Below are 230,686 nucleotides of genomic sequence, written 5' to 3' on the forward strand. Positions count from 1 at the left end.
ATTTCAGAAAGAATCATCCGTTTGGATGAAGGGATGTTTAGCGTGAAAGTCAGGCACATACGGGCATTCGCTACGCTCGCATGGATACCTGTCCCTGCCTCCGCAGGGATGACGCGCAGGTATGACTTAAATGCGGCACGGAGGTATGACTACAGATTAAGTATTCCTCACTTCTGCGCAGTTGTGACAAAAGATACTGTAAATTTAATTTATTCGTCACTCCTGCGAAGGCAGGAGTCTAGTTATCGACGAAGTAAATATTGCTCGGTGGTTTTGCACAGCACTGCGCAATGCCGGGCTTTTGCACCTTCCGTCTCCCACCAAGCGTTAAGCAGCGTAAAACCTAAACGACTTCGCCAGCAATAAACTCCATCGTCTTTACCGAGACATCAAAATTATCGGCATGGCCAATCATCAGTGTTGTTACGTCAGACTTTTTCCAATCTTGCAGGCGTTCGCGGATTCGCTCTTTAGGACCTAGCAATGAAATTTCATCAACCAGGGCATCTGGCACGGCCTTGATGGCTTCGTCATGCTTACCGGCATACCAAAGGTCTTGCACTTTTTGCGCTTCGTCACCAAAACCCATGCGACCCATTAGGTTTTTATGGAAATTGTCTTTCTTGGCTCCCATACCACCTAAATACAAGGCCATGGTCATTTTGCCTGGATACATAGCCTCTTCAAGATTATCGTTCACAATGCAATTCACCATCGCATTAATCTCGAAGCCTTCCGGCTTACTCGCCAAGCTATCGTCAAAAATATTCATGCGATAAGGCGAGACAAAGATTGGCATCCAACCGTCAAATCGCTCTGCCGCCAAGGCGATGTTTTTAGGGCCTTCGGCGCCCAAAAATACCGGAATCTTTTTACGCAGTGGGTGAGTGATGCTCTTTAGCGGCTTACCTAAATGAAGATTATTGGGACCATCATAGGGCAACTTATATTGTTCACCATTTAGCGCAACCGGCGCTTCGCGGGCAATGACTTGCTGAAAAATATCCAGCCATTCACGAGTACGCTCGAGTGGACGTTTGAAAGGTTGACCATACCAACCCTCAACAACCTGCGGACCAGAAACCCCAACGCCCAAACAAAGGCGACCATTGGAAATATGATCCAAGGTTAGCGCCGACATTGCAGCGCACACGGGCGTTCTTGCCGAAATTTGCATGACCCCAGTACACAAGCGAATTTTACTGGTGGATACCGCAATTGCGGCCAGCGGCGTAAAACAATCTGAGCCATAGGCCTCGGCGGTAAACACCGAATCAAAACCAAACGCTTCGGCTTTTTGGGCTAGTTCAATAAAACGATCGGTTGGATTTTTTTGCCAGTAGCCAAGATGTAATCCGAGTTTCATATACGCCCTCTTTTATTCTTTGATAACTGCAATTTAGTTGAGAAACGACCAAAGCGTCAGACGACACACGTCTGGCGCAAGACGCAAATGCATTCGCTGCGCTCACGTGGATACCTGCCTACGCAGGTATGACCTCGTTCTGGCTGATGCTTGCCCCTGCCATCGTAAGTATGACGCTGAGGTATCCCCCTAGCGGATACCGTATCGCTCACGCGACGTTCTAGCGTCGCCCCTGCGGAGGCAGGGGCCCATCTCAGCAACGAAGTATTAAAATTAGCGCTGCTTGCAAAGGCATTCGCTGCTCACGTGGATACCTGCCTGCGCAGGTATGACCTCGTTCCGGCTGATGCTTGCCCCTACCATCGCAAGTATGACGCTGAGGCATCCCCCTAGCGGATACCGTATCGCTTACGCGACGTTCTAACGTCGCCCCTGCGGAGGCAGGGGCCCATCTCAGCAACGAAGTATTAAAATTAACGCTGCCCACAAATGCATTCGCTACGCTCTCATAGATACCTGCCTGCGCAGGTATGACCTCGTTCCGGCTGATGCTTGCCCCTACCATCGCAAGTATGACGCTGAGGTATCCCCTATCGCTCACGCGACGTTCGAGCGTCGCCCATGCGAAGGCAGGGGCCCATCTCAGCAACGTAGTATTAAAATTAGCGCTGCTAACAAAAGCATTCGCTACGCTCTCATGGATACCTGCCTGCGCAGGTATGACCTCGTTCTGGCTGATGCTTGCCCCCTACCATCGCAAGTATGACGCTGAGGCATCCCCTATCGCTCACGCGACGTTCGAGCGTCGCCCCTGCGAAGGCAGGGGCCCATCTCAGCAACGTAGTATTAAAATTAGCGCTGCTAACAAAAGCATTCGCTACGCTCTCATGGATACCTGCCTGCGCAGGTATGACCTCGTTCTGGCTGATGCTTGCCCCTACCATCGCAAGTATGACGCTGAGGTATCCCCTAGCGGATACCGTATCGCTAACGCGAAGTTCGAGCGTCGCCCCTGCGGAGGCAGGGGCCCATCTCAGCAACGAAGTATTAAATTTAGCGCTGCCTGCAAAGGCATTCGCTGCGCTCAGGTGGACACCTGCCTGCGCAGGTATGACCTTGTTCTGCGTCTTGCATCTAACGCCAGGGGCTCAGCCTATTCGCTTCAATACCAGCGGCAAATCATCAACCGGCTTTGGCAGCGGCACGGTTTGCATTTTGTCGCTAAAACCATCGGCCAAGTGGAACTCATACTGGCGCAGGAATTGGTGCATGAAGTTTTTCACTTGCATCAGTGCAAAGTGCATTCCGATACATTTATGGGCACCGCCGCCAAAGCCAACCCAGCTAAATGAGTGGCGTTTGTGCTCGTTACGCGGCTCCAACCAACGGTCGATATCGAACTTAAGTGGCTCATCCCAGTACTCCGCCATGCGGTGGGTGTGCTGCGGTGCTAAAAACAGAATGGTGTTAGCCGGGATTTTATATCCACCCAATTCGCAGTCGTTAATGGTGCGACGCTGCATCATCATAACGGAAGGGTGAAGGCGCAACGCTTCTTTAACGGCCACTTCCATCAGCGGCATATTTTCTAGATCTTCGTAATCGAGATAAGGCTTATCTATCGACATGGCCTCTTCGCGCAGACGCTGCTGTAACTCAGGGTTTTGGCCCAAGTGGAAAAGCATGTGGCTTAGCGCACTGGTTGTGGTGTCGTGGGCGGCGAACAGCAAGAAGCTCATATGCGCGACAATGTCTTCATTAGAGAAGTATTCGCCGTCTTCAGTCTTCTCTCGGCAAAAATAACTAAATGTATCCGTGCCGTCACCATTGCGACGCTCTTCGATTAGGCCTCCAAAGAGCTCGATAAGATAGCGCTCACCGATTTTACCTTTACGAAACTTAGTACCAGGCCATTCTTTGGTGACGATACCCATCAAGCCATCGGTAATATCCAAAAACGCTTTATTGAGCTTTTCAGCACGCTCATCGTTTTCGTCCAGACCGACAAAAATTCGCGCCGCCACATCAAGCAGAATTTTCTTGATTCCAGGAAAAAATAGCAACTCGCCTTTTTCACCCCAGCCACTAATACCGTCAGCGATCATCGGCCCCATGGTGCCGATATAACCTTTCATTGCGTCATTTTTAAACGCTGACTGCATCATACGACGCTGGAAGCGATGATCTTCATGATCACGCAGTAACAAAGCGCCTTTGTAGAAACGGCCCAGCGATCCCATATAACCCATTTCGGCTGAGAAATTTTTATCCCTATCTAACATAATTTCTTTATATAGATCGGGACCAATCAGCAGTGCGCCGCGGAAGCCCGCCAAGCCAAAGCGGCTCACATTGCCGAACTCCTTATACTGGCGATCGATAGTGCCGTACAAGTCCTTCACCAGCTGAAATGTCTGACCAATGACAGGCAAACCAAAGGAACCCGGAATATGGTCCAATTTCTCGTTGTTTTTACATTCTTTATAGTCTTGGTTAACTGCAGTAGCCATTATCAGCCCTCCGAAGGGGGATTATTGTGATGTTATTTGTGGGCAATCATAGGCGGGGCTCGCATACATATCAAGCGTCCGATATGAAATATTCGTCATATTCGGTATATTATCCCTGCCACAGCCATTTCCACCGGCCAACACCAGATAATAAGGGTTACCAATTGAGGAAAGTAGACCACGATATCCGCCGCGCAGAAGTCGCTGGCGCCGCCGCAAAACTCATTGCAAACAAGGGCTTAGAAGCGCTTACTACAAGAGCCCTAGCCAAAGAGCTAAGCTGCTCCATTGGTGTGCTGTCCCATTATTTCAGTAGCAAAGAAGAAATCGTCATCGCCGCCTTCCGCTGGGCAGATCAACGCATCGACCTGCGAATGCAAGAAGCCATCGCCTACGAAAGCCCTAATATCGACTCGTTTGTGCCCGTCATTAAAGCTGGTCTACCGCTAGATGAAGAATCCGACTTGGAATGGCGGGTGCGCCTGAACCTGCACACCTTCGCGCTCACCCACAAAGACAGCCTTGAAGCCGAACGCGACAAAAACAACCAGTTTCGGGAATTAATGGCGGTAATGATCGCCAATATGCAGACCAGCGGCCACGTGCGCAACGACATAAGCGCCAGCGACATCACCAGCATCGCCTTTGACCTCGTTAACGGCATGGCCAAAAACCTGTTGATGTGCCCCTTTGAAGAACGCGAGGCCAAAGCAGAGTATTTATTTAGACTTATTGCCGTACTGAAAAGCCCGACGACATAGGGATTTGAGTATTACTTCAGGGAGCATTCGCTAACGCTCACATGGATCCCTGCCTACGCAGGGATGACGCGAAGGTATGAGACCAAAATAATCGTCCGGCAACGGTACGACGAAATACCAAAATCCTAAAAATTCGTCGCTACTGCAAAAGCCTGGCAGCAAATACACAAGTGAAATTGAGCGTCACTCCTGCGCAGGCAGGAGTCCATCTCAGCAACGAAGTGCAAAATTCCCCCTTAAAGCATTCGCTCCGCTAACATGGATACCTGCCCCTGCCTACGCATGGATGACACTCATATTAAAATCGTCACTCCTGCGAAGGCAGGGGGTCCATCTCAGCAACGAAGTACGGGTTTCACGCGGCCACCGCTAAGCATTCACTGCGTTCATATGGTTCTGCCTACGCAGGGATAACGCTCGTATTAAAATACGTCGCCCCTGCGAAGGCAGGGGGTCCATCTCGGCTACGAAGTACGGATTTCACACGACCACCACTATGCATTCACTGCGCTCATATGGCTCCATCCCTGCGCAGGGGTGACGCTCGTATTAAAATACGTCGCCCCTGCGAAGGCAGGGGCCCATCTTAGCTACGAAGTACGGATTTCACGCGGCCACCGCTAAGCATTCACTGCGTTCATATGGTTCCCTGCCTACGCAGGGATGACGCTCATATTAAAATGCGTCACTCCTGCGAAGGGATAACGCTCGCATTAAAATCGTCACTCCTGCGCAGGCAGGAGTCCATCTCAGCAACGAAGTACGGATTTCACACGACCACCACTATGCATTCACTACGTTCATATGGTTCTGCCTACGCAGGGATAACGCTCGTATTAAAATGCGTCACTCCTGCGAAGCCGGACTCTGCCCCTGCGAAGGCAGGGGCCCATTTCAGCAACGGAGTGCATATCGAATACTTTACACCCCACCGCCCTCACGTATTTCGCTACTTAGACTTAGCAATCACCTCATTCGCGTACCAAGCCATCATGCCTATTTTCTCCTCAACGGTTTTATCATCGGCTTCAGAGGCATAGACATCACGGAACGCAACCAGCACTTCATTTACACCGATGTCTTCAAGACGCTTTATGCCGTCGGCGCTATAGGCTTCCGCCGTCATCGCTTGAAACTCAAAAGGCAGGTGATCGCGACCGTACTCTTTGCGAAAGCCATTAATTTTATCGATCATTTCCTTAATAGACTCAAGCTCGCCACCGGCCGCAATCCAACCATCGCCTAATCGCGCGGCGCGGCGCAATGCCGGAATGGAGTGGCCGCCGACCAGTATCGGCGGGCGCACAGAGGGTACTGGGCATAGTTTTATGGCGGGCAGTTCGAACATATCCCCCTTATAGCTAAAGTATTCCCCACTCATCAGTCCATTAATGATCTCAATCATTTCGTCCATGCGCTTGCCACGTTTTTCCCACGCGACATTGGTCACTTCAAAATCTTCTGCCCACGGGCTAATACCCACGCCGTAGGTAAAGCGATTGCCGCTCAACACCGCCAGTGTCGACAAAGACTTAGCAATTAAGGCCGGCTCGTGCACTGCCAACTTATGCACCGAGGTAGAAAATCGAATAGTGCTGGTCAATGCCGCCAAATGCGCGGTCAGTAAAAACGGCTCCATAAATGGCACCCCGTCTAAAAACTCGCGGCTGCCATCAGCGTTGTAAGGGTATTTGGAACTCGCCTCTTTCGGATAGCAAATGCTGTCGGGCATGGTAATCGTATCAAAGCCCAGCCGCTCGGCTTCCAAGGTCAGGGGCGCATACTGCTCCTGCGGGCACATACTGTGGTGGTAGGCAAACTTCATCGCTAATCCCTTCCCCTGTCATTATTGTCATAGGCCAACTCAAATGAGTCAGCAGCTGCAACATTAATACAAAGATCCCGCCGCCGCCTCACCCAAACGGCGCAGCAAATTGACAATAACAGGCTATGCTAATAGTAGGTTTAGCGTGGGCAAACACACACGATTAAACGGCAAGCCAAGCTCTAACAAGGTTTATTAGTTTTATTTTTTTGCTAAGCTTACCAATAACTTAGAATAATTTATAAAACCCAAACACAGCGGTAACACCATGAACGTGAGCACCATAAAAGACAGCCGCAGCGTGCGCACCCGCGAAGCACTTATTCGCACCGCCGAGCTGCTGTTTGCCGAGCAAGGCTATGAAGCGGTGTCGATCAATACCATTACCCGCGAAGCCAACCAAAACAACCGCAACGCGGTGCAGTATCACTTTGGCAACAAAACCGGCCTGCTACAGGCTATTTTTGATAAACACAGCCCCGGCGTAGCCGCTAAGCGCGCCGATTTAATCGACGCCTTACTCGCCACCACACAGCCCGTGGCCCGCTTACTGGCCACCGCCATTGTCGAACCACTGTTGGACAAACTCACCGACCCCGACGGTGGCGAAGCCTATATACACATTAGCGCTGAGCTTATTGCCAGCAACACCTTGGGCTACAGCCTGCCACAGGCACATCCCGTGCAAATACCCAGAGAGACCAAACTGGCCAAACTTGCCGGCAACCAGCTAACTCACCTGCCCCCAGAAATTGGCCAGCAACGCATTCTCATGATGAATGTCCTCGCTTTTCACGGTATATCTGACCATGCGCGGGTACGTAGAAATCGGCAATTAGACCCAATGATACGTGACACCGACTTTATGGCCAGCAATCTCATCGACAGCATTACAGCAATGCTAGAGGCCCAGCCATCGCCCAACACCCTGCAAATACTCGGGCAACGCCAAGGTAAATAGCACACAATGAAATCCCACACGGAGTAACAAACCGAATTTATGCGCTTTACTTTTTTAGGCACTAGCGCCGGCACGCCAACGGCGCAACGCAACGTCACCGCCCTAGCGCTGAACATAGACGACAACCGTGACTGGTATTTAATCGACTGCGGCGAAGGCACTCAGCATCGCTTACTGCATAGCCACCACTCCAGCGCTAAACTCAAAGCCATCTTTATCACCCACGTTCACGGTGACCACTGCTACGGACTGCCAGGCCTTATTGCCAGCGCCAATATGAGCGGCCGCACCGAGCCACTCACGGTCTGCGCGCCAGACGGCATAGAGCAATACGTTCGCAATACCTTTGCCCTTACCGACGTCCACAATATGCGCTTTCCCCTGAATTTTGTGCGCAGCGACCAGCCGGATTTTTATTACAACGACGGCGCCATCGAAGTTAGCGCCATCGAAATGTCACATCGAGTTCCCTGTTTCGCGTACCAGATTACAGAAATACCCCCAACCCACATCAACGAAACCAAACTCGATGACCTTGGCGTACCCCGCGGCCCACTATGGCACCAATTACAACAAGGTGACGATGTAACACTACCCAGCGGCAACACCCTTCGCGCCAACGAGGTTTGCACGCCCGCCTGGGCGGCCCGCAAAATAGTGGTTGGTGGCGACAACGACCAACCCAGCCTACTGCATCAGGCACTGCTAGACTGCGACCTACTCATTCACGAAGCCACCTTCACCGAAGACGTCTTCGCCAAAGTTGGCCCCAAATACATGCACAGCACCGCCGCCATGGTTGCCAAAACTGCCACCGACACTGAACTCCCCCACCTAATACTCACCCACTTCAGTCAACGCTATCGCAGTGGCCACTCATCCAAAAACAAACACAAAGCCCAGCACACCGTAAAAGACCTCTACAAAGAAGCCCGCGCACACTACCAGGGGAACCTACTGCTTGCAGAAGACCTGCAAAGCTATCAGCTGGAGAAAGATAAAAGCCTAAATAAGCTTTAACGGCGCAAAAGCATTCACTGCGCTCATATGGATCCCTGCCTCCGCAGGGATGACAACAATTAATCATTCGCCAACCCTACGAGGGTATGACGACAAATACGGTAAATTTAATTACTCGTCACTCCTGCGGAGCCGGACTCTGCACCTGCGAAGGCAGGGGGTCCATCTCCGCAACGAAGTACGAATTTCACGCGACCACCACGAAGCATTCGCTGCGCTCATATGGATATCTGCCTGCGCAGGGATGACTTAATGCGGCACATGGGTATGACTACAAATTAAGCATTCCCCACTTCTGCGCAGGCAGGACAACAAATACGGTAAATTTAATTACTCGTCACTCCTGCGCAGGCAGGAGTCCATCTCAGCCACGAAGTGCGGAATTCACGCTGCCACCACAAAGCATTCACTGCGCTCATATGGATCCCTGCCTCCGCAGGGATGACTTAATGCGGCACAGGGGTATGACTACAAATTAAGCATTCCCCACTTCTGCGCAGGCAGGACAACAAATACGGTAAATTTAATTACTCGTCACTCCTGCGCAGGCAGGAGTCTATTGCTGCAACGGAGTGCGAATTTCACGCAGCCACCGCGAAGCATTCGCTGCGCTCATATGGATCCCTGCCTGCGCAGGGATGACAGCAAATAGGTACAAACCGGTCACATGGATACCTGCCCCTGCCTACGCAGGTATAACACCGAATAGTCGTCTAGCGTCACTCTTGTGCAAAGCCATCTGGGTTGCCGCTCTGCCAACGCCAGGTGTCGGCCATCATTTGCTCTAGACTACGGCCAGCGGCCCAATCCAGTTCCTGCTTGGCTTTATCGGCATTGGCCCAGAACGCGGGTAAATCACCACTGCGGCGGGGCGCGATTTTATACGGTACTGGCTGGCCAGTGACGGCCTCAAACGCCTTTACCATATCCAACACCGACACACCTTGGCCGGTGCCTAAGTTAAAGGCGTGCAAACCCGGCTTTTCAAGCGCCAACAGTGACTGGCAGTGGCCCTCAGCCAAATCTACCACATGCAAATAATCGCGCTGGCAGGTGCCGTCGGGGGTGTCGTAGTCATTACCAAAAATTGCTAGCTCAGCCAATTTGCCAACGGCAACGCGGGCAATAAACGGCATTAAATTATTGGGGATGCCCTTGGGGTCCTCGCCTATCAAACCCGATTCATGGGCACCAATCGGATTAAAATACCGCAACGCCGCAATTGCCCAGCGCGAATCCGACACACACAAATCGGCCAAAATCCGCTCGGCCATCGCCTTAGACGCGCCATAAGGGCTAGATGGCTGGCCCAGCGCCATTGTTTCAACATAGGGCACGGGGGCATCTGGCCCATACACCGTGGCAGAGGAACTAAATACCAGTTTAAACACCCCAGCGTCAGCCATTGCCTGACACAACACCATAGTGCCGTGCACATTATTCTCGTAATACCGAATGGGCTGCTCAACACTCTCGCCCACAGCCTTCAAACCGGCGAAATGAATCACCGCGTCAATCGCATGCGCAGCAAACACCGCAGCCATGGCACTGGCATCGCGAACATCGGCATTCACAAACACCGGGGCCTTGCCACAAATCGTCTCAATGCGTGGCAGCACCGCCAAATTGCTATTCACCAAATTATCAACAATCACCACCCCATAACCGGCCTTAAGCAGCTCCACAACCGTGTGACTGCCAATATACCCAGCACCGCCGGTAACAAGAATTGTTTTCATGCAACAACATCCACTGTAAAAAGCCTTATGGTAATGCAAGACACCGGGGAATAACTAACGCTTGAAGAGGAAAACCTTGGATGGGGCCAACACAACGACCTGCTATACCTACCCTAACTGCGAAGACATCATTCTACACACCAACTATTTCCAGTGGAGTAGTAGATGCCAGCCTGCTATGCTATACACGTCATACGCGTATAGCATAGGAGGTTGCCATGCTTGCCATTAGATTGCCTGAAGACATCGAGGCGCGCTTAACTGCGTTAGCAGCCAAAACCGGCCGCACCAAAACGTTTTATGCCAAAGAAGCAATTCTAGAACATATAGATGATCTGGAAGATAAATACTTGGCCGCCAACCGACTAGAGAATCCTGGTAAACGCTGGACCTTGGACGATATGCAGCAGGATCTTGACGTGGGAAATTGAGTTTGACGACGCGGCAGCGAAAGAACTCCGAAAACTCGACCGAAAAGCACAACAAGAAATTCTGCGCTATTTCCGGGAACGCATTGCCACCAACGAAGACCCCCGCCGCGTTGGAAAACCACTTTCCCGCGATATGACCGGGCTGTGGCTTTACCGTGTCCACAATTACCGCATAATCTGCCAATTTGAAGACGGCAGACTAGTCGTTTTAGTGCTGCGTGTTGGACATCGTAAAAATGTATACGAGTAAATAGTAACAATATCACTCATCGATCAGTACAGACCAAACTCAGAAACTACCACCAAGAAGCATTCACTACGTAGCCGTTCACATGGATACCTGCCTGCGCAGGTATGACTTCGGGGGGTTAGGCCTCCCTATATACATTAGTCACTCCTGCGCAGACATGACAGCAAATACTGCAAATTGAATTTGTTCGTCACTCCTGCGGAGGCAGGAGTCCATTCCAGCAACGCAGTCCGGATTTCACGCGACCACCACAGAGCATTCGCTGCGCTCATATGGATACCTGCCTGCGCAGGTATGACGAATTTGATTATGAGGTCGCCACACTCCGTCCCCGCCCAATCCCGTAATAAGCTATCCCATAAGCCTCAAGCATATCTGGGTCATACAAATTGCGGCCATCAATAATAACGGGGTGTTTCAAATGCTCTTTAACAACCTCAAAATCCGGTGCTTTAAAGGCATTCCATTCGGTACACACCACTAAGGCATCGGCGCCACGCAGGGCAGCTTCTTTGGTGCCCATCAAGCTCAAATCAGCGCGGGTGCCATAAATGCGCTGTGCCTCATTCATCGCCTCGGGGTCAAAAGCCTGCACCACCGCACCAGCGGCCCACAATTTTTCCATTAGCACGCGGCTTGGCGCATCGCGCATATCGTCGGTGTTTGGCTTAAACGACAAACCCCACAAGGCAATGCGCTTACCCGCTAAATCACCGTCAAAATAGGCGTGCACATGCGCAAACAATTTATCTTTTTGGCGGTAGTTCACTTGCTCTACCGACTTCAACAAAGCGGGCACATAACCGACCTTCTCAGCCGTTTTAACCAAGGCCTGCACGTCTTTGGGGAAGCAAGACCCGCCGTAACCACAACCGGGATAAATAAAGTGGTAACCAATACGCGGGTCAGAACCAATGCCCTGCCGCACCTTTTCAATATCGGCACCCAACAATTCCGCCAGGTTCGCCATCTCATTCATAAAGCTGATTTTCGTCGCCAACATGCAATTGGCGGCGTATTTGGTTAGCTCCGCTGAGCGCACATCCATCACAATCATACGCTCGTGATTGCGGTTAAATGGCGCATACAACTCCCGCATTTTTTCTTCTACTGCTGGGCTATCAGTACCAATCACAATCCGGTCTGGCCGCTGGCAATCGGCCACCGCCGCGCCTTCTTTCAAAAACTCTGGGTTAGACACCACATCAAAGCCCAGCTCAACGCCGCGCTCAGCCAACACCGCTGCCACACAGGCGCTCACCTTATCGGCGGTACCCACCGGCACAGTGGATTTATCCACAATAATTTTGGGCGATTCCATATACGTCGCAATGGTCTTCGCCACCGCCAACACATACTGTAAATCGGCAGAGCCATCTTCATCGGGTGGGGTGCCCACTGCAATAAACTGTATACGACCATGCTGAACACCATGGGCGGCATCGGTGGTGAACTGTAACCGACCCGCCTCGTAATTACGCTGCACCAACGGCGTTAAACCGGGTTCATAAATAGGGATAATGCTCTTTTTAAGGTTCTCGACCCGCTCGGCATTAATATCTACACACACCACATCGTGGCCGACCTCAGCCAAAACAGCGGCCTGCACAAGGCCCACATAACCAATACCAAAAACAGTAACTTTCATTGAATAGGACCACAAGAAGCATAAATATGGCAGGAGTGTATCACAGAGAAAAACCACGAAAGTAGCAGACAATCCCCGAAACGGAGCGCAAAACGATAAGGTGTGCTGGAAGACTGACGCGGGACGTTTGAAGCAACGGCATTCGCTGCGCTCATATGGGTACCTTCCTACGAAGGTATGACGAAACACCCGAAACACAAACGCTTCGTCATTCCCGCGAAGGTATGACGAAACACCCTAAACACAGACCATTCGTCACTCCTGCGAAGCCGGACTCCGCCCCTGCGAAGGCAGGGGGTCCATTGCTGCCACGGAGTTCGGGCTTAAACGCTGCCTCAATAAGCATTCGCTGCGCTCATATGGTTCCCTGCCTTCGCAGGGATGACGGCAATACACTGGGCTATCGACCATCACCCCAGCGAAGAAATGGCACCAACATCGCCGCCCGGCGACCTTACGCTGAAACTATCGCCCAACGTCACTCCTGCGAAGGCAGAACCGAATATCCGAAACGCACACGCTTCGTCACTCCTGCGAAGGCAGGAGTCCATTGCTGCAACGGAGTTCGGGCTTAAACGCTGCCTCAATAAGCATTCGCTGCGCTCATATGGATACCTTCCTACGAAGGTATGACGAAATGCCCGAAACACAAACGCTTCGTCGCCCCTGCGAAGGTTCGGGCGTCGCCCCTGCGAAGGTTCGGGCGTCGCCCCTGCGAAGGTTCGGGCGTCGCTCCTGCGGAGGCTCGGACTCCGCCCCTGCGAAGGCAGGGGGTCCATCTCAGCAACGGAGTGCAAAAATACGCTACCAGCCTATAACTAAGCCTTAGGCACCCTTCCATATCTATCTTCAAAGCGCACTATATCGTCTTCACCCAAATACGAGCCCGACTGCACTTCAATTAACTCCAGCGGAATCACCCCTGGGTTTTCCAAGGCATGTACAACCCCAACCGGAATATACGTCGATTGGTTTTCAGTCAACATTATCTCTTTATCGCCATTGGTTACCTTGGCGGTACCCGACACCACAATCCAATGTTCCGCACGGTGATGATGCATTTGCACCGACAGTTTCGCCCCCGGCTTTACGGTAATCCGCTTAACCTGATAACGTTCGCCATTGTCGATAGAGTCGTAAACACCCCAAGGCCGATAAACATGACGGTGCTGCGAAACCTCACTTCGATTCTGGGCCTTTAAAGCCTCAACAATCTTTTTAACATCTTGCACCTGGTCTTTAGCTGCCACCAACACCGCATCGTTAGTTTCAACCACCACCACATTGTCTAAACCCACCGTGGCCACCAAACGGTGCTCTGCGCGAATATACGAGTTAACAGTATTGTGGCTCAGCACATCACCACTGCTCACATTGCCAGATGCGTCTTGGTCGCCAATTTCCCACAACGAAGACCACGCCCCCACATCACTCCAACCCGCAGAAAGCGGCACCACCACTGCTTTGTCAGTTTTTTCCATCACCGCATAATCAATAGATTCATCTGGGCAGGCCATAAAGGCATCGGCATCTATACGTAAAAAATCCTTATCGCGCTGACGATTCGCAAAGGCTTTTTCGCAGGCAGTATAAATATCGGGCCTAAACGCCTTTAACTCATTTAAATACACATCGGCGGCAAACAAGAACATGCCGCTATTCCAATAATAGCCACCCGCTTCCATATAGCTCTGTGCTGTTGCCGCATCCGGCTTCTCAACATAACGAGAAACTACGTACGCCCCGTCTTGACCGCCCTTACCAGCCACCTCAGCGCCGCGCTGAATATAACCATAACCCGTATGCGCAGACTCGGGAACAATCCCAAAGGTCACTAAACTTCCCGCCTCAGCCTGCGCCTGCGCCACTTCAACCGCCGAATGAAACGCCGCCACATCATTAATCACATGATCTGCCGCCATAATCAGCAACAATGGCGCTTTATCTTCAGCAGACTCAAGTGCATCAAAGGCCGCTAACGCAATCGCTGGCGCCGTATTGCGACCAACAGGCTCTAAAATAATAGAACTTAATTCAGCGCCAAAATCCTGGGCCTGCTGCGCCACCACAAAGCGGTGCTCTTCATTGCAAATAACCGACGTACTGCCACTATTCAAACCGTCGACCCGCGCAAGCGTGGCTTGCAGCATCGTGTCATTTCCCACTACAGATAGAAACTGCTTGGGGAATAAGCTTCGACTAGAAGGCCATAAACGACTTCCGCTGCCACCGGCCATAATTATCGTATTCATATAATCGTCCCGTTAATCCATTTCATGGTGCAATCTAATTTCGTTCTTTACCGCTATGTCGCTAACGCTAGCAAAACACTCTCAACAGCAACCCGCCAATCACTCGCATCTACTCGGTGATCATGGCTAAGTTTAACTGTACTCAAAACCGAGTAAGTCGGTCGTTTAGCGGGAGTTGGGTAATCTTGCGTTGCAATCGCATTCACCACCGGTATGTTGGCTAAGACGCCCCGCCGATGAGCTTCCTCAAATATCGCCATGGCAAAGCCGTGCCAGCTCACCGCCTCGTCGCCAGCATAGTGATAAATACCGTAGCGCGCTTCTGGTAGATTTTGCTCTTCGGCCTCGTGCAATTGCCGAGCAACACTGATTAACGCCTGCGCGATATCCCCAGCATAAGTCGGGCAACCGATTTGGTCGGCGACCACGCCGAGCGTGTCCCGCTCCTTTGCCAGTCGCAGCATAGTCTTCAAGAAGTTATTGCCATATTCACTAAACACCCACGCGGTGCGCATAATAATGTATTTTGTCGCATGGCGCTGTATGGCCAACTCTCCGTCGAGTTTGGTTTGGCCGTAGACCCCAGTGGGGCCGGTTGCATCTGTTTCAACGTAAGGCGTTTGCTGATTACCGTCAAAAACGTAGTCAGTAGAAACATGTAATAAGGGGATATCAAAACGCGCACTGAGTTTGGCCAGCGCGGCGGGGCCGTCAACATTCACTCGCCTTGCCAAATCGGGCTCCGACTCGGCTTTATCGACAGCGGTATACGCCGCCGCGTTGATTATGGCCGTGACGCCCTTATCCGCGATGATCTTTTCCAGCACCACGGTGTCGTTAATATCGGCGTCTTGACGACTCAGCAGGGTGTGGGCAATGTTCTGCGCCTTGAGCTGGTCCGCCAAGCATTGGCCTAGCTGGCCATTGGCGCCGGTCACCAGCAGGTGCATTGCGCTCTGCGCACTCATTGCTGGAACAGCTCGGCAAAAGTGGGGGCCTTACTGTCTTTATCTGACAGGGTAGGATTTTCTAGCGGCCAGGTAATCGCCATCGCCGGGTCATTCCAAATCAGGCTGCCTTCGTCACTGGGGTCATAGTAGTCGGTGCATTTGTATTCAAAGTCAGCGGTGTCGCTGAGCACCACAAAGCCGTGGGCAAAACCCGGCGGCACCCAGAACTGGCGCTTGTTTTCTTCCGAGAGGATTATGCCTTCCCACTGGCCGAAGCTCGGTGAGTCGGGGCGAATATCCACCGCCACGTCATACACTTCACCGCTGACCACTCGCACCAATTTGCCCTGCGGCTTGGTCTTTTGAAAGTGTAGGCCACGCAAGACGCCTTTGGCAGAACGAGAGTGGTTGTCTTGCACAAAGGGCAGACTGATACCCGCCATGTCGCGGTAGCGATCTGCCTGAAAGGTTTCTAAGAAAAAGCCCCGATGATCGCCAAACACCTTGGGCTCGATAATCACACAATCTTTTAGCTTGGTTTGTATAACGTTCATTGCTGCCTCAAATTCCGTTTATTTATAGCCGTCGGCAACCCGCAGCAGATATTGGCCATAGCCGGTCTTTTTAAGGGCCTCACCTTGCCGCAACAATTGCTCGGTATTGATCCAGCCCTGTCGGTAGGCAATTTCTTCTAGGCAGGCGACTTTGAGACCTTGGCGATGTTCAACGGTCTGCACAAACTGACCCGCATCAATTAAGGAATCGTGGGTACCAGTATCTAACCAGGCAAAGCCGCGCCCCAGCACTTCCACATTTAAGTCGCCGCGATTGAGGTAGGCGAGGTTCACATCGGTAATTTCTAATTCGCCGCGATGAGACGGTTTAATATTGCGCGCAATCTCAACCACGTCGTTGTCGTAAAAATACAGGCCTGTTACCGCATAGGGCGACTTCGGCTTGGCGGGTTTTTCTTCAATGCTAATGGCTTTGCCTTCAGCATTAAACTCGACCACCCCAAAGCGTTCGGGGTCGGTGACATGATAACCGAACACCGTGGCGCCGGTGTCTTTGGCCATGGCGCTTTTCAGATTGTCGGAGAAATGCTGACCGTAAAAGATATTGTCTCCCAAGACCAAGCTGACATTGTCATTGCCAATGAACTCCGCACCAATGGTGAAGGCCTGGGCCAAGCCGTCGGGACTGGGCTGCTCGGCATAAGAGATATTCGTACCAAACTGGCTGCCGTCGCCCAATAGGCGCTGAAAGCCCGGTAAATCGGTGGGCGTAGAGATAACTAAAATATCTTTGATACCCGACAGCATCAGTACTGACAGTGGGTAATAGATCATTGGTTTATCGTAAATTGGCAGTAACTGCTTGGAGCATCCCATAGTAATGGGGTGCAAGCGTGTGCCCGAGCCACCGGCGAGGATAATGCCTTTGTATTTCTTGGTCATATTGCGTCCTTTCCATGCCTGATGCAGTTAATGTCAGGCCTCAATGTGAATTTAGTTTAGCCTCAGCACTGCGCTGAAGACTCTATGCATTCGCTTCGCTCACGTGGATACCTGCCTTCGCAGGTATGACAACAAATTAAGTCACTCCTGCGCAGGCAGGAGTCTATACCTTGGCCTTGCACCTCGCGCCTCGCATTTACCACCCAACGGCATTCGCTGCGCTCAGGTGGATACTTGCCTGCGCAGGTATGACGGCAAAGGGCGTTTTGTCGGCGTCATACTTACACAGACATAACAACGGGTTCAGCTCGGCCCTCGCTTCTGCGTCTCCCGGTCGCCCCTGCATAGGCAGGGGCCAGCATTCAGCGTCTTAGCCCGCCTCGCCGATACGGTCTAACTTATAATCCCCCGACAATACTCGCTGCCACCACAGGGGGTTGTCTAAATACCATTGCACGGTCTTGCGAATACCCGATTCAAAGGTCTCTTCTGGCGTCCAGCCCAAGTCGCGCTGAATCTTGCTGGCATCAATCGCGTAACGGGCATCGTGACCGGGCCGGTCTTTAACAAAGGTGATTGAGTCTTTAAAGCCTTTGCCGCTGGCGCGGGAATTGGCGTTCTCGGGAGCGAGCTCTTCCAGCAGTTCGCAGATGGTTTCCACCACCTCAATATTGCGCTTTTCGTTATGGCCGCCAATATTATAGGTCTCACCCAACCGACCTTCGCGAACCACTTTAAACAGGGCGCGGGCGTGGTCTTCAACATACAGCCAGTCGCGGATTTGGCTGCCATCGCCATAGACGGGTAAGGGCTTCCCGTGCAGGGCGTTAAGAATAATATGGGGCACCAGTTTCTCGGGGAAATGGTAGGGGCCATAATTATTGGAGCAATTAGTCACGATGATCGGCAGACCAAAGGTGCGCCCCCAGGCTCTTACCAAATGGTCGGAGCTGGCCTTACTGGCCGAGTAGGGCGAGCTGGGCTCGTAGGAGGTGGTTTCAGTAAATAAATCGGTGGTGCCGTGAAGGTCACCATAGACCTCATCGGTGGAGATATGATGAAAGCGGAACGCGGCCTTTTTATCGCCTTCCAGCCCTTGCCAGTAGGCGCGGGCCGCCTCCAACATAGTGTAAGTGCCCACCACATTGGTTTGAATAAAAGCGCCGGGGCCGTCGATGGAGCGGTCGACATGACTTTCAGCGGCCAGGTGCATCACAACATCGGGTTGGTGCTTGGCAAAAACGGCGCTCATGGCTGCTGCGTCGCAAATATCAACTTGGGCAAAGGCGTAACGGCCAGAATCTTCCGCGCCGGGCAGTGACTCTAGATTACCCGCATAGGTAAGCACATCCACATTAACGACGGCGACATCGGTGTCAGCTAAAATATGACGAACTACGGCGCTGCCGATAAAACCCGCACCGCCGGTGACTAAAACTTTCACAAAGCACCTCCAGCACCTAAGTCATTAGCAACGATTGACTTCATACAAAGCAAAAAATTACTGAGCACTTTTTCTTTATCGATATTTAACTTAGCGTAGTTTGCAGCAACATAATTAAATTTCCCTCTTCCTAATGCCACTTCAATGCCTGCAATCAACGCATCAATATTCTCAGGCTCTACCCGCTCGGCGATATCCACATACTTACTACACAAAATCCCCAATTCCGTATTTGCCTCCGCCGTAATTACAGCCGTCCCACCCACAGCCATAATATTGGTTAATTTTGAGGGTAATACTGCATCAGCGACACCTTTCCGCTGAATCACGAGATGGCAGTCTGCAGAAGCCAATAGAATCGGCAACTCGTCCAGTTCCAGCAATGGAGAAAAGCTTACATTCTTTAGTTCACGCTCAACCACTAGGGCTCTTAAACTTTCCTTTCCCGCCCCATCTCCTACAATCACAAAATGATAAGGGCTTTCATAAAAATGCTCTGCGGCATCGACAACTTGCTCTAAACCCTGCTTTTCACCGATATTACCGGAGTACAAGATCATTTTTTTGCCTGTCGCAACCCCGAGCCGATTACGTAACGTCTCCGATGATTTTGCATCGCGAAAAACGGAGGTGTCCGACCAATTAGGGAAAAAAATAAGTTTATCTTCGGATACACCTTTCGAAACTGCCCGATTCATCATAGATCGAGATATAGTCGAAACTCTGTCAAAACTCCGTAAAACCATGCGTTCAAATATTCTAGCAGACTTACCTACCAGCCCATGACTCGCCATTCCCAACCCAAACATAGCGTCGATTTCGTAGTCTTGAATATGTAATATACTTTTGGCCCCACTCAATCTAGCCAACAAGGCACAAATTGGAGACGAAAACAAAGAAGGTACGGGATTAATAACAACGTCAGGCCGCCAGAATATCTGACCAATAATTAATGGAAATGATGATAAAGCGAAACTAAGTAGGTGCATTATCCGCTTTAGCGAACTAAGACGTCTTGGCACATATAGCGGACATCTGTATACATCAACACCGTTCAATTGTTCATGCTGATAGCCAAATCTTTTATATGGTTCTTGAATATTCCATTGAGGATAATATGGCGGTGTGGTTATTACTTTTACATTCTGACCATTCAATGCGAGCCACTCTGCCAACTCCCCTGTATACTTACCGATCCCTGTCATTTCAGGGGAATAATTCAAACCAACAATTAACACTTTCATTTCAGCCAAGCCATTACGTATCTCTTAAAAAGTAGTCTTTACTGTGCTGATGCACATCTATTCTCGCCAATATTTCCTCTGCACTTAACCACTCATATTGGCTATGCTGCCCGCTTGGCAAGCTCAATTCATCGAGATTTAGCTCTAGCTCATAAGCTAGAACAACATAATGAGTACTGGTTTCTGAATTAAATACGCAATCATAATAAAAATGTTGGTATACACCTTTAAAGTAAGCCGAAGCCATACTTATTGCACAACCAATTTCGATCTCGGTAATGCGTAAAAATGCATTATTTAGCCGTTCATTTTTACGAATTCGACCACCGGGTACAAACCAATAACTCTCAGCTGGGCGATTTTTTCGCAAGCCCAACAAATAATCGCCCGACTTTCTATCTTTAATAATCAGATCAATTGAAACCAGTGGTAATATAGCGATTCCTTGTTCAAAAACCGAATTTGGCAACCACTCACTCATGCGCGAATGGTTGCCTGACTCGCTAAAAACCAACGATAGGTCGACGATAGGCCGACCTCCAAACTAATTGATGCCCGCCACCCCATATTTGCCAACCTGGAGACATCCATTAATTTACGTGGTGCACCGTCCGGCTTGTCGGCATCAAAACGAATAACGCCATTAAAACCAGTAACTTTAGCCATAGTTTGCGCTAACTCCGCAATTGTACAATCAATACCGGTACCCACATTAATATGCGAGAGCATTTCTTGGGTATTCGCAGCGTATACCGCCTTACTCAAATTCATAACAAAAACACTTGCCTCTGCCATGTCATCAACATGCAAAAATTCTCGCATCGGCGCACCCGTGCCCCAAACCACTACCTCTGGCGCATTACTTTCTGCAGCCTCATGAAAACGACGCATCATTGCTGGAATAACATGACTATTTTCAGGATGAAAATTATCATTTTCACCATAAAGATTCGTTGGCATTACGCTACGATAGTCAACCCCATACTGACGGTTGTACGATTCACAAAGCTTAATACCGGCAATCTTAGCAATAGCATAAGGCTCATTGGTCGGTTCCAAGGTCGCAGTTAACAGTGCAGTCTCTTGCATCGGTTGCTCGGCCAGTTTTGGGTAAATACAAGACGAACCCAAAAACAAAAGACGCTTAACGCCTGCGATGAATGCAGAGTGAATAATATTGCATTCAATCATCAAATTTTCATAAATAAAGTCAGCGGGATAGTTATTGTTCGCGACTATTCCGCCTACTTTTGCCGCAGCCAAATAAACTTCATCAATATGTTCATTGGCAAAAAAGGAACGCACTGCATCTTGATTCAACAAATCCAAATCGCCACGACTCCGCGTAACGACTTCGCAACCGCCAGCCGCCTCCAGCTGCCGAACAATAGCGGAACCAACCATACCCCGATGGCCCGCAACAAAAACGCGCATCATAATAGCAAAGTCCTTTTAATTTTCGCGAGCCACAGAAACGTCAAAACCGTGATTCTTAAGCAGCGCATGGCGCTTAGCCTTATCAAGATCAGCTGCTACCATTTCTGCACACATCTCTTCTACGGTAATCTCCGGCACCCAGCCTAACTTTTCCTTCGCTTTACTAGGATCACCCAACAAGGTTTCAACCTCTGCGGGACGAAAATAACGAGGATCAACACGTACAATGACATCGCCCATTTCCACACCAGGAGCGAGCTTACTGTTTACGCTAATAACTTTTGCCTGTTCATCAACACCATCACCAGAGAATTCTAGTTCAATACCTGCTTCATTGGCAGACATACGAACAAACTCACGAACGGAGATTTGCTTACCCGTTGCTATTACGAAATCCTCGGCCTGCTCTTGCTGCAGCATCATCCATTGCATCCGCACATAATCTTTCGCATGACCCCAATCTCGCAACGCATCCATGTTACCCAAATACAGGCATTCTTCTAGACCAAGCGCTATATTCGCAACGCCACGTGTAATTTTACGGGTAACAAAGGTCTCGCCGCGGCGGGGTGATTCATGATTAAACAAAATGCCATTACACGCGTACATACCATACGATTCGCGATAATTTACGGTAATCCAGTACGCATAAAGCTTGGCTGCGGCATATGGTGAACGCGGATAAAAAGGCGTAGTTTCCTTCTGGGGAATCTCTTGAACTTCGCCATACAGCTCAGATGTAGATGCTTGGTAAAAACGTGTTTTCTTTTCTAATCCCAGCAACCGAATGGCTTCCAATATTCGCAGCGTACCAAGAGCATCAACATCCGCCGTATATTCTGGGCTTTCAAAGGAAACTGCAACATGTGATTGCGCGCCCAAATTATAGACCTCGTCCGGCTGCACTTCTTTCAAGATACGGGTCAGGTTAGACGAATCAGACAAATCTCCATAATGAAGTATAAAATTTTTATTATCTGTATGAGGATCTTGATAAATATGATCTACACGCTCGGTATTAAAAGACGATGCTCGCCTTTTAATACCATGAACCTCATACCCTTTGGCTAACAGAAACTCAGCCAAATATGAACCGTCCTGCCCAGTTACACCACTTATCAATGCTACCTTCATACCATACCTCTACTGAAATTTTTCATATACACGCAAAGTTTCCTGATACGTCCTCTCCCAACTAAACTTCGATACCTGTGAAAACCCCTTATCCCGAAAATCGCTCCTAACCTTGTCACAACTTAATGCTGATATTGCATCAGATATTTCGGACGACGCCCCAGACTTAATTAAAACTGCTGCACCTCCGGCAACTTCTGGTATAGAGGATGTATCAACAGCAATTACAGGACAACCAGATGCAAACGCCTCGAGAACTGGTATTCCAAACCCTTCATATAAGGACGGGTATACTAAGCAGATTGATTGATTGTATTCAATATTCAGCTGATACTCGGAAATGTAACCTAGATGCGTATAGCGTCCCGGTATACATTGCTCTAAATACAGTATCTCAGCATTACTAAAGCCACCTCCGCCTACGCACGCGAGCGAGATGTCCTTATGAGCGATCAAGCTTTCTACCGTATTATTGAAATTCTTATATGACGCGCGACTACCAACAAAAAGCACTTGCTGTTTTTTCATCACGCCCGCAATTGGGTGGTAAACGCTGGAAACGCCGTTGGGAACAACTGTAACGTGCGAGTCAATCACGTTAGGGTAGTAATGATACAGATCTTCCCTAGTCGACTCAGATACACATATTATATGATCGGATGAATTAATTGCGTGCCCTTTCTGCCAGCTATGCACCATTTTTCTTACACCACCGACAACCCGCTCATATGTAAAATCATGGACAGTTGTAACTACAGGTACCACCTTGTTACTTGGAACGCGATAATAAGTGGAGTGAAAAACGCTTATATCGGCAGGAATTCTACTGGCCGGAATACTCCGATAGCGCTCGAAAATCTTCATTAATTGCATCGTATTACAAACATCCGGTGACTCGGAAACAGTGTACTCAATATTATCGCGACTCAACCTAGACTGAATCTCGTTAAATAACACTGTAATACCCCCGGTTCTTTGGATTAGAGAAATCACATCGTCGTATACTATCATTATCATGCACCTATCTTGTCTCGAAGTAGTTAGCCCGCTCTCACCCAATAAAGCTAACTACCTGCTGCGCTGTAAATCCATATCTTGAGAAACATCATACTCTTTCACGAGAATTGGAGTGACTAGAAAAAATGCACACTAATAGCAACGCCACCGACGTACCAGTGGACATTAGCAATTGATTTGTCAATCCACCTAAAACCACTATGGACAATATATATATAGCCAGAAAATCATCGCGAGAAATCGATTTAACTCTAACTGCCCTCAGACTATAATAAAAAAGGTACAAATACCCCAGAATTCCTGCAACCCCGAACTTCATCGCCAATGATAACCAATGCACCTCGTAGGAAAAAGGCACTTTCTGATCGCGAATATAATCCCTCGAGAAACATCCAAATCCACATCCAAAAACAGGGTTTTTCGAAATTTCTGCAATTAAGAAATCTGACTGATGAAACCTGGCGCCATCACTTACTGAATTATCCTCACTCGTAAAACGATACTCAAATGCTGAAATAATTTCGGACTGATAGCTACTCATAAGAACAAAAAAAACAAAAACAAAAACAATGGTTGTGGCAATTTTAGCCCTAGCACTTGAAAAAACCATATAATATAAAGCAAGAGCAAAGAATAGCAGGCGGGAAAAAGCAAAAATTATGCACAAAAACAAAACGGAAATCAAAATCAGCTTAAGTAGACCCCGCCCAACAACTCCCTCAAGCACCAAAATCAAGGAAAACAGCACGATCAAATCATTCCCAATAACACTAATCCTTACAACCCCTGCGGCAATTGAAGAGCTCACAAATCGATAATTCAAATTATTCGTAAAGAATAAGAGTAAATCTTCAAATGAAATCACTTCAGTTGCAACAAGTACAACCAACACCAACTTAACGATCGAATAGAAAAAAGAACTATAAACAACAACCGTCAAAAAAGTGTTTCGCGAAAAACCACCACGATCAAAAATAAAAATTCCAAAAAGATATACAGTGACAAATCCCAAGTACAACAGGGACTCATCCAACACAAAATTAGCCCCCTGATACGAGCCCATCCCAATCAGAAAGTAAATAATCGCAAACACAAAATAAGAAAAAACCAGAACTATCTCGCTTAGTTTAAGCCAGGACAATGAAACCAAGAAAAAAAAAGCCATCGGCAAAACTATCAAATGCTTAATTGGGACACCATAAACATAGCCTGTAGGAAGCACTACAATTACTGCAACCAAAATCAAGTAAAAAAAAGAACCCAATGAGTATGAAATCTCCCTCATTTACTCAATACCGCTATTTTAAAAATCATAATGGCTCGCCGAAACATTCCCATCCTTAACCGATTAAATGCCACCAAAATAATGGAGCACCGAACTGACCATATACACGATGGATAGAACACCTCAGTAATTTTTAATTTATTTAAATTTACTAGGTGATCAGAAAACTCGCTTCTACCTGACGCCCTAGAAGCAACCCCTATTGTTCCGCCTTCCTTGTGAAAAATTTCTGAGCCTGAGCAATACCCTACACTCCACCCACTTACTCGTCCCCTCAAAACCCAATCAAGTTCTTCAAAATACAAGAAATAATCTTCGCACATAGGCCCGACTTCTCGTATGAAATCGGCACAGACAAACATGCTCGCACCAACCGGATAATCAACACCACAATATGACTCATCCGCGTCATATTGACCAACATCCACTTCAAACGCGCCAACATGCTTTGTAGTCGCCAACCATTTGCTATACCGCCCACCTATAGCTTGAATTACCTCCGGCGCATGATAGTACCTTAGCTTGCTCCCGATAATGCCTACTTTTTCATTTGTTTTTTTATACAGCAAGAATTTTGAAACCAATTCATTTAATGAGTTTCGACCCACAACCGTATCGTTATTCAATAGCCAGATGTAGTCCGCGTCACCACCACTCAATGCATAACTGATACCTACATTATTACCCGCAGAAAACCCCCGATTTTCTCCACTTTGTATAAACGTAACCCTTCTTTTTTTCAGAGTACCACTATTAACACAACCTTCTTTCATCCATTCAATTACATTATAATCAATCGGCTTATCAACAGGTGGCTGTGAGTACTCAGCTAAACTGGCATTATCTACAGAAGCCAATTCTTCCCCTCTTGCCCAAGAAACCAGATGCTCTAAAGATTGATTTTGGGATTTATTATCAACTACCACAATCTCGAAATTCTCATAATCTAGCTTAAGTAAAGATTCAAGACATTCCTGAGTATCCCTCCAGCCACCATAATTAACGAGAACAACATATATATATTCCAAAATTAACCTCTCGCGTCCAATCTAAAATCCCAGCTGTCATTTCAAATGACACCGAAAGCAAAATTTACTCACCAATTATTGAGATATTATCAACCAAAACCAACATAACTTAACGCAGCTTTGACTCAGAACTACCGAAATAATAACTTGCATCTAAATTACTACCAACACAGGCTGCAAGCCACATATGGAGGCCCGCAGCAGAGGAGAATTGATCAAACCCAGCAGATGTAACCTCATCATTGCCCGATATATATTGGATAACCGGGTAGCCAAAAGCAGCGCACTCGAAAAGCGCAGTAGAATTAAAACCAATAACACGCGACACCTTTCCCGACAGCAGATCTTCACTCAATGAAGATTTATCAGATGGAACTATATTGTCCTTTTGGTATGGGACTTCTACCACACCGACACTTGGGTGAAACCTCAACACAAAGATAAATTCAGAGAAAATATCACTCTGAATAAGCGTTACCAATTGCCAAATTTCCGCTAAGTAACTCCGCCGTGGAAGACACACTAAAACCCTATTAGACGGCGCGGGGACTACAGGATTAAATCCGGCGCCATAACATGGATTACCAAAAACAATTGTTCGCGTAGCACTCGGAATGTATGGGGCTATCTGTTCTTTTGTAAAGTCACCCCAAACTAAAATCTTCCCCGCTGCAATATTTTCATAGTTTATTACATCAATCGGAGTCTCATTTTCAAATTTAAAATACATGCCATGCTGCATCGAGAAGGTCTCGATATCACGGCTTCTTAAATAGTGAGTAAACACACTTTCGTATTCATAAGAGCTATTAAAACTTAAGCATCGCTTAACCCGCTCTAGATCCAAAGTCGATTGAAAGTAATTCCAGCTATTAAGCGACCTAACAACAGACAGAAAAACAATAATTCGGTCGAAAACACCTAAATTAGCTAGCCGCGAAACAATTTTCGCCCCTCCCAGAAGCACACTAAGATCAAATCTAAATTTATAACCAATGACATCTGCACCGACACAAAACTCTTGAAAATCCCAACCTAATTTTTTTTTGTACTCAGCAGATAGCTTTTTATAATCCGGTCGGTTTAAAGTCCAAATAAAAAGGGAATCCTTTCTTATTGCGACCTTCCCCAGCCTCGGAACAAAAAACATGCTAACAACAAACAATTTAACCTTACTTCTCAATCGCCTTTCTTTAAAGTTATATACGAAATCCGCTAGAAAGTAACCTGCAGGCCCCCGAAGAGATATGTCGCCAAAAAACCTACCCTCCAAAGATGCCTTTAATTTCCTGTATTGCTCAAAACTTCTATTCTCCGGGATACACTCGCCTTCTAGCCCATGCCTACCCATGAGATGACATCAACTCTATATACCCAGCGCGCAAGATCATTGACAGAGCGCCCCTATTTGGCTGCATTGATTATATGACTCATTACGAACCCACTCCCGCCACCCAACAACTTCTGTCCACTGACTAATAAAGACAAAATCGAGACCCGCATCCAACGCAGCTTCTGCATCATATTTACTATCACCCAAAAACAATGCTGGGCGCTTAATGTTTCCGCGTCCAAGCTCTCTTTCTAAGATTAAATTTTTGGGGTCTGGACTACCAAATATTCCACCGTCAAAGTATTTAGCCATTCCTTTTGCCTCAAATACTTCTCGTAATTCTTTTTGGTCTCCCCCCGACACTATTAGCCAGTTCGAACTTGCAGTTGCCGCCCTAAGCTCCGGCAGACCCTCAACCACTTCGCAGGCCATTAAACCCGACTTTACAGCAAGTGCAAATCTGTCCAGCAAATCATTTAGCTCATCTGCATTAGGCGAATTTTGACCCAAGATATTTTCTAAAAAATACTGGAATTTGGAATACCTGGATATACCGCCGTGACTTACATGATAATCCACTAGGGCAGTTGCGTAATCGACGCCATAATGCTTGGCGGCCTCATAAAATGCAGCTGTTTTGACAGCATTTGAATTCAAGACAACGCCATCACAATCGAACACAATTGTTTTATATTCCGGCAAATTGATCTCGTTAACCATATTTTTAAAACCTCGACTGCAGAGCAGCTTCGACAGGAATTACATCACCGACTACATCAACAGCCAAACTTCCACTAACCGCTTCAACCATCCTAATTTCCTGCCCCCACTCTAAAAAGCGGATTATCTCAATGTCCTCGGATGATTCAAGCTTACTTTTCCTTCCAAAATTTTCAAAATCAGCCAACTGCTTTCGATTAAACGCATAGATACATACTTGTTTGTAAAGTTTCTTTGGTGCATTTCCACAGTCCTTATATCCCGGTAGTACTTTCCTCGACATATATACAAGTTTTTTTCCTTCTGAAAAAATAACTTTAGGAATATTTACGCTACCAGGGTCTTCAGATTCAGAAAGCTCGCAATAACAATTTATGACTGCATCAAAATGCAATTTTTTCTCTTCTATCACCCTTACAATATCTTGCGGGTCTACTAGAGGTTCATCGCCTTGAATATTAATATATATATCTGCGGAAACTTTACGTGCTGCTTCTGCGAGACGATCAGTACCAGTTAGCGCATCGCCTGTCATTATTACTTGATAACCAGCATCAATGACTACCTCCGCAATCCTAGAATCATCGGTAGCGACGTAAACGTTAGCCTTACCAACAGCTTTTTCGCTTAACTCTGCCACCCATAAAACCATCGGTTTACCTAGCAAGCTTACAAGTGGTTTACCCGGAAAACGTGAAGACTCATATCGGGCCGGAATTACTACAATAGTTCTCATAACTATTTTCTCATGCCATAGATTGACTTAGTGGTAAGTGCATATTTAGTAGGCGTCAAAGAAACCAGCGACAAGCTAGCAACTGTATTACTATAAATTTTAAACAACTCATCGACTTCGGCAGCCCTCGGATCATCTGCCGCATATCCATCAAACCCAACAAGTGAAACCGAATTTGCACCGCCACTTGTTGCCACTGCCAATGCGTATGCTAAAACTAATGACTTAGGTAACAAACACTTTGTTTCACTGAACGAGAATTTGCCGGGCGTTATCCCAACCCCAAAATCAAGCAACTCTTTATCCTTAAGTTTCTCTTGCAATTCCAGCGGCAACATACCGGCGGGAACCACCAGTGCCTGCGGCAATTTCAAATAATCATCGCAATCGGCTAACAAGCGAACTGGGTGACACGCTGCGCGGATATCAACAAACTCTTGCGCTAATTCCGACTGAGTATTAAGTGCGATAACAACAGGCTTCTTAGCTCTAATATAGCTCTCAATTGCAACTCGATGTAACTTTACGCTTGCCCCCGCACCGACTATCAGCACCTCCCTATCCATCATCAACGATGCTGGAGCCCATGTACCCCTAGGCTTACCAGAGTAAAAGTTCAGCGAACCTTCCAATGTGTTAATATTGAACTTTTTACCACCCTCAATTTTTAATTGCTCAATAACAGCTACAATATCTTCTTCGCTATACCTACTATTTGAAAGCATTTCTTGAATGTATGATGGATGAATGCCAAATTTTCCCGCAAGATAATAAAATGGGTTCGTGCCCCAACCATATTTAGCTTGCATCGATCTAAAATACTCACTAATAAGGCAGTACAACTTCGTTGGATTACCCTTACTTAACCGTAAATTTTCTAATGCCAATGAAAGATATTCTGTTTGTGCATTGCCGGGGCCACGGCCCATACCTGTAACAGTGCTATCTACCCATGTCACTCCATCACTAACAGCTTGCATACTATTTGTTACTGCATACCCCATATTATCGTGAGTATGTATACCTAACTCGCCGGACCAACCGGCCTTAAATGCTAAAACTATTTTAGATGTTTGTTCAGCATCCAGACTCCCCATGCTGTCCGCAAAATATAAAGCATCAATAGGGTAGCCCTCCGCCATTGCGGCCATTTTTGTAATTTCATCCAATGACCGGTCTGCCACTTGCATCAGGTTAAAGCCTACTTGATACCCCAAATCCTTAAGCATGTAAGATACTGGCAGACACCGCTCAAATTCATGTACATGACAAGCTATCCGGACTAAACGTACCAGCGATTCCTCTGCAGGAACAAAAAGCTGCCCCAATACCTCTTCCTGAAATACCGAGGCGTCACAATCATCTGGCGGCATAAACTCCGCGCCGTTCACCATGACCCCGATCTTACCCTCAAGCTCGCTCGGTATGCCTAAACTATTAAGGAACTCATCTGTACTAAACGCACACCCACCTTTAAATGAGTCATTTCTCAAACTCCTCAATCCAATTTCCACATAATCAATATTAAGCGCAGCCATGGCAGCCAAGTAATTCTTTATGATATCTGGGGAAAAGTCCCAATTATTGTAATATCCACCATCTCTTAGGGTGCAATCTAAATGTTTAATATTTCGCATATAAACTCATCTTAATTTTTGAATTTAAAAATAATCGCATCATTGCATATCTTTGATAGTCCGCGCACTTCGGACCCGACATAGTTCATAAAATAGTTCGCGACAATTACGGTAATCAATGTAGCTGCCGCTGCACCGTCTATACCGTACTTAGGAATTAGCAATAAATTTAACGATATATTCACAAGTAGCGCCACAACAGTTCTAATAGCGATATTTTTCTCCAACCCTTCGACCGTCAAATAACGTGCCGACACTGAACCAATTCCTGTAAATGCAGCCGCCCACATGATAATTGCCAACGAACTAGAAGCTCCAGTATATTGACTACCGAATGTCAACCGTATAATTAAATCGCCATACATCGTCGAAAATAAAGCGACAAGCACTCCAACCCAGAACATCACCGAAAACAACTTGGTCATTTTATTTCTGTATTCTTGCTCTGATCTTAGTTTCAAACCGACAATTTCGGGTAGCAACGATATGCTAATAACATAAGGAATAATTACCCAGCCTTCATATATTTTTACCGCCGATGAATAAACCCCGAGCGCACCCGAATCAAGCATATGTTTAATCATCAATTGGTCGACACGCGTATATAATATGCTTGCGACTGCCGAAAGCGTTAATGGGAACGCACTTTTTAATAGGGGCGCAATAAGCTTAACTTTCATTTTGAAAAAAAATCCACTTTGACGCTTAATCAGATGCATCGCCAGAAGAAGAGACGCCACTAAAAACTGGTCAAAAGCGTATGCAATTGCAAGCCCCTTTAAACCGGCATCACTCAGCACCAGATATACTTTAACCGCTGAGCTTATAGCCAAAGACAAAGTTTTTGCAATCGAGGAGAACTTTGCGGCCACATTAGCCTGAAACCCATAATCTACGACCATAAGTGGCTGAAAAATCATTCCTATTGCAATAACTCCTACCAGCCATTTCTGACCTTCATCGTTTTCAAACCCTATTACAAACCCAGCCAAGGTAGCAATGCTAACCATACTCGCGCAGAGCATTAACGCAAACGCCGTGCCCTGATACTCCTTTCGCATTTCCGGAAAGGAGGACATATCACGTACTAAAATAGATTCCATACCTAAGCGGCTAATCGCCATAAAAATGGATACAATTGCGAGTGCGTAACTTAATTGACCAAAATCCGAAGGCCCCAAATAGCGTGCAACATATATACTAACAAATATGCCCGATACAATTTTTAAACTGTACTCAGCAAGCATCCAAAGGGTATTAGCCAAGATTGCTACATGTCGTCGCCCGCTCCCAACCTTACTTGCTGCTTCTGACATAGCTTTCCAAAATAATTAATTTTTGACATCGAAGGTAGTTCCACATAATCGCATCGCCGCTCTTCAAGACTTGATGTGCACACATTATAGAACCCAACTCCAGCCACGAAAGAATTGCAACTCAAAAGAAAAATGGCTTAGCTTTTGCCTTTGGAGCTATAGCGGCAGGGCCCCATTAACCCCCAAAACACACGCTTTGCAGATTGACATGAATACCACCCCAGCAGAGGGTGCAGAGCAGAGAACCTATTAGCTAGCCCCAAGAAAATACAGAAAAAAGCCTTTTACAGCCATTCAACAACTAGGCGCCTCCAAATCCTCTAAAGCATGTTAATAATATAACCCTTAGATCCATCCAAATAGACCAATTTCGAATATAAAACAAATCGAACTCAATTCGCTTTTCCATTTTCTCAATAGTGTCTGTTTCACCACGCCAGCCATTAACCTGCGCCCAGCCGGTAATGCCTGGTTTAACTAAATGGCGCTGCATATAGCCACTAATTTTGTCGCGGTACAGCTCGTTATGAGCAACTGCGTGAGGACGCGGGCCAACAATACTCATCTTGCCTTGCAGCACATTTATAAATTGGGGGAGCTCATCTAAAGAAGTTTTACGCAAAAAGGCGCCCAGCTTGGTAATACGCAAGTCGCCCTTGGTGGCTTGCACCACTACATCGCCATTGTCGCAGGTGGTCATGGAGCGGAACTTCCACACCATGATTTCTTCGCCATTTATGCCGTAGCGGCGCTGCTTAAAAATAGCCGGACCTTTAGAGGTCCATTTAACAGCCGCCGCAATAAACAACATGGGCACCGCTATTAAACAGAGGATTATCGAGCTTAAAACAACATCTTCTAAGCGTTTGATTAGGGCATCAAATGAATCGAAGGGGGTGTCGTAAACACTCACTACCGGCAGGCCACCAATTTCGCGGCTGCGGGCATTGAGCATTTTAAAGGTAAATACATCTGGCACGATATGAACACAGCAGGAGCTATTGGCGAGGTATTCCACCAAGTCTTTGATGGTTTCTTCTTCGCGCATTGGCAGGGCGATGTAAATGTCGTCAAATTCACCTGCACGGGCTTGGGCTTTTAAAAACTCGATGTCGCCTAGCACCTGTAGGTCTTCGCCGTCTAATGGTTTAGCACCCACAATTACGCGGTTATCAAAAAATCCGGCAACATCTAAGCCCATCCATGCACTTTGCAAAATGCTTCTGGCTAGGGTTAGGCCGGGTTCTTTTGCGCCAACAATGGCCACCCGGCGGGTATTAACGCCGGTGCGGCGCATCTCTCTAAGCACTATACGGGCAGACACGCGATAAAAGCTGATTGCTACCGGCACGGCCAGAGCCCAAGCAATCATTACACCGCCGCCATAGGATTCGTTTAATTCAAATACAAAAACAACCGTTAACAAAGCTCCCAGCACCACCAGCCACGTGGTAATAACGGTTCTTACTTCGGTAAACAGTGACTGCCCGCGCCATGAAAAATACAGGCCATTTTTATGGGCAAATATGTGGTAACAAATTGAACTTAAAAAGGCAGCAATTTGATAACAAACTGCCCAGCCATAATCGCCAAGGCTAACGAACAGCGCCAATATACCCCAAATTAACAGCACATCGGTTAATTGATGTACCGCCATCAACATGGAGTGATGCTGACGAATAAAACCTGATTGCGGCAGGTTGGTGGCCAAATTCACTCTTTCAGTATTCACAGCAATTCCCTCGCTTAGGAATTCATCTTTTACACGTTTCAATTCATCTGGAGCGCGGGCAATCCTTTGGCAAGGCTCTACAGATGCTATTTCTAACTATATGTATACCTACAAGAGGCTATACACTGTAATACGGAGGTTAAAGTTTAGCTGCTCCTAGGCACTTTGCACCAAAAAATGCGCACGCCCCAAGCAAGCGCGCAATTCTGAGCCAATACAGTGCAAAAACCAAGCCCAAATCTAGGTAATTACTCCGGTTTAGGCCCATTTGCTGCATTCCCTCGCCAACATAAGCCACAGCGCAATACTGACTATGTTTGACCTTGTTCGTTCCGCTTAGCTTAAAGCAATTTATAAGCCAACATGATGTGTTGACCAAAACAGCACCCACAATTACTTGGAACACATAGTGCCTAGCGTCCGCATTAAGCGCCGTTTACTTCCGCGTATTTTGTGGGCTGGATTGTGGCGGCAAATAACTACAATTTGATGAATAACATTGTACTTGTGCTATTTGTCGCAATTTTTTTGTTTGCACCGAAACTTGCTCGTATTGCCACTGCACTTGTGGCCCAATTTGTGCTTTTATTGGCAACAACGCCGAGGCACCAAGGAATAGGGCCAAGGCACAGCGTGAAAAATGCCAGACGCTGGCGCGAGCTATATAAGCTGGTATCATTGGCACACTTTCTGGGCATGGGCTTTTCAACTTTAGTTGTTAAGCGAAATAATATGCCCTGCGCGGTACACCGCTTTTTTTCATTAGGCGGCTTAGCCTGCTTTTAATTATTTTACGGGTCATTCATTTGTGGCCGGATCACACATACGCAGCCAGGGAAACTCTGCATGAATGTATTTAAAACCTCGCTCATTTTAGCCTGTGTCGCGGCGACGTCTGCTTGCACCGTAGTACCGGGCAGCAACATGAGCCGCTGGAATTCGGCTTGGTATGACGACACCCCAGAAGATTATTCACCCGCCACCACAGAAATTTCTTATATTCCGATAAACGCCACCGTGCTCAGCCATTTAGGGAGCGCAACGCCCCTGCGCCCCGAAACCAATGAACCACTTAAGCAAGCATTGGCTGCGTATGAGTACCGCATTGGCCCCGGCGACATATTAACCATTACGGTATGGGAGCACCCCGAGCTTACCATTCCCTCTGGCTCATTTCGTAGCGCAGAGGACGGCGGCAATGTGGTGAAGGCCGACGGCTCGGTGTTTTACCCCTATGCTGGCGACTTGCCGGTATCGGGCTTAACTACCGGTGAAGTGCAGGTGTTATTGCAAAATCGCTTGGGCTCGGTCATTAAGCGGCCCCAAGTTGATGTGCGGGTAGCGTCGTTTCAAAGCCAAAAGGTGTATATTAGTGGCTCGGTAATGAAACCCGGTGTGGTGCCCATTACCAATAACCCGCTTACCCTGCTCGACGCCATAGAACAGCAGGGCGGCCTACGTGAAAATGCCTCGTGGGGCGAAGTGACGCTGACCCGCAATGGCAACAGCCAACAAATTTCATTGCGTTCTTTATATGAAAGCGGTCAATGGTCGCAAAACCTGCTATTGCAAGACGGTGACTTAATTCATATACCCCGCAACGACGCTGAAAAAATCTTTGTGCTAGGCGAGGTCAATCGCCCCCAAAGCGTGTCGATGTCGCGCAATGGCACGAGCCTGGCAGAAGCCTTGGCCACCGCCAATGGCATTAACGAGAACCGCGCCGATGGCCGCGGCATTTACGTTTTACGCAATGCTGGGATTGGCCGCGATAATACCGGCCTGCCTGTGTACCGCGCCACGGTTTACCATTTAAACGCCAGCTCGGCGGTGGGATTTATGTTGGCAGATCGCTTTCCTTTAGAAGCTCGCGATGTGGTGTATGTGTCACCGGCGCCCATTACCCGCTGGAACCGTTTTTTGAGCCAGTTGCTGCCATCGATTATCGCTACTGACACCGTTGGTGATATTGACGGCAAGTAAGTTTAATTTTGCGCAGCTCAGCAACACAGAATAATTTTTGCCTGCAACATGGCGTGCAGGCAGCACACCCAGATTTTTATTTTTGGTATTCAATTCTATGACCGCTAATACAAGCAGCAGCCCCGCCCCGCGACAACAAGCACAAGACGACGAAATCGACTTACTCGCTTTATTTGCGACTTTATGGGATCAAAAATGGCTTATTGCAGCCATTACCGCCGTATTTATGATGATTGGCCTTGCCTACGCCTTGCTGGCTTCGCCTGTGTATAGGGCAAATGCCATTATACAGGTAGAGGAAAAGTCGCCCGGCTTGCCCGGCATGAGCGACGTTACCGAGATGTTTGGTGGCGAGTCTGCGGCCATTACCGAAATTGAGCTTATTAAAAGCCGCAAGGTGATTGGCACGGCGGTTGATAACCTCGATTTAGATATTAAGGTAGAACCCCGCTATTTCCCCGTGCTTGGCCGCGCCATCGCGCGACGTTTTGCTGGCGAAGAAAACGAGCTTAATACGCCAGTACTTGGCTTTGGCTCCTACGCTTGGGGCGGCGAGCGCATTAAAATCAGCCGCTTTGAAGTGCCCGCCACCCAGTTTAATGCAGTACACACGCTTGTTGCTGCAGAAAATGGCTTTACCCTGCTGTCGCCTGATGGCGAGGCGCTACTCAGTGGCGAAGCGGGTAAGTTAATACGCGCCGAGGGCTACGAGCTTTATATGCCCACGCTGCACGCCCGCCCTGGCACCCAATTCACCCTCAGTCGCCTGCGCCGCTTAAGCGCGATTATCACCCTTCAAGAAACCATGGGCGTATCTGAGCGCGGTAAAGATTCGGGCATTTTGGCGCTGTCTATAGAAGATACCGAACCCGACCGTGCCGAAGAGATTTTGAATGTTATTGCCAGCACCTACCTGCGACAAAACGTAGAACGCCAGTCGGCGGAAGCCGCAAAGAGCTTGGATTTTTTGCGCGAGCAGTTGCCCAACATTAAAAAGGACCTAGAAGAGGCCGAGCGCAAGTTTAATGCCTATCAGGTTAAAGTGGGCTCGGTGAACATTAGCGCCGAAGCCGAAGCCCTGTTAGACCAAGTGGTGGACATTGAATCTGGCATTGCTGAATTGCAATTGCAGCAAGCTGAGCTAGACCGTAAATACACCCGCGACCACCCCGCTTACCAAGCTTGGCGGGAGCAAATGGCCGAGCAAGTGGCCCGTAAAACGGAATTTAACACTCGTATTAAGGGCCTGCCAGAAACCCAACAAGAGTTACTGGGGCTAAAGCGAGACTTGGAAGTGGGTACCGAAATTTACACCCAAATGCTAAACAATATTCAAGAGTTGGATATTGTTCGCGCGGGCACCGTGGGTAATGTGCGCATTATTGACGACGCCGCTGTTAATATTGAAGAGCCGGTTAAACCCAAAAAGCCGCTTATTGTTGTTATTGCGACATTGCTGGGCGGTTTCTTGGGCGTGGCATTAGTTTTGGTGCGCGCAGCGCTGAATCGCGGCATTGAAAACCCCGACGACATAGAAGCCATTGGTCTGCCGGTGTATGCGTCTATTCCTTTGTCTGACGAGCAACGTAAATTGGATTTTGGCAACCGTCGCTCTGCTCGGCAGCTGCGGAAATTACGCAATCAGCATCCAACGGCATTGCTTGCACAGCGCAACCCCACCGACATCACCATAGAAGCCCTGCGCAGCCTGCGCACCAGCTTGCACTTTGCCATGCTGGAAGCCAGCAACAATATTATGATGATCTCTGGTCCTAGCCCTAATGTTGGTAAGTCTTTTGTGTCGGGTAACTTGGCGGCGGTAATCGCTCAAGCGGGCCAGCGCGTACTGCTAATCGACATGGATTTGCGTAAAGGCTATATGCACAAAATGTTTGATGTAGGACCTGAGAATGGCGTGTCAGATGTTTTGAGTAAGCGCGTGCAATTGCAGGACGCAATACGGCCAACCAAAATTGGCGAGCTTTTTATACTGCCTAGAGGCGCAATACCGCCCAACCCGTCTGAGCTGCTGATGAGCAAAGGCCTAACCCAACTGCTCGAAGCCGTAAGCGTCGACTACGACCTTGTTATTGTTGATACGCCACCCATTATGGCCGTAACCGATGCGGCGATTATCGGCCGCCAGTGCGGCGTCACCATGCTAGTAACCCGCTTTGGCTTAAACCCTGTTAAAGAGCTGGAAGTCACCAAGCAGCGCTTTGAACAAAATGGTATTACGGTTAAAGGCGTTGTACTCAATGCGGTAGAACGCAAAGCTTCAGGCTATGGCTACGGTTATGGTTACGGCTACTACCAATACGAATATAAATCGGATAAGGCGGAGAGCTAGCGCTCGCGGTTAAGCCCAAGCTCCGTTGCGGGCTTGGGCGCCGGTACTTAACACCTAATTCGTTGCAGAGATGGACCCCCTGCCTTCGCAGGGGCGGTGTCCGACCTTCGCAGGCAGGGATCCATGTGAGCGTAGCGAATGCTCTATAGTGCCAACGTCTAAGCCCAAACTTCGTTGCAGAGATGGACCCCTGCCTTCGCAGGAGTGACAGTTGGTTTGGTGTGGTAGCCGCTATGCCGTCGTAGAAGTGACGGCAGTTTAATTCTCTCTTGACGTTCAAGCCTTCGCCGCAACAACGATTTATATTTAAGTCATCCCTGCGCAGGCAGGGATCCATGTGAGCGCAGCGAATGCTCTATAGTGCCAACGTCTAAGCCCAAACTTCGTTGCAGAGATGGACTCCTGCCTTCGCAGGAGTGACAGTTGGTTTGGTGTGGTAGCCGCTATGCCTTCGTAGGGATGACGGCAGTTTAATTCTCTCTTGACGTTCAAGCCTTCGCCGCAACAACGATTTATATTTAAGTCATCCCTGCGCAGGCAGGGATCCATGTCAGCGTAGCGAATGATTTTGGCGCTAAACACAAGACGGAAGACGGAAGACGGAAGACGCTAAAGCCGATTCTCGCGTTTTATTTTGTGTGCTGTCTGGGAAATACCAGCTTCGTAGCAGAGATGGACTCCTGCCTTCGCAGGAGTGACAGTTGATTTAGTGTGGCGTGCTATGCCGTCATGCTTGCGCGGGGGTCGCGAGCTGAATTTATTTTGTCATCCCTGCGCAGGCAGGGATCCATGTGAGCAGCGAATGCCTTATGGCGCCAATGTCTAAGCCCAAACTTCGTTGCAGAGATGGACTCCTGCCTTCGCAGGAGTGACGGTTGGTTTGGCTTGGTGTATTTTCCGCCATCCCTGCGCAGGCAGGGATCCATATGAGCGTAGGGAATGCCTTATCCTCCCAACTACTCATGGGGTTATGAACCGCCGGTGTAATGCGTTAAAATTCCGCTACGCCTTCGGCGCAATGCAACTTTAAAAGCCAATTGCCCGAATTATCTGCCGCACGCATATTCGGTGAGCTATGAAACGTATTATATATCCCGGCACGTTCGACCCCATTACTCGTGGCCATATCGATTTAGTTGAGCGGGCTTGTAAGTTGTTTGACACGGTTGTGCTTGCCGTCGCCAACAGCGAGAAGAAGGTGCCCATGTTTCCGCTTAAAGAACGCATGGATTTGTGTGCCGAGGCCTTGGCCCATGTACCCAATATTGAAGTATGCAGTTTTACAGGCTTAACGGTGGAGCTGGCTAAGGCGCAAAACTGTAGCATTATTCTGCGCGGCGTTCGTACCGTGGCAGATTATGAGTATGAATTACAGCTAGCCAATATGAACCGTTCTCTGGCGCCTGGTATAGAGACTGTGTTTTTAACGCCAGGCGAGTCGCTGTCGTATGTGTCGTCGTCACTGCTCAGAGAAATCGCCAGTATGGGCGGCGAAGTCTCGCGCTTTGTCCCCGACAATGTGAGTAAAGCACTCAACGCGCGCTTTCCACCCCGCAAGTGAACGTGTAATGGCACTGATTCACCGATGAACACATTAACTGTGACGTCTGTGAGCCTGAGTGCCAGCAGGTTTGTCCTGTGGATTGCATTCCCCCTTGACCCGGCATTTATCGAGACCAAGGAGCAATTAATGGTGAAGCATGAGAAATTAGTTGCCGCTGGGTAAAACAAAACACAATTTGCAGCCAAGGACGGCCGCCAATGAAACAACCCTGTGTATACATACTCGCCAGTAAGCCGCACGGCACCCTCTATATCGGCGTAACAAGCAATCTTGTTGCTCGAATTTACCAGCACAAGGCAGACTTGGTCGCGGGCTTTAGTCAACGCTACTCAGTTCACCGCTTGGTCTACATTGAGTTGCACCAAGAAATGTACGCTGCTCTTGCCCGCGAAAAGCAGCTCAAACGTTGGAAACGTGCATGGAAAGTTCGCCTCATAGAAGAAAAAAATCCCAAATGGCAAGATCTTTACCCTGAGCTGTTTTGAGGCGGTGTTATAAGCCGGAGTGACGGTTGGTTTGTGTTTAGGGCATTTCGTCATACCTTCGCAGGAAGGTATCCATTTGAGCGCAGCGAATGTCTGTGGTGGAAGTGTTAACTTTGCGCTCCGTTGCTGAGATGGACCCCTGCCTCCGCAGGGGTGACTGAAAGCTCAACTTCATAATTTTATTTTGTCATCCCTGCGCAGGCAGGGATCCATGTGAGCGTAGCGAATGTCTGTGGCGGAAGTGTTAACTTTGCGCTCCGTTGCTGAGATGGACCCCTGCCTCCGCAGGGGTGACTGAAAGCTCAACTTCATAATTTTGTTTTGTCATCCCTACGTAGGCAGGGATCCATATGAGCGTAGTGAATGCCTTATGTCGCCAACGTCTATGCCCAAACTTCGCGGCAGAGATGGACTCCTGCCTTCGCAGGGGCAGAGTCCGGCTTCGCAGGAGTAACGGAACGTTTGTGTTTAGGGCATTTCGTCATACCTTCGAAGGAAGGTATCCATTTGAGCGCAGCGAATGTCTGTGGCGGAAGTGTTAACTTTGCGCTCCGTTGCTGAGATGGACCCCTGCCTCCGCAGGGGTGACTGAAAGCCCAACGTCATAATTTTATTTTGTCATCCCTGCGCAGGCAGGGATCCATATGAGCGTAGCGATTGCCTTATGTCGCCAACGTCTATGCCCAAACTTCGCGGCAGAGATGGACTCCTGCCTTCGCAGGGGCAGAGTCCGGCTTCGCAGGAGTGACGGAACGTTTGTGTTTAGGGCATTTCGTCATACCTTCGCAGGAAGGTATCCATTTGAGCGCAACGAATGTCTGTGGCGGAAGTGTTAACTTTGCGCTCCGTTGCTGAGATGGACCCCTGCCTCCGCAGGGGTGACTGAAAGCTCAACTTCATAATTTTATTTTGTCATCCCTGCGCAGGCAGGGATCCATGTGAGCGTAGCGATTGCTTTAGCTAGGCTTTGCGATTCATCGCGCCACGTGGCAAGCTAATTTACCGCTTTTACTACGTGATTACGTTTATGTTTACTACCCAGCAATTGCTTCGTTTTTCATTTTTACTTTTGATCAGTTATGCGAGCTACGCAAGCGACCCAACAATTGTGCCTGAGGCGGCTAGTGGGTTTAATAAAAGCCCTGCTGTTACGGTCAAATCGGCGATGGCAGTAACAGCAAATCCTTACGCCACTAAGGCAGCGCAAAAGATACTTGCCCAAGGCGGCTCAGCTGTAGACGCGGGAATTGCCGCGCAGTTGGTATTGGGCTTAGTAGAGCCGCAATCGTCGGGCATTGGCGGTGGTGCGTTTATGCTGTTTTGGGATGCGCAACGCAAACAGCTCAGTAGTTGGGATGGCAGGGAAACCGCGCCACAGGCGGTAAACGAACGCCACTTTCTGCACGCTGACGGCAGTGCGATGGGTTTCTTCGAGGCGGTTATTGGCGGTCATTCGGTTGGCGTTCCAGGGGTGGTGGCAATGTTGGATGCCGCACATCGCCAATTTGGTAAGCTGCCGTGGTCAACGTTATTTACACCCGCTATTGAATTGGCCGACACCGGTTTTGTTATCTCTCCCCGCCTTCACACCTTGTTAAAAGAGATGCCAAAGGTCGCGGTGAATCCAGCAATCAGTAGCTACTTTTTTAATGCCGATGGAAAGCCAAAGACCGTTGGCAGCCTTTTACAAAATCCGGCTTACGCGGCGACGCTAAGAAAGCTAGCGCAGGATGGCGGCAAAGCTTTTTACCACGGTGATATTGCTAAGAATATGGTCGCCGCAGTGGCGAATGATCCCAACCGCGCAGGTAGCCTCAGCCTCAGCGATTTAGCTAATTACCATGCTATTCAACGACCTGCGGTGTGCGCGCCTTATCGAGAATACCAAGTTTGCGGTGCCCCCCCACCCTCATCGGGAGGAACGACAGTACTGGCCATTTTAGGCATGATCGAGGCCGTTGAGCGGCAGCGCGGCGCCTTGCGGGGAGTCGATTTTATCCATACGTTTATCGAGGCCTCTCGACTCGCCTTTGCTGATCGCAATCGCTATATTGCCGACCCCGATTTTGTGACGGTGCCAACCGCTGGACTGGTCGAGCGCCACTATTTAAAATCCCGTGCGGCTCAGATTAATGCAAATCGCCGCTTGGCTAACGTCGCAGCCGGTAAGCCCGTCGGCGCCCCAGCGCTTGTTGACAGTTCGTCACCAGAATTACCCTCCACCAGCCATTTCAGCATTGTCGACGCCGACGGCAATGTTTTAAGCATGACCACGAGCATAGAAACCGCCTTTGGTTCGCGGGTGTTTGTGGGTGGCTTTTTGCTGAACAACCAACTCAGCGACTTCTCTTTTAGCCCGACTGAGAAAGACGGCAGCAAAATTGCGAATCGTATTCAAGCTGGAAAGCGGCCGCGTTCGTCAATGTCACCCATTATTGTGTTTAGAGATGGCAGCCCGGTTCTGGCAATAGGCTCGCCAGGTGGCGCGCGCATTATTGACTATGTTGCGGGCAGCCTTTACCGCGTGCTCGGCCAAGGTGACGCTATTGATACGGCTATTGCCAGCGGGCATATCATTGCGATGGGAGACCTTGTGGAGCTGGAGGCTGGCCGGTTTGATCGTGATGTTATTAAACAATTACAAAAGCGCGGGCATCCGATTAAAGAAAGCGATCAAACGAGTGGACTGCACGGTATTCTGATTAAAGAATCAGGGCTGAAAGGCGCGGCGGACCCTCGGCGCGAGGGGCAGGCACTCGGGTATTAGTATTCCCAGCTAATATAGTATCGGCTCCGTTGCTGGGATGGACCCCCTGCCTTCGCAGGGGCAGAGTCCGGCTTCGCAGGAGTGACAGTTGGTTTAGCTTGGTGTGGTTGCGGTCATACTTGCGCAGGCCGAGACGATCCATGCCCTAATCTCGCAGCACCCACCAAGTCATCTCTGCGCAGGCAGGGATCCATATGAGCGTAGCGAATGCCTTATGGCGCCAACGTCTAAGCCCGAACTCCGTTGCTGGGATGGACTCCTGCCTCCGCAGGAGTGACGACAGTTTAATTGTCTATTAACGTCCGATTTTTGCAGGAGTGACGGTTGATTTAGTCTGGCGCAGTTGCCGTCATCATTGCTCAGGCAAGGACGGCAATTCCCTAGACGTCTTCCCTGCGCAGGCAGGGATCCATGTGAGCGCAGCGAATGCCTTATCCCGCTAACGTCTAAGCCCGAACTCCGTTGCTGGGATGGACTCCTGCCTCCGCAGGAGTGACAGCAGTTTAATTCTCTATTAACGTCCGACTTTCGCGGGAGTGACGGTTGATTAGTCGAGCGCAGTTGCCGTCATTATTGCTCCGGCAAGGACGGCAATTCCCTTAACGTCTTCCCTGCGCAGGCAGGGATCCATATGAGCGTAGCGAATGCCGTATCGCGCTAACGTTTAAGCCCGAACTCCGTTGCTGGGGTGGACCCCCTGCCTTCGCAGGGGCAGAGTCCGGCTTCGCAGGAGTGACAGTTGGCTGGAGTGATTGGCGCTAGGCCTTCGTGCGGGTGACGGCAGTTTAATTTTCTATTAACGTTCAGCCTTCACTGAAATGACGATTCAGAGTGTGAGTCATCCCTGTGCAGGAGTGGCGGTTGATTTAGCTTACTTCTGACAGCGTCGACAGAACACGGTTGTGCGCTGAGCAATGCGGATCTCGCAGCACCCACCAAGTCATCCCTGCGCAGGCAGGGATCCATGTGAGCGTAGCGAATGCCTTATGGCGCCAACGTCTAAGCCCAAGCTCCGTCACAGGAATAGACTCCTGCCTCCGCAGGAGTGACAGCAGTTTAATTCTCTATTAACGCCTGCCTTCGCAGGAGTGACGGTTGATTTAGTCTGGCGCAGTTGCCGTCATTATTGCTCAGGCAAGGACGGCAATTCCCTTAACGTCTTCCCTGCGCAGGCAGGGATCCATATGAGCGTAGCGAATGCCTTATGGCGCCAACGTCTAAGCCCAAACTCCGTCACAGGAATAGACTCCTGCCTTCGCAGGAGTGACGGCAGTTTAATTGTCTATTAACGTCCGATTTTTGCAGGAGTGACGGTTGATGCTTACTTCTGACAGCGTCGACAGAACACCGTTGTGCGCTGAGCAATGCGGATCTCGCTCAATTCCTTCATGCAGCCCCAGCAGGGTTGACCGCCGCGACCATAGACTTGCAGCTCTTGCTTAAAGTAGCCAGGTTTACCATCCCCGCCAACAAAGTCTTTGAGCGTTGTGCCGCCCTGGGTTATGGCTTTGTCGAGCACGCTTTTAATCTCGTCTACCAGACGAGTATAGCGGGCTAGGCTGATACTACCGGCCTCTCTTGTGGGGCTAATGCCTGCCATGTAGAGCGCTTCATTTGCATAGATATTACCAACCCCCACGACTACATGGGCATCCATTAGAAAACTTTTTATTGGCACGATGCGTTTGCGGGAGCGCTTAAATAGATAGGCCGGATTAAAATTGTCGCTCAGTGGTTCGGGACCGAGTTTGGCCAATAATTTATGACTCGCGACATTCTCACCCTCAACCCAAACAACGGCGCCAAATCGGCGGGGGTCGGTATAACGCAGAATCTTGCCGTCGTCCAAGCGCCAATCGAGGTGATCGTGTTTTGCCACTGGGGTATTAGCATCGACAAAATACAAGCGACCCGACATGCCCAAGTGGATAACTAGGTAACCGGTGGGTAGGCGGATTAATAGATATTTGGCTCGACGCTCGACGGATAGAACCTCTTGGCCGCACAAGTGATTGGCAAGTTCCAGGTCGACCGGCCAGCGCAAACGATGGTCGCGAATAATAACGTCGCTGAATACGCGACCGATTAAATGCGGGGCTATACCGCGCTTAACGGTTTCGACTTCGGGTAGTTCGGGCACGGGGGTTTGGAACCTCAATGTGAGCTGTAAGGCGTGAGCTGAATTGTAACTTATGCAACGTAGTAGGCACCACGACTGCGTCAGTCGGAGTGACGAGTGAATTAGCTTGGCATATTTGCAGCCATCTTTACGAGGGCAGCGAATGCCTTGTTGCGCTAGTATCTATGCTCGGACTCCGTTACAGAGATGGACCCCCTGCCTTCGCAGGGGCAGAGTCCGGCTTCGCAGGAGTGACGGCAGTTTAGTTCTGTATTAACGTCCGGCTTTCACATCTATGGTGATTTAGAATTTAATTTGTCCCTGCGTAGGCTAGAGTCCGTGCAGGCGTAGCGAATGCTTATTGCGGTAGCGTCTAAGTCCGAACTCCGTTGCAGCAATGGACTCCTGCCTTCGCAGGAGTGACGATTAGATTAGCTTGGCGTATTTTTCGCCATCCCTTCGCAGGAGTGACGATTGGAAGAGTATGGCGTATTTGCCGTCATCCCTGCGTAGGCTAGAGTCCGTGTGGGCGTAGCGAACGCCCATTGCGGTAGCGTCTAACGTTGCAGCAATGGACCCCCTGCCTTCGCAGGGGCAGAGTCCGGCTTCGCAGGAGTGACGATTGGATTAGCTTGGCGTATTTTTCGCCATCCCTGCGCAGGAGTGACGCGTGGAAGAGTATGGCGTATTTTTCGCCATCCCTGCGCAGGAGCGACGCGTGGAAGATTATGGCGTATTTGCCGTCATCCCTGCGAAGGCAGGGATCCATATGAGCGCAGCGAATGCTTTAAACAACATGACATCCCCGGTATTACTGGCGACAATACGCCAAATTCTTTATGGCGCGCACGTATGTCACTAGCCCCTCACATTGCTTATCTTGGTGTGGACACTGGCGGTACGTTTACCGATTTTGTGTTGTTTTATGAGCAGCAGGTTCGCAGTTATAAGTGTCTGTCTACCCCAGATCACCCCGAGCAGGCCATTTTAACGGGAATTCGCGCGCTGGGCCTGACGGAGCTCATTGCCGTTGGCCATTTAGTTGTAGTGCACGGTTCAACCGTTGCCACCAATGCCGCGTTGGAAGGCAAGGGGGTGCGCACGGCGTTTATTACGAATCGCGGTTTTGGCGATATGCTCACCATTGGCCGACAAACCCGTTCGGCCCTATATGATCTCCGCCCTGCACCAAAACTCGAACCAGTACCCGCGAACTTATGTTTAGAAACCGGTGGGCGTATTGGTGCCGACGGCAGGCTTATCGACGATCTCACCACAAATGACATCGCCGCGCTGCAAGAGCAGATACGAACACTCAAGCCCGACGCAGTGGCGATCAATTTATTATTCTCGTTTATAGATGATCGCTTTGAAAAGGCCATTGCCGAGGCCATGCCAGAGGCTGTGTTTGTGTCGCGCTCATCGCAGGTTTTGCCTGAATACAAGGAGTATGAGCGGGGCATGGCGACGTGGTTAAATGCCTGGCTTGGCCCCAAGGTGGCCAGCTATCTTGGCCGTTTGCAGGCGGAGTTAAAGACCACGCCACTGTCAATTATGCAATCTTCCGGCGGTACCACCGACGCCGCCAACGCCGGTCAGCGGGCGGTAAATTTGCTTTTATCAGGCCCTGCTGGGGGCTTGGCTGCGGTAAAGCATCTCGCCGATAGTTTGCCGCGCCCTCGCTTGATGAGCTTTGACATGGGGGGCACATCCAGCGATGTGGCCTTGATCCATGGCGAGATAAAACTCACTAACGAAGGCAAAATTGGCCCTTACCCTGTCGCGGTTCCCATGGTGGATATGCATACCATCGGCGCTGGCGGTGGCTCCATTGCCTATGTTGATGAGGGCGGCATGCTGCGGGTGGGCCCTGAGTCGGCGGGCGCCGACCCCGGCCCCGCCTGTTATAACAAAGGCGGACGCAAGGCCACGGTCACCGATGCCAATATGGTGCTAGGCCGCCTGCCCGCGAGTGCCAAGCTCGGCGGCGCGATGCCACTTGATATCAACGCCGCCCGCAGCGCCGTCGATGCGCTCGCGCAGCAGTTACACTTGAGTATTGAAGAGGCTGCAGCGGGAATTATCGCCATTGCCAACGAGCATATGATCCGTGCACTGCGGGTTATCTCTGTGCAGCGCGGCTATGACCCCGCCGAGTTTAGTCTCTGCTGTTTTGGCGGCGCCGGCGGTTTACACGTGTGCGCACTCGCCGAAGCCTTGGGCTGCACCGAGATTATTGTGCCCAATTACGGCGGTGTATTTTCTGCCTTAGGCATGCTGCTAGCGCCTAAAGAGCGGCAATTATCTCGCACACTCAATACCAAGCTTGCGGCAGTTAGTAGCGACGCCGTGTTGGGGCATTTACATAATTTGGCGCTCACTGGCCGCGCGCAATTGCAAAGCGAAGGCATTGACGACGCAGAGATCACTGAACAGCCCAGTGTCGATCTGTGCTACAGCGGGCAGTCCTATACTTTAAATCTACCTTGGCAGGCTTCGCTTACGGCCCTAGAAGAGGCCTTTCACCACGCCCACGAACAGCGTTACGGGCATAGGCTAACGCTGCCAGTGCAGCTCGTTAATATTCGCCAAGCCCTGCGCGCCACCACGTCGATCCCGCCCCTGCCGAACTTAGCGCCGCGTCCATTGGGTCACGCAATCGACCATTGCCCTGTTTTTATCGCCAAGGCTTACTGCGCCACCCCGCGTTATGTCCGCGATGAGCTGGCCAGCGGGCAAAGGATTTTAGGCCCCGCGCTCATTAGCGAAACCGTGGCCACTACCTGGCTCGCCGAAGGTTGGCAGGCGACAGTGAATGCGCAAGGGCATTTGCTTATTCGTAAGCTTAATCGCCAATCACCAGCTAGCCAGCCCAAGGCATGACAGCAAGCGGCGAATGCGGCTACAGTAGGCAGACGAAATTTAATCCTGCACTAACAGGCCCTGTATGACGGAAAAATCGATCAGCCACCCTCTGTTTGACCGCGGCATTAGTCACGCCGCGTTAAAACAGGTGCGCGAACGATTTACCAAGCTCAATCATGAGCGCTTATTGCGCACCCGCACGGCACTCTTGCCCCGTCAGCAAATATTCTTAGACTTATTGCCGCTGCTGATTCATATCAATCACCCCATACTGCCCGGCTATAAAAGCGCTAACACCCCCTGTGGTATCGACGGCTACACGCCCGACGAGTTAACGCTGGAGCGGGTGCGCAGCAATATTGCGCGCAGTGTGCAATACCGTCACGACGAACAAGCAGCGCCGCTAATCCACAGTGTGTTTTTAATGGGCTCATGCGGCACGGTCGCTCAGGCTGAAGACTCCGACCTCGACGTATGGCTCTGTCATCACAACAGCATTGACGAACTCGGCTTACAGCGCTTGTACAATAAAGCGGCTGCCATTTCAGATTGGGCCCGCAGCCTCGGTTTAGACATTCATTTTTTCTTGATGGACAGCGAGCAGTTTCGTCGCGGCCAACGTGACCGACTTAGCGCCGAAGCCGCAGGCACCAGCCAACATTATTTATTACTAGACGAGTTTTATCGCAGTGCCTTGCTGGTGGCTGGTCGCTACCCGATATGGTGGTTGGTGCCCCCCAGCGAAGAGGTAAATTACCAGGAATACACCGCGTTACTGCACGCCCAAGGCTTTGTTGGGCCTGACGAGTCTATTGATTTTGGCGGGGTTTCCGACATCCCTGCCGGCGAGTTTATTGGCGCAGGGGTTTGGCAGCTTTACAAAGCCATTAGCTCGCCCTATAAGGCGGCACTAAAACTATTGCTGACCGAAGCCTACGCCCGCGATTTTCCGAATGTCGTACCACTGTGTATTGACTTAAAAGAAGCTATTTACCATGGCGAGGTCAGTAGCGACGACTTTGACCCCTATATAATGGTTTACCGGCGCTTGGCCGAGTATTTAAGCTCGCGCAATGAATTTGATCGCCTTGAGCTAATTCGCCGCGCTTTTTATTTTAAGGTCGGTATTCGCCTTTCACAGACCGCTGGCAGCGCAGCGCCTTGGCGGCGGAAATTGCTCGAGACGCTCATTGCGCAGTGGCAATGGCCTCCAGAGCAACTCCTGAACTTAGATACCCGCAGCCGCTGGAAAATTCGCCGGGTGCGGGAGGAGCATCGTTTCTTAGTTGCCGAACTCACCAATAGCTACCGCTTTTTGCAGGATTTTGCTCAGCAGAGTAATAGTCCGGCCCTGATTAAGTCGCAAGAAATGACCCTGCTCGGTCGCAAGCTCTACGCGGCCTTTGAACGCAAGCGCAATAAAGTGGAGTGGCTAAACCCAGGCATTGCCCCCGACGTATCCGAAGAGCAATTATTCTTTCGCACCTTGGGGTTCGGCGAGCAACGACGCTGGGCAGTGAGTACCAGCGCCCGCCACGACTTTGAGCACGACGCCATTTTGCAAGAACACGAGCACCTCAGCGGGCTATTATGTTGGTGCTTTTGTAATGGCCTCATTAATGACTACACGCAGTTACGGCTCAATGCGCGACAGGACGGTGTATCTGAAAATGACCTAAGGGAAATGGCCAGCCATTTAAGCGGCCACCTTCCCCGCAAGGCCTATGCAGCAGATCCCCATAAACACGAAGCCTTTAATCGCCCCAAAGTACCAGAAGCGATGCTGCTGTATATTAATTTAGGTCAGGGCGCGCTTAGCTCACTCGGCGCCGCCGGACTCGCCAAACACAATAGCAGTTACCCAATCACTCATACTGAAATTGTGGTTATTAATAGCTGGGGGGAGGTCTCGTCGCTTGTTTTTGCCGGGCAAGAAGCCATTATTGACACCTTTCGGATTTATCAGCAGTTAATGCTGGCGGCCTCTAAAGCCAGTGAAGCACCTATAATCGACGCCCTGTGCTTTAATGACCCGGAACAAAAACTACGCAAACGCGTTCGACACCTACCGCGTTTATTACACCGCGCGTTTTATACTCAACCCAAAAATAAACGCGTCATTATTAAACTGAGTAATGGCTTCCATATATTACAAACTGAAAACGATGAATTACGCAGCGTTCACGCCCATAGCTACTCAACGCTAATCCAGTGTCTGGGACGGGGGCAAACCACCTTCAGCCCAATATTAATGGATCGGTATTGCGCGCCAAACTCCGCGCTAGCAAGCATAGTAGATACCGCCACAACCCCAGATTGCTATGTGTTTTTTCATCGCCGCGACGACTTCGCCGACCTCTTTGTGCGCGATGAGCGTGGCTCCCTGCACTACACCACCGCAGCCTTCAGCAATGCCAACCAGCTTTTGCTGCCACTTGTTCTATTCTTACAGCGCTGTCGCACGGAGCAAGCAGGCAAACATCAATTTTGCCTCTTTGAACTCCACCAACAGGACAATCGCTGGCGCAGCCAGGCATTAGACCTAAGTAAATTAATGGCGAGCAAGCCAGCTAGCGATACTCGCGTGCAACTTGAAGCCATCGCTAAAACCGACAGTAAGGGGCGTTTAGTGTTTGATATGCGCTACCGAGACCAGCACTTCAGCTATGACAAAGCGGGCCCCGCATTATTTGACCAGCTTGCCAGCCAATTACTGCTGCAACAAACTCGCCCCACCCATTATCAACTCGACGCGATAAACCTCAGCAGCCTGCCACCACAGCAAACCAGTGTTTACCTGCGCTATAAGCAACATATTGAAGAAATGCTGAATACCTCGGTATTGTCGCAGTGAGCTTACGGTTCAACGTCTGGGGCTAGATGCTGAACGGGAGACGCTAAAGCCGATTCTCGCGTGTTACTTCGTGCGCGCTCTGAGCAATACCAGCTTCGTAGTGAGATGCCCCCTGCCTTCGCAGGGGCAGAGTCCGGCTCCGCAGGAGTGACGGTTGATTTAGTTTGGCGTGTTTGCCGTCGTGCTTCCGCGAGGATTACGGTTGATTTTGTTGGGGGGCTTGTCGTCATACCTTCGCAGGAAGGTATCCATGTGAGCGCAGCGAATGCTTATTGAGGCAGCGTCTATGTCCGAACTCCGTTGCAGCAATGGACTCCTGCCTTCGCAGGAGTGACGGTTAATTTAGTTCGGAGTGTTTGCCGTCGTGCTTCCGCAAGGGGTGGCGAGCTAAATTTATTTAGTCATCCCTGCGTAGGCAGGGATCCATGTGAGCGCAGCGAATGATTTTGGCTTCAGGTTCACCCCAGAACCAATTCTTCGCCTATTTGTTCTAGACCTATTTCCGCTAACATCTGGGCCAGGCTTTGCTCGGTGCGCTGGCAGTACCACTGCCCGTCAACCCAGCTGTAGTGAAATCCACCTGACCGTGCCGCCAGCCACAATTCGCGGCTGGCGCTTTGGCGGCTAAAGATCATCGCGCTGCCATCCGGCGCTTTTAGGGTGAGTACGCCGCCGCTAATTTCACAGTCTACGTCAGCCTCTAGTTCATCGACGGCGTCTTCGATAGCAACATACAGTTCGTCGATATTGTCGTTAAACTCTACTTCATTCATATTGGGCCTGGCTTCCTGATCGCGGCTGGTTGGCGGCAGTATACTAAGCTCGGCCAGCTTATGGCCACCGTCCGCCAATTCGCTGGTGTGTTATTCATTCACGCCCTAGGTATAATGCGCGCCTCAGTCAACTTTGAGGATGACACCGTGGCCATTTTTCGTATTGCCGTGCTTTGCCTTGGCTTTTTAATCGCCGCCTGCGGGCAAACTGGCCCGCTGGTGCTACCTGAAAAAAATGACGCCCCAGCCAATGCCAGCGCGCAGTCTAAGTAGAGAACGCTTTCATGACGCCTTTTCAGTATATTAACGGCGAGCTTCACGCCGAGTCCGTTGCCCTCAGCAGTATTGCTCAGCAGTTCGGCAGCCCTTGCTATGTGTATTCCCGCGCGTATTTAGAGCAACGTTTTACTGAATACACCGCGGCATTGGCAGGCCAAGATCACTTGGTTTGCTACGCAGTTAAAGCCAATTCCAATATTGCGGTACTCAATGTCTTGGCGCGACTCGGTGCGGGTTTTGATATTGTCTCCGTTGGTGAGCTAGAGCGAGTGCTGGCAGCGGGTGGCAAAGCCGAGCGTATTGTTTTTTCTGGCGTGGGCAAAACCGCCGCTGAAATGCGCCGAGCCTTAGAAGTGGGTATTCACTGCTTTAATGTGGAATCAGAAGCGGAGCTGGAGCGTCTTAACCAGGTCGCCACTGACATGGGCGTTAGCGCCCCCATTTCCATTCGGGTAAACCCCGATGTGGATGCCAAAACCCACCCCTATATTTCAACCGGTCTGAAAGACAATAAATTTGGCATCGATATCGCGCGGGCCCCCGAGGTGTATCGCCGCGCCGCGAGTCTGAGCAATATCACCATCAAAGGGGTGGACTGCCATATTGGCTCACAGCTGATCGATACCAGTCCATTCCTTGACGCCCTCGACCGCGTGCTCAGCCTAGTCGACACCCTGGCGACGATGGACATCACCATTTCTCACCTCGATTTAGGCGGTGGTCTGGGGGTTCGCTATCGCGATGAAGTCGCACCGCTTACTGGCGAATATATCGCTGCGATACGCGCTCGTTTGGGCGAGCGCAAAGTAACCTTGATGTTTGAACCAGGGCGTTCGATAACCGCCAATGCGGGCGTGTTGCTGACCACGGTTGAATATTTAAAGTTAAATGAGCATAAAAATTTCGCGATTATCGACGCCGCCATGAACGACATGATCCGGCCGTCTTTGTACGAGGCCTGGATGGAGTTATTGGCAGTAAAACCCCGCAATGAGGGCGTTTTACGTACATACGACTTTGTTGGGCCCGTCTGCGAAACCGGTGACTTTCTTGCCAAAGACCGCGAATTACGCATTGCTGAGGGCGACTTACTCGCGCTGGCGTCTAGCGGTGCCTATGGATTTACCATGAGTTCCAATTACAATAGCCGAGGACGCGCGGCGGAAGTGATGGTAGACGGCGATCAATGTCACCTTATTCGCGCCCGCGAAACTGTCACCGACCTGATGCGTGGTGAAGCTGTGTTGCCCTGAGGGCGCAAGATCCTATAGCCGCACTGCGGCTGCACTGGACCGCACCCTCGACTAAGCAACCCGCCCGCATCGTTAACCGCGCCACCGGTGAGGCGCACCACAGGGTTTTGCGATGCAGTTACGTTTTACCAAAATGCATGGCCTGGGTAATGATTTTGTCGTTATCGACCTCATCACCCAGCGCTTTAAGCTCAAGCCGCACCATATCCGCAAAATTGCCGACCGGCATTTTGGGATTGGTTGCGACCAAGTGCTGGCCGTGGAAATCCCCACCCAGCCCGACGTCGATTTTCGCTATCGTATCTACAATGCTGAAGGCAGTGAAGTTGAGCAGTGCGGCAACGGTGCGCGCTGTTTTGCCCGCTATATCCGCGACAAACGCCTTACCGGCAAAGAGCGAATTAAGGTAGAGACCCTCGCGGGAATCATCGAGCTTGAGATAACCGAAAACCGCCACGTGCGCGTTGATATGGGCGCCCCGGTACTCGACCCCAAACGCATCCCCTTTACAGCAGAAAACCAAGCGGCGGACTACCCCCTAGCGGTAAATGGGGTCGAGTGGCGGGTTGGCGCGGTTTCCATGGGCAATCCCCACGTCATTCTGCCCGTTGCCGATGTCGACACCGCGCCGGTGGCCGAAGTCGGCCCCATTGCCGAGCAGCATTCGCGCTTCCCGCAGCGGGTCAACGTCGGCTTTATGCAAGTTGTCGACCGCGACACCATTAAGCTGAGGGTGTTTGAGCGCGGCGTGGGTGAAACCCTCGCCTGCGGTACCGGCGCCTGCGCCGCCGTGGTTAGCGGTATTGTGCAAGGCAAGCTAAACCCCGAAGTTACCGTGCACCTGCCCGGTGGTAGTTTGAGTATAGAGTGGCAAGGCGCGGGCCAGCCCGTTATTATGACAGGCCCCGCCACGACCGTTTTCGAAGGCCAGATACAAATATAGGATCGCCTGTGGACAGTGCACCCCCCAAAAAAGATGGTCTACCCAGTGAGAGTGAAGTTGCCCGTTATTTACGCAACCACCCCGGCTTCTTTCTCAACAACGAAGACATATTGTCTGAATTAAAGCTGACCCACCAAACCGGCAAAGTCGTTAACTTGGCCGAGCGCCAGGTTGAAATTTTGCGCGAGCGCAATATGGATATGCGCAGCCGACTCAGCAAATTACTCGAGAATGCGACCCGCAACGACGAACTATTTGAGCGCAGTAAAAATCTTATTTTGACCTTAATAGAGTCAAAGCGCGCCGAAGAGTTAAGTAACAATCTCTGCCGCAACTTAGTTAGCGACTTCGACGACATCGACTACGCCAGCTTGATCTTATTTGCCGACCCCAACCGGGTTGGCAGCAGCGTACTTCGCGTCGTTAGCCCCGAGCAGGCCCAGCAACAAATTGGCAGCTTGCTGCGGGGTAAAAAGGCAATTTGCGGTGTACTCCGCCCCGAAGAATTGAGTTTTTTGTTTGGCCAACATGCCGACCACATTGGCTCAGCCGCCTTAATGCCGGTTCAGGCCGGCAATATCGACGGCGTGATTGCGATTGCCAGCAAAAACCCCCAGCATTTTAAATCCAGCATGGGCACACTGTTTCTGGAATACATTGCCGAGGTGGTGAATCGCTGCCTGCCTAAACTGATGAAGGGCCCGTTTCTTTAGCAGCGAGATGCTTGACGAGAGATGGGAGACGCTAAAACCAGACGGCATTCGCTGCGCTGTACGACCGGTCAGAGGGGTTACACTCACATGGATCCCTGCCTGCGCAGGGATGACGAAGTGAATTCAGCTCGTGACTCACGTGTAGGGATGGCAAAGTAAATTCAGCTTGTCACTCCCGAGCACGGTTGGCGGCAAAACACGCTAAACTAAATCAACCGTCACCCCTGCGCTTTTTTATTTGTCACCCCTGCGAAGGCAGGGGTCCATGTCTTTGCGGGGTCGAGATCCCTCAGTCACGGCGCAGAACGCATCGCCACAACCGCCTTTTTATGGCATCGATCAAAGCCTTAGCTAGCGAAGGCATGCGCTGCGCTAATATGAATCCCGGCCTACGCAGGTATGACGAAGTGAATTCAGCTCGTGACTCACGTGTAAGGATGGCAAAGTAAATTTAGCTCGTCACTCCCGAACACGGTTGGCGGCAAAACACGCCAAACTAAATCAACCCTCCCCCCTGCGCTTTTTTATTTATCACCCCTGCGAAGGCAGGGGTCCATGTCTTTGCGAAGTCGAGATCCCTCAGTCACGGCGCAGAACGCATCGCCACAACCGCCTTTTTATGGCATCGATCAAAGCCTTAGCTAGCGAAGGCATGCGCTGCGCTAATATGAACCCCGGCCTTCCCAGGAATGACTCCGTAGCAAGAATTCGTCGCCCTAGCGTTCATGGTCTCCCGTCAAATATCTCCCGCATCCATCGTCACTGCCTGACAATGTCTATCCATAAACAGCTGCATTAACTTCAAGTACTCACTCTGCCCTAAGTGCACAAGGTGATTACCCGGAAACCAGTGCAAATGGGATTCCGGCCAGTGGGCGTGGAGTAAGCGCACAAAACGCGGTGGGGTAAAGCGGTCGCCAGCACCACCAATAATCATGACCCGCTCTGGATCAAGCTTGGGCTGGTAACTTAGCGGGCTGTGTATTGCCAAGCCACGACGCAGATCCATTGGCGTTAAACCGGTGCGCTTGCCAATCAAGTCCATTAAGGCACCCGTTGGCTGCCAGCTGCGTACGGTATCGACTGGAGAGACTAACGGCGAGTTTGGTATACAAAATGCCAAGCGGGGTTCAACAACCGCCATTATTGAACTCAGATAACCGCCCAAACTAAGACCGCTAATTCCGACATGGGGCGCGCCGCGCTCAAATAAGTACTCTATAAACACCCGCGCATCAGACACAGCTTGGAGCATGCCTTCATTTAACTGAGAAAAGCCGCCGGCAAAGAGGCCATAACCACTAAACGGATGACACGGCTCGGCGCGAGAACCGTGAAACGGCTGGATCATCAACAATATGTCGTAGCCATTGTTGTAAAACGAACTCAGCGAAAAGAACAAACTGTTAAAAGCGTAGGAACTCTCCACCACGCCGTGCACAAATATTAAGGTTGGACGCGGACCGTCTGGATGACTCCAATACTGCGCCGAGGCGGTTCGGTTGCGCTTATAACTCAAGTAACTGTCAGTGAGGTCTGGGTTCAGCGGAGTAAACGGACTAGTAAAACGCAGCTCAACCGCCGGGATATTTTTAGGTTTGTAGCTAAAACGGCCAATTTTATGGGTTTCAACATTCACCTTTGGCGGCGGTATAAACACATCGTCGACCTCGCGAGATTCCGCCAAGCCAGCGTAAAAATTCATGTGTTCCCGCTCGCGAGCCATGCCCTCGCCTATCAAGAATTGAGGCAACAACGCACCAGAAATCATAACGCCTAAACCGGTGCGCATCATGCGATCCATTATCGCCGTGCCATAAACCTTGAGCGGGTATTCCCCATCGAGCTCAGTGCCGTCAGACTGGCAGTAGAAATCCTCTGGCAGGGTGAGCCACCACGGCGGTGATTGTTTAACCGGCGGCAAAATGGTTTGCGACATGCGTATTGATCTCTTTTTATATTTAGCGAGAACTTAGTTGTAACATATTCGCCCTAAATAAAAGTAGTGCCGGTTAAAAATAAATTCGCCACAACTAAGTGCACTGCGAAGCTTGCTCCCACGGAGGGCAGTGCTTAAGCTGAGCACTCTAACTTTGCGGCGCCTAGCATGAATATTCAGCACGAACTCGAGGATTTCTTGGACTATCTGGCCACCGCCCGGCGGCTGTCACCGCATACCCTCAGTGCCTATCGCAATGATCTTGCAAACTTCGTGGTGTTCTGCGAGCAACAGAATTTGGCCTCAGTCGACGCAGCAGACAGTGCCCACATTCGTCATTTCATCGGGCAGCGCCGCAGTGCCAGCGCAGCCGCAGTGAGTATTCAGCGCCTGCTTTCGGCCCTGCGCAGCCTCTACCGCTATCGAATGCGTCACCGCGGTGCTATTCACAATCCGGCGCTTGGCATTAGCGCGCCCAAACGCCCGCAGCGGCTACCTAAAACCCTCGACGTCGATATGATTAAGCAGCTCTTGGAGTTTGAAGGCGATGAGCCCATTGATATTCGCGACCGCGCCATGATGGAGTTGTTTTATTCTTCAGGCCTGCGCCTTGCTGAATTGGCCGACCTCAATGTAAGCGATTTAGATTTAAATGACGCCTTAGTCACGGTAACAGGCAAGGGCAATAAAACCCGAACCCTGCCTATTGGTCGTATTGCGATTACGGCGCTACGGCGGTGGCTCACAAGTCGCGACAGTCTTGCCCCCGATCAGGCGCTATTTCTTGGCCAACGCGGCAAGCGCCTCGGTCATCGCGCAATACAGCAGCGCCTGCGTTTTCGCGCCACGCAGCAAGGTCTACCCGCCCATGTTCATCCACATATGCTGCGTCATTCCTTTGCCAGCCATTTGCTTGAGTCCAGCAGCGATTTACGTGGTGTACAAGAACTACTCGGCCACGCCAATCTGTCGACAACCCAGGTCTATACCCATTTGGATTTCCAGCATTTGGCTCAGGTCTATGACAAAGCCCACCCTCGGGCAACACGCAAGGTGAACAATGAGCAAGATTAAACTATTGAGCTTTGATCTAGACGACACCCTTTGGCACACCGCCCCCACCATCGCCAGGGCTGAGCAGGCATTTTATTTACATCTGCAAGCCGCAGCGCCGGCGCTAACGGCCAAATTCAGCCCCAAGGCGCTGCGTGAGCACCGTCTGCAGTACTTAAGCGCCAACCCTGGTCTAGAGCACCATATTTCGCAATGGCGGGTAGACAGTTTAAACCAGGCCTTAATTGAATCTGGCTATGGCGGCCAAAGCCGAGAATTAGCGGCGGCGGCCTTCGACGTTTTTTATCACGCCCGCCAGAACGTGCAGCTATTTGAACACTGCGCCAAGGTACTTGCCGAATTAAGCCAAGATTTTCTGCTTATTAGCCTAACCAATGGCAATGCCGATCTCAGCCGTCTGCCGATTAGTCGGCACTTTCACTCCCATTTTCGAGCTGAGCAAGTGGGCGCAGCCAAGCCCGCAGCGCCGCTGTTTTTGGAAGCATTAAGACAGGCTGAATGCCTCCCCCACGAGAGTATTCATATCGGCGACAATACCAATGACGACATCGCGGGGGCAAAAGCCGTCGGCATGCATGCCATTCAAGCGCGGCTTATAGAACACGCGCCGGAACCACACCCACTGGCCGACCTACACTTTGATGACTGGCGCGACTTACCACGCTTAATTAAACAGCTGAATGCCAGCCCGCGCTAGTCAACGCCGGCGTCAGAAGGTATCTGAGTCCGTGTCGATGTCGTTAAGATTACTGCGCATATGCGGTTCAAGATGTTTTATCTCGCCGCCTCGCGCCAAAAAATCTTGAACATCTTTAGACAGCTGGTCCCGCATACGATCATGCACGGTTTGGCTGGGTATAAAGCTTGGGTTAGAAACTTGACTATCTGTACTACGACTACGCGACCCCATACGAACTCCTCCCGGAAACAAGAAACCCGCGTTTATAGTGCGCTTTATACTGTTTTCATCCCCTAGCTGACAAGCGTCGGATTAGGCTGTTTTGTTCTTAGCGGCTCGGACAACTAATATATTTTGAGCTAAAGAAAGTTATTTTATGGGCACAAAAAAGGCGGCTAAAAAGCCGCCTTTAACTTGCTCATATAAAACGTGATTTAGATCGCGTCTTCGCCAGTCTCACCGGTACGAATTCGGATAACTTGCTCAAGAGAGGTGACGAATATTTTACCGTCGCCAATTTTCCCGGTACAAGCGGCCTTGGTGACGGTATCAATGACTTTCTCTACCTGATCGTCGGTCACAGCAATTTCTAACTTAACCTTAGGTAGGAAATCGACAACGTATTCTGCGCCGCGATACAGCTCGGTATGGCCTTTTTGACGACCGAAGCCTTTAACTTCAGTTACCGTAACACCCTGCACGCCAATTTCCGACAAAGCGGCACGGACATCATCTAATTTAAACGGCTTAATAACCGCACTGACTAATTTCATCGCCGTAGTATCCCCTTCATTATGATTACTGCAATTTACACCCTATTTAGCCTCGGCTGCGGGGGTTTGGCAAGGTGATCGGGGATTTTGCGATAAATAAGTCCAAAAAAGCGGAGCGTCTGATGTCTCGCACTGATGGACATTCGCTGCGCTGACATGGATCCCTGCCTACGCAGGGATGACAAGTGAAATTCAGCTCGTGATCCACGTCTAGGGATGGCGAAGTAAATTTAGCTTGTCACCCTGTGCAGGATGACTTAACGGTGGTTACACGGGAAGGAAATGCGTCTCCGCGAGAACGACGGAAAGCACGCCAAACAAAATAAACCGCGACCCTCGCGCAAGCTCGAGGGCAAACACTCCAAACTAAATTAACCGTCACTCCTGCGAAGGCAGGAGTCCATCTCACTACGAAGCTAGCATTGCTCAGACCGTATACGAAGTAACACGCTAGAATCGCTCTTAGCGTCTCCCGTCCGGCATTTAGCGACTAAAGCATTCGCTGCGCTCACATGGATCCCTGCCTGCGCAGGGATGACTCGATGGCGAGACCTCCACTTACCCTTACTTGTCACTCCTGCGAAGCCGGACTCTGCCCCTGCGAAGGCAGGGGGTCCATCTCACTACGAAGCTGGTATTGCTCAGACCGTATACGAAGTAACACACTAGAATCGCTCTTAGCGTCTCCCGTCCGGCATTTAGCGACTAAAGCATTCGCTGCGCAGGTATGACTCAAAATCATCACCCCGCGGAAGAATTTTAGGCCGATGTTTGCGGGGGAGAAAGAGGCGAGACCGGCTTTTGCGTCGCCCGTCTCCCATCAAGCATAAAGCAAAAAAAGGGCGCTCAATGAGCGCCCTTGAAATCACTAACGGGGGAGAGTCTTACTTGTTGGTGAACTCGGGGTAGGCTTCCATACCACATTCAGAGAGGTCGACACCTTCGTACTCTTCCTCTTCAGTAACACGGATACCCATAACCACTTTGAGTATGCTCCAAACCACTAGGCTGGCACCAAATACCCAAGCAAAGATGATCGCTGCGCCGTAAATCTGAGCACCAAAGGTGGCGTCGGTGTTCGTTAATGGCACCGCCATCAGACCCCAGAAGCCAACAACACCGTGTACAGAGATCGCACCAACGGGATCGTCAATTTTGATTTTGTCCAAGGCTAAGATCGAGAACACAACGATCACACCGCCAACCGCACCGATTAAGGTTGCCGCCATGGGGCCAGGAGTCAATGGTTCTGCCGTTATCGCAACCAAACCAGCCAAGGCGCCGTTCAATGCCATGGTCAAATCCGCTTTGCCAAACAGAATGCGAGCAACCAACAGCGCCGCAATCAAACCACCTGACGCAGCAGCATTGGTATTAACAAATACTTGTGCCGTGGCGTTGGCTTCTTCAATGTTTGACACCATCAATTCAGAGCCGCCGTTAAAGCCGAACCAGCCCATCCACAAAATGAAGGTACCAAGAGTTGCCAGCGGCAGGTTGGCACCCGGAATTGCATTGACTTGACCGCTTACACCGTACTTGCCTTTACGTGCGCCCAGCAGCAGTACACCAGCAAGTGCTGCAGCAGCACCACACATGTGAACTACACCAGAACCCGCGAAGTCAGAGAAACCGGCTGCGTCTAGGAAACCGCCGCCCCATTTCCACATACCTTGTAGTGGGTAAATAACACCGGTCATTACCACTGCAAAAGCAAGGAAGGCCCATAGCTTCATGCGCTCAGCTACTGCACCAGAAACAATCGACATCGCCGTGGCCACAAACACCACTTGGAAGAAGAAGTCTGAAGAGCCAGAGTAGTAAATGTCACCGTTAGAAGCTAAAACTTCTTCTACCGATGCGTCAGAAATACCATTGCCAAACCAGGCATCAGGCAGGAATCCACCTTCTGAGCCACCGTACATAATGGTGTAACCGCACAACAAATACATGGTGCAGGCAATTGCGTACAGTGCGATGTTTTTGGTTAAAATTTCAGTCGTATTTTTTGAACGAACCAGACCGGCTTCGAGCATGGCAAAACCTGCTGCCATCCACATAACCAGCGCGCCACAGACGAGGAAGTAGAACGTGTCCAGGGCGTACTTGACCTGTATGATGTCTTCCATCACATGCCCTCCAAAGGGAAAGAGAATAATCTTTTAATTAATGTTTAAACAACCGTAAGTGCGAAATTAGATAGCGTCTTCGCCAGTCTCGCCGGTACGGATACGAACAACCTGCTCAAGTGCGGTTACGAAAATTTTACCGTCACCAATTTTGCCGGTATTCGCTGATTTAGTAATTGCTTCAATGGTCGGCTCAACAGATCCGTCAGCAACGGCGACTTCGATCTTCACCTTAGGAAGAAAATCTACAACGTACTCAGCGCCACGGTACAACTCAGTGTGACCTTTTTGGCGACCAAAACCCTTCACCTCGGTAACAGTTATGCCCTGTACGCCGATGTCAGACAGCGCCTCACGCACATCATCAAGTTTGAATGGCTTAATAACAGCCGTAATCAATTTCATCGGAAATCTCCTGTCAATGTGCGTGAATCACACACTAGGACTAAGTTAAAAAATGACCGGCGACAATAAGTCACCGGTCGGGGTATTACATGGAAATAGGTAAACTGTAAGAAACAATGAATTTTGGATCTGTATCTACAGCTAGAACATCATCACCATCCTGCTGGCTCACAATGAAAGACAGGTTGTCGTTGTAAGCGTAGGAGAAGTCGGCGTGCATAGTTTCGCCACCATCCATATCTTCCATACCGATAGTTAAAGAGAAAGCACCTACACTACCGCCAATGGTGTAGTAGTTGTACTTAGTGAAACCAAAAGGGCCAGCAATTGGCTCATAGTAAGAAACGCTAATGGGGCCAAGACCAACGGTAAGGATCAGGTCTGAATGCTCAAACAAATCAGTTTCTTCGGTACCAAGGTAGCCAGCGCCAGTGGGGTAGTTGTAGTTCCAAACACTAATGTCGAAACTTACACCGCCACCGATGTCCATACCGTAACCAGCGTATAAGTCATACTCAGTGCCCGCAGCTGTGTCACCAGAAGACGCCCAAGCGCCAATATAGGCGCCGGCAGTGCTATAGCTCAGATCGCCAGACACTGCCGGAGTACCGGAACCCAGATCATAACCACGCCATAAATAAGTACTGGCAACACCAACACTAGCAGCAACTTCTGCAGAAGCAGGTGCAGCAATCATGGTCATTGAAGCTGCTGCAACACTAGCAGCCAATAAAGTTTTCATTTTGTTCATGTTGTAGTCTCCGCATTTTGGTATATAGAAAGTGATCAAGCACAATCCTGATCTTGCTATAGCATTTTCGGTGCCAACTACTTTTTTATTATTAATATTCAATAAGTTACAAGGCTATCGCTACGTATAAACAAACCTTAGCAAGAACCACGCTTTATGCTCCTACGCGAAAACCCGAGCTTACGCACAAATATAGAGCACACAGCAAAATCTGCTTTACAAAATGCCTTAAAAAAATGCACGGCTGCTTTTTATTTTAGATATAGAAGATCAGAATAGAATGGGAAATCTAAAATTAAGGCAATGAAAACAAGTAGATAATGCGCCGCAACAACACTTAATACGATTGCCTTTGATTGACCTTAGAACAAACGCACTATTTGAGTGCCTGCGCACTATTAGCCAGCGAGAACCACTAAAGCGGCATAAAAAAAGGATGCACTAGGCATCCTTTAGCGGGGTGAAAAATTCTAGGATTAGTCTACGCCAACCTGCGACTCTGGCCCTTGCTGAGCCTCTAACTTTTCAACACGTTTGCGCAGAGCCTCAATTTCACGCTGCAAGGCTTTTACACTAGCAGTATTGTTCGACGGCGCGACTTTTACTGTGCTCATAATCAGCTGGTCCAATAAAATACGCCCTGGCTTGCCAGCCGAACCCATAAATCCGGGGCTGCCCGCCAAACCGCCAGCCGCGCCACCTACCCACTTGCGGCTACTTCCGGTCAAGCTCTTCTTCATTGCGTAGCGACCGCCGCCACCGGCACCACCAGAGCCAGCATCGCCGCCCTCGCCGCCAGCACCGCCGTCGGTATTAATATTCAGGCGGCTCACCATGCTGTCGCCAGATTCAGTTTTGGCAACACTATGGTACAAAAAGGTGACATCGCCACCGCGGCCACCCTCACCGCCATCGCCGCCATTACCGCCCTCACCCGCAACCTCGGCGTCACATTTAGTATTCAGGTCAGCGCCGTCACCACCGGCACCGCCAAGGCCACCGTCACCACCAGCACTAAAAATCTCCATGCTGCCCAGGCTTTCCAGTGCAAGTTGTAAGCGGATTTCAACACCGTCGTTACCGGCTTGACCACTTTCTCCGGGCTGGCCGTCGACAAACTCATCACAGGCTGGCGCAGTCATTCCCGGCGCTCCGTTTTGACCTGCAGATCCGCGACCGTCGATGACCACATTTTTACCAATGTTAGCCAGGCGCGCATGTACCCGCCACGAGTTTACACCGGGAGCAAAGCTAATTCGGGCATCGTCACCAATATTCAGCTTATCTAAAATCAATTCCTGCTGATCAACACCAACAAGATAGGCTTGGCCAGCCGGAATTATTAAATCGGTTGCCATACTCGTCAGCGGAACCAGTGCTAACGCCATTGTGGCAAGGTATTTCATGGGTTTGTCCTAAAGTGGTAAAGGCCGCCATTATAATCCTTGGCAAGAATAAAAATGCGGGATTTTGTGTGAATAGTCATCAATTAATGCGACACACTTGACGTGCAGCGGAACACACAAAATCACTACTGCATATTGGCTACGGCGGAGATTCAATTCAATATCCCAGCGCCAGGCTCGACTTTTCGTCATAGCGATCCATCTCAATACCTAAAGTTTTTGTCATCCCTGCAGAGGTGAGGACAAGTATCTACGAGGGCGTTGTGAATACCCTGTTGAGTTAACACTTAAAACCAAGCTCCGTCGCTGAGATGGACTCCTGCCTTCGCAGGAGTGACAGTCTATCCCTTCCACTACTAAGTCCTCCCTGCGCAGGCAGGGATCCATGTGAGCGCAGCGAATGCTTATTACGCCAACGCCTAAGCCCACATTCCGTTGCAAAGATGGACCCCTGCCTTCGGCCTTCGCAGGAGTGACGACAATTTAATTCTCTATTAACGTTCTACTTTCGCAGAAGGACGACAGTTTAATTCCCTGATGACGCTGAGCCTTCACAGGGACGACGGTTTAGAATTTAAGTCATACCGCCCAGGCAGGTATCCACGAACACAGTGAATACTTTTGACACAAACGTGATAGCTTGAGACAGCTGCGGGTCAGTCTCTGTAACTCTTCTGGCGGGGCAAATGCATTGATTGTCAGCGGCCCAATATCCGGCCCTATCACCCGTCATCTTATTAGCGTTATATTGCGTAGCACTGGTTTGAATTTGACTAAAAAGAAGGAGTCTAGAATGAAGTTAGTCGCATGGTTTAGCGCATTAGTATTATTCGCATCGGCGGCGAATGCCGAGCTTGTCGAGAGTAAGTTAACGCTGCCGGGTGAGCTGGGTTCGGCAGTGTTGTACAGCGATTCATCGAAAACCGAAGCCGGTCCGGCGGTGGTTGTTGTGCATGAGTGGTGGGGATTAAATGATTATGCACGAGGTCGGGCGCAGCAGTTGGCCGAGGCAGGGTATACGGCTATTGCGGTAGATATGTATGGCAATGGCAAGAGCACCGAGCATCCCAAAGACGCCATGGCGTTTATGAATGCGGCGTTGGCCGAGCCCGCTAAAATGAATGCCCGCTTTGATGCGGCGTTGGCTATTTTGCGTAAGCAGCCCGCAGTGGATGCCAGCAAATTGTTTGCGATTGGCTACTGCTTTGGTGGCGCTGTGGTATTGAATCAGGCGCGGCGCGGCTTAGACTTGGCCGGCGTCGCCAGTTTTCATGGCAGCTTGGGCACCGAAACCAACGCTAAGCCAGACACGATTAAAGCGAAGGTTTTAGTGGCAACCGGCGGTGCCGATCCCATGGTACCGCCCGCGCAGGTCGGTGGTTTTGTTGAAGAAATGAGTGCCGCCGGGGTGGATTTGCAGTTATTGAGTTTCCCGGGTGTTGTGCATAGTTTCACTAACCCTGGCTCTACCGCGATTGGTGAAAAAACCAAAATGCCTTTGGCTTATGACGCCAATGCCGACCGCGTAAGCTGGGAAGCCTTAATGGCAATGCTAGCAGAGTAAACAGCTAACCCGGCACGCTCGACTCTCGGCGTGCCGGGTTATTTAAAAAGTGACTGCAGGCTAAGAAAGGCAAATACAATCAAGGCTAAGGCAATAAGCATGTTGCTAGCAATGCCAAATCGCTGCGCTTTAGCAATGATGCGGTTATTTAAATACAGCAAGGTGATGGCAAGAAAGGGCATGAAAAACGCCCCAGTCACCGCGTAAAGCATCACCAGCCACACGGGTTTCCCTAGCAGTAAAAGAAGCATGGGAGGCAGCGCGAGATAGCCTAAAAAACTCCGATACGCCCAGCTATTCCGGTCAGCTGCAGCCAGTTGTTTAGATTTGCTGCGGGCGGCCATTATATCGGCAAACAAATACGGCACCCCCTGCCATACGCCAAGCATAGAGCTAAATACCGCCGCCCAGACCCCGAGTAAAAACACCTCTCTGAATACCGGTGACAATGTGCGCCCTAATTCGTCGGCCATGGCAACTAGCACCTGGGTACCTTGTATTGTTGCCGGCGCGGCTTTGGCAGCCAATAACATAATGCCAATGCCGAATAGCGCGGTAATGGTATACGCCACGATTAAATCTACGCGTACCAACGGCAGGGCGGCGCTGCTATGCCAAGCTTTTTCTCGCATCCAGTAGCCGTAGCACAGCAAGGTTACACTGCCGCCAACCCCGCCGATGACAGCCAATACCATATTGTCATGAGATTGCCTGCCAGTATCTGTAAGCAGAGTTTGTTGTAAATTGATGCCCGATAAATCAAGGCTGGCAAGTGCCGCCATCACCGTAGCGAACATCAATAGAATCAGCACTTTCATTGCCGACTCAAACACCGAGTAGCGACCGAACAACACCAGTAATACCGCCAGCAAGGAGTGCAATACTGCCCAGCTATTGATCGACAGCTGCGGAAACAAGGCATTGGCGGCGAGACCGCAGGCCGCCATAAGGGCGGCGCCCACTAAGAAGCCCCACAGCAAAAGATAAATCAGAAAATAGCCATTCACCCAGCGCGGCAAGTGTTGCTGCCAGCCCTGCAAAATACTGCTGCCCGTGCTGAGTTGCCAGCGCGCCAAACCTTCGTTTAACGCCAGTTTGATGAGTGCACCAAATACCACCGCCCAAATAATTTGCCCGCCAAGGCTGGCGCCGGATACGGCGGCGGCCACCAAGTCTCCGGCGCCAAGGCCGGTGGCGGCAACAACAAAACCGGGGCCGATCAAGGTCAGGTTTTTTAATAATTTCATGCTTGGCCTTAGGCGATATTGCTGGGTGACGTTTAGCATGAGTATGCCGATGAATTGATACTTCGTCACGCTAGGGCTCGGCGTTTACTGCGTTGTGCACCGACATTCTTTACAATAGCGCTTATGAGCGATTCGAATATTCCACCAGATAAGCCCCTGCACCGCCTGAAAACTGGCGCGTTTTCCCGTCGCCTAGAATTGTCAAAACTCGGCTTGCGCTATGGCAGTCGCGCCCTGCGTCAGAATTTACGGGAGCGGATTAGCGGCGATGACGATGAGGCGCTGGCGAAGCGTCGCGAAAATATCGACTTTTTTGTCAACGAGCTTGGCCGCTTAAAAGGCAGTGTCGTTAAAATTGGCCAGATGATGGCAACCTATGGCGACTATATGATGCCGCCGGAAGTCGCCGAGGCGCTGCACAATCTTGAAGACAACACCCCGCCCATGGCGTGGACGGTCATTGAAAAAGCGCTGCACAAAGAATTAGGGGCAGAGGCCTTGTTGGCGTTGGATATTGACCGTCAGCCATTGGCGGCGGCCTCGCTCGGCCAAGTGCACCGCGCGCGCTTGCGTGCGACGGGAGAGCAGCTGTGCATCAAAGTGCAGTACCCTGGCGTGGAAGAAACTATCGACGCCGATTTTAATGCGGTGCTGCGTCTATTAAAGGTGTCGCGGTTATTATCCAGCACGCGCAATCTCGACGATTGGTTTGGCGATATTCGCCTATTGCTCCACAAAGAAGTGGATTATGAGCAAGAACGTCGGGACCTTGATTTTGTCGGTACATCTTTGGCAGCTGATGAGCGCTTTGTGGTACCGAAAAGCTACCCCGAATTTTCCACTCGCCGGGTGTTGACCATGAGTTACGAGGCGGCTGACTCGGTCAATTCAGCCGCCGTGGCAAATTTGCCGCAAGCGCGTCGCGATCGCTTAGGCAGTGCGGTGTTGGATGTATTTTTAACAGAGTTATTTACCTGGCGGCGAATGCAGACCGATCCCAATTTTGGCAATTTTCGGGTGCGTATTGATCCCAGCGGCGACCGCGATCAGTTGCTGCTCTTGGATTTTGGTGCCATGCGTATGTTACCGGATGAGTTCGCCAATGAATTTTGCGCGATGATGGTGGCAGCCTACCAGCGAGATAGCGCCGCATTTTTACAAAAATCGATTAGCCTGGGTTTTATGAAAGCCCATTTCCCGCAAGCAGTGTTGGATAATTTTGTCGATATTGGCATTGATATCGCCGAGCCGCTGCGCACACCAGATGCGCATGTTCCTGCTTGTGCGGTAAATGCGCATGGCCAGTATCACTGGCGCCAGAGCGGCCTGCCCAAGCGGATTGCCAAGCGGGCCGTGGCGGCGTCGATCAGCAAGTATTTTGCACTGCCGCCCAAAGACTTCTTATATGTGATGCGTAAACTGATGGGCATCTACGCCTTAATATCGCTGTTTGATGCGCAATTTACGGCAGATACGGCGCTGCTAAAATACCTGCCCGCTGCGTCGCCCCCGCCCGAGCGCTAGCAATAGCATTGCCTGCAAAACGCAGACGAAAAAAAGCCGCTAAAAGTAGCGGCCTAAAATATTGAGACTGAGTGAGCTTAATTCCTAATCTTCGAGTAGTTCTACGCTCGAAAAGTTCAATTGGATTACATCATTGATTGCGCAATACCTTCGACATCCAAGGTCAACTCGACAATTTGTGAGGCGGGGCCAAGGTCAAAATCAATGCCAAAGTCTTTCAAGGCAATTTCGGTAGTGCCGTGAAAGCCCTGACGGTAGCCGCCCCAAGGGTCTTTGCCGCCACCAATCTCGCTAACCGCAATCGTCACCGGCTTGCTGACACCGTGCAGGGTCAAAGTGCCTTTCAGCTCGGCTTTACCGTCACCCAGCGCCTTAAAACTTGTACTTTTAAAGGTCGCAGTGGGGAATTTGTCTACCGCAAGGAAATCTTTGCCGCGCAAATGCTTGTCGCGCTCGGCATGATTGCTGTCGACGCTGGCAGTTTTAATGGTGACATTAACCGACGAGGCCTCTGGCTTGGCAGGGTCGTAATTAAAACTACCCTCAAACTCATTAAAGCGACCATACAACCAGCTATAACCTAAGTGCTTGATTTTAAAGTTGATAAACGCATGGGCGCCAGCGGTGTCGATTTTGTATTCGGTGGCATGAAGCGCGCCACTAAAACTCAATAAAGCGGTAAATCCAATCGCGAGTAGACGTTTCATTGTTTGGCTTCCTTTTTGTTAATAATGTGGTTGCTTGCTGATATTGCGTCGCGACCCAGCATTTTTAGCAGAGTCGTGTCACGGTTAATAAAATGGTGTTTTACGGCGGCGAGCGCATGAACGCTCGCTAGTACGATTAGTATCCAAGCCAATATTTCATGGATCTCGCCGGCAATATCTTCCTGCTCAGGCAGGTCATAAATTGTGGCCGGCACGCTAAACCAGTTAAATACCTCAATCGCGCGACCATCGGCGGTCGATATAAAGTAGCCGGCAATCATCAGGGCAAACATCAAACCGTACAGCGCAATATGCGTGAGGTGAGCAGTTATTCGCTCCCAGACCTTAAGCGCAGGGTCATCGTCAGGGCGAATATTGAGATTGCGCCAAACCACACGAATGATGAGCAACAAAAATAGCAATATACCGATGCTTTTATGGATCGCTGGGCCGTCTTTGTACCAAGGGTCGTAATACGACAAACTGCGCATCCACAGCCCAAGGGCAAACATACCGATGACCGCGAGCGCCATACTCCAATGCAAAGTCATACTGAGCCAGCCGTAGCGACCTGCGGTATTCTTGGCTGGCATGGCGCCTCCTTTGCCTCAGTGAAATCAATGAAGCTAGTATATAAAGAAACCGCTGATATAAAAGTGCAAAATTTTGGGTAAATAGATCAGGAATTTAGATGTATTTGATAATACCTTTCTGTCTGAATGCGTTCGCTGCACTCATTTGGACTCCTGCCTACGCAGGGGCGGTGCTCGGCCTACGCAGGAGTGACGGTTGATTTAGTCTGACGCAGTTACCGTCATCATTGCTCAGGCAAGGACGGCTGCTCCCTAAACGTTATCCCTGCGCAGGCAGGGATCCATGTGAGCGTAGCGAATGCCGTATCGCGCTAAGGTTTAAGCCCGAACCCCGTTGCTGGGATGGACTCCTGCCTGCGCAGGAGTGACGGTTGATTTAGTCTGACGCAGTTACCGTCATCATTTCTCAGGTAAGGACGGCAGCTCCCAAAACGTCATCCCTGCGCAGGCAGGGATCCATGTGAGCGTAGTGAATGCCGTATCGCGCTAAGGTTTAAGCCCGAACCCCGTTGCTGGGATGGACTCCTGCCTACGCAGGAGTGACGGTTGATTTAGTCTGACGCAGTTACCGTCATCATTGCTCAGGCAAGGACGGCAGCTCCCTAAACGTCATCCCTGCGCAGGAGTGACGGTTTGCGGCAGCTAGATAACTACACCGTCATATGCCTCCGTACGTCTTCTTCTACCATTTCGTCACCACGGCCAGACAATATTACTTCGCCGCGATCCATTACCGCGTAGTAATCTGCTAGCTCCCGGGCAAAATCAAAATACTGTTCTACAAGGACAATCGCCATCTCGCCCTGCTGACGCAGGATGGTAATGACATTATGAATGTCTTTAATAATAGAGGGCTGAATCCCCTCTGTCGGCTCGTCTAATACTAATAAACGCGGCTTAGTAATTAAGGCACGAGCGATCGCCAACTGCTGTTGTTGGCCGCCAGATAAATCGCCACCTCGACGTTTGAGCATGCTTTTTAGCACTGGGAACAAATCAAAAATTTCGGGACTGATTTTACGCTGGCTGCGCTTTAACGGCGCGTAGCCGGTATAAAGGTTTTCTTGCACGGTGAGCTGAGAGAAAATTTCTCGGCCCTGAGGCACATAGGCGATGCCCGCGCGGGCGCGATCTGCAGGGGCCATCGCGCTAATGTCTTTGCCATTAAGCACAATACTGCCACCCCGCACCGGATGGCGACCGGTGATGGCTCTTGCCAGGCTGGACTTACCAACACCGTTACGGCCGAGTATGCAGGTCACCTTGCCCTTCTCTGCGCTAATATTTACTTTGCGCAGCGCCTGGCTAGCACCGTAATAGAGGTCAATATCATTGACTAACAACATAGTTTTAACGTCCTAAATAGACTTCAATCACCCGTGGATTAGCCGACACGACTTCTAGGCGGCCCTCAGCCAAAACACTGCCTTCATGTAGGACGGTAACTTTACTGTCTAGCGCCTTAATGAAATCCATATCGTGCTCGACCACCACCACGGTGTGTTCGCGGTTAATTTCTTTTAATAAGGCTGCGGTTTCCATGGTTTCTTGATCGGTCATGCCCGCCGCGGGCTCGTCGACCAGCAAAAGCTCCGGCCCCTGCACGATCAACATGCCAATTTCTAGCCACTGTTTTTGCCCGTGGGAGAGACTGCCCGCCAGCTCGCTGGTTTTGGCTTTTAGGCCGACCAGTTTAATTACTTCATTGATACGGTCGCCCTGTTCGCTGCTCAGCTTATGCCAGAGTGCGCGGATAACGCTGCGATTACCCGCCAGCGCCAGTTCCACATTTTCCCAAACCGTGAGGGTTTCAATAACTGTGGGCTTTTGAAATTTACGGCCAATACCCAAGTTAGCAATATCAGCCTCGTCGTATTGCGTCAGATCAATATTGTCGCGAAAACGCACCTCGCCAGAGTCGGGACGAGTTTTGCCAGTGATAATATCCATCATGGTACTTTTGCCCGCGCCATTGGGGCCGATAATGGCCCGCAACTCGCCGGGGGCAATGTCTAAAGACAAATTATTAATCGCTTTAAAACCGTCAAAACTTTTGGTCACGCCATTGAGATACAACATGCTTTGCAATTCTGAGCTGTGAAAGCCCGGACTTTTAACAACTGCACTCATGACTGTGCTCCTTGTGACGTTGGCGCATTGCGCTCTGCGCGGCGATCTTGTAATTGTTTAACCACGCCCACGATGCCCTTAGGTAAATATAAAGTGCTGATCACAAACAGCGCGCCCAACATAAACAGCCACACCTCGGGGAAGGCACCGGTAAAATAGGTTTTAGCGTAGTTCACCGCCACCGCACCGATCACCGCGCCAAACAAAGTGCCTCGCCCGCCAATCGCTACCCAAATAACAATTTCAATAGAGTTGATGGGGCCAAACTCGCCGGGGTTAATAATACCGACCTGAGGTACGTACAAAGCACCCGCAATGCCAGCCAATATCGCCGACACCACAAACACAAAGAGCTTAAAATGCTCAACCCGATAACCCATAAAGCGAGTGCGACTTTCGGCATCGCGTATTGCCACCAACACGCGACCGTATTTACTGCTCACAATCGCGCGGCACAAAATATAGGCGAGCATCACGCTCAACGCTGACAAGGCGAATAACACGCAGCGCGTAACATCGGACTGCAAATTAAAACCAAGAATGTCTTTAAAATCTGTCAGCCCGTTATTACCACCAAAACCCATATCATTGCGAAAGAAGGCCAGCAGTAAGGCGTAGGTCATGGCCTGGGTGATAATCGACAAATACACCCCGGTTACCCGCGAGCGAAATGCCAACCAGCCAAACACAAAAGCCAATGCAGCAGGCACCAAGGCGACCATAAACATGGAAAAGAAGAAACTATCAAAGCCATACCAATACCACGGCAGCTCGGTCCAATTCAAAAACACCATAAAGTCTGGCAAGTCGGCGTTACCATACACCCCGCGCTCACCAATCTGCCGCATTAAGTGCATGCCCATGACGTAGCCGCCCAGCGCAAAAAAAGCGCCGTGGCCCAAACTCAAAATTCCGCAATAGCCCCAGATTAAATCCAGCGCCAGTGCGAGCAAGGCATAGCAAAGATACTTACCCAGCAAGACCACAATATAGGTGGGAATATGTAAAAAGCTGCCCTCGGGCATTAGCAAATTACACAGCGGCACCAGCACCATGGCGGCAAACAACACCATTAACAAATAGCTACCCGCTTTGTCGGCCAGCAGTAAACGGCCAATGGCACTGCGTTCAAATATTTTTGTATTCAGCATGGTCAATTAATCCTCTACCGAGCGGCCTTTAAGAGCGAACAAACCACGCGGCCGCCACTGAATAAACAGAATGATGAACACCAGCACAAATATCTTGGCCAGTACCGCACCCGCGAAAGGCTCCAAGAATTTATTGGCTACCCCGAGGCTCATCGCCGCGAAGAAAGTGCCAAATAAATTACCTACCCCGCCAAACACCACCACCATAAAGGAATCGATAATATAAGACTGACCGAGGTTGGGGCCGACATTGGTGAGCTGGCTCAAGGCCACTCCGGCAATACCTGCAATACCCGAACCTAAACCAAAGGTTAAGGCGTCCACCCAACCGGTACGTATGCCCATGGAATTGGCCATAGCGCGGTTTTGCGTAACGGCGCGCATCTGCAAGCCCACAAAGGTTTTCTTTAACAAAAACACCAGCAGCAATAACACGATTAAACTGAAGGCAATAATGTATAGACGGTTATAGGTCAGTGACAGCGCGCCGTTAATTTCTAGCGAGCCACTGAGCCAGCTTGGCGCGGTGACCGATTTGTTTAGTGGTGAGAAAATACTGCGCACCGCTTGCTGCAAAATCAGGCTCACACCAAAGGTTGCCAGCAAGGTCTCTAGCGGACGTCCGTATAAATGACGAATAATGCCCCGCTCTATCACAATGCCCACAAGACCGGACACCATAAACGCCGCGGGAATGGCGACAATAATTGAGTAATCAATATAGTTTGGCATGAGTAATTGGATGACGTAGGTGGTGTACGCCCCCAGCATCATCATTTCGCCGTGGGCCATATTAATCACGCCCATAACGCCGAAGGTAATCGCCAAACCCACGGCGGTAAGTAACAGCACGGAACCCAGGCTCAAGCCAAAAAACGTATTCTCAATTAATTTGTAAATTTTTGCTTCGCTGCGCATTTGCTTTAGTACTGCAGCGGCAGATTCCCTAACTAAGTCATCTGGTTCTAAATAGTTGCCATCGCTGTCGGTAAGTTGCATGGCAGCGAGAAGTGACATGGCGTCGCTATCGAGGCTGCCGCGAAAAGATTCGATGGCCTCCAAACGCAATACCTGTTCATCAGAATTTAAATTCACCATCGCCGCCGCGAGCTTGAGCGCTTCAATCACTTTGGCATCAGACTCCATCACCAATGCCCGCTCAATGGCCGGCAAAAACTCCGCCGCGGGACTGCGCACCAAATTCTTAGCCGCCTGCAATCGCTCAGCGGTGTTTTCACTGCGCAGCGAAATTTCTGCCAGTACACCGCGCAACACCGTGCGCAGCTCATTATTGATGCTAATTTTACGCACTGCGCGACTGCCCACTACGCCGAGATCTTCATTGCCAATCACGGCGACCGCGCTGTAGCCATCGGCGTGACTATGAGCGTAAACCAACTGTTTCGCTTTTTTGGTGTAGTACAAATCACCTGACTGCAGCGCCTCAAGTACCGCAACGCGCTGCGGCAAATTAGAGTTGGCAATCAAATTAATCAGATTAATTTTATCGACTGTGCTTTTTGCGGTAATGAGTTCATTGAGCAAAAGCGCCGCATCTTCACGTTGAATTTTAATTTGGCCTACCGTCGCAATCGGCGCAGCAGTGCTTTGCATAGGCAATATAATGACTAGGCAAAATAAGATAAATCGGAATACGGCATGCGTATCGATATGCGTCAACTTCATTGAAACATCCATTAGCAATAAATACCCCGCTAGGGACTGGCGGGGTATTCTTTTTGAAAAAGAAGTCCGGGGGAACTTCCTTTATTTAGCGAGCGAACTCGCAAAGAAGGCTTAGTAGTTTTGGCCCGAGCACTTCTTGGTTTCGGTATTGTAGTTACCGCACATGATTTTTGGATTCTGCCAATCCGCTTCAAGCTTGGCGCTCTCGGGCAGGAAGTCTGTCCAAGCGTCACCGGGCACAGCGGCTTCGGTTTGCCATACGATATCGAATTGACCGTTTTCTTGAATCTCACCAATTAACACAGGCTTGGTCAGGTGATGGTTAGGTAGCATCGTAGCCACGCCGCCAGTCAAATTCGGCACGCTAATCCCGATTAAGGCATCGTGTACTTTATCGACTTTAGTTGTTTTGGCTTTTTCGACTGCTTTTACCCACATATTAAAGCCGATATAAGTCGCTTCCATAGGATCGTTTGTTACGCGCTTGGCATCGCCGATGTAGGCAAGCCATTTGTCAATAAAGGCATCGTTAACCTCTGCGTCTGCGCTCATGAAATAGTTCCACGCGGCAAGATGACCAACCAGTGGCCCAGTATCGAAGCCAGACAGTTCTTCTTCACCTACCGAGAATGCCACCACCGGAATATCTTCGGCAGACAGACCTTGGTTAGCCAGTTCTTTGTAGAATGGCACGTTAGCGTCGCCATTGATGGTTGAAACCACAGCGGTCTTTTTACCCTGCGAACCGAATTTCTTAATATCAGAAACAATGGTCTGCCAGTCAGAATGACCGAAGGGCGTGTAGTTAATCATGATGTCTTTTTCAGCCACGCCTTTGCTTTTCAGGTAGGCCTCAAGAATTTTGTTGGTTGTGCGTGGATAAACGTAATCGGTTCCCGCTAATACCCAGCGCTTTACCGAACCGCCGCCTTCACTCATCAAATAATCAACGGCAGGTATGGCTTGCTGGTTGGGCGCCGCGCCAGTGTAGAAAACATTCTTAGAAGACTCTTCGCCTTCGTACTGAACGGGGTAGAACAACAAACCATTTAATTCTTCGATAACCGGCAATACCGATTTGCGCGATACCGATGTCCAGCAGCCGAAAATGACATCAACTTTATCTTTTTCTAAAAGCTCTTTGGTTTTTTCAGCAAACAGCGGCCAGTTAGACGCGGGATCAACCACCACCGCCTCCAATTTTTTACCGAGCAATCCGCCTTTTTTGTTTTGCTCTTCAATCAACATCAGCACGGTGTCTTTCAGTGTGGTTTCACTGATCGCCATGGTGCCGGATAAAGAATGCAAAACGCCGACTTTAATGGTGTCTGCCGCGTGGGCAATCGAGGCACTTAGCGACAAGGTCGCGGCCGCTAACACAATGCTACTGTGCTTGGCGAAAGCCTTGATGGATGATTTTGTTTTCATACTTCGCTCCAACTCTATTTTTATACCGCTAATTAGCGCAATCGCATTGCGATTGCTCAACGGACCCTGGTAAATCTACCAAGAGCTGTTAGCAGAATTGGTGCCAATCAAGGGAAAGTCTTAGTTCGTGGGGCTTAGCGAGAAAAGCAGTGCGATGATTTAGTACAGCGCTACGCTACCAGCCTTATCCGCGTGCAGTGCGCTGCACAATAATTGTGCGCGCGCACCAAAGAAATACAATCTAAAATTCAATGACTGAGCAGCAAGGAAAAGCCAAAACCAATGGCAAACATTGCGGCCAAAGATTGCAGGCCGTGCTGCATGTAATGGTGACGCTTACCCAAGTACGCAAAGCCACCGCGCAAGGCCAAGCCAACCGCAGCCATTGCAACAATCAGCCCTAAATTAAAAAGTAAAACGTGAGCCATGCCAAGCGACGGGCTAGCCAAACCAGCCGCAGGAATCACCGCCAATAAGGGTGCAGAGCCCGCACTACCGTGGATCAGCCCTACCCCAACAGCAGATCGACGAACGCCCTGTTTTGAATCATGATGCTGATGTTGACGCCATAAATGGTAAAAACTTAAGAGACCAATCACAATCAACATCCAAGCAACCAACGCCTCGGCAATAGCACTGAAATCGTAGGGAATTGCCGAGCCTGCCAGCAGTACTGCACTCGCCACCCCAAGGACTGCCAGGCCATGCCCCAGCCCCCAGTGCAATGCAAAGCGCAAGCTGTAACGGCCCTTATCACGCCCGCTCATACCACCCACTGCGGCGAGATGGTCTGGGTCAAAAGCATGCACCACCCCCGCCGCAAAGCCGATGAACAAAACACTAAACAAAGGCGACATACTTATTCCCCTTTAATTCAAGCGCCGAGCATGCCCTGCTCGACAATAAAATCGACAATGGCCGCAACGCCGCTACCGTCTTTTAAATTACTAAAAATAAAGGGTTTATCACCGCGCATGCGCTTGGCATCGCGGTCCATTACGCCAAGATCTGCACCCACCAAGGGGGCCAAATCGGTTTTATTAATAATCAGTAAATCCGAGCGAGTAATGCCCGGCCCGCCTTTGCGGGGAATTTTGTCGCCCGCCGAAACGTCGATCACATAGATGGTTAAATCCGACAACTCTGGGCTAAATGTTGCTGCCAGATTGTCGCCACCGCTCTCGATCATGATTAAGTCTAAATCAGGAAAGCGACCACTCAGTTCGGCGACTGCCGATAAATTCATCGAGGCGTCTTCGCGGATCGCCGTGTGGGGGCAGCCGCCGGTTTCCACACCGAGAATTCGCTCTTGATCCAGCACCTCGTGACGCAGCAAAAACTCCGCGTCTTCACGGGTGTAGATATCGTTAGTGATTACCGCGATGTCGAAGCGCTCGCGCAACTCCGCACACAGGGTTTTAACCAAGGCCGTTTTACCAGAACCTACTGGGCCGCCAATACCAAGCCGCAGGGCAGGCTTTTTCATAATCGATACTCCGTTATATAGCTAAGTAAATAATTCGCTGATTCGAACTAGGATCGAAACAAACGTGAATACTGGGTTTCGTGCTGAGCCGAGGCCATTGCCAAACCCGGCAAACCAACACCGAGATCATCGTTGTGGCGAGATTTTGCCGCCGCTACGCTAGCTTCCAACACGGGCATTAAAGACAGCAGTAAACGCTGGCCATCGGTCTGCCCTAGCGGCACCAATTTAATCGCTGCCGCCACCTGATTTTCTAACCAACTCCAGGCAAATCCGCTGAGCGCGTCATCGCTATTAACTTGCCAATGCTGAGCGGCCAAAGCGAATACCGTGGCAAAACTCACCGCCACGCCTTTCGGCCACGCTAAGGCATTAGGCACTTCCAGTGAGACCAATAAGCGCAGCAGGGCTTCGCCCATTTGCACATCTTCTAACAATAATTCTTTAGACTCGCGCGCCGCCTGTAAATACTCGTTCCAGTGGGCGACGTCATCCTGAGCGCCAGCCTGCCATGCCGTATGCAAACGCTGTAAGACAGGTAAATCTAAACCACCCAAGCTGTGACTTAACACCTCACCAATCCAATCTTCAGCGCCCGCCAAGCTCTTAACCCAGCCTCGCTCTACCGCATATTCCAAACCTTGCGAGTAGGCATAGGCCCCCACCGGCAAGGCGGGACTAACGAGATGCATTAAATGGAGTAATGGACTAGTCATGATGATGGTGATGACTGTGAATACTACCCGCGCCATTATTGTGATAAGCGCCGTTTTCCGGGTGGAAGGACTTTTCGCTAACGTGCACATCTAAACCTAAACCGCGCAACATATCGTCCAGCACATGGTCGTGCTGATAGCGCAACTCCCCCGCATCAATCTGCAAAGGCACATGACGATTACCTAGGTGGTAGGCGGCCCGCGCAAACAATAGCGCGTCATTTGTGCGAACCAGCGACAGCGTTTCTTTAGCCGCCACCACAGATATTTGTTCGCCACTTTTGGCAATTAAAGTATCACCGTCAGCCAAGACCTGCCCCCGCTCGATAAACCAGGACAGATCTTCACCACAGCGGGTTTTGCCGCGAAAACGACTGCGCTGCCGATCTTGGTAGTTCAGTACAATACTCATCTCTGGCGCTAAACCCTGCGCATCACTTACCACGTCAAAACATTCAAGCATCATTTTTTCCAAACTCAGTTTTGTATTCCAGACAAATCAAAACAAACAGTAACGCTGAGCAAGCGGCAGGTCGGTGGCAGGCTCACAAATCAACAGCTGGCCATCCGCCCGCACCTCGTAGGTGTCGGGGTCAACTTCCATCACTGGCTGATAATTATTCAAGACCATATCGGCCTTAGTGACATTGCGGCAGTTTTTCACCGCGACCAAGGGCCGGTCTAAACCCAAGGTCGTCGCAATGTCAGCATCAATGGCCGCCTGACTCACAAAGCTCACCGAAGTCTGTACACAGGCTTTTCCAAAAGCGCCAAACATCATCCGGTAGTGCACCGGCTGCGGCGTGGGAATCGACGCGTTGGGGTCGCCCATGGGCGCGGCGGCAATGGCGCCGCCCTTAATAATCAGGGCGGGTTTAATGCCGAAGAACGCCGGTTTCCACAGCACTAAATCGGCGAGTTTACCTACCTCGACAGAACCCACTTCATGGCTAATGCCGTGGGCAATGGCTGGGTTAATCGTGTACTTGGCAATGTAACGACGGACGCGAAAATTATCATTGTCCGCGCCGTCTTCAGCCAGCGGGCCGCGTTGTACTTTCATTTTGTGGGCAGTCTGCCAGGTACGGCACACCACTTCGCCGACCCGGCCCATGGCTTGGGAGTCTGAGGCAATCATCGAGAAGGCGCCAAGGTCGTGCAGAATATCTTCAGCGGCGATGGTTTCCTTGCGAATACGCGAATCCGCAAAGGCCACGTCTTCGGGAATATTCGGGTCGAGGTGGTGACAGACCATGAGCATATCCAAATGCTCATCGACAGTGTTAATGGTATAGGGCCGGGTTGGATTAGTGGATGATGGCAACACATTAGCCGCGCCACAGGCTTTGATGATATCTGGCGCGTGGCCACCCCCGGCACCCTCGGTGTGATAGGTATGAATGGTGCGACCTTTAAAGGCGGCGAGGGTATCTTCAACAAAGCCCGACTCATTCAAGGTATCGGTGTGAATTGCCACCTGCACATCGTATTTGTCGGCCACGCTCAGGCAGCAGTCGATAGACGCTGGGGTGGTGCCCCAATCTTCGTGCAGCTTTAAGCCCATGGCACCGGCTTTAATTTGCTCTTCCAGTGAATCCGGCAAACTCGCGTTACCTTTACCGAGAAAGCCCAAATTCATGGGAAAGCTTTCCGCGGCCTGCAGCATTTTTCCCATATGCCATGCACCCGGCGTGCAGGTGGTGGCATTGGTCCCGGTCGCGGGGCCGGTGCCGCCACCGATCATGGTGGTCACGCCGCTCATTAATGCTTCTTCAATTTGCTGGGGGCAAATAAAGTGGATATGGGAGTCGATGGCCCCCGCCGTTAAGATCTGACCTTCACCGGCAATCACCTCGGTGCAGGGACCAACAATAATATCGACATTAGGCTGTATATCCGGATTACCGGCTTTGCCTATGGCGCAAATTCGGCCGGCCTTTATCGCCACATCGGCTTTAACCACACCCCAGTGATCTAAAATCAAGGCATTGGTTATCACCGTGTCTGGGGTGTGGGCGGCGCCCAGCTGACTCTGCCCCATGCCGTCACGAATGACCTTGCCGCCGCCAAACTTCACTTCTTCGCCGTAGGTGGTGAAATCTTTTTCTGGCGAAATCCACAACTCAGTGTCAGCTAAGCGCAGGCGGTCGCCCACGGTGGGGCCGTACATATCCGCGTAGGCGCGGCGATCTATCGTAGCCATCTACTTATGCTCCTTGCTTATCGAGGGCGCCCATCACATCGCCACGAAAACCATATACTTCACGCTTACCTGCCAGCGCCACCAACTCTACTTGGCGGCTTTGACCCGGCTCAAAACGCACCGCGGTGCCCGCCGCAATATTTAAACGAAAACCACGGCTTGCGGGGCGATCAAAAATCAGCGCCGGATTGGTTTCAAAAAAATGATAATGGGAGCCGACTTGTATCGGCCGGTCGCCACTATTCGCGACATCAATCACACAGGTATCGCGGTCGGCATTGAGGGTAATCTCACCCTTGGCTGCGATTAATTCTCCGGGAATCATAAGTACTCCGTCAGGCCTATTTAAACAATGGGGTTATGGACGGTGACCAGTTTGGTGCCGTCGGGGAACGTCGCCTCCACCTGCACCTCGTGAATCATTTCGGCAATGCCGTCCATCACGTCATTTTTGGTCAATACTTCGCGACCCGCGCTCATCATCTCGGCTACCGTGCGGCCCTCGCGCGCCCCCTCCATTACCGCCGCCGAAATCAGCGCAATCGACTCGGGGTAATTTAATTTAAGGCCCTTGGCCATGCGGCGCTCCGCCAATAAGGCGGCGGTAAACAGTAATAATTTATCTTTATCTCTGGGACTCAATTCCATGGCGGTGTCATCCTGTTTTCAATTAATTCTCATTTCGATGCAAACTTAGGTGTTCCAAATCCGCGGCGGGCAGGCCTCGCGGCCATTAAACTGAGGCCGAAGCTGCGCCCACAACCACGCAAAACCTTTGCGGCACTGCTCCGGCGAATCACCTAAATAGCGCGCTAAAAAAATATCCCGCTTTTGCGATAAACCCCACTCTGCCGCCAACCAAACATTTTGCTCAGCAAGCACAGTGAGGCCGTCGCGCAATTTATCCATCATGGCTTGATCGCAACTCATCGTCGCAAACAAGCTGCCGCTCACTGAGGCCCCGCCCATGCCCCAAGGGGCATCCAGCATGGCGCTGCCACCCAGCCATTCAGTGCGTTCAACCAATAGTGGTTTGCCGTCACGGCGTATGTCGATTTTTTGCAGGCACCGACCCCGTGCAAACCCTTCACCACTGGCGCGGCGGCCCAGCACCACAATATCCCATGCACATAAACGGGCATCGCCCTGCAGGGCAAAGTGGTTACTCAATTCTGCTTCAGCGCCCTCAAATACAATGGTTTCTTGGGGCAGCCATTCCAAACAGGCGCCGTCGGCGACATCCGCGCTTATGCCCTGAGATTGGGCAGTTTTGGCCAAGTCGCTGCGGTAGACCTTGCCCGCCGAGGGCGTGGTTAGCAGCGCTTGCGCACCAGCGTCCAAACTCACCGCCACCCGCAGTGTATCCCCAGCCACGATCCCGCCCGGCGGGTGCAGAAGGTAGACGTGGCAGCAATCGCCTTCAGGGTAAAATGGCCGCTGCACCCGCAATGGCCCCTTATGTAAAATTCGCACCAAATCAGTGCGATTTATGCTTGCGCGCAAACCCAACTCAATCGCCGCTGGCCAAGACTTGGTCGGCGGTGTCGCTGGGCAGGTGTCGGCAAGCCCAGCGCTTACGGTAGCTATAGCCGTCAACGGCAATTCCTTCTTTATGAAAGTCAATTTCTGCAATCGCTGAGCGGCTTAAGGCTCAACTCATCGCCTAAGCTGTCAGCAATATTTGTACCATCACTGTGCATTTTTAGTAGTGCTGCGCTAAATCGGTTCTGATTGCTGCCAAAAACGCACCATTATTAAGCCGGCAAGAGGGAGATACTTGACGGGAGACGGTAAACGCTAAGATAAAATCTAAACCCGACGCCTTTGCGTCTCCCGTCTCCCGTCCAGCATTTAGCTAGCGCGAGGCGCCACACACCTCCCATAAAACTCCAATAAACGATACACTTAAGCGATCAATGAGGTGACAACAAATGGCTAAACCCGATTTTATTGCGCAGCTGGCGCAACAGGCCAGCAAGCTGATGAACAATGGCCCTGAAATTCAGCAGGACATTGAAGAAAAGGTGCAGGTTTTACTCCAGGGCGGTTTTAGCCGCCTAAATGTGGTGTCGCGGGCTGAATTCGATGCCCAGGTCGCCGTGTTAAATCGTACCCGCAGCAAGCTGGAAACACTGGAAAAACAGCTCGCGGACTTAACTGAGCAATTAGCAAACCAAACCGGCAGTAATACCTAAACACCGCATTTCAAATAAGCGCCGCCTTCAAGGATGAAGACATGCCCCTCGCTACCGTATACAGCCGTGCCAAGCTCGGCGTGCACGCGCCACTGGTCACCGTAGAAGTCCACTTATCTGGCGGTTTGCCCGCCTTTAATATTGTCGGTTTGCCCGAGGCCAGCGTACGTGAAAGCCGCGACCGAGTGCGCTCTGCCCTCGTTAACTCGCGCTTTGAATTTCCGGTTAGCCGCATCACCGTCAACCTTGCCCCCGCCGACTTACCCAAAGAAGGTGGCCGCTTCGACTTGCCCATTGCCATTGGCATCTTAGTTGCCTCAGGCCAATTACCCACTGCGCCGCTGGCAAACTGCGAACTGATTGGCGAACTTGGGCTAAGCGGCGAATTGCGCGCGGTAGATGCTGCACTGCCCGCTGCGGTGCAAGCCGGCGAGGCGGGGCACAGCCTGATACTGCCCGCCGCCAACGCGGGCCTTGCCAGTATTCTCGACACCAGCGACATCCGTGAAGCCCACTCTTTACTCGCGGTAGTTGCCCACCTACACGGCCAGCAAGCCCTGCCCTATGCCAGCGCCGACGAATCAGCGGAACTGGCCGAGCACTATCCCGACCTCAGCGAAGTGCGGGGCCAAGTGGGCGCCAAACGAGCACTTGAAATCGCCGCGGCGGGAGGTCACTCGCTCTTACTCAGTGGTCCACCCGGCACGGGGAAAACCCTGCTAGCCAATCGCTTACCGGGTATTTTGCCGCCATTAAACGAAAGTGAGCGCTTAGAAATTGCGACCGTGCAGTCGGTCGCCGGACTGCCACTGCGCCTAAATCGCCCCTTTCGCGCTCCGCACCACACCGCGTCTGGGGTGGCGCTGGTTGGCGGTGGCAGCTACCCTCGGCCCGGCGAAATTTCCTTGGCCCATCACGGCGTATTATTCTTAGATGAGCTGCCCGAATACCCCCGCAAAGTACTCGAAGTACTGCGCGAACCCATCGAATCTGGGGAGGTAACCATCTCCAGAGCAACCCAGCAATTAACCTTCCCAGCTCGATTTCAATTAATAGCGGCGATGAACCCATGCCCTTGCGGTTTTGATGGCGACAGCGGTAAAGACTGCCGCTGCACCCCCGACCAAATCCAGCGCTATCGGGGCAAATTATCGGGGCCGCTACTCGACCGCATCGATCTGCGTATTACCGTACCGCGACTGCCTCCAGGGGTTTTACAAGAAGATGGCCTAGCAGAAAGCAGCGCCATCGTGCGCGAGCGAGTCTGCGCCGCCCGCGACCGCCAATTGCAGCGCAGCGGCAATATCAACGCCCAACTCAGCGCCGCACAGGTACGACAGTTTTGCGCACTAGACACACCCAGCAAGCAATTCATGCTCAAAGCCGAGCAAAAACTAGGACTTAGCGCCCGCGCCCATCATCGCCTGCAAAAAATCGCGCGGAGCATTGCCGATTTAGCTGGCGCGGAGGCCATTAGCCTCGCGCACCTGCAGGAGGCGATGATTTACCGAGGCGAACTTTAACGGTATTAATTAGCCGCATTCGCCCTGAGAGTTCTTGTTGACCATACGCACTGTTACAATGCCCGGCCCTTCTAGCACAATCTCGGGATAGATCATCAGCGTGAGTAAACTCAACGACAGACAACGCGAAGCGGTTCGTTATATCGACGGCCCGATACTGGTGCTGGCAGGTGCGGGCAGCGGTAAAACCAGCGTTATTACTCAGAAAATGGCCTACCTGATTGAGAAATGCGGCATGCCTGCCCGTCATATCGCAGCAGTGACATTTACCAATAAAGCCGCCCGCGAAATGAAAGAGCGCGTCTCCCAGCTGGTGAAGGGCAAAGAGGCCCGTGGCCTCACCGTCTCGACTTTCCACAATTTAGGTATGAATATACTGCGCGCCGAGTACAAAGCCCTGCAGTACAAATCTGGTTTCTCCATTTTCGATGGCCAAGACGCGCAAACCCTGATCCGCGACTTACTAATGCAGGATCACGGCGCAGAAAGTGACAACGCCGACCGCATTCAGCAGCGCATCTCCCAGTGGAAAAACGAATTTATTACCCCCGAGCAGGCCATTGCCAGCGCCGAGGGGCCAGCGGACATTCTTTGCTCCCAAGCCTATTTGCGCTACCAAAGCGCTTTAAAAGCTTATAACGCGCTGGATTTTGACGATTTGATCATGCTGCCCGCGCTCTTGTTTGAGCAGCACCCCACCATTTTAGAAAAGTGGCAGCAGAAAATACGCTATATGCTGGTGGACGAATATCAAGACACCAATGGCTCGCAATACCATTTGGTAAAGCAGTTGGTCGGCGGCCGTGGCGGCCTAACCGTGGTGGGTGATGACGATCAGTCGATCTACGCATGGCGCGGCGCCAAGCCCGAAAACCTCGCCTTGCTTGGCAAAGACTACCCCCACCTAAAACTGGTCAAGCTCGAGCAGAACTACCGCTCCACCGCGCGTATCCTCAAAGCGGCCAATACGGTTATTGCCAACAACCCCCACGAGATGAATAAGGCACTGTGGTCCGAACTAGGCTATGGCGATCCAATTCGAGTTATTCGCTGCCGGAATGACGACGCCGAGTGTGAGCGGGTGGTCACCGAAATTCTCGACCACAAACTCCGCAGCCAAGGCCGCTTTGGCAATTATGCGGTGCTGTATCGCGGCAATCACCAGTCGCGTTTATTGGAGCTTAAACTTCAGGTTCACCAGATTCCCTACAAGCTCAGCGGTGGCACCTCGTTTTTTAGCCGCAATGAGATTAAAGACATCATGGCCTATCTGCGCCTGATCATTAATCCCGGCGACGACAACGCTTTTTTGCGCATCGTAAACGTGCCCCGCCGCAAGATTGGCACCTCGACCTTGGAAAACCTCGGCCGTTACGCCACCGAGCGCGAAATTAGCATGTACGATGCCTGCGACGAGTTTGGCCTCGCCCAGCGCCTGCCCGAGGCCGCCTTATTACGTCTGCGGGAATTCACCAGCTGGCTGGGAAATTTACGCCGCAAATGCTACGAAGAAGATCCTATCGATAGTATTCGCCAGCTGTGTAGCGATATAGATTACTTAGACTGGCTTATCCAAAACAGCTCTTCGGTAGCGATTGCCGAGCGCCGCATGGCCAATGTACACATTCTGATCAGCTCCTTGGAAAAATCCCTTAAAGATGACGAAAGCGACAATGCTATTGAAGGCGCAATAACACGTCTGGTCTTGCGGGATTTAATGGAGCGCCAAGAAGACGAAAAAGAGAGCGACGATCAAGTTCAGCTCATGACCTTGCATGCGGCAAAAGGCTTGGAATTTCCCCATGTGTTTATGATTGGCTTGGAAGAGGGCATTCTGCCCCACCAAAATAGCATCGACGACGGCATGGTCGAAGAAGAGCGTCGACTCTGCTATGTAGGCATCACCCGCGCCCAGCGCACCCTAACCATGAGCTACTGCGCCAAGCGCAAAAGCTTTGGTGAATTCACCAGTTGTGAACCCAGCCGCTTCCTTGCCGAACTTCCCCAAGAAGATTTGGAGTGGGAGGGCCGCGGCGACGCCGACCCCATACAAAACCAAAAGCGTGGCGGTGAGACCCTAGCCAGTTTAAGAGATATGCTGGGCTAATAGCCGGTAAAATGCCGGTCAGGCGACGGCCTCTCGCCCCTGCGGGGCATGCAATTTTTTATAGAGTGTCTTCACTGTTTTAGCGATGACCTCATAACCCACCTCAAGGCTATCCGCACTGGCCTTAACTCCGAGACCCCGCGCCGCCAGTTCCAACACCGAAATTTCGTCTTTTGCTAAGCTGATCTCATCGCGATAATGTAAGCCAAACTCAGAAATCAAGCGCCGCGCGAGCTTAGCAGAGAGCCGAGAGCGACCTAACACGGCGTCTTGCAGTTGCTGTACAAATACCGCATCGTCCTCATCCATGGAGACATAGGCATCTGCTCCGGCGCGCAAGGCCGACAATAATTCGTCAGAATCGTCATAGAGCGTTGCCACAATACAACGTCGCGGTGCTGGTAAGTTCTTAGCTTGGGTAATTATAGACCGCACTGAGTTAAGCGAAAGTGTACATATATCAATAACTAGCAAATCGGGAGACCACGTCACAAGCTGCTCCTCAGCAGCAGCCAGCCCCGCGACAGTTCTGAGCTCGGCAACGCCATGAACTAAGTTCAGTTGTGCGCTTAACCAGCCGCACAAGCCAACATCCGCCTCAATAATTAACACCTTATAATTCAAACATCCTTGTTTTGAATTATTCATCCCAATCTCCTAAGTAGCAGACAATTTTTTATGTTACTTTAAGCAAAAAATAAATACGTGTATGCGCAGTTTCCCGTCAGGATGATAGGAACACAGATAGACAACAAACCTCAAAGGAGTGAGTGTGTTGCAGGAAAATTATTCCGGCCAGTACATTATTTGGCTTTGTACCGCCCCCCTTATTGCTGTTTTTTTTAGTATTATTGCCGCCTGCCAAAGCCCTATTAGTGGATTAAATTTAAGCTGGTCAGCGGATCATGCAATTGCTAAGGCGCTCCCCCTAAAAACCCAAATCGCTGCCATTAATAGTATCGACGGTTGGATAAGCCTGCAAGCCAGCGATTTTGCGCCTTACCCAAATCGAGAATTCAAAAGCTACCACAGCTATTGGCAGTTTCTGCACCGCCAACAACAGCTTTATCTAACGCTAAAGGCACCACATGTGCAACTTATCACGACCAATGGCGACACGATTACAATAAGCACAGGACCATCCCGAAACCTGAGTGATCTACCACTACATTTTTGGCAAGCTATTCTCGTCGCGGTTGCCGCTTGGTGCTTAGGCGTGTATGTGTTTTTACTTAACCGGGGTTCAGCCAGTAGCCGTTATTTTTTTCTTGCTAGCGGCGCACTATTTACCGCCACCCTCACTTCTGCCATATACAGCAGTCGCGAACTCGCCATGTCGGCCCCCTTACTAGTGATATTATGTGACGTGCGATTTCTCGCTGACTTACTATTAAGTACAAGCCTTATCTGCCTTTTACTGCACTTTCCCAAGCGCATTGGCCACTATAGCATTGATATAGCCCTTTTTTTCTTAATGCTTGCATGGTTTGTCTCCGCAGAAGCGGGTCTCTTAAACACGCCAACAAATCGTCAACTCGCGATTCCATGCGCCCTTATTATTGTTGCCGCCCTAGCCTTGCTACAATACCAGTTCAGCCTGAATGACCCACTCAATAACGCCACTCTATTTTGTTTTTCTACCTTTTTCTGTTCATCACTGCTATTTATATTGCATGAGCTGAGCGGTATCCCCCGCAATCTCGGGAATTTACTAAGCACTGATTACACCACAGCACTACTGTGGGTTTTACTCGGTTTAGCACTCGGTATCGGCAGATACAAATTAAATAACCTTACTCGCCATCGTTATCTGCTATTTTTCATGGCATCGACAGCAAGCTTTTCTGTCATTGTCATAGGTCACTATATAGAGCTCGGCGAGTGGCCAGAGTACACTCCCGCTATATTACTCATTTTAATAGGTGGCTTAAGTCTCGCTATTTTTCATGCAGGGAAGGCTTTCGCTGCACCGCCCTTTACGGACACTGAGCTACTTATGTTCACTGCCATCAACTACCAGGCCAGTGAAAAAAACATTGATTACGCTTGGCAAACATTCCTCAAGCAATTGCTTCAACCACAAGCTATTCATGTCGATGACGCTAGCTACCCTCGCGCGACGATCAGCCTTGGCGGAAAATTTCTCCATATCCCGAAGCTTAAAGGCCCTGGCAGCCTTTGCTGTGAATATGCGCAATACGGCAAGCGCTTATTTAACAGCAGCGACGCACAAAAAATAAATACCCTTATTTTCACTGCTCAGGGTTTGATCGCCAATAGTCAGCAACATTACTGCCAACAACAGGCCATAAATAAGCTATTCGCCGGCGATCTACAGCGAAGTATTGGCGAAGCGCTAGTTCCAGCACTCCGCTATAATGAATGCGGCCCTATTAAAGAAATTATAAGAGATGTACTCACGGAAACTCACACTATTAGCAGCGGTTTATACGGCCGCCGCATTGCACTACATGAACTTATCGCGGATTTACAGCCTGAATTAGAACAACGTCTGGAGCGGCAGGGTCTTACCCTAAAATGGACTGCAAACTTACCCCAAAATTCGTTAAGCCTTGAGTATCCGATATACAAAGCCGTATCTTCCGGGCTAAGAGAGCTTGCCAAACTGAGCGGTCAGACGCCCGACATCAGCAATATTTGTTTTGATATAAAGTATGACGCTGGGCGTTTATTTATTAATTTTGGCGCCCACAACAAAGGTGCTTATCGATCGCTAAAACACATTACTGAAAATGAAATTTTGCGGCGCACGATCGCCCCGCTTCAAGGTCAGATAGCGTTAATCGAAAACAAAAAATACCAATTTAATTTCCAGTTAACGCCACAGCTATCACCACCAAGCAGTGCCTTATAAATCACCTGCTGAGTAAAAATCTGCCCAGGTAAGTAACGTTGTGCTGGCGTTAATAAATCCCCCGTCTTTAGCGTATTTTAGGGCTCGTTCAAGATTTACCACGCCGTTGTTAACGGGATTTACAGTCAAGCCAACAGACAGCACACTGGTCACCGCTAACGCCTTGCCGCCGGCAGTGAATATTGGCCCACCGCTGTCCCCGGGCAAGCTCGGCGTGTCGGTCACTATTTCGTAGGCCCAGCCATTTCCAAGCAACCCAGTAATCTGTCCTTGTTTAGTTTCTCTACTGCGGATGCCAAAATGCAGTGGCGACTGACCATAGGCAAAAACGCCATCACCAAGAGTCGCTAAGCCGGTGAACAAGGCAGTGGGTCCACCAAAGGCAATCGCCGCCGGGTGAACGTTTGCTAAGTCGCTGGGGTGAATTTTTACCAGCGCGAAATCATTGTATACACAGGCATCTGAGCCCGCGGTTTCGCCCGCTTCCTGCATCGCTCGCCAACTGCTATACACCAGTTCACCCGGCTGGCTGGCATTTTCAATACTGACTTCATTAAAGCCAATCGCCAAATTATTACTCTCACAGGGATCGACCCCCGAGTTCGTATCTTGACTAAAGCAATGAGCAGCCACGCCGATATACACCGTTTGCGCATTAGGGGAATACAAAAAGTTACTGGTGCAGCTGCTACCATCAGCGATGATTTCAACGCCTGGCCGAATTTGGCTCGCCACCGGCACACCTTGGTTTATCGGTGAGCTGGCATTGCCCGGCAATGTCGCAGGCTTGCTCGTATTAGAGGTAGATGATGATCCCCCGCAGGCGCTTAACATTATTATTGCTATTAACATCATCCATTGCTTAATCACTTTTAGTCCTCTTATTGGGCGCTAACAACGCTAAATACTACAGCAGATGTGAGCCGTGTCGACTTTTCCCGGTTCAGCGTGTAGATAGCTTACCCCGTTATTGCATCTTGTACGAAAATTAAGGGCAATTCGTTTTTTTGCTCAATGCGGTACATCAGCACCACGCATTTTCTACAGGCAAAAAAAAGCCGCGCTAAGGCGCGGCTGATTCGCTATCTGAGGTAGTTACTTGCTGTTTTCGATCATATAATCGACTGCTGCCATCACTTCATCGTCAGAACAGCTCATGCACAAGCCCTTAGCTGGCATCATACCGATATTGCTGAAACCATTAATGGCATTGCTGTAGACCTTGTCCATGCCTTTCGCGGTACGAGCCTTCCAATCCGCCGCATCACCCAGTTTTGGCGCGCCACCGGCACCCCCTGCATGACAACCTAGGCAGCTGCTTTTATAGACATCTTCACCCGATTTAGCTGCGCCACCGGCAGCGGCAACTGCAGCGCCACAGCTGCTATCACCCTGCAGACAAACCTTGCCAGCGGGCTGAATACGAGATTCAACTTCGCTGTACTGCTTATCGGTCAACGCCCAAGCAGATACACACACCATGAGCAAACCGACAACGGCCGCCAATTTCTTTAACATTACACTCTTCACAGTTTACGCCCTCTCGACATACAGGGCTGATCAGCCCGCAAATTTACTGGCGGCATTATAGCGGCATGACCGCGATTACTCCAACACTGGCATTTATCCGTCGCGATTAAGCCCACAAAAAAGGGCGACCAGAGCCGCCCTTTTCCTTAACTGACCAGAACTAGCGCTTAACCAAGCCCTCCAGTCGTGTCGCAGCGTCCAATAAATCTGCCCGGCCAAAGGGCTTATCGGTGAACTGAAGGTTTAGGTAGGGTTTTGTTACATGCGCTGCAGTCACTACCGGGCCAAGTGCATTCGGCATTGCCCCTGCGGTGGTTAAAGTCACTGAGCTCAAGGTATACGGCCCCGAAACACCTGCCTCGCGGAGGATCAAGCCGTAAAAGCTTAAGTCCACCCAGTGACTGCCGGGCTCCAAATGAACCGCATTTTGAGATAAAGACAAGGACTCACCCAAAGCTGACGCCAAGACGCCCGCTAAGTGGTAGCGACCAGCGACCGCCACATCTACCTTTGCGGCAACAACTAAACTGCCCTCACTCAAGCGATCTCGATACTCGCCAGTGAGCTGCGCGCCCGGCTGACTAAAGAGGAAGCCGCCCAGCGCAACGCGCTGGTCTTGATCTGCATTAACCGCAGTCACTTTTATGGCAATATTCTTGGCACTACCCAAGTCGGGCTGGTGAGTCGCGGGCAAAACATAGCTGGCGGTATACACCCCGTCCCCCGCTTGTTGATCGCCATCTTTGCCATCATCGCGATAGCTCAGCATGGCCAGTTGCTGACCGTTATTATCGACCAACTCCCCAGTCACCGCCCAAGGCCCAGCAGCACTCCTTGGCGCTGGCGCCAATAAATTCACTGAGCTTGCTGGGCGCTCAGCTAGCGAGGCGTAAAAATGCGCCGTATCGCCAGTACTATAGCGAATATCCGAAGCCCACACTGACAACGCGGGACCGGCGCCCGCAGGCCCCGCCTGGGTTTGCACTGTGGCTTCACGCCCAGCTTGTAACGGGTCCGCTAGGGCTCCGGACACTGGCTGCGACCACTCAGGGTAACGGGCCATGGTGCGGTACTCCGCCGCCGCCTGCGCCGCGAGATCTGGCGTTACCGCCGCGATTGTCGCCATTGGCGCCAAGCTGAATAATGATGCCGCCAGTAGGGGCTTAATGTGTTTTCTTTTCATTGCGATACTCCCTTAAATTCGGCCAATTAATACAAAGTGCTAATAAAGCTAGCACTGGTCATTGAACTCTGGACTTGGGTATTGGGTGCGCACGGCGCGCCGCTACAGGTCCAAATGCCATTGGGAATTTGCCGACGCACATCGGAATCGCTAGCGTCGCGTTCGTCACTGTGATTTTCATGGGCCGCATCCAAGTTCCGGAAGCCAGAAACTTCCTGTTTGGCGCTATTTCCGCACACATTACTGTTGTTGTAGCTCGCGCTCGCGCTACCGCTACAGGCAAAAATAGAGGCGTATTGCACAACACCGTCGTCTTCACCGCTTAAGCAGGCGCTGGCGCCAAATATGGCTTCATAGCCACCTGTTAAGTAAATGTTTTTTGCCGGCGCGCTGGCATAAGTGCGAACCTGTACATCGTCGCTGCTGCGCAGCCACCATGTTGCATCGTCACAGCTTTGAATCCAGCCTGCAGCCCAGTTACAGCCCCAGCTTGAACCGCCGCACACCGCGTCAGCACCCTCGGAACCGCGGTGGGCGCCACCTAGGGTAATTGCTATGCCAACCCGTGTTGCTACGGTGTCATAAGGCCCGTTGTAATTGTAATTTGGGTCAGAGGCGTCATTATTTCCCAAGATATAATCCGTTACAGTACCACCCATGCTGTGGGCAATAATCCAAAATGAGCCACCTTGGGCATAGGTTTGCGCGCAGCGATTCCCGCCACCATCGGCAACGCCATTGGTTGCCGCAACAATTTCATTGGCTACCTCGCCAGCCGCTAAGGCATCCCAATAGGGCTTGGTGCCGTTGTAACCCACCACATAGTGAGAGGCCGAGTAATTTTTGGTGGCTGTACGCACAAAGTCGTTACTGCCATTTACCCAGTAATTACGTGCTGAATTCCAGCTGGTATAGGTATTGGTGTCCGTTTGCTTGCCGTGTACAAAGATCAAACACGGCGCAGCGAGAACGTCACTCACCGCGAAAAACAGACACAAGCCCAAGGCCGCACGCAGTGCGGATAAATATCTCATAGCTAAACTCCCATTTATTATGCATTGCTTTATTTCGGGTTTATCCGTGACCAGCACACCTAAAGGCGACCAATTAAAACGGATCGCTACAGTTAAAGAGATGATTTAAATATCGGCCAATAGCCTGAATGAATTGTCACAATTTATTATATTTATGTCGTAGTGAGCGCTAGCGATGCCGGGAACAGGCAGCAAGATATTGATTTACTTATTATTTATAAACACGACGGAGTTCACATTTACATAGTCACAACGGGGCAGCGCGCGCCAACACCAGGCAATTGCTTAACGCGCCCGACATGGTAATTCTTTAAACTCGATCTCGCTCTTGGGAGAGGTAATCGCTGGGGCACTAGCGCCAAACACCAGCTTAAGGCACCAAAAATTGGCGCTGCCAACCGCCCTCTCTCTGGGTCCATAAGGTACGTTGATGCATATCGCCCCCCTCTCCGACCTGCCAGCGCTCGACAAAATTCACTGCCAGCTGCAAACCCAAGGCATTTTCAGCCGGCGGAATATCCTCATCGCGGGGATAATCCGCTTTGAGCTTCGCTATGTCAGCGAGGAAAGCCTCTCTACTTTCTATGACGGCGCTTTGTGCCTGGTGATTTACATAATAGAGATCCAGGATTTTTGCGTCATACGGCTTTCGCTGCCAATGATCATGCATCTCAACCGCCGATAATTCTCGAAGTTGATTGCCACCCAAGCGGTATTGACGCAGCAGCTCTGGCCAAAAAACCAAGATTTCAAAGTTTCCGTTATTTTTCAGCTGCTGCCACTTGGGGCTACTGGCGCTGACAAAGAGCACTAGGGCGTTATCGGTCACTGCGCGCAATACCAGTGTTCGCGTTACCGGCCTACCATCAAGCCCGACTGTCGCCAGTGAGCAATAGCGCGCATTCGCCAATTTTTGAGCTTGCGCCGCTTGCCAGTCCGCCGCAAAACTCATGATGGGATCAATCATAAGTTTCTCCACGTATAAGTGCTCTCTAGAGAGTATTTAGTATTGCACTATTGGTGCCTTAGATAACCACTCATCATTACTCAATTGCTTCAACATCGCGTGCGCGCAATCAGCAAAACTGATGCGCGAAAACCCATTAAACCGGTCAAAGCCTAGGCGATAATCACCTCGCATAGGCCCCTTAGCCATTTGCAATGGCCGCACGCCAATATGAGGAATGTCAGGGTAAGACTTGAGCAAGAGATACTGATGCTCTTTATCGATATGACGCAGGCTCATAAAGGTTTCAGCAAACTTGCGCACAAACTTCGCGCCGAAGCCAATAACGTCCTGCTCAACAAAGGTGCTGCCGCCGCCACACCAAATAAATCGTGCACCGCAGTCGCCGCGCAAGGCATCGAGAATAATCCGCGTTACATCAGTGCAGAGATCCGGCGGCGAATGCTTGTCGACACCAATAGCGAATAGTACCGCGTCAGTATCTGCAGCAATCACGCGCCAGACATCTTCAGGGCACAGCGCATCGCCTTCCACTACACAGACTTTACTGCGCAGCTCAGCTGATATTTTTTTAGCTGAGCGTACTAAAACCGTCAGTTCATGACCAGCGGCTACCGCCTGCTGTAAGCACTCACTGCCAAGCTGACCAGTGGCACCAAACAATGTAATTTTCATCGCAACAGCTCCCACGTTAATACCGCTATTATTTGATGCTCGGACAACAGAACGGGCGTACACAAAAAAGGGCGAGGCTTAAAATTAAGACCTCGCCCTTTTGTTACCGCTTCGTTCTACGCCATACGGTGCAAAGCACAAATCTTATTACCCGACGGGTCTCGCAAATAAGCTAGGTATAATTTTCCGAGGCCACCTTCGCGCACACCCGGCGCCTCTTCGCAGCTCACGCCGCCATTGGCCAATCCCGCCGCGTGCCATGCATCGGCTTGGGCTGGATCTTTAGCGGCAAAGCCAATGGTAGAGCCGTTGCCATGGCTTGCTGGATTACCGTCAATTGGCGGCGTAATCGCAAAAACGCCGCTATCGGTAAAATAAAAACAACGGCCCCGGTCATCAAAAACACCCGGCTGATAACCCATTGCGCCGAGAACAGCATCGTAAAATACTTTCGACGCCTGGACATCATTTGCACCAACCATAATATGACTAAACATTTTTTATTCTCCTTGTATCCACTATAAACAACTCGCAACCATGATTGCGCTTACGCTAAAAATGACTCATTGATTTCCGCAAATTTCAAAAACGACGATCACAGTAAAACCTCTGCCTCATCGCCGCTGGCTTCAAGCCAACTCTTACGATCTGGCGCCCGCTTTTTAGACAAGAGCATGTCCATCAGGCCATCGGTTTCGTCGCCGTCTTCTATCGACAATCGCACCAAACGCCGCGTATTCGGATCCATAACCGTCTCGCGCAATTGCAGCGGATTCATTTCACCCAAGCCTTTAAAGCGGGTGACCGATATTTTGCCGCGCTTATTTTCAGCTTCTAGACGATCCATAATGCCCTGCTTCTCAGCATTATCCAGCGCATAAAATACGTCTTTACCAAGGTCAATACGGTATAACGGCGGCATGGCAATATAGACATGCCCCTTCTCAACCAATGGTCTAAAGTGCCGCAAAAACAGCGCGCACAACAAAGTGGCAATGTGCAGTCCATCTGAGTCCGCATCGGCTAGCACACAGATCTTATTGTAACGCAGGCCGCTAAGGTCATCTGAGTCGGGGTCAATGCCCATGGCCACGGAAATATCGTGGACTTCCTGTGAGGCCAAGATCTGCTGAGACTCGACCTCCCAGGTATTCAAAATTTTGCCGCGCAGCGGCAGTATCGCCTGAAACTGACGGTCTCGCGCTTGCTTGGCCGAGCCACCCGCCGAATCACCCTCGACGAGAAACAGCTCGGACCGCTCGATGTCGCCACCGGAGCAGTCGGCCAATTTACCGGGTAACGCGGGACCCGCTGACACTTTTTTACGCACCACTTTTTTGGCTTTACGCATACGCGACTGGGCATTGTTTATGCACAGTTCGGCAAGCTTCTCAGCATCTTCAGTGTGCTGGTTTAGCCACAGGCTAAAGGCGTCTTTGGCTACCCCTGACACAAAGGCGGCGGCTTCTCGCGAACTTAAACGCTCCTTGGTCTGCCCTGAAAACTGCGGATCGGCCAATTTAGACGACAACACATAGCTGCATTTTTCCCAAATATCATCAGGCGCGAGTTTGACGCCACGGGGAATCAAGCTGCGAAATTCACAAAACTCGCGCATGGCGTCAAGCAGACCGCTGCGTAAGCCATTCACGTGGGTGCCGCCCTGCGCTGTGGGAATCAAGTTCACATACGACTCGGTGAGCGGCTCGCCGCCCTCAGGCAGCCACTGCACCGCCCAATCTACTGCCTCAGAACGCCCACTAAAATGACCGATAAACGGCTCTGCAGGTAAGGTCTCGTACTCGCGAGTATGGCTGGACAGATAGTCACGCAGGCCATCTTCGTAATACCACTCTTCACTCTCGGCACCCGTCTCATCGACAAAGATGACCTTCAGGCCTGGACATAAAACAGCCTTCGCGCGCAGCACATGTTTGAGGCGCCGCACCGAGAATTTAGCCGTGTCGAAATACTTGGGATTAGGGGTGAAGCGAATATAGGTGCCGGTATTGCGCTTCCCGCAACTATCAATCACCGCCAGCTCGGACGCCTTGTCGCCGTCAGCAAAGAACATTTGATGCACTTGGCCGTCGCGTTTAATAACAATTTCAAGAGAGCTAGACAGCGCGTTAACAACCGACACCCCGACCCCGTGCAAACCACCTGAAAATTGATAATTGTCATTTGAGAACTTACCCCCAGCGTGCAGAGTACACATAATGACCTCCACCCCCGGCAAACCCTGCTCCTTGTGAATATCCACCGGCATGCCGCGACCGTCATCGGCGCAGCTCAGAGAGCCGTCATTATAGAGCGTAACCGTAACTTCTTTGGCATGGCCAGCCAGCGCCTCGTCGACGCTGTTATCGATTACTTCTTGAGCAAGATGGTTTGGCCGAGTGGTATCGGTGTACATTCCCGGGCGCTTGCGAACAGGCTCTAAACCGGTAAGGACTTCAATGGACTGCGCATCATATTGTGACATTTGAAACCATTTTAGCGGCAAGGCCGCATTATCTAATTATGTAAGAAAACGTCGTCGCCACTGCGGCAACGATCCTCAACTATTCACCTTGCAGCGGTATTACGCCAGCTGCAAAAAATCCACCACCGCGGCCAAATGGCGATCAAAGCCTTGAAAGCTGTGATCGCCCCCCGCTTCCACGGTCATTTTGCTACCACGATAAAAATCGAGGGCGCGGCGGTAATCCAATACTTCATCTGCCTCTTGCACCAAAACCCAGTAGCGGCTGGTTTGAGGCACCACGCCCATATCACGAAGCCCATCGATATCGGCCGTTGTGAGGCTAAAATCTACCTCTGTATAAGGGTTACGATGGGCACCAATAAAATGTTCGGCAAAATTATGTGGTTCTACCGCCGGGTTTATCAAGACCGCGGGTAAATCATAGCGCTCAGCCATCACTGTGGCCAAAAATCCGCCGAGGGAGCTACCGACCAAGCCCAGAGGGCTGGCGCGCTGTCGCAGGCAATCTTGCACTAGGCGGTCAACTTGCTGACAAGCCTCACCTGGATTATTCGACAAGCCGGGAACAATATAGTCAATATCCGGATACTGAGCGGCAACAAATTCACCCAGCTGCTGGGCCTTTGTTGAGAGCGGTGACGATAAAAAGCCATGAATGTAAATTAGTGTTGCCGTCATTCGTAACCACGAGCCGAATTATCAACCGCGAATATTACACCTTTTACCCGCGACACTCTCGTCTGAAACTCACGCTTATCCCCCAGCCAAAACCGGCGATACGCTGGGTTGCACTCATCCAACGCAAAATTGACACTGTTTGGCGCGAACTGAATACAGGTCGAGGGTGTGCTTAGCAAACCAATATTTTGAAACAATTGCTCTGACTGCTGGTGAACGTGACCGCAAACAATGGCTTTGAATTGATCGTTATTGGCAATGGTCGCAAACACCGCGTCGGCATTTTCGATCTGCTGCTCATCGAGCCAAGCACAACCTACCGGCTGTAAATGATGATGCACAAAAACTAGCGTGGGGAAATCAACGCGCGCAGCGTCGGCCAAAATCGCCAATTGATCGGCGGCCAAATTACCGCCAACCTGCCCCGGCACCGCTGAATTTAAAAATACCAGCTGCCAGTCGCCCAGCACTATACGGCTCGGCATCCACTGCGCGCCGACAATATTCTGCATCAGCTCGCTATTGTCATGGTTGCCCGGCAGCCACACTATTTGCTTTGCCATTCCATTCAGGCGAGCAGCCAAACGCTGATAGGCGCTAGCGTCACCGTGGGCAGCCAAATCACCGGAAGCCACTAGCACATCTATTTCTGGGCACTCCTCGGCCACCGCCTGAAGAACTGCCTCTAGGCTATTATCGGTATCCATGCCAAGCAGCGGGTCGCCGAGATCAGCACCCAAATGACAATCGCTAATTTGCACCACGCAGAGCGGCGCCTTGTTAGACTGAACAGGCAATTTCACCGTTACCTCATTATCTATTGCTTGATTTATACGGTATGACCTTTGCCAGCACCAGTAAATTTCGCGGCCGCTATCATATTTCGAGAAGATTCAGCGGGTTATCCAGTGAATGCCCCAACGCTAAGCAGAGACTCAGCCACTCGCCCAGATACGTGTTCTGTTGGGCTTTTTCGTCGCGCTGCAACATGCCCGCATTGGGGTAGGCATAGCGCGGTTTTAATGGGCGCAAGCCTTTGGCGCCCATGACCTCGGCCAATTTAGCATCGTGGTAGACCCGCACTTGCAAAGATGGCACCGGCAGACCAGCCAACAGCGGTTTGTGTAAACGCAGTTCCAGCATCGTGGTGTAGGGAGCACGCTCTTTAACTAGCAGTTCAACCATATTGGCCGCCACCCCAAAACGCAGACAATCGCCCGCCTCGGCGTCAGCGGGCAATAGCTGCCGCAAGCGCCGAAAATTCAGTTCGCAATCGGCCAAGTGGCCGCTGAGATCAATTTGATAGCGTTGACTACTCACACGTCTCCCGATATTTAGCCATCTAAACCATAACTTTAGTTAATATTCATTCTCAATCAGCTGGAGTTTGATACACTCCTTGGCTATCTAAACCTCCCGCACTGGAGCACAGGTTAACTCTATGATTGCCAAACGTCATCTTCTCAATGTTTCTATCGCGGCGCTATTCACCAGTCAATCCGTGTTCGCCGACACCTTACTCGATGTTTACGAGCTAGCCGTAAAAAACGATCCCCAGCTTAAATCAGCCGAAGCCAGCTACCGCGCCAATATTGAAACCGAGAACCTCGGTCGCGCCGCCCTGCTGCCACAGGTCACCGCCCAAGCGTATTACCAAGACGCGGAGACCGACCGCGAAAGTAAAAGCGTAAACTTTTCTTCGACCACGGGCACAGTCGGCGGCTCCAGTAGCGCCGACGTTATTAACCAACAGACATCCACCAATAGTGAAACTGAATCCTATTCTGTTTCACTGAACCAAGCTTTATTTGACCTGCCTGCGTGGTTCACCTTCCGCGCCGGTAAAAAGATCTCTGAACAAGCTGAGGCGCAATTAGCCTATGAGCAACAGCAGTTAATCATACGGGTTTCCGAAGCCTATTTTAACGTGCTGCGCGGCCGCGAGAACTTAGATGCTTCTAAAGCCGAAGAGCGCGCCGCCAAACGTCAACTTGAACAGACCCAACAACGCTTTGATGTCGGCCTGATCGCAATTACCGACGTTCATGAAGCGCGCGCGGTATACGACAGCACCGTAGCGCAGCGCCTTGGTTTTGAAGGTAATTTGGCGATCGCCAGAGCAAATCTCAGCAGCCTAACTGGGCAAGAACACAATAATCTGTGGTCACTGAAATCCGACTTCCCCATTACCATGCCAGAACCGCTAGATCGCGCCGAGTGGGTGGACTTTGCCCTCGCCAACAATAAATTACTGAAAGTTTCTGCCGCTGGTGCTGCATCAGCTTACCAGTCTGCACAAGCCAAGAAAATGGGCCACCTACCCAAGATTACCGGCAGTTTCACCGCCAGCAAGGACGACCTAGATGGCACCACCCGCTATATGCCGAGTAGCACGTTTTCGACGCCACCCGATACGTACACCGAATCCGAAGCGCTGCGTATAACGCTAACCATGCCACTGTTTGCCGGTGGCGGTATAAGCGCTGGTCGCCGCCAAGCTTACGAGCAGTACAATGCCGCCAATTACAGTGCCCAAGCCACCCAGCGCCAAGTCATTACCGGCACCCGCGCCCAGCATATTGCGGTCTACACTAATGTACAGACGGTTAATGCCCGTCATCAAAACATTATCTCTACCCGCAGCGCCCTTGACGCAACGGAAGCAGGTTATGAAGTGGGCACGCGTAATATCGTCGACGTGTTAGACGCTCAGCGCCGGCTTTACGCCGCAATGCGCGACTACACAAATGCTCGTTATGATTACGTCGTGAACGTACTGAAGTTGAAATTAAATGCCGGCACCTTAAGCCCCGCCGACATTCTCTATTTCAATAAATGGTTACAGGCATCGGAATCGGTCTCGCTAAGCGACCGCGCGCCCGTCACCAGCGTTAATCCTTAAGATAGCCTTCAATAATCGCGAGCAAGCGCTGCAAGGCGCCGCGATTATTGTCTACCACCGCTTTTGCCGCCGCGCCCTGGCGCTCACGGCAAAGGGGGTCGGCAAACAAAGCTTGCAACACCTTAGTCAACGCCCCGTCACTATCAATCTTTTGCAAGCCACCCGCCGTCTCTAGCAAAGCACTGATTTCAGCAAAATTGAAGTCACTTAGCCCAGTCACCACCGGCAAACCCCAGGCCGCAGGCTCCAAGGTATTATGACCGCCATGGTCGATTAAACTGCCGCCGACAAAGGCAATATCGGCGCAGCCTAATAGCAGCAGCAATTCGCCCATGGTATCGCCTAAAATAACCGATGTAGTGCTCGCCACAGGGGCAGCCGCAGCGCTGGCTAGACTCGCGCTGCGACGTTCAAAGTTCAAATCGCTACTGGCAATCAACTCGGCCACCTTCGGAAAACGCTCTGGGTGGCGAGGCACAAGAATAAGCACAGCGTCGGGGTGTTGCGCCAATAACGCCCGATGAGCGGCGAGCAGCACTTCATCCTCGCCAGCATGGGTGCTGGCGGCGATCCACACTGGGCGATCACCCAGCCAATGACTGCGCAGTTCGCTCGCGTGCTTATACAATTCTGCGGGAATAGCTAAATCGAATTTAATACTACCCGACACCGTCAAATTTGCCTCAGGAACACCCAGCGAGGCAAACCGCGCACCATCGGCGGCGCTTTGCGCCACAACCTGACTAAACCGCGAAAATACGTCTCGACTCAAACTGCCAAGACGACCGTAACCCCGAGCCGAGCGCGCCGACAGACGAGCATTGGCGAGAATCACCGGAATTCCTCTAGCCTCGGTCTGGCAAACCATATTCGGCCAAATTTCAGTTTCCATGATTACTGCGAGCTGCGGCTGAATGCGGTTCAAAAATCGCGCGATGGCATCAGGTAAATCGTAGGGCGCATAAACGTGAAAAACCCGATCACCAAACATCGCCTGCACCCGCTCCGAGCCGGTGGGGGTCATGGTGGTTACCACCACTGGCAAATGGGGGTGCTGAGCCAAAAAATAATTAATCAGTGGCGCCGCCGCAATGCTTTCACCCACCGACACCGCATGCACCCACAAACCACCGGTATGCGCTGGGGGCTTAAAAAACCCAAAACGCTCAGCAATCCGATGACGATAGGCAGGCGCTCGCGACGCCCGCCACAGCAGTCGCACCAGCACCAGAGGCAGGATTAAATAGAAAAAAACACTGTATAAAAAACGGGGCATAAATAAGGCTTCAACTCCGACGCTCAACACGTCACGGCAATTAAAAAGCTAGTAGCTGTAGATTCGCTGGCCATTATACCCAGCCTATTATCGCGTTTTTGCTTTAAAACGCGGTTTTAATCCGCTTTTCAGACCAAACTCAGCACTTCCCTAACGCAGCGGTTAATGCCTCTAGCCGCCTCGGCGATACTGCCCGCCACCATATAGGCCGGGGTGGTCACCAGCTTCATGTCTTTATCAATGCAAACCTCGTCAACTGCGCACACCTGGTGATTACCGCCCATGGCCGTAATTGCTGCCGCAGTCTCAGCATCACTGCCAATAGTGCACTTTACGCCCGAACCAAAAATGCGCGCGGCCATGGTTGGCGCAATACAAATTAGACCAACCGGCTTCTCCGCGCCATGCATAGCCTGCATAAAGCTAAGCACCTCAGGCAGCACATTCATTTCAGCGCCGTTAACGGCGAAGTCGGACAAGTTTTTGGCCACCCCAAAGCCACCGGGCACAATAACGGCATCAAAATCCGCGACATTTGCCTCATTCAGGTTTTTCACCCGCCCCCGCGCCAAGCGCGCCGACTCCACCAGCACATTACGGCCCTCACCCTCGACCACTTCGCCACTAAGGTGGTTAATAACATGCATTTGCTCTATATCTGGCGCAAAACATTGGTAACTCGCATCGTGATTTTCTAGCGACAGCATGGTCAACACGCTCTCGTAAATTTCGGAGCCATCGTACACGCCGCAACCGGCTAACAGTAACGCTACTTTTTTCATGTCTACTCTCCTTTATTCTTGGTCTCTACTGACACAGCCGATACCGTCCCAGCATTAACGCTACGCTCAAGAATTCCCTCGCGCAGACCGCGCTCAGAAACCGCCATCTCATCGATATTTAATGCCTCAAAGAGGGCAAGTACAATGGCTAATCCCGAGGCGAAAATTGACTGCCGGTCTGCGGGTAGCCCCTCAAAAAATACCGACTCCACACTGGTAAAGGACTGCAAATCTGCCACCAAGTGCCGCAAGTCGTCTCGGTAAATTCCTCCTGAGTGGCCGCACCGCGCAATAAGCACCTGCTCAACGGCCAATAGCGTTCCCGAACAGCCAACAACTGCAACACCTGATGGCAGCGCGAGTGTCGCGGCGGCACGCTCAAACTCCGCACGCGCGGCAGTCAGCGCCGCGTTAACATCGGCTCGGCCTAAGCGCCCCTCAGGAAAATAACGCAAATAGCTCAAACAGCCCACCGCCACACTGCGGCCCCGCGCCATACCCTGGCCGTGACCAAACGCCAACTCAGTGCTGCCACCACCTATATCGACCACCAATTGCGCGCCATGGCCAGCCTCGTTGCCGACCCCGAGATAAACCAACTCGGCCTCTAGTTCACCGCTGACAATTTCTGGCATTACCCCTAACACGCTCTGCACTTGCAGGCAAAATGACGCCGCATTGGCCATGCCGCGCAGCGAAGCGGTGGCCACAATATGCAGGGGCATAGGATCGTAGCCCTCCAGTATTTGTTTATACTCCACCAAACAGGCCAGCGCTCGCATTTGCGCATCGGCCTGTAAAAATCCGCCATCATTCCCCGCTGCCAGTTGCACCTTACGCTCGGTCTTATAGCAAGACCGCCATGTTCGATGCTGTATTTGGCCAATCAATAAATGAAAGCTATTAGAGCCCATATCAATTGCTGCAATATATGAAGCTGCCGTCAAATTTACACCCCTGTCTGCTTTCACTTCCGTCTAAATCCTGTGCTATCATCGCACATCCTAAATTTTATGATGTGTAATCGGAGAAATAACATGAGCGACAACATCGTTCACGTCACCGACAGCAGCTTTGAAGAAGACGTGCTGAAGTCAGACGTACCTGTACTGGTCGATTTCTGGGCAGAGTGGTGTGGTCCCTGCAAAATGATCGCCCCGGTACTGGAAGAAGTGGCGGTTGAATTCGCCGGTAAGATCAAGATCTGCAAAATCGATGTTGATGCCAATAGCGACACGCCACAGAAATTCAGCGTACGCGGCATTCCTACACTGATTATTTTCAAAGGCGGCAACGCCGAAGCGACTAAGGTCGGCGCGCTGTCTAAAACTCAGCTGCTCGATTTTATTAACGCGGCACTGTGATTCAAAATCGCGCGGCGCCCTAGCGCCGCGCGATTTTACTGAATTTAAATACTAGACGCCTCTGGCTTTCAATGATAGAGTGCTGACGATCCTTCAAAGAATACCCAATAATTAACCTTATTTTCGCTCCTGCTATACACGTCGAGTTCGTTTCGGCTTTCCGACTCTGCCGTTCCTGCGTCTCGCTCATATCTCGTCTAATTGATACCACTAAACCCATATACCTATGAATCTTACCGATCTAAAAACCAAACCAGCACAAGAATTACTCGACATCGCCAAAGAAATTGGCCTAGACAATGTCTCCCGTTCGCGCAAGCAGGACATCATCTTCTCCATACTTAAGCGCCACGCTAAAAGCGGTGAAGACATCCATGGCGACGGCGTATTAGAGATCCTGCAAGACGGCTTCGGCTTCCTGCGCTCCGCCGACTGTTCATACCTCGCTGGCCCCGACGACATTTACGTTTCACCCAGCCAGATCAGACGCTTTAACCTGCGCACTGGCGACAGCATTGCCGGCAAAATTCGACCACCGAAAGAAGGCGAGCGCTACTTCGCTCTGCTGAAAGTCGACGAAGTCAATTTTGCCCGCCCCGAGCAGTCCAAAAACAAAGTCCTGTTTGAAAACCTGACCCCACTGTTCCCCAATGAGCGCCTGACCCTAGAACTGGGCACCGGCTCTACTGAAGATTTAACCGGTCGCATCATTGACCTCGCCGCACCAATCGGCAAAGGCCAGCGCGGCCTAATCGTCGCACCGCCAAAAGCGGGTAAGACCTTGATGCTGCAGAATATTGCAGCGAGTATTATCCGTAACAACCCCGAGTGCTACGTCATCGTTTTACTGATCGACGAACGCCCAGAAGAAGTAACTGAAATGCAGCGCTCGGTTGGTGTACGCGGCGCCGAAGTTGTCGCCTCGACCTTTGACGAGCCACCGGCACGCCACGTACAAGTGGCCGAAATGGTTATCGAAAAAGCCAAGCGTTTGGTTGAACACAAACGCGACGTCGTTATTCTACTCGACTCCGTTACCCGCTTGGCCCGCGCCTACAACACCATTGTGCCGAGCTCCGGCAAAGTACTCACCGGTGGTGTTGACGCCCACGCCCTAGAACGCCCCAAGCGCTTCTTCGGCGCCGCGCGTAATGTCGAAGAAGGCGGCAGCCTGTCAATCATCGCCACCGCGCTGATCGACACCGGCTCAAAAATGGACGAAGTCATCTACGAAGAATTTAAAGGCACGGGCAACAACGAATTGCACCTCGACCGTAAAATTGCCGAGAAACGCGTTTACCCCGCAATCAACATCCGCCGCTCCGGCACCCGCCGCGAAGAGCTGCTAACTGGTGAAGAAGAACTCGCCAGAATGTGGATACTGCGTAAATTGCTGCACGGCATGGAAGATACCGCCGCCATTGAGTTCTTGATCGACAAACTGAAAGACACCAAGACCAATGCCGAGTTTTTTGATTCAATGAAGCGTAAGTAGTATTGAATGCTTGACGGGAGACGGGAGATGCTTAAAAGCAAAACCCTAAATACCCGTCAAGGTTTACACTTGGGCTTAATTAGCGCGGTGCCTGCCGCGCCTATTATTTTGACCTTGCATCTCCCGTCTCCCATCCAGCGTAACGCCTGCTATGTATAAAGACCTCAGAGAATTCATTGCCGACCTCGAAGCCAAGGGCGAGCTGAAGCGTATTAAGCATCCTGTTGATCCCATTCTCGAAATGACCGAGATTTGCGATCGGGTATTGCGCGCCGGTGGCCCCGCACTTATTTTTGAAAACCCCATTGGTTACAACATACCCGTACTGGCGAATTTATTCGGCACCGAAAAGCGGGTGGCCATGGGCATGGGCAAGGACGACATCAAAGCCCTGCACGAAGTCGGCGAGCTACTCGCGTTTCTGCGTCAGCCCGATCCGCCAAAGGGCCTGCGCGACGCCTGGAGCAAGCTGCCAGTATTCAAGCAAGTATTGAATATGGGCCCTAAAATGGTGAACGGCGCCGCCTGCCAACAATGCGTGATTGAAGGCGATGCGGTCGACCTTAACACCCTGCCAATTCAAACCTGCTGGCCCGACGATGCCGCGCCGCTCATTACCTGGCCACTGGTAATTACCCGTGGCCCAAACAAAGAACGCCAGAATCTGGGCATTTACCGCATGCAATTAATTGGCAAAAACAAGCTGATTATGCGCTGGCTGTCCCATCGCGGTGGCGCCCTCGATTTCCAAGAATTTAAACAGGCCCACCCCGGCGAAAGGTTTCCAGTTTCGGTTGCCCTTGGCGCCGACCCAGCGACCACCCTCGGCGCAGTAACACCAGTGCCAGACAGCCTCAGCGAATACGCCTTTGCCGGTTTATTGCGCGGCAGCAAAACTGAACTCACTACCAGCCTAAGCAACGATCTAAACGTACCCGCCAGTGCGGAGTTTATTTTAGAGGGCTATATCGACCCAACAGAGATGGCCGACGAAGGTCCCTATGGCGACCACACTGGCTACTACAACGAAGTCGATAGCTTCCCAGTATTTACCGTGACCCATATCACTCATCGCAAACAGCCAATTTACCACAGCACCTATACCGGTCGGCCACCCGATGAGCCCGCAGTGCTCGGCGTCGCTTTAAACGAAGTGTTAGTGCCGCTGCTGCAACGCCAGTTTCCCGAAATTGTGGATTTCTATCTGCCGCCCGAAGGCTGCTCCTACCGTATGGCGGTAGTCACTATTAAGAAACAATACCCCGGCCACGCCAAACGCGTGATGTTTGGGGTGTGGTCGTTTTTACGCCAATTCATGTACACCAAGTTTGTGATTGTTTGCGACGACGACGTAAACGCCCGCGACTGGAACGATGTCATCTGGGCCATTACCACCCGCATGGACCCCGCGCGGGACACTGTACTGGTGGAAAATACCCCCATCGACTACCTCGACTTTGCCTCGCCGGTATCTGGTCTTGGCTCAAAAATGGGAATGGATGCCACCAATAAAATGGGTGGTGAAACCACCCGTGAATGGGGGCGGCCGATTGTGAAAGATCCGGCTGTTATTCAGAAAATCGATGATATCTGGGACAAGTTGGGGTTGAGTTAAGCTCAGCGCTTGGCACCTCCTCGCTGGGCGACTTAGTTATTCGGCACTAAGTGTCTCACCCTACGGGTCGCCAAAAAGCGGGATCAAGGGCATTCGCTACGCTCACATGGATACCTGCCTGCGCAGGTAAGACGAAATTCTCGGGCATAATGAGATACGACTGAATCGTCACCCCTGCGAAGGCAGGGGTCTATTTCAGCAACGAAGCATGAGATAGATGCTGGCACCCCGGGCCCTTCAGCGCCGCTGAGCACTGCAGCAAGCAACGGCATTCGCAATCCCGTTCACAGGGATACCTGCCTTCGCAGGTAAGACGAAATTCCTGGGCATAATGAGATACGACTGAATCGTCACCCCTGCGAAGGCAGGGGGCCATCTCAACAACGAATCATCAAATAATTACGGCACCCCACCCCTTCAACGCCGCTGAGCACTGCAGCAAGTAACGGCATTCGCTATCCTGCTCACAGGGATACCTGCCTGCGCAGGTAAGACGAAATTCCCGGGCATAATGAGATACGACTGAATCGTCACCCCTGTGAAGGCAGAGGTCCATCTCAACAGCGAAGCATGAAATAGTTACGGCACCCCACCCCTTCAGCGCCGCTGAGCACTGCAGCAAGTAACGGCATTCGCTATCCCGCTCACATGCATACCTGCCTTCGCAGGTAAGACGAAATTCCCGGGCATAATGAGATACGACTGAATCGTCACCCCTGCGAAGGCAGGGGTCCATCTCAACAACGAAGCATCAAATAGTTACGGCACCCCACCCCTTCAGCGCCGCTGAGCACTGCAGCAAGTAACGGCATTCGCTATCCCGTTCACAGGGATACCTGCCTTCGCAGGTAAGACGAAATTCCCGGGCATGATGAGATACGACTGAATCGTCACCCCTGCGAAGGCAGGGGTCTATTTCAGCAACGAAGCATGAGATAGATGCTGGCACCCCGGCCCTTCAACGCCGCTGAGTGCTGCAGCAAGTAACGGGTTCAAGCTGGAAACAGTTTGAGCAGCAGGCGCGATTTTTCCGGGGTACGTTACCCGCGCCGTTACTTGCGTACGCGTGTAAGGCATCGATGGCATAAAACAAGGGCGTCTGACACAAGCAATTCCCAGCAGCCCCCTCGGAACTAATTCCGAATCCCAAGATCGATTAGTGCGCACACACTTATACTACGCGCCCTTGGGAGGTGTTTTTTGGCAAAAATCTTAAGCAATCGGCTTGGCTTAATAAAGCCGACGCGACGGCCAGCCTCAAGCGGCAATAAAGCCTTAGCGACCCTCGCTATATTCACACTACTGCTCTTCTTAGCCGGATGCTCGTCAATGCCAAAGGAAGAGGAAGCCGTCGTAGTGGAGGAGACAGCGCCCGTGATTGAGGAACCCCCCGTCGTCGTGGAATCCGGTCTGGCTTCTTATTATGGTGATAGACACCACAATCAAAAAACCGCAAGCGGCGAGCGATATCGGCATGAGCTAAAAACCGCGGCCCATAGAACCCTGCCACTGGGTAGCTACGTTAAAGTCACAAACCAAAAAACCGGCCGAAGTGTATTGGTAAGAATTAATGACCGCGGCCCTTTTGCACGGGGGCGGATTATTGATCTTTCCAAGTCGGCCTTTGCTGAGATTGGCAATACGGCATCGGGCTTACTCCATGTCGACGTTCAAGTCATTGAGTAACTCTACATTTGCTTAAGCAAAGACGTGGGCTATAGCGCCGAGCCTCAATAACAACAGCCCATGAATAATGCTAAACTTGCAGGCCGCAGCAGCCCATCACAAGTAAAGTCCGACTATGAACGATTCGCCATCACGCCCCCCCAGCACCGAATTGTCACGCCCCAGGACGATACCCCTATCACTTTACGTCCACATTCCCTGGTGCGTGCGCAAATGCCCCTATTGCGATTTTAACTCTCACGAGCGCAAAGGTGACTTACCCGAACAGGCGTATATCGCTGCGATGTTGGAAGATCTCGAGCAAGACCTGGATTTTATCCAAGGTCGCGAGCTGCAAAGTATTTTTATTGGCGGCGGCACACCAAGCCTATTCAGTGCCGCTGCATACGAAACTTTATTTAAGGGCTTACAGAAACATTTACGCTTTGCCAGCGACATTGAAATCACCCTCGAAGCGAACCCAGGCACCCTAGAACAAGGTCGTTTTGAAGGCTATCATTCCCTAGGCATCAACCGACTTTCTATTGGTGTACAAAGCTTTGACCCTACGCAATTAAACAAGCTCGGTCGCATTCACAATAGCGATGATGCGCGACGCGCCATTGCCTGCGCCCAGCAAGCTGGCTTTAGTAATTTTAATGTCGATTTAATGCACGGCCTCAACGAGCAAAGCCAAGCTGACGCCATGCAGGATTTGGAAATTGCGATTTCGGCAGGCGCGCCTCACATCAGCTGGTATCAACTCACCATCGAAGCCAACACCGAATTCTTTAAACGGCCGCCCAGTCTGCCATTAGAGACCGAAATGCATCGTATGCAGGCGGCGGGGTTGTCGTTGCTAAACGACGCTGGATTTGCGCGCTACGAAGTGTCGGCCTACGCCAAGGTCGGCCACCAATCCCGCCACAATCTTAATTACTGGCAATTTGGTGATTACCTCGCCCTTGGTGCTGGTGCTCACGGCAAGATCAGCTACGCGAATGGCGATATTTACCGCTATCAGAAAACCCGCAAGCCAGAGGATTATTTACAGCGCCAGCCTTCCCGCACGAGCAAGCGTGAACCCATCGCCACAAGCGATTTAGCACTTGAGTTTATGATGAACGCATTGCGTTTAGAACAGGGATTTACTCGGCAATTATTTAGCGAGCGCACGGGCCAGAGTAGCCAAAGCATCGATGCAATCTTAGTCAAACTGCAGCAGCAAGGTTTACTGCAAGAACAGAATCTTCTAATACGCCCCAGTGCGCGCGGCTTTGAATTGATAGACAGCATCCTCAGCGAATTCTTAAACGCTTAAGCCCTTTTCGCGCATTACAGACAAGACACCTTAAAAATTTATGTACGCTATTCGATCAAATTGTCACCTGCGACACCCATAACAATACCGGAAAATACGTATCGTCATGACATAAGGAACCCGTTAGGTTTAAAGTCTTCCCTCATTATTTGTGCACTGGCATCGGGAATCGGAGATGCTTCCTTTATAGTAAGAAACTATTATTACCAACGCAAATCTCTCGCCGCGCAAGTACTGAATAGGTTACTACGATGATCGAAAAAGAATTGCTCTCGGCAGCCCTATCAGCCACTTCGGAAGGGGTTATCATCGCCACCGTAAGGCACGACAACAAGCCAGATCGAATTATTTATGGAAACCGAGCTTTTGAAAAACTTATCGGCTTTGATAATGCGTCGATTATTAATCACAAATATAATTTATTGGAACGCCTAAGTAAAAATACGCCCGTTACTGAAGACGAAATTGTTAACGCCATAACTGCAGGCAAGAGCATTCAGTGTATCAGGAAATCTCACACCAAATCTGGCGACTACTTTTGGCACGAACTGAGTATCTCTCCAGTCTTAGATGAAAGTGGCACGCTTACCCATATTATTGGCGTACTACACAATATAAATGAGCGCATCCACCACCAAGAAAAAATTGAACAACAAAATTTACTCCTAAAAAGAAAAAATCAACAACTTGACGAATTGGCCTCCCACGATTTCTTAACCACACTTTATAATCGTCGTTTTTTTGATCGGGAGCTTACCCGTCTCTGCGCCTTCCACCAACGCTATAAAATTCCGCTAAATATGGCATTTTTTGACATTGATCACTTCAAGCAATACAACGATTACTATGGACACAATGAGGGTGACCGCGCGCTGTGTCTCGTGGCTGAGCAAATAAGTCAGCACTTCAGTCGCGAGGCCGACATCTGCGCGCGCTATGGCGGCGAAGAGTTTGTGGTGCTATCGGCAAGCGATTCAGATGAAGCAACATTTTTAAAACATGTTGAGGCTGTTAGATTAAAAATTGAGCAGCTGGCCATACCCCACAAAAAATCCACATCAGCAAAAGTCATTACCGTCAGCGCCGGCATTTATGTCGCCGTGCCACTGCGCGGCATGTCGCCCAATTATTTTACTGAAGAAGCCGATCACGCCATGTACCAAGCAAAGCAGCTTGGCCGCAATTGCGTCGCGGTTGCCCGCCATATTCGCATGGCCAGCGGCTAAGCATGCTTTACAACACGCCTAAACATAGCAGACAGCGCCGCCATCAATCCGAATATTCTGGCCATTGATAAACCCCGCACGTTCACTGCAGATAAACGCCACTAAATCGGCCACTTCCTGGCGCTCGGCAATTCGTCCACAGGGGTTCGGGTACTCGCTGGCCACAATTTGCTTAACAATATCATCCCAGTTCTCCCCCCAGCCCTTCTTCTCCGCTCTGCGGCGAAAACCCGCTTCCAATTCGGCGGTGCGAATATAGCCAGGCGAAATGGTATTTACGGTAATACCAGTATGACTCAACTCCTTGGTTAGACTTACGCTCATGGTCGCCAAGGCACCTTTAGCGGCGTAATAATGCGGCATAATACTATTCGGTTGGTGGCTGCCGATGGTGCCTAGCTGAACGATTCGCCCCCAGCCTTTCGCTTTCATCGCCGGTACCAAGCCCTGTATTAGGCGGGCCGCCGACAACACGTTTTTCTGGTACATATCCAGCCAGTCGTGACTGGTGCTAATCGCCCATTTACCTGCTGATGCTGTGCCATAGTTGTTTACCAAAATATCAACCTCGCCCACCAGCGCCTTGGTTTGCATCAGCACTTGTGCGCAGCCTCCATCACTACTTATGTCGCCCCACACGGCGCAGGCATTGGGAAGCTTATCGGCAGCAAGCTGGGCCGCGCCCTCTTCATTGCTGTGAAATACGACTTTTGCGCCCTCATTCGCCAAGGTAGCGGCTATACACTCACCAGTACCGCGATTGCTGCCGGTGACCAGCGCAACTTTATTATTCAGGTTTAAATCCACAGTGCATCACTCTCTAAATTAAGCTCATTACAGCATAGTCGCACATAGCCGGTCTGTGGCAAAATCAAAGGCTGAACAGCAATAAAATAGAGGCCACTATGAATTTTTGCCCCCAATGCGCCAGCCCCATCGCCGAGTTATTAATCGACAGCGAAATTCGCAAAGGCTGCCCCAACACCCAGTGCGGTTTTGTGCTGTGGAATAATCCCGTGCCAGTGGTTGCTATGATTGTGGAGGTTGAGGGTGGCGTGGTGATGGCCCATAACGTCAATTGGCCAAAAAGCTTTTACTCTATTATTACTGGCTTTCTCGAAGCGGGCGAAGACCCTGAAGAATGCGCTCGCCGAGAAACCATGGAGGAGCTAAACCTCCACGCGCTAGAAACCAAGCTAATTGGCGCCTACCCTTTTGCCCAGCAAAATCAGGTGATTATTGCCTACCATGTGCGCGCCGCTGGCGAGATCAAACTCAATCACGAACTTGATGACTATAAAATAGTGCCACCAGCCGAGATCAAACCCTGGCCAATGGGAACCGGACTCGCACTAACAGACTGGTTAAAGCAGCAGGGCCTGAGCCCTAAGTCTTAAGTTTGGGCGGCTGGTCTTCAGCACCAGCTGGCTCGTCAGTGCTTTCATCTTCCTCCTCGTGGCTGCCCTTATCCCGTGCGACTTCCGCCTTGGCCAATTCCCGCGCCTGCTCAAGCTCCTCGGTCAACAGACCTAGGGCAGTTTTTAGCTCATCGCGATCAGGAGCCTCTTCGCCTTCAACCGGCTCGGCGTTCAACTGGTCTTTGAGTTTTTTGATTTTGCCCTGCAATTGCTCGACTGCGCTGGCCACCTCGGCCTTGCTGAACAAGATTTCTTCAGCGTGACCACTGCGATCTTCATCTGGTTGCCGCGTCACTTTACGCTTAGGAATAAATTTTAAATCTGCAGGCAATGGTCGCTGATTCATAAAGTTTGGCGACACGATTTCGATGCCCGCGTCATGCAGTGCGTCTAGTATTTTGCCGCGCAGACGCGAGCGCGCGCTGACCAGCAATGCCGCCTCTTTAAGCCAGCCACTGGCGCGATAATTAACCGAGAAATCACCGAGATTGCGAATTTGGACAAAGCCATTTTCTAATTCTGCCGCTTCAATTGCGCTCAACAGGGCCGTCTCAATATCGCGTCGGTCAACGTCATAGCCAAGCGACACCTCTGCCGACACCACCGTGCCCGAAGCCCGCACCACATTGTAGGGCTCTTGCACCAATAGCAAGTTAGGAACCGTGACTAGCTCGCTGGTTTCATTCTGAAATTCCACATGCAGTAAACCGCGCTGCGACACCCGTCCCAACTCACCGCGAAACTCAATATAGTCGCCGGCCCGGAAGCTATTCACTGTGCGCAGCATAAAGCCCGCCATTAAATTGCCCATCACCGAGGTCGATGACAGCGCGATCGCGGCACTCATTAACAAACCCACCAAGCTCAAAAGTTGACCGCGCAGTTCACCGTTCATTGGAATCGTACTTATTGCCAACAGCAAGCCACTGAGCCGAAAGGCTAGCCGCGTGCCCTGCTCCCGATAACGCGTGTCAGCGCCATGACTTTTCTGCACCGCAAACACTTTGCGGGTGAAAAGCCAGACGGCGAATAGCAAGCCCATCACCACCGCAAAAGGCCCCCACTGGCCCAGCCAATTCGGCGCCACGCTAACGACTGCGTCTAAAGCATCATCCATTCAAAAAGCCTCGTTACTATTAAAAGACTGCATCATACTCATACACACGAGTATAGACACCTTCGCACCTTCTCGCGGACACCACATTTACCGCATACGAAGGCGCCGCGCTCTGTGTTAAACTGCAGCCCAATAGCAAACGTTCAAAATACTACTCAGCGACCGCGCACGAGGAACACTATGCCTGTATATCGCTCTAAGACTACCACCGCTGGCCGCAATATGGCGGGTGCCCGCGCACTGTGGCGCGCCACCGGCATGAAAGACGGCGACTTCGAAAAGCCGATCATTGCGGTAGTGAACTCCTTCACTCAATTTGTACCCGGTCACGTCCACCTCAAGGACATGGGGCAGTTGGTTGCCCGAGAAATTGAAGAAGCTGGCGGCGTCGCCAAAGAATTTAATACCATTGCCGTTGATGACGGTATTGCGATGGGCCACGACGGCATGCTCTACAGCCTGCCGAGTCGCGACATTATCGCCGACTCCGTCGAGTATATGGTCAATGCCCACTGCGCTGACGCCATGGTCTGTATCTCGAACTGCGACAAAATCACCCCTGGCATGCTCAATGCGGCGCTGCGCCTGAATATCCCAGTGATATTCGTGTCTGGCGGCCCAATGGAAGCGGGTAAAACCAAGCTTTCTGAGCATAAGCTCGATTTAGTCGACGCCATGGTCATCGCGGTCGACGACACCGCGTCTGACGAGAAGGTCGCTGAATACGAGCGCTCCGCCTGCCCAACGTGTGGTTCCTGCTCGGGTATGTTTACCGCCAATTCAATGAACTGCCTGACTGAAGCGCTGGGTCTATCCCTGCCTGGCAACGGCTCAATGCTGGCCACCCACGCCGACCGCAAAAAACTCTTCTTAGAAGCCGGTCGCCGGATTGTTGAACTGTCGCGCCGACATTACGAAGAAGACGACTACACTGTACTGCCCCGGCATATCGCCTCCTACAGTGCATTCAGTAATGCCATGGCGCTGGACATTGCCATGGGCGGCTCCACCAATACCATATTGCATTTATTGGCCGCAGCGCAGGAAGCCGAGCTGGACTTCACCCTGAAGGATATCGATGCGCTGTCGCGGAAAGTGCCGCAGCTGTGCAAAGTTGCACCCAATACGCCGCTCTACCACATGGAAGACGTTCACCGCGCTGGCGGTGTAATGGCGATATTAGGTGAGCTTGATCGCGCCGAATTATTGGACACGAGCCTCCCTACTGTACACGCCAGCACTATGGCTGCGGCCTTGGCGCAGTGGGACATCATGAGCACCGACAACGACGCGGTGAAGAACTTCTTTAAAGCTGGCCCAGCGGGCATTCCCACCCAAACCGCCTTCAGCCAAGACACCCGCTGGAGCTCACTGGACGCTGACCGCGAAAACGGCTGTATCCGCAATTTAGAACACGCTTTCTCACTTGAAGGCGGCTTGGCCGTGCTCTATGGCAATATTGCAGTAGACGGCTGCGTGGTAAAAACCTCAGGCGTAGATGAGAGCATTCTGGTATTCGAAGGCCCAGCCCATATCTGCGAAAGCCAAGAAGGCGCGGTCGACGATATCTTAAATGATCGCGTAAAAGCAGGTGACGTGGTTATTGTGCGCTACGAAGGCCCCAAAGGCGGCCCCGGTATGCAGGAAATGCTCTACCCCACCAGCTACATCAAATCTAAGGGCTTGGGTAAAGTCTGCGCGCTCCTTACCGACGGCCGTTTCTCGGGCGGTACTTCTGGCCTTTCTATCGGTCACGCCTCCCCAGAAGCCGCCGCCGGTGGCGCAATTGGCCTGGTTGAGCAGGGCGATATTATCCGTATCGACATACCTAATCGCGGCATCAATGTACTGGTAGACGAAGCTGAGCTCAATAAGCGCCGCAAAGCCATGGACGCCAAAGGTGCCGACGGCTGGAAGCCCGTGAAAGAACGGCCACGCAAAGTATCTGCTGCCTTAAAGGCTTACGCTAAAATGGTAACCAGTGCTGACAAGGGTGCTGTGCGGGATATTAGCCAGCTGTAAACATCGGAAGGACGTTTGCGGGAATAAAAAAAAGGGGCCCCAAAAGGCCCCATAAGAATGCTGGCGCCCTCACGCAACAGAGGTAGACAGCCGTCCCACTAATTCATCTGCTCAAAACGAATTAAACAGGGCAATACTATACCGCAAGTTTATGGCGATGATGATAGGCAATTTCCACTAGCCCCTATTTACCCAAATATTTACCACTTCCGTCACAAAAAGCCGTTAGCTTTGCGGCGAACCGCACTGCCAACACAGCTTAAAACTGACGCCATTGCTCTCTTTACACCTTGGGCACTGCCATTCACGATCGTCATCTTTACTTAAATCGGCCAATAGCGCCTCTGCTGCTGCAACACTGTCAGTGGCCACCCACAGCTCTGGCCACACATCGGTAAAGGCCAATCCGCCGCTTGCACCGCCAGAATAGGTATTGCGTAATTCCGTTGTCAGCCCTGCCGCGGCTAAAACATTTGCGGCATTGGCAACCAAGCTTAAATTAGGATCAGTGAAGATTTTTTTCACTGCGGCTAGCACTCTGGCCGAAGTGGACGAACATCGATATCGGCCAATGTCGGATCAAAGGCATCCGTTAATAAGCTGTCATAGCGGCAGTCATCATAGGCAACAATGGCATCGGCCTGCGCTTGATTAAACGCACCACTTGCCACTGCACTGGCCACTTTCTCAGCGGTAGAATCGCCAGCTAAATCGCCCTGTTTATCTAGGCTAAGAAAATGTTCGTAATCTTTTTCTACTGCGACCAGAAGCTGGTAAGTGTAATGAATTCGGCCCTGGGCATCGTGCCGATCAGCACTGATATAAACCTTGTCCGCCAATAAATTGCGCACCGAACTCGGCTGCATAATTAACTCACCCAGCGCACGAACCTCGTCGTCTGACGGCGTCCATTGCGGCAGCCCCCAAGGGAAAAACACCGCCTTTAATGCCGCACCTAAACCTCTGATCGGCAGATTGCGATAAAACGCCGCCAAGGCCGTGTTCATTGCAATAAAACACTGCTTTAAAGCATATTCTGCGTGTAGCTCATTAGCTTCATCTGGGGTTTGGGCATCGTGAAACTTGAGCAATGCACAAGCAATCACTAACTGGCTGTGAACATCACCCAAACGCGCCGACAGTAATTCGCGGCGTTTCAAATCGCCACCCAAGGTCAGCAGCGCAATATCGGCGCTCGCCGCAAATACGGCGCTGTAGCGGTTTATATGGCGGTACCAGCGCGCCGACAGTTCGCTATTACCGCATTTGGGTTTGCCCAAAAAGCCGCCGCCGAGCCCCTGCAAAATTCCGCGACTAAACACCTCGGCAGTGTGGCCAAGATGCCCCATTAACAAAGCATCAAACCGCGGCAAAGCGTCTGCAGACTCATCACTCAGCGCCGCTAATTCATCGGCTAAATACGGGTGACAGCGCATTGCGCCCTGACCAAAGATAATCATGGACCGCGTCAGAATATTCGCGCCTTCAACCGTGATAGCAATCGGCACAGTTTGGTAGACCAAGGCCATAAAATTGCGCGGCCCCATTTGAATACCGCGACCACCGAGAATATCCATGCTGTGATTGACGACGCCCCGCAGCTTTTCAGTGGCGTGGTATTTTGCCATGGCGGTCAGCACCGACGGTGCGCCATCGTCTAGCGCTCGGGTAACTAAGGCGCGGTAGGCTTCCAGCATATACGCCGACGCCGCAATCTCGGCGCTGGCCTCTTGCACCCCTTCAAACTTACCAACCGAAATTCCAAACTGGCGACGGATACGGGCAAAGGCGCCCACCAGCAGATAGCCCATTTCACCACCGGCCGTCGACAGCGCTGGCAGCGATACCCCACGACCAGCGCCCAAGCATTCCACCAACATCCGCCAGCCCTGGCCGATATATTCTTGACCACCAATCAGCATGTCCATGGGAATAAACACATCGACACCGGTAATAGGGCCATTCATAAACGCCGAGCCGGGATTATGACGCCGACCAATTTCCACCCCCGGCAAGGTCGCGGGCACCAAGGCACAGCTAATACCGCGCTCGACCTCATCGCCAATCAGTCCGTCGGGGTCGCTGAGCCTAAAGGCCAGCCCCACCACCGTGGCAACCGGCGCGAGGGTAATCCAGCGTTTAGAGAAGTTTAATTTAACGCCAAGCACCCGCTTGCCTTCGTAGTCTTGTTCGCAGACTACACCGGTATCGGGAATGGCCCCCGCATCCGAACCCGCTTCAGGGCTGGTTAAGCCAAAACAGGGTAATTCTTCACCCTTGGCTAAGCGCGGCAACCAAAAATCTTTTTGTTCCTCGCTGCCGTATTTCAGCAGCAACTCACCCGGCCCCAAAGAATTGGGGACCATTACGGTCACCGCCGCCACGGTTGAGCGACTCGCAATTTTACTTACCACCCGGCTTTGGGCATAAGGACTAAAGCCTAAACCACCGTAGGCAGGGGGAATTATCAAACCCAAAAAACCTTTGTCTTTAATGAATTGCCAAACCTCAGGAGGCAGATCTTTGGTCTCGTGATGAATTTGCCAGTCCGACAGCATGGCGCACAAGGCATTGGTCTCGCCGTCGATAAAAGCCTGTTCTTCAGCGCTGAGCTCAGACAGCTCAATGTCTTCAAACACTGCCCAATCAGGTCGGCCAGAAAAGAGTTCTTTTTCCCACCACGTGGTGCCGGCATCCAGCGCTTCACGCTCGGTGTCGCTCATGGGCGGCATCATTTTTTTGAGCGCGGCCATCGCCGGGCCAGACAAAAACCGCATCCGCAGCGGCTTAAACAACAGCAAGGCCAAGGCAGCAAAGAGTATTAATAGACTCAGGGGGTGCAGAAATATCGGGCTACTCAAGCCTAGCAGTAGCCACCCCAAGGCTATGACTACTGCACCACTGTGTGCGGACAGCCGTCGATAAAAGACAACTAACGCTAATAAGATTAATGCGAAAACGCTGAATACACTGGCCATATTACAATCTCCAAATTAAGTGGTGATGTTCTTAGCCTGCCAAGCCCTACCTTCAATAAGCCTTAATGTCCTAATCCGGTGCTGCACTAAAACTCGGATAAGCGTCCGATGTAGGCCCTGAGCCATGATGCAAGCCCGACACAATATGCAAATCCCGCTGGGGAAACGGCACCACAATGCCCGCCGCGACCAGCGCGCTGTCTATTGCCCACAAAAATGCGGATCGCGTGCCACTCTGCTGAGCAGCGTATTCTGGTTTAACCCAAACCAATAATTCAAAATCCAAACTGGAATCGCCAAACGCCTTCATAATTACGGTAGGCGCGCGTCCAGGGAAATCCAACAAGGTTTGCGGCAATTCCTTTATCGCTTCTAACACTACATCTCGCATGCGCTCTTTATTCGTACCGTAAGCCACACCAAATGGAATTCGCATACGACAGTAATTATTGGTATGCGTCCAATTGGTGACCTTGCCGTTTACAAACTCGGAATTAGGGACAATGACCTCGGCATTTTCCAAGGTAGTAATAATCGTTGCCCTCACCGTGATTTCCGCCACCACGCCAACCACGCCACTTTCCAATTGCACGTAATCACCCACCTTCAGTGAGCGCTCAACCAAAATAATCAGCCCCGACACAAAATTACTGAAGATGGCCTGCAGGCCAAAGCCAATACCCACTGACAGCGCCGAGGCCACCAGCGCTAGCTTGCTCAAATCAATACCGATTACCGACAGCGCAACAAACACCCCTACGATCAAGACCACGTAATGGATTAGACGTTCAATGGTATAGAGGGTGCTGCTTGAAAACGCGGCGCGGCGTTGGGCGACTGAGCGCAAACTACCCCGCAACACTCGCGAAGCCGCCCATGCAATACCGACCACCACACAACCCGCGAGCAAGGTCCCCAGCGTCACAGGGTTTTTACCAAGGCTGACCAAAGGGAAGGAAAGATAGCTGTTTAGGGAAATGAAAAAACTTTCAACGGTAATGATAGCGGTCCTCAGTGAACGGCCGCTCGGCGGCCTATATTATCTTTTTAATATAGGCCTTTACGCGTAAAACAGCGAATTTTTAAGGCTGCCAAGACAGCGTAATACCGTAGGTCACCGGCATACCGGTGTAGCGACCGATGGTGTCGAGCTGATTGGTGACATTATTATAGTAGTACTCGTCGCCGAGGTTGCGGCCCCACAGCATGAGCTGCCAGGGGCCCGCCGCTGGCGCAAAACCAAGCCGCGCATTAATCAGGCCGTAATCATCAATGAAAAAGCGTTCGTCCTGCTCCAGCGAGGCGTTGGTTTCACCGCTATAGCTGTAGTCGATACCCAGCGACAGCTCGTAGCGGTCAAAGACGGGCAGAACATAATCTAGTAGCAGGGTGTATTCCCAGCGCGGGCTATAATTAAAGGGCTTGCCAGCAAAGTCGAACTCATCGCCATTGCTGTCGCCACTGACAAACTCTTCAACTTCGGTGTCTAAATACGCCGCCGCGAGGGACAAATACAGGCCTTCGATCGGCGTGTACTTCACGTCCAACTCAGCACCGCGCACGGTAGACTTGGGGGCATTGCGCAAAATCGGCAGCGCGCCAAAGACTGGGTCGCGGAAATTAGTGACTAACTGCTTATCTTTATAGCGATAGTCAAATACCGAGGCATTGAGCTGCATGGTTTTGTCGAGCAAGGTCAATTTGCTACCGATCTCCAATGCGTCGAGCTGCTCTTGGGTAACGGGTTCAAACTGCACCGAATCCGAGATATTAATCACTGGGAAGCTACCCGATTTAAAGCCGCGACTGAGGGCAACAAAGGCCAGCATGTCTTCGGCAAAGCGCCAATCGAGTGCAAGGCGCCCAGACACATTGTCTTCACTTAGCTCACCAAAATACCGGCCGGGCTGGCGAGTTTCATTATCCAAGGTGAAGCAGCCGCCTTGTTCCGCGGTGCCGGGCAGATAACCTGCCAGTGGTGATTGCAGTAAACTAATCCCGCTAAAGGCCCCCGCCAAGCCGACACCCTCGTCTTGGGCGCCGGGTGAATCTTGGTCAGCGCCGGGCTCATCGCCAACGTTAACATCCTGGCCGCAGCCATTAAACTTACGGGATTCGTCGGTGTAACGCGCGCCACCGCTCAAGGTCCAATCATTAGCGAATTCCCATTCGCTATGCGCAAATATCGCCGCCACTTCGGCGAGCTGATTACCGCCAAAACCAGAGCGATTATCCAGCCCCGCCACGCCGTCGCCATTGGGCGCATCGACGGGGAAAATAATGCTCACCGTCTCGTGATGCAGGCGCTGAAACTCGGCCACATCGTCTTCGCTGTAGTTAACCCCAAGCTGCCAAAAGACGTCGTCGCGGTAATGGCCAGTTAAACGCCATTCCAAATTGTAGTAATCGGTGGTCGCGAACACATTGCGCTCAGTATTCACTGTGTCGACGCCGGACTGGGGAATAAAACTGCCATCGGATTCAAAGCGGCCGAGTGAAGCCAAAAACACCGCCTCGAGATCCTCTGACAAGGTCCAGCCCACGCGCACACCGGTGGAATAAAAGCTGTCATTCAGTCGAAATTCCATGCCAGCATTGGGCCAATCTGCCGCGCGATTGTCGTCGGTGTCTTTGTCGTTAACAGGGTAATCGGCAACTTCAGGGTGCAAGCCCGCCGCGCCCAACGTTGCATTCTGAGATTCAATCGCAATCACTTGCAGGGCCTGAGGCTCAGACCGATCGCGCCAGCCGTCAAGATGGTAGCTGACATCAATATTGTCGGCGGCTAACCAGCTCAGCGAAAAACGCCCACTCTGCTTATCGACTTTACCCAAGGTATCGTAGCCAAACTGCTGGTACTCACCGCCTAAATTCCGGCCAGTATTGCCGTTGTAGGCGTCGCTGCTGGCGTGGCGGGTACGGCTGCGCTGCCAGCCTTCACTGCTATTAATGGCGCGTAGCGCCAACCGTGCACTCACGGTCTCAGACAGCGGCCCACTAATAAAGCCATTGGCTTCGCTGGTTTCATAGCTGCTGTAGCCCACGCTGCCGCCATAAATCAAGCTATCACTGGGTTTATTGGCAATATAATTTATCGCGCCACCGGTGGTATTGCGGCCGTAAAGCGTGCCTTGGGGGCCTTTTAGCACCTCTACCCGGGCGAGATCCAAATTACTGCCCTTGGTCATAATCGGGAAGGGCAAATTGAATTCATCAATATAAACCCCCACCGTCGCACTGGCGGTTTGGCTATTTTCATTAAAGCCGACCCCGCGCAGGGTGTAAATTGGGGTGTTGAAACCGCCATCAGCGTAGGAGAAGCCCGGCAGTAATTTACCAAGATCCGTGGTATCGCTGACCCCGAGCGCAACGAGGTCTTCGCCGGTATAGGTAGCAATGGCCAAGGGGATGTCATTGGCACCCTCCTCACGCTTTTGCGCCGTAACCAGAACTTCTTCTATGCTTAAGCCCCGCCGCCCCTGGGGATTTTCTTGGGCGTTAAGGGCAGCGGCTTGGGACAAACCCAATAATATTAAAGTCAATTTTGTAGACGTGTTCACCTAGGTCTCACTCTCGGCAGGCTATCAGCAGCGCATGCTAGGGGCTCAGCCTAGGGTTTTCAAGCGATGGGCAGGTTTTGGGACAAATATTCTAAGCTTAGATCATTTGATTATTACCAATAAATTCAATACCTTAAGCAATGGCACCGAGGCCTACTGATCCGCGGCAGCCCTCCGCCAAGCAGCGAGCATGGTATCGCGCTGCGACTCGCTTACGGCAGCCCTTCCCAGCCACACACTCAAGATTAGCGCCGCGGCATTCGGATCCCGAATTGCACCCAAACGCTCCTCATTCAAATACAGCAGCAAACCCTGCTCTGGCAGCCAAGCAAGACGGTATTGCTGGCCCTTTTCAACACTTTTATACCAGCTGCTAAATAAGGCGATGTCCGCCTTAGCTGGGGCCAATTCCGCAGCCGAATAGGCCCCAGTCAGCGCCTTGTCGGTCATACTGCGAAAGCGCTCGGCCGACACCCCGACTTTATATTCGATAATGATCTGCTTGGCGTAATCTGGCGCCAGAATATCACCGGACGTGGGCAGAGCTTGCTGGGGGTCAACCTGCAGACGGGTATAGGTCAAATCCTTCCAGAGCAAGCTGAAGGTTTCTGCGCTCACGGTACGCCAATTTTCAGCCGCCATTAAGGGTGTCGATACCAAGCCTGCAAACAGCATTAATGGAATACTGAGCAGATATGCCTTGCGATTTTTATTCATTGTCCACCACCCTCAATGGCCACTATCGACCTGCGACCCAACATCAAAAAGACCATTAGTTTTAGCGCCACTGGCGCCACCACATACACGGCGCTGATCGCCCATGCTGGCGGTACCGCCCCATCTGTCTGGCTGCCCAACCACAAATACGACACACCGACCGCCAGCCCCATTGCCGCTTTGCTTAACATACTCCATAGCGCAAACATCCGCGCCCCTATTGCCGCACCGCCCTGCTCTTTGGACAAAGTCTGCGCCAAAGCGGTTTGCATGGCCGAGGGCAAGGCCTGATCGGCCCCCAGCGCCAGACCGGTGCCAATACTGATGGCGATAAACCACGCCACGTCCCCCTCGCCCAGTAGCGCAGCAAAACTAAACAGCAGCGCGGAACTACACAAGCCGATCCGCCAGGACCATAGGGTACCTATCCGCCGCGCGAGAAAATACCAAAATGGCACGCCCAGCAAGCCCGCGAGAAAATAGCTAATCAACACAATCGGGAGCTCGCTCTCGGCGTGCAGCACTTCGCGCATAAACAGTATAAGCACAGTTCCGGGAATCGCATTGGCCAGCATATTGGTAAACCACGGCAACGCTAAGCTGCGTAAGCGCTGATCTGCCAGCAACACCCGAAAACCTATAATGCGGGTAGTGACGGGTGCCGCCTGACTCCCCTGCAAACAAACCGTCAGCAGTAATACCGCAAGCAACAACACAAGAACTAAGGGGAGCATTGCCGGGGCCAGTATAGCCGGCAGGACCATTGCCAATAGGGTTCCCAGCAATAGCATGGCTTCGCGGCTGCTGTTATAACGAAGACGATCTAGCGCTGAAAATGAGATATTCACAGGCAGCGCCAACCAAGGTACAGTAATACCCGTCCAGCCCAACATGAGTAGTATGAGCCCACCTGCCAATAATGGTAGGGGCCAAGGGTGGGGCAGATAAACCAATGCCAAAGCACTGCTGGCGATGAGCAGCCAAGCGCCGAGCCACAAAGCGCGATGGCTGCCATGCCGATCGATCCAGGCCCCCGCGGGCAAATCGCTCAGCACGTCAGTCATTCTCGCTGCAAAGAACACCAGACCGACTATGCTGTAACCATAGCCGGCCTGCTCAGCCAGCCAGAGCGGTGCATAAAGATAAAAAGGCAGGCCTAAGGCCGCTAGTGGTAAGCCTGGCAAAGCGTAACGAATAAATTGCCAGCTTCGGAAAGGATTCCGCATTTCATTCTCCTTAACAGAGACGACGACCTTGGTCGCGTCGCTAGCATTGACTGTGGCAAATCTGTTTAGGCTGAATATACGTAAATAAGACAAAGCGGGATCAGCGATATATTTATGCAAACACCATTAAAGTCAGCACCCTTAAAAATTGCCGTCATTGGCTCCGGCATTTCCGGATTGAGCAGCGCCTGGCTATTGAGTAAACACCACCAAGTAACGCTATTCGAACAAGATTCCCGGCTCGGTGGCCATACCAACACCGTCGATATCCAAACCAGTGCCGGTACCATTGCCGTTGATACTGGCTTTATTGTTTTTAATGAGCACTGCTACCCCAATTTAGTGGCGCTGTTTAAGTACTTGGACATTCCGTATCAAGGCACCGACATGTCCTTTGGCGTGTCGTTGGATCAGGGCCGCCTTGAATACAGCGGTTCAAACTCCGTCGCCACCATGTTCGCCCAGAAGCGCAATGTTTTTCGTCCGCGCTTCTGGGGCATGATCCAGGACTTGCTGCGCTTTTATAAGCAAAGCCCGGGCTGGCTGCAAACCCTGCCTGACGATTTATCACTTGGCGAGCTGCTGCGCCAAGAGAAGTTTGGCCCTGGCTTTTGCGAAGATCACCTACTGCCCATGAGCGCCGCCATTTGGTCAACACCAACCGAAAAAATGCTCGCCTACCCCGCCAAAGCCTTTTTACGCTTTTGCGACAATCACGGCTTACTGCAAGTCAATGAGCGCCCCCAATGGCAGACCGTCACTGGCGGTTCCCGCGAGTACGTAAAACGGCTGAGTGCCGACTTTGCCGATGGCATTCGATTAAACTGCGGTATTAGGAAGGTACATCGCTTCAACGACCATGTAATTCTTGTCGATCAGAATGGCGAAAGCCATCGCTTCGATCATGTCGTTATGGCTGGACACGCCGACCAATCACTGGCCATGCTTGATGAGCCCAGCAGCGCAGAGCAGAGCCTACTCGGCGCCTTTAGCTATGAAGAAAACGAAGCGGTATTACACCGAGACGAAAATTTGATGCCAAAGCGCCACCAGGTTTGGTCGAGCTGGAACTACCTTGCTGACACCAGTCAAAGCACCAACAAGGTATCGGTGAGTTATTGGATGAATTTGCTGCAGCATCTGCCCTGCCAGGAATCGGTCCTGCTCACCTTAAACCCGCTGCTAGAACCGCGTCGCGATCGGGTTTACCGGCGATTTAGCTACCAGCATCCGGTATTTAACGAGGCCGCGCTCAAAGCTCAACACCAATTATGGAGCTTACAGGGCCAGCAGCGAACCTGGTTTTGCGGCAGTTATTTCGGCTATGGCTTTCACGAAGACGGCATTCAATCTGGTTTGGCGGTGGCCGAGCAATTGGGCAATACCGTCAGACCCTGGATTGTGCCCAATGCCAGCGGTCGCATTCACCTGAGCAGCAAGCCGGTGATCGATAATGCCGCATGAGCGCTAGCTTACGCACCGCTATTTATCGGGGGGAAGTACGGCATCAACGTCTAGCGCCAGTAAGCCATCGCTTTGCCTACCGAATTAGCAGCTTTTTATTTGATCTCGACGAGCTCGATGCTGCGGCAGAGCGCTGCCGCCTATTTTCGCTAAATCGCTTTAATTTGTTCAGCTTCCATTTCAAGGATATTGGCAGTGGCAGCGGCGAATCACCCCGCCGCTACATTGAGCGCTGCCTTGCAGAGCAGGGAATAACAGACACCCTCACCAGAGTTAGTCTTCTCTGCTACCCCCGTATTTTGGGCTACACCTTTAACCCACTGAGCGTTTATTACTGCTATAACCAGCGGCATCAGTTATTTGCGGTGCTCTATGAAGTAAGCAATACCTTTAAGCAGCGGCACAGTTATTTATTTCCCGTGCCCGAAGCCGACCGCGAAAACCCCACTATTGAGCAACAGTGCGACAAAAACTTTTACGTATCCCCATTTAACAATATGGCGATGCGCTATAAATTTCGGCTCCACCAGCCAAATAATAAATTGGGCATTAGCATCCGCGTCCAAGAAGGCGGAAAAGACCTGCTCCACGCCGTGTTCCAAGGCCGGCGCAGGCCATTCACCGACCGTGAACTACTGCATAATTTCTGCGCCCTGCCCTTTATGACACTGAAAGTACTTGGCGGTATTCACTGGGAGGCACTAAAGTTATTTTGCCAAGGTTTGAAAATAGTCCCTCGGCCAGCTGAACCAGATTCATCAATCTCACGTATTGATGAATAAATCTGCCGAATACGTAAAGGGTCTACTATGAAATCAGCCGCCGCTGCATTAGAAAACAACCTCGGCTCCGCCTGGTGGGCAAAACGCCAGCAACAAATGCTCGCCAAAGTGTTGGCGCCATTATCAAAGGCGGCCAGAGGGGTACTGAGTCTAAACCTGCCTAATGGCAGCTGCGTTGAATTTGGCGAACATCCCTGCGAACGCCTAAACCCTGTAGTGACTCTGCACAATTGGAAGGCCGTGCGCAAAGCCTTTACCGGCGGTTCCGTGGGGTGGAGCGAAGCTTATATGGACGGCGATTGGGACAGCCCCGATCTGGCTATTTTGGTTGAGTGGATTGCCGTTAACGAAGCGTTCTTTGACGGCATGCTCGACAGCGGCAAAGTGGAGGGCGCCATTCAAAAATGGCGGCATCGTCGCAATGCCAATAGCAAGCGCGGCAGTCGCCGCAATATTAGCTATCACTACGATCTTGGCAATGATTTTTATCAGCGCTGGTTAGACCCCAGCATGACGTACTCCGCGGCGTATTATCACAACGAACAATTAAGTCTAGACTCGGCCCAACACGCCAAGTACCAACGCCTAATCGATTCGCTAGGCATTAAAGACGGCGACCATGTTTTAGAAATTGGCTGTGGCTGGGGGGGCTTTGCTGAGCAACTCTGCCAACAAAAAGCCGCCAAGCTCCACGGTATCACCTTGTCTGAACGCCAGCTGGAATACGCTGAGCAACGCTTGAACAATATTGAATTGCGCGGTAGCGCTGAGTTCAGTTTAACCGATTACCGTGACACCGAGGGTCAATACGACCATATTGTGTCGATTGAGATGCTTGAGGCCGTGGGCGAGAAATATTGGCCAACGTATTTCGAAACCATACACCAACGGCTCAAACCCGGTGGCCGCGCAGCCATTCAAATCATCACCATTGATGAAGCGCGCTTTGCCGGCTACAGCGCCAATCCGGACTTTATTCAGACCTATATTTTCCCCGGCGGCATGCTGCCCAGCCCAGAACGCTTCCGCACTGAAGCCCAAACTGCGGGCTTACGCCTGCACGATGAAGAAGCCTTTGGTTTAGGCTATGCGCGCACGCTACACGAGTGGTCAAAAAGCTTTAACCAACATTGGGCAGAGATTGCCCCGCTGGGCTTTGATGAACGCTTTAAGCGAATGTGGAATTACTACCTAGGTTATTGCGAGGGTGGCTTTCGGGGCAAATCAATTGATGTTTATCAGTTTGTACTGGAAAAACCACTAAACCAATAAAGAATAGACATTATACAGCGAGCATTGTCGGTGACCGGTATTCACCGCCGCCGCTGATGTTCGCCTATGGCATCACAAGCTCAGTTTGACATTGCTGGCGCCGCATTTTTCCCCACCATAACCACCGCGCCTGACAACCCAATACCCATTACACCACGAGCATCTACTCCGTCACATCTGAACTTCTGGCGTCGATTATCCACTAAGAATTGCAAATAACGCCTACTGGCTCACAAAACTTAAGCAGGCAATACGTACAATCCACTAGCTGTTTCTTGGGCTTAGACGACATTCGCAAGATTACAACATGATACGATAGTGACACTTTAAAAGGCGCTGAAGAGCAGACTTGCTATGAAAACAAACAAACGTTGGGGCAATGGAGCGCGGGTCGACGACCTCGATACCGGTAAGAAAATTCTACTGAAGTCCGCCGTTGACTGTTTTATGACGAAGGGTATTAAGTCCACCACCATTGAAGATATCGCCAAAGTGGCCAATGTCACCCGCCGAACGGTGTACCGCTACTTTAACGGCAAGTCCGATATTATTACCGCGCTGATCGAAATCGAGCGGCAGCGGATGTTTTACAAGATAAAAGATATCGCTACGCTTCATGACAATAATTTTCCGCTCATGCTGGAAGAGTGTATTTGGTTCGCGGCAACCTATCGGCCACCTGAAGCCGGAAAAATAGATTTAGTATCTGGTATCAATGCGTCAGAAGCCTCGCCACACATTGACACTGAAGAGTCTGACGAGCACTGGCGTGAACTCTTACAAGCGCCGTTAAACGCTTACAATGAACGTAATAAACGCAGCGTTAAGCTCGATGATCTGATCAAAATTGTCGGGCGGCTGGTTATTTCCTACCGCCAGTCTCCCTGCACCAAAGAGCAATTTAAAGCCAGTATGCTCGCCCTTATGCTGTAATATCGTTCGGGCCCAATCGGGCCCGTCTCGCCGCGTTCTAACAAAACCTCCGTATCAATAATCCCGCTTAATGCCCAGAACCCCTGATCCGTGTAAGGGCTATTCCGCATACCCCCTAAAGCCTGGTATCGCTAAAGTAGCGCCATACAACAAAACAATAGATTCCGGGGCAAGATCATGGCGACATCAACTCAGACAATCGACAACGCTATCTTTGGTGATAACTTGATGCGTCAAGCATCACTAAACCAAAATGGTGCCAAGCGCAGTGAGTGGTGGCTGAATGTTAATTACGCAGAAACCATTGAAATCAACCATGCGGTTTCGGCATTGCAGCGTCGCGGCAACTAAAATCTCACGATAAAACACTGGCTATGTATCAGTACCCAGTCTTTTAATTAGTCCAAACGATGCCTAACTCATCTATTAAGTGGCGCGCTGCGTAAAAGATTCTATACTTGAATAACTAAGCAAGCTTGGTGTTCATCCACTTCACGCGCGACGGCTATGACTAGCACTGACGACAAACCACAAAGCAACACCCCATTTCAGCAAATCGACGAGCAACCAACAGCCGTCAGTTTGGCAGCCATCGCGATGACTGGTGGCTAGACATTGCGTACGCCGAAGATATTGACATGACTACCGCCGTCGACACCAAAGCCGTACGCCAGCGACTAAAACCGCAAAAATAAGCACCACGTCACCCACGTTCTCTCAATAACGCACATCTACTATTTTGTGTAGTGGCTATTCCGTATACCCCGCATAAGCTCCCAAGGTTAAAGTAACACCATCACGACACTGACTACGGAGCAGGGCAAATGAGCACACAACAAGCAGATAAAGGTATTTTTGGCGATAATTTCCGCGCCCAACAGTCGCTTAATAACAATGGTATTAAGCAGAGTGAGTGGTGGTTAAATATCAACTACGCCGAAGTATTGGAAATACACCACGCAGCCGTTGCCCTAAACAGCCAGGCGCGCTAATAAGGCTCGTCGTCACAGGCCACCCCCAGAGCCAAATCCCGCTGTTTTGCTCAATCCGCCCCACAAACCGTAACCAGTTCACAGTTTCAACACCCGGGTTCACTCGCTACGGACTTTTCCCTATACTCCCAGGCTAGGCCTCGCAGTACCTTGTTTGCTCAATGAACGTAGTCAACGAGTAAGTAAAGAGGAACGATCATGGCCCAGACCAAATCTGACAACACGTTTTACCCAGAATCGCGCCGTGGTGCTAACACCATCAATGCCTACGGCAACAGTCGCGCTGAGTGGTGGCTAAACGTAAATTACGCCGAAGTCATCGAAATGCGTGATGCAGTCAGCAGTAAACTCAATAAAGCGCGGGCTGTAAATTAAGGCCGGTGCTTCAGACCCCGGCAAACTATGATAAATTGGCAAGAGATTGACACCGTCCTCCTCGACATGGACGGCACCTTATTAGACCTACACTACGACAATTTTTTCTGGTCGCAACACCTCCCCAAGCGCTACGCTGAAATACACGGCGGAGAACCAGAGCAAGTTGCACACGATTTAATACAGCGCATCATGGCCGAGCGCGGCTCGCTGAATTGGTATTGCTTAGATTATTGGTCTAGCCAGCTCAATGTTGATATTGTCGCCCTAAAGCGCGAAATTGCTCATTTGATTGCCCCTCACCCGAGTACCGCTGACTTTTTGAGCGCCTTAGACAATAGCCACTGCGAAACCTGGCTGGTCACCAATGCCCATCGCGACAGTTTAAATTTAAAACTTGAACACACTGATCTCGCGCGCTGGATGCACAAGATGATTACCTCCCACGAACTGGCCAAGCCCAAGGAGGACCCAGAGTTCTGGCACCGCCTGCGCCAACACTGGGATTTTGATCCGGCCCGCACCCTACTGGTAGACGACACCGCCAGCGTGCTCGATGCCGCAGCCAAATTCGGCATCCGCCACCTACTCACACTGCGCCAACCTGACAGCAAACAGGCGATCCGCGAGCAATTGACCTATCCAGCTATTCAGCACTTTAGCGAAGTTCTACCCATTCCCAAACGGGAGACGTATCGTGGCTGAGGCGCCCAGCGGTATTCGCTTAGACAAATGGCTGTGGGCCGCGCGATTTTATAAAACCCGCAGCCTCGCCAAGCAAGCCGTTGAGAGCGGCAAGGTTCACTACAACGGCGAACGCTGTAAAGTGAGCAAAGAAGTGCACATTGGCGCAACACTCACCATTCGCACCGGCTGGGACAACAAAATAGTGGATGTTATCGCCCTCTCTGGCCAGCGCCGAGGCGCGCCGGAGGCCGCACTACTGTATTGTGAAACCGCAGACAGTATTCGCACTCGCGAGCAACTCGCCGCCGACCGCAAAATACTTGGTGCCGCGGCGGGCGCCCTGCACCCCGAGCGCCCCAACAAAAAGCAGCGCCGCCAAATTCATCGCTTTAAGAATCTAAACGACGAGTAAGAGGCCATCGCCAAGATCAGCCAAGACCTCTCCCCCAGTAAGCGCTATAATTGTCAGCTTATTTTACTACGGACACCCGATTTGCCATGAGCGATACCATCAGCCGCTTTATCTTTGACAATAGCGACGTTCGTGGCGAGCATGTTCGCTTAGAAAAAAGCTACCAGGACATCCTCAGCATCCATCACTACCCGCCAGGCGTTGCCAATTTACTCGGTGAATTCCTCGCCGCCGCCAGCCTGCTCAGCGCCACCATTAAATTTGAAGGTGCGCTCATACTGCAGGTACGCGGTGACGGCCAAGTGCCCTTAATCATGGCCGAGGCCAACTCCAAACAGGAGCTGCGCGCCATTGCACGGGACGCCAATGAAGCCATTAGCCTCGATTTCAAGGCCCTCATTGGCAATGGCCAGCTGGCCATGACGATTGCGCCAGAAAACGGCAAGCCCTACCAAGGTATTGTGAGTCTCGATGGCGACAGCCTCGCCCGCTGCCTTGAAGCCTACTTTCAACGCAGTGAGCAGTTGGCCACACGTGTTTGGCTATGCGCCGACGGCGAGCACGCCAGCGGCATGCTGCTACAACAATTGCCTAGTGCCAAACCCGATTTGGATCGCTGGGAGCACCTGAGCACCATCGCCCATACCATCAAAAACGAAGAATTGCTGAGTTTGGACGTTGAAACACTGCTCTATCGGCTCTACCACCAAGACGCCGTTCGCCTATTCGACCACAAACCACTGGTTGCTCGCTGCCGCTGCAGCCGCGAGCGAGTAGTTCAAGCGCTTATGTCCCTCGGCCGCGACGAACTTGACGATATCCTTGCAGGGCAGGGTCAAATCGAAACCAATTGCGAGTTTTGCAACCGTCTCTATCAATTTAATGCCGGCGATATTGCCGGTTTATTTGAGCAGGGCAGCGACCTCACCCGTCACTGAAAAAAGCACTAATTTTGGGCATTTTCCCCAAACAGCGTTTTCTCTTCCCAAAGATTAGCGCTGACATAGGTTTTTTGTAATAATGGCGCCCCAAATTACCAGCCACTTTGGGGGTTCTCTTTCGTGCCAACCCCACCGCAACACCCAAGGCTGCTCTCAGGATTACGCGACAGGAAAACAGAGAATGAGTGCTGAAACGACGATTTACACCGATTTAAGCCCCGCTCAACTAATTGAGCAAGCCCTGAGTCGCGGCGAAGGCCGTCTCGCCGACAGCGGCGCACTCGTCGTTACCACCGGCAAGCGCACCGGCCGCTCACCTGGCGACCGCTATATTGTACAAGAGCCATCGACCTCCGATGCCATCGACTGGACCAGCGTGAACCGTCCCTTCGATGCGGCTAAATTCGATGCCCTGTGGGATCGCGTTGAAGATTACTTAGCAGACCATGACAGCTTTGTTTCTTCACTCCACGTTGGCGCCCACGAAGATCACTACATTCCCGTCGTTGTGAATACCCAAACTGCATGGCAGGGTTTGTTTGGCCGCAATATGTTTGTGCGTCCCGCCAAATACAATCCCAAAGGCAAGGAAGAGTGGACTATCCTCAACTGCGCTGGCTTTGTTTGCGAGCCTGAGCGCGACGGCACTAACTCTGACGGCTGCGTCATCATCAATTTTGCCCAGCGCAAAGTCCTGCTGGCTGGCATGCGCTACGCCGGTGAGATGAAAAAGGCAATGTTCTCAGTACAGAACTTCCTGCTCCCCGAAAAAGACGTAATGCCCATGCACTGCTCGGCTAACGTCGATGAGTCTGGCCAGACCACCTTGTTTTTCGGCCTGTCTGGCACCGGCAAGACGACCCTGTCTGCCGACCCAAGCTGCTACTTGATCGGTGACGACGAGCACGGCTGGGCAAAAGGCTCCGTATTCAATATTGAAGGCGGCTGCTACGCCAAGACCATCAATCTGAGCCAGAAAAACGAACCGATTATTTGGGACGCGATTCGCTTTGGTGCCATTGTCGAGAACGTCGTCATTGACGACCACACTCGTCACGCCGACTACGACGACACCAGCCTGACTGAAAATGGTCGCTGCTGCTACCCACTAGAAAACGTTGAAAAGCGCGTTATTGAGAACGCCGCTGGCGAACCCAAAACCGTTATCTTCCTGACCTGCGATGTATCTGGCGTGATTCCGCCAATTTCAATCTTGTCTAAAGAAGCGGCGGCATTCCACTTCTTGAGCGGCTACACCGCACGGGTTGGCTCAACTGAGCTGGGTGCTGAAGCGGGTATTCACCCCACGTTCTCCACCTGCTTTGGCGCGCCCTTTATGCCGCGTCCGGCTGGCGATTACGCCGAGTTGCTGATGAAGCGTATCGACGATTTCGACTCTCAGGTTTACTTAATCAACACTGGCTGGACTGGCGGTTCAGGCGCAGCTGGCGGCACTGGCTCACGTTTCCCGATCCCAGTAACCCGCGCTGTAGTTGCCGCCGCCCAAAACGGCACGCTGATTGGCGCCGAAACTGAGCGCTTAGAAGCACTGAACCTGACGATCCCCAAAGCGATTCCCGGCGTTGATGACAAATACATCAACCCGCGCAAAGCCTGGGGCGATGCAGCGGCCTATGACACTGAAGCCTCTAAGCTGGCGCGCCTCTTCCAGGAAAACATCAAGAAATTTGATGTTTCCGAGGCCATTATTGCCGCCGGCCCGCAAGCCTTAAGCGATACGCCATAAATGAAAGGGCAGCTTAGCTGCCCTTTTTTATGCCTGTAAACTTGCCTGATTTCCCTATCCGGCCCACACTTATCACTCCCTAGTGCGGAGGCGTCGCCCTGCGTATTACCTCGATTGTTTATTGGGCAAACCTATGACCGCAAATCCCTCGGCAGAGCACACCACCAGCTTTATTAGCGACTGCCAGCAAGCGTTTAACAAGGGCCAACTACAGCGCTTGGTGCTATCTAAATACCAGGGTGACGAGCCCGAACTCAATCGCATCAGCATTAGACCCATCAGCTTGAAAAACACCGTACTGCTGTCCTTTCTCTATGAATACCGCAGCCGCCACGTCACCAAAAATGTCAGCTTAGACGACGCAGTAAGTCTGCTGCAGCGCTGGCTAGGCAACGACTTTAATAACGCGCACATGGTTAGTGCCGACTGGGAAATTCAACTGCGCTTTAGCAAGAAGGGCAAGCCGCTGCTCAATAAACACCGCAACAAAGACACCGCGCCCGTCGACGCCCTGCAACACAACCGCGAAAAACACCGCTTTGTCGAGCAAAGCCGCCCCTATTTACAGGCGCTTGGCATAACCGACTCACAAGGCCAAATCATTCCCGCCATGTCCCGCAAGTGGAAGCAGATCAACCGCTTCATTGAAGTGCTCGCGACCGCCATCAACAATACGGCTTTAGCCGAACGCGAGACGATTCACATTGCCGATTTTGGCTCAGGCAAAGCCTATTTAACCTTTGCCTTACACGATTACCTCCACGACAAGCTGGGCATGAGCGCCCAGGTCACCGGCGTAGAGTTGCGTCAAGAACTGGTCGACCTCTGTAATAACACCGCCAAAAAGCTAAGTTTGCAGGGCATCAAATTTGAACAGGGCGATGTCCAACACTTTGCCGCCCAGCACATTAACGTCATGATCGCCCTACACGCCTGCGACACGGCAACCGACTACGCTATTCACATGGGGATTCGCAGCAACGCCGACATTATTATGTGCTCGCCCTGCTGCCACAAACAACTTCGCCCCCAGCTGAAAAGCCCAGCACCGCTCGCGCCGCTACTCCAACACGGCATTCACCTTGGCCAAGAGGCTGAAATGCTAACCGACGGTCTACGCGCGCTATTGCTAGAAGCGCATGGCTACGACACCAAGGTCTTTGAATTTATTTCTTTGGAGCACACCAGTAAAAACAAAATGATACTTGCGCAAAAACGGCGGCAACACCGCGACAACAGCGAAGTGCTGCAGCAGATTGCCGATATTAAGACTTTTTACGGTATCCAAGAGCACTGCCTAGAGCGCCTACTTAACGACGGTGCCTAGCCGCAATAGCCAGAAAACCTAAGCTGGCACTGCCGAATGGGCGTATACCCTGCTCCGCAAGCCACTCACGTCGAAGGGCTGCCAGCGATCTTCGCGCTGCGCCAAACGCTCCGCCACGGCGTACATTACCGCAACATTATGGGTTAAACCGACGTGACTGCCCGGCACCCGCAAATTTTCAGTATTGTTATTTAATTCCTTATCGATACAGAACTGCCAATCGACAATACCGTCACCTTCACTGTACATGGCCGTGGACGGCACAGTCGGCGTCGCCTGCCAGCAATTTTGCCAATCTAACATTGGATCAGTTAGGGCACCGGGATTCATCATTTCGTAGAGTTTTAAGACCGGCCCAGTGACCCCATCCATACCGGGAATATGGATTGGCGAGCCCAAGGTAATGACTTGACGAACAATATCTGGATTTTTGTAGGCCAAGGTTCGAGCATAGATTCCCCCCAAGCTCCAGCCAATCACACTGACTTTACGGCAGTGGCGCGCGGCAAGCTCTTTTACGTGGCGCTCGTAAGCCAAGTATTTCTGCTCGGACATACCGCTGTTTAAGCCCTGCTCCCAACCATAGGCCGCAAAGCCGCGACGGCGTAAAAAGCCCCGCAGTGCAGCGGTGCCGCCATCGCCGGTCATAAAAGAAGGCGCAACCACCACGGGGTGACCGTCGCCGCACTTTATTTTGTCCAGTGTTGAACGAAAACTGACCATTGCCAGCATTTCAAAGATAACCCGCAACTCCTTTGCTGTTCGCAACGGCGTGGGCTGCCCTGCTTTATTCTTGTTTTGAGCCATTACTACCTCGTTATGTTCCGACAAGCGGCCTAGAAGGTAACAACTATATAACCTAAGTTTCCCGCTAAGCGCAATACCGTGTTAATGCGCTATAACGATGCGGCGAATATAATAAACGCGAAATAAGGACTTACCGCAGTATTAGTATGTGCTTTCTAATTAATCTCCGTACTCTTGCACCCAAGTCAGCGAGTAATAGCAGTTCTCGCCGAAATCTGGCTCTGAATAGCCTACTATTTCATTCTCAATGAGGACGTCATCATGACCGAAGCAAGTAAAATCGAAAAAGCTAACGCACTGGCAAAAGAAGTGTTTTTAGCAAACCTAGGTCTGGCTGGCAAAGTCTTTGAACAAAGCCAAGAAGTATTTAAGCAGACTGAAGCTAAAATCAAAGAAACTGAAACAAAAGCCAAAGACGCTTACAGCAAGCGCAACGAATTCTTTGACGGCTTGGTTGCTCGTGGCGAGAAAGTACAAAGCGACGCGGTTTCTAAGTTTGAGTCTAGCAAGACCCAAGTAACGAGCAAAATTGAATCTAGCAAGTCACAAGCTATCGCTAAGTTCAACGACACTAAAGCGCAAGCTATCGCCAAGTTCGAAGAACTGAAAAGCGAAAGCAACACAGCAGTAGAAGCTCAGCTGAAAACCCTGCGTGAAGGCTTTGAAAAAGTAAAGTCTAAAGTTTCTCGCAGCGCTGCTGAAGCAACTGACGTTGTAGCAGAAGCCACCGCGTCGTAAGCATTCGGTGCCCGTTAGGGTACCAAATCCTAGGTCTATATCTCACCTATGCTTTTGCACGATGCGCCGTATGGCCATCGTGCTTTTTTCATAGCTAAGTTCAGACTCACAGTTTCCGCACTGGCAAGATTTTCTTACTGGTGCATCAGATTCAGTTATTTTATTTTATTTTGCAATGGAGAACGCCATGAGCAAAGACAGCAAAAAGAGCCTACAGGATCTTAAAGACGCCACCAACCATGCTGGTGAAGTCGCTAAAAGTATTTGGCTTGCCGGCCTTGGCGCCTACGGCCGCGCTTACGATGAAGCGCACGAAGCGCTAGAAAAAGCCAGCAAAGAAACACCCAAGCTATTCACTGAACTAGTCGACAAAGGCAATCGTTTAGAAACCCAGGCCCGCGCCAAACTTGGTGAAGCAACCAATATTGGTAAGACTATTTCCATTGAAGAACGCATTAGTAAAATGCGTGCCAGCCTTGGTTTTGGCCATACCGCCAGCGCCGATGATCTGAGCCGCTTAGAAAAGAAACTCGATGCATTAAGCAAAAAAGTTGATGCGCTGAGCAAAGCCGCCAAGCCAGCCGCTGAAGCTGCGCCTAAAGCCGCTGCGCCCAAGGCAAAAGCACCGCGTAAAGCACCAGCAAAGAAAGCTGTCGCTAAGTAAGCGGAGCCCATCCCCAAAGGGAAGATGAGCCCTTCATCTTCCCTTTTCGTAACACCCAAACTTCCGCTGTTCTAATCGACACCGCTGGACACAGACGCCAGGTTCATGGCACCTTGTCGCTTCGCTCACAGGAGTCTGTTATCTCGGATGAAAACCCGCGACAAAATATTATTAAGCAGTCTCGCCCTTTTTAATACCGACGGCGAACCCAATGTCACCGCCGTTGATATCGCCAATGAACTGGATATTAGCCCCGGAAATCTTTATTACCATTTCCACGGCAAAGACGAAATCATTCCGGAACTCTACGCCGCCTTCGAACTTGAACTGATTGATATTCTCAGTGCACCACTGCAAAAGAATCTTGGCGCCCAAGACACCTGGTTTTATTTATACATCGTATTTGAACACATCTTTAATCACCGCTACCTGTATCGCAATCTCAACGATATTCTTCAGCGCTACCCGCAAATCGCCAAGAAATTTTCGAAGCTGTTAGAGCTCAAAGTACAGGCCGCTCGAGCGGTGACCTTAGAATTGCGGAGCCAAAACTTTCTCGACCTCGACGACCTGCAACTTGAACGTCTCTGTGACAATATCGCCATGTCACTGACCTTTTGGTTAAATTACACCCACCTCCGTGGCCGCAATATCAGCAATGAAATGATGATTCATCAGGGCGTCTTTCAAATTATGTCACTGGTTACCGAGCACCTCCGCCCGGAATACCGTTATTTTTACGATGAGTGCTGCGCCTTGTTTGAAGCTTTAGCGCAGAGCGAAACGTAGCCACACGCTTGACGGGAGAAGGGAGACGCTAAAAAATTGAAAACAGCGCATGAATCCACGCTTTGCGTCTTTCGTCTCCCATCAAGCGTCTCCCGCAGTCCAAAAAACTTATTGTCAAGCCTCGCACCACAGCCTTAGTTTTTGCATAATGTCCGGCTTCACGTACCTAATAAGCCGATCATATGAATTCCATCCCCAGCCGCATTGCTCAAGAACTTGGTGTTAAAGAAGCGCAGGTTAGCGCTGCCGTTGCCCTGTTAGATGAAGGCGCAACCGTGCCGTTTATTTCCCGCTACCGTAAAGAAGTCACTGGCGGGCTCGATGACACCCAAATGCGCGATTTGGAGTCCCGGCTGGGCTATTTGCGGGAATTAGAAGACCGGCGCGAAACCATTCTCAACAGTATTCGCGAGCAGGACAAGCTCAGCCCCGAGCTAGAACGGGATATTCGCGGCGCGGACACCAAGAACCGCCTAGAAGACTTATACCTACCCTACAAGCCTAGGCGCCGCACCAAGGGCCAGATCGCCATTGAAGCCGGTTTAGAACCCCTCGCCAACACCTTATTTGACGACCCCAGCCAAGATCCAGCCAGCCTCGCCCTCAATTATTTGAACGCAGAGCAGGGCATTAATGACGTGAAAGGCGCGCTCGACGGCGCCAAGTACATTCTCATGGAACGCCTTAGCGAAGACGCCAACTTGCTCGCCAAGCTTCGTCATTTTTTGTGGAACGAATGTTTGCTGTGCAGCACCGTTATGACCGGCAAGGAGCAGGAAGGGGAGAAATTCCGGGATTACTTCGCCCACAGTGAACCACTTAAAACCACGCCCTCGCACCGGGCCTTGGCCATGTTTCGCGGCCGCAACGAGAGCGTTCTGAGCCTGGCGATAAAGTTCAGTGAAGAAGAGGGCACAACTCATCCTTGCGAGGGCATGGTCGCCGAATTCTGGAAAGTGAAAGACGAGGGTCGCCCTGCCGATACCTGGTTAAAAGAAGTCATTCGCTGGACCTGGCGCATAAAGCTCTACACCCATTTAGAAACCGATTTGCTCGGTCAATTGCGCGAACTCGCCGACACTGCGGCCATTGACGTGTTTGCCCATAACCTCAAAGACTTACTCTTGGCCGCACCCGCCGGTCAACGCGCCACCATCGGCCTCGATCCCGGTATGCGCACCGGCGTGAAAGTCGCGGTTATCGACGCTACCGGTAAAGTCGTCGACCACTGCGCTATTTTCCCAACTCCGCCCCAGAATAAAATTACCGAATCCGCCGCTGTACTTTTAGCGCTGATCAAAAAGCACGGGGTTGAACTTATCGCCATTGGTAACGGCACCGCCAGCCGCGAAACCGAGCGCTTTGTTAAAGACTTGCTCGCCGCTCGCCCGGAACTGGGCTGCACCAGCGTCATGGTTAACGAGTCTGGCGCATCTATTTATTCGGCATCGGAATACGCGGCCAAGGAATTCCCGGATCTCGACGTGACCATTCGCGGCGCAATCTCAATCGCCCGCCGCCTGCAAGACCCGCTGGCCGAACTGGTTAAGATTGACCCTAAATCCATCGGCGTTGGCCAGTACCAGCACGACGTCTCGCAAACTGCCTTGTCGCGCACCTTGGAAACCGTGGTAGAAGACTGTGTAAACGCCGTCGGTGTAGATGTAAATACCGCCTCACCGGCGCTGTTAGCACGGGTATCTGGCTTGAATCTCAGCATCTCGGCCAATATTGTTGAGTACCGCGACCGCAACGGCGCCTTTAAAAGCCGCGAGCAATTAAAAGAAGTTAATCGCTTTGGCGCAAAAACCTTTGAGCAGGCGGCGGGCTTTTTACGTGTTGTAGGCGGCGACAATCCACTCGATGCCTCGGCAGTGCACCCTGAGTCCTACAGTGTGGTCGAGAAAATCGTCAACCGCTGTGGCCGCGAAGTGACAAACGTACTGGGCGACAGCAGCTTCTTAAAAACACTGAAGCCGGCTGAATACGCCGACGAACGCTTTGGTATACCCACGGTTACCGATATTTTTGCCGAATTAGATAAACCCGGCCGCGATCCCCGCCCAGATTTTAAAACCGCGACCTTTAAAGACGGCATTGAGAAAATATCAGATCTTGAGCCAGATATGATCTTGGAAGGGGTCGTTACCAACGTTACTAATTTTGGTGCCTTCGTCGACATTGGTGTTCATCAAGACGGTTTAGTACACATCTCGGCCTTGGCCAATCAGTTTGTGAAAGACCCCCACAGTGTGGTGAAAGCGGGCGACATTGTTAAGGTTAAGGTCATGGAAGTCGATGCGCAGCGCAAGCGGATCGCACTGTCTATGCGCTTAGACGACAAGGCCAGTGACGTGCAAGCCGCCAATAGCAGTGGCGAACGACGCGGCGGGCGCAGTAAGCCCGCAGCCATGCCTAAGCAAACACCAAAGCCCGAAAATACCACGATGGCTGCGCTATTTGCCCAAGCCAAACAAAAGAAACGCTAAGACTGTTCGCCCCCCGACGAACAGTGATCCGCTGCCGCCTCGGCGGCGCGGATTTCACTGGCGCTTTCGCGATACGTTTCATCCTCTGGCGCCAAGGCTTCAGCGCGGCTAATGGCGGTCAGCGCTTGGACTTTACAGCCACCCGCTAAGAGCGCGTAGGCATAATTATTCCACAGCGCCGGATCATCCTTGGCGAGTGCCAATAAGCGCTCAAACACCTGAATCGCCCGCTGACTCTCACCCTGTGCCAAGGCTAAATTCGCCTGCGCCGTTAATACCGGCAGGGAATCTGGCCAGCGCTCGGCGGCCAAAGCATAAAAGCCCGCCGCCAATTCAGGGTGGCCAGTTTGCTCAAAGGCGTAGGCGCTGCGAATGGTGGCTAAGGGCTCCGCCGTGACCGGCAAATGGCTGCTGTCTACCATAACTCGTGCCCAGTTATTGGTTCGCCCCCAGGTGGCCATAAAAGTTGAAAAGGGTAGGCGATAGTACGGGCGACTTCCTGAGTGCAAAATTAGCTCTTCGCGGTCTAAATCGTAACCAACGGCAAGGGCGTAATGCCACTGAGGCCACCAAGAGAAGGTCAAGTTCTGGAACACCAAAACCGGATTCCCCGCGTCGAGTTCTTTCAATAACGCATGAAAATTTTTGGCTAAGGGGTAGGGTAGTAAACCCAGCCGACGGCTGGCCGCTTGCATTTCAACTGCCAAAGAGCCTTTTTTACCAGGAATAAAAAGTTGCTTGGCCAAGTCGTTTTGATCAGCGTCAATACCACGATACTGGGCGACTTCAGCCAAGGCTGCAGGACCACAATAATATTGCTGCTGGGCAATAAACGGGACATCTAACTGGCGCCGAGGCCCGAGGGTCTCGGCGTATTCTTTTAAAGGTAAACCAGAACAGGCCTGCAAAAGCAGGCACAAGAGGAGGAGGGCTTTACTTCGCCGCATTAACAAACGGGAAGATATCAGTAATACCCAAAACATCAGTAATAAAGAATATAAGCACCAAGAGTGCTAGTAGGCCGACCGCACCAGAGCCCGCTGGCAGTTCATCCATACGCTCTTGCAACATGGCTAGCTCAGTGGGACTTAAAGAATCAATACGGGCCTCAACATCTGCCGGTGACACACCTAACTCGACTAAGCGCGACCGCACATCTTCGCTGGCCAGCGCAGCCTTCATTTCGGCCCGTTCAGACTTCACCGAATACTCCGCCACCATTTTATCGGTACTGATCACTGAGGCCGATGCGGTACTGGCGAGTAAGCCAGTCCAAATCATAAAACCGCTCATTACCACGGCCGTGCTTCGCTTCGCTAATTTCGTTGTCATACAGCTCACTCCATTTGGCAAATTTTGGCCGCACCTCATACATAGATACGACTGGGGGTAATACTTGATCTAGAATTTAGTTGTTTCTGATTTGCTGGTATCAGATTGACTCAGCACCAGCTGACCATTCTCAACGGGAATTGTCGCTCCCGGTTTATGATCCATAATTACCGTGTCGGTTTTACCCTCTAACTGGTAAGTCACACTATAGCCGGTAATTTTCTGATGAGGGTCTTGCACTGTATTACAGCGTTGCTCAGTTGTGGTGTACACGTCTTTTTGCTGCATATTTTTCTGCACTTTATTTCCCGCGTAACCACCCGCTGCCGCACCCGCGACGGTCGCCAGCTTCTTGCCGTTACCGCCACCAACCTGCTTACCAATAACCGCGCCCAGTACGGCGCCAATCACTGTGCCGGTCACTTGGTTGCCGTCTTTCACTTCGGCCTGGTGCTGAACAACTTCGTCATAGCACTCTTGACGGTCAGTGTAATAGGTTTCGGTAATGGCCTTGCTGTCGACAACCTCGGCGAATTGCGGCTTTTTACTTTCTACAATCGTGTTATAGCCCGCATAACTGCCCGCCGCCGTTACTGCCACTGCGCCAAATATGCCGCCTACCAATAAATTTGTGTTCATGCCTGTATCCTCAGCCATAAATTGCTTGTAATGCTATGACTGTAGTTGACGCAATGAGTGCCGCCAAATCATGGTTTAAGACTGTGCAGTATTCACACTTTGTGAATTTGCGCCAACCGCCCTAACTTCGCTTTTACTTATAACAAAAAAGCAAAATACACTAATATTTCAACCACTTGCTGCGCAGCCCCAAGGGCGTCGCCGGTATAACCACCAATCCGACGACGTAAATAGGCGGCAAATGCCCAGCGAAACAGCACAACCATTATAAGCAGACTTATAAAAGAATAGACATCAATAAAGAACACCAGTGGCAACAGCGGCGCACCAGAGTACAACCAGTGTTTAACGGGCATTGTTGTCGCCAAAGGTTTGGACTTACCTTCACCGCGCACATAATTAAGGTCCACCAAATACGAGGTCGACACCCAGCGACTAAACACATGCGCCCAGAGCAGGGCGACGACCACAACACCGATTGACGGCAGGGTGTGCAAACTGGTGGCTTTCAAGGCCAACACCGAAATCAGGCCCACCGTGCCGTAGGTACCAATGCGAGAGTCTTGCATTATGCGCAAGACATCTTCGCTGCGCCAACCGCCGCCAAAGCCATCGCAGCTGTCGGCAAAACCGTCTTCGTGGAAGGAACCGGTAATTAGAATAGAGGCGAGCATCGACAGCAGCACAGCCATCAGGCTATTGCCAAACAGCGCCAAAGCCGCAACATAAATAACGGCCGCTAACGCGCCAACCAGAAGACCGACCAGGGGAAAATAGCGCGAGGCGCCATTTAGCTTAGCCTCGCTAAAATCTGGGTCGGCGGGCACCGGTAACCGCGTCAGAAACCCCACGGCCAAAAGTAAAACCTGCCATTCATGACGACATTGCTGGCGAGTAATCAAAACCGGACTCCACATCAACGAGCAAAAAACGACGCTGCCAGACAAGGGCCTGACAGCGGATTAAGGTAGCCAGTGTAGCAAGCTCGCCAGTGTTGAGGTGCGCTTATTGCACCGTAATCTTACGCGGTTCATCTACCGTCGACTTAGGGATATTCAAGGCCAGCACGCCGTGTTCGATTTTGGCGGCAATTTCGTCAGCTTCAACGCCTTCAGGCAAGCTGAAGCGTCGTATAAACTGACCCTGCCAGCGCTCTTTGATGCTGTTTTTTGTCGTTTGCGCATCGGTTTTGCGCTCGCCCTGCACGGTTAGCACGCCGTTGTGCACGGTAATATCAACCGCGTCAGGGGCGATGCCCGGTACGTCCATCACCAATAAGAAGCCACCCTCATTTTCACAAATATCCACCGCGGGCTGCCACTGGGCGGCGCGCTCGCCATCACTTGCCTGGCGATCAAATCCCCGATTTATATCACGCAATTCATTGAACAAGGTAAACGGCAAATAACTATTCATGATAAAAACCTCCAAGACCTTAAATCTAAACCATGAACAGCACGTCGGCTGTTATCCTGAATATGGTGGCTGACTTTAGATTTTCAAGTGGATTACGCCCAGGCCATTGCTCTGCTAAACTGCTTGATCACACTCGTTTGATAATATTAAGGTCCTACTATGAGCATTCAGACTGGCGACAAAATTCCCGCAGCAAAACTGAAAGTGATGGGCGAAAAAGGCCCTCAAGACATCACCACCGAGGAACTCTTTAACGGTAAAAAAGTCGTTTTATTTGCTGTGCCCGGCGCGTTCACCCCCGGCTGCTCAATTACACACCTGCCCGGCTATATTGTTAATGCCGACAAAATTAAAGCCGCCGGAGTCGACACCATCGTCTGCATGTCAGTGAATGACGCCTTTGTTATGGATGCTTGGGGTAAATCCCAAAATGCCGAAGAGCTGCTGATGCTGGCCGATGGCAATGGCGACTTAACCAAAGCTCTGGGTCTAGAAATGGACGCCACTGGCTTCGGCATGGGTAGCCGCTCTAAACGTTTTGCCATGATTGTCGACAATGGCACCGTGAGCCACCTCGCCGTTGAACCTGCTGGTGGTGTTGACGTTAGCGCTGCTGAAAAAATTCTCGCCCTGCTGTGAGTACCAACCAGCACACTCCCCGTGTGCTGATCTTCGATTCCGGCGTCGGCTCATTGAGCATTGGCGCCGCAATACACGATCTGCTCCCGGAAATTGATCTGCTCTACGTAATGGATCACGGTGGCTTTCCCTATGGCGAATGGCCAGAAGCCCTACTCACCGAGCACATTTGCGCAACAATATGCAGGGTATTAGCGACCCACAAAGTCGACTTACTCGTCATGGCCTGTAATTCAGCGAGCACTGCCGTACTACCGGCATTGCGCGGTCAAATTGCGATCCCCGTGGTGGGTGTGGTCCCAGCGATTAAGCCCGCCGCAGCCCTTAGCCAGACCGGCGTTATTGGTTTACTAGCCACCCCTGGTACCGTTAGCAGGCCCTATACCGCACAACTTATTCAAGACTTTGCCGCGCACTGCCAAGTCATTGCCGTTGGCAGCCCCGAGCTAGCGCCAGCAGTTGAAAATTTTATTTGGCATGAACACGCATTAGATGCAGTTTTAAATAGGGTAAAAACCGCGTTCAGCCAGCACGCTGATTTTGCGGCTATGGATACGATTATTCTTGCCTGCACGCATTTCCCGCTGGTGCAGCCACAATTATCGGCCTTGTTACCCAATATACAATGGGTGGACTCGGGACAGGCCATCGCACGGCGCGTTGCCTTCCTTATGGGTGAATTGGGTTTTGCAGGAACACCGGGTAAACCGGCAAGACAGTCGGCGATTATTCTTGGCGAAGAAGCGGCAAGTGTAAATTTGACGCAGTGTTTACAGGCTAGAAATATAAAAATTAGCGCTGATTAAAATCAGTTACGCTGATGTCGTAAATACTTAATATCTCATTCATGTTTTTCATAGCGACGTTATAATTTGCTATTCGTTTACGCCGCCGCTCATCATTATCGCGCCCGGTGCCCACCGCCGTTTTATCCATGGTATCTAGGCATTTCAAATAACGTTGGCTGTCGTCCAAATAGCGTTCTACTCGGCGTTTAGCCACATTCATCTCGTCTGCGTCAGCAACCGCACCGTCAGCTAAATTTTGCGGCATCAACGGCAAAATACACGCTGCCTGAGCGAGGGGCACCCAGCTAACTAGAATAAAAAAAACAACTATTAAAAAACGCATTTGCTCAATCCGGCAATAAACTCGTTGGCAGAGTATACCGCAGAATGCGCGACGGGAGACGCGAGACGCGTGTAAAAACACGGTCTCGCTCACCTCCCAAAATGGTGGAATTTACCTTATAGGGCGCGGGGGTCAAAACCGCCAGCGTAGAACTGGCTATACCACTTCCGGAATTTAGCGATAGGGCCATCGCCATCACACAAAATAGGGAGGGGACGATAGATTTTGTGTTCCCAAATCGGCTTATCTTCTTCTAACTGACCAACAATATTGGCAATGATCGCCGCATTCACGCCGCCTTTCTTCACTTCGCCATTCACTTTAGGCTGAATAAACGCAAAGCGTACCTGCACCTTGTGCTCGTCAATTGGCGTGGTCATACCCAATAAAAAGGTATCGGCAATCCCTTCAAACTTGGTAAAACCCTGACCAGGACCAGCACTACCCGTGCGAATTGAGCCTTTAACCTCGCCTCTCGGCGTCGGCATGTTAGCCACCTGCAAGCCTCGTACAATTGGACCGTCGTAGGTCGTTTCCCACTCAGGGAAGGAGGCCGTGCCATGCACGTACTTAAAATGTGCTGGGTCGGCGGCATTTTCGGCCATCTCTTGGGGATGCGTATGAATGATCCATTCATAGCGGTCTTGGGGAGACCAGTCATCGCTATTGGCTTCGTCGTGACTTATCACGTCCCACAACGGCGCGGCGCCATCAGGGTGATACCACGCCCAAATCACCTTATTGGTTTCCGTGATGGGGAAGGTTTTTAAGCACTTTTTACCCGCCACTTTTGGTGGCATATTCTTGGCGTAAGGCACCTCAACACACTCGCCCTCAGGGCTAAATTTCCACGAGTGAAAGGGGCAGACAATATTATTGCCTTCAATACGACCACCGCCCGTGCCTGAGCGCTCGTGAATACCGTGACCGAGGTGTGCGCCCAAATGCGGGCAATAGGCTTCCATTAATACCGCTTTACCGGCTTCAGTGCGAAATAGCACCAACTCCTGGTCAAAGTAATGCACCGCGCGGGATTCGCTGGGCGCCAGTTCATCGGAATAAGACACCGCAAACCAGCCAAAGGGCATGGGCATCGGGTAGCGTTTAATCGTTTGACTGGTCATTGTTCTGTCCTCAGGGCGCTTAGCGGCAAACGCAAAATTCGGTGAGATTGGCGTATTTTGCCCACACTTTACTCTCCACATCGCGACAGACAATGACAAATGGAGACAGGACACTGGCAAAAAACGCCACGCTCACACCGCTACAGTGGCTTTGGCGACCCTAGAGGCCGCCAAACGTGCTTAAGCCAATTGCGGCTTAACGCCAGCTCTTAAATTTTTCCATCATCACATCGGCGCCCATACGAATCAGCGACTCATTAGGCGAGCCCGGCTGCACACCGGTCGCCAAAATGGTCTGCTGTACGGCGATTTCCTTGGCCACGTCTTCCATCGTTTGCTCGTCGACTGGCTCCCCCTCTGGGGTTTTGGCCTCACCTTTAGCCGCTGCGCGAATCTGAGCATCGCGCTCCGAACCTGGCTCAACACCACCCCGGCGCATCACCTCCACCACCGCTAAATCTTCGGCCGCTTGGCGACTATCAATGGGCTTGCCCTCGGCGTCATAAATACCATCGTTGGGTTCGTAGGCGGTTTCTGGCGATTGGCCCATGCTAATGCGGATCATTGCCGCCTCGGTAGAGTCAGGCGCCACACCCGCTTTACGGACGGCCTCTTCCGCTGCGCGGGCTTTTCCTGCCTGTATTGCGGTAATGGGCTGACCGTGACGATCGTAAATAACCGCTGTTTGACCGGCCTGCGCACTGGCCGACGCGGCGGTAGCACTAGATTCCTGAGTTTTCGCTGTTGACTCAGCCGCCTGCAGAGGCAGTGCAACACAGAGCGCAACTCCTGCCAAGATATTGAAAACCTTCATTTTTAACCCCTATATTGACCAAATTTTACTATTTTAAAATCCATTTACAGCCCATTACACACAAAGCCAGTTGGCCCAGCCTGTGTTAACATCGCTAGCATGACTAGCACAAGCACCCCACTACAAGACCGCTTTGGTCGCAGCGTCGATTACCTGCGACTCTCGGTCACCGACCGCTGCGATTTCCGCTGTGTATACTGCATGGCGGAAGATATGACCTTTTTGCCCCGCAAGCAAATTCTCAGCCTTGAGCAGTTGTACGATATTGCCAGTAATTTTGTTGAGCTTGGCGTTAAAAAAATCCGTCTCACTGGCGGCGAGCCGCTCGTCCGCAACAATGTCATGGCCTTGGTCGAACGCCTAGGCAAACTCGACAAACTTGAACAGCTGCACCTGACCACCAATGGTGCTCAGCTCGACAAATACGCAGGCCCACTCAAAGCAGCCGGTTTGACCGGTATGAATATCAGCATCGACAGCCTGCAGCCCGAGCGCTTTAAAGCACTAACCCGCTTTGGCGAACTCAGTAAGGTACTGGCCGGTATCGATGCCGCCGTCGCAACAGGCTTCCAGCGCATCAAACTCAATGCGGTGATTCTCAAGGGCAGAAACGACGACGAGATAATCGATTTAGTCGACTACGCCCGCCACAAAAATGTCGATATCAGCTTTATAGAAGAAATGCCGCTTGGTCAGATTAGCGAACACGACCGCGCCAAAAGCTTTATTAGCAGCGAGCAAATTCGTGACACCATCCATGCCCGCTACCCCTTAACCACCAGCACAGAAACCACTGGCGGCCCGTCGCGCTACTACCGCATGGCCGACAGCGTGAGTCGTATAGGTTTTATCTCTCCCCATAGCCACAATTTTTGCCATCTGTGTAATCGGGTGAGGCTAACCGTAGAAGGGCGATTACTGCTCTGTCTCGGCAACGAGCATTCGCTAAACTTAAAAGAGATCATTGAGGCCCACCCCGGCGACGATCAGGTATTGCAGACTGCCATTATCAAGGCCATGGACCTAAAGCCGGAACGCCATCACTTTGATCTCGACGGCGAACCGCAAATCGTGCGGTTTATGAATACCACTGGTGGCTGATGCAAGCACCGGCAGCGCCCCCTGTAGCTGATGCTGCAATGAACAGCGCAACACTTATCGCCCAACTCGACCTTGAGCCTCATCTTGAAGGTGGCTATTTTCGCCGTAGTTATACCGCGCCACACAGCATTAATGGCCGCCCCGCCATGTCGTCGATCTATTATTTACTCACCGCCGACAGTCCTGTTGGTCACCTGCACCGCAATCGCTCTGATATTTTGCATTTTTGGCAGGGCGGTAGTTCGCTGCGTTACACCCTGATCTCACCCGACGGTGAGTTGAGCCATAAGGTGATGGGACCAGATATTAGCGCTGGCGAACAACTGCAAATGTTGGTGCCCGGCGATTATTGGAAAGCCTCGGAATTATGCGGTGGCGACTACGGCCTTATTTCAGAGGCGGTATGCCCCGGCTTTGACTTTGCCGACCACCAATTGGCCAGCGCCGCGCAAATTCAACACGACTATCCCCAGCACTGTCAGCGCTTGGCGCGCCTTATTTCACCCTCACGTAACAAAAACAGCTAGGTATTGGAATATTTGCTATGAGTGACGCCCGCAAAAATATCGACACCCTCATCGCCCAACTGGCAGAGCAGGGCTATATCGCCAGCTCCGCAATTGCCACCACCCTGTATATTGCCCAGCAATTAGAGCGCCCCATTCTTATTGAGGGGCCACCGGGCGTAGGTAAAACCGAGTTGGCCAATGCCACCGCCGCTATGCTCAACAAGCCCATGTTCCGCCTACAATGTTATGAGGGGCTCGACGAAAGCAAGGCGCTTTACGACTGGAAATACAGCAAACAGCTATTGTATGTGCAGGTTTTAAAGGAACAGTTACAAGAAATACTCGACGGCGCTGAAGGCCTAAACTCGGCAGTTGAGCGCCTGCATAATTTTGACGATATTTTCTATTCTGAGCGCTTTCTCGAACCCCGGCCACTGCTCAAAGCCTTGCAAAGCGACAGCGGCGCGGTGCTATTAATAGACGAAATCGACAAAGCCGACTATGAGTTTGAATCCCTGCTGCTGGAAATTCTCGCCGACTTCAAAGTCACCCTGCCGGAGATCGGCACCTTGAGCGCAGTGCACAAACCCTTGGTCATTCTCACTAGCAACAACACCCGCGACCTCAGCGACGCCCTTAAACGCCGCTGCCTACACTTGTATATTCCCTTTCCTGAGGCCAAATTAGAAAACCAAATTGTGCAGAGTAGGGTGCCCGAGGTACCTGAGGCTCTGCGCCGCCAACTGGTCGACTTTGTTCACAGCGTACGCAGCTTCGATTTAAAGAAACAGCCCGCCATTAGCGAAACCATCGACTGGGCACGTAGCCTCCTTCTGCTGCACAGCGATAGCCTTTCCAAGCAACTGGTCGAAGACACCCTCAATGTACTGCTCAAATACGAGGAAGACATCGCCATGGTCACCCCAGAGTTGCACAGCTTAATTAAAAAGTCCGAAAGCGGCTTGTTGTAAACCCTAGCCACTATGGATAACACCCTACTTCAATTCATTCGTCACCTGCGCCACCACGGCCTGCCGGTGTCGACCGCTGAAACCTTAGACGCCATGCAAGTCACTGCGGCACTTGGCTATAGCGACCCCATACTATTGCGCGATGGCCTGGCGAGCTGCCTCGCCAAAACCGTCGACGACAACGACACGTTTGCCCTGTGTTTTGAACAATTCTTTCACCTCGACCATAGCCAGGACGCAAGCAGCAGCGACAGCCAAGCAGCAAATACCGAGCAAAACCTGCCGAGCAGCGAGCAAGCAAATGAGGGTGAGGGTGAAGTCGGTGATGGTGATGGCCAAGCCAGCGGCGAAGGCCAGGGCGATTCGGCAATGCCGGGCAAAGGTGGCGGCGGGGGCGGGGGCGGGCAAGGCAGTCAAACCCGCGCCGAAGTAATGCGCGCCGCCGCTGAAGCAGGTATCGAAAATATTCAGTTTCGCACCCAGCGCGGCGTATTTCGGCGCCGTATTCTCGATGTCCTCGGCGACAAACAGCGCCAGATCGAAATACAAGCATTGCGCGAAGCGGGCAACGACGAGCGCGCCAACTGGCTCGAACAAATTCGCGACGCCCAAATCGCGGCGGTAATCGATGTTATTAATCGACAACTGCTGCTCAATAACGACGCCTCAAGCCGCGCCATTCGCGACGATATACTTCAGAACAGTTCACTGTCGGCCATGGAGTCTTATCATCGCGAGCGCCTGCCACCGCTAATTCGCAAGCTCGCCAAAAAGCTCGCCTCACGGCATCGCCAACGCCATCGTCACGCCCGCAAGGGCAAGCTCGACTTGGGTAAAACCCTGCGCCGCAATATCGCCTACGGCGGCATTCCCTTCCATCGTTTTTGGAAAACCACGCGCAAAGATAAAAGTGAGATTTTTGTGCTCTGCGACATCAGTGGTTCGGTTAGCGCGTGGTCACGTGTACTACTGCTCTTTATGCAGGCCCTCAGCGACGTATTGCCCAGCACCCGCTGCTTTGTGTTTTGCGGGCGCAGTATTGAAGTCACTGATTTATTTCGCCAATACCCCGCCGACGAGGCCCTTGCCATTGTGCAGCAGCGTCACGGCCTCGGTAGCAGCGACTACGGTTTAGCCCTCAATACGTTTCGCGATCAAATTGCCGACAAACTCAACCGCCGCAGCTGCGTCATTATCTTAGGCGACGGCCGAGGTAATGGCGGCGATACCGGCATTGCCGCGCTGCGCGACATTTACCACCGCGCCCGTCTAGTGCTGTGGTTTAATCCTGAGTCCCAGTTTAGCTGGAATACCGGCGACTCTGAGATCCGCCGCTACCAAAGTGCCGCACACTATGTGGCGGAATGCGGTTCCCTGCGCAAATTAGAGCGATTACTAGACGGCCTATTAAGTCTATTACGTTAAGGTTCCGTGAAGATGCTCTGGCACAAATACACCCACATTGGCGATGTAGTCAGTCGCTAAACTCGCTACTATAAACACTGACCGAGACCAACCTGGATCGCTATGGACAAGCTCAAACATTTTATTAGCCAGTCATTTATCGGTGGCGTGTTGGTTATTGCCCCCATTGTCATTTTACTACTGGCGCTGCGCTGGGCAATGCACAGTGTCCAAGCGCTGATTGCCCCGCTGACCGACCCGCTAGAACGCATTACCGGCGCGCCAAGCTTAATCATCGACGTCGCGGTTATCGCGCTCATTCTCATCGCCTGTTTTATGGTTGGCACCCTCGTCGCCACCCGCGCCGGGCTTTGGCTACAAAACTTTGTCGACGCCCATTTAGCACGCTTTGCCCCCGGCTACAAACTGATTCGCGACATTATTCAGCAAATGTTTGGCGCCAATAGCAACTCACCCTTTACCCGTGGTGAAGCGGCGGTGGTGCAGCTCTATGGCAGCCACATCCCGTCCCGAGCCACCGCGATTATTACCAGCCGCCACAGCAATGGCTGGTTTACCGTATTCGTTCCCACCGGTCCCAATCCCACATCGGGTTTTGTCTACCACCTGCCACCGGATTGTGTAGAACCCCGACCCGACATTAAATTAGATGCCGCCTTTAAATCGATTATCTCCTGTGGCGCCGGTTCCGCAGAGCTCGGTATCATCAACGTTAATCAGCCAGCAACATCGCAATGACCAAGCACCAACCGATCGGCAAGTGACGGCAGCACGATGATGGGCCAAGCCACACTGATTAAACCCGTACTCAAGGTTTGTAGCTTAATCTTACTGGTATTTGGCCTGCTAATGGCTGTACCGCTGCTAATGGCCATCATTTACAACACCGGCAATAGCCGCGCCTTTGCCGGTGCGCTTGGTTTAACCGTGACACTCGCGGCCTGTGGTTGGTTACTCTCGCGCTCCTACCGTATGAGTATGCTAACGCCCAGGCAAATGTTCTTAATTACCACCAGCTCGTGGCTGCTTATTTCCCTGACTGGCGCATTACCCTTTTTATTAATACCCGGCTTTTGCGGCTTTACCGACGCGGTGTTTGAATCAGTCTCTGGTTTGACAACCACCGGCTCAACGGTCTTGGTTGGCCTAGACGGCATGGCCCACGACATTCTAGTGTGGCGCTCCATGCTACAGTGGGTCGGCGGGCTCGGCGTCATCGGCATGGCCGTCGCTATTCTGCCCTTTTTGAAAGTCGGCGGTATGCGTTTATTTCAAACTGAGTCCTCTGACTGGTCAGACAAAACCACGCGCTCCGGCACCATGGTCACGATGATCATCTACGTTTATATCATCCTCACCTTCCTGTGCGCCGGCGCCTATATGCTCGACGGCATGGACAGCTTTCACGCCGTCAACCACGCCATGACCACCATATCCACTGGCGGCTATTCGACCTCAGACAGCTCCTTTGCCCAGTTCGCCGACCTGCCCAGCCACTGGATAGCAATCTTCTTTATGATACTCGGCGCCATGCCCTTTACAATTTACGTGCACTTTATAATTAAGCGCCACTGGCAGGTGTTTAACGACCAACAAATTCGTGGCTTTTTACTCACCTTGCTGGTTCTCAGTGTCATCATCACCCTGCATCTACTCTCCGAAACCGACATCGATCTGGCTCACGCCCTCACCTATGCCACCTTTAATTTAGTGTCGGTCATTACCACCACCGGCTTCGCCAGCGGTGACTATTCGCAGTGGGGCGAGTTGGCCGTGGCGGCATTTTTCTTTGCCATGTTTATTGGCGGTTGCTCAGGTTCCACTAGCGGTGGCATTAAAATATTTCGCTTTCAATTACTGTTTATGATGATGCAAGAAAGCATTGTTCGCGCGGTGCACCCCCGCGCCATGATCCACCGTCACTACAATAAACGGCCCGTCGACGACAGTATTGTGCTCTCGGCAGTGACCTTCGTTTTTATTATGCTGATCTCGCTGGTTACGATTACTCTGCTACTTGCGCTCAGCGGCCTAGACCTTACTACCAGCCTCACCGGCGCCGCTACCGCGCTCATGAATGTTGGCCCCGGATTAGGCGACATCATTGGCCCCGCAGGAAATTTTTCTAGCCTGCCAGATAGCAGTAAATGGATTTTGAGTGTGGGCATGTTACTTGGAAGACTGGAGTTTATGACTGTTATTTTGGTGCTGACGCCGACGTATTGGAAAAGCTAAAAAAATTCATCTCCATGTTCAAAATAAAAATTTAACTCTTTTCGCTTGAGTAAACTGCCTTAATGCACGCAATTTATCATTGCGTGCCAGCAGCGGCGACCCAATCTTCTAGCAACTTGGCATTACGGATATTTTTACGAAACGCGACATCAGCGATATCGCCAATCACCGGCACACTGCCTAACAAAAAATCCAGACCAATATTGCCGAGCATTTTTACCTGCAGTGTTGTCGGCGCATCAAGTTTACGAGCCTGCCACACAATGCCCAAACCAAGAAGGGCACTGAGCAGATCGCCCGCCACCGGCAGCAAGCCCAGCACCGCATCTAAGCCGAATCGCCAAGGGGTGTGGGGGATTCCCCATGCACCGTCTAGGAGTGTAGCGAGTTGGCGGCTGCGGCGCAGCCGCTGTTCGATTTCCTTGTCGGTCATTTAGCTACTTCTTAGCAATAATATAAACCGCGTGAATAATCCCCGGCAAGTAGCCACACAGCGTCAGAATGATATTAAGCCAAAAATGCTTACCCAAACCTACTTGGAGGAAAACACCCACTGGCGGTAAAAATATAGCAAAAATAATACGGATAATATCCATAAAGGCACCCCTGTTGTAATGGCGGTTGACATGTTTTTTAAAGGTCGCACAGAAAACTAATTCTTAGACCATTTTCAGTGTAGCCTCTCTGGCAAAACCTGCGCCGGAAACCACCGCATAGCGGCTGTTGATCTCGCCGCCGTTGTTAAATAAGCTCTACGGCCCTCACAATATAACAGCGAGTACATTACGGGTGATAAGCAACATAAGTACACCAGCCGTGCCCAGCGCCAGCGAACTACTGGAATTTGACACCCTTGGCGAGAACCACTTTCGCGCCCGCCACAATCTCGACAATTTGGCCGGGATGACCTTTGGCGGCCAGGCACTGGGCCAGGCACTAGCGGCCGCCACCCGCACCGTTGCAGACTGGCACTGCCATAGCCTTAGTGGTTTGTTTATTCGTAGAGGCATCATTAACGAGCCCATCGACTACCGCGTTGAGCGCCTGAGTGACAGCCGCAAATTTGCCACGCGGCGAGTGAGCGCCGAGCAGCGCGGCCGGACCATATTCGAAATGCTGTGCTCCTTCCACGAGGGCGAAGAGGGCGTTCGCCACGAATTTACCGACATGGGCAATCCGCCACCACCGGAGTCACTGCAGAATCTGCAAGCATTTAGCGAAGCCAACCGCCACCGTTTACCGGGCGTCGTTGTCGATATTCTCGCCAAACCCTATCTCTTTGAGTTGCGCTTGCTTGAGCCCGACTTGTATTTTGACAACCCCACCGAGGCCAAACGCGACTTCTGGTTTCGTACCCCCTCGGCACAGGGCATTAAAGATGAACGCAGCCATCACGCGCTGCTTGCACTGATGTCTGACTACTGGCTGCCCGGCACCGTAGCCGTACCCCACGGCCGCGAGATTGGTATGCGCTTACTCGCCTCCCTCAACCACACCCTGCGCATACACGCACCGGTAAAAGTAGACGAATGGCTGCTGTACCGCACAGACAGTCACTGGGCGAACAATGGTCGAGGCTTGGTAGAAGGCAAAATATTCACTCAGGCCGGCCAGCTAGTCGCCTCAGTGAGCCAGGAAGCGGTATTGCGCTAACACCGCCTTGGCGCGGTGACGCCTAACTGCCGCCATTCACCTCGTCGGTATAGGCATTAAGCTCAGTTCTAACGCGATTAAATCGAAACAGGCCGACTACCAGCACAAGCAAACCGAACGCCGCCAGCACCCAGGCGGTGGCGACATGGGAGTTTATTTCAGCAAAAAACTGAAACAGCACCGCCGCCGCGCCCAGCAAGGCTAGGCCAGTGCGAACATAGGCAAGAAAAGTGCGTTCGTTCGCCAAGCGGGTGCGTTCAATGGCCAATTTGTCGCGGGTATCAGAGGAGTTGTCGGTCATAGATCACCTTGCCTTAATGACGTTGCTTTGCGCCACGGATCACTCCTCAGCTGCCTATTCGTTTCTTTCTTTTTACGGGCTTATTCAGTAGGCTTCAAGCGCTTAATTTGATGTACACACGGGCCTACTATTTTGCATACCTTAGCGCAGCTTAAATCCGGCGAATTAGCAGGCATTCAGCGCCTGAGCTTGTCGGCCAATCTCACCTCTTTGCCAGCAGAGATTTTCGACTTAGCCGATAGCCTGGAAATTCTCGATGTATCCAATAATCAATTAAGCAGCCTGCCCAGCGAACTAAGACAACTAAAAAAATTAAAAATTGTATTTGCCTCTAACAACCGTTTTACCGCACTGCCTGAGGTTTTAGGGCAGTGTGAAAATATCGAAATGCTGGGTTTTAAAGCCAATCAAATACGGCAGATGTCCGCCAAGGCACTGCCGCCCAAGCTGCGCTGGTTAACCCTAACAGGCAATCAACTAGAAACCCTGCCCGAGGCGATAGGCCAGTGCCATCGGCTGCAAAAGCTGCTGCTCGCGGGCAACCGCCTGCAGCAGCTACCTCATAGCTTGGCACAATGCCGCAATCTCGAATTACTGCGGGTTTCCGCCAACCAGCTTACCGACTGCCCCGAGCATATCCTCGATTTACCAAAGCTGGCTTGGCTGGCCTTTGCCGGCAACCCCTTTAGCCAATCCGAACCACTGGGCCTGTCGGTGCCAGAAATTGCCTCGTCCAGTTATACCTTAGACGAAGTGCTTGGTCAGGGCGCCTCGGGGATCATTTCAAAAGCACACTGGAATACCCCACAAGAGCAATTTCCCCGCGATATCGCCGTTAAAGTGTTTAAGGGTGAGGTGACCAGTGACGGCTATCCGCAAGATGAATTGCGAGCCTGCTTAAAGGTAGGGCGTCACCCCAATTTACTGACATCGCTGGCGCAGGTTAACGAAGCTGACTGCCTCGCCTTAATCATGAACCTAATACCGCCAAGCTATAAAAACTTAGGCCTGCCACCGAGCCTAAGCAGCTGCACCCGCGACACCTTTCCAGAAGACTTTTCATTGTCCGCAGCGCGAGTAGATAAAATCATCCAGCAAATGACCTCTATCTACGAGCACCTGCATGCGCAACAGGTTTGCCATGGCGATTTATACGCCCACAACACCCTGTTCGATGACCAGGCCAATATCCTGTTCGGGGATTTCGGCGCCGCCTCCATGTATCACATGCTCAGCGCCGCCCAGCAAAAAAAGATACAGACCATAGAACGCCGCGCCCTAGCGCATTTTATCGACGACCTAAGCCGTATTACTGCCTAAAACGCAAAAGGCAGATCGATAAAATCGACCTGCCTTTTGCGAGCTACACTGTAAACAAAAAATTACTTTTTGCTTTTTTCGTCGCCGCCATCTGCGTCAACACTAACAGAGGTGTTTTCGCCGTCGCTGTCGCTCTTAAAAGAAAAAGAGCCTTCACCGGTATCAATACTCACCGCGGTGGAGCCTTTCTCAGCAGCGGGTGCGGAGGCGGCCTTATCGTCGGCGCAAGCCACAAGCAGGCCAGCGAAGATGGTCAGTGTCGTGCCTATCAGAAGCTGTTTCATAAAATCTCGATTATCTATTGAGGAAACGAACACCTGCTTTGACTGAGGCAAGCGGGTTAAGTTCAAGATCCACTGCAATCTCAAAAACAGTCATTCTGAAATGAATCAGAATCCAGTACCACCCAAGCATTCGTCGCACCTCTAGGCCGTCATTCTGAAATGATTCAAAATCCATATACCACCGAAGTAAGTCATGGTTACCATGCCAGATGCTGCACCAAGTCCGCCATTAGGCCCTCGTCACATTAGCGATCCGTCGCCGGCATTACTTATTGCCGCCCTTTCAAGCGCCATGAACAGGAGCGCTCTTCCCATTAACATTTTTACGGTTTATTTAACGCATGGATATTTATAAAAAACGCGATATGATCAGGGGAATGGAATGTGTGGCAGAAATAAAGGGAATTAGTCTTCGTTTGTCTGGTGCCCGCGAATAGCGAGGTCGCCATCTCATTGAATCTCCTTATGTTTTTAAACCCATGCTGAAGCCCATTTTTTGATAAGGGAGCCAAAGTGATATAAGGCGCAAGTCTTCTGAATAAAACTGTTATACGGCACAGGGAGTTGTGATGCCTCAGAAAATGTCGTTCCTCTTTAATTCCGCTCAAGGTTTAAAACTTGCAGCCAATTATTTACTTGATCATATGGAAGATGAAGGGTTTAAAAGAAATCCCGTGAAATACTCTTTTATTTTAACGGCAGCAGCAACTTTGGAAAGCACCCTTAATGATGGAATAGTTAGTTGGGCTTATAATACATTTCCTCGAGATGATTATAAAAGACATGCATCTGCTTTTCTTGCTATTAATCTCAGAGGAAAATTAGATGTTATCGGCTTTTTAATTTCTAAAAGTACTCATATTACTGATAATAGCTCTCAAACATATCAAGATCTTTCCAACTTGGTAAAATTAAGAAATGAAGTGGCTCATAGTAAAGACTTTTTTACTGAAGTTGATATTGAGATGGTTACTGATGAGGAAGGAAATGAAGGGTTTTTATTGCCACCTGAATTTGAAAGGAAGTTTACTAATTCGCCGTTAATCCCCTCAAATGAAGAATATCTTAAAACGTATAAATCATTAGAGTTGTTATATAATGTTTTAAATAATGAAGCTAACTATATCGATGTAGATCTGTTTAAAGCCGTATAACAAGTCACTCAAAATGACAAATAACAGTTGGCTTTTGCTTCTTCGTCGCTTATTTTAACCAACTATTATTTGCCTCTTAGTGAGGCGTTAAGGCTGTAGAAAAACCTAGCAACTTCCATCAGTTTCATTTTCTTGATCGTCCGCTTATTAGCAATGCTGCATCGCCGACGTAGACCCACCTTCTCGGGGCACTTGTTAAGCCACTGCCCCGAGATTTCAAAATTTACTAAGACTTACTTCCCAATATCCAACTTAGCTTCCAAACCTTCATTGGCCGCAGAAATAATATAGCTGCGCAAATCCTGCACATCCGCTTTGTTTAACACGCCATTGAAAGCCGGCATGCCCCGGGAACTTAACACGCCATCGAGCACCACTGCTTGAATGGCTTCGTCGCTTGCCAGTAGTGGCGACCAGCGCAAGTCGGGAATAAGGCCACTGGAGATGGCATGGTCGCCGTGGCAAACCACGCAGTTGCTGTCGTAAATTATTTTGCCCTTGGCGATGGTTTCTGGGTTTGCATTGGATTCCGGTGGCGCTGGCCGTGCAGCGACCTTGTCTGCAATATCGGGCAGCGCGGATTTGCCACCGAGCTTAAAGACCATTAAACGGCCCACACCGGCGTCACTCTCAGCGGGGAATAAGCCACCATAAACCAAGGCAAAGGCACCACCCCAGCCCGAGGCCACGGCAATATACTGCTCACCATCCAGCTCATAGCTGATCGGCGGGGCGACGATGCCGGTTTGGGCAAAGAAGTCCCAAAGGCGCTCGCCATTGTCGGCGCGGTAGGCGACCAGCTTGGCATCTGCATTACCTTGAAAGACTAAGCCGCCAGCGGTGGACAAAACCCCGCCATTCCATGGGCTATTGTGCTCTACCTGCCAGGCGGGCTGTTGCTTGACTGGGTCCCAGGCCAGCAGGCGACCTTTTACCGCCGCTTTGACTGCCTTGAATTGCGCGACGTCGGTGGGCAGCGAGCCCATTGCGCTATCGGCGCCGGTATTCCAGCCCTTGGCGTTGTAGCTAAAATCTTTGTCATTGGCGTAAACGTAGGGGGTTTCCATTGCCGGTATATAGACCAAGCCTGAGTCAGGGCTAAACGACATGGGGTGCCAATTGTGGCCGCCAAACGGCCCCGGCAATTGCAGGTAGGGCGCTTTGCTGCCGTAGCGGGCTTCGGGTATTTCCACTGGCCGGCCGGTTTTGGGGTCGATATGGGTGGCCCAATTCACCGGCACGTAATTTTTGGCAGACAATAGCTCGCCAGTGGCGCGGTCGATCACATAAAAGAACCCGTTTTTGGGCGCCTGCATAATGACGCTGCGGGGTTTACCGTCTATTTCCAGCTCGGCCAATATCAGGTGCTGGGTAGCGGTGTAGTCCCAGGTTTCGCCGGGCGTGGTTTGGTAGTGCCAAACGTATTCACCGGTGTCTGGACGCAGCGCAACAATAGAGGAGAGGTAGAGGTTATCGCCGCCGCCGGGACTGCGAATACTTTGATTCCAGGGCGAGCCATTGCCCACACCCACATAGAGTAAATCCAGCGCTGGGTCGTAGGCCATGGAATCCCAGGCGGTGCCGCCGCCGCCAAATTTCCACCACTCGCCGGTCCAGGTTTTGGCGGCCTTGACCATGGCGGGATTTTCAAAACCGTCGGCCGGATTGCCGGGCACGGTGTAGAAGCGCCAGAGCATGTTCCCGGTGCTGATGTCATAGGCCGAGAGGTAGCCCCGCACGCCGAATTCTGCGCCGCCGTTGCCAATAAACACCTTGTCTTTAACGATGCGGGGGGCGCCAGTGATGGTATAGGGCTTACTCTGGTCAACGGTAATCACATCCCACAGCTTGGCGCCGGTTTTGGCGTCGAGCGCCAGCAGGCGGCCATCGATGGTGCCGGTGATGATTTTGCCATCGCTGTAGGCCACCCCGCGATTCACCGCGTCGCAACACAGATCAGCGGCTTTGCTGCGGTCTACTTTGGGGTCGAATTGCCAGCGCAGGGCGCCGGTCTTGGCGTCGAGGGCGAATACTTTATTCCAGGTGGCGGTAACGTAAATCAGGCCGTCGACCACCAGCGGTGTGGCTTCAATACCCCGACTCACGCCTAAGTCAAAACTCCACGCCAAGCCCAACTCGGCAATATTGCTGGGGGTAATTTTGTTCAGGGTTGAAAAGCGCTGCTCGGCATCGCCACCGCCATGCTTAGTCCACTCCACCGGGGCTGGCGCCGCGACGTTGACTGGCGGTTCAGGCGTCTTAGCGCAGGCGATTAACAACAGTGACGAGAAACAGAGAAGGCTTGCGCTTGTGAGTATTGAGGCGCCCGGGATTTTACGCATTATTGTCTCCATGTTTTCCACTATTACTTTTATGAGCCTGACAATGCCAAGCAAATGGACAGGTGTAAAGCGCTGAATGCTTGCCGGGAGACGGAAGACGCAAAAGCTGGGTTGGATGTTCGACGCGACGACCTCAGAGCGACAAGGAATGTCCTTAAGCGTCAGTCATCCGGCCCCCGACTTCCGTCTTACGGCAGTGAGCGCCAGCGAATATAAGCGTCGCCCATCTCCCGTCCCGCGTTTCTTAAGGCAAAAAAAAAAGAGCGCTCATATGAGCGCTCAAATATACCTAGAGTAGGAGACTTCAAATGATTAGAGGGAGCCTATTGCAGAAAGTTCAGCAAGAGAGGGCGCAAACCAATAACTTCCGGTCACAGGGGTCGAGAAATCAGTCAAGTGATCGTGTATGCCGTCACCGCTACAGCCAAACATACTGGCTAAAATACGGTCAAATCGCTGAATATCGCGGCTGAATGCCAGAAAATACAGCCCATGCTGTTGCACCCCACCATAGGGCACACTGCGCCGATATAATTTTTGTGCCTCGCCATTTATTTTTACATCACTGCGGCTAACGTGGGAATTTTCCGGCATGCGCTCGTCATCCAGCTCAATACTGTCTGGCTTGGTGCGGCCAATTACCGCTTCTTGCTGGGGCTGACTAAGCGCGTGAAATCCCGCCAAATTGTGTATCCACTGCTGGCTCATTACAAAGCTGCCGCCCGCGCCCAGCTCGCCATCTGGAATCAGCGCAACCTGTTGTTGACCCCGACCCTTGGGGTTTTCAGTACCGTCAATAAAGCCCGATAAGTCGCGGGAGTCTTTGTACATAAAGCCAATCTTCTCAAGGCTTAACGTCGCCACCGCTGCCAATGCCGCAGTCGCTGCCATCGCGGCATCGAAATTTTCACTGTGATTATTGCCATGCACCCAGAGTAAAATACTGTGCTGGGTGGCGGGCGCAACTCGCCGGCCCTCACCAATAGGGCTAAAGGGCTTAAGGGCCTCCGGCACCCCGGCAGGGGCAAGCCGCCGCCAGCAATCCGCGCCAAACGCCCATACGCAATTAAGCTCGGCGCTCACCGGCAACGCAATGGCGCTAGCCAGTGTCGACCTCAGCTGCGCCTCGGTGACGCCCTCAATAAGTTGGTACTCCAAGAAGAAATGCGAGAGCGTGCCCTCAACAAAAATTCCCGCCTGCGCTTCGGCCATGCCTATCTCCCCTATCATTTATCGTTTTATCTGTATTTATGAACATGACAATCACGTCATCAACAATGCTTGTTAGTAGCTTAACGCGGATTTACACTGAGCGGCCTTTTTATGCTCCGCAGAGGATGCCATTTTGGCCGTATCGATAGAACAAAGACTGGCTTTTTTTGCAGAAGAACCACGGCAGCATCTGCTGCGCCAAATCATGCGCGGCATCGAGAAAGAAAGCTTGCGCGCCGACCCCGAGGGCATGCTGGCGCAAACCGATCACCCCGCCGCGTTTGGTTCCGCGCTTTGTCACCCCTCTATTACCACCGACTTCTCTGAAGCCCTGCTTGAGTTTATCACGCCCGTCAGCGCCTCTATTGACGAAACACTTGCCGAGCTTGACGCAATTCATCGTTTTGCCAATAGTGAACTCAAAGACGAAGTCATCTGGAATGCCAGCATGCCCTGCCGCTTAGGCAAAGGCGACGACGCAATTCCCGTGGCCCGCTACGGCAGCAGCAATACCGCCACCATGAAAACCCGCTATCGCTTGGGCCTAGGCCACCGCTACGGCCGTAAAATGCAGACCATTGCGGGCATTCATTATAATTTCTCGCTACCTAAATCACTATGGGCTGAGCTGCACGCCGCCGATGGCAGCGAATTGCTGCTGGAAACCTATATCACCAATAGCTATTTTGGCATTATCCGCAATTTCCGCCGCTACGCTTGGCTACTGGTATATTTGTTTGGCGCCGCACCGGCGGTTTCTCGCTGTTTTTTAAATGGTCGTCCCCACCAACTCGAAGCCTGTGGCGAGTACACCCTTTATGGCCCTCACGCCACGTCGCTGCGCATGGGCGATTTAGGCTACCAAAGCGATGCCCAGCAAAACCTCAATATTTGCTACAACCACCTCGATTTTTACGTGGAAACCCTGCGCAAAGGCATTACCACCTCTCACCCAGACTACGAAAAAATCCCCAAGGAAGAGCAATTATCCAGTGGTTTACTGCAAATAGAAAATGAGTTTTACAGCCCCATTCGCCCCAAACGCGTCACCCAAAGCGGTGAAATCCCAATAGGTGCACTGCGCCGCGCTGGGGTGGAATATATTGAAGTGCGCTGCTTGGACGTCAATCCCATGCTGCCACTGGGCATAAACGCGGAGCAAATTCGCTTTATCGACGCCTTTTTGCTGTTCTGTTTATACCAAGACAGCCCGCCTTGCGACGACGATAGCAACGCCGAAATCAGCGCAAATCTATTAGAGGTGGTTAACCGTGGTCGGGAACTTGGCCTGCAATTGAATCAGCACGGCCAGCCCCGCGCGCTTAAAGATTGGGCCGAGGAGCTTATCGGCGGCATCAATAAAATTGCCGCGCAATTAGACACCGCCCACCGCAGCTCAGACTACAGCGCCAGCTGCGCTCAGCAACTAGCCAAAGTCCGCGACGCGACACTCACGCCCTCGGCCCAGATAGTAGCTGAGCTGGAAGGCGGCGTAGAATCGTATTATCACTATGCCATGGCCCAGTCTCAGACCCATGCCAAAGATTTTCGCGAACGCGGTTTACGCTCAGCGGAAGTCGCTCGCTTCAAGCGGCTACAAGAAGCGTCTTTTGCTGCCCAAGCCAAAATCGAGGCTGAACAGGCTGGTGAGGATTTTGATGAATACCTCGCCCGCTTTTACGAGCAATACCAAGGACTGTGAATTACCTCGCCCATTTTCTGCTCGCCGAACAAGTTGCACAGAGCTGCAACTTAGAGACGAAAGGTCTGTTGGTAGGCGGCTTATTGGGAGACTTTGTTAAAGGCCCCCTACGCGGCGACTACCCCAGCACCTGGGAAGTCGGCATTCGCCTGCATCGGCGCATTGATGCACTAACCGACAGCCACCCCTTGGTTGGCCAGTGCCTTGAGGCCTTGCCACCAAGCTACCGCCGCTACGGCGGTATTATGTTAGACGTGTGTTTTGATCACTGTTTAAGTGTGAACTGGCCGCGTTTTCACCACCAAGATCTGAAAGAATTTAACGCGCAGAGCTATCGCAGCCTGCTCGAGCGCTGCGACAATTACCCAAGCCCCGCTAAACGCCAGATCCGAGTTCTGGCCGAATACGATGTACTGAGTAATTTGGGCAACTGGCAAACAATTGAAGCCATGCTTGGGCGTATCGGCCAGCGGGTAAAGCGCGACAATCCACTGGGTCACTGTGGGCCGGAGCTGGCGAAGCTACTGCCGTTGATAAACCAACAATTCGCAATGTTATACCCAAATTTAATCGCCCAATTATGTGATGAATTCACCCCAAAACCCGACCTAAGGTCGCACTAAAGCACGCGACCAAGGTCGGACTTGTCTGTTTTTAGATAATCCCCTACTGTATGGCGCTCACGGAGAGACTCAAATGCCACTCACATCCCGCTGGATTTACGCTTTTATTGTATCGTGCTGCTGCGCCCTGCTGGGCTATGCACTGTATACCCAATATTTTGACGGCCTGCACCCCTGCCCGCTGTGCATTACCCAGCGCGCCTTTTTTGTGCTCACCGCGTTAGTCGCCCTCACCGCGCTCATTGTTCACCCCCAACAAAAAGGCCGCTACCTCAGTGCCGGTCTAATGGTGTTGTTCACCTCGCTTGGCAGCGCCGTGGCGTATCGGCAAGTGTGGCTACAAGGTCTGCCCGCCGACCAAGCACCCGCCTGCGGCCCTAGCCTCGAATATATGTTTGCCAATTTGCCTTTTGGCGAAGCCTTTAGCACCCTCATGATTGGCGACGGCAATTGCGCCGAAATCGTGTGGACACTGTTTGGCTTAAGCATGCCGAACTGGTCGCTGTTTGCCTTTATTGGTCTAGGCCTTTGCGCCATTGCCAGCGCGCTACCCATGGTTAAGCGCTGATGCTAGCAGGCTTTTTAACGCTGCTCGGCTGCCAACTGGTCGGGGAGTTTGTGCAGCGCGCGCTAAACCTACCCCTGCCTGGCCCAGTGATTGGCATGCTATTGCTGTTTTGTGGCCTGTGCATACGCGGCAGCGTGCCCAAGGACTTAGAAAGTGGCAGCCAAAAGCTAATCGAATTACTGCCTTTATTATTAATGGCGCCGGCGGCGGGAGTCTTCTTTTTAGGCGCAGGCTTTGCCGATCAGTGGCCGGCCTTTATCGCCGCAGTCAGCCTTGGCACTGTTTGCACCTTGGTGTTTTGCGGACTGCTAATTCGCTTTTTACAGCGCCGAAATAGCGATTTATGAGCGATTTACTCCACGGCCCACTATTTGCCATTACGCTGACTTTACTCGCCTACCAAGGCGCCATGTTCCTGTATTTGGGCAGTGGCCGGACCGCGATTTTGCACCCCACTATTAGTGGCGCGAGTCTCATCGCCCTCGCTTTAATAGTACTTGACCAAGACTACCACGCCTATTACCGCAATATTGACTGGCTGACTTTTTTACTCGGGCCAGCCACCGTGGCGCTGGCAGTGCCCCTTTACCGGCAATTGCATTTGCTCCGCAATATGGCTGGGCCGCTACTGATCACGGTCACCGTTGGCGCTATTTTTGCCTCTGCATCAGCCTTAATCTTAGCCTGGCTGTTTGGTGCCAATCAAAGCACCTTGCTGTCTCTAACGACCAAATCCATTACCACGCCAATCGCGATAGCCGTTACCCAAGACATTGGTGGCATTACCACTATCGCAGTCGCCTCAGTGATTTTGACCGGCGTGGTCGGGATCACCACGATCACCTGGTTATTTAATAAATTAGATATTCAAGATGATCGCCTCTGGGGCTTTTGTCTGGGCTTGGCGGCTCATGCTATTGGCACTTCCCGCGCCTTTGAACGCAGTCCGGTTGCCGGTGCCTTTTCTAGTTTAGCGCTGTGCTTAACTGGTGCGTTCACTGCGGTGTTTGTGCCCTTTGTAAGCCATTGGCTTTTTTAAGTCTGCCCCACGCTACATCTAAGCCATTGAATCTCCGTGCACTTTAGCGCCAAGCTCGACGGATTTCATGAATTAAAAACCAAAGCACTCCCTCCAAAATATTCTTCAAATATTCGACTCATTTAAGTGCAAAAATCGCCTTCCTAATTCAATATTTTTATGACGATATTGGTGCACTTTTATTTAAAATAATAATATTTTTTTAAATTTTTTAAATTACTTGGCCCAAGCCAAATAATTTGTGCATACTACATTAGCAACTACCCTTTGGAACCATGACCTTCTGCACAAAGGTCTCTATACAGGCCTCACTCAATTACATTATTTGTCATGATGCGCTACTGACTTCAGTCCAAACTGAGTTATTTCCACCGTGGCAAGGAGACAGCAATGAGATACCATATCGCCGATGCGACGAATCAAAGCTTAAACACCATTGCCATTGGCTTATCGAAAGTGAAAACGGTAGTCGACGCTGAGTGGAATCCCGTACGTCAATCTAAACTCGGGCGCTTCCAGAGTGCCTTGCTCGATACCAGTATTCGTGTTCTTCAGCACTACCCTAAAAAGGGCTGGGACTACGACGACGTTATTATCAACTCCCGCGCCTACCCGGTAGCCGAATCTATTGAGCTAGAAAGACCCTTCTGCAAACTAATGAAGTTCCGCCGCCAAGGCTTACCAAAAACCGCACCACGGGTCATATTTGTGGCGGCCTTATCTGGTCATCATGCCACCTTATCCCGAGAAACCTTTGAAGAGTTTCTACCCGAGCACGAAGTCTATGTTACTGACTGGACCGATGCGCGCTTGGTACCGGTTGAAGAAGGTCGCTTTGGCTTTGAAGAGTATATTGCCTATTTAATTGAATTCATGGAAAAGCTAGGGCCTGGCACCCACATGGTTGGCCTTTGCCAAGCAGGTATACCCGGCTTAGTGACCGCCTCTGTGATGTCCGCGCAGGAAAACCCCGCTCGCCCGGCGTCCATGTCCTTTTTAGGCAGCCCAATGGATATACGAATCAACCCCGGCTTAATTAGTAAAGTGTCGAGCTTTGTTACACCCGGAATGCTTAGCCTCACCGCCATCCATAAAGTGCCCTCCCGCTACCCTGGTCGCGGCCGTTCGGTTTACCCCGGTATGGTTCAACTCAGCAATTTTATGACCATGAGCATTCGCTCACACATAGAAAGTCATAAGCGCTATTTAAAGGATATTTACCACGGTAATTTTGAGAGCGCGAACAAAATCCGTGACTTTTACGACGAGTATTTCAGCCTACTCGATACTACCGCTGAGTTTTACATTGAAACCCTAGAGCGCGTTTTTATCGATCAAGAGCTACCCAAAGGCATTATGCGTTACAAGGGCGCTAAGGTGAATTGCGCCCACATCCAAGACATACCCCTGTTTACCGTCGAAGGTGCAAAAGACAATATGGTGGTCCCTGGGCAGTGTCAGGCCGCAGCCGGCTTCTGTGTGAATTTGCCCGAGGCAATGAAAGAACATCACCTACAAGAGGGCGTGGGTCACTACGGTGTGTTTAGCGGCGGTCATTACCGCGAGAGCATTGCACCTAAGGTTAAGGCCTTTATTGCCAAATACCACACCGCTGTGAAGCATGCATAAGCTCAGCGTAGCCAAAGCGCGCTGGCGAGTTTTACACCGTGAGCGCGCGATCTTAATTGCTAGCCTCAAATTAGCTTTTCCAAAAGATGGCGCTGAATCTTACCCGTTGTTGAGCGGGGCAAATCCTCATCCTTAATAAAGCATATCTGTTTTGGCATTTTGTAACTCGCCAGTGAGCCGCGGCATAATGCCACAACCTCAGCTTCGCTGACTGCCTCGTCACGGCATACCAAAAACACCACGGGAACCTCACCCCATTTAGCATCAACTTTACGGACCACAACCGCCGTTTCAATACGAGTATCAGCGAGGATAACAGTCTCTATCTCGGCCGGATAAATGTTCTCGCCACCGGATTTGATCATGTATTTAACGCGATCAACATACTCCAAGCTGCCGTCAATATTGCGGCGAAGCACATCACCCATATGAAAGCGACCACCGCGAAAATCCTGGCGATTGGTGTCGTCATTATTCCAGTAACCACTAAACAAGGTCGGACCAGCGAGGGATACTTCGCCAGGCTGGCCCACCGCAACCTCGCGTCCGTCGGGGTCTACTAAGCGTAAATCACAAAATGGCGTTTGGTCCTTTGGCAGGCGATCCGGCGCAAGGCCAATCGCAATATTGCCACCAGTTGCCGGTGCCAAGCCGGTTTCAGTAGCGCCAAAACTATTGAGAAAAGGGGCTCGCAGCAAGGTTGTCGCGGCGCAAATTTCATCGCGAGGAATAAGATCGGCCATCGCGCCAATCACTTTAATGCCTGCCACCTTAAAGGGCCGCGCTTGCAAACGCGCAACAAAGTCACCAACCATACCAGGAACGAGTACTAACCAAGTAATTTTGATGCGCTCAATTAATTCAATGAGCCGATCAGGCTGATAGCCGTCAACACACCACACCGTGCCACCACGCAGCAACGTCGCTAAGCCATGATCCGTGGACACCATGTGATACATCGGCGTCCACGCCACAAAGTTGTCTTCATTAGGGGTGGCGAATAAAACATGAAATACCATCGCACGGGCGATGATGGCCCGATGACTAACGAGCGCACCCTTTGGCAAACCGGTCGTGCCGCTGGTGTACATAATCAATAGACCAGCCTCGGGATCGAGTGCTGGCAAGGCAAAGCTGCTTGGGTAATCCGCTAGCAACTCCGTGCAGTCGCCAGCAATAATTACCCGCGTGGCACTGGCAACCCCAAGTCGATCTAAGCGCTCAGCCATAGCACCACTGACCACAACCAACTTGGGCTGCACCAAATCAATGCAGTGTTGAAGTTCTTTATCACTTAGTCGCCAATTCAGTGCAGCTAATATAAGGCCAGATTTAGCGGCGGCCAGCTCCAACTCAAAATACTCTGCACAGTTCCCGAGCATAACGGCTACTCGATCACCCTGTAAAAGCGCGTAGCCGGCAAATAAATGAGCCCACTGGTTGCTGCGCCCATTTAATTGGCGATAAGTGAATTGCCGATCGCCATCACACAGCGCGAGTCGATCAGGAACAGCCGCAGCGATGCTAGAAAACAAGCCCGCTACATTTGCTTTTGCCGCACTGTAAATAAGATCCAAAGGCTGGTAGCGACTATTAATGTCCATATTTGATGTCCTAATAATTGATGCCAATAAATCTGCCAATATAGTCTTTTTGATTTAAACGACTTCACTTCGCATAAGCAATAGTGCGTCGTCATATCCCTGTAAACAATCTTAAATATTAAGAGAGTATCTTCTGTGACGCCGCTAATTAATAGTGATTAGATTCGCAAATGTATCTTTCATTTGAGCCTAGCATTTATGAAATTCTATATAGGAAATTTTTAATAATGGCACCTCAAGTAATAGGCGAATACATTTTATAAATTCCTAGCAAGAAATATATTTACACCCTACTAAATCTGTTTTGGCTTACTTCTTGCTAGGCAGTTAAACAGCGTTCGACTGCAGATGTTTTAGGCAATAGCGCAGCAATAAATAATCTCATTAGATTTTTCTGAAAACACAGCGTGGCTGCCTAGTTGATTGGATTAAGCGAGATCGCGCAAAGCGTAAACCTATAATGAATTTAAAATGTGTACTGTAATAAGGAAATTAACATGGCAAAAGTTGCATTGGTAACCGGTGGAATTAGAGGAATTGGCGAGGCGATTTCAATCGCATTACGTGACGCTGGCTATATTGTCGCGGCCAACTACAGCAGCAGCGACGAACGTGCTAGAGAATTTAGTGAGCGTACCGGCATCGCCATTTATAAATTCGATGTTTCTGATTTTAATGAAGTCGCTGAAAACATTGCCAGCATCGTTGAAACACTAGGACCAATCGATGTGCTGGTAAACAATGCCGGTATAACCCGTGACACCACCATGCACAAAATGACACCCGAGCAATGGCACGCGGTAATCAATACTGACCTTGGCGCCTGTTTTAACACCTGCCGCAATGTGATTGAAAGTATGCGCGCTCGCAAATACGGCCGCATTATTAATATCGGCTCCCTCAACGGCCAAGCCGGTGAATACGGCCAAGTGAACTACGCTGCAGCCAAGTCTGGGATCCACGGTTTTAATAAGGCCCTAGCGCTAGAGAGCGCCAAACTTGGCATCACCGTTAATGCTATTGCTCCCGGCATTATCGACACCGATATGCTGCGCGCAGTACCGGAAAATATTCTAGAAAAACTGGTCGCCAAAGTCCCTGTAGGACGCCCTGGCAAACCCGAAGAAATTGCGCGAGCCGTTGTTTTTCTTGCTGCGGAAGAAGCCAGCTTTATTACCGGCTGCACGCTGTCGATTAACGGTGGACAACATATGTACTAAGGCAGGTTTAAATTTTACTGCTGGATGGCAAACCGGTCGCTGCAATAAGTGAATCTTATGAACGATGAATATGAGCACGGCAAGCAAATCACACTGGGCCGAGACCGGCTATTTTTAAAAATAGAACAAGGTGACAATACCTTGCCTCCGTTATTGATCTGTAACGGCCTCGCTACCGAACTCAGCATCCTCGACCCCATGGTTAAGGCCTTGGGAGGCAGCACGGTAATTCGTTTCGATCCACCTGGTATCGGCGGCTCAAAATCCCGTTTGATGCCCTACCATATCACATGCTTTGCCCAAAAAATTATCGACATGTTAGATCAGCTAGGTCACCCGCAAGTCGATGTTTTTGGTATTTCATGGGGTGGCGCTTTAGCGCAGGAATTAGCACTACGCTTCCCCGACCGTATTCGCCGAGTGATATTGGCCGCAACCACCATGGGCGTCGCCAGCATTCTTGGAATCCCTGGTCTTAGGGCACTGACGCGCCACCCTCTCAGCTGTATACGCTTTAACATGCTTGGCCTGTATACGGGGGTATTATATGGTGGCGACCTGCGCCGCCGCGACGCAAAGGTAGGCCGTTATCTGCGCTTTATGAGGGTAAATCCACTGTCCTATTATTGGCAGGCGTTTGCCCTAAGCGGTTGGACCAGCGCCCATCGATTACGTCACCTTCAGCATCCCGTACTTATTATGGCCGGGCGTGACGACCCCGTGATTCCACTTATTAATGCCCGAATGATGCGGGCCATTATTCCCAATGCGGATTTACAGATTTACGACTGCGGACATTTATTTCCCTTCACAAGGGCCGAATTGGTGGCAAAAAATATCACCACGTTTAGGAGTAATTAAATAATGAATGACAAGCACAAGCTTGATGCCAGCCAAACTGATTCAGATCCGACGAAAGCCGCAGCCCAAAATATTTCGGGCTTAATCAGTCATTACTTAAATTTTAAAATGCTGCGTAAGCAGGGAGTTCAACTAGCTAAAGAAGAATTCAAAATACTAAAAGGCGAATCTGAATTACAGTTTGGTCGCGACCCGCGCTTTAGCGATGAGTCGTGGAATAACAACAAAGTGTTTAACCGCCTTGGGCAGAGTTATTTGGCATTTTGCCAAGCCGTCGACGGGCTACTAGAAAATGAAACTGGCAATTGGCTAGACCAAGAGCGCGTTAAGTTCACCGCTGAATTGGTGAAGGCCACTTTATCACCAAGCAATCTAATTTTAAGTAATCCAGCAGCATTAAAGCACGCAAAAAATACCCGCGGTAAAAGCCTTGTACGAGGTATCCGAAACTTTGTTGGTGATTTAAAGCATAATGGTGGCATACCCTCATCAGTGGACAGGAGCGCCTATGAAGTTGGCGGTAATTTAGCCCGCTCCAAGGGCGCGGTAATCTATCGCAACGAACACTTAGAAATAATTCAATATCAAGCGCAAACTTCCCAAGTATATCGAATTCCTGTGCTAATGATGACGCCACAGATAAATCGTTATTATTTTCTCGACCTCGCCCCAGGACGCAGCATGGTCGAATATATGCTGTCGCAGGGTTACCAAGTGTTTATGGTGAGCTGGCGCAACCCCACCGCAAAAAATAGCGATTGGAATCTAGGGAATTACTGCCAAGCCCTAAGCTGCGCCATTGATGCTGTCGCCCAAGTGTGTGGGGTCAAACAGGTGAATACCTTCGGCTTCTGTGCCGGAGGCATAACCATGTCAGCCTTGCTTTCGTATCTGCAATCCAAGGGCGAAGCTCACAAAATTAACGCCATTAGTTACGCGGTGACCTTACTGGATTTTTCAAAGCCAGCCATGATTGGTATTTTCCGCGCTCACACTCTTTTAAGTGCGGCCAAAATGCTGTCCCGGAAAAAAGGCGTGCTCGACGGCAAAGTGCTTTCGAATATGTTTTCGCTGCTGCGCCCCAATGACTTAGTTTTTAATTACTGGGTGAACAATTATTTAATGGGTAATCCCCCACCAAATTTTGACATCCTAGCGTGGAATGCCGACAGCACCAATTTACCTGCAGGCCTTCACGAGGATTTTTTAAGTATCTTAGAATCCAACGCGCTCGTTCGTGGCGGGGCATTTTCAGTATTAGACACACCACTCGACATGGCTACCATTACGCAAGACGCCTTTGTGCTCGGCGCTGTTAATGACCACCTAACACCATGGACTGGGTGCTATCAAACGACCCAGTTATTGGGCGGGAACTGCGAATTTATCTTGAGTAGCGCCGGCCATATTGCAGCATTGGTTAATCCACCCAGCAATCCCAAATCACAATATTGGACTGGGCCTACCCCCGGCGCTGATGCCGAGGCGTGGCGCGCGGCCGCAAGCGCTAACAAAGGTTCATGGTGGGAGGCATGGGCCAAGTGGGCTAGCAGTCGCTCTGGCGATAAACGTCGCGCCAAGACCTGCTTGGGCAGTAAAAAATACCCCGCACTGGACGCCGCCCCAGGTAAATATGTTTTTGAATAGCGCAAAGCAAGCTAACACAGTCATAGTGCAAGTGCAGCAAGGCTGCTTAGCTAGCTTGAATGAAGTTTTGCTAATTTAAAAACTAAAGGTCAGCGGTTCATTGCTTTCGCTTTTTACGGTAACAGGAAGTCTGAAATCCGCTGGCATTTTTTTCACGGTATATAGGTGATCACGGACAACATGCTTGTAAGTAAAGTAACTGTCGTTGAGTGACTGAATCGCGTAGGCATCATAGTGATCGGCATTGTGAGGGTCCGCCGGTTTCATTCCCTCGACCGTTACCCAGCCTCGAAATATACGAAAATAAGTGCCCCCTGACACGCCCCAAAACCCCACTTCGGATTGGGAGCGAACGTCGCCATTTTTAGCAGTAGAGCGAAAATCGACTCGGTAAGTCCCATCCGCCGAACGCTCAGTTAACCATTCCTTCTGGCCACCGTCGCCAGTTTTACGAATACCATACCATTTGCCAAGCAACATGGTGCGGCTATCACTGGTCACGATTTTCGGCGACGATGTGGGCACATCTGCTAAGACGTCATCATTATGAGCCTGTACATGACTTTCTAAATTTACCGGGATCGACGCAGCCTGTTTATTGGTTTTAAACTGGCTACAGCCCGCCAACAATACCGACAGCACACCGAAATAAAGCGCTTGTTTCATGTAAAACCATTCCCAAATACGAGCAATACAGCCACTAAATAGCCAATTAGAACCTAGGCCCTATGGGCTTAGCCAAACACTTAAATTTCTTCCAATACCAGCAAACGCTGATGCGCTGGGAAATACAGCGCCGTTGAGATCGCGCATTCTACCCCAGTTGCCCGTAAAGCTTGTGCATAAATCTGCATTTTTGCCGTATATCTTTCTGCTTGTGCCACTAAAAAGTGATCAACATTGCCTCGGGTGCTGGCGGTTTTGTAATCGACAATCCAGCAACGCCCGTCGTCGATGAAGACTCTGTCTAAAATCAGGGTTTGCCATTGGCCACCGAGCATGCGGCGAATGGTCTGTTCGCTATCTTGCCACTGATAACTGCCCAGTATCCACTGGCCCTTGGGGCAGCTAAGGGTATTGTTTAACAAACTCAGCACCCGATCAATACTGTCATTTAAAGCAGGCTCTGGATGACAGTGATGACGCAGGCGCTGAGTCACACCTTGGCGCAAGCGGAGTTCATCTGCCGTCCAGCTCGCGCTATCGCCTCCCCGGCCAAGCCTTTCCATAAGCTCGTGAAAGACAATTCCCACCGCGCGCTCTTCTATATTGTCTTCCAGCACCGCATTCTCGGTTTGGCGCTGGGCGCGCTGTAGAGGCGACACCACCGGCTCCGGCGGCTGCCACGCGGGATTTAGCGCAACGCGGTAATCTCGCAAACGCGGCGCCAGCGGCACCCGCATGGGCGCAACGGGGTCGTCTTGCTCAATAATGTCGGCACGTTCAAAGGCATCACCTACGCTGTCCCAAAGCCGTGCTAAGACACTGCCCGATTTGGCCGCCACATCGCCTTTGCTATTAATTTGGCAAACCCCAAATAAATGCAGCTCGCGCTTAGCCCTCGTCAACGCCACGTATATCAGCCTGTCTGTTTCTTCATCTAGGGCGCGGCGCTGACTCTCGCTCATATAGTTATAGAGTTTATCTGCTGCCTTATCACCATTATTGCGCTGGGGCTTGGGGGCAAAAATCATATGGCCCCGCAGGCGCTGCCACGCCAATAGATCACGGTCGGCATTGCGGCCCGCGGATCCTAAACCTGGCAGGATTACTACGTCGAATTCCAGACCCTTGGATTTATGAACCGTCATTAATTCGATGTGGTTGCTAGGCGGCGCGGCGTATAACCGCGCTAAAGCGCGCTCGAGCCCCTGAATATCTTCCAGTAAACCCGCAGGGGCGTAGTCGTCTAAAAGCCGCAGCACCCGATCGATATCACTTTGCTGATGGGCTTCGATACAGGCGGGGCCACCCAGTAAATGCCAAGCGCTGCGCAGCGCCCAGCGCAGGTCGCGACTTTCGGGGCAACTCTCCAACCATTGCAAGGTGCTGCGCAAACGGCTCACAGCAAGCTGGCCGTCGTCACTGAGCTGGGCGGCTAAAGTCTCGTCCATAATGGCATCGCGGAGTAGGGCGGTGCCGTCACGCAATTGCAGTACGTCGTCCCAGCTCAAACCCACAAAGGGCGCGCGCAACACGCTGGCCCACGCCACATCGTCGGCCTCGTGCCACAGCGCCCGCAGCAGGGCCATAAAATCCATTACTGCTGGCGTGGTGCCAAGGCTGTCGATATCTTGACCGGAAAAACCCAGACCCGCCGCTTTGAGCGCCGGAATAATATGTTTTAAATGGCTGCGGCTGCGGATCAGAATTGCCACCGACGACGGCTTGCCGATCTCCGCATCGCGGGCCTGTAAGTCCAGTAGATAGTCTGCAATTTGCTTGGCCTCGGCTAAGGCTGCACCCGCTTTGGCGTCAACACCCTTGGCTAAAACTTGAGGGTGAATTTTTACCACACCGGCATTGCTGCGCTGGGGCAGGGCCGCTTCGTAGTGACGGCCACGGTCGGTAAACAAAATTTTAAAGGCGGCGTTCACCCAGTTAACCAAGTCAGGCGACGAGCGAAAATTAGCTTTAAGCTGCAGAGGCACAAGGGTTTTTCCGGCAAAGCTACCGCGCTGCATAAGTTCGTCAAACAAACTCACCAGGCTGCCCCGAAATGCGTAGATGGATTGCTGTAAATCCCCGCAGAAAAACACACTGCGGCCATCATCATCTTCCCAGCCCTGACACAGAGCCTCGAGCAATTCGATTTGGCTCACCGAGGTGTCTTGCATCTCGTCCACCAAAATATGACGAACCCGATCCTCCACTAACAGCGCATCGCCAATGGCTTCGCCATGCTCAATAGCACCTTCGCTGCTCAGGGCAATAATCGCGCGCTGGGCGATTTCGCCAAAATCGACGCCGCCTTTGCGTTCAAAACTCAGTCGCAGATGAGCAAGTAAATAAGCGAGGGCGAGACGGAAATGGCCGACCAATTCACGGCTGCTGTCGGGGAAATACGGCGGCGGTAAACTCGCAATGCAGGCGAGAAGCTCTGATACCTTAGCAAACTGATCTGTGTCTTCTAGGTTTTTAAGCCAGGCCTTGGCCTCGGCGGTGCCTGGCTGCCCGGCTTTGAGTCCGGCATAATTTAACGAGCGGGGTTTATACAACTCACCCTTGCCGCTGAGCATGGTGCTCACCAGAGTTTGAATTAAGGCAAAGTCCTCTAAGCCCAACTCCGCCGCTGAACGTAAATCTGCCGCCCAAGCGTGGGCTTCATTACTGCCCGAAGATTCAGTAAAGCCGCGAATTAATTGGTCTATATTTAGGGCCTGCAAGGCTTCCCAGGCCGGTTCAAACTTGCTGGCGACTTCCTCGGCAAGCGCCTGCTCCATTTCGTCGATATCGCCACGGAGTACGTCTTTTAACCACTGATCGCGTTTCGATAACAGCGCAGCAAGCAGGGGTAGCAGCGTCTCGATGCGGTTGCTGCCGTAGGCCAATAAACTCTGCAGGGCCTCGGCCAGTGCGGGCGGGCAATTGGCGGCATCCATCTGCCTAAACAGGCTGAGAATTGCCTCGCGATAAAGGGCATCGGCATCGCTGACGGGCGCCGCGGCGCCCAAGCCCGAGAGCAAGGGCAGACGGCGTACCAAGCTGCCGCAAAAACTGTCGAAGGTGGTAATCCGCAGACGCGCACTATTGTCGAGTAATGACCAGTGCTGAGCGGCATCATGGGCCAAAACTTGCGTCACCGCAGCGCGAATATCTTCTTCAAAACCCGAGCTGGGCGGTTCGCTATTATCGCCAGACTGAGCTTTGGCGCCAGCTTGCAGGGCGTGAATAACCCGCTCTTTAATTTCGCCCGCGGCCTTATTAGTGAAGGTAATAGCGACGACTTTTTCCGGCTGGTCGACGGTGAGCAGGCAGCGCAAATAGCGCAGCAGCAAGACGCCGGTTTTACCCGAACCGGCCGGGGCGCGCACCAACACCGAGTGGCGAGGATCGACGGCGTGTTCTCGTTGATCTTGATCTGGGGGACGCGGAAAATCGCTCATTCGGCATCCTCCTGTTCGACAGTATCGCGCAGCAGCGGCAGTAGAAACTGGCTGAAACTGCGATCATAATTTTGGCTATAATCGTGCTGAATATTGCCCACCAAAATACCTTCGGCCATGCCTTGCAATGCCGTTGACCAGGCATCGAGTTCCGCCTGCCATTTCTCGGGGCTATCCACGTCATTGTCTTTATCGGGGCGCTTGGCGATCACGCTATTGGCCCAGTTGCTGCGCATATGAATGGCTAAATCCTCGGGGCTTTTGAGCTGGGCGAGCATCACGCCGTCGACGCCTATAGATTGCCCAGACTCAAGCCGACCTGAATCAACCAAGGCATAAATAGGTAATTGTGGTTCAGTCAGACTATCGACGTTAAGTGAGCGGCCATTAATAGTGCCGGTTTTATAGTCGATCACCAGATGCTTGCCGCCAACATTATCAATACGATCCATGCGCAGCCTTAAGGGAATACCCGCCAATTTGGTTTCGATTAATTGCTCTACCGCGACCACTTCAAAGTCTTGCAAGCGCGGCTTTTCTTTTTCCTCTAACCAGCTGCACACCAAGCGAATCACCCGCTCTTTTTCAATATTCAGCAAGGATTCGCCAAAGCGGGCAACGCTAAATTCCGGCCCCTGCAACGCCTGCTCGCAGCAGCGACGTACTAGCGCCTCCAGTTGTACGCTATTTAAAGCATCGAGTGCCGCCTTAGTTTTTAGCCGCTCCCAAACATGCTGCATAGTGTCGTGTACCAGAATACCCTGCACCCGATGATCGAGACCTTCGGCAGGCTGGGGGAATTCTCGCAAATTTAAGCGATATTTAAGAAATGCGAAAAATGGGCTGCTGGCGTATTCCTTAAACAGGCCAGTGCCGCCGCGAATACTGTCGCGCTGACTGGGGTCTACCCCCCGCACCTCATCATGGGCAGGTGTAGTAACTTGGCCACTAGCTTGGTAGCGATTACCAATATCCCGCAGCTCGTCGTCTTGCCATTTAGGCAGCAGAGAACAGGGGCCTTGGGGGCTGCCAACGTCGCTTTCTCGGCAATGGCTAATGTGTACTTGGGGCGCCGACGCTAACAAACTATGTAACAGGGCGCGGTCGCGCTGCAAACACAGACTGGGATCGCTGTCTTCCAGCCCCGCTCGCTGCTGTAATTCTAAGGGCAAAAATGGCGATGGCTCTACTCGGCGCGGCAGGGCGCCGTCGTCCAGCCCCATAATCCACACCGCATCAAATCGCAGGCCGAGGGCGTCGTCGTATTGCATTATTCGCACTGGGCAAGCCCAGTCGCGGCTTACTGAAAAGCGCTTGGTACTGAGAATATGTTGCAGCCAGGACAGGGCGCTGTCGTGACCCACCGGCCCCAACTGCCGGTCGAGGGCGCGAAAGACATCCATAGCCTGACTAAATCCCCGACGGCATTGTTCCACCACAGGATCGTCATTATCGGCATTAGGCCAGCCTGCACTCAGCAGCAACTGATCAAAGAATCGCACCCACTCCGAGGGCAGCTGCGCCCGCGGCATGGTCTTGAGCTGGCTGGCTAAATCGTGGAGAAAATCACTGACCTCGGGTTCGTCACGCTCAACTTTTTTTGCCAAGGCCAGTGCGCTTTTGAGGGTAGTTTCGGGGCCGAGACGATCTCGCCAGCGCAAATCCAACCGCGCCCGCACACTGCGCGCCGCTGGCCAACCACGCACAAAGCGAGAGCGCAGCACCCGGCTAAATTGCTCTAGAGGCAAGGCCTTAGGGGCAAGGGAAATTAAATCCCAAGCCGATTTAATTAAGGGATACGACAACAAGGTTTCGCTGCCATCAAAAAGCCAAGGCTCGCGGGGCTGAGTTTCCGCCGCGGGAAACAAGCCACTAGGGTAAAGCTGGCGCTGCAATACCGCCTGCAAAACCGGCTGGTATTGATTGATGTCAGGCACCAATACCGCGAGTAATTTATTGGCGTGTTCACCCTCTGCACTTAAGTAATCGCCCAGCCACGCCGTTAACGCTTCGCACTCTTGGGCCAATTGCGCTGCCGATTGAAAGCGCGGGATGGTCTTAAAGCCGTCGATGGCCAAGCGCTTAATCGACAGCACCGCCGCACATTGCTCAATAAAATACTGCGGGGCGGGGCTAAGACTTAACTCGGTGCTCAGTATTAGTTGATCGGGCAAGTCTAAGCTGCCCTCGGTCAGCATGGACAATAAGGCCGCAGGCAATTGCTGGGCACTCAGCGCCTGCTGCTCGTCGAGCTTAGCCTGTAGTGCTTGCTGCCAGTGATGAAATGCTTGGTATTCCTGGGAGAATAAATAATATTCGCGGTCACTGCTCAGGCGGTATTGAGCGTGCAACTGAAAGGCATCGACAAACTGGCGAGCAATCGCCATGCTATTTAGGCAATTTTCAGGGAAGTAGGGGCTGGACTCAATAATGTCTCTGGCCAGCGCCAGCAATTGAATCGGGCGCAGCACTTGCTTGGCGGGAAAACTGGCATCCCACAACTCGGCAAACCACTGATCCAGCGGCATGACGGTAATGGTTTCGATAAACGCTTGATCGTGGCTGCCGCGCAGCTGGGCGATGCGCTCGCGACATTGACGGGCGCTAGCATCGCTGGGCATCAGCACCACACTGCGGCCATTAAACGTCAGTAATTCCGCTAAATTAAGCTGTTCCAAAAGCGCGTCCCTTCTCATTAGCGTGCAGTAATCTTAGCCGCTAATGATAACCCACTCGCCTCACGAAAACCTGAGCGACGTTAAAGCATTGCTTTTGCAGGACGCCTCCCCGAACTTCGGGTCAGTTTGGTCTTGGGCTTTAGAGACGGCCTTTTATCATTGGTAGTGGCGGGCATAAGAAACGCGCCGAGTACGACAAGGCATAAAAATTGAGTCTAACGCACGAAATTCGTCGGTTTTTCTATTTCATATAAATCATCAGAAATAGACGCTAATTTTGCCTCGAGAACGGCTTTGGCATCATTAAGACCCCGGTTGTAAAAGTATGCGCCGACTTCCTCTGAGAAAAAATCAATCAAAAATTCCGCTTCAAACTTGCCAATATCTTGGTCTAATTCAGCAATAAAATAACGCTGCACTTTGTCAATAATTAGCGTTTTTTCGTCGGCGGAAAACTCTATCATCGCCATTTTTAAATCTCCATTTGAAGTGCTTAAACATAAATAATTTAGTGCGCAAAAAGTCGTTTACTCGCCGCACGCCCCACCCAACGGCCACTCGCAAAGCACGCTGTTAGTAAATAGCCACCCGTGGGTGCCTCCCAGTCCAACATTTCACCCACGCAATATGTGCCCGGCAGCTTTTTTAGCATAAAGTTTTCATCTAACTCGCTAAAACAAACACCCCCGGCGGTACTAATAGCCTCATCTAAACTGCGGGTGCTGCACAAGGTTTGCGGCAAGGCTTTAATTAGTGCCGGTATGGCGTCTATATTTGCCATCTGCGCCTTGCTGGTCAGGGTTTTGAACAGGGCCAGTTTACTGCCAGACAGCCCGCATTGTTTACGCAGTACATTGGCTAAGGAATCCTTGGGACGACGCTTAGCAATCGCTTGCTGCAGTTTCTCTACACTGCGGTCGGGATCAAGATCCCAATAAACCGTGCACTGGCCGCGCTCAGCAATTTCGTCACGAATTGGCGCCGATACACCATACACCGGACCACCTTCAATGCCGTAGGCGGAGATAACGGCATCGCCCTGCTGTCGCCAACGCTGGCCATGGCAATCGGTGACACTAATCGCAACAGTTTTAAGAGGGGCACCAGAGTACTCTGCGATAAACTCAGACCGCCATGGGTATTCAAAGCCGCAATTACTTGGCCGCCAGCCAGCGCATTGAATACCCCGCTGCTCAAATAGATCAAGCCACTTACCAGTAGAGCCCAGTGCCGACCAACTGCCACCACCCAACGCGAACACCGTAACATCAGGCTTAAGACTTAGGCTTTGCTCTGGCCCTTGAATTAAGATGTCACCATCAGCACCCCATCCCCGCCAGTGATGACGGTGATGAATACGCACGCCGCTGGCCCGCAATCTCTGCAACCAACGACGCAAAAGCGGGGCGGCCTTTTTTTCAACGGGAAATACGCGCCCCGAGCTACCAACAAAAGTCTCTACCCCTAAATCCGCCGCCCAAGCCCTCAGAGACTCGGCATTAAAGGTGTCTAAGCAAGGCTGCAATAAGGGTGCGCGGTCGCCAAAGCGTGCAATAAAATTTGGCCACGCTTCACTGTGGGTGAGATTGAGACCGCCGATTCCGGCGCGCAAAAATTTTCGACCGACAGTAGGCATGCTGTCGTAAACCGCCACTGCACATCCCGCTGCGCTCAACTGCTCGGCAGCCATTAAGCCCGCTGGGCCGCCACCGATAACGACCGCGCTTGCCTGTGCAGAGTGGGGCATAAAACAATATTTCCAAGATAAACGGCAGGGGGAGAGTCAATATTAAGCGCGTATTGTAGCCCAATCACAGCGGCAGTTCAGCTCACTCTGCTGGGCCAAGGTCTACTCGCTTAGTTGCACGCCAAAAAATACGCGCCATCGATAGGCTAAAATACGCGCCACTGTTTTTCTTAAAAAGTGGGCTATCGTTAAAGCTAGCATCGCGTAAATCGATATAGCTCACCGCGGCACTGATTCGCCAATCAGCGTTAGCATGCCAGCGAACATTCAAAGCCACGCCGCTACTATTATGACCCGCATCGGCCTGATAGGCGGGCCGATTGAGCGTCGCAAAACGCGGTGCAACGCCGTAAAAATAATTGTGGTAGTCATCACTGCCATAGCGCGCCTGCAGGCTGGCGCCCCAAGATAGCGCCTCAGTTAGCTGTTGCTGCCAGCGCAATTCTGGATTTAATACCCAGCCTTCATAAGACATGCCCGGAAAACCATCCACCGCCAGCAGGGCGCGCAAATTAAAGCGCAGCTGTAAACTCTCAATTGGGGTATCAAGTAATTTAAAGCGCAGAGACGGCCCGAATTCAAAGCTAAAGTCGAGGTCATCCATGCCTTCGCGGGCGCGATTGTCTTTGCTATTTACCGGCAAACTGCCACCAGCGGAAATATCGAGATCCCATCGGGGATGTTCAAATAATAGGCCACGCAAGCCGTCCCGATTGGCCTTCAAGCGCTCACCCCGATAGATCACATACGGGAAGGGCAGTACATAACTGCGCCCCTGATCGGCACTGGGATAGTCCGGCCGGCTCAAGGCAGCCAGGCCTAGGCCTAACTCCCATTTTGGCATTAAGCCGGTATTGAGCTCTTCAGCCTGAGTAAGAGGGAGCACACTCAGCGCGAGTGTCAGTAACGCAGTTTTTTTAAACACGCCGTAAACCTCATTCACTCGGAAATGTCACAGCTTCGCAACGTTCGCCTTAAAACTCTCCGGCACTGCACATACCGATTTACTGTTGTAGTCAAAAAATAGCATGGTATTTCTAATGCGTGCCGTTTCTAAGCCCTTGCTTAAATTGCGCAGCCTGAACAGTAAATCAAAACTTTTTGCGGTGAAATTCACCGCCGTCACGTCTATTTCTAAACGGTCACCGTAATCGGTTTCGGAGAGATAGGAAATTTCAGAGTGAGCCATAATTAAGCCGGCCTCTTCAAATGCCGTGGCCTGCTCATAGCCGAGGGCAATGATGAAGCGCAACTGGGCTTCTATGGCGATGGAAGGAATACGATCTGCGGCGAGGTGATTGGCCACATTGACGTCGGAGTACAAGACCACGTAGTCGGTGGTAAAGAGAAAGCGCTCGGGAAGTTCTATGGTTTTTCTAGGCATGGTGCTGCTCGTCATTTAATGTCTCGGTGCAGCCTGACGGCTGCGAGGGGCTTTTTCAAGCCCAAGCAGCGAAATGACGCGCTTTACGCAAGACGCCGAATATACAAAACCATGCCCAAAATAAACATAAAGGCGATGCCCGCGGCAAAAAACGCTGAAATACCGTCTCGGGCAGTGCGCCCCAAACCGTCAATGAAATGCCATTTGTGCAGCACCGAAAAACTTAGGCCTTCGACCCGGTCGCTGTCCCGTACCACCGCCGCCAGCGCGCCGCTGCGGGGTTCTACATACACGCTAAGGTGCTCAGCATTGTCGTAATCTAGGGCGATCACGGGCAGGCGTTTATTCACAAAGCCGTACTCACCAGCAAACGCGGTCACGCTGCGAATCGCCACTAACGGAGAGTCCACAGGCATATAGGCCTGCGCAAGCGCTTGGGCGTGAACCGCTTCACCATCTGCGAGTAGCTCGCCATTTGCTGCGTGTCGGTATTGCAGCTCACCCCTTGCCCAGACCCGAAAGTAATAGTCATCGTCAATATTAATGAGATCAGCTTGAACCAAATAGGGACTTAAGTTGGACCAATCTAAACTCAGTTTATTAAACGCAGCCGCCATCGGCGGCACCTCGGCAATGCTAGGCAAAAATTGCTTTTGCCATAAATGGTATAAGCCGCTAGCAGTAAAGGTGACGGCCGTTATCGCCACGGCGAGACCTAGGCCGCGATGCAAGCGCAAAAGGGGATTTTGTCGCCAGCCGCGACCGGCTCGCCATTGCAGGTAATATTGCAGTAGGCCAACCAGGGAGATCAGCCCTCCGCCAACTAGGCACAGGCTCATTAAGCTCAGTCGCAGCGTGGTATTTTTAATAAATACCCACGAGTGAACATTGCGAAAAAAAGTGCTGGTAATGGCCTTGGTGTTATTTACTACCGTGCCGAGGCGGTCGCTGGCGGTATCCACATAGACCCGCATACCGTCGTCCCGAGCAAAGTTGACCCGCCACACTGGCAGCAATCGATTGACGTAAACATAGTCATCGTCAAACGCTGTCTGCAGCTCAACTGACTGAATAGCGCTTTGCTGGTCGCCGATATAATGCCGCGCAAGATGCACAGCATAGTCCTGTTCACCACGGGGAATAAGCTCACCAGAGCGGGCATCTAGCCATATAGCGTCACCCGCCACCACTAAGCGGTAACACGGCCGACCCTGCCATGCGAGCAAACGCACCGCTGAAGCCGCGCCCGTAATCCCCGCCCGATCCGCCGCCTCTGCCACCGCAAGCAAATCCGCACTCGGCAAGACATCTAACGTATAAACAAAGGCGTCGGCAACTGGTTGTAGGCGGGAAATAATGGGATGAGATAGCCCGCTTAGACCCCAACCGATAATGGCCAAGCCAACGACCATACCGATCCTAGCGTGCCAGCGTAGCAGCATAGGAATCAGATTTTTAGTGCGCGCGCGATGTGCCTTCATCACAGCGCCACGCTAAAGCCAATGGTCGCTAGGCGCGGGCTGCCGGGGGTAAACGCCGGGCCATATTTGCTGGTGGTTTCCGCGTAACGGCGATCCGTAACATTAAAAATGCGCGTATAAAAACTCAGCTGTGTATTGAACTGATACTCGGCGTGGATATTCAGCAGACTGTGACCGTCGTATTTATCGCGATCGTCGGCAATACCGTCTTTGTCATTCTTTTCATCCAACCAGTGCTCGCCTTGGCGCAACCACTCAAACTCGATATAGCCGCCGTTTAAAACGTGAGGCCGATAGTTAAGCCGCGCATTGAGAAAACTCGCTGGCGCGTCGGGCATGGTATTACCACTGTAATTGCCGCTGCGGTCTATCCATTCCTCGTAACGATGTTCTGAGCGGGTATAAGAGAGACCAATATCAAGGCGGTCACTAAGATCCCGCTCCAAACCTAACTCAATACCGCGATGTGAAGTTTCCCCGGCATTGGCATTGCGCCGAGTGCCCGTTTGCGGGTCGGCTATCGATAAAATTTCGTCCTGCTTACGCATGTAATACACCGCCAAATCAAAACGACTGGCGGCATCTAAATTCCCTCGCAAACCAAACTCGATACTGTCGGCGTTGACCGGCGCCAAGGCAGTGGAGTCGGCCGTGTCGCCGGCGCGAAATAATTGGGAGGCCGAGGGAATGCGGAAGGCGTGCCGATAGGACGTATAGCCATTGAGTGAGCCTGAGAAATCGTAGACCAAGCCCAGCTTTGGACTCAGATGCTCAAAATCCAACGTTTGATCTAGCGGCCGCAAATGGGCGGGGTCTTGGGGTGCACTGGCAATATTATCGTGGTAGTCATAAGCAATGGCGTCGTAACGCAGGCCCGCGCTGCCGCGCAGCCGCTCAGTCAGCTGACTTTCAATATGAATATAGGGCGACACCGAGAGGTAGTCGACGGTGTAGTCGTATAACCGACCCGCCTTTTGGTAGCTTAACCAATACTGGCCGGGATCATTGTCAGTGCGCTGTATATAAAATTGCGTTTGCTCACCACGGCTGCGATCAATGTCGACACCACTGATAACAAAGCTGTGTTCAGAAAGATCTTGGCGATATTTCAGTAGTACGCCGACAGAGTCGTGCCCGTCTTCATTAATATGCGCATCTTGGGAATCTAGGGCTGGTGAACAACTGGGGCACCACGCCGGCGCTGGCTGAACGCGGCCGGTATTTAAGGTCCAGGTCGCTACATAGGCGAGGGCATTACTGCGAATAAAAGGGGTGATGCTTAGGCTGTGATCGTCGCCACTAAATTCAAATGCCGAGGACAGCCGCAGTGCGCTGACATCCCGATAGCCAATGGTATTTCCGGCCTTTTCAGGCCGCGTGTAATAGTCGGCTAGACCCAGCGCTGAACCTCCGGTGGCCATCGCCACCGCGCTAGCACTTAACACCGTATTAACCTGCCACGCCGAGTCGAGCTGACGGAACCAGCCCAAGACGAACTCTTGGCGCTCACTGTCGTTATTGTTCCGCCAGCTGCCATTTTTTGCCGCCGACAAATTTACCGTGTAGCTATCCTTACTCTGCACCTGTGAGGCCCGCAGCTGACTGCGGTAATGATCGAATTCACCCGTTTCAAGCGTCAGGCTACTGCGGTCTTCTTTTGCCGGCTGACCGACAAGGCTGTTAATCACCGCGCCCATGGCGTCGGAACCGTATAGAGCAGAACCCGGGCCTTTAATAATTTCCACACCGTTTGCCAATGCCGTGTTCACTTCGTAAAGGGCATTGTGGTTAAAAAAACCCGCCGAGCGAGTCGGTACGCCGTTCTCCAAATAAAGATAGACCGGGTTGTAAGAAATAGGTTGGCGTATCGCCGCAGCAACGCCCTCACCGCCGGAGCCGAGCTGGACAATATTGACGCCGGGAACCCGGTTCATTAACTCGCTAGCATGACGTGGATTAAGTGCTTCAATGGTTTCTTGATCTAAAACCCCAACGCTTGCGGCCACATCGGCCAATTGCTGATCGTCGCGGGTTGCCGTTACCAATATGGTTTCAAGCACGGCGTGTTCGGCCCAAGTCGGTACGTTCATACCAAGGGCACTGAGCAATATAATTGGCGAAATAAATTTAGACATGTGCACCTCGATTTTGAGCTGCACATTTTAGTGATTAACGCGTCAACAACAATGCGACATGATGTCGCAGGGCTGAGCCCTTACAGGCTAAACAGGGTTTAGGGGGGCCTACGATGAATTAGGCAGGAGGTGGTGCCTTACCTTAAATTTTTTCGTCAGTGTCTTGAATCGTCGCCTCGGCCACACCCATTTTTAAAAATCTAGCTAAAAAACTATGGCTGTTTATCAAACTGAGGAACACCTTCCGGGATCTGGTACCAATCTTGTTTCTGACAAACCCAAATATGGGCCTCGGGATTGAGAATCCGCGTATCGTCGAGGCTAGCGGCCTTGAGTTTTATGGTTTCTGGTTGGTCTGGATTAAAGTGATAAATTCGATTGCCACAGTAGGGACAAAATTTAGCGTAGTTCTTATTGCCACTCTCGGCAAGACGCTCCCACTGCGCCAACTCACCTTGAACAACAAGACTATCGGCCTTAACGAGGGCGGTAATGCTAAACGCGCTGGTCGACAGTTTTTGGCAGGCTTTACAGTGACAGGCCATTATTTTCAGGGGTGGGGCTAATAATTGGTAGCGAATATTGCCACACTGGCAAGAGCCCTTAATAGGGTATTGGATATCACTCATCATCTTCTCCACGCTATCTAGTGCCGCCAAACGTACTCCGGCTTAATGCCACGGGCATAGTAACGCTAGGTTCTGCGCGAATACAGCTATTCGCACTAGATTGTAGACACCTAAGAGATATCAAAGAGAATGGATAGCCGCCACCGAGCGAGACGGTATAGTGGGGTATCCATACCGCTGAATTCAGTTCCTCGCCCGTTGGCCGCTTAGCTTTTTTCCGCTAAGCGTTCAGAGTAGCGTTTTTTCTTTTTTTGGTCGTACATAATAATATCAGCGTCGGCGAGCATCTTCTCCACTGTCGAATGCCTATTCGCATTAAAATCGACAATGCCGTAAGAGAAGGTGAGCTCATAGCCCCGATTTATTCGTGCATTAAAATCACTTAAAATTTTAGTGAAGCTCGTCATTACCGTCTCAGCGGATTGAACAGAGCTATTAGTTAACAAGACGACAAATTCATCACTGCCAATTCGGGCGAACAAATCTGAAGCCTGCAATTTATTTTTCATTTGTTCACTAAAACTGCGCAATGCGCGGTCGCCTTCACGATGACCATAGGCTTCATTAACCGCATTGAACTGGTCAATATCAATCATCACTAGTGAAGCGGGTAAATGACGGCGAGCACACATATTTAGACCATGCTCCGCCAGCATTAAGAAACCGCGTCGGTTACTGATGTTGGTCAGTTCATCTACCGTCGTCAATTCTACCGTCGCGATCTCCGCTTCAACAATCAGCGCGAGATCACGCATTATCTCCAAATCTTCTTCAGATAAATCTCTTGGTTTTGTGTCAATCAAACACAGGGTACCGAGCACATTGCCGTCGGGCGCGCGCACCGGGCAGCCGGCATAAAAGCCAATATTAGGCTCACTGCTTACCAAGGGATTATCAAAAAAACGCTTATCTTTACGGACATCCGGCACAAGCATAATATTGTTGTCGAGAATGGCATGGCCACAAAAGGAAATATCCCGAGGTGTCTCACGCACCGCCAAGCCCATAGACGACTTAAACCATTGCCGGTCTTCATCAATCACACTGATTAAGGCGATGGGCACATCAAACAAACGCCGCGCCATACGCGTAATGCGATCAAAACGCTCTTCCATCGGTGTGTTTAAAATATTCAGTGCACGCAGTGTTTTTAAGCGCTCGGCTTCATTGTCTGGAATCTCAGGAGCTATCACAAAATTACCTCGGCAGCGTACTGCATCTAATCACCTTACATTTGCCCTCGTCCTATAAACGTATCTGCAAATGTTACAGTTCTGCTTTTTAGTATAGTCGTCAAATAGCGTTTTGAAGTGATGTGAAGCTGCCTTCGACTACACCACTAAGAATTAAAATTGACCTAGGTTAATATTCTGGCCGGACAAGACTCACAATCCCATACGGGCTTACCACTACCACGCGTAAAAAGTTCAGCTTAAATGCCAGCGTCGGCAAACAAGCAATTGATGCCTAAGGCTTTATTTTAAAAATGGAACGCCCAGGCAAGACGCCGTTAGGGTCGCTGAATCGTCTTTTAAATGGGTGCCGCTAAAGCCCTTTAACAGTGCCCCGCGAATAAGGTACAAGGCCGTATCCACCGCTTGCTGGTAGCTCAAGCCAGCGTCGCGAATATTCGAAATACAGTTGCGCTCGGCATCCGAGCAGCCACGTTTAGGTCTGAATGTAATATACATACCAAGACTGTCTGGCGAACTTAAGCCCGGGCGCTCACCAATTAAGATCACACTTAAGCTCGCCCCTAGCGCTTCGCCAATATCGTCAGCCAGCGCAACTCTGGCCTGACTCGCAATGCACAAGGGGCCTAGCTGCAAGCCAAGTTCAGCCAAACCGGCAATCAGCGGCGCCAATACCGGTGCGGCGTGGGCACTGACGGCGGCAGAAGATAATCCGTCGCCGACAATTAAGGCCACGTCGATCGGTGCTTGGGTTGCGGCGCGCTCAGCCAAGGCCTGCCACTGTAATTCCGGCAATTGGCGCCCTAAGTCTGGCCGTTGCAAATAGCCATGGCGGTCTCCTGCCAGGCTGCTGAGCTGAATAGCGGGCAGTAAGTGCTGACTGTGGTTACCACCAATATTGGCTAGGGTAGCGGTGCAGACCGCCGCCAGCGCGTCCACATTTAAACCTTGGTGGACCGCGTCTCTGGCCCGGGCGTGATCCAATTGAAATTGCAGGTTTACCGCCGTGCTAGTAGCCACACCCGCCCGCCCCAGCGCAATTCGGGCGGTGGTATAGCCGCGTAGTAGCTGCCAACCATCGATTGTGCTATTGGCCATGGCCAGTCTCCGTAAAGGTGAGTGCTTTCGCAAACACAGGGGGCAGGCGCTGCCCACTCAGCAAATTGCCTTTGCCATCCATAATCTCGGTTTTTTGCAACCACTGCAAAAACTCCGGTGCAGGCGGCAGCGATAACAGCCGCCGAATCGCTAGCGCATCGTGAAAGGAGGTGCTTTGGTAATTCAGCATAATATCGTCGCCGCCGGGGACGCCCATGATAAAACTGCCTCCCGCGAGGGCGAACTGGGTCAGCAAGGTGTCTAGGTCATCTTGATCTGCCTCTGCGTGATTGGTATAGCAAATATCACAGCCCATCGGCAGACCGAGCAACTTACCGCAAAAGTGGTCCTCTAAGCCGGCGCGAATTATCTGCTTACCATTGTATAAATACTCAGGCCCAATAAAGCCGACCACGGTATTCACCAAAAGCGGCGAAAATTTTCGCGCCAGACCATAGGCACGGGTTTCAATGGTCTGTTGGTCGACGCCGTGATGGGCATTAGCTGACAGCGCGCTACCCTGCCCGGTTTCAAAATACATCACATTATCGCCGACCGTGCCGCGCCCAAGTGATTGTGCGGCGTCATGAGCCTCACTCAGCATCGCGACACTAATACCAAAGCTACTATTCGCCGCTTCACTGCCTGCAATGGACTGAAACACTAAATCCACTGGTGCACCTTGGTTTATTAGCGCCAACGTCGTACTGACATGGGTTAACACGCAGGATTGGGTGGGAATCTCAAAGCGCTGAATAAACTCATCTAACAAACCCATTAGCCTACCTACCGCCTGGGTATTATCAGATGCGGGGTTAATCCCAATCACCGCGTCGCCACTGGCGTACAGCAGTCCATCGATCAGGCTAGCGGCAATCCCCGCTGCATTGTCGCTTGGATGATTTGGCTGCAGGCGCGTAGAAAAATGACCGCGCAAGCCAATGGTATTGCGAAAGCGAGTGATCACTTCGCATTTTTTGGCCACGACAATAAGATCTTGCATCCGCATCAATTTGCTAACTGCCGCGACCATTTCCGGCATTAAGCCTGGTGCGAGGGCCGTTAACGCAACCGTGTCGGCAGTATCGGACAATAGCCAGTCGCGAAAGCCGCCAACCGTTAAATGCGCTACCGGCGCAAAGGCCGCAAGATCGTGACCGTCAACAATGAGCCGAGTAATTTCATCGCTTTCATAGGGTATGACCAGCTCATTCATAAAGTGCCGCAACGGCAGATCTGCCAAGACCCACTGCGCGGCCACGCGCTCCTCATGGCTGGCGGCGGCGATACCCGCCAAATAATCCCCCGAGCGAGCTGGGCTCGCCTTGGCCAGCAGCGTTTTTAAATCAGCAAAATGATAGCTGTGCCGACCCAATTGAATCGTGAAGCTCATACTGTACCTACACTGGGAGAGGACTCCCTTATCCTACCCCGACCGCGACACGATTACATTCAAACCCAAGCTTCATCCATTTATAAGCGCTAGCCTTGCCTGAGCGGCGGCCCAGTGAACTCTGCCTCAATAATAACCTCTAGGTCATCGCCCACGCCCATAGTCGAACCCGGCGCCGGAATGCCTATTGAAATACCAAAATCAGATCGCTTAAACATGCCCCGCGCGGAAAAGCCGATCCGGCCATGTGGGTCGAGGGGATGGCCGGCGTAACCACCATTAAATGTCGCCTCATTGCACAACTCCACTGCCATTAGTTAACTGTTTAAAGATCCAAGACCCTAAGCGCCATTCGCAAAACACCAAGGTAATAAGGCGGTCGACGTAAGTTATTATTTACTCTCGTGTGATCATATTCATTCACGCGCTTAGATGTCACTAATCTGCCCGCAGCCCCAGAGTGGTTGCAGTAGCTCACCGGCTGCAGGGCGTGACCAGCAATAAAGTAGCCGCTTTCGGTTAACTTGCCCCTATTCATTCTTAAGTAAGCACCCACTTCCACCACAGACCTTTTAGTGTTGGCAAAAGAAGATTCATCGAGAGGCGTGACAAAGGCTCTGCAACAATGTGTTCATGCGTTACAATAGCCACAACTAAAGGCGGTCAAAGATAAAACTCATGCTGAATTTTCTCCCCCACTGGCTGCGCGGCAGCCTGACGCTATTTTTAATTGTTTGCTCCACGCTGACACTAGTCCCTTTTTTATTGCTGGTGGCAATACTCAAGTTAGTCATTCCGGTCACGGCATGGCGGCGCTGGTGTACCGTGGTATCGATCGAAATCGCCAATTTATGGGTGGGTTTCAATAATGTATTGCTCCACGTCATCAACGATATACATTGGGATATCGAAGGCGCAGAGGACTTAAGCCTCGACGATTGGTATTTTGTCACCTGCAACCACCAATCTTGGGCCGATATTTTAGTCGCCCAAAAAGTGCTTTTTCGCAAAATACCCATGCTCAAGTTTTTCCTTAAACAGCAGTTGATTTGGGTGCCCGTGATCGGTATTGCCTGGTGGGCATTAGACTTTCCTTTTATGAAACGCTATTCCGCCGCCGAAATTGCCAAGAACCCCAGCTTAAAAGGCAAGGACCTAGAAACGACACGCAAGGCCTGCGAAAAATTTAAATATACGCCGGTCACCGTGTTCAATTTTTTAGAAGGTACTCGCTTCACTCCGACGAAACATCAGCTGCAGCAGTCGCCTTATCAGCACCTGCTAAAACCCAAAGCCGGCGGTGCAGCCTTTGTTTTAGGCGCAATGGGTGAGCAATTACACACTATGCTCAACCTCACCATTTACTACCCCTGTGATGATCGCAGCTTTTGGCATTTTCTGTCCGGCCGCGTGAAGAAGGTTGTGGTGCGCATTGAAAAGCAGACGATTGCGCCACGATTTTTAAGTCGCGACTATTTGAGCGATGAACAATTTCGCGGGGAGTTTCAACAGTGGGTATCGGAGTTGTGGGTCGACAAAGACCGCTTACTTAAAGACCTTCATAAGGACTTTAAAGGCAGCGACTCAGACACTCTCTAATTCGGCTACGCACCCGGCTAAAATACGGGACAGACGATGCAGTGAATTGATAGCTTGCGGATCCGTCGAGCTGATTGCCAGCATAGGTCTTGAATAACAATTTTTTTGGCGTTGAACTCACCTTTCTAGACACCGTTTTTACTATAGAGTCCTACAACGACTCTCAGTTGATTAGGCTAGCAATCTTGTAGATTGGGCGTGTTACTAGGTGTGGCTCCAGCGCTTAAACCTATTGCACATAAACAATATTGATGGTTTGAGGCGTGGCCGGTAAGCGTTACAACATCAAAAGCGGGGCGCTTGCGCGCCACCGCCCGCCAAAATCAAAGCTTAGCGAAAGGGTCCGGTCTTGAACTGGCTTTCGATTTTTTAGCTTGGCGCTTTTCCTTTTGCGACAAGGCCGGCTTCTTTTTGGTTTCCTTATTACTTTTTTGCTCTTTACTCATTGTAATGCTCCTTTACACGGTGGTGTTACTTCCCCGGTCGCGGGGTCATGCCTTTTAGGAACTTGAACAAATCACTGTCGGTAGACAGCACCAAGGTGGTCTGCTTATCAACAAGTGATGAGTAGGCTGCCATTGTTCGAGTAAATTCATAAAACTCTACCGACTGTGGGCTTTGATTATAGGCGCTTGCGTAAATTTCGGTAGCTTTAGCGTCAGCAAGACCACGAATTTCTTCTACTTCGCGGTAGGCCTCCGACTGGATCTTGTTTAACTCCCGAAGACGGTTACCTCGAATCCGCGCTGCCTCGCCATTACCCTCTGACAAAAAGCGCTCGGCAATCTGGCGGCGCTCACTGATCATACGATCATAGATCTTGGGTCGTACACTGGCGTTGTAATTAATGCGTTTAAAGCGAATGTCTAGCAACTCAATACCAAAGACACCCACCTTCTCGGCCGCCTCGGTAAATATCTCTTGTTCCACCAGTTGTCGGCCTTTTTCAATCGGCACTAATGAGCCCATATTTAAACCTTGGGAAGAGGACGCCAGCGCCGCATCGCGCAAGGGAATGCGGTCTTTAGTAGTACGAATAATTTCAATTAATTCGTGCTTAGCCACGGCATTGCGGGTTTCGCTGCCGAGAATATCGTCTAAGCGCGATTGCGCACTGCGCTCATCGCGCAGTCGCAAAAAATATTGCAGCGGATCGACAATACGCCAGCGCGCAAACAGATCAACTGAAATATACAGCTTATCTTTGGTGGGCATATCCGACGGCGAACCATCCCATTCCAATACCCGCTTGTCGATAGGATTTACTTCTTGAATAAAAGGCAATTTGAACTTCAGGCCCGCCTCCGTTACTGGTTCACCAACCGGCTTACCAAACTGAGTGATAATGACCTGCTCGACTTCATTAACCGTGTAGGCGGAACTCATCAAGACAAACAATCCGCCAATCACAACAACCATGGCGGCAATCGATTTTGTGTTTTTCATTTTTTGCTGCCCTTTTGTTCGCCAATGTTTAATAGCGGTAACAAGCCACTCATATCGTCATCGACCAAAATTTTGTTTTGAATATTGGGCATAATCTCCTGCATGGTTTCTATGTAAATTCGGCGCCGAGTAACTTCGGGGGCTTTACGGTATTCGGTAAACAATGCGTTAAAGCGAGCGACATCACCCTCGGCCTCATTGATACGCTTTAGGCGATAGCCGTCGGCCTCGCGAATGCGCTGGTCTTTCTCACCTTCGGCCAGCGGAATCACTTTATTGTATTCGCGGCGAGCTTCGTTAATGAGTTTCTCTTTTTCTTGCTGGGCTTGGTTTACCTCGTTAAAGGATTCCTGCACCGGCCGAGGTGGATTGATGTTTTTGAGCTGGACCTGATCAATATTGATGCCCATTTCGTATTTGCTGGACAACTCTTGCATTTTTAGCAGGGCTTCAATTTCAATTTCCTGGCGACCAATGGTAATGACTTCGTCTACAGTGCGGTCACCCACCACCTCGCGCATTACTGACTCGGACACATAGCGCAGCGTTTCGGCAGGTTCGCGTACAGCAAATAAGAATTTTACGGGATCAGAAATTCGGTACTGCACCACCCACTCGACTAATGCCGCGTTTAAATCGCCGGTCACCATTTGAGTTTCCAGATTGCCGTCGCGACTACCTTGGTAAGCATCTCTGGCACCCGGTGTCGAAAAACCAAACTCCTGCTTGAGCTGGCGCTTTACGGGGACGACCGTGGATTTATCAATGCCCAGCGGCAATTTGAAGTGCAGGCCGGGGGGAACTTCCTTTAGGTACATCCCAAAACGCTGTACTACCGCCACTGAATCGCTGGGCACGGTGTAATAGGCAGACCACAGGCTAAGGCCCGCAGCGAACAAAAGAATTATTGGCAGCGCGCGACCAAAACCGGCGGCGCCACCGCCTTTGCCGCCACTGCCACCTCCCGAAAATTTGTCTTTCAGGTTTTTTATGCCTTTGTTAATAATCGCGTCTAAATCTGGGGGCGACTGTTGGCCAGATCCCCAGGGGTCTTTGGCACCGTTATTGTTCTGAGCAGACATTGAATCAGCCTTTAATTAGAGTTCAGCATATCTATTAATGGGGCTACGGAGCAGAGATTGCAAGCTGCGCGGCTAGGTATTGCAGTAAAGACGCGATATACACCATGAAATGCTGGTTCCCGCGCGCTAGGATTTTATCGCGTCGGCCATTACAATCAGCGTACTGCGCCCCACCTTATTTTTTTCCATACCAAACAGGATTCTGATGGCCGACCTCGCCCTCTATCAGTATGTACTGATCGGCATTATTTTTATTTGGAGCGGCTTTGTGCGGTCTGGGCTAGGCTTTGGCGGCGCAGTATTAAGCCTACCCTTCCTCTTACTTGTACATAATCAGGCCTTGGTTTTTCTGCCCTTAATTTCGGTGCAATTGCTGATATTTTCATCGATTACCTTGATTTTAAATAATCGCAGCAGCCAAGCAATTGGCCGCGCGCATGCCAGCACCGTGAATTGGCCCTATTTACGTTATATGCTCGGCATTATGATTGTGCCCAAGCTATTAGGCGTATTTGGCTTAATCACCCTACCGGCCGACACCCTTAGCATTATTATTTTTTCCATCGTCTCGGTTTATGCCATCTCCTATATCGCCAACAAGCCTTTTAAAAGTAACAGCAAATTTATTGATGCCTTATTTTTAATTGTCGGCGGCTATATTAGCGGCACCTCGCTGATTGGCGCGCCATTAATTATTGCGGTTGCCGCACAACACCTTGCCCGAGAGCAACTGCGCGACACCTTATTTGCGCTGTGGTTTATTTTTGTTGGTATTAAGCTAGGCGCGTTTATCTACGCGGGCATTGATTTGCAGCTAATTCACCATCTCTGGCTGCTACCCTGCGCGGCCATTGGCCATGTCATTGGCCTGCGCTTTCACCAGCATATGCTCAAGGCCGAAACCCCGTCGTTCTTTCGCTTTTTAGGTCTGACGCTACTCGTCATTAGCCTATTGGGTTTGTGGAAAGCCTTAAGCTAAACATTTACTGATAGCGCCGCCCCTGATGCGCTAGCCAGCCATGAGCATGACGGCCGGCCGGATCACGATGCGTCCAGTGCACCACGCCGCCGCGCTGGTTCCACTCGTATTCACCGTAAAAGTCGACACTATCACCCACCTGCAAACCGGCAATACGCGGCGCGAGATCAATATTGTGAGCGACCAAAAGTGTCTGCCCAGAGCTAAGACGGAGAATAAATTTTTGGTGGCGACTGCCCTTATTGTCATCGGCGAGAATTTTTTCAACTCGGCCCTGACCTTGCACCTGAATATCGCTACGTTTATTTTTGTAAGCCTCACCAAGGATTTGATCAGCCTCGGCAATCGCAACGGTGTTAGACGGCAAAGACCCCGTCGTTCTTTCTGGGCTATTGGCACGCCAGCTGTAGCTTACTGCTATTATCACGACAATAACGGCTAAGATAATTGCTTTCACGACCATGCCACCCTTCATCACATAGAATTTACTGAGCATTACTATGGCGCGTGGCGACGCCATAGACAAGCTGCAGTAGCAATGTAAAGGGTATCGACAGAAATACGCGGTGGAGGGAATGTAACAAGCCAATGCCAATGCCGCCCGCTTGTTACAGTAGACGTGCATTTATTCACGCCTATAAATGCACGCTCATATTACAGCTAAATTAAGGGGATAAGGTGCAGAGGCGAATAATGCGCGGCGTATTACCGCTGCCAAGATTGCCGATGCACGCTAAGCAGTCGCTTTGGCTTTGGCACTATTACTCAACCACTGAGCAATCGGGTAGGTGGCGATACCCGCAGCGATACCAGGCAAGCCTTCGTATACCATATTGTGCAGATCGAAGTAACGCCAGAGAAGTGCGGTGGAAATGCCGACCGCACTAACGGCGATAAGCGTACTTTCTTTGGGGCGGCGACCACTTATTAGAATAGCTAACACTGGAACAAAGGCGCTGGCCAATCCAGACCACGCCATGACCACCATGCCAAATACCGTTTGGGCGCTAAGCAAAGCCCAGCCCAGTGCAAATAGCGTCACCCCAAAGGTGGCCAATTTGATCAGCAAAGGGCGCTCAATACTTTTAGGTGAAAGGTCGTGGGTGAGAGCAGCGGACGCGCTTAAGATTAGCGAGTCTGCAGTAGACAAAGTGGCGGCAAATATCCCCGCTAAAATCAGCCCAACCATAACCGGTGACAATAGCTGCAGGGCCATGGTCGGCAGCGCCAACTCGGCGTCAAAGCTGCCAATTTCTGGCAAATAAAGTCGCGACAACAAGCCGACAGCGGTGGCCATCAAGTAGAACGCGACAAACCACAGGTAATACCAAACCCGTGCGCGCGTCATATCACCGGTATTGGCCAAGGTCATAAAGCGCACCATGACATGGGGCTGACCCGCCACCGAGAAACCCGCAAACAGCCAACCCAAGGCGAATAGTATTGCCCCCGCCGCACCCGGAAAGGCGAGGTCTTCGGGAAACCAGTTCATATAATTTGGTATTTGATAAAGCGCATCAACAGTGGCAACTGGGCCGCCCAAGGCAGCGACAGCAACCCAAAGCAAAACACCCATCGCGGTGATCATCACGACCGACTGGGCTGCGTCGGTCCAAATGGATGCACGAATTCCACCCGCTAAACAGTAGGCCGCGACCAATACTGAGCCAACGACAGCACCGGCCCAGCGCGGCCAATCAAACAAGGCTTGCAGGGCTTTACCACCGGCAAGCAATTGCGCGGCGGCGTAGGCGAGCAGTAACACTAAAGATAAAAGCGCGGCGAGCTTTTGGTAACGGCCCATGTTTGTGCCGGTCCAATTACTGAGTACACCAATATAGCTGAGCTGACCGCTACTCTCGGTGGTCGCCCGCAGTTTTCGGTGTACTAAATGGGAGGCAATAAAGTCACCGGCGATCCAGCCCGCCATGACCCAAAATGCCGACAAACCCACCGTGTAGGTATAGCCAATAACGCCAATGAACATATAACCACTATTATTAGTGGCTACCGCAGACAAGCCTACCAACCACGGCTGTACCGAATTACTAGCCAAATAATAATCGCTGCTATGGTGTTTGTTTAAAAACAATGACGACAGGCCGATCAGCACAAATACTGTTAAAAAGGCCGCGAAACTCCATGCAGTTACCATATTCGGATCCAATCTATTCTGGTTTAGTGGCGAGAAGTAAACACAATGCCTACGAAGGGCTCTCCGCTGTCGGCGTTAGCAACTCTATCAGCAGAGGATGCTCGCGCAATTCAGCCAAGGCTGGGTCGCGATACAGTTCTTCTCGATATGATTCCGATTGCGCCACCGCGTGAGTAAAGTAGCGCGCGGCGTCGTCAAGATTGCCCTGGCAAGTATGAGCGCAAGCCAGTTGGTAAAAGGCGTGGGCATTGGTTTCATCTAACAACAGTGCCTGCTGGCAGAGATTTATCGCCCACTGGGGTTCGTTCTGATCCAGTGCGGCATCCGCTTTATAGGTTATCGCCTCAATATCGTCGCCTCTTACGCCGAGAATTTGATCATAAATTGCTATTTTACCCGCCGGACTCGTTTCTTGACTGGCGCGTAACCACAGCGAATGAATCTCTTGGGTAAGTGTAATTTCTTCGCGGTTAGACTCGATATGGGCAGTTTCTTGTTTTAACTGCTTTTCAATCGCGCGCAGACGCTTCTCGTATTCTTCAACCAATTCAGCGACTTGCTCATTGGCAACACTGTGTACTTTTTCTTTAATGTCGCGCACCGAGTTCCAACCCATTAACACCAAGGCCGAACTCACCCCAGCAATGAGGTAGAAAAAATAGGTGACGGTATTGGTTGCATAAGACACCGCCTTGTCGGCAGCGCCTAATTCGCGGTCGACGACTTCGGCGGCCAATTCGCGGTGAGCGCGCTCCATGTCGATACGCAGATTGCGCACCTCATCGAGCATATAACGCTCAATAAACGGTGAGTAGAGGGGCTTGTCTAAATTGTCGATGCTGGCATCCACTTGAGCCGCACTCGGCTGCGCCTCGCTGGGCGTTGGCGCAGCACTGTTAGCCGCTACAGCAAAAAGGGGCAGAAGCCCCCAACAGAGGATTAACCCCTGTATTATGCTGCGCATATGGCTTCACCGTGGTCGTGTACTTCGACCAAACAGCGGTGCAAGCTCGCGACACCCTTTTCGTAGTCATCTTCGTTTACCACAAACTGCATATCGACCTGACGCATCGACTGGTGCATAGCCAATACACTGATATTGGCCGACGCCAAGGCAACCACCGTTTTAGCCAACATACCTGGCACCTGCATGTCGCTGCCGATAGCAGAAATTATAGCGACTTTACGGGTGCTGACTTCCGCATCGGGGAACAATTCTTTTACTGCGCTTACAATGCGTTTTACGGTTTTTAAATTAACGCCCAAATAATTGGTAATGGTATTGGCATTAATATCTTTGGTAATTACCGTGCCCTTATAGCGCTCAATGGCACCCAGTATCTTTTGCTCATACCGCCACAGTGCTCCCACCATGTCTTGGTCAAATACTTCCAAGGCATAGACTTGCTTGCGACCAGCGATGATCTCAACACAGGGCTTTTCGCTGCGATAATCACAATCAATAAGCGTGCCCGAGTGATCGGGTTCAAAGGTATTTTTTACCCGCAGGGCAATTTTTTGCTGACGCAAACCTTTCGCGGCGCGGGGGTGAATAGCCTCCATACCTAAATTGGCGAGCTGATCGGCAACATCGTAATTAGTACGGCCAATCGGCACCACTTTATCGGCTCCCACTAAGCGAGGGTCGGCGCTGCTAAGGTGATACTCTTTGTGAATAACCGCTTCACGGGCGCCACTGATGACGGCCATACGGCTGAACGTCATTTCGCTATAACCGCGGTCGAAACTTGCCATTAAGCCTTCTTTACAGTGGGCGTAACCAGTAACTATCGGCAAGGTGGTATTTAAATCGATACCCGCTAGCGCCTCAGTAATATGCTGGTCAAGTGGCAGTGCTTCCTCGGCGCGCCAGCCCGACAAATCAATATAACAAGTATTGATGCCATCGCGCTTGAGTAGGGTGGCGGTATTCCACGCACTGTGTGCCTCACCAATACTCGCTAACATTTCCCGCACGGTTAGCAGATGATCTTCTAAACCAAAATGGCCGTGCTGGCAGAGCCGGTGCAAATTATCCATGCAGCGCTCAGCTTCAAACAAGCGGGCTTCAATATAGGTATTGGCAGCATCCAGTTGCTCAGCGTCGGGAAACAAACCAGCGTTAATCTCTTTTAGCGCATTACCGACATCGCTTAGGGCATCACGCCACAGCGTTTCAGCTCCGTCATCGGCAAACAGGGCATAAACCCCTGGATGACTAGTACGTTTATTTTCCAGCAGCAAATCGGTTACGCCGCCATAGGCTGAAACCACAAATATGCGCTGATAAATATTACCGCTCTCACCGCCCGCTAAAATTACATTGTCGCGCACCGCCTCGTAGTTGGTCATTGAGGTGCCGCCAATTTTCTCTACACTGTGTCCCACTGCTACTCTCCCTTGAATTAAAAAAATGGTTTTTTAAAATTCAATAGCTCAGGTCACTGCCTCAGCCGCCAATGGGTAGACCCCATTTTCGTCATGTACTTCTTTGCCGTTCAGCGGCGGATTAAATACGCAGGCCATTTTCATGTCTTCGCTGCCGCCGCGCAGCAAGTGATTGTCGTGCTTGTCGAGAATATATAAGGTGCCGGCTTCAATTTTATACACTTTGCCGTCACTTAAGGTTTCAACTTCGCCATTACCCGACATGCAATACACTGATTCCAAGTGATTCTGGTAGTGAATTGGCGTTTCGGTGTTAGCGTAAATGGTGGTGATATGGAATGAAAAACCCATCTGATCGTCTTTCAGCAACATCCGCACGCTGCTCCAGTTTTCACTATCAACGCGGCGTTCAGAGTTTTGACATTCTTCCAGTGTTCTTACAATCATGGTTTGTTCCTTTCGCTAATGCTATTTACCTAAGCTCAATTGCTGAATAAAGCACGCCGCTTCCGCAAATGTTTACTTGCAGAAGAAGCGCGATTTCAGCCGCTTAAGAAGCTTTTTTGTTAACTGATTTTCCCATTACTTCCGCGATGCTATCTGACAAAATATCCAGACCGCGAATCAATTCTGCCATGTCGATGGTGAGCGGGCAGAAGACCTTAACAACCTGACCACGGTTACCGCAGGTTTCAATCACGAGGCCCCGTTCAAAGCAGGCGCGGCCAATCTCATCAGCAACATCACCGTCCCGACAAGCGAGACCTTGCATCATGCCCCGGCCCTTAGGCTGGAGTTTAGTGACACCGTACTGCTCCGATAACTTTTTGAAGCGCTCGCTAACAATAGCTGATTTTTCAACAATCTCGGCGGCAAACTTATCGTCTTTCCAGTAGTGGCGAATTGCCGCCGCTGCAGTGATAAAGGCGTGGTTATTGCCACGGAACGTTCCGTTGTGCTCGCCTGGCTCCCAAATGTCTAAATCGGGACGAATCAAGACAATCGCAAAGGGCAGGCCATAGCCACTCAGGGATTTCGACATGGTAATAATGTCGGGCTTGATGCCACTGGCTTCAAAGCTAAAGTAGGTGCCAGTACGACCACAACCCGCTTGAATATCGTCAACGATCAACAAGATATCGTGTTTGCGACACAGCTTCTCTAGGCCACGCAACCAATCATTATTGGCAACATTCAAGCCACCCTCGCCCTGCACTGGCTCGACAATCATCGCCGCCGGCAGATCCACACCCGAAGAGGGATCGGAAAGCAACTTGTCCATCATTTTCAAACTATCGGCATCGCGACCGTAATAGCCACAATATGGCATGCGGGTCACATCGCCCAGCGCCACACCTGCACCGCCGCGGTGATGACTATTACCCGTGGCCGCTACTGCGCCCAAGGTCACACCGTGAAAACCATTAGTAAAAGACACAATGCTGGTACGGCCAGTGACTTTACGCGCCAATTTCAGCGCGGCTTCTACGGCATTAGTGCCTGTGGGGCCAGTAAACTGGAAGGTGTAGGTCATATCACGTGGGGCAAGGATATGCTCATTAAAGGCTTGCAAGAAGTCGCCCTTGGCTTGGGTGTGCATATCCAAGCCATGAGTAATGCCGTCGCGCATAATATAGTCGACCAAAGCCTGTTTAAGCACAGGGTTATTGTGGCCGTAGTTCAGGGTGCCTGCACCCGCTAAAAAGTCGATGTATTGCTTGCCGTCGGTTGAGTACAAGTGCTCGCCCTGAGCCTTATCAAAGGTTACCGGAAATGAGCGGGCATAGGATTGTACTTCGGATTCGAGTCGGTCAAAAATAGTCATGTTAAGTCCTCTTAGTGTTCTTTACTGAGCGGATGAATACTGAGTAAAATTTTGCTTAAGGCTTATTGAGCGAAAGGCCCAATACACAGCAGTGCTTCACTGTCGTGCTGGCCGCCAAAATGCGCTTCTTTTTCAAACCAAATGCTATGGTTTAATTCAGTACCCAGATCTCTGGCAAAACTGCGAAACAAGGCCCAAGAGGCCTCGTTATCTGGTGTAATTGTCGTTTCCATATATTTCACTTCTGCGCAGGCCGGCCGCTTAATAACCTCTTTAAGCATCTTTTTGGCTAGACCTTTACCGCGCTGACTTTTATCCACCACAACCTGCCACACAAATACCGTGTTCGGTTTAGCGGGGATAATATGCGCAGAAATAAAGCCCACTAATTTGCCGTCTTCTTCAGCGGCAACCGCGGTTTCGGCAAAGTGGGTGCAATGCAGCAGATTGCAATAAACGGAATTAGTATCGAGTGGTGGGCTGGCCGCCACTAATTGATTCAGGGCGTAACCATCTTCCGCCGTTGGCTGGCGAAAACGAAGCGTGGCAGCCGTGGCTTGCGTCGCGCTATTTGATTTCAACACAATCTTTTAGTGTTCATACTAATTTAACGAAGCTCGTGCACAATATTATGGCGCTAATATCGCCGATCATGCTGCTTACTCGCCAAATTAATGAACCCATTCTCCTGTTCATTTACTTAGAATACGAAGCATTATACGCGTCTTTGACCAACTATTTCAAGCCAGACTATTGACAAACGAAGGGTTTAGCTGGTGCAAAAAACTCTACAAGCCGCTACCATTGGGCCGCTAAGCCAATCTGCAGGCATCGAAAATGAATAGTATCGACGAAGTATTAGTATCATTGCGCCGGGTAACCCGGGCAATTGATTTGCATTCAAAGCATTTAATGAAGACTGCGGGCCTAACTGCACCACAAATGCTCATTTTGCAAATCCTTAGGGATCAGGGCGATGTCATTATCAGTGATGTAGCCAGCCAGGTGAGCCTCAGCCAAGCCACCGTCACCAGCATTATGGATAGACTGGAGAAACGCGGCCTCGTCATGAGAGAACGCTCCAGCCAAGATAAGCGTAAAGTGTACGCCTGCCTTACGGAAGCCGGCAATGAACTGATTCGCAATGCGCCCATGCCCCTACAAGATTACTTCATTCGGCAGTTCAGCGACCTCCAAGAATGGGAACAAACGCAAATTATCAGCTCTTTGCAGCGCGTTGCCTATATGATGGACGCTCAGCATATAGACGCCTCGCCCGTTTTAGATGTGGGCGCGATCGACCGCTTGAGTGAAGACGAGGCCAATGCCCACCGTTTTGGCTTTGACGACAACTTAGTTTGATTTATTGGAACTGCATTATGTTTAGCAACAAAACCTTCCTTATCCTCGCGGTATTGACCGGACTATTTACCCTGGTCGCGTGCAGCAAGGGTGAACCTAGCCGTGGAGCGACAAGCCCAGACAACAGCACCGCGCAAGCACCACAAGCAGTTTCTAGCGCTAAGCGCATGCCCAGTGACCCTTCACTGAAATCCCTCTACATTCAAAGCTGCTATGGCTGTCATAGTTCTGGCGCCGCCGGGGCACCTAAAAGCGGCAACAAAGAACAGTGGGCGCTCCGCACCCAAAAAGGCTTAGACACATTATTAGCTAACACCAAAAACGGTCTCAATAGCATGCCACCAAAAGGCATGTGCATGAATTGCAGCGACGACGATTTTAGAGCGTTGATATTATTTTTGTCGGGCGAAGCGGAATAGCAACAACGCGGACCACAAGACTTTTGATCCATCGACTATGCTTTAGCGTAATTAGCTATCAGCCACACAGGATGAATTAAACCCATGTCGGAAACCCAGCCTATTAGAATCGGCATCAGTGCCTGCTTACTCGGTGAACCAGTTCGCTATGACGGCGGCCACAAGCGCCTGCCCTTTGCCGACGAAGAACTGCGACGGCACTTTGAGTTTATTAACATTTGCCCCGAGCAGGCGATAGGCATGGGCGTGCCGCGCCCGACCATTCGCCTCGTGGGCGATCCGGCAAACCCTCAGCTTATCGGCAGCAGCGACAGCAGTTTAAACGTCACGGACGCCATGCAAACCTTCGCCAAAGACACGGTTCCGACGCTTACCGAGATCAGCGGCTATATTCTGTGCGCAAAATCGCCCAGCTGCGGTATGGAGCGCGTGCCCGTGTATGACGAAAAGGGTAATGGTTTAGGAAAAATCGGCGTAGGTCTGTACGCCAAGCAATTAATGGCCGTCCACCCCCTGTTGCCGGTCGAAGAAAATGGCCGCCTCAACGACGTCCATTTGCGCGAAAATTTTGTGTTGCGCGTGGTCGCCTACGCCCGCTGGCAGCAGCTGGTTAATAGCGGCATCTCCGCCAGCGGCCTTGAGGATTTTCACCGCCGCCATAAGTTCTTACTACTGGCGCACAATCAGATTATTTATCGCGAACTTGGGCCAATCGTCGCTGAAGCGGGCGATATTAGCGATAAGGCTAACCGCTATATTGCCAAGTTTATGCAGGCCTTAAAGCACATCGCCAGCACCAAAAACCACACCAATACGCTGATGCATATACAGGGCTTTTTCAAAGATCACCTCGACGCCGAGGACAAGCTCAGGCTCACCGGAACGATCAAAGACTATGCGGCCGGACAGCTGCCCCTGCTTGTACCGCTGGAAATGCTGAGTCACTACCTGAAGAAGTACCGTGTCGACTATTTGCTGGATCAGTATTACTTCGACCCTTACCCACGGGATTTAAAACTGCGGATGGGGCTTTAAGCCGTGACCGCAGTCGTGTGGTTTCGCAACGATTTACGCAGCTTAGACCACCGTGCGCTGAGCGCGGCCTGTGCTAATCACGACACCGTGCGCGGTCTGTATCTATTGTGCCCCGCGCAGCTCGACGAGCATATTATTGCGCCAATACGGCGTCACTACTTGCGCCGCGCCCTCGATGAACTCGGCCGTCAGCTCGGCGAAATCGGCATTGTCTTCGACATTATTGATGTGGGTCACTTCCGCAATATTGACGACCAACTCAGCGCTTATTGTCGCCAGCACCACGTCGACACCGTGTACGCCCATCGGGAATGGCTGCTCGACGAAATGCGCCGGGATGACGGCTGCCTGGAAAAGAACATTCCATTACAACTGATTGATGACAGCTTACTTAGTCCGCTAGAGATCGCCAAAGGCGACGGCGGCCCATATAAGGTATTTACGCCGTTCTCGCGGCGCAGCCGAGACCATTTGGCCGCCAAATTCCCCACCTGCCTGCGCCGCCCCCAAGCCATGGCTAAAGCAGTCTCTAATCCAGCCTGCCCCGTATTCGGCGAAGAGCGCGACTCCAGCCTCTGGCCCGCAAGCCAAGATGCGCTGCTAGACCAGCTTAGAGACTTTTGCGCTGAACGCGCTGACGATTATCGCGAGGCCAGGGACTTTCCCGAACTCGATGACACCTCTCGACTGTCCGCAGCCCTAAGCTTTGGCCTGCTCAGCCCTCGCCAGTGTCTAGCGCGCTTACAACAAGAATGCGGCGAGGCAATCTGGGATGGGAATAGCGGCGCAGGCACCTGGTTTAACGAGCTGCTGTGGCGGGAATTTTACCGTCACGTCGCCTACCACTTCCCTAAAGTCGTGCGCGGCCGCGCCTTTCAGACCTATACTGAAAACATTCCCTGGCCCAATAACCAAGCCCTCTTTGAGGCTTGGCAAGAGGGTCGTACTGGCTACCCAATTGTCGACGCAGGCATGCGTCAGCTGCGGGAATCTGGCTGGATGCACAACCGCCTGCGCATGATTACGGCATCGTTTTTGTGTAAAGACCTACATATAGACTGGCGCTGGGGCGAGCGGCACTTTATGGAAAACCTCATTGACGGCGATTTTTGCTCGAATAACGGCGGCTGGCAATGGGCCGCATCCACCGGCACCGACGCCGCACCGTATTTCCGCATTTTTAACCCGACCACCCAAGGCCAGCGCTTTGACGCCAAGGGCGAATTTATTCAGCGCTACGTGCCCGAGCTACGCCATTTATCAGGCAAGGCACTTCACCAGCCCCCAGAATCAGACATTTACCCCGCACCGATCGTTGAACACAAAGAAGTGCGACAAATTACCCTCGCACTTTTTAAGAATGTGAGGGACTAAGCACACGTAATCCGCTTTAATTGCGCCGCTTGCTACTGGCTATATTGCGCCCTAGTGCACTATGCTATGGCATGCCGGAGCACAATAAATCAAAAGGAGAAACCGTGCGATTTGCTGTACTAATTCTGCTAGTCATCAATACCCTTCTTACGAGCCTCGCTGCTCATGCTGGCGCCAACGCCCAACAGGTGTTTGGCCTGAGCGAATACGTTTATATTGAAGAATTGGGCGTGCGCTACAAGGCCAAGATTGATACCGGCGCCGAGAGCGCGTCGATCAATGCCATTAATGCCAAGGTTGAGAAGGGTCACGGTAAAAAAGACGATCTCGTTCACTTTGATTTGGTATTACCCGACAACACCTTAAAATCCGTCACGCTGCCCCTCAGCAAACATATTCGCATCAAGCGTCGAGCGGCAGATTACGGGGAAAACGAAAAAGACTATAGCCGTCGACCGGTATTGGAATTAACCCTGTGCGTTGGCGGCCAGTCTCACAAGGTTGAGGTCAATCTCGCTGACCGTCGCCAATTTTCCAAACCGATGTTAGTCGGCTCCGACCCATTGACCGCCTTTGGCGCCTTGGTCGACCCCAGTAAAAAATATTTGCAGGACAAATCCCTCTGCCCTATAAAAGCAGACTCCGAGGAGCACGATGAATGAAGGGCGTTAAATTACATGTCAGAGTATTAGCGCTAGCGCTATTGCTGATCGGCGCAGCCAGCACTGCCTGGCAGATATTTGTGCTGAATATTCCAGTATCGTCGGACACCACCGAGCCAGTGTGGGTCATAGATACCAAGCTCACTTTTAATGCCCGCGACAACACGCCCGTCAAAGTACAAATGTATGTACCGCCGAGCTGGAGCAAATTCATTACCCTGAACGAGAGTTTTATCTCGAAAAATTACGGGGTAAACACCGACATCGTTAACGATAACCGCCAAGCGGTGTGGTCTGCCCGTCGCGCCGAGGGGCAACAGCAGTTGTTTTATAGACTCATGCTGACCAAACGCAGTAACTCGCGCTTTGCCGAGTCTGAAGCTGGCCCGCTGTTTCGTGAGAGCCCTGATCTGCAAGGCGTAGAAAAAGTCGCCGTAGAGGCCTTATTAAAGCCGATACGCGAGCATTCCGCCGACATCGAAACCTTTATCCGCGAAGCCATCAAGCTCATAAACGAGCCTAGCAACGACAATGCCCGCCTACTGCTGGGCAATAATTACACCCAAGACAATAAGTCGATGGTGCTCGAACTGCTGCTGTCGTCAGCCCATATTCCCGTAGAGCGGGTACGCACCCTGCGTTTAATCAGCGGCGTAGCCCAGACCCCAGAGCTGTGGATGCGCAGCTATAACGGCAAGCGCTGGCTGTACTTCAACCCGGAAACCGGCGCCCAGGGCCTGCCCGACGACCGCGTAGTGTGGTGGACCGGCAACGACCCCATCGCCAAAGTCGAAGGGGGTCGTCAGCTGAAAGTAGAAATCACCGCCAATCAAAAGGTGATGAACTCCATCACTTTGGCGCAGTCGATTGCCGAGAGCAAAGAAAACAAATTCTGGGCACTCTCCCTTTACGATTTGCCACTGCAGTCCCAGCAAACCTTTGAAATTATTTTAATGATCCCCATTGGCGTTATGCTGATTTTGCTGCTGCGCAATGTCGTTGGCCTGGAAACCCTAGGCACCTTTACGCCCGTGTTGATTGGTCTTGCCTTCAGGGAAACCCAAGTTTTATGGGGAATTATTCTATTCACCTTAATTACCGCACTCGGCTTGTCGATACGCTCCTATCTTGAGCACTTACATTTGCAACTACTGTCCCGGCTCTCGGTGGTATTAACCTTTGTTGTTATTATCATGGCCTTAATCAGCGTGTTGGGACACCGTTTAGGCTTGGATCGCGGCCTCTCTATTGCGCTATTCCCAATGGTCATCCTCACTATGTCCATTGAGCGGATGTCGATCGTTTGGGAGGAGCGGGGCGGCCTGCACGCGGGCAAAGTGGGTATTGGTACCCTCATCGCGGCGACCTTGTCGCACTTGATGATGACCTACCCAACATGGACCTATTTCGTGTTCACCTTCCCCGGTATGTTATTAATATTTGTGTCGTTTATGTTAGTGCTAGGCCACTATCGTGGCTACCGGCTAACCGAGCTGTTCCGGTTTAATGCCATGATCAAGGGTAGACAATAATGTCCTTATTCAGCACTTGGAAGGATCTGCGTCAGCGCGGCGTGATGGGCATCAATCAGCGCAATGCCGACTATGTGTTGCGCTACAATCAGCGCCATCTTTACCCCTTGGTCGATGACAAAATTAAAACCAAGGAGCGCGCGCTAGAGGTGGGGATTCACGTTCCCACCATGTACGGCGTAATTGATTCTGACAAAGGTATTAGCAAGCTAAAAGACATCGTTAAGGGCCACAGCGACTTCGTCATCAAGCCCGCGCAGGGCGCTGGTGGCGATGGTATCTTAGTGATCGCCGATCAGTTTGAAGGCTATTACCGCACGACCTCCGGCCGCTTATTAAGCACCGAAGATATTGAGTTTCATATTTCGGGAATACTGTCTGGCATCTATTCATTGGGCGGCCACCGCGACCGCGCACTCATAGAATACCGCGTCATCCCCGACCCCATCTTCAGCGCCATTAGCTATGAAGGGGTTCCTGACATTCGCATTATTGTCCTTAAAGGCTACCCCTTACTCGCCATGCTGCGCCTGCCTACCCGCCAGTCCGGCGGCAAGGCCAATCTTCATCAAGGCGCAATTGGCGTCGGTGTCGACCTAGCCACCGGCATTACCCTCGATGGCACGTGGCACAACAAGCTCATCAACAAGCACCCCGACACCACTAATCCAGTACGCGGCGTCCAGCTGCCTTATTGGGAAGGGTTTATGTCGCTGGCAACGCGCTGCTACGAGCTCACCGGCCTGGGCTACCTCGGGGTCGACATGGTATTGGACAAGGATCAAGGTCCGCTGATGCTCGAGCTGAACGCGCGGCCCGGCTTAAATATCCAAATCGCCAATGACACCGGCTTAGCTGCGCGCTGCAAGCACGTTGAAGATGAGATTGAGCGCTTAAACGCCAAAGGCATTACCCTGGCCAAACCTGCGAAACGCATGGCGTTTTGCCAGCGCGAATTTGCCCAGCCTCTGCAAAAGCTCGATACGCTAGATGCCGAAAAGGACACCATCGAGCCCAACTCGCCCCAAGCAAATTAAACTTTAGGCATAAAAAAACCGCGTAGCGACCAAAGAACCAGGGTCGCTACGCGGTCATGAAGCACGCCAATTACTTAGCTGCGCGCTCCTTTGCAATTAACTCTTCAGCCACCTTCAGCATCTCAGCCTTGCCACCAGCCGAGCGGCCGGTTACCCGATATTTGCCATTAATGATTAACTCTGGCGTACCGGCAATGCCATAGGCCCGGGCCCGCGCATCGGCTTGCTTCACCTGACTATTTACCCCAAAAGAGTCAAAGGTCTTGCGAAACTTCTCGGCATCTACGTCGCTGTGCGCCAAAAACAATTTTTCAATTGCCGCGCTGTCACGCAAAGGGTTGCGATCAACATTAATGGCATTGAATAACGGCGTGTGCAGCTGCTCGATCACACCCAGCGCTTCTGCGGTATAAAACGCCTTAGCGTGAACGACCATCAACTCATTCCACATGGCCGGTGAGCGACGAAACTCAACATCCGCCGGCAGCTGCTTTGCCCAGGCTTCTAGCATGGGGTCGAAATCAAAGCAGTGACTGCAACCATACCAAAACACTTCGGTTACTTCGATTTTTTGCGGGTTAGTGGTACGCACTGGCTGCGCGATGCGAATGTAACGCTCGCCGCTGTTGGCAACTTGCTCAGCGCTCGCACTGGCACTGGCACTGGCCGCGACCTTGGCCGGAGCCGCTGGTTCTGCGCCATCGCTGCACGCCGAAACCATAAGCAAAAAACTGAATACGCTGACGAGCGGAATAAATTTCTTAAACATGAAACCCCCTGATTATGCGATCAAGTGTTATAAGATCGAGAGTGCCATTAGATCACATGACACATTTAAATTGTTTTTCTACGCTGTTCAGACACCAAGTACCCACAATTGTTCGGGGCTCGGCGCCGGTAAATTTTAGTGATAAAAAAGGCGGCCTAAGCCGCCTTTTTGCTAATGCATCCTTAAGGATGCAAGCCCTGAATAAAGCTGGCGACCGCTTCAATTTCGGAATCACTTAATTTGAAGGAAATCGTCCGCATTACCATGGCATCGCCGTCGTTAGCACGTCCCTCACGACCATCGGCCGCCGCACGGAAGGCTTTTAGCTGGGCAACGGTGTAATCCGCATGCTGACCACCAAGCGCCGGGAATCCCGCTGCAGCCATACCGCTACCACTAGGTGAGTGGCAGGCAGCACAAGCCGGAACATTGCGGTCAGCAATACCACCACGGTAAATTGCTGCGCCCTTAGCAACAATCGCGGGATCAGCCTGACCCGTGCTAATCGCCTTGCTCGAATAAAACGCAGCAATATCAGCGATATCTTGCTCAGACAAATTGTCAGTCTGGCCAGCCATCATTGGCACTGAACGGGCGCCTGATTTAATGTCATTAAGCTGCTTAATCAAATAGCGCTCACCCTGACCTGCTAATTTCGGGAAAGTTGGAGCAGCACTATTGCCATCGGCACCGTGACAAGCAGCACAGGCCGCCGCCTTAGCCTTGCCAGCAGTGGCGTTTCCTTCTGCGGCCATCGCGCTGCCAGCAAAGATCAGGGAGGCAAACATCACTAATAAGCTTTTCTTCATTGTTTGGTACTCTTTAAACAGATAATTCTGTGCAAATATAAATTAGCGCGCCCATGTTAAGACTTTGGCGCCGCCATAAACTCAATTAAAGCTTTAAAATCATCAGCGCTGCAGTCAAAACAAAGGCCTTTAGGCGGCATGGTATTGAAGCCTTCTGCCGCATGCTTAACCAAGGTGTCCATGCCTTTCTCCATGCGCGGCGCCCAATCAGCCACTATATGGGATTTTGGCGCGCCATTGGCCCCAAAGGCGTGACAGGCAAAACAGGATTTTTGGTAGCGATCCAAAACCGCCTGCTCAGTAGCAAAAGCAGAGACACCAGACACTGAAAGCAGTATAGCCACGAGCCATTTATTCATGATCTACCTCTCAATTTTCCGTATAACGGCGCAGGATGAGACAATATAAAAACTGCGGCATTATACACAACTACATGGCGCCGGGGCCAATAATTGCCGTAAAATGCCCCTGCATTCGCAAATCCCCCTCGGACTCACTATGTCATCAAGCCCAGCACTGAATTACCGCCGCGCCAGCTATTTAAAAAGCTCGCCCAACCTTACCCATTGCCCAGACGACAGTGGTGCCGAGGTCGCGTTTGCTGGACGCTCCAACGCAGGCAAGTCTAGCGCGATCAATCGCCTCACAGAAAACAAAAAACTGGCCAAAACCAGTAAAACCCCAGGACGCACCCAATTACTTAACTTTTTCGTGCTAGACGACAGCGGTCGCCAGCGCTTAGTTGATCTTCCCGGCTACGGTTTTGCAAAAGTGCCCCTAGCGGTGAAGAACGAGTGGCAGCGCAATTTAGAAGCCTATTTGCAAAAACGCCAGTCCCTGCGCGGCATGGTGTTAATGATGGACATCCGCCATCCACTCACGGAGTTTGACCAGCAAATGGTGCGCTGGGCAACAAAGAGCAATATGCCCATGCATCTCTTGCTCACCAAGTCCGACAAATTAAAGCGCGGCCCGGCCACCGCCACCTTATTAATGGTGCGCAAAAGCCTAGCCGAATATGGCGATTTAATCAGTGTGCAGCTGTTTTCGGCCCCCAATGGCGACGGCTTACAAGAATTGCGCAACAAATTGGACGAGTGGCTGAATACCGACAATATGGTCGACATGGTTTACATTGACGACGACGGCGAAGCCATTGACAGCGAACCGGAACACCCCGCCAAAACATAGGCGCAGCAAAAAAGCCCGGCGAACTATGACTATGGCTCACCGGGCAATCCTACTCCTAATGGAGTCAGGGGGGAGACAAGTCTCCAACGCGGGCGCCATCCTCAAGCACATCAAGATGACGGCTCTATGACTTTAGACCGGGAATTCTAATTGCGCAAATTTTAACCACGCGATATTTCCCCAGCCTAAGGCCGGCTCCCGAGTACTAATGCGCCTCATCCCAATTAGCACCAACCCCCACACCAACTTCCAACGGCACCGCCAAGTCCGCCGCCGCCATCATCAACCGCACAACCTCAGTTTGTACGGTTTCTAGGTCCGCTGGCGCGACCTCCAAAACCAATTCATCGTGAACCTGCATAATCATTTTAGCGTCCACGTTACTGCTGCTTAAATAGTCGTCCACAGCAATCATCGCCCGTTTGATGATATCCGCTGCCGTACCCTGCATTGGCGCATTGATTGCGGTGCGCTCGGCTGCCTGCCGGCGCATACCATTGCGCGCATTAATTTCAGGTAAGTGCAGACGGCGACCAAACAGGGTTTCAACATAGCCTTTTTCCGACGCAGAGACCCGAGTTTCGTCCATGTAACGCAACACCCCAGGATAACGTTCAAAATACAGATCAATATACTGCTGGGCCTCTTTGCGCCCCAAATGCAGCTGCCGCGCCAAACCAAAGGCGGACATACCGTAAATTAAACCAAAATTGATGGCCTTGGCATTGCGCCGCTGCTCGTCGCTCACCTCATCGGTGCTGACGCCGAATACCTCAGCGGCCGTGGCGCGGTGGATATCTTCACCGCGAGAGAAGGCCTCGACCAAACCGCGATCACCCGACAAATGCGCCATTATCCGCAATTCAATCTGAGAGTAATCCGCCGCCAAAATCACATAGCCCGGCGGGGCGATAAAGGCTTGGCGAATACGCCGCCCTTCAGCGCTGCGAATGGGGATATTCTGTAGATTGGGGTCAGACGACGACAAGCGACCGGTCGCCGCCACCGCCTGATGGTAGGAGGTGTGAATGCGGCCGGTTTTAGGGTCTATCTGCAGGGGCAGCTTGTCGGTATACGTCGATTTCAGCTTGGCCATGCCCCGGTGCTCGAGTATTACTTTGGGCAAAGGGTAGTCGTGTGCCAGCTCTACCAAGACTTCCTCGGCGGTCGACGGCGCGCCTTTCGGGGTTTTTTTGGTCACCGGAATTTGCAGACGCTCAAACAAAATTTCACCCAATTGCTTGGGAGAGGCCAAATTAAACTCGCCGCCCGCCAGCGCATAGGCTTCTTTTTCAAGGGCCTGCATTTTCATGCCCAGCTCGTGACTCTGCTTACTGAGCAACTCTCTGTCGACATAGGCGCCATTGCGCTCAATCCGCGACAGCACCGGCACCAAGGGTAGCTCAATATTTCGATACACCGCCAGCAGACCTTCGTGCTGCTGTATTTTTGGTAGCAGGGTCTGGTACAGCCGCAGCGTAATGTCCGCGTCTTCTGCCGCATAGGGGCCAGCCTGCTCGAGGGCAATCTGATTAAAGGTGATTTGCTTAGCGCCTTTACCCGCAATATCTTCAAAGTGAATAGTGCTGTGATCTAGGTATTTCAGCGCCAAGGTATCCATGTCGTGGCGACTGCCGGTGGAATCCAAGACATAGGACGCCAACATGGTGTCGTCGTGAATACCCCGTAAAGTAATGCCGTGATTAAGCAGCACATTGGCGTCGTACTTGAGATTTTGACCCACTTTATAGTGATCAGGATCTTCTAACAGCGGCTTTAGCTGGGCCAACACCGAGGCCTCTGCGAGCTGATCTGGCACGTCGAGATAGTCGTGACCAAAGGGCAAATAGGCCGCTTCCCCAGCATCTACCGCAAAAGACACCCCAACCACTCTGGCCTGCATATAATTCAAGCTGGTGGTTTCGGTATCAAAGGCGAAGATCTTGGCGGCGCGCAGCTTGGCCAGCCACACGTCAAAATCAGCTTGGCTCAATATAATTTGGTATTGGCAGGCATCCAGTTGCGGCGCCACAGTCGAGGTCAGTGCCAGCTCGTCGGCCATGGCCCCAGTACTCGCCAAACCTGACGGCACGGCCTCCGCAGCGCCTGATTCTGCGCTAATATTAGCGCTGCGCTCCTCTCTGCTCAGCTCATCGACCCACGTTTTAAATTCATATTCTTTAAACAGGCTCAGCAAGCGCTCGGTGTCAGGCGCCTTGGGCAGAAGGTCGGCAACACCCACGTCCAATGGCACATCACATTTAATCGTGGCTAAGGTATAAGAGAGAAGGGCATTGTCATGACTGTCGGCCAATTTTTTAGCAACACCTTTGGCGCCACGTATCGGTAAATCGGCAACCTTGTCGATGTTCTCATAAATACTGCTAACCCCGCCCAAGGCTTGAATCAGCGCCAGCGCGGTTTTCTCACCCACGCCCGCCACACCGGGAATATTGTCGACTTTGTCACCCATTAGGGCGAGAAAATCGATAATCAGCTCTGGGGGAATCCCAAATTTTTCTGTCACCCCAGCCACATCCATTACGGTGTCGGTCATGGTGTTCACCAAGGTGACATGCTCATTTACCAGCTGAGCCATGTCTTTATCGCCAGTCGATACCAACACCGGCCGCTCTTTACCCGCCTGGGCGGCGAGGGTGCCGATAACATCGTCAGCCTCGACGCCGTCAATCACCAGCCGAGGCAAACCCATGGCATCGATAATCGCATTAATTGGCTCAACCTGACTGCGTAAATCGTCCGGCATAGGCGGACGCTGAGCCTTGTACTGGTCGTACATATCGTCGCGAAACGTCTTTCCCTTGGCGTCAAACACCACGGCAATAGGGCTGTCTGGGTAATCTTTGTACAACCGCCGCAACATATTGATCACCCCCTTTATTGCGCCAGTGGGCTGGCCCTTTGAGGTATTCAAAGGCGGCAAGGCATGAAAGGCACGGTAGAGGTAGGAGGAGCCGTCAACCAAGATCAGAGGTTTTATCGCAGTCATAGTAGTGATTTAACGCGTCATTATAGAAAGCGGAGAGTGTAGCACGAGGCTCTACGGCAAAATATTCCAGTCAGCGTCACGCAAAGTGTTACCGTTTTTCACATAAAAACCCAATATGGCCACAACATTACCCAAAGGTTACCGAAAATTAAGGAGACAAGGCGGGTTATTGTGTTACCTTACGTAACACAAGGTAACCTTTTGCCTTGTGCCGAGAGAAGATCACTCGGTTGATGAAAGGAGAGAGCAAAATGAAAAACCTTACCAGCGCAATCTTAATCTTGGTTGCCAGTACTATGGCGACTGCTGCCGAACCGGAAGTAGGTGCGAATCAGTCGCTGGTATTGGCTTACAACAAAACGGCCGAATTGCAAAAAGCCGACGCGCCAATTGAATACGCGTCAAAAGCTTCTGCAGATCGCTTTTTAGAGAAAACTCTGGATGTTGTATCAGCCACACTGAACGTGGAGCTGGATATGCAGACTCGCTACACAGTGCCTAGCATCGCCAAAAACTAGGACCGCAGCGCAGGCTAGCTTGGCCCTGACCAAACACTAGCGTGCGCCCAGCCCTAATCGGCCGCTAAGCCGCGAAACAACTGAGAAATGCCTGCCCGAGCTGACGGTATAAGCGTAGAAAGCCGTCAGCCTTCTTCATCCCCACACCGAGGGGGTCAATTTCTATTACCGGTATATCCAAACCTGAGGTCAGCGCATCTAGCATCGCCGTAGGGTATTGCGGCTCCCGAAAAACACAGGCAAATTCCCCCTTCTGCAGCCGCGACCGCAACTCTACAATATGCCGCGCACCGGGCAGGCGGTCCGACGTGGGCATAACGACCTCAGCTTCGGTGAGATTATAATGGCGCTCAAAACGGCTAAAACCGTCGTGCAGCAACAAATAGGGACGACCGCTTAAACGCGCAACATCGAGCTGAAGCTGCTTGTCGTACTGCCGAAACTCTGTGCTAAACCGCGCAGCGTTAGCATGAAAATAGGCGCCCCGAGTTGGCATACGGTCTGACAATACGCGGGCTATGCGCCGCGCCATGTGCTGAACCTGATCTGCGTCCATCCAAACGTGTGGGTCTTCACCCAAGCTCAACGCCGGGAAAAGGGCGACCGCATTACTCTGATCGACGACGGCCTTCTGTAAATACGACTCCATTGCTGGGCCAACCCAAAGCACCATGTCAGCACTGCGCAAGCGCTGCATATCTGAGGGCCGCAATTGGAAGTCATGTGGTGAGACGGTAGCTGGCGCCAACACATCGACCGTTACCGCATCACCCGCAATGTCGCCAACGAGTAACTGCAGCGGCATAATACTGGTTAATATTACTGGTTTGTCGGCTGCCCAGGCCATATTGCTGAACATCCACACGAGCACCAATCCCGACACTATTGCTTTCAAGCACATTTCCCCATTGTTTATCACCGCACTAATGCAATATTATAACATTATATTCTTTGCAAAACCCTCCGGACGCCCCAAAGTAATGCACAACATTAACCCGCAGCACAATCACCAACACTGCATTGATGAAGCACTGCTCCGCGCCCGCGACCTCTGCCAGCAACGTCAGCTAAAATTCACCACTATCCGCGAGCTCGTATTAACCACGGTGTGGTCAAGCCACAAACCAATAGGTGCCTATACTATTCTTGAAGAGCTGGCAAAAGAAGGCCTCCGCCGCCCCGCGCCACCAACGGTGTATCGCGCGCTGGATTTCCTTTTGGATAACGGCCTCGTCCACCGCATTGCGTCGCTCAACGCCTTTGTTGGCTGCAATGAGCCCGGCCACGCCCACCAAGGCCATTTTCTTATTTGTCGCCACTGCCAAGTTGCCCTTGAGCTGGATACCCAACTTATATACCCAGCAATTTCGGCCGCCGCAAAGCAGCAACACTTTGCGGTAGACACGGCTAGCCTCGAAGTTGTTGGCTGCTGCGCCCGCTGTAGCGAGGCTATAAGCAATGACTGAGACTGCGCTGCTTCGCCTTGACAAGATTTCCTTGAAACACCAGCAACAAAGCTTGCTGAGCAATATCAGCCTAAGCCTATCTGCCAAGCAAATTATGACGATTATTGGCCCCAATGGCGCGGGTAAAAGTACCCTGATAAAGGTCGCCCTGGGTTTAACCAAAGCCGACAGCGGCACGATCTACCGACGACCCGGCCTCCGTATTGGCTATATGCCGCAGCGGCTGAGCCTAAATCCATTAATGCCTTTAAGCGTGTCGCGGTTTTTAGCGATGGCCAAGTCTAATACAACGCAAATTGAGGCCGCCTTAGCCCGCACCGGCATTCAGCATTTGCGCAACCGCCCCCTACACGATATTTCTGGCGGTGAAACCCAGCGAGTCTTGCTCAGCCGCGCCTTACTCAGCAGCCCCGACTTATTTGTGCTCGACGAGCCCGCTCAAGGTGTGGATATCAGCGGTCAGACCGAACTTTACGAACTGATTAATGCCCTTCGCGACGATCTTGGTTGCGCGGTACTGATGGTGTCCCACGACTTACATTGGGTAATGGCGCAAACCGATACGGTAATTTGCCTTAATCAACATATTTGCTGCCATGGCCATCCCGAACAAGTCAGTAGCGACCCTGAATACTTAGCGCTGTTCGGCCGCCGCCATGCCGAAGCCGTCGCACTCTACCAACACGATCACGACCACCAACACGATATACACGGTGACGTAGTTTGCGAGCATAAGCACCATGATTGATATTTTACTCTATGCCTTGCTTGCCGGATTGATGGTCGCCGCGGTATGCGGCCCACTCGGCGCGCTGGTCACCTGGCAGCGCATGGCCTACTACGGCGATACACTCGCGCACTCAGCACTGCTCGGCCTAGCGGTCGGCCTCGTATTGCAAGCCAATCTCCAATACAGCGTGCTATTTACCTGCCTTTTTATTGCCGTTGTTTTATTTACCCTGCAATGGTGGCGAAATATCGCCCTAGACAGCTTGCTGGGCATACTCTCGCACAGCAGTTTGGCGCTGGGTTTGGTTTGCCTGTCCTTTATCGACAATCAAGGTTTGGATTTAAACGCATTTTTATTTGGTGATTTACTGGCTATTTTGCGTGAAGACTTACTGAATTTGGCCATTATTTGTGCGCTCGTTTTAGGGCTATTGTGGCGCTACTGGTCGGCGTTAGTTGCCGTGTGTGCCCACGCCGAGCTGGCAGAGATAGAGGGCTTACCGGTGCAACGACTACGCCTGCTACTCATGCTGATGGTCGCCGCTACGGTGGCAGTCGCAATGAAAATCGTCGGCGTACTCTTGATTACCGCCATGCTGATCATTCCCGCCTCAGCTGCCGCGAGAGTCGCGCGCAGCCCAGAGCAGGCCTCACTTCTCGCAGCACTTATCGGTGCCATCGCGGTCTGCGGCGGATTAGCGGGGGCGTGGTATTGGGACACCCCAGCTGGGCCTAGTATCGTGCTGAGTGCCGGCGCCTTATTTGTATTGGGGCAATTAGCGCCGGGGTATAGGCGTAATTAATAAACAGAGGCAGGGCGCCTGTGTTTATTAATTAGTGATATTCGCGAATCGAAAGGTAGGCGCGCTTTAGCTTACTGATTTCCAGCGGTGCCTTAAAGAAACCGACCGAGTGGCCATTGGGGTTCACTAAGGCGACATTAGCGCTGTGCTCAACCTGATAGTTGCTGCCGCCACCGGGCACTTTAGTAAACGGAATATTCAGCGAAGTGGCAAAGCGATGAATTTCTAAAAAGTCGCCAGTGATGCCACGAAACGCGGGATGAAAGAAATCCAAATAGCTATGCAACTGTTCGGGGGTATCCCGGGCCGGATCAACACTGGTCAACCAAATTTGGGTATCAGCCTGAACCTCTGGCTCTAGCTCTTGATAGAAGGCTTTAAGCTGAGCAAGGGTAGTAGGGCAAACATCAGGGCAATAGGTAAAACCGAAAAAGATTAGATTCCATTTACCTTCCATAGAGATTGGCGTTAGTGTTTCGCCACGGTCATTCAGCAAACTAAAATTGGGCAGTGTTCGCGGATTCTCGTAGAGGTAAGCCCCCTGAGATTTGAGCTCTTCCGCCGTCATCATGCGCGCGCGGGTAGCCGCATAAAAAAAGCCTGCCACCAGCACAATGCCCACCGCGACAATAGCCAGAACCGTTAAGCGAATTCCGCGCTGGCGCTCTGCTGCGCCGCCATTATTTACTGATTCTTCACTCATCGTGCATCAACCTCAAAGATGGTCATTGCTGGCAGTAAGTAATGATCCAAAAGCATAATCATAAACAGCGCCATTAAATAAATAATGGAATATTTAAACGTCGCCATCGGCGCCTTAGGGTTATTTCCCCGCAGCAAGACGATGGACCAATAGAGGAAACCCGCGCCCAAACAAACCGCACCGAGCAGATACAGCGAACCGCTCATACCCGTTGCAAAGGGCAACAGCGTCACCACAAACAATAAAATGGTGTAGAGCAGAGTGTGTAATTTGGTATACGCAATACCGTGGGTAACCGGCAACATCGGAATATCCACTTTGGCGTAATCATCGCGGCGATGAATAGCCAAGGCCCAGAAATGCGGCGGTGTCCAAATAAAAATTATCAGAACCAGCAGCAGAGCATGACCGTGAATCTCATTGGTTACTGCCGTCCAGCCAAGCAGTGGCGGCGCGGCGCCAGCAATGCCACCAATAACAATATTTTGCGGCGTGGCCCGTTTTAAATACAGGGTGTAAACCACGGCATAGCCAAGCAGCGAGGCAAGGGTCAGCCACGCGGTGAGCGGGTTAACCAAAACGAGCAGGATCGCCATACCGGCAATACCAATAATAGCGGCAAAAATACCGGCGTTGCGATTACTAACTCGGCCTTGAGCGATAGGGCGGTTGTGAGTACGCGCCATCACCAAATCAATGCGACTATCCACCAAATGGTTGATGGCGGCAGCTGCTGCCGCGCACAAGGCGATACCAAGGTTGCCGAATATCAAGGCATCCCACGGCACCATACCCGGCACCGACATGAACATGCCAATGACCGACGTTAGCAGCATTAGCAACACCACATTGGGCTTACATAACTCGTAATAATCCCGCCAATTGGCCGCCAACTGTGGCTGTGTCATACCCGAACTCCCCCGCGGTTTACCGCCGCTGTAAAGACCAGATAACTGATTGTTACCTGGCTAAGCAATAGAAATGCACCAACAAGATTATGAGCAACGGCGACACCGATCGGGAAGCTAAACGCAATATTGCTAATACCTAAGGCAATCTGCACTACCAATATAATGAGCATGACACTCGCCGCCTTGTTCGCGGGCGCCATACCTAATTGCCGCAACTTAAAGAATAAAAACAATAAATAGGCAGCCGTTACCATCGCGCCAACCCGGTGGCTAAAGTGAATCGCAACCCGAGCCGCATTATCCATGGTGCCACCAAGATAATTGGGGCCAATATGCTGCGCTATATTGAAACCCTCACTAAAGTTCATTGGCGGCAACCACGCCCCCTGACACTGAGGGAAATCAGGGCAGGCGATATCCGCATAATTAGCGGTGGTCCAACCACCAAGGGCAATCTGACAAATAACGACAACTAAACCCAACAACACTAATGGCTTTAATGCCTGTAGCTTGGTTTCACTGATTGCCGGTACTTGCCAGTGTTGATTGTTTAAACGCAAGGTTAATAACCACAGCAGACTTAAGGTCGTAAAACCGCCAAGTAAATGCGATGTCACAACCTGCGGCCACAATTTTAAGGTGACCGTCCACATGCCAAACATGCCCTGCAAAATAATAAAGGCCAGAATAAATAAGGGCAGCTTCACCGGCTGCTCTGGCTTGCGCTGACGCACTGCAAATATCACCAAGCCAATAGTCAACAAACCCAAACTAGACGCTAAATAACGGTGGATCATTTCCGGCCAGGTTTTGTCGTGTTCCACCGGCATATCGGGAAAGGCTTCGTTGGCCCGCGCCACTTCATGGTCGTCAGTAGGCCACAACACATGACCGTAGCAGGTTGGCCAGTCAGGACAGCCCAAGCCGGCATCTGCGAGCCGGGTAAACACGCCCATCGCCAAAACGACGATAGCTACCAGACAAGAAAATAGGGCCAATCGAAATCCCGCTTTGCGTTGCGCCACTGTGTTAAATATTGCCATCGTTCTCTACCGTCTATTCTGTATCTAGCCGTTTTCCGCCAACTACTTGATTAGGCGTCCCATATCTTTCAGCACATCCTTACCCAAAGTGGTCAGCGTAAGCTGCTCCATATCCGCCGCGCGATAATACATCATCACCCAGCCCATAGGGTCTACCACGTAAAAAGTACTCGCATCAAAGGGGTTGATGTCTAAGTTTTTAAGTTTACCAAGAAAGGCTTCACCGTCGGCCTGCAGCACCGTCATATCACTGTGTTCCGCCTCCAGAAAATCGCGCAGCTCCGGCGACAGTGGCCCGTCAGTAGCCAGATATATGCGCTCAACCCGATCTACCTTTTTACCCATGGCAGTATGTGTCTGGCGGGTGAGGTAGAGCATGCGCTCGCAAGCATCGCGGCAATCTTGGCCACCAACAACCATAAACACCCAACGCGACTCAGCGCGGTTAAACAAGAATTCACCGCCATCGCGGCGCAGCGGATGCAAATCACCGAGCTGCATTGGCGGATTAATTAAGGTGCCACGATTAACGGTGGTGAAGGAGATAATGTCTTGCTTAGCCAAATAAAATACCGCGCTGGAAAGCAGAATCACGGCAATTGGGATGGTTAAAATAATCGTTAGCAGTTTTTTGCTACGCTTGTTGTCAGTCGGTATTGTCATTGCTCTTGGCTCTCATTGCTTTTACGGCGCTTTAACAGCTCGCCCAAATTACTGTTACGAAAAATAAATATCAGCCCCAGCGCAAATGCCATGGCGAACCACTGCACCGCGTAGCCGGTGTGCTTGGCCGGCGTTACATTGACAACCATGCGCTCAATTTCCAGCGCGCCAATACTATCCTCGGATAACCGCAGGGCAGTGGGCAATAGCACCGGAAATTCACCGCTAAGATCATCCAAATCCAACCACTGCTGCCGGCGAGGCCACAAATCAGTCACCGGCTCTGCCCCTAAACTGAAGGCCTTCTCGGTATTGCGGTATAACTCACCGCTTATTTGTAACTGGCCACTGGGTATCTCGAGCTTGGGCAAGGTTTGTCGCGACGGGTCGCCCGCAATCCAACCCCGATTTACTAGCAGCTCTCGGCCATCAGTTAGAGTAAAAACCGCCATTATCTCATAACCGAATCGACCATGAGAAATCCGGTTGTCGAGCAGCCAATAACGCTCGGGATCAAACGCGCCAAGGGCGAATACTGGCAGGTAATTTTGGTAGTCAGCAACGCCGCTAATCGCAACTGGCACGAGGTTTCGACGTTGCTCAAAATCGGCCAATAAGGCCGCTTTCTCGTCTGCACGGCGCAACTGCCAAAAGCCCAAACTGAGCAGGATCGGCAAAATCAGCAAAATCGCCAGCACTGACTTCCAGTCAAACTGCCATTGGAATCTGCTGGGCGAGGGCCGCATTTTTCAAATCCTATTGTGTATACTGCGACGAACTAATGTGGAGACTCGCCAGCATGTGGTTAAAAGTAGTCATTGTCGTATTGTTCATAGGGCTAGTGATTAGCCTGTTTAGCGGTTTGTTTTTTCTCATTCAAGATCAGGGAAAGACCATGCGTACTTGGCAGTCGCTGAGTGTGCGCTTGGTGATCGCGGTATTACTAATGTCGTTTATTGTTTACGGCTTTTACACTGGTCAGCTGGGCTCAAAAGCCCCATGGGATCAGCGCCATGGACAAGATGCTCCACGCATCCAGCAAACACCTTAAAGCTCCATAAACGACTTGGCCGTTAAGGCCTATTTGCTATGCAAATAAACCTTAACGGCCAATGTTACCGTCTCGTCAGCAGCGCGTGCTTAGATAATGTAAACAAACAAGAACAGGAAGACCCAAACCACGTCAACAAAGTGCCAGTACCAAGACGAGGCTTCAAAGCCAAACTGGTCATTTGCACTAAAGTGGCCTTTACCCGCTGAACGCAACCACTGCACCAACAACATGAAAGTACCCATTGCCACGTGGAAGCCGTGGAAACCGGTCAACATGAAGAAGGTCGTACCGTAAACACCGCTGTTCAGGTGAATACCGTATTCAAAAAGCGCTTCGTGGTATTCCATGTACTGCAGGTACAAGAAGGTAAAACCCATAGCAACGGTAATGAACAGCCACAAGTTGAACTTCTTGCGATCATTCTGCTTCATCGCCACGTGGGCAATGTGACAGGTAAAGCTCGAAGCTAACAGAATGATGGTGTTATACAGCGGCAACCAGTGGGCTATATTGGCAAAGCCGGGGAAGGACAAGTGCTTTTCGGCACCCGTAAATTCACCGTTATTGGCCAAATGACCTGCAGCCGCCTGGGCCTGAACACCGCCAATCGCGTCTTGCGGCGTGGTGAGCAGCGGCCAGTTGTATTCAAAGCCGGGCCACAGCAAACCGTTCATCGCACCCGCCTCACCCTGTCCTGCTAACCATGGACCGGACAAGTTACGGATATAGAACAGTGCACCAAAAAAGGCAGCAAAGAACATCACTTCCGAGAAGATAAACCACTGCATACCCAGCACGTAAGAGTGCTTGAGCTGCGCGCTGTTCATACCTGCACGGTTTTCCTTAATGGTGATACTAAACCACTGGAACAACGTCGCGGCGAGCCACACTAAACCAGCAACTAAGATAAAGCCGGAATTCGTTTCTTCGCCAGGGCGGTAGCTGTTGTCGTTGATAAAGCTGGCCGCACCGTAAACGGTGGCGGTCATGCCTATCGTCGCACTTACAGCAAGCTTACTACTGTCGGGTACGTAGTATGTTTCGTACCCGGTTTTGCTTTGACCTGCCATTGTTAAGTCTCCATTTTCTCGTTAGAGAAAAACTCTCTTACTTATTGAGATGCCGCCGCAACAGAATCCTGTTTTGCCGCCATCTCGGTTACATCAAATATCGTGTAAGACAAGGTAATCACGTGGATATCTTTTGGTAAATCGCGATCAACAATAAACTGCAACGCCAAATCAGCGTTGGCTCCTGCTGCCAGCGGCTGCTGGTTAAAGCAAAAGCACTCGGTTTTATGAAAATACTCAGCGGCGCGGGACGGAACAAGGCTGGGAATTGCCTGTGACACCATATAACGATCCTGCGTGTTCTTTGCATAATACGTTACCGTCGCGGATTCACCAGGGTGAACCACGACTTGACTGGTGTTTGGCGAAAACTCCCAAGGCATTGCTTCATTGTTTTGCGCAACAAACTGCACCTTAACGGTACGGCTTGTATCAACCTGACTATCTACAACCGTGTATTGCCGGCCGGTTTTACCGTTGATGCCCAACACTTCACAAAGTGCATTGTAAAGCGGGGGCATCACCCACATGGCAAAGGCAAACATCACCACCACTAAGCCCAACAGCTTAAAGCTGAGTTTAGCTATGTTTTTGTCCGTCGCTTGCGCCATGTTACACGAGCCTCTTTATTTTACTTCTGGCGGTGTAGTGAAGGTGTGGTATGGCGCAGGTGAAGGCACTGTCCATTCCAACGTTGTACCACCTTCCCAAACTTTCGCATCCGTTACTGGCTTGCCGTGAGTAATTGTTCTAACAATATTGAACAAGAACAGCAGCTGGCTAGCACCGTAGATAAACGCACCGATGGACGACATCATATTGAAGTCGGCAAACATCAGGTTGTAATCGGGGATACGACGCGGCATACCGGCCAGACCCACAAAGTGCTGCGGGAAGAAAGTCAGGTTAAAGCCGATAAACGAGATCCAGAAATGGGTTTTACCCATGGTCTCGTTGTACATTTTGCCAGTCCACTTAGGAATCCAGTAGTACACAGCGGAAGACAGCGCGAAGATCGCACCTGCAACCATGGTGTAGTGGAAGTGGGCAACAACAAAGTAGCTATCGTGGTACTGGAAGTCAGCAGGCGCAATTGCCAACATCAGACCAGAGAAACCACCAACGGTGAACAAGAACACTTTAGCAATCGCGAACAACATGGGCGTTTCAAGAGTGATCGAACCCTTGAACATAGTCGTAACCCAGTTGAATACTTTTGCAGCCGTTGGTACCGCAATCAGCATCGTGGCGTACATAAAGAACAGTTCGCCAGCAATCGGCATACCAACCGTATACATATGGTGAGCCCATACGATGAACGACAGGAAGGCGATTGACGATGTTGCGTAAACCATGGAGTCATAACCGAACAGCGGCTTGCGCGAGAAGGTCGGAATAACTTCAGATACCACACCAAAAGCAGGCAGAATGATGATGTAAACTTCAGGATGACCAAAGAACCAGAACACGTGCTGGAACAATACTGGGTCGCCACCACCAGCGGCCGAGAAGAAGCTGGTGCCAAAGTGAATATCCATCAACATCATGGTGACTGCGCCAGCCAGAACCGGCATAACCGCGACGAGAAGGAAAGCAGTAATCAACCACGTCCATACAAACATTGGCATCTTCATGTAAGTCATGCCAGGCGCGCGCATGTTTACAATAGTAGCAATAATGTTAATGGAACCCATGATCGACGATATACCCATGGCGTGAACCGCAAATATAAAGAAGGTCACACTTGGTGGCGCATAGGTCGTCGACAGTGGCGCGTAGAACGTCCAACCGAAGTTAGGACCACCGCCATCCATCAGCAGGGTGGATGCCAGCAGTAGGAACGTAGGCGGCAGAATCCAGAAGCTCCAGTTGTTCATGCGTGGCAGTGCCATATCTGGCGCGCCAATCATCAACGGAATCATCCAGTTAGCCAAGCCGACGAAGGCCGGCATAATGGCGCCGAAGACCATGACAAGACCGTGCATGGTCGTCATCTGGTTAAAAAATTCTGGCTGCACAATTTGCAGGCCAGGCTGGAACAATTCAGCGCGAATAATCATGGCGAACGAGCCGCCAAGCAGGAACATCGCAAAGCTGAACCACAAGTACATCGTACCGATGTCTTTGTGGTTGGTGGTAAATAACCACCGAGTTAAACCTTTAGCAGGTCCGTGATGAGCACCCATGGTGTATCCCCCTACTGACCTTTCTTGAATTTGTAAATATCAACTGGCTGCAACATGTCGCCCATGTTGTTGCCAAACGAGTTGCGCTGGTAAGTGATAACCGCAGCAAGATCAACTTCGTTAAGCTGACTACCAAACGCCGGCATTGCAGTGCCAGGCACACCGTGAACAACAACTTCCATATGGTCTTTCATCGGACCTGTTGCTATTGGGCTACCTGCAATTGCTTTACCTACGCCACCTTCGCCATTGGCGCCGTGACACGCTGCGCAACCGCTGGTGTAAACATTCTTACCGCGCGCAACTAACTCATCCAAACTGAAGTCTTTTGCCATCAGCTCTTTGATTTCAGCAGCGGCAGCTTGCTTTTCAGCCAACCAAGCATTGTATTCAGGCTCTTCAACGACGTTTACCACGATCGGCATAAAGCCGTGGTTACGGCCGCATAGCTCGGCACACTGGCCACGGTAAACACCGGTTTCAGTGGCTTTAGTCCAAGCTTCATTGATAAAACCAGGAATCGCATCGCGCTTAACAGCCAAAGCAGGTACCCACCAAGCGTGCAGAACGTCGTTCGCGGTAACCAAAAAACGTACTTTTTTGTTGACCGGGATAACAACTGCTTCATCGACTTCTAACAAATAGTTAGAACCCTTTTCTTCAGTGTTAGCAATTTCCGCAGCATCAGTGGTCAGATTTGAGAAAAAGCTGACATTGTCGCCATTGGGGTTGATGTATTCGTATTTCCACTTCCACTGATAGCCAGTGATCAGAATATCGAGCTCAGAATCATCAGTGTCGTAGATCTCAATCAAGGTCTTAGTAGCAGGAACCACCATAACCAACAGGATCAAAAACGGTACGATAGTCCAAACGATTTCCACTTTGGTGTTTTCGTGGAAGGTCGCTGGCTCGGGGTGACGGTCTTTGCGGTAAGCAAATACCGAATAAAACATCACGCCAAAGACCAGAATACCCGTCACGACGCAGACGTAGAAAACCCACATGTGCAAATCGTAAATTTGATGACCAACCTCGGTGATACCAGGGGTCATATTAGTTTGCCAACGCGCGCCCTCTTCGGCCCATGCGCCGGTACTAAAAAGGCTTAGCAGCATTAGCACAGGACTAAGCGCCAGCTTTAAAAGCCGTCTCGCTTGTAAATACATCTCCCGTGTCTCCATGTATAGTTGAATAAAGACCCCGCCGCTAAATCTGCAGACGCAGCACACAAAATATATCCCGCTCTGGAACGCAATCGTTAAATTGGACTCTGAAACAGGCATAGATAAATACCACTGCCCGACCAATAAAGGTCGAATTTTGGCATTTATCTATTAAATTGTGCAGCGCAAACCCGCCTAGACCGCTTTGGGTGCGACAAAACGCCGCAATTATAAACCCGATGAATACACCAGCGCTACTGCGTTAACCAGTAAAGCCTGATAGTCGGAGTCCTAGTAAGCAGTATTTTTTCGGTATATTACTAACTAAAGTACCCTAAGCCGCTAAAAACCACTAGATATAGACAAAAATCTTATTAGCGCCAATTGCAATCTAGTGGCGCGCGGGCGCTATTTTAGTGCAAATTTCAGCAACATTGGCACCAGAAGCAATGTAGATTAGATTGAGTACCCCGACGCAGGCTACAATCAAGCGCCGAGCCCCACGTCGCGCCGCCGCTAAAGAAGCCCAATGCCACATACCACCTCAGCTGAACACCAAGCGGGTATCGCCACACGGGTGTGGGCACTGGCTTGGCCCATGATTTTGGCCAATCTGTCAGTGCCATTGTTAGGTCTCGTCGACACCGCTATTCTCGGCCACCTCAGCGACAGCCGCTATTTAAGCGCCGTCGCCATTAGCACTAGCTTGCTAGCCTTTCTGTACTGGGGCTTTGGATTTTTACGCATGGGCACCACGGGCGCCAGTGCCCAGCTCCTGAACAAACCCAAAGACGCCAATGCGCTACTGCTCAAAGCCGCCGCACTAAGCCTGGTTATCGCATTTCTTATTTGGATTGTCGGGCTAGCCCTCAGTAATATTGGGCTTCAGTTAATGAACACGCCCGATTCACTGCTAGATTTAGCCCGCAGTTATTTACACATCCGCCTATTTAGCGCCCCAGCAGTACTATGCACCTATGTCATAGTTGGCTGGCTCATTGGCCGCCAACAAACTCGCTGGCCGCTCATTATTGCGGTCACAACCAATGGCGTGAACATTGGCTTAGATTGGCTGTTTATTATTGGCTTGGACATGAGTAGCGACGGCGCGGCCCTCGCCAGCGCCATCGCCGAATACTGCGGGCTAATCATCGGCCTTTGGGCCGTGCGGGACGCCATAATCGCCAGCCTGCACCAGGGTCTGCGCTATAGCTGGCAATACGGACCCGCACTTAAACAGCTACTCAATAGCAACATCCATCTTTTTGTTCGCACCGCAGCGCTGCTATTTAGCTTTTCGTTTTTTACCGCGCAAGGGGCTACTTTTGGCGAGGCAACACTCGCCGCGAACGCCATATTGCTGCAACTAATGCTGGTTAGCGCCTATGGCATGGACGGCTTCGCTCACGCCGCCGAAGCCCTTATAGGCGACGCATTCGCCCAAGGTAAGCGCGATGAATTAACGCGAATCTGCTTATGCTGCGCGCGCTACTGCGTCGCTACCGCCGTCGTCGCGAGCGTGTTGTTGTGGTTAGGGGAGGGCCAGGTACTGGGCTTAATGACGGATATTGATGCGGTTCGCCTCGTGGCCAGCGCCCATTACAACTGGCTGATCTTGCTCCCCATATTGTGTGCGCCCAGCTACTTATTAGATGGGGTATTTATTGGTGCCCTAAAAACCCAAGCCATGCAATGGTCTATGTTAGCCAGTGTCGTGCTAATTTATTTGCCGGTGTGGTTATTAACGAAGGAGTTAGGTAATCACGGGCTGTGGCTGAGTTTTTGTGCATTTAACCTTGCTCGGAGCCTAAGCCTCTGCCTCGTATTTAAATCCTCAATATTAAAACCGCTATCTTAAATTCGATAAGCTAGGGCAAGGGCTCAGGCGCCAGCTCATCGATCCACAGCAGCAAATCAGTAACCCCCACATCCACGCCTTGCTGACTCAGCAGGGTGGTCAACTGGCCGCGATGGTGGGTTTGATGGTTAAAGAAGTGCTGTAGAACCAAGCCAAAGGGTTTGCAAAAATCAGCGTCTTTGCTGTTTTTATAGGTGAACGGGCGATCTAAATCTACCTCCTGCAAGGCCTCGGTCCAGTTGCAAACCGTTATATCTAGACTTTTGCGGGCGGGCAGGAAAGTATCCAAATCTGAGTAGATCATTTGATTTATTGCCGTGGGCTTCGCTATTGCAGCCACGCTATCTAAACTCGCCGCCCCTGTAAATGGCCCCACCGCAAACCGTTTCAACCACATCACATCGGCCACATAGAGATGGTTGAGGGTGCCCAATATCGACTGAAAAAACGCACCCATATTACTGCGCAGCTGGCTATCTTCAAGCTTGCTCGCAGCGGCAAACAGGCGCTGGTTCATATCGCGGTTATACCGGCCCATTAATGCAAACTGTTGCTGACGACTCATGACTGTTCTCTCCACCCATATAATCACATCGTTAAGACCGACCCAGAAGGATAAGGTCACACTTGTTAGGTATTAGTTTTCGGTATTAACACACTAAATTTGCGACGGCCGCTTTTATAAAGGCTTCACAGCGAAGGGCTGTCGCGCCAGCCAAATCACGATTAGGCAATATTAAAAACAAATCAGCATAGCGCTCGCCACCCTCGATCATCGGCAGCGGCTTAATTAAACCGCTCGCCAATTCCTCGCGCATCGCCACTGCCGGCAGCCAGGCAAAACCGACGCCTCTGGCCACGGCACTAATCGAGGTCTCCATACGGCTCACCGTTAGTCTTTGCACGGCATCTAACCAACCTGAATCTCGCTGCCGACGCACACCGGAGTCCCGCACCACGATCTGACGAAAAGGTCGCAAATCGCGGTAGTCCAAGTCGCGGCCCAACTTGTGCAGCGGGTGGTCACGCTGGGCCACCGCCAAAAACTTCACCCGCAATAGGTGGTCGCCCAAAAACCCCGGCGGCACAATGCCGGTTATCGCCACATCGCAGCGCCGCTCGAGCAAGGCCTCTTCAGCACCACTAAGTACCGATTCAATACACTCTATGCGGGTATCTGGGCAGTGCGCGCTGAGATCAGCAAGGCAATCCAACATAACCGTGGAAGGAAACAATGTGTCGCAAACAATGCGCAGCTGAGGCTCCCAGCCCGCAGCCACCGACTTGGCAGACTTTTCAAGGCGCAGAGCCTCGTCAATCAGTGACCGGCCTCGACGGTAGAGCATTTGTCCCGCCTCAGTGAGCTCGGCTTT

Annotated in this window: 213 protein-coding genes and 1 pseudogene (1 of these 214 running past the window's edge); 86 read left to right on the forward strand and 128 right to left on the reverse strand. The window is 51.3% G+C overall.

Going from position 1 to position 230,686, the window contains the following annotated elements; all coding sequences use genetic code 11:
- Positions 1-343 precede the first annotated feature (343 nt).
- Together HNQ57_RS09785 and HNQ57_RS09790 are read right to left on the reverse strand one after the other, a co-directional pair.
- On the reverse strand, positions 344-1,366 hold the full coding sequence (locus tag HNQ57_RS09785; protein ID WP_184462542.1) for an LLM class F420-dependent oxidoreductase: 1,023 nt from the start codon (positions 1,364-1,366) through the stop codon (positions 344-346).
- A 1,148-nt stretch (positions 1,367-2,514) separates the two neighbouring features.
- On the reverse strand, positions 2,515-3,876 hold the full coding sequence (locus tag HNQ57_RS09790) for a cytochrome P450 (protein WP_184462543.1): 1,362 nt from the start codon (positions 3,874-3,876) through the stop codon (positions 2,515-2,517).
- Between the two features lie 83 nt (positions 3,877-3,959).
- Here HNQ57_RS09790 and HNQ57_RS09795 point away from each other — a divergent pair, with 83 nt between their 5' ends.
- On the forward strand, positions 3,960-4,637 hold the full coding sequence (locus HNQ57_RS09795) for a TetR/AcrR family transcriptional regulator (RefSeq protein ID WP_184462544.1): 678 nt from the start codon (positions 3,960-3,962) through the stop codon (positions 4,635-4,637).
- A gap of 949 nt (positions 4,638-5,586) precedes the next feature.
- Here HNQ57_RS09795 and HNQ57_RS09800 read toward each other — a convergent pair.
- Complete coding sequence (locus HNQ57_RS09800) at positions 5,587-6,462, reverse strand: TIGR03619 family F420-dependent LLM class oxidoreductase (protein ID WP_184462545.1); 876 nt, start codon at positions 6,460-6,462, stop codon at positions 5,587-5,589.
- Positions 6,463-6,730: 268 nt separating this feature from the next.
- Here HNQ57_RS09800 and HNQ57_RS09805 point away from each other — a divergent pair, with 268 nt between their 5' ends.
- Both HNQ57_RS09805 and HNQ57_RS09810 read left to right on the forward strand, forming a co-directional pair.
- Positions 6,731-7,423 carry a TetR/AcrR family transcriptional regulator gene (locus tag HNQ57_RS09805; protein ID WP_184462546.1) on the forward strand — a complete coding sequence of 231 codons (693 nt, stop codon included), beginning with the start codon at positions 6,731-6,733 and terminating at the stop codon, positions 7,421-7,423.
- A 39-nt stretch (positions 7,424-7,462) separates the two neighbouring features.
- Complete coding sequence (locus HNQ57_RS09810; protein ID WP_184462547.1) at positions 7,463-8,443, forward strand: ribonuclease Z; 981 nt, start codon at positions 7,463-7,465, stop codon at positions 8,441-8,443.
- 719 nt (positions 8,444-9,162) lie between these two features.
- Here the strand turns inward: HNQ57_RS09810 and galE are convergent.
- A complete protein-coding gene (galE, locus tag HNQ57_RS09815) occupies positions 9,163-10,182 on the reverse strand; it encodes a UDP-glucose 4-epimerase GalE (protein ID WP_184462548.1) in 1,020 nt (339 codons plus the stop codon).
- 218 nt (positions 10,183-10,400) lie between these two features.
- Here galE and relB point away from each other — a divergent pair, with 218 nt between their 5' ends.
- A complete protein-coding gene (gene relB, locus HNQ57_RS09820; protein WP_184462549.1) occupies positions 10,401-10,613 on the forward strand; it encodes a type II toxin-antitoxin system RelB family antitoxin in 213 nt (70 codons plus the stop codon).
- A complete protein-coding gene (locus HNQ57_RS09825) occupies positions 10,597-10,863 on the forward strand; it encodes a type II toxin-antitoxin system RelE family toxin (protein WP_184462550.1) in 267 nt (88 codons plus the stop codon). The genes relB and HNQ57_RS09825 overlap by 17 nt, the downstream gene beginning before the upstream one ends.
- Positions 10,864-11,170: 307 nt before the next feature.
- Here HNQ57_RS09825 and HNQ57_RS09830 read toward each other — a convergent pair whose 3' ends face one another.
- From HNQ57_RS09830 to HNQ57_RS09920, 19 genes are all read right to left on the reverse strand, one after another.
- Positions 11,171-12,511, reverse strand: coding sequence for a UDP-glucose dehydrogenase family protein (locus HNQ57_RS09830; protein ID WP_184462551.1), 1,341 nt, complete (start codon positions 12,509-12,511; stop codon positions 11,171-11,173).
- A gap of 818 nt (positions 12,512-13,329) precedes the next feature.
- A complete protein-coding gene (locus HNQ57_RS09835) occupies positions 13,330-14,763 on the reverse strand; it encodes a mannose-1-phosphate guanylyltransferase/mannose-6-phosphate isomerase (RefSeq protein ID WP_184462552.1) in 1,434 nt (477 codons plus the stop codon).
- A 53-nt stretch (positions 14,764-14,816) separates the two neighbouring features.
- Entirely contained in the window at positions 14,817-15,731 is a 915-nt protein-coding gene (gene rfbD, locus HNQ57_RS09840) for a dTDP-4-dehydrorhamnose reductase (RefSeq protein ID WP_184462553.1), read from the reverse strand.
- Positions 15,728-16,267, reverse strand: coding sequence for a dTDP-4-dehydrorhamnose 3,5-epimerase (gene rfbC, locus HNQ57_RS09845; RefSeq protein WP_184462554.1), 540 nt, complete (start codon positions 16,265-16,267; stop codon positions 15,728-15,730). Before rfbC ends, rfbD begins: the two co-directional genes overlap by 4 nt.
- An 18-nt stretch (positions 16,268-16,285) precedes the next feature.
- Positions 16,286-17,170: a glucose-1-phosphate thymidylyltransferase RfbA gene (rfbA, locus tag HNQ57_RS09850; RefSeq protein ID WP_184462555.1), complete on the reverse strand. Its 885-nt coding sequence runs from the start codon at positions 17,168-17,170 to the stop codon at positions 16,286-16,288.
- Between the two features lie 370 nt (positions 17,171-17,540).
- Positions 17,541-18,614 (reverse strand): dTDP-glucose 4,6-dehydratase, encoded by a 1,074-nt coding sequence (gene rfbB, locus HNQ57_RS09855; RefSeq protein WP_184462556.1) that lies wholly within the window; start codon positions 18,612-18,614, stop codon positions 17,541-17,543.
- Complete coding sequence (locus HNQ57_RS09860; RefSeq protein WP_184463002.1) at positions 18,611-19,858, reverse strand: glycosyltransferase WbuB; 1,248 nt, start codon at positions 19,856-19,858, stop codon at positions 18,611-18,613. The genes rfbB and HNQ57_RS09860 overlap by 4 nt, the downstream gene beginning before the upstream one ends.
- 13 nt (positions 19,859-19,871) lie before the next feature.
- Positions 19,872-20,339, reverse strand: a complete 468-nt coding sequence (locus HNQ57_RS09865; RefSeq protein ID WP_184462557.1) for a GDP-mannose mannosyl hydrolase — start codon at positions 20,337-20,339, stop codon at positions 19,872-19,874.
- Positions 20,336-21,295, reverse strand: a complete 960-nt coding sequence (fcl, locus tag HNQ57_RS09870; protein ID WP_184462558.1) for a GDP-L-fucose synthase — start codon at positions 21,293-21,295, stop codon at positions 20,336-20,338. Before fcl ends, HNQ57_RS09865 begins: the two co-directional genes overlap by 4 nt.
- 15 nt (positions 21,296-21,310) lie before the next feature.
- Positions 21,311-22,429, reverse strand: coding sequence for a GDP-mannose 4,6-dehydratase (gmd, locus tag HNQ57_RS09875; RefSeq protein ID WP_184462559.1), 1,119 nt, complete (start codon positions 22,427-22,429; stop codon positions 21,311-21,313).
- A 9-nt stretch (positions 22,430-22,438) separates the two neighbouring features.
- Complete coding sequence (locus HNQ57_RS09880) at positions 22,439-23,446, reverse strand: glycosyltransferase family 4 protein (protein WP_184462560.1); 1,008 nt, start codon at positions 23,444-23,446, stop codon at positions 22,439-22,441.
- Positions 23,447-23,534: 88 nt separating this feature from the next.
- The gene (locus HNQ57_RS09885; protein WP_184462561.1) at positions 23,535-24,731 is read right to left on the reverse strand and encodes a hypothetical protein; all 1,197 of its coding nucleotides are present in this window, start codon (positions 24,729-24,731) and stop codon (positions 23,535-23,537) included.
- Positions 24,728-25,759 carry a glycosyltransferase family 2 protein gene (locus tag HNQ57_RS09890; RefSeq protein WP_184462562.1) on the reverse strand — a complete coding sequence of 344 codons (1,032 nt, stop codon included), beginning with the start codon at positions 25,757-25,759 and terminating at the stop codon, positions 24,728-24,730. The genes HNQ57_RS09885 and HNQ57_RS09890 overlap by 4 nt, the downstream gene beginning before the upstream one ends.
- Positions 25,760-25,868: 109 nt before the next feature.
- Positions 25,869-26,942 carry a hypothetical protein gene (locus HNQ57_RS09895; RefSeq protein WP_184462563.1) on the reverse strand — a complete coding sequence of 358 codons (1,074 nt, stop codon included), beginning with the start codon at positions 26,940-26,942 and terminating at the stop codon, positions 25,869-25,871.
- Between the two features lie 204 nt (positions 26,943-27,146).
- Complete coding sequence (locus tag HNQ57_RS09900; protein ID WP_184462564.1) at positions 27,147-27,812, reverse strand: HAD family hydrolase; 666 nt, start codon at positions 27,810-27,812, stop codon at positions 27,147-27,149.
- A gap of 4 nt (positions 27,813-27,816) precedes the next feature.
- Positions 27,817-28,548, reverse strand: a complete 732-nt coding sequence (locus HNQ57_RS09905; RefSeq protein WP_184462565.1) for a 3-deoxy-manno-octulosonate cytidylyltransferase — start codon at positions 28,546-28,548, stop codon at positions 27,817-27,819.
- A 2-nt stretch (positions 28,549-28,550) separates the two neighbouring features.
- Positions 28,551-30,185, reverse strand: a complete 1,635-nt coding sequence (locus HNQ57_RS09910; protein WP_184462566.1) for an aldolase catalytic domain-containing protein — start codon at positions 30,183-30,185, stop codon at positions 28,551-28,553.
- 11 nt (positions 30,186-30,196) lie between these two features.
- A complete protein-coding gene (locus HNQ57_RS09915; RefSeq protein WP_184462567.1) occupies positions 30,197-31,501 on the reverse strand; it encodes a flippase in 1,305 nt (434 codons plus the stop codon).
- Between the two features lie 301 nt (positions 31,502-31,802).
- Positions 31,803-33,233: an undecaprenyl-phosphate glucose phosphotransferase gene (locus HNQ57_RS09920; RefSeq protein ID WP_184462568.1), complete on the reverse strand. Its 1,431-nt coding sequence runs from the start codon at positions 33,231-33,233 to the stop codon at positions 31,803-31,805.
- A gap of 846 nt (positions 33,234-34,079) precedes the next feature.
- Here HNQ57_RS09920 and HNQ57_RS09925 point away from each other — a divergent pair.
- From HNQ57_RS09925 to ggt, 5 genes are all read left to right on the forward strand, one after another.
- Entirely contained in the window at positions 34,080-35,216 is a 1,137-nt protein-coding gene (locus tag HNQ57_RS09925; protein ID WP_184462569.1) for a polysaccharide export protein, read from the forward strand.
- A 97-nt stretch (positions 35,217-35,313) separates the two neighbouring features.
- Positions 35,314-37,566, forward strand: coding sequence for a polysaccharide biosynthesis tyrosine autokinase (locus HNQ57_RS09930; protein WP_184462570.1), 2,253 nt, complete (start codon positions 35,314-35,316; stop codon positions 37,564-37,566).
- 1,075 nt (positions 37,567-38,641) lie between these two features.
- The gene (gene coaD, locus HNQ57_RS09935; protein ID WP_184462571.1) at positions 38,642-39,127 is read left to right on the forward strand and encodes a pantetheine-phosphate adenylyltransferase; all 486 of its coding nucleotides are present in this window, start codon (positions 38,642-38,644) and stop codon (positions 39,125-39,127) included.
- Positions 39,128-39,327: 200 nt separating this feature from the next.
- Entirely contained in the window at positions 39,328-39,615 is a 288-nt protein-coding gene (locus HNQ57_RS09940; RefSeq protein WP_184462572.1) for a GIY-YIG nuclease family protein, read from the forward strand.
- A gap of 1,027 nt (positions 39,616-40,642) precedes the next feature.
- Positions 40,643-42,382 carry a gamma-glutamyltransferase gene (gene ggt / locus HNQ57_RS09945; RefSeq protein ID WP_184462573.1) on the forward strand — a complete coding sequence of 580 codons (1,740 nt, stop codon included), beginning with the start codon at positions 40,643-40,645 and terminating at the stop codon, positions 42,380-42,382.
- 871 nt (positions 42,383-43,253) lie between these two features.
- Here ggt and HNQ57_RS18235 read toward each other — a convergent pair.
- Positions 43,254-43,307 (reverse strand): annotated as a pseudogene (locus HNQ57_RS18235) (zinc finger domain-containing protein); the annotation flags it as partial.
- 396 nt (positions 43,308-43,703) lie between these two features.
- Complete coding sequence (gene mutM, locus HNQ57_RS09955; RefSeq protein WP_184462574.1) at positions 43,704-44,522, reverse strand: bifunctional DNA-formamidopyrimidine glycosylase/DNA-(apurinic or apyrimidinic site) lyase; 819 nt, start codon at positions 44,520-44,522, stop codon at positions 43,704-43,706.
- 649 nt (positions 44,523-45,171) lie between these two features.
- Here mutM and HNQ57_RS09960 point away from each other — a divergent pair.
- From HNQ57_RS09960 to HNQ57_RS09970, 3 genes are all read left to right on the forward strand, one after another.
- Positions 45,172-45,363, forward strand: a complete 192-nt coding sequence (locus tag HNQ57_RS09960; protein ID WP_184462575.1) for a hypothetical protein — start codon at positions 45,172-45,174, stop codon at positions 45,361-45,363.
- Positions 45,354-47,384, forward strand: coding sequence for a hydantoinase/oxoprolinase family protein (locus HNQ57_RS09965; RefSeq protein WP_184462576.1), 2,031 nt, complete (start codon positions 45,354-45,356; stop codon positions 47,382-47,384). The genes HNQ57_RS09960 and HNQ57_RS09965 overlap by 10 nt, the downstream gene beginning before the upstream one ends.
- A gap of 64 nt (positions 47,385-47,448) precedes the next feature.
- Positions 47,449-50,220 carry a class I adenylate cyclase gene (locus HNQ57_RS09970; RefSeq protein ID WP_184462577.1) on the forward strand — a complete coding sequence of 924 codons (2,772 nt, stop codon included), beginning with the start codon at positions 47,449-47,451 and terminating at the stop codon, positions 50,218-50,220.
- A gap of 458 nt (positions 50,221-50,678) precedes the next feature.
- On the opposite strand, the gene cyaY is transcribed toward HNQ57_RS09970, so the two are convergent.
- Positions 50,679-50,993 (reverse strand): iron donor protein CyaY, encoded by a 315-nt coding sequence (gene cyaY / locus HNQ57_RS09975; RefSeq protein ID WP_008253420.1) that lies wholly within the window; start codon positions 50,991-50,993, stop codon positions 50,679-50,681.
- Between the two features lie 60 nt (positions 50,994-51,053).
- On the opposite strand from cyaY, the gene lptM reads away from it, so the two are divergent.
- From lptM to HNQ57_RS09995, 4 genes are all read left to right on the forward strand, one after another.
- Complete coding sequence (lptM, locus tag HNQ57_RS17710; protein ID WP_221301657.1) at positions 51,054-51,266, forward strand: LPS translocon maturation chaperone LptM; 213 nt, start codon at positions 51,054-51,056, stop codon at positions 51,264-51,266.
- An 11-nt stretch (positions 51,267-51,277) separates the two neighbouring features.
- Positions 51,278-52,525 carry a diaminopimelate decarboxylase gene (gene lysA / locus HNQ57_RS09985; RefSeq protein ID WP_184462578.1) on the forward strand — a complete coding sequence of 416 codons (1,248 nt, stop codon included), beginning with the start codon at positions 51,278-51,280 and terminating at the stop codon, positions 52,523-52,525.
- Between the two features lie 112 nt (positions 52,526-52,637).
- A complete protein-coding gene (gene dapF / locus HNQ57_RS09990; RefSeq protein ID WP_184462579.1) occupies positions 52,638-53,468 on the forward strand; it encodes a diaminopimelate epimerase in 831 nt (276 codons plus the stop codon).
- 8 nt (positions 53,469-53,476) lie between these two features.
- Positions 53,477-54,181 (forward strand): DUF484 family protein, encoded by a 705-nt coding sequence (locus HNQ57_RS09995; RefSeq protein WP_184462580.1) that lies wholly within the window; start codon positions 53,477-53,479, stop codon positions 54,179-54,181.
- Positions 54,182-54,917: 736 nt separating this feature from the next.
- Here HNQ57_RS09995 and HNQ57_RS10000 read toward each other — a convergent pair.
- A complete protein-coding gene (locus HNQ57_RS10000; protein ID WP_184462581.1) occupies positions 54,918-56,120 on the reverse strand; it encodes an alpha/beta hydrolase family protein in 1,203 nt (400 codons plus the stop codon).
- A gap of 168 nt (positions 56,121-56,288) precedes the next feature.
- On the opposite strand from HNQ57_RS10000, the gene xerC reads away from it, so the two are divergent.
- Entirely contained in the window at positions 56,289-57,194 is a 906-nt protein-coding gene (gene xerC / locus HNQ57_RS10005; protein ID WP_184462582.1) for a tyrosine recombinase XerC, read from the forward strand.
- Entirely contained in the window at positions 57,181-57,891 is a 711-nt protein-coding gene (locus HNQ57_RS10010) for an HAD family hydrolase (RefSeq protein ID WP_184462583.1), read from the forward strand. The genes xerC and HNQ57_RS10010 overlap by 14 nt, the downstream gene beginning before the upstream one ends.
- 12 nt (positions 57,892-57,903) lie before the next feature.
- On the opposite strand, the gene HNQ57_RS10015 is transcribed toward HNQ57_RS10010, so the two are convergent.
- The 6 genes from HNQ57_RS10015 to HNQ57_RS10040 all read right to left on the reverse strand — a co-directional run bounded on the left by HNQ57_RS10015 (position 57,904) and on the right by HNQ57_RS10040 (position 63,337).
- The gene (locus HNQ57_RS10015) at positions 57,904-58,104 is read right to left on the reverse strand and encodes a hypothetical protein (RefSeq protein WP_184462584.1); all 201 of its coding nucleotides are present in this window, start codon (positions 58,102-58,104) and stop codon (positions 57,904-57,906) included.
- Positions 58,105-58,307: 203 nt separating this feature from the next.
- Entirely contained in the window at positions 58,308-58,646 is a 339-nt protein-coding gene (gene glnK, locus HNQ57_RS10020) for a P-II family nitrogen regulator (RefSeq protein WP_008253411.1), read from the reverse strand.
- An 884-nt stretch (positions 58,647-59,530) separates the two neighbouring features.
- The gene (locus HNQ57_RS10025; protein WP_184462585.1) at positions 59,531-60,775 is read right to left on the reverse strand and encodes an ammonium transporter; all 1,245 of its coding nucleotides are present in this window, start codon (positions 60,773-60,775) and stop codon (positions 59,531-59,533) included.
- A gap of 66 nt (positions 60,776-60,841) precedes the next feature.
- The gene (gene glnK, locus HNQ57_RS10030; protein WP_008253407.1) at positions 60,842-61,180 is read right to left on the reverse strand and encodes a P-II family nitrogen regulator; all 339 of its coding nucleotides are present in this window, start codon (positions 61,178-61,180) and stop codon (positions 60,842-60,844) included.
- Between the two features lie 85 nt (positions 61,181-61,265).
- On the reverse strand, positions 61,266-61,931 hold the full coding sequence (locus tag HNQ57_RS10035; RefSeq protein WP_184462586.1) for a TorF family putative porin: 666 nt from the start codon (positions 61,929-61,931) through the stop codon (positions 61,266-61,268).
- 476 nt (positions 61,932-62,407) lie between these two features.
- Positions 62,408-63,337: a collagen-like protein gene (locus HNQ57_RS10040; RefSeq protein ID WP_184462587.1), complete on the reverse strand. Its 930-nt coding sequence runs from the start codon at positions 63,335-63,337 to the stop codon at positions 62,408-62,410.
- A gap of 793 nt (positions 63,338-64,130) precedes the next feature.
- On the opposite strand from HNQ57_RS10040, the gene HNQ57_RS10045 reads away from it, so the two are divergent.
- Positions 64,131-64,901: a dienelactone hydrolase family protein gene (locus HNQ57_RS10045; protein WP_184462588.1), complete on the forward strand. Its 771-nt coding sequence runs from the start codon at positions 64,131-64,133 to the stop codon at positions 64,899-64,901.
- A gap of 38 nt (positions 64,902-64,939) precedes the next feature.
- Here HNQ57_RS10045 and HNQ57_RS10050 read toward each other — a convergent pair whose 3' ends face one another.
- Positions 64,940-66,217, reverse strand: coding sequence for an Nramp family divalent metal transporter (locus HNQ57_RS10050; protein WP_184462589.1), 1,278 nt, complete (start codon positions 66,215-66,217; stop codon positions 64,940-64,942).
- A gap of 54 nt (positions 66,218-66,271) precedes the next feature.
- On the opposite strand from HNQ57_RS10050, the gene HNQ57_RS10055 reads away from it, so the two are divergent.
- Positions 66,272-67,672, forward strand: coding sequence for an ABC1 kinase family protein (locus HNQ57_RS10055; protein WP_184462590.1), 1,401 nt, complete (start codon positions 66,272-66,274; stop codon positions 67,670-67,672).
- Positions 67,673-67,797: 125 nt separating this feature from the next.
- Here the strand turns inward: HNQ57_RS10055 and HNQ57_RS10060 are convergent, their stop codons facing one another.
- The 15 genes from HNQ57_RS10060 to HNQ57_RS10130 all read right to left on the reverse strand — a co-directional run bounded on the left by HNQ57_RS10060 (position 67,798) and on the right by HNQ57_RS10130 (position 81,368).
- Positions 67,798-68,379: a YceI family protein gene (locus HNQ57_RS10060; RefSeq protein WP_184462591.1), complete on the reverse strand. Its 582-nt coding sequence runs from the start codon at positions 68,377-68,379 to the stop codon at positions 67,798-67,800.
- Positions 68,376-68,972 (reverse strand): cytochrome b, encoded by a 597-nt coding sequence (locus HNQ57_RS10065; RefSeq protein ID WP_184462592.1) that lies wholly within the window; start codon positions 68,970-68,972, stop codon positions 68,376-68,378. The genes HNQ57_RS10060 and HNQ57_RS10065 overlap by 4 nt, the downstream gene beginning before the upstream one ends.
- Positions 68,973-69,622: 650 nt before the next feature.
- Positions 69,623-70,318: an urea ABC transporter ATP-binding subunit UrtE gene (urtE, locus tag HNQ57_RS10070; RefSeq protein WP_184462593.1), complete on the reverse strand. Its 696-nt coding sequence runs from the start codon at positions 70,316-70,318 to the stop codon at positions 69,623-69,625.
- Positions 70,319-70,322: 4 nt separating this feature from the next.
- Entirely contained in the window at positions 70,323-71,102 is a 780-nt protein-coding gene (gene urtD, locus HNQ57_RS10075) for an urea ABC transporter ATP-binding protein UrtD (RefSeq protein WP_184462594.1), read from the reverse strand.
- Positions 71,099-72,253: an urea ABC transporter permease subunit UrtC gene (gene urtC / locus HNQ57_RS10080; protein ID WP_184462596.1), complete on the reverse strand. Its 1,155-nt coding sequence runs from the start codon at positions 72,251-72,253 to the stop codon at positions 71,099-71,101. Before urtC ends, urtD begins: the two co-directional genes overlap by 4 nt.
- A gap of 6 nt (positions 72,254-72,259) precedes the next feature.
- Positions 72,260-73,939: an urea ABC transporter permease subunit UrtB gene (gene urtB / locus HNQ57_RS10085; RefSeq protein WP_184462598.1), complete on the reverse strand. Its 1,680-nt coding sequence runs from the start codon at positions 73,937-73,939 to the stop codon at positions 72,260-72,262.
- A gap of 111 nt (positions 73,940-74,050) precedes the next feature.
- Positions 74,051-75,367 carry an urea ABC transporter substrate-binding protein gene (urtA, locus tag HNQ57_RS10090; RefSeq protein WP_184462600.1) on the reverse strand — a complete coding sequence of 439 codons (1,317 nt, stop codon included), beginning with the start codon at positions 75,365-75,367 and terminating at the stop codon, positions 74,051-74,053.
- Positions 75,368-75,615: 248 nt separating this feature from the next.
- Positions 75,616-76,224 carry an urease accessory protein UreH gene (locus HNQ57_RS10095; protein WP_184462602.1) on the reverse strand — a complete coding sequence of 203 codons (609 nt, stop codon included), beginning with the start codon at positions 76,222-76,224 and terminating at the stop codon, positions 75,616-75,618.
- A 17-nt stretch (positions 76,225-76,241) separates the two neighbouring features.
- Complete coding sequence (gene ureG / locus HNQ57_RS10100) at positions 76,242-76,853, reverse strand: urease accessory protein UreG (protein WP_184462604.1); 612 nt, start codon at positions 76,851-76,853, stop codon at positions 76,242-76,244.
- Positions 76,854-76,900: 47 nt separating this feature from the next.
- Complete coding sequence (locus tag HNQ57_RS10105; protein WP_184462606.1) at positions 76,901-77,569, reverse strand: urease accessory protein UreF; 669 nt, start codon at positions 77,567-77,569, stop codon at positions 76,901-76,903.
- A complete protein-coding gene (gene ureE, locus HNQ57_RS10110; RefSeq protein ID WP_320836693.1) occupies positions 77,562-78,035 on the reverse strand; it encodes an urease accessory protein UreE in 474 nt (157 codons plus the stop codon). Before ureE ends, HNQ57_RS10105 begins: the two co-directional genes overlap by 8 nt.
- A gap of 33 nt (positions 78,036-78,068) precedes the next feature.
- The gene (ureC, locus tag HNQ57_RS10115; RefSeq protein ID WP_184462608.1) at positions 78,069-79,772 is read right to left on the reverse strand and encodes an urease subunit alpha; all 1,704 of its coding nucleotides are present in this window, start codon (positions 79,770-79,772) and stop codon (positions 78,069-78,071) included.
- 4 nt (positions 79,773-79,776) lie between these two features.
- Positions 79,777-80,097 carry an urease subunit beta gene (locus HNQ57_RS10120; RefSeq protein ID WP_184462618.1) on the reverse strand — a complete coding sequence of 107 codons (321 nt, stop codon included), beginning with the start codon at positions 80,095-80,097 and terminating at the stop codon, positions 79,777-79,779.
- Positions 80,098-80,117: 20 nt separating this feature from the next.
- Positions 80,118-80,420: an urease subunit gamma gene (gene ureA / locus HNQ57_RS10125; RefSeq protein ID WP_008253381.1), complete on the reverse strand. Its 303-nt coding sequence runs from the start codon at positions 80,418-80,420 to the stop codon at positions 80,118-80,120.
- Between the two features lie 45 nt (positions 80,421-80,465).
- Entirely contained in the window at positions 80,466-81,368 is a 903-nt protein-coding gene (locus HNQ57_RS10130) for an urease accessory protein UreD (protein ID WP_221301658.1), read from the reverse strand.
- 335 nt (positions 81,369-81,703) lie between these two features.
- Here HNQ57_RS10130 and HNQ57_RS10135 point away from each other — a divergent pair, with 335 nt between their 5' ends.
- The 3 genes from HNQ57_RS10135 to rep all read left to right on the forward strand — a co-directional run bounded on the left by HNQ57_RS10135 (position 81,704) and on the right by rep (position 85,597).
- Positions 81,704-81,967: an accessory factor UbiK family protein gene (locus HNQ57_RS10135; RefSeq protein ID WP_184462620.1), complete on the forward strand. Its 264-nt coding sequence runs from the start codon at positions 81,704-81,706 to the stop codon at positions 81,965-81,967.
- Positions 81,968-82,008: 41 nt separating this feature from the next.
- Entirely contained in the window at positions 82,009-83,490 is a 1,482-nt protein-coding gene (locus tag HNQ57_RS10140) for a YifB family Mg chelatase-like AAA ATPase (RefSeq protein ID WP_184462622.1), read from the forward strand.
- 100 nt (positions 83,491-83,590) lie between these two features.
- Positions 83,591-85,597, forward strand: a complete 2,007-nt coding sequence (rep, locus tag HNQ57_RS10145) for a DNA helicase Rep (RefSeq protein ID WP_184462624.1) — start codon at positions 83,591-83,593, stop codon at positions 85,595-85,597.
- A gap of 18 nt (positions 85,598-85,615) precedes the next feature.
- Here the strand turns inward: rep and HNQ57_RS10150 are convergent, their stop codons facing one another.
- Entirely contained in the window at positions 85,616-86,245 is a 630-nt protein-coding gene (locus HNQ57_RS10150; protein ID WP_184462626.1) for a transcriptional regulator, read from the reverse strand.
- Positions 86,246-86,369: 124 nt separating this feature from the next.
- On the opposite strand from HNQ57_RS10150, the gene HNQ57_RS10155 reads away from it, so the two are divergent.
- Positions 86,370-88,472 carry a hypothetical protein gene (locus HNQ57_RS10155; protein WP_184462628.1) on the forward strand — a complete coding sequence of 701 codons (2,103 nt, stop codon included), beginning with the start codon at positions 86,370-86,372 and terminating at the stop codon, positions 88,470-88,472.
- On the opposite strand, the gene HNQ57_RS10160 is transcribed toward HNQ57_RS10155, so the two are convergent.
- The 11 genes from HNQ57_RS10160 to HNQ57_RS10210 all read right to left on the reverse strand — a co-directional run bounded on the left by HNQ57_RS10160 (position 88,467) and on the right by HNQ57_RS10210 (position 98,347).
- A complete protein-coding gene (locus tag HNQ57_RS10160; RefSeq protein ID WP_184462630.1) occupies positions 88,467-89,342 on the reverse strand; it encodes a S1 family peptidase in 876 nt (291 codons plus the stop codon). The genes HNQ57_RS10155 and HNQ57_RS10160 overlap by 6 nt on opposite strands.
- A gap of 225 nt (positions 89,343-89,567) precedes the next feature.
- Entirely contained in the window at positions 89,568-89,990 is a 423-nt protein-coding gene (locus HNQ57_RS10165; protein ID WP_184462632.1) for a c-type cytochrome, read from the reverse strand.
- A 172-nt stretch (positions 89,991-90,162) separates the two neighbouring features.
- Entirely contained in the window at positions 90,163-91,185 is a 1,023-nt protein-coding gene (locus HNQ57_RS10170) for a DUF4785 family immunoglobulin-like domain-containing protein (protein ID WP_184462634.1), read from the reverse strand.
- 26 nt (positions 91,186-91,211) lie between these two features.
- Positions 91,212-92,219, reverse strand: coding sequence for a hypothetical protein (locus HNQ57_RS10175; RefSeq protein WP_184462636.1), 1,008 nt, complete (start codon positions 92,217-92,219; stop codon positions 91,212-91,214).
- Between the two features lie 370 nt (positions 92,220-92,589).
- On the reverse strand, positions 92,590-93,186 hold the full coding sequence (locus HNQ57_RS10180) for a pyridoxamine 5'-phosphate oxidase family protein (RefSeq protein ID WP_184462637.1): 597 nt from the start codon (positions 93,184-93,186) through the stop codon (positions 92,590-92,592).
- Positions 93,187-93,222: 36 nt separating this feature from the next.
- Positions 93,223-93,861: an NAD(P)-dependent oxidoreductase gene (locus HNQ57_RS10185; RefSeq protein ID WP_184462639.1), complete on the reverse strand. Its 639-nt coding sequence runs from the start codon at positions 93,859-93,861 to the stop codon at positions 93,223-93,225.
- A 116-nt stretch (positions 93,862-93,977) separates the two neighbouring features.
- Positions 93,978-94,358, reverse strand: a complete 381-nt coding sequence (locus HNQ57_RS10190; protein ID WP_008253365.1) for a VOC family protein — start codon at positions 94,356-94,358, stop codon at positions 93,978-93,980.
- A 98-nt stretch (positions 94,359-94,456) separates the two neighbouring features.
- Entirely contained in the window at positions 94,457-96,346 is a 1,890-nt protein-coding gene (gene parE / locus HNQ57_RS10195; RefSeq protein WP_184462641.1) for a DNA topoisomerase IV subunit B, read from the reverse strand.
- A gap of 99 nt (positions 96,347-96,445) precedes the next feature.
- Positions 96,446-97,027, reverse strand: a complete 582-nt coding sequence (locus HNQ57_RS10200) for a YqiA/YcfP family alpha/beta fold hydrolase (protein ID WP_184462643.1) — start codon at positions 97,025-97,027, stop codon at positions 96,446-96,448.
- Positions 97,024-97,830 carry a 3',5'-cyclic-AMP phosphodiesterase gene (gene cpdA / locus HNQ57_RS10205; protein WP_184462645.1) on the reverse strand — a complete coding sequence of 269 codons (807 nt, stop codon included), beginning with the start codon at positions 97,828-97,830 and terminating at the stop codon, positions 97,024-97,026. Before cpdA ends, HNQ57_RS10200 begins: the two co-directional genes overlap by 4 nt.
- A gap of 73 nt (positions 97,831-97,903) precedes the next feature.
- Complete coding sequence (locus tag HNQ57_RS10210) at positions 97,904-98,347, reverse strand: DUF1249 domain-containing protein (RefSeq protein WP_226968306.1); 444 nt, start codon at positions 98,345-98,347, stop codon at positions 97,904-97,906.
- Between the two features lie 121 nt (positions 98,348-98,468).
- Between HNQ57_RS10210 and HNQ57_RS10215 the strand changes: the two genes are divergently transcribed.
- Positions 98,469-99,929: a TolC family outer membrane protein gene (locus HNQ57_RS10215; protein WP_184462646.1), complete on the forward strand. Its 1,461-nt coding sequence runs from the start codon at positions 98,469-98,471 to the stop codon at positions 99,927-99,929.
- Here HNQ57_RS10215 and waaA read toward each other — a convergent pair.
- The 3 genes from waaA to HNQ57_RS10230 all read right to left on the reverse strand — a co-directional run bounded on the left by waaA (position 99,919) and on the right by HNQ57_RS10230 (position 102,934).
- The gene (gene waaA, locus HNQ57_RS10220) at positions 99,919-101,205 is read right to left on the reverse strand and encodes a lipid IV(A) 3-deoxy-D-manno-octulosonic acid transferase (RefSeq protein WP_184462648.1); all 1,287 of its coding nucleotides are present in this window, start codon (positions 101,203-101,205) and stop codon (positions 99,919-99,921) included. The two genes, HNQ57_RS10215 and waaA, sit on opposite strands and share 11 nt — an antisense overlap.
- Positions 101,206-101,333: 128 nt before the next feature.
- Positions 101,334-101,987, reverse strand: coding sequence for an isoprenoid biosynthesis glyoxalase ElbB (elbB, locus tag HNQ57_RS10225; RefSeq protein ID WP_184462650.1), 654 nt, complete (start codon positions 101,985-101,987; stop codon positions 101,334-101,336).
- Positions 101,988-101,989: 2 nt separating this feature from the next.
- Positions 101,990-102,934, reverse strand: coding sequence for a Ppx/GppA phosphatase family protein (locus HNQ57_RS10230; protein ID WP_184462652.1), 945 nt, complete (start codon positions 102,932-102,934; stop codon positions 101,990-101,992).
- Between the two features lie 90 nt (positions 102,935-103,024).
- On the opposite strand from HNQ57_RS10230, the gene trxA reads away from it, so the two are divergent.
- The 6 genes from trxA (at position 103,025) to HNQ57_RS10260 (ending at position 110,673) form a co-directional block, all read left to right on the forward strand.
- Positions 103,025-103,351: a thioredoxin TrxA gene (gene trxA, locus HNQ57_RS10235; protein WP_008253347.1), complete on the forward strand. Its 327-nt coding sequence runs from the start codon at positions 103,025-103,027 to the stop codon at positions 103,349-103,351.
- 226 nt (positions 103,352-103,577) lie between these two features.
- The gene (rho, locus tag HNQ57_RS10240) at positions 103,578-104,846 is read left to right on the forward strand and encodes a transcription termination factor Rho (protein ID WP_008253345.1); all 1,269 of its coding nucleotides are present in this window, start codon (positions 103,578-103,580) and stop codon (positions 104,844-104,846) included.
- Between the two features lie 151 nt (positions 104,847-104,997).
- Positions 104,998-106,461: a 4-hydroxy-3-polyprenylbenzoate decarboxylase gene (gene ubiD / locus HNQ57_RS10245; RefSeq protein WP_184462654.1), complete on the forward strand. Its 1,464-nt coding sequence runs from the start codon at positions 104,998-105,000 to the stop codon at positions 106,459-106,461.
- 1,329 nt (positions 106,462-107,790) lie between these two features.
- Positions 107,791-108,147: a septal ring lytic transglycosylase RlpA family protein gene (locus tag HNQ57_RS10250; protein WP_184462656.1), complete on the forward strand. Its 357-nt coding sequence runs from the start codon at positions 107,791-107,793 to the stop codon at positions 108,145-108,147.
- A 115-nt stretch (positions 108,148-108,262) separates the two neighbouring features.
- Entirely contained in the window at positions 108,263-109,447 is a 1,185-nt protein-coding gene (gene hemW, locus HNQ57_RS10255) for a radical SAM family heme chaperone HemW (RefSeq protein WP_184462658.1), read from the forward strand.
- 251 nt (positions 109,448-109,698) lie between these two features.
- On the forward strand, positions 109,699-110,673 hold the full coding sequence (locus HNQ57_RS10260) for a sensor domain-containing diguanylate cyclase (RefSeq protein WP_184462660.1): 975 nt from the start codon (positions 109,699-109,701) through the stop codon (positions 110,671-110,673).
- An 18-nt stretch (positions 110,674-110,691) separates the two neighbouring features.
- Here HNQ57_RS10260 and HNQ57_RS10265 read toward each other — a convergent pair whose 3' ends face one another.
- Positions 110,692-111,480 carry an SDR family NAD(P)-dependent oxidoreductase gene (locus tag HNQ57_RS10265; RefSeq protein ID WP_184462662.1) on the reverse strand — a complete coding sequence of 263 codons (789 nt, stop codon included), beginning with the start codon at positions 111,478-111,480 and terminating at the stop codon, positions 110,692-110,694.
- 98 nt (positions 111,481-111,578) lie between these two features.
- Between HNQ57_RS10265 and HNQ57_RS10270 the strand changes: the two genes are divergently transcribed.
- Positions 111,579-112,070, forward strand: coding sequence for an NUDIX domain-containing protein (locus tag HNQ57_RS10270; protein WP_184462664.1), 492 nt, complete (start codon positions 111,579-111,581; stop codon positions 112,068-112,070).
- On the opposite strand, the gene HNQ57_RS10275 is transcribed toward HNQ57_RS10270, so the two are convergent.
- Positions 112,060-113,208: a mechanosensitive ion channel family protein gene (locus HNQ57_RS10275; protein WP_184462666.1), complete on the reverse strand. Its 1,149-nt coding sequence runs from the start codon at positions 113,206-113,208 to the stop codon at positions 112,060-112,062. The genes HNQ57_RS10270 and HNQ57_RS10275 overlap by 11 nt on opposite strands.
- A gap of 180 nt (positions 113,209-113,388) precedes the next feature.
- On the opposite strand from HNQ57_RS10275, the gene ilvD reads away from it, so the two are divergent.
- Positions 113,389-115,230 carry a dihydroxy-acid dehydratase gene (ilvD, locus tag HNQ57_RS10280; protein WP_184462668.1) on the forward strand — a complete coding sequence of 614 codons (1,842 nt, stop codon included), beginning with the start codon at positions 113,389-113,391 and terminating at the stop codon, positions 115,228-115,230.
- Between the two features lie 225 nt (positions 115,231-115,455).
- Here ilvD and HNQ57_RS10285 read toward each other — a convergent pair whose 3' ends face one another.
- The 6 genes from HNQ57_RS10285 to HNQ57_RS10310 all read right to left on the reverse strand — a co-directional run bounded on the left by HNQ57_RS10285 (position 115,456) and on the right by HNQ57_RS10310 (position 123,711).
- Positions 115,456-115,755 (reverse strand): putative signal transducing protein, encoded by a 300-nt coding sequence (locus HNQ57_RS10285; RefSeq protein ID WP_184462670.1) that lies wholly within the window; start codon positions 115,753-115,755, stop codon positions 115,456-115,458.
- 5 nt (positions 115,756-115,760) lie between these two features.
- Positions 115,761-118,208: an acyl-CoA dehydrogenase gene (locus HNQ57_RS10290; RefSeq protein WP_184462672.1), complete on the reverse strand. Its 2,448-nt coding sequence runs from the start codon at positions 118,206-118,208 to the stop codon at positions 115,761-115,763.
- A gap of 70 nt (positions 118,209-118,278) precedes the next feature.
- The gene (locus tag HNQ57_RS10295; RefSeq protein WP_184462674.1) at positions 118,279-119,133 is read right to left on the reverse strand and encodes a mechanosensitive ion channel family protein; all 855 of its coding nucleotides are present in this window, start codon (positions 119,131-119,133) and stop codon (positions 118,279-118,281) included.
- A gap of 157 nt (positions 119,134-119,290) precedes the next feature.
- Complete coding sequence (locus HNQ57_RS10300) at positions 119,291-121,768, reverse strand: TonB-dependent receptor (RefSeq protein WP_184462676.1); 2,478 nt, start codon at positions 121,766-121,768, stop codon at positions 119,291-119,293.
- 153 nt (positions 121,769-121,921) lie between these two features.
- Entirely contained in the window at positions 121,922-122,485 is a 564-nt protein-coding gene (locus HNQ57_RS10305; protein WP_184462678.1) for a chalcone isomerase family protein, read from the reverse strand.
- Entirely contained in the window at positions 122,482-123,711 is a 1,230-nt protein-coding gene (locus HNQ57_RS10310) for an MFS transporter (RefSeq protein WP_184462681.1), read from the reverse strand. The genes HNQ57_RS10305 and HNQ57_RS10310 overlap by 4 nt, the downstream gene beginning before the upstream one ends.
- A gap of 114 nt (positions 123,712-123,825) precedes the next feature.
- Between HNQ57_RS10310 and HNQ57_RS10315 the strand changes: the two genes are divergently transcribed.
- From HNQ57_RS10315 to HNQ57_RS10370, 12 genes are all read left to right on the forward strand, one after another.
- Positions 123,826-125,175 carry an NAD(P)/FAD-dependent oxidoreductase gene (locus HNQ57_RS10315; protein WP_184462683.1) on the forward strand — a complete coding sequence of 450 codons (1,350 nt, stop codon included), beginning with the start codon at positions 123,826-123,828 and terminating at the stop codon, positions 125,173-125,175.
- Positions 125,172-125,957 carry a DUF1365 domain-containing protein gene (locus HNQ57_RS10320; protein ID WP_184462685.1) on the forward strand — a complete coding sequence of 262 codons (786 nt, stop codon included), beginning with the start codon at positions 125,172-125,174 and terminating at the stop codon, positions 125,955-125,957. Before HNQ57_RS10315 ends, HNQ57_RS10320 begins: the two co-directional genes overlap by 4 nt.
- 27 nt (positions 125,958-125,984) lie before the next feature.
- Complete coding sequence (locus HNQ57_RS10325) at positions 125,985-127,229, forward strand: SAM-dependent methyltransferase (protein ID WP_184462687.1); 1,245 nt, start codon at positions 125,985-125,987, stop codon at positions 127,227-127,229.
- A 354-nt stretch (positions 127,230-127,583) separates the two neighbouring features.
- Positions 127,584-128,162: a TetR/AcrR family transcriptional regulator gene (locus HNQ57_RS10330; protein WP_184462689.1), complete on the forward strand. Its 579-nt coding sequence runs from the start codon at positions 127,584-127,586 to the stop codon at positions 128,160-128,162.
- A 177-nt stretch (positions 128,163-128,339) separates the two neighbouring features.
- Positions 128,340-128,513 carry a hypothetical protein gene (locus HNQ57_RS10335; RefSeq protein WP_184462691.1) on the forward strand — a complete coding sequence of 58 codons (174 nt, stop codon included), beginning with the start codon at positions 128,340-128,342 and terminating at the stop codon, positions 128,511-128,513.
- 473 nt (positions 128,514-128,986) lie between these two features.
- Positions 128,987-129,154: a hypothetical protein gene (locus tag HNQ57_RS10340; RefSeq protein WP_184462693.1), complete on the forward strand. Its 168-nt coding sequence runs from the start codon at positions 128,987-128,989 to the stop codon at positions 129,152-129,154.
- Positions 129,155-129,352: 198 nt separating this feature from the next.
- Positions 129,353-129,529 (forward strand): hypothetical protein, encoded by a 177-nt coding sequence (locus HNQ57_RS10345; protein WP_184462695.1) that lies wholly within the window; start codon positions 129,353-129,355, stop codon positions 129,527-129,529.
- Between the two features lie 27 nt (positions 129,530-129,556).
- Entirely contained in the window at positions 129,557-130,234 is a 678-nt protein-coding gene (gene yrfG, locus HNQ57_RS10350; protein ID WP_184462697.1) for a GMP/IMP nucleotidase, read from the forward strand.
- On the forward strand, positions 130,227-130,628 hold the full coding sequence (locus HNQ57_RS10355; RefSeq protein WP_184462699.1) for an RNA-binding S4 domain-containing protein: 402 nt from the start codon (positions 130,227-130,229) through the stop codon (positions 130,626-130,628). The genes yrfG and HNQ57_RS10355 overlap by 8 nt, the downstream gene beginning before the upstream one ends.
- Before the next feature lie 86 nt (positions 130,629-130,714).
- Positions 130,715-131,566: an Hsp33 family molecular chaperone HslO gene (gene hslO, locus HNQ57_RS10360; RefSeq protein WP_184462701.1), complete on the forward strand. Its 852-nt coding sequence runs from the start codon at positions 130,715-130,717 to the stop codon at positions 131,564-131,566.
- 82 nt (positions 131,567-131,648) lie between these two features.
- Positions 131,649-133,316, forward strand: a complete 1,668-nt coding sequence (locus HNQ57_RS10365; protein WP_264299237.1) for a phosphoenolpyruvate carboxykinase — start codon at positions 131,649-131,651, stop codon at positions 133,314-133,316.
- A 133-nt stretch (positions 133,317-133,449) separates the two neighbouring features.
- Complete coding sequence (locus HNQ57_RS10370) at positions 133,450-134,643, forward strand: class I SAM-dependent methyltransferase (RefSeq protein ID WP_184462705.1); 1,194 nt, start codon at positions 133,450-133,452, stop codon at positions 134,641-134,643.
- An 18-nt stretch (positions 134,644-134,661) separates the two neighbouring features.
- Here HNQ57_RS10370 and HNQ57_RS10375 read toward each other — a convergent pair whose 3' ends face one another.
- Positions 134,662-135,450: an alpha/beta fold hydrolase gene (locus HNQ57_RS10375; RefSeq protein WP_184462707.1), complete on the reverse strand. Its 789-nt coding sequence runs from the start codon at positions 135,448-135,450 to the stop codon at positions 134,662-134,664.
- Positions 135,451-135,711: 261 nt separating this feature from the next.
- On the opposite strand from HNQ57_RS10375, the gene HNQ57_RS10380 reads away from it, so the two are divergent.
- From HNQ57_RS10380 to HNQ57_RS10395, 4 genes are all read left to right on the forward strand, one after another.
- On the forward strand, positions 135,712-136,188 hold the full coding sequence (locus HNQ57_RS10380) for a hypothetical protein (protein ID WP_184462709.1): 477 nt from the start codon (positions 135,712-135,714) through the stop codon (positions 136,186-136,188).
- 187 nt (positions 136,189-136,375) lie between these two features.
- On the forward strand, positions 136,376-136,852 hold the full coding sequence (locus HNQ57_RS10385) for a phasin family protein (RefSeq protein WP_184462711.1): 477 nt from the start codon (positions 136,376-136,378) through the stop codon (positions 136,850-136,852).
- Between the two features lie 147 nt (positions 136,853-136,999).
- The gene (locus HNQ57_RS10390; RefSeq protein ID WP_184462713.1) at positions 137,000-137,641 is read left to right on the forward strand and encodes a TetR/AcrR family transcriptional regulator; all 642 of its coding nucleotides are present in this window, start codon (positions 137,000-137,002) and stop codon (positions 137,639-137,641) included.
- 182 nt (positions 137,642-137,823) lie between these two features.
- Positions 137,824-140,130, forward strand: a complete 2,307-nt coding sequence (locus HNQ57_RS10395; protein WP_184462715.1) for a Tex family protein — start codon at positions 137,824-137,826, stop codon at positions 140,128-140,130.
- On the opposite strand, the gene HNQ57_RS10400 is transcribed toward HNQ57_RS10395, so the two are convergent.
- From HNQ57_RS10400 to HNQ57_RS10420, 5 genes are all read right to left on the reverse strand, one after another.
- On the reverse strand, positions 140,127-141,077 hold the full coding sequence (locus HNQ57_RS10400) for a PA2778 family cysteine peptidase (RefSeq protein WP_184462717.1): 951 nt from the start codon (positions 141,075-141,077) through the stop codon (positions 140,127-140,129). The two genes, HNQ57_RS10395 and HNQ57_RS10400, sit on opposite strands and share 4 nt — an antisense overlap.
- Positions 141,064-141,462, reverse strand: a complete 399-nt coding sequence (locus tag HNQ57_RS10405) for a PA2779 family protein (RefSeq protein ID WP_184462719.1) — start codon at positions 141,460-141,462, stop codon at positions 141,064-141,066. Before HNQ57_RS10405 ends, HNQ57_RS10400 begins: the two co-directional genes overlap by 14 nt.
- A gap of 69 nt (positions 141,463-141,531) precedes the next feature.
- Positions 141,532-142,101: a glycine zipper 2TM domain-containing protein gene (locus tag HNQ57_RS10410; protein ID WP_184462721.1), complete on the reverse strand. Its 570-nt coding sequence runs from the start codon at positions 142,099-142,101 to the stop codon at positions 141,532-141,534.
- 137 nt (positions 142,102-142,238) lie between these two features.
- Positions 142,239-143,003, reverse strand: coding sequence for an adenosylcobinamide-GDP ribazoletransferase (locus tag HNQ57_RS10415; protein WP_221301659.1), 765 nt, complete (start codon positions 143,001-143,003; stop codon positions 142,239-142,241).
- A gap of 103 nt (positions 143,004-143,106) precedes the next feature.
- Positions 143,107-143,517, reverse strand: a complete 411-nt coding sequence (locus tag HNQ57_RS10420) for an Hsp20/alpha crystallin family protein (protein WP_184462723.1) — start codon at positions 143,515-143,517, stop codon at positions 143,107-143,109.
- A gap of 159 nt (positions 143,518-143,676) precedes the next feature.
- Between HNQ57_RS10420 and HNQ57_RS10425 the strand changes: the two genes are divergently transcribed.
- A complete protein-coding gene (locus HNQ57_RS10425) occupies positions 143,677-144,156 on the forward strand; it encodes a peroxiredoxin (protein WP_184462725.1) in 480 nt (159 codons plus the stop codon).
- A complete protein-coding gene (murI, locus tag HNQ57_RS10430) occupies positions 144,153-144,962 on the forward strand; it encodes a glutamate racemase (RefSeq protein WP_184462727.1) in 810 nt (269 codons plus the stop codon). Before HNQ57_RS10425 ends, murI begins: the two co-directional genes overlap by 4 nt.
- On the opposite strand, the gene HNQ57_RS10435 is transcribed toward murI, so the two are convergent.
- The 3 genes from HNQ57_RS10435 to HNQ57_RS10445 form a co-directional block, all read right to left on the reverse strand.
- On the reverse strand, positions 144,949-145,287 hold the full coding sequence (locus HNQ57_RS10435) for a hypothetical protein (RefSeq protein WP_184462729.1): 339 nt from the start codon (positions 145,285-145,287) through the stop codon (positions 144,949-144,951). The genes murI and HNQ57_RS10435 overlap by 14 nt on opposite strands.
- A 116-nt stretch (positions 145,288-145,403) precedes the next feature.
- On the reverse strand, positions 145,404-146,411 hold the full coding sequence (locus HNQ57_RS10440; RefSeq protein ID WP_008253275.1) for an aromatic ring-hydroxylating oxygenase subunit alpha: 1,008 nt from the start codon (positions 146,409-146,411) through the stop codon (positions 145,404-145,406).
- 196 nt (positions 146,412-146,607) lie between these two features.
- On the reverse strand, positions 146,608-147,225 hold the full coding sequence (locus HNQ57_RS10445) for a hypothetical protein (protein WP_184462731.1): 618 nt from the start codon (positions 147,223-147,225) through the stop codon (positions 146,608-146,610).
- 99 nt (positions 147,226-147,324) lie between these two features.
- On the opposite strand from HNQ57_RS10445, the gene moaA reads away from it, so the two are divergent.
- From moaA to HNQ57_RS10475, 6 genes are all read left to right on the forward strand, one after another.
- Positions 147,325-148,326 carry a GTP 3',8-cyclase MoaA gene (gene moaA, locus HNQ57_RS10450; protein ID WP_184462733.1) on the forward strand — a complete coding sequence of 334 codons (1,002 nt, stop codon included), beginning with the start codon at positions 147,325-147,327 and terminating at the stop codon, positions 148,324-148,326.
- A gap of 38 nt (positions 148,327-148,364) precedes the next feature.
- Positions 148,365-148,853: a cupin domain-containing protein gene (locus HNQ57_RS10455; RefSeq protein WP_226968307.1), complete on the forward strand. Its 489-nt coding sequence runs from the start codon at positions 148,365-148,367 to the stop codon at positions 148,851-148,853.
- Between the two features lie 17 nt (positions 148,854-148,870).
- Positions 148,871-149,806, forward strand: a complete 936-nt coding sequence (locus HNQ57_RS10460; protein ID WP_184462737.1) for an AAA family ATPase — start codon at positions 148,871-148,873, stop codon at positions 149,804-149,806.
- Between the two features lie 12 nt (positions 149,807-149,818).
- Positions 149,819-151,231, forward strand: coding sequence for a VWA domain-containing protein (locus tag HNQ57_RS10465; RefSeq protein WP_184462739.1), 1,413 nt, complete (start codon positions 149,819-149,821; stop codon positions 151,229-151,231).
- Between the two features lie 102 nt (positions 151,232-151,333).
- Positions 151,334-151,969, forward strand: coding sequence for a DUF502 domain-containing protein (locus HNQ57_RS10470; RefSeq protein ID WP_184462741.1), 636 nt, complete (start codon positions 151,334-151,336; stop codon positions 151,967-151,969).
- A 36-nt stretch (positions 151,970-152,005) separates the two neighbouring features.
- Complete coding sequence (locus tag HNQ57_RS10475) at positions 152,006-153,466, forward strand: TrkH family potassium uptake protein (protein ID WP_226968308.1); 1,461 nt, start codon at positions 152,006-152,008, stop codon at positions 153,464-153,466.
- Positions 153,467-153,542: 76 nt separating this feature from the next.
- On the opposite strand, the gene HNQ57_RS10480 is transcribed toward HNQ57_RS10475, so the two are convergent.
- Positions 153,543-153,899, reverse strand: coding sequence for a DUF4112 domain-containing protein (locus tag HNQ57_RS10480; RefSeq protein WP_184462743.1), 357 nt, complete (start codon positions 153,897-153,899; stop codon positions 153,543-153,545).
- A gap of 4 nt (positions 153,900-153,903) precedes the next feature.
- Positions 153,904-154,062 carry a YqaE/Pmp3 family membrane protein gene (locus HNQ57_RS10485; RefSeq protein WP_184462745.1) on the reverse strand — a complete coding sequence of 53 codons (159 nt, stop codon included), beginning with the start codon at positions 154,060-154,062 and terminating at the stop codon, positions 153,904-153,906.
- A gap of 193 nt (positions 154,063-154,255) precedes the next feature.
- Here HNQ57_RS10485 and HNQ57_RS10490 point away from each other — a divergent pair, with 193 nt between their 5' ends.
- A complete protein-coding gene (locus tag HNQ57_RS10490) occupies positions 154,256-155,119 on the forward strand; it encodes an acyl-CoA thioesterase (RefSeq protein WP_184462747.1) in 864 nt (287 codons plus the stop codon).
- Between the two features lie 22 nt (positions 155,120-155,141).
- Here the strand turns inward: HNQ57_RS10490 and HNQ57_RS10495 are convergent, their stop codons facing one another.
- Complete coding sequence (locus HNQ57_RS10495) at positions 155,142-155,420, reverse strand: DUF202 domain-containing protein (RefSeq protein ID WP_184462749.1); 279 nt, start codon at positions 155,418-155,420, stop codon at positions 155,142-155,144.
- Positions 155,421-155,552: 132 nt separating this feature from the next.
- Between HNQ57_RS10495 and HNQ57_RS10500 the strand changes: the two genes are divergently transcribed.
- Positions 155,553-156,740 (forward strand): leucine-rich repeat-containing protein kinase family protein, encoded by a 1,188-nt coding sequence (locus tag HNQ57_RS10500; RefSeq protein ID WP_184462751.1) that lies wholly within the window; start codon positions 155,553-155,555, stop codon positions 156,738-156,740.
- A gap of 62 nt (positions 156,741-156,802) precedes the next feature.
- On the opposite strand, the gene HNQ57_RS10505 is transcribed toward HNQ57_RS10500, so the two are convergent.
- A complete protein-coding gene (locus HNQ57_RS10505; protein ID WP_184462753.1) occupies positions 156,803-157,024 on the reverse strand; it encodes a hypothetical protein in 222 nt (73 codons plus the stop codon).
- Positions 157,025-157,593: 569 nt separating this feature from the next.
- Between HNQ57_RS10505 and HNQ57_RS10510 the strand changes: the two genes are divergently transcribed.
- A complete protein-coding gene (locus tag HNQ57_RS10510; protein WP_184462755.1) occupies positions 157,594-158,178 on the forward strand; it encodes a hypothetical protein in 585 nt (194 codons plus the stop codon).
- Between the two features lie 233 nt (positions 158,179-158,411).
- Here the strand turns inward: HNQ57_RS10510 and HNQ57_RS10515 are convergent, their stop codons facing one another.
- Both HNQ57_RS10515 and HNQ57_RS10520 read right to left on the reverse strand, forming a co-directional pair.
- Positions 158,412-160,520: a PQQ-dependent dehydrogenase, methanol/ethanol family gene (locus HNQ57_RS10515; RefSeq protein WP_184462757.1), complete on the reverse strand. Its 2,109-nt coding sequence runs from the start codon at positions 160,518-160,520 to the stop codon at positions 158,412-158,414.
- 312 nt (positions 160,521-160,832) lie between these two features.
- A complete protein-coding gene (locus HNQ57_RS10520; protein ID WP_184462759.1) occupies positions 160,833-161,732 on the reverse strand; it encodes a Dyp-type peroxidase in 900 nt (299 codons plus the stop codon).
- 133 nt (positions 161,733-161,865) lie between these two features.
- On the opposite strand from HNQ57_RS10520, the gene gshA reads away from it, so the two are divergent.
- From gshA to phaZ, 6 genes are all read left to right on the forward strand, one after another.
- Positions 161,866-163,434, forward strand: coding sequence for a glutamate--cysteine ligase (gene gshA / locus HNQ57_RS10525; RefSeq protein ID WP_184462761.1), 1,569 nt, complete (start codon positions 161,866-161,868; stop codon positions 163,432-163,434).
- Positions 163,431-164,057 carry an acyl carrier protein phosphodiesterase gene (locus tag HNQ57_RS18180; RefSeq protein WP_184462763.1) on the forward strand — a complete coding sequence of 209 codons (627 nt, stop codon included), beginning with the start codon at positions 163,431-163,433 and terminating at the stop codon, positions 164,055-164,057. The genes gshA and HNQ57_RS18180 overlap by 4 nt, the downstream gene beginning before the upstream one ends.
- 73 nt (positions 164,058-164,130) lie before the next feature.
- Complete coding sequence (locus tag HNQ57_RS10535) at positions 164,131-164,625, forward strand: disulfide bond formation protein B (RefSeq protein WP_184462764.1); 495 nt, start codon at positions 164,131-164,133, stop codon at positions 164,623-164,625.
- The gene (locus HNQ57_RS10540) at positions 164,625-164,972 is read left to right on the forward strand and encodes a CidA/LrgA family protein (RefSeq protein ID WP_184462766.1); all 348 of its coding nucleotides are present in this window, start codon (positions 164,625-164,627) and stop codon (positions 164,970-164,972) included. Before HNQ57_RS10535 ends, HNQ57_RS10540 begins: the two co-directional genes overlap by 1 nt.
- Positions 164,969-165,664, forward strand: coding sequence for an LrgB family protein (locus HNQ57_RS10545; protein ID WP_184462768.1), 696 nt, complete (start codon positions 164,969-164,971; stop codon positions 165,662-165,664). Before HNQ57_RS10540 ends, HNQ57_RS10545 begins: the two co-directional genes overlap by 4 nt.
- 390 nt (positions 165,665-166,054) lie before the next feature.
- Positions 166,055-167,293 (forward strand): polyhydroxyalkanoate depolymerase, encoded by a 1,239-nt coding sequence (gene phaZ, locus HNQ57_RS10550; protein ID WP_184462770.1) that lies wholly within the window; start codon positions 166,055-166,057, stop codon positions 167,291-167,293.
- A gap of 65 nt (positions 167,294-167,358) precedes the next feature.
- On the opposite strand, the gene HNQ57_RS10555 is transcribed toward phaZ, so the two are convergent.
- Entirely contained in the window at positions 167,359-168,897 is a 1,539-nt protein-coding gene (locus tag HNQ57_RS10555; protein WP_184462772.1) for a class I adenylate-forming enzyme family protein, read from the reverse strand.
- 497 nt (positions 168,898-169,394) lie between these two features.
- Between HNQ57_RS10555 and phbB the strand changes: the two genes are divergently transcribed.
- Genes phbB through HNQ57_RS10570 form a run of 3 tightly spaced genes read left to right on the forward strand, consistent with a single transcriptional unit; the run spans position 169,395 to position 172,625 of the window.
- Entirely contained in the window at positions 169,395-170,117 is a 723-nt protein-coding gene (phbB, locus tag HNQ57_RS10560; protein WP_184462774.1) for an acetoacetyl-CoA reductase, read from the forward strand.
- 57 nt (positions 170,118-170,174) lie between these two features.
- On the forward strand, positions 170,175-170,978 hold the full coding sequence (locus HNQ57_RS10565) for an alpha/beta fold hydrolase (protein WP_184462776.1): 804 nt from the start codon (positions 170,175-170,177) through the stop codon (positions 170,976-170,978).
- Between the two features lie 3 nt (positions 170,979-170,981).
- Entirely contained in the window at positions 170,982-172,625 is a 1,644-nt protein-coding gene (locus tag HNQ57_RS10570) for a PHA/PHB synthase family protein (RefSeq protein ID WP_184462778.1), read from the forward strand.
- A 75-nt stretch (positions 172,626-172,700) separates the two neighbouring features.
- Here the strand turns inward: HNQ57_RS10570 and HNQ57_RS10575 are convergent, their stop codons facing one another.
- The 14 genes from HNQ57_RS10575 to HNQ57_RS10640 all read right to left on the reverse strand — a co-directional run bounded on the left by HNQ57_RS10575 (position 172,701) and on the right by HNQ57_RS10640 (position 190,783).
- On the reverse strand, positions 172,701-173,291 hold the full coding sequence (locus HNQ57_RS10575) for a hypothetical protein (RefSeq protein WP_184462780.1): 591 nt from the start codon (positions 173,289-173,291) through the stop codon (positions 172,701-172,703).
- Positions 173,292-173,371: 80 nt separating this feature from the next.
- Positions 173,372-176,731 (reverse strand): UvrD-helicase domain-containing protein, encoded by a 3,360-nt coding sequence (locus tag HNQ57_RS10580; RefSeq protein ID WP_184462782.1) that lies wholly within the window; start codon positions 176,729-176,731, stop codon positions 173,372-173,374.
- Positions 176,728-179,409, reverse strand: coding sequence for a PD-(D/E)XK nuclease family protein (locus tag HNQ57_RS10585; RefSeq protein ID WP_184462784.1), 2,682 nt, complete (start codon positions 179,407-179,409; stop codon positions 176,728-176,730). Before HNQ57_RS10585 ends, HNQ57_RS10580 begins: the two co-directional genes overlap by 4 nt.
- Positions 179,410-179,624: 215 nt before the next feature.
- Entirely contained in the window at positions 179,625-179,879 is a 255-nt protein-coding gene (locus HNQ57_RS10590) for a DUF2164 domain-containing protein (RefSeq protein ID WP_184462786.1), read from the reverse strand.
- A gap of 38 nt (positions 179,880-179,917) precedes the next feature.
- Positions 179,918-181,156, reverse strand: a complete 1,239-nt coding sequence (locus tag HNQ57_RS10595; RefSeq protein ID WP_184462788.1) for a BaiN/RdsA family NAD(P)/FAD-dependent oxidoreductase — start codon at positions 181,154-181,156, stop codon at positions 179,918-179,920.
- An 82-nt stretch (positions 181,157-181,238) separates the two neighbouring features.
- Entirely contained in the window at positions 181,239-182,081 is an 843-nt protein-coding gene (locus HNQ57_RS10600; protein ID WP_184462790.1) for a MipA/OmpV family protein, read from the reverse strand.
- A gap of 27 nt (positions 182,082-182,108) precedes the next feature.
- A complete protein-coding gene (locus tag HNQ57_RS10605) occupies positions 182,109-182,555 on the reverse strand; it encodes an acyl-CoA thioesterase (protein WP_221301660.1) in 447 nt (148 codons plus the stop codon).
- 68 nt (positions 182,556-182,623) lie between these two features.
- Positions 182,624-184,021 carry a PepSY domain-containing protein gene (locus HNQ57_RS10610; protein ID WP_184462794.1) on the reverse strand — a complete coding sequence of 466 codons (1,398 nt, stop codon included), beginning with the start codon at positions 184,019-184,021 and terminating at the stop codon, positions 182,624-182,626.
- Positions 184,021-186,156 (reverse strand): TonB-dependent receptor, encoded by a 2,136-nt coding sequence (locus HNQ57_RS10615; protein WP_184462796.1) that lies wholly within the window; start codon positions 186,154-186,156, stop codon positions 184,021-184,023. The genes HNQ57_RS10610 and HNQ57_RS10615 overlap by 1 nt, the downstream gene beginning before the upstream one ends.
- 212 nt (positions 186,157-186,368) lie before the next feature.
- A complete protein-coding gene (locus HNQ57_RS10620) occupies positions 186,369-186,815 on the reverse strand; it encodes a GFA family protein (protein ID WP_244966158.1) in 447 nt (148 codons plus the stop codon).
- 176 nt (positions 186,816-186,991) lie between these two features.
- Positions 186,992-187,978 carry a sensor domain-containing diguanylate cyclase gene (locus HNQ57_RS10625; RefSeq protein WP_184462800.1) on the reverse strand — a complete coding sequence of 329 codons (987 nt, stop codon included), beginning with the start codon at positions 187,976-187,978 and terminating at the stop codon, positions 186,992-186,994.
- 282 nt (positions 187,979-188,260) lie between these two features.
- The gene (gene eutC, locus HNQ57_RS10630; RefSeq protein ID WP_184462802.1) at positions 188,261-189,076 is read right to left on the reverse strand and encodes an ethanolamine ammonia-lyase subunit EutC; all 816 of its coding nucleotides are present in this window, start codon (positions 189,074-189,076) and stop codon (positions 188,261-188,263) included.
- Positions 189,066-190,469, reverse strand: a complete 1,404-nt coding sequence (locus HNQ57_RS10635; protein ID WP_184462804.1) for an ethanolamine ammonia-lyase subunit EutB — start codon at positions 190,467-190,469, stop codon at positions 189,066-189,068. Before HNQ57_RS10635 ends, eutC begins: the two co-directional genes overlap by 11 nt.
- Before the next feature lie 89 nt (positions 190,470-190,558).
- On the reverse strand, positions 190,559-190,783 hold the full coding sequence (locus tag HNQ57_RS10640) for a YceI family protein (RefSeq protein WP_221301661.1): 225 nt from the start codon (positions 190,781-190,783) through the stop codon (positions 190,559-190,561).
- A 364-nt stretch (positions 190,784-191,147) separates the two neighbouring features.
- On the opposite strand from HNQ57_RS10640, the gene HNQ57_RS10645 reads away from it, so the two are divergent.
- The gene (locus HNQ57_RS10645) at positions 191,148-192,068 is read left to right on the forward strand and encodes an acyltransferase (protein ID WP_184462806.1); all 921 of its coding nucleotides are present in this window, start codon (positions 191,148-191,150) and stop codon (positions 192,066-192,068) included.
- Between the two features lie 323 nt (positions 192,069-192,391).
- On the opposite strand, the gene HNQ57_RS18055 is transcribed toward HNQ57_RS10645, so the two are convergent.
- The 3 genes from HNQ57_RS18055 to hflK are packed head-to-tail and all read right to left on the reverse strand — an operon-like array spanning position 192,392 to position 194,596.
- A complete protein-coding gene (locus HNQ57_RS18055) occupies positions 192,392-192,514 on the reverse strand; it encodes a hypothetical protein (RefSeq protein WP_264299238.1) in 123 nt (40 codons plus the stop codon).
- A 25-nt stretch (positions 192,515-192,539) separates the two neighbouring features.
- Entirely contained in the window at positions 192,540-193,514 is a 975-nt protein-coding gene (hflC, locus tag HNQ57_RS10650) for a protease modulator HflC (RefSeq protein ID WP_184462808.1), read from the reverse strand.
- Positions 193,511-194,596, reverse strand: a complete 1,086-nt coding sequence (gene hflK / locus HNQ57_RS10655; protein ID WP_184462810.1) for an FtsH protease activity modulator HflK — start codon at positions 194,594-194,596, stop codon at positions 193,511-193,513. The genes hflC and hflK overlap by 4 nt, the downstream gene beginning before the upstream one ends.
- A gap of 205 nt (positions 194,597-194,801) precedes the next feature.
- Here hflK and HNQ57_RS10660 point away from each other — a divergent pair, with 205 nt between their 5' ends.
- Positions 194,802-195,575 (forward strand): TSUP family transporter, encoded by a 774-nt coding sequence (locus HNQ57_RS10660; RefSeq protein WP_184462812.1) that lies wholly within the window; start codon positions 194,802-194,804, stop codon positions 195,573-195,575.
- A gap of 4 nt (positions 195,576-195,579) precedes the next feature.
- Here the strand turns inward: HNQ57_RS10660 and HNQ57_RS10665 are convergent, their stop codons facing one another.
- From HNQ57_RS10665 to ectA, 7 genes are all read right to left on the reverse strand, one after another.
- Positions 195,580-196,095 carry a DUF3465 domain-containing protein gene (locus tag HNQ57_RS10665; RefSeq protein WP_226968309.1) on the reverse strand — a complete coding sequence of 172 codons (516 nt, stop codon included), beginning with the start codon at positions 196,093-196,095 and terminating at the stop codon, positions 195,580-195,582.
- A gap of 213 nt (positions 196,096-196,308) precedes the next feature.
- Positions 196,309-197,730, reverse strand: coding sequence for a sodium/proline symporter (locus HNQ57_RS10670; protein WP_184462814.1), 1,422 nt, complete (start codon positions 197,728-197,730; stop codon positions 196,309-196,311).
- Positions 197,731-197,779: 49 nt separating this feature from the next.
- The gene (locus HNQ57_RS10675) at positions 197,780-198,694 is read right to left on the reverse strand and encodes a TPR end-of-group domain-containing protein (protein WP_184462816.1); all 915 of its coding nucleotides are present in this window, start codon (positions 198,692-198,694) and stop codon (positions 197,780-197,782) included.
- On the reverse strand, positions 198,682-200,118 hold the full coding sequence (locus HNQ57_RS10680; protein ID WP_184462818.1) for an aspartate kinase: 1,437 nt from the start codon (positions 200,116-200,118) through the stop codon (positions 198,682-198,684). The genes HNQ57_RS10675 and HNQ57_RS10680 overlap by 13 nt, the downstream gene beginning before the upstream one ends.
- A 48-nt stretch (positions 200,119-200,166) precedes the next feature.
- Positions 200,167-200,565: an ectoine synthase gene (locus tag HNQ57_RS10685; protein WP_008253212.1), complete on the reverse strand. Its 399-nt coding sequence runs from the start codon at positions 200,563-200,565 to the stop codon at positions 200,167-200,169.
- Positions 200,566-200,668: 103 nt separating this feature from the next.
- Positions 200,669-201,943 (reverse strand): diaminobutyrate--2-oxoglutarate transaminase, encoded by a 1,275-nt coding sequence (gene ectB / locus HNQ57_RS10690; RefSeq protein WP_184462820.1) that lies wholly within the window; start codon positions 201,941-201,943, stop codon positions 200,669-200,671.
- 62 nt (positions 201,944-202,005) lie between these two features.
- Entirely contained in the window at positions 202,006-202,527 is a 522-nt protein-coding gene (ectA, locus tag HNQ57_RS10695) for a diaminobutyrate acetyltransferase (RefSeq protein WP_184462821.1), read from the reverse strand.
- A gap of 253 nt (positions 202,528-202,780) precedes the next feature.
- Here ectA and HNQ57_RS10700 point away from each other — a divergent pair, with 253 nt between their 5' ends.
- From HNQ57_RS10700 to HNQ57_RS10730, 7 genes are all read left to right on the forward strand, one after another.
- Positions 202,781-203,305, forward strand: a complete 525-nt coding sequence (locus HNQ57_RS10700) for a MarR family winged helix-turn-helix transcriptional regulator (protein WP_184462823.1) — start codon at positions 202,781-202,783, stop codon at positions 203,303-203,305.
- 17 nt (positions 203,306-203,322) lie between these two features.
- A complete protein-coding gene (locus HNQ57_RS17875; RefSeq protein WP_184462825.1) occupies positions 203,323-203,724 on the forward strand; it encodes a c-type cytochrome in 402 nt (133 codons plus the stop codon).
- A gap of 84 nt (positions 203,725-203,808) precedes the next feature.
- On the forward strand, positions 203,809-204,759 hold the full coding sequence (locus HNQ57_RS10710) for a YbgA family protein (protein ID WP_184462827.1): 951 nt from the start codon (positions 203,809-203,811) through the stop codon (positions 204,757-204,759).
- Positions 204,760-204,762: 3 nt separating this feature from the next.
- A complete protein-coding gene (gene phrB, locus HNQ57_RS10715; RefSeq protein ID WP_184462829.1) occupies positions 204,763-206,133 on the forward strand; it encodes a deoxyribodipyrimidine photo-lyase in 1,371 nt (456 codons plus the stop codon).
- A 104-nt stretch (positions 206,134-206,237) separates the two neighbouring features.
- Positions 206,238-206,795, forward strand: a complete 558-nt coding sequence (locus HNQ57_RS10720) for an ATP-dependent zinc protease family protein (RefSeq protein ID WP_184462831.1) — start codon at positions 206,238-206,240, stop codon at positions 206,793-206,795.
- A complete protein-coding gene (locus tag HNQ57_RS10725) occupies positions 206,792-208,327 on the forward strand; it encodes an inactive transglutaminase family protein (RefSeq protein ID WP_184462833.1) in 1,536 nt (511 codons plus the stop codon). Before HNQ57_RS10720 ends, HNQ57_RS10725 begins: the two co-directional genes overlap by 4 nt.
- On the forward strand, positions 208,327-209,364 hold the full coding sequence (locus HNQ57_RS10730) for an alpha-L-glutamate ligase-like protein (RefSeq protein WP_184462835.1): 1,038 nt from the start codon (positions 208,327-208,329) through the stop codon (positions 209,362-209,364). The genes HNQ57_RS10725 and HNQ57_RS10730 overlap by 1 nt, the downstream gene beginning before the upstream one ends.
- 70 nt (positions 209,365-209,434) lie before the next feature.
- Here the strand turns inward: HNQ57_RS10730 and HNQ57_RS10735 are convergent, their stop codons facing one another.
- From HNQ57_RS10735 to HNQ57_RS10745, 3 genes are all read right to left on the reverse strand, one after another.
- Entirely contained in the window at positions 209,435-210,133 is a 699-nt protein-coding gene (locus tag HNQ57_RS10735) for a thiol:disulfide interchange protein DsbA/DsbL (RefSeq protein ID WP_184462837.1), read from the reverse strand.
- A 182-nt stretch (positions 210,134-210,315) separates the two neighbouring features.
- Positions 210,316-210,942 (reverse strand): c-type cytochrome, encoded by a 627-nt coding sequence (locus HNQ57_RS10740; RefSeq protein ID WP_184462839.1) that lies wholly within the window; start codon positions 210,940-210,942, stop codon positions 210,316-210,318.
- A gap of 56 nt (positions 210,943-210,998) precedes the next feature.
- The gene (locus HNQ57_RS10745; RefSeq protein ID WP_184462841.1) at positions 210,999-211,301 is read right to left on the reverse strand and encodes a c-type cytochrome; all 303 of its coding nucleotides are present in this window, start codon (positions 211,299-211,301) and stop codon (positions 210,999-211,001) included.
- A gap of 139 nt (positions 211,302-211,440) precedes the next feature.
- Between HNQ57_RS10745 and yihA the strand changes: the two genes are divergently transcribed.
- Positions 211,441-212,133, forward strand: a complete 693-nt coding sequence (yihA, locus tag HNQ57_RS10750) for a ribosome biogenesis GTP-binding protein YihA/YsxC (RefSeq protein WP_184462843.1) — start codon at positions 211,441-211,443, stop codon at positions 212,131-212,133.
- 205 nt (positions 212,134-212,338) lie between these two features.
- Here yihA and polA read toward each other — a convergent pair whose 3' ends face one another.
- Positions 212,339-215,143 (reverse strand): DNA polymerase I, encoded by a 2,805-nt coding sequence (gene polA / locus HNQ57_RS10755; protein WP_184462845.1) that lies wholly within the window; start codon positions 215,141-215,143, stop codon positions 212,339-212,341.
- Between the two features lie 251 nt (positions 215,144-215,394).
- Here polA and HNQ57_RS10760 point away from each other — a divergent pair, with 251 nt between their 5' ends.
- Positions 215,395-215,661: a hypothetical protein gene (locus tag HNQ57_RS10760; protein WP_184462847.1), complete on the forward strand. Its 267-nt coding sequence runs from the start codon at positions 215,395-215,397 to the stop codon at positions 215,659-215,661.
- Positions 215,662-215,725: 64 nt separating this feature from the next.
- Here the strand turns inward: HNQ57_RS10760 and HNQ57_RS10765 are convergent, their stop codons facing one another.
- Positions 215,726-216,556 carry a zinc ABC transporter substrate-binding protein gene (locus tag HNQ57_RS10765; RefSeq protein WP_184462849.1) on the reverse strand — a complete coding sequence of 277 codons (831 nt, stop codon included), beginning with the start codon at positions 216,554-216,556 and terminating at the stop codon, positions 215,726-215,728.
- A gap of 85 nt (positions 216,557-216,641) precedes the next feature.
- On the opposite strand from HNQ57_RS10765, the gene HNQ57_RS10770 reads away from it, so the two are divergent.
- From HNQ57_RS10770 to HNQ57_RS10780, 3 genes are read left to right on the forward strand one after another with little or no spacing between them, the layout of a single operon-like run.
- A complete protein-coding gene (locus HNQ57_RS10770; RefSeq protein ID WP_184462851.1) occupies positions 216,642-217,127 on the forward strand; it encodes a Fur family transcriptional regulator in 486 nt (161 codons plus the stop codon).
- Positions 217,120-217,875, forward strand: a complete 756-nt coding sequence (gene znuC / locus HNQ57_RS10775) for a zinc ABC transporter ATP-binding protein ZnuC (protein WP_184462853.1) — start codon at positions 217,120-217,122, stop codon at positions 217,873-217,875. The genes HNQ57_RS10770 and znuC overlap by 8 nt, the downstream gene beginning before the upstream one ends.
- Complete coding sequence (locus tag HNQ57_RS10780) at positions 217,868-218,659, forward strand: metal ABC transporter permease (protein WP_184462855.1); 792 nt, start codon at positions 217,868-217,870, stop codon at positions 218,657-218,659. Before znuC ends, HNQ57_RS10780 begins: the two co-directional genes overlap by 8 nt.
- Before the next feature lie 31 nt (positions 218,660-218,690).
- On the opposite strand, the gene HNQ57_RS10785 is transcribed toward HNQ57_RS10780, so the two are convergent.
- From HNQ57_RS10785 to HNQ57_RS10805, 5 genes are read right to left on the reverse strand one after another with little or no spacing between them, the layout of a single operon-like run.
- Entirely contained in the window at positions 218,691-219,362 is a 672-nt protein-coding gene (locus HNQ57_RS10785; protein ID WP_184462856.1) for an SCO family protein, read from the reverse strand.
- A complete protein-coding gene (gene cyoE / locus HNQ57_RS10790) occupies positions 219,359-220,270 on the reverse strand; it encodes a heme o synthase (RefSeq protein ID WP_184462858.1) in 912 nt (303 codons plus the stop codon). The genes HNQ57_RS10785 and cyoE overlap by 4 nt, the downstream gene beginning before the upstream one ends.
- The gene (locus HNQ57_RS10795; protein ID WP_184462860.1) at positions 220,267-221,316 is read right to left on the reverse strand and encodes a COX15/CtaA family protein; all 1,050 of its coding nucleotides are present in this window, start codon (positions 221,314-221,316) and stop codon (positions 220,267-220,269) included. The genes cyoE and HNQ57_RS10795 overlap by 4 nt, the downstream gene beginning before the upstream one ends.
- Before the next feature lie 42 nt (positions 221,317-221,358).
- Positions 221,359-221,979, reverse strand: a complete 621-nt coding sequence (locus HNQ57_RS10800) for a hypothetical protein (protein ID WP_184462862.1) — start codon at positions 221,977-221,979, stop codon at positions 221,359-221,361.
- Positions 221,976-222,725 carry an SURF1 family protein gene (locus HNQ57_RS10805; RefSeq protein WP_184462864.1) on the reverse strand — a complete coding sequence of 250 codons (750 nt, stop codon included), beginning with the start codon at positions 222,723-222,725 and terminating at the stop codon, positions 221,976-221,978. Before HNQ57_RS10805 ends, HNQ57_RS10800 begins: the two co-directional genes overlap by 4 nt.
- A 53-nt stretch (positions 222,726-222,778) precedes the next feature.
- On the opposite strand from HNQ57_RS10805, the gene HNQ57_RS10810 reads away from it, so the two are divergent.
- On the forward strand, positions 222,779-223,030 hold the full coding sequence (locus HNQ57_RS10810) for a DUF2909 domain-containing protein (RefSeq protein WP_184462866.1): 252 nt from the start codon (positions 222,779-222,781) through the stop codon (positions 223,028-223,030).
- A gap of 89 nt (positions 223,031-223,119) precedes the next feature.
- On the opposite strand, the gene HNQ57_RS10815 is transcribed toward HNQ57_RS10810, so the two are convergent.
- Genes HNQ57_RS10815 through coxB form a run of 4 tightly spaced genes read right to left on the reverse strand, consistent with a single transcriptional unit; the run spans position 223,120 to position 227,458 of the window.
- Complete coding sequence (locus HNQ57_RS10815) at positions 223,120-224,103, reverse strand: cytochrome c oxidase subunit 3 (protein WP_184462868.1); 984 nt, start codon at positions 224,101-224,103, stop codon at positions 223,120-223,122.
- A 41-nt stretch (positions 224,104-224,144) separates the two neighbouring features.
- Positions 224,145-224,714 carry a cytochrome c oxidase assembly protein gene (locus tag HNQ57_RS10820; protein ID WP_184462870.1) on the reverse strand — a complete coding sequence of 190 codons (570 nt, stop codon included), beginning with the start codon at positions 224,712-224,714 and terminating at the stop codon, positions 224,145-224,147.
- Positions 224,715-224,729: 15 nt separating this feature from the next.
- Positions 224,730-226,289: a cytochrome c oxidase subunit I gene (gene ctaD, locus HNQ57_RS10825; RefSeq protein WP_184462872.1), complete on the reverse strand. Its 1,560-nt coding sequence runs from the start codon at positions 226,287-226,289 to the stop codon at positions 224,730-224,732.
- 11 nt (positions 226,290-226,300) lie between these two features.
- Positions 226,301-227,458, reverse strand: a complete 1,158-nt coding sequence (coxB, locus tag HNQ57_RS10830) for a cytochrome c oxidase subunit II (RefSeq protein ID WP_184462874.1) — start codon at positions 227,456-227,458, stop codon at positions 226,301-226,303.
- Positions 227,459-227,984: 526 nt separating this feature from the next.
- Here coxB and HNQ57_RS10835 point away from each other — a divergent pair.
- Entirely contained in the window at positions 227,985-229,313 is a 1,329-nt protein-coding gene (locus HNQ57_RS10835) for an MATE family efflux transporter (RefSeq protein WP_184462876.1), read from the forward strand.
- A gap of 10 nt (positions 229,314-229,323) precedes the next feature.
- Here HNQ57_RS10835 and HNQ57_RS10840 read toward each other — a convergent pair whose 3' ends face one another.
- Together HNQ57_RS10840 and HNQ57_RS10845 are read right to left on the reverse strand one after the other, a co-directional pair.
- Positions 229,324-229,878, reverse strand: coding sequence for a DinB family protein (locus tag HNQ57_RS10840; protein WP_184462879.1), 555 nt, complete (start codon positions 229,876-229,878; stop codon positions 229,324-229,326).
- Positions 229,879-229,963: 85 nt separating this feature from the next.
- Positions 229,964-230,686 carry the 3' portion of a LysR family transcriptional regulator gene (locus HNQ57_RS10845; protein ID WP_184462881.1) on the reverse strand. It continues 174 nt past the right edge of the window, so only the last 723 of its 897 coding nucleotides appear in the window; its start codon lies off the right edge, out of view; it ends in the stop codon at positions 229,964-229,966.

The organism is Zhongshania antarctica, from assembly GCF_014202945.1.
GTDB classification, from domain to species: Bacteria; Pseudomonadota; Gammaproteobacteria; order Pseudomonadales; family Spongiibacteraceae; genus Spongiibacter; species Spongiibacter antarcticus.

Bases quoted from the DNA above. Each gene is read 5' to 3' on its own strand.
- urtD (WP_184462594.1), bottom strand. From the start codon at position 71,102: ATGAGTGCAGTTGTTAAAAGTCCGGGCTTTCACAGCTCAGAATTGCAA.
- HNQ57_RS10375 (WP_184462707.1), bottom strand. From the start codon at position 135,450: ATGGCTCAAAACAAGAATAAAGCAGGGCAGCCCACGCCGTTGCGAACA.
- HNQ57_RS10370 (WP_184462705.1), top strand. From the start codon at position 133,450: ATGACCGCAAATCCCTCGGCAGAGCACACCACCAGCTTTATTAGCGAC.
- HNQ57_RS09925 (WP_184462569.1), top strand. From the start codon at position 34,080: ATGAATGTATTTAAAACCTCGCTCATTTTAGCCTGTGTCGCGGCGACG.
- rho (WP_008253345.1), top strand. From the start codon at position 103,578: ATGAATCTTACCGATCTAAAAACCAAACCAGCACAAGAATTACTCGAC.
- HNQ57_RS10665 (WP_226968309.1), bottom strand. From the start codon at position 196,095: ATGGCGTCGCCACGCGCCATAGTAATGCTCAGTAAATTCTATGTGATG.
- waaA (WP_184462648.1), bottom strand. From the start codon at position 101,205: ATGCCCCGTTTTTTATACAGTGTTTTTTTCTATTTAATCCTGCCTCTG.
- HNQ57_RS10385 (WP_184462711.1), top strand. From the start codon at position 136,376: ATGAGCAAAGACAGCAAAAAGAGCCTACAGGATCTTAAAGACGCCACC.
- HNQ57_RS10605 (WP_221301660.1), bottom strand. From the start codon at position 182,555: ATGACGAGCAGCACCATGCCTAGAAAAACCATAGAACTTCCCGAGCGC.
- HNQ57_RS10595 (WP_184462788.1), bottom strand. From the start codon at position 181,156: ATGCCCCACTCTGCACAGGCAAGCGCGGTCGTTATCGGTGGCGGCCCA.
- HNQ57_RS10185 (WP_184462639.1), bottom strand. From the start codon at position 93,861: ATGAAAATTACATTGTTTGGTGCCACTGGTCAGCTTGGCAGTGAGTGC.
- HNQ57_RS10795 (WP_184462860.1), bottom strand. From the start codon at position 221,316: ATGGCAATATTTAACACAGTGGCGCAACGCAAAGCGGGATTTCGATTG.
- HNQ57_RS10805 (WP_184462864.1), bottom strand. From the start codon at position 222,725: ATGCGGCCCTCGCCCAGCAGATTCCAATGGCAGTTTGACTGGAAGTCA.
- HNQ57_RS10380 (WP_184462709.1), top strand. From the start codon at position 135,712: ATGACCGAAGCAAGTAAAATCGAAAAAGCTAACGCACTGGCAAAAGAA.
- HNQ57_RS10645 (WP_184462806.1), top strand. From the start codon at position 191,148: ATGCTGAATTTTCTCCCCCACTGGCTGCGCGGCAGCCTGACGCTATTT.
- HNQ57_RS17875 (WP_184462825.1), top strand. From the start codon at position 203,323: ATGTTTAGCAACAAAACCTTCCTTATCCTCGCGGTATTGACCGGACTA.
- urtB (WP_184462598.1), bottom strand. From the start codon at position 73,939: ATGAAGTTGACGCATATCGATACGCATGCCGTATTCCGATTTATCTTA.
- ureE (WP_320836693.1), bottom strand. From the start codon at position 78,035: ATGATGCTTGAATGTTTTGACGTGGTAAGTGATGCGCAGGGTTTAGCG.
- HNQ57_RS10810 (WP_184462866.1), top strand. From the start codon at position 222,779: ATGTGGTTAAAAGTAGTCATTGTCGTATTGTTCATAGGGCTAGTGATT.
- HNQ57_RS10545 (WP_184462768.1), top strand. From the start codon at position 164,969: ATGAGCGATTTACTCCACGGCCCACTATTTGCCATTACGCTGACTTTA.
- HNQ57_RS10580 (WP_184462782.1), bottom strand. From the start codon at position 176,731: ATGAGCGATTTTCCGCGTCCCCCAGATCAAGATCAACGAGAACACGCC.
- HNQ57_RS09905 (WP_184462565.1), bottom strand. From the start codon at position 28,548: ATGAGAACTATTGTAGTAATTCCGGCCCGATATGAGTCTTCACGTTTT.
- HNQ57_RS10465 (WP_184462739.1), top strand. From the start codon at position 149,819: ATGGATAACACCCTACTTCAATTCATTCGTCACCTGCGCCACCACGGC.
- HNQ57_RS10135 (WP_184462620.1), top strand. From the start codon at position 81,704: ATGGCTAAACCCGATTTTATTGCGCAGCTGGCGCAACAGGCCAGCAAG.
- HNQ57_RS09830 (WP_184462551.1), bottom strand. From the start codon at position 12,511: ATGAAAGTTACTGTTTTTGGTATTGGTTATGTGGGCCTTGTGCAGGCC.
- HNQ57_RS09885 (WP_184462561.1), bottom strand. From the start codon at position 24,731: ATGAGGGAGATTTCATACTCATTGGGTTCTTTTTTTTACTTGATTTTG.
- HNQ57_RS09865 (WP_184462557.1), bottom strand. From the start codon at position 20,339: ATGAGTGAGTGGTTGCCAAATTCGGTTTTTGAACAAGGAATCGCTATA.
- HNQ57_RS10200 (WP_184462643.1), bottom strand. From the start codon at position 97,027: ATGACGGCAACACTAATTTACATTCATGGCTTTTTATCGTCACCGCTC.
- urtA (WP_184462600.1), bottom strand. From the start codon at position 75,367: ATGAAAACAAAATCATCCATCAAGGCTTTCGCCAAGCACAGTAGCATT.
- HNQ57_RS10400 (WP_184462717.1), bottom strand. From the start codon at position 141,077: ATGCGGCGAAGTAAAGCCCTCCTCCTCTTGTGCCTGCTTTTGCAGGCC.
- HNQ57_RS10840 (WP_184462879.1), bottom strand. From the start codon at position 229,878: ATGAGTCGTCAGCAACAGTTTGCATTAATGGGCCGGTATAACCGCGAT.
- yihA (WP_184462843.1), top strand. From the start codon at position 211,441: ATGTCATCAAGCCCAGCACTGAATTACCGCCGCGCCAGCTATTTAAAA.
- ilvD (WP_184462668.1), top strand. From the start codon at position 113,389: ATGCCTGTATATCGCTCTAAGACTACCACCGCTGGCCGCAATATGGCG.
- HNQ57_RS10420 (WP_184462723.1), bottom strand. From the start codon at position 143,517: ATGAATAGTTATTTGCCGTTTACCTTGTTCAATGAATTGCGTGATATA.
- HNQ57_RS09910 (WP_184462566.1), bottom strand. From the start codon at position 30,185: ATGCGAAATATTAAACATTTAGATTGCACCCTAAGAGATGGTGGATAT.
- dapF (WP_184462579.1), top strand. From the start codon at position 52,638: ATGCAGTTACGTTTTACCAAAATGCATGGCCTGGGTAATGATTTTGTC.
- HNQ57_RS10535 (WP_184462764.1), top strand. From the start codon at position 164,131: ATGCCACTCACATCCCGCTGGATTTACGCTTTTATTGTATCGTGCTGC.
- HNQ57_RS10520 (WP_184462759.1), bottom strand. From the start codon at position 161,732: ATGGCCGAAGCGCAGGCGGGAATTTTTGTTGAGGGCACGCTCTCGCAT.
- xerC (WP_184462582.1), top strand. From the start codon at position 56,289: ATGAATATTCAGCACGAACTCGAGGATTTCTTGGACTATCTGGCCACC.
- HNQ57_RS10165 (WP_184462632.1), bottom strand. From the start codon at position 89,990: ATGTTAAAGAAATTGGCGGCCGTTGTCGGTTTGCTCATGGTGTGTGTA.
- HNQ57_RS10575 (WP_184462780.1), bottom strand. From the start codon at position 173,291: ATGAAACAAGCGCTTTATTTCGGTGTGCTGTCGGTATTGTTGGCGGGC.
- HNQ57_RS10635 (WP_184462804.1), bottom strand. From the start codon at position 190,469: ATGAGCTTCACGATTCAATTGGGTCGGCACAGCTATCATTTTGCTGAT.
- HNQ57_RS10470 (WP_184462741.1), top strand. From the start codon at position 151,334: ATGGACAAGCTCAAACATTTTATTAGCCAGTCATTTATCGGTGGCGTG.
- glnK (WP_008253411.1), bottom strand. From the start codon at position 58,646: ATGAAATTAGTCAGTGCGGTTATTAAGCCGTTTAAATTAGATGATGTC.
- HNQ57_RS10060 (WP_184462591.1), bottom strand. From the start codon at position 68,379: ATGAAACGTCTACTCGCGATTGGATTTACCGCTTTATTGAGTTTTAGT.
- urtC (WP_184462596.1), bottom strand. From the start codon at position 72,253: ATGCTGAATACAAAAATATTTGAACGCAGTGCCATTGGCCGTTTACTG.
- HNQ57_RS10700 (WP_184462823.1), top strand. From the start codon at position 202,781: ATGAATAGTATCGACGAAGTATTAGTATCATTGCGCCGGGTAACCCGG.
- HNQ57_RS10105 (WP_184462606.1), bottom strand. From the start codon at position 77,569: ATGACTAGTCCATTACTCCATTTAATGCATCTCGTTAGTCCCGCCTTG.
- HNQ57_RS09835 (WP_184462552.1), bottom strand. From the start codon at position 14,763: ATGAATACGATAATTATGGCCGGTGGCAGCGGAAGTCGTTTATGGCCT.
- HNQ57_RS10785 (WP_184462856.1), bottom strand. From the start codon at position 219,362: ATGAGTGAAGAATCAGTAAATAATGGCGGCGCAGCAGAGCGCCAGCGC.
- HNQ57_RS10250 (WP_184462656.1), top strand. From the start codon at position 107,791: ATGCCAAAGGAAGAGGAAGCCGTCGTAGTGGAGGAGACAGCGCCCGTG.
- HNQ57_RS09800 (WP_184462545.1), bottom strand. From the start codon at position 6,462: ATGAAGTTTGCCTACCACCACAGTATGTGCCCGCAGGAGCAGTATGCG.
- HNQ57_RS10670 (WP_184462814.1), bottom strand. From the start codon at position 197,730: ATGGTAACTGCATGGAGTTTCGCGGCCTTTTTAACAGTATTTGTGCTG.
- HNQ57_RS10065 (WP_184462592.1), bottom strand. From the start codon at position 68,972: ATGCCAGCCAAGAATACCGCAGGTCGCTACGGCTGGCTCAGTATGACT.
- HNQ57_RS10480 (WP_184462743.1), bottom strand. From the start codon at position 153,899: ATGACCGACAAGGAAATCGAACAGCGGCTGCGCCGCAGCCGCCAACTC.
- glnK (WP_008253407.1), bottom strand. From the start codon at position 61,180: ATGAAATTGATTACGGCTGTTATTAAGCCATTCAAACTTGATGATGTG.
- HNQ57_RS10515 (WP_184462757.1), bottom strand. From the start codon at position 160,520: ATGCGTAAAATCCCGGGCGCCTCAATACTCACAAGCGCAAGCCTTCTC.
- HNQ57_RS10335 (WP_184462691.1), top strand. From the start codon at position 128,340: ATGGCGACATCAACTCAGACAATCGACAACGCTATCTTTGGTGATAAC.
- HNQ57_RS09880 (WP_184462560.1), bottom strand. From the start codon at position 23,446: ATGATAATGATAGTATACGACGATGTGATTTCTCTAATCCAAAGAACC.
- HNQ57_RS10610 (WP_184462794.1), bottom strand. From the start codon at position 184,021: ATGAAGGCACATCGCGCGCGCACTAAAAATCTGATTCCTATGCTGCTA.
- HNQ57_RS10170 (WP_184462634.1), bottom strand. From the start codon at position 91,185: ATGAAAAGAAAACACATTAAGCCCCTACTGGCGGCATCATTATTCAGC.
- ureG (WP_184462604.1), bottom strand. From the start codon at position 76,853: ATGAAAAAGCCTGCCCTGCGGCTTGGTATTGGCGGCCCAGTAGGTTCT.
- HNQ57_RS10120 (WP_184462618.1), bottom strand. From the start codon at position 80,097: ATGATTCCCGGAGAATTAATCGCAGCCAAGGGTGAGATTACCCTCAAT.
- HNQ57_RS09860 (WP_184463002.1), bottom strand. From the start codon at position 19,858: ATGAAAGTGTTAATTGTTGGTTTGAATTATTCCCCTGAAATGACAGGG.
- HNQ57_RS10780 (WP_184462855.1), top strand. From the start codon at position 217,868: ATGATTGATATTTTACTCTATGCCTTGCTTGCCGGATTGATGGTCGCC.
- lptM (WP_221301657.1), top strand. From the start codon at position 51,054: ATGGCCACCGTCCGCCAATTCGCTGGTGTGTTATTCATTCACGCCCTA.
- HNQ57_RS10045 (WP_184462588.1), top strand. From the start codon at position 64,131: ATGAAGTTAGTCGCATGGTTTAGCGCATTAGTATTATTCGCATCGGCG.
- HNQ57_RS10495 (WP_184462749.1), bottom strand. From the start codon at position 155,420: ATGACCGACAACTCCTCTGATACCCGCGACAAATTGGCCATTGAACGC.
- fcl (WP_184462558.1), bottom strand. From the start codon at position 21,295: ATGATGCGCGTTTTTGTTGCGGGCCATCGGGGTATGGTTGGTTCCGCT.
- HNQ57_RS10150 (WP_184462626.1), bottom strand. From the start codon at position 86,245: ATGAATAATTCAAAACAAGGATGTTTGAATTATAAGGTGTTAATTATT.
- HNQ57_RS10025 (WP_184462585.1), bottom strand. From the start codon at position 60,775: ATGGAAGACATCATACAGGTCAAGTACGCCCTGGACACGTTCTACTTC.
- relB (WP_184462549.1), top strand. From the start codon at position 10,401: ATGCTTGCCATTAGATTGCCTGAAGACATCGAGGCGCGCTTAACTGCG.
- HNQ57_RS10140 (WP_184462622.1), top strand. From the start codon at position 82,009: ATGCCCCTCGCTACCGTATACAGCCGTGCCAAGCTCGGCGTGCACGCG.
- HNQ57_RS10330 (WP_184462689.1), top strand. From the start codon at position 127,584: ATGAAAACAAACAAACGTTGGGGCAATGGAGCGCGGGTCGACGACCTC.
- HNQ57_RS10260 (WP_184462660.1), top strand. From the start codon at position 109,699: ATGATCGAAAAAGAATTGCTCTCGGCAGCCCTATCAGCCACTTCGGAA.
- parE (WP_184462641.1), bottom strand. From the start codon at position 96,346: ATGTCACAATATGATGCGCAGTCCATTGAAGTCCTTACCGGTTTAGAG.
- HNQ57_RS10270 (WP_184462664.1), top strand. From the start codon at position 111,579: ATGAATTTTTGCCCCCAATGCGCCAGCCCCATCGCCGAGTTATTAATC.
- HNQ57_RS10175 (WP_184462636.1), bottom strand. From the start codon at position 92,219: ATGAGATATTTATCCGCACTGCGTGCGGCCTTGGGCTTGTGTCTGTTT.
- HNQ57_RS09930 (WP_184462570.1), top strand. From the start codon at position 35,314: ATGACCGCTAATACAAGCAGCAGCCCCGCCCCGCGACAACAAGCACAA.
- HNQ57_RS10760 (WP_184462847.1), top strand. From the start codon at position 215,395: ATGAAAAACCTTACCAGCGCAATCTTAATCTTGGTTGCCAGTACTATG.
- HNQ57_RS10475 (WP_226968308.1), top strand. From the start codon at position 152,006: ATGATGGGCCAAGCCACACTGATTAAACCCGTACTCAAGGTTTGTAGC.
- HNQ57_RS10730 (WP_184462835.1), top strand. From the start codon at position 208,327: ATGTCCTTATTCAGCACTTGGAAGGATCTGCGTCAGCGCGGCGTGATG.
- HNQ57_RS10320 (WP_184462685.1), top strand. From the start codon at position 125,172: ATGAGCGCTAGCTTACGCACCGCTATTTATCGGGGGGAAGTACGGCAT.
- hslO (WP_184462701.1), top strand. From the start codon at position 130,715: ATGAGCGATACCATCAGCCGCTTTATCTTTGACAATAGCGACGTTCGT.
- HNQ57_RS10095 (WP_184462602.1), bottom strand. From the start codon at position 76,224: ATGTCGCCTTTGTTTAGTGTTTTGTTCATCGGCTTTGCGGCGGGGGTG.
- ureA (WP_008253381.1), bottom strand. From the start codon at position 80,420: ATGGAATTGAGTCCCAGAGATAAAGATAAATTATTACTGTTTACCGCC.
- HNQ57_RS10040 (WP_184462587.1), bottom strand. From the start codon at position 63,337: ATGAAATACCTTGCCACAATGGCGTTAGCACTGGTTCCGCTGACGAGT.
- phaZ (WP_184462770.1), top strand. From the start codon at position 166,055: ATGAGATACCATATCGCCGATGCGACGAATCAAAGCTTAAACACCATT.
- HNQ57_RS10815 (WP_184462868.1), bottom strand. From the start codon at position 224,103: ATGGCAGGTCAAAGCAAAACCGGGTACGAAACATACTACGTACCCGAC.
- gmd (WP_184462559.1), bottom strand. From the start codon at position 22,429: ATGAAGGTAGCATTGATAAGTGGTGTAACTGGGCAGGACGGTTCATAT.
- HNQ57_RS09900 (WP_184462564.1), bottom strand. From the start codon at position 27,812: ATGGTTAACGAGATCAATTTGCCGGAATATAAAACAATTGTGTTCGAT.
- cyaY (WP_008253420.1), bottom strand. From the start codon at position 50,993: ATGAATGAAGTAGAGTTTAACGACAATATCGACGAACTGTATGTTGCT.
- HNQ57_RS10325 (WP_184462687.1), top strand. From the start codon at position 125,985: ATGAAATCAGCCGCCGCTGCATTAGAAAACAACCTCGGCTCCGCCTGG.
- hemW (WP_184462658.1), top strand. From the start codon at position 108,263: ATGAACGATTCGCCATCACGCCCCCCCAGCACCGAATTGTCACGCCCC.
- ggt (WP_184462573.1), top strand. From the start codon at position 40,643: ATGTTTACTACCCAGCAATTGCTTCGTTTTTCATTTTTACTTTTGATC.
- HNQ57_RS10275 (WP_184462666.1), bottom strand. From the start codon at position 113,208: ATGGATGATGCTTTAGACGCAGTCGTTAGCGTGGCGCCGAATTGGCTG.
- HNQ57_RS10445 (WP_184462731.1), bottom strand. From the start codon at position 147,225: ATGAAGGTTTTCAATATCTTGGCAGGAGTTGCGCTCTGTGTTGCACTG.
- ctaD (WP_184462872.1), bottom strand. From the start codon at position 226,289: ATGGGTGCTCATCACGGACCTGCTAAAGGTTTAACTCGGTGGTTATTT.
- cyoE (WP_184462858.1), bottom strand. From the start codon at position 220,270: ATGACACAGCCACAGTTGGCGGCCAATTGGCGGGATTATTACGAGTTA.
- rfbC (WP_184462554.1), bottom strand. From the start codon at position 16,267: ATGAACGTTATACAAACCAAGCTAAAAGATTGTGTGATTATCGAGCCC.
- hflK (WP_184462810.1), bottom strand. From the start codon at position 194,596: ATGTCTGCTCAGAACAATAACGGTGCCAAAGACCCCTGGGGATCTGGC.
- galE (WP_184462548.1), bottom strand. From the start codon at position 10,182: ATGAAAACAATTCTTGTTACCGGCGGTGCTGGGTATATTGGCAGTCAC.
- lysA (WP_184462578.1), top strand. From the start codon at position 51,278: ATGACGCCTTTTCAGTATATTAACGGCGAGCTTCACGCCGAGTCCGTT.
- HNQ57_RS10740 (WP_184462839.1), bottom strand. From the start codon at position 210,942: ATGAAGAAAAGCTTATTAGTGATGTTTGCCTCCCTGATCTTTGCTGGC.
- HNQ57_RS10820 (WP_184462870.1), bottom strand. From the start codon at position 224,714: ATGGCGCAAGCGACGGACAAAAACATAGCTAAACTCAGCTTTAAGCTG.
- HNQ57_RS09805 (WP_184462546.1), top strand. From the start codon at position 6,731: ATGAACGTGAGCACCATAAAAGACAGCCGCAGCGTGCGCACCCGCGAA.
- HNQ57_RS10640 (WP_221301661.1), bottom strand. From the start codon at position 190,783: ATGGCAGTGGAGTTGTGCAATGAGGCGACATTTAATGGTGGTTACGCC.
- HNQ57_RS10180 (WP_184462637.1), bottom strand. From the start codon at position 93,186: ATGATTGATCCCATCATGAGTTTTGCGGCGGACTGGCAAGCGGCGCAA.
- HNQ57_RS10510 (WP_184462755.1), top strand. From the start codon at position 157,594: ATGCCTCAGAAAATGTCGTTCCTCTTTAATTCCGCTCAAGGTTTAAAA.
- HNQ57_RS10435 (WP_184462729.1), bottom strand. From the start codon at position 145,287: ATGCGTTTTTTAATAGTTGTTTTTTTTATTCTAGTTAGCTGGGTGCCC.
- polA (WP_184462845.1), bottom strand. From the start codon at position 215,143: ATGACTGCGATAAAACCTCTGATCTTGGTTGACGGCTCCTCCTACCTC.
- HNQ57_RS10310 (WP_184462681.1), bottom strand. From the start codon at position 123,711: ATGCGGAATCCTTTCCGAAGCTGGCAATTTATTCGTTACGCTTTGCCA.
- HNQ57_RS18055 (WP_264299238.1), bottom strand. From the start codon at position 192,514: ATGAGTAAAGAGCAAAAAAGTAATAAGGAAACCAAAAAGAAGCCGGCC.
- HNQ57_RS10405 (WP_184462719.1), bottom strand. From the start codon at position 141,462: ATGACAACGAAATTAGCGAAGCGAAGCACGGCCGTGGTAATGAGCGGT.
- HNQ57_RS10505 (WP_184462753.1), bottom strand. From the start codon at position 157,024: ATGAAACAGCTTCTGATAGGCACGACACTGACCATCTTCGCTGGCCTG.
- HNQ57_RS09915 (WP_184462567.1), bottom strand. From the start codon at position 31,501: ATGTCAGAAGCAGCAAGTAAGGTTGGGAGCGGGCGACGACATGTAGCA.
- HNQ57_RS10565 (WP_184462776.1), top strand. From the start codon at position 170,175: ATGAACGATGAATATGAGCACGGCAAGCAAATCACACTGGGCCGAGAC.
- HNQ57_RS09940 (WP_184462572.1), top strand. From the start codon at position 39,328: ATGAAACAACCCTGTGTATACATACTCGCCAGTAAGCCGCACGGCACC.
- HNQ57_RS10345 (WP_184462695.1), top strand. From the start codon at position 129,353: ATGGCCCAGACCAAATCTGACAACACGTTTTACCCAGAATCGCGCCGT.
- coxB (WP_184462874.1), bottom strand. From the start codon at position 227,458: ATGTATTTACAAGCGAGACGGCTTTTAAAGCTGGCGCTTAGTCCTGTG.
- HNQ57_RS10735 (WP_184462837.1), bottom strand. From the start codon at position 210,133: ATGTTTAAGAAATTTATTCCGCTCGTCAGCGTATTCAGTTTTTTGCTT.
- HNQ57_RS10455 (WP_226968307.1), top strand. From the start codon at position 148,365: ATGAACAGCGCAACACTTATCGCCCAACTCGACCTTGAGCCTCATCTT.
- urtE (WP_184462593.1), bottom strand. From the start codon at position 70,318: ATGTTGTTAGTCAATGATATTGACCTCTATTACGGTGCTAGCCAGGCG.
- moaA (WP_184462733.1), top strand. From the start codon at position 147,325: ATGACTAGCACAAGCACCCCACTACAAGACCGCTTTGGTCGCAGCGTC.
- elbB (WP_184462650.1), bottom strand. From the start codon at position 101,987: ATGAAAAAAGTAGCGTTACTGTTAGCCGGTTGCGGCGTGTACGATGGC.
- HNQ57_RS10460 (WP_184462737.1), top strand. From the start codon at position 148,871: ATGAGTGACGCCCGCAAAAATATCGACACCCTCATCGCCCAACTGGCA.
- HNQ57_RS10035 (WP_184462586.1), bottom strand. From the start codon at position 61,931: ATGAACAAAATGAAAACTTTATTGGCTGCTAGTGTTGCAGCAGCTTCA.
- coaD (WP_184462571.1), top strand. From the start codon at position 38,642: ATGAAACGTATTATATATCCCGGCACGTTCGACCCCATTACTCGTGGC.
- HNQ57_RS10660 (WP_184462812.1), top strand. From the start codon at position 194,802: ATGGCCGACCTCGCCCTCTATCAGTATGTACTGATCGGCATTATTTTT.
- HNQ57_RS10710 (WP_184462827.1), top strand. From the start codon at position 203,809: ATGTCGGAAACCCAGCCTATTAGAATCGGCATCAGTGCCTGCTTACTC.
- HNQ57_RS10570 (WP_184462778.1), top strand. From the start codon at position 170,982: ATGAATGACAAGCACAAGCTTGATGCCAGCCAAACTGATTCAGATCCG.
- HNQ57_RS10010 (WP_184462583.1), top strand. From the start codon at position 57,181: ATGAGCAAGATTAAACTATTGAGCTTTGATCTAGACGACACCCTTTGG.
- HNQ57_RS10555 (WP_184462772.1), bottom strand. From the start codon at position 168,897: ATGGACATTAATAGTCGCTACCAGCCTTTGGATCTTATTTACAGTGCG.
- HNQ57_RS10725 (WP_184462833.1), top strand. From the start codon at position 206,792: ATGAAGGGCGTTAAATTACATGTCAGAGTATTAGCGCTAGCGCTATTG.
- HNQ57_RS09970 (WP_184462577.1), top strand. From the start codon at position 47,449: ATGACGGAAAAATCGATCAGCCACCCTCTGTTTGACCGCGGCATTAGT.
- HNQ57_RS10365 (WP_264299237.1), top strand. From the start codon at position 131,649: ATGGCGCCCCAAATTACCAGCCACTTTGGGGGTTCTCTTTCGTGCCAA.
- HNQ57_RS10215 (WP_184462646.1), top strand. From the start codon at position 98,469: ATGATTGCCAAACGTCATCTTCTCAATGTTTCTATCGCGGCGCTATTC.
- HNQ57_RS10395 (WP_184462715.1), top strand. From the start codon at position 137,824: ATGAATTCCATCCCCAGCCGCATTGCTCAAGAACTTGGTGTTAAAGAA.
- HNQ57_RS10440 (WP_008253275.1), bottom strand. From the start codon at position 146,411: ATGACCAGTCAAACGATTAAACGCTACCCGATGCCCATGCCCTTTGGC.
- HNQ57_RS10485 (WP_184462745.1), bottom strand. From the start codon at position 154,062: ATGGATATTATCCGTATTATTTTTGCTATATTTTTACCGCCAGTGGGT.
- eutC (WP_184462802.1), bottom strand. From the start codon at position 189,076: ATGGCCAATAGCACAATCGATGGTTGGCAGCTACTACGCGGCTATACC.
- HNQ57_RS10410 (WP_184462721.1), bottom strand. From the start codon at position 142,101: ATGAACACAAATTTATTGGTAGGCGGCATATTTGGCGCAGTGGCAGTA.
- HNQ57_RS09795 (WP_184462544.1), top strand. From the start codon at position 3,960: ATGAAATATTCGTCATATTCGGTATATTATCCCTGCCACAGCCATTTC.
- HNQ57_RS10015 (WP_184462584.1), bottom strand. From the start codon at position 58,104: ATGGGGTCGCGTAGTCGTAGTACAGATAGTCAAGTTTCTAACCCAAGC.
- HNQ57_RS10590 (WP_184462786.1), bottom strand. From the start codon at position 179,879: ATGGCGATGATAGAGTTTTCCGCCGACGAAAAAACGCTAATTATTGAC.
- znuC (WP_184462853.1), top strand. From the start codon at position 217,120: ATGACTGAGACTGCGCTGCTTCGCCTTGACAAGATTTCCTTGAAACAC.
- HNQ57_RS10675 (WP_184462816.1), bottom strand. From the start codon at position 198,694: ATGCGCAGCATAATACAGGGGTTAATCCTCTGTTGGGGGCTTCTGCCC.
- HNQ57_RS10340 (WP_184462693.1), top strand. From the start codon at position 128,987: ATGAGCACACAACAAGCAGATAAAGGTATTTTTGGCGATAATTTCCGC.
- rfbA (WP_184462555.1), bottom strand. From the start codon at position 17,170: ATGACCAAGAAATACAAAGGCATTATCCTCGCCGGTGGCTCGGGCACA.
- HNQ57_RS09965 (WP_184462576.1), top strand. From the start codon at position 45,354: ATGTCACTAGCCCCTCACATTGCTTATCTTGGTGTGGACACTGGCGGT.
- rfbD (WP_184462553.1), bottom strand. From the start codon at position 15,731: ATGAGTGCGCAGAGCGCAATGCACCTGCTGGTGACCGGCGCCAATGGC.
- phbB (WP_184462774.1), top strand. From the start codon at position 169,395: ATGGCAAAAGTTGCATTGGTAACCGGTGGAATTAGAGGAATTGGCGAG.
- trxA (WP_008253347.1), top strand. From the start codon at position 103,025: ATGAGCGACAACATCGTTCACGTCACCGACAGCAGCTTTGAAGAAGAC.
- ubiD (WP_184462654.1), top strand. From the start codon at position 104,998: ATGTATAAAGACCTCAGAGAATTCATTGCCGACCTCGAAGCCAAGGGC.
- yrfG (WP_184462697.1), top strand. From the start codon at position 129,557: ATGATAAATTGGCAAGAGATTGACACCGTCCTCCTCGACATGGACGGC.
- HNQ57_RS10000 (WP_184462581.1), bottom strand. From the start codon at position 56,120: ATGTCGCAAACCATTTTGCCGCCGGTTAAACAATCACCGCCGTGGTGG.
- HNQ57_RS10315 (WP_184462683.1), top strand. From the start codon at position 123,826: ATGCAAACACCATTAAAGTCAGCACCCTTAAAAATTGCCGTCATTGGC.
- hflC (WP_184462808.1), bottom strand. From the start codon at position 193,514: ATGAAAAACACAAAATCGATTGCCGCCATGGTTGTTGTGATTGGCGGA.
- HNQ57_RS09790 (WP_184462543.1), bottom strand. From the start codon at position 3,876: ATGGCTACTGCAGTTAACCAAGACTATAAAGAATGTAAAAACAACGAG.
- HNQ57_RS10835 (WP_184462876.1), top strand. From the start codon at position 227,985: ATGCCACATACCACCTCAGCTGAACACCAAGCGGGTATCGCCACACGG.
- HNQ57_RS10290 (WP_184462672.1), bottom strand. From the start codon at position 118,208: ATGGCCAGTGTATTCAGCGTTTTCGCATTAATCTTATTAGCGTTAGTT.
- HNQ57_RS10305 (WP_184462678.1), bottom strand. From the start codon at position 122,485: ATGAATAAAAATCGCAAGGCATATCTGCTCAGTATTCCATTAATGCTG.
- HNQ57_RS10190 (WP_008253365.1), bottom strand. From the start codon at position 94,358: ATGTTTAGTCATATTATGGTTGGTGCAAATGATGTCCAGGCGTCGAAA.
- HNQ57_RS10800 (WP_184462862.1), bottom strand. From the start codon at position 221,979: ATGACAATACCGACTGACAACAAGCGTAGCAAAAAACTGCTAACGATT.
- ureC (WP_184462608.1), bottom strand. From the start codon at position 79,772: ATGGCTACGATAGATCGCCGCGCCTACGCGGATATGTACGGCCCCACC.
- HNQ57_RS09785 (WP_184462542.1), bottom strand. From the start codon at position 1,366: ATGAAACTCGGATTACATCTTGGCTACTGGCAAAAAAATCCAACCGAT.
- HNQ57_RS10425 (WP_184462725.1), top strand. From the start codon at position 143,677: ATGAGCATTCAGACTGGCGACAAAATTCCCGCAGCAAAACTGAAAGTG.
- HNQ57_RS10390 (WP_184462713.1), top strand. From the start codon at position 137,000: ATGAAAACCCGCGACAAAATATTATTAAGCAGTCTCGCCCTTTTTAAT.
- HNQ57_RS10770 (WP_184462851.1), top strand. From the start codon at position 216,642: ATGCACAACATTAACCCGCAGCACAATCACCAACACTGCATTGATGAA.
- HNQ57_RS10745 (WP_184462841.1), bottom strand. From the start codon at position 211,301: ATGAATAAATGGCTCGTGGCTATACTGCTTTCAGTGTCTGGTGTCTCT.
- HNQ57_RS10615 (WP_184462796.1), bottom strand. From the start codon at position 186,156: ATGTCTAAATTTATTTCGCCAATTATATTGCTCAGTGCCCTTGGTATG.
- HNQ57_RS10055 (WP_184462590.1), top strand. From the start codon at position 66,272: ATGAGCGATTCGAATATTCCACCAGATAAGCCCCTGCACCGCCTGAAA.
- HNQ57_RS10685 (WP_008253212.1), bottom strand. From the start codon at position 200,565: ATGATTGTAAGAACACTGGAAGAATGTCAAAACTCTGAACGCCGCGTT.
- HNQ57_RS09810 (WP_184462547.1), top strand. From the start codon at position 7,463: ATGCGCTTTACTTTTTTAGGCACTAGCGCCGGCACGCCAACGGCGCAA.
- HNQ57_RS10540 (WP_184462766.1), top strand. From the start codon at position 164,625: ATGCTAGCAGGCTTTTTAACGCTGCTCGGCTGCCAACTGGTCGGGGAG.
- ectB (WP_184462820.1), bottom strand. From the start codon at position 201,943: ATGACTATTTTTGACCGACTCGAATCCGAAGTACAATCCTATGCCCGC.